General features: G+C 58.2%; 213 protein-coding genes, 4 tRNA genes and 1 pseudogene (2 of these 218 cut by a window edge). 106 read left to right on the top strand and 112 right to left on the bottom strand.

Translation table 11 applies throughout. From position 1 onward, the window contains the following. The 5 genes from ACR0IV_RS09650 to aptA all read right to left on the bottom strand — a co-directional run. Nucleotides 1–516, bottom strand: partial view of a TRAP transporter small permease gene (locus tag ACR0IV_RS09650; RefSeq protein WP_480656872.1) — the 5' portion only. Its footprint begins 72 nt before the window's first position; only the first 516 of its 588 coding nucleotides appear in the window; it begins with the start codon at nucleotides 514–516; its stop codon lies beyond the left edge, outside the window. Between the two features lie 99 nt (nucleotides 517–615). Next, complete coding sequence (gene dctP / locus ACR0IV_RS09645) at nucleotides 616–1605, bottom strand: TRAP transporter substrate-binding protein DctP (RefSeq protein ID WP_480471874.1); 990 nt, start codon at nucleotides 1603–1605, stop codon at nucleotides 616–618. A gap of 104 nt (nucleotides 1606–1709) precedes the next feature. Continuing rightward, nucleotides 1710–2819 (bottom strand): alanine dehydrogenase, encoded by a 1110-nt coding sequence (ald, locus tag ACR0IV_RS09640; protein WP_480468883.1) that lies wholly within the window; start codon nucleotides 2817–2819, stop codon nucleotides 1710–1712. Between the two features lie 25 nt (nucleotides 2820–2844). Next, on the bottom strand, nucleotides 2845–4356 hold the full coding sequence (locus ACR0IV_RS09635) for a CoA-acylating methylmalonate-semialdehyde dehydrogenase (RefSeq protein WP_480656873.1): 1512 nt from the start codon (nucleotides 4354–4356) through the stop codon (nucleotides 2845–2847). Between the two features lie 35 nt (nucleotides 4357–4391). Further along, complete coding sequence (gene aptA / locus ACR0IV_RS09630) at nucleotides 4392–5714, bottom strand: omega-aminotransferase AptA (RefSeq protein WP_480656874.1); 1323 nt, start codon at nucleotides 5712–5714, stop codon at nucleotides 4392–4394. Nucleotides 5715–5869: 155 nt separating this feature from the next. On the opposite strand from aptA, the gene ACR0IV_RS09625 reads away from it, so the two are divergent. Next, nucleotides 5870–6424, top strand: coding sequence for a cupin domain-containing protein (locus tag ACR0IV_RS09625; protein WP_480656875.1), 555 nt, complete (start codon nucleotides 5870–5872; stop codon nucleotides 6422–6424). Between the two features lie 256 nt (nucleotides 6425–6680). Here the strand turns inward: ACR0IV_RS09625 and ACR0IV_RS09620 are convergent, their stop codons facing one another. The 3 genes from ACR0IV_RS09620 to ACR0IV_RS09610 are packed head-to-tail and all read right to left on the bottom strand — an operon-like array spanning nucleotide 6681 to nucleotide 8214. Then, nucleotides 6681–7322, bottom strand: coding sequence for a LysE family translocator (locus ACR0IV_RS09620; protein WP_480656876.1), 642 nt, complete (start codon nucleotides 7320–7322; stop codon nucleotides 6681–6683). Then, on the bottom strand, nucleotides 7322–7825 hold the full coding sequence (locus tag ACR0IV_RS09615) for an anthrone oxygenase family protein (protein WP_480656877.1): 504 nt from the start codon (nucleotides 7823–7825) through the stop codon (nucleotides 7322–7324). Before ACR0IV_RS09615 ends, ACR0IV_RS09620 begins: the two co-directional genes overlap by 1 nt. After that, nucleotides 7825–8214, bottom strand: coding sequence for a hypothetical protein (locus ACR0IV_RS09610; RefSeq protein ID WP_480656878.1), 390 nt, complete (start codon nucleotides 8212–8214; stop codon nucleotides 7825–7827). Before ACR0IV_RS09610 ends, ACR0IV_RS09615 begins: the two co-directional genes overlap by 1 nt. Before the next feature lie 84 nt (nucleotides 8215–8298). Here ACR0IV_RS09610 and ACR0IV_RS09605 point away from each other — a divergent pair, with 84 nt between their 5' ends. The 3 genes from ACR0IV_RS09605 to ACR0IV_RS09595 are packed head-to-tail and all read left to right on the top strand — an operon-like array spanning nucleotide 8299 to nucleotide 9661. Then, nucleotides 8299–8904, top strand: a complete 606-nt coding sequence (locus tag ACR0IV_RS09605; RefSeq protein ID WP_480656879.1) for a TetR/AcrR family transcriptional regulator — start codon at nucleotides 8299–8301, stop codon at nucleotides 8902–8904. Between the two features lie 16 nt (nucleotides 8905–8920). Continuing rightward, nucleotides 8921–9223: a chorismate mutase gene (locus tag ACR0IV_RS09600; RefSeq protein WP_480656880.1), complete on the top strand. Its 303-nt coding sequence runs from the start codon at nucleotides 8921–8923 to the stop codon at nucleotides 9221–9223. A 54-nt stretch (nucleotides 9224–9277) separates the two neighbouring features. Further along, complete coding sequence (locus ACR0IV_RS09595; protein WP_480656881.1) at nucleotides 9278–9661, top strand: RidA family protein; 384 nt, start codon at nucleotides 9278–9280, stop codon at nucleotides 9659–9661. 475 nt (nucleotides 9662–10136) lie between these two features. Here the strand turns inward: ACR0IV_RS09595 and ACR0IV_RS09590 are convergent, their stop codons facing one another. Further along, nucleotides 10137–11024: a LysR family transcriptional regulator gene (locus ACR0IV_RS09590; protein WP_480656882.1), complete on the bottom strand. Its 888-nt coding sequence runs from the start codon at nucleotides 11022–11024 to the stop codon at nucleotides 10137–10139. Nucleotides 11025–11129: 105 nt separating this feature from the next. Between ACR0IV_RS09590 and ACR0IV_RS09585 the strand changes: the two genes are divergently transcribed. From ACR0IV_RS09585 to ACR0IV_RS09560, 6 genes are all read left to right on the top strand, one after another. Continuing rightward, the gene (locus ACR0IV_RS09585) at nucleotides 11130–11735 is read left to right on the top strand and encodes a cytochrome P460 family protein (RefSeq protein WP_480656883.1); all 606 of its coding nucleotides are present in this window, start codon (nucleotides 11130–11132) and stop codon (nucleotides 11733–11735) included. A 78-nt stretch (nucleotides 11736–11813) separates the two neighbouring features. Further along, nucleotides 11814–12311, top strand: coding sequence for a cytochrome P460 family protein (locus ACR0IV_RS09580; RefSeq protein WP_480656884.1), 498 nt, complete (start codon nucleotides 11814–11816; stop codon nucleotides 12309–12311). A 202-nt stretch (nucleotides 12312–12513) separates the two neighbouring features. After that, nucleotides 12514–13737, top strand: a complete 1224-nt coding sequence (gene hemA / locus ACR0IV_RS09575; RefSeq protein WP_480658533.1) for a 5-aminolevulinate synthase — start codon at nucleotides 12514–12516, stop codon at nucleotides 13735–13737. Nucleotides 13738–13787: 50 nt separating this feature from the next. Next, complete coding sequence (locus ACR0IV_RS09570; RefSeq protein ID WP_480656885.1) at nucleotides 13788–15296, top strand: FMN-binding glutamate synthase family protein; 1509 nt, start codon at nucleotides 13788–13790, stop codon at nucleotides 15294–15296. 86 nt (nucleotides 15297–15382) lie between these two features. Beyond that, nucleotides 15383–17056, top strand: coding sequence for an acetolactate synthase large subunit (locus ACR0IV_RS09565; protein WP_480656886.1), 1674 nt, complete (start codon nucleotides 15383–15385; stop codon nucleotides 17054–17056). Next, nucleotides 17053–18441, top strand: coding sequence for an aldehyde dehydrogenase family protein (locus ACR0IV_RS09560; protein ID WP_480656887.1), 1389 nt, complete (start codon nucleotides 17053–17055; stop codon nucleotides 18439–18441). Before ACR0IV_RS09565 ends, ACR0IV_RS09560 begins: the two co-directional genes overlap by 4 nt. Nucleotides 18442–18893: 452 nt before the next feature. On the opposite strand, the gene ACR0IV_RS09555 is transcribed toward ACR0IV_RS09560, so the two are convergent. Together ACR0IV_RS09555 and ACR0IV_RS09550 are read right to left on the bottom strand one after the other, a co-directional pair. Continuing rightward, nucleotides 18894–19379, bottom strand: a complete 486-nt coding sequence (locus ACR0IV_RS09555; RefSeq protein WP_480656888.1) for a hypothetical protein — start codon at nucleotides 19377–19379, stop codon at nucleotides 18894–18896. Between the two features lie 516 nt (nucleotides 19380–19895). Then, nucleotides 19896–19970 (bottom strand) — tRNA-Gln (locus ACR0IV_RS09550). A 352-nt stretch (nucleotides 19971–20322) separates the two neighbouring features. On the opposite strand from ACR0IV_RS09550, the gene ACR0IV_RS09545 reads away from it, so the two are divergent. Beyond that, nucleotides 20323–20832: a ferritin gene (locus ACR0IV_RS09545; protein WP_480656889.1), complete on the top strand. Its 510-nt coding sequence runs from the start codon at nucleotides 20323–20325 to the stop codon at nucleotides 20830–20832. Here the strand turns inward: ACR0IV_RS09545 and ACR0IV_RS09540 are convergent, their stop codons facing one another. Further along, nucleotides 20833–21321, bottom strand: a complete 489-nt coding sequence (locus tag ACR0IV_RS09540; protein ID WP_480656890.1) for an SH3 domain-containing protein — start codon at nucleotides 21319–21321, stop codon at nucleotides 20833–20835. A 172-nt stretch (nucleotides 21322–21493) separates the two neighbouring features. Between ACR0IV_RS09540 and ACR0IV_RS09535 the strand changes: the two genes are divergently transcribed. From ACR0IV_RS09535 to ACR0IV_RS09520, 4 genes are all read left to right on the top strand, one after another. After that, nucleotides 21494–22480 carry a 2-hydroxyacid dehydrogenase gene (locus ACR0IV_RS09535; protein ID WP_480485047.1) on the top strand — a complete coding sequence of 329 codons (987 nt, stop codon included), beginning with the start codon at nucleotides 21494–21496 and terminating at the stop codon, nucleotides 22478–22480. 24 nt (nucleotides 22481–22504) lie between these two features. Continuing rightward, nucleotides 22505–23902, top strand: a complete 1398-nt coding sequence (locus tag ACR0IV_RS09530; RefSeq protein WP_480468822.1) for an FAD-binding oxidoreductase — start codon at nucleotides 22505–22507, stop codon at nucleotides 23900–23902. Nucleotides 23903–23988: 86 nt separating this feature from the next. After that, nucleotides 23989–25317 carry a cupredoxin domain-containing protein gene (locus ACR0IV_RS09525; protein WP_480468823.1) on the top strand — a complete coding sequence of 443 codons (1329 nt, stop codon included), beginning with the start codon at nucleotides 23989–23991 and terminating at the stop codon, nucleotides 25315–25317. A gap of 139 nt (nucleotides 25318–25456) precedes the next feature. After that, the gene (locus tag ACR0IV_RS09520; protein ID WP_480656891.1) at nucleotides 25457–27964 is read left to right on the top strand and encodes a GcvT family protein; all 2508 of its coding nucleotides are present in this window, start codon (nucleotides 25457–25459) and stop codon (nucleotides 27962–27964) included. A gap of 36 nt (nucleotides 27965–28000) precedes the next feature. Here the strand turns inward: ACR0IV_RS09520 and ACR0IV_RS09515 are convergent, their stop codons facing one another. The 4 genes from ACR0IV_RS09515 to ACR0IV_RS09500 form a co-directional block, all read right to left on the bottom strand. After that, nucleotides 28001–28432, bottom strand: a complete 432-nt coding sequence (locus ACR0IV_RS09515) for an EF-hand domain-containing protein (RefSeq protein WP_480656892.1) — start codon at nucleotides 28430–28432, stop codon at nucleotides 28001–28003. A gap of 81 nt (nucleotides 28433–28513) precedes the next feature. Beyond that, on the bottom strand, nucleotides 28514–28852 hold the full coding sequence (locus ACR0IV_RS09510) for a carboxymuconolactone decarboxylase family protein (RefSeq protein WP_480656893.1): 339 nt from the start codon (nucleotides 28850–28852) through the stop codon (nucleotides 28514–28516). Between the two features lie 71 nt (nucleotides 28853–28923). Continuing rightward, nucleotides 28924–29577, bottom strand: a complete 654-nt coding sequence (locus ACR0IV_RS09505; protein WP_480656894.1) for a DUF938 domain-containing protein — start codon at nucleotides 29575–29577, stop codon at nucleotides 28924–28926. Beyond that, nucleotides 29574–30641: an NAD(P)/FAD-dependent oxidoreductase gene (locus tag ACR0IV_RS09500; protein WP_480656896.1), complete on the bottom strand. Its 1068-nt coding sequence runs from the start codon at nucleotides 30639–30641 to the stop codon at nucleotides 29574–29576. Before ACR0IV_RS09500 ends, ACR0IV_RS09505 begins: the two co-directional genes overlap by 4 nt. 169 nt (nucleotides 30642–30810) lie before the next feature. Between ACR0IV_RS09500 and ACR0IV_RS09495 the strand changes: the two genes are divergently transcribed. The 3 genes from ACR0IV_RS09495 to ACR0IV_RS09485 all read left to right on the top strand — a co-directional run bounded on the left by ACR0IV_RS09495 (nucleotide 30811) and on the right by ACR0IV_RS09485 (nucleotide 32935). Next, on the top strand, nucleotides 30811–31215 hold the full coding sequence (locus ACR0IV_RS09495) for a hypothetical protein (protein WP_480692684.1): 405 nt from the start codon (nucleotides 30811–30813) through the stop codon (nucleotides 31213–31215). 3 nt (nucleotides 31216–31218) lie between these two features. After that, entirely contained in the window at nucleotides 31219–32451 is a 1233-nt protein-coding gene (locus ACR0IV_RS09490) for an HlyD family secretion protein (RefSeq protein WP_480656897.1), read from the top strand. Between the two features lie 115 nt (nucleotides 32452–32566). Continuing rightward, nucleotides 32567–32935, top strand: a complete 369-nt coding sequence (locus tag ACR0IV_RS09485; RefSeq protein WP_480656898.1) for an NUDIX hydrolase — start codon at nucleotides 32567–32569, stop codon at nucleotides 32933–32935. A 69-nt stretch (nucleotides 32936–33004) separates the two neighbouring features. On the opposite strand, the gene ACR0IV_RS09480 is transcribed toward ACR0IV_RS09485, so the two are convergent. From ACR0IV_RS09480 to xdhA, 7 genes are read right to left on the bottom strand one after another with little or no spacing between them, the layout of a single operon-like run. Then, on the bottom strand, nucleotides 33005–34078 hold the full coding sequence (locus ACR0IV_RS09480; RefSeq protein ID WP_480468832.1) for a BMP family ABC transporter substrate-binding protein: 1074 nt from the start codon (nucleotides 34076–34078) through the stop codon (nucleotides 33005–33007). A 31-nt stretch (nucleotides 34079–34109) separates the two neighbouring features. Continuing rightward, a complete protein-coding gene (locus ACR0IV_RS09475; protein ID WP_170686863.1) occupies nucleotides 34110–35030 on the bottom strand; it encodes an ABC transporter permease in 921 nt (306 codons plus the stop codon). Between the two features lies 1 nt (nucleotide 35031). After that, nucleotides 35032–36114, bottom strand: coding sequence for an ABC transporter permease (locus tag ACR0IV_RS09470; RefSeq protein ID WP_480468834.1), 1083 nt, complete (start codon nucleotides 36112–36114; stop codon nucleotides 35032–35034). Nucleotides 36115–36152: 38 nt separating this feature from the next. Beyond that, nucleotides 36153–37670 carry an ABC transporter ATP-binding protein gene (locus ACR0IV_RS09465; protein WP_480468835.1) on the bottom strand — a complete coding sequence of 506 codons (1518 nt, stop codon included), beginning with the start codon at nucleotides 37668–37670 and terminating at the stop codon, nucleotides 36153–36155. Further along, nucleotides 37667–38602, bottom strand: a complete 936-nt coding sequence (xdhC, locus tag ACR0IV_RS09460; RefSeq protein WP_480656899.1) for a xanthine dehydrogenase accessory protein XdhC — start codon at nucleotides 38600–38602, stop codon at nucleotides 37667–37669. The genes ACR0IV_RS09465 and xdhC overlap by 4 nt, the downstream gene beginning before the upstream one ends. After that, a complete protein-coding gene (xdhB, locus tag ACR0IV_RS09455; RefSeq protein ID WP_480656900.1) occupies nucleotides 38602–41004 on the bottom strand; it encodes a xanthine dehydrogenase molybdopterin binding subunit in 2403 nt (800 codons plus the stop codon). The genes xdhC and xdhB overlap by 1 nt, the downstream gene beginning before the upstream one ends. Beyond that, entirely contained in the window at nucleotides 41001–42362 is a 1362-nt protein-coding gene (xdhA, locus tag ACR0IV_RS09450; RefSeq protein WP_480656901.1) for a xanthine dehydrogenase small subunit, read from the bottom strand. The genes xdhB and xdhA overlap by 4 nt, the downstream gene beginning before the upstream one ends. 342 nt (nucleotides 42363–42704) lie before the next feature. Between xdhA and dnaE the strand changes: the two genes are divergently transcribed. The 3 genes from dnaE (at nucleotide 42705) to ACR0IV_RS09435 (ending at nucleotide 46871) form a co-directional block, all read left to right on the top strand. Continuing rightward, on the top strand, nucleotides 42705–46205 hold the full coding sequence (gene dnaE / locus ACR0IV_RS09445; RefSeq protein WP_480656902.1) for a DNA polymerase III subunit alpha: 3501 nt from the start codon (nucleotides 42705–42707) through the stop codon (nucleotides 46203–46205). An 82-nt stretch (nucleotides 46206–46287) separates the two neighbouring features. Next, nucleotides 46288–46497: a YMGG-like glycine zipper-containing protein gene (locus tag ACR0IV_RS09440; RefSeq protein WP_480656903.1), complete on the top strand. Its 210-nt coding sequence runs from the start codon at nucleotides 46288–46290 to the stop codon at nucleotides 46495–46497. Nucleotides 46498–46502: 5 nt separating this feature from the next. Next, nucleotides 46503–46871: a hypothetical protein gene (locus ACR0IV_RS09435; RefSeq protein ID WP_480656904.1), complete on the top strand. Its 369-nt coding sequence runs from the start codon at nucleotides 46503–46505 to the stop codon at nucleotides 46869–46871. A 4-nt stretch (nucleotides 46872–46875) separates the two neighbouring features. On the opposite strand, the gene ACR0IV_RS09430 is transcribed toward ACR0IV_RS09435, so the two are convergent. Then, on the bottom strand, nucleotides 46876–47070 hold the full coding sequence (locus tag ACR0IV_RS09430; RefSeq protein WP_480468842.1) for a SlyX family protein: 195 nt from the start codon (nucleotides 47068–47070) through the stop codon (nucleotides 46876–46878). Nucleotides 47071–47194: 124 nt separating this feature from the next. Here ACR0IV_RS09430 and hisS point away from each other — a divergent pair, with 124 nt between their 5' ends. From hisS to hisG, 3 genes are read left to right on the top strand one after another with little or no spacing between them, the layout of a single operon-like run. Beyond that, nucleotides 47195–48694 carry a histidine--tRNA ligase gene (gene hisS, locus ACR0IV_RS09425; RefSeq protein WP_480656905.1) on the top strand — a complete coding sequence of 500 codons (1500 nt, stop codon included), beginning with the start codon at nucleotides 47195–47197 and terminating at the stop codon, nucleotides 48692–48694. A 3-nt stretch (nucleotides 48695–48697) separates the two neighbouring features. Beyond that, nucleotides 48698–49786: an ATP phosphoribosyltransferase regulatory subunit gene (locus tag ACR0IV_RS09420; RefSeq protein ID WP_480656906.1), complete on the top strand. Its 1089-nt coding sequence runs from the start codon at nucleotides 48698–48700 to the stop codon at nucleotides 49784–49786. Then, entirely contained in the window at nucleotides 49783–50472 is a 690-nt protein-coding gene (gene hisG / locus ACR0IV_RS09415) for an ATP phosphoribosyltransferase (protein ID WP_480468845.1), read from the top strand. Before ACR0IV_RS09420 ends, hisG begins: the two co-directional genes overlap by 4 nt. On the opposite strand, the gene ACR0IV_RS09410 is transcribed toward hisG, so the two are convergent. Continuing rightward, nucleotides 50469–50900: a DUF1489 family protein gene (locus ACR0IV_RS09410; RefSeq protein WP_480656907.1), complete on the bottom strand. Its 432-nt coding sequence runs from the start codon at nucleotides 50898–50900 to the stop codon at nucleotides 50469–50471. The two genes, hisG and ACR0IV_RS09410, sit on opposite strands and share 4 nt — an antisense overlap. 129 nt (nucleotides 50901–51029) lie before the next feature. Between ACR0IV_RS09410 and ACR0IV_RS09405 the strand changes: the two genes are divergently transcribed. After that, nucleotides 51030–53312 (top strand): adenosylcobalamin-dependent ribonucleoside-diphosphate reductase, encoded by a 2283-nt coding sequence (locus ACR0IV_RS09405; RefSeq protein WP_480656908.1) that lies wholly within the window; start codon nucleotides 51030–51032, stop codon nucleotides 53310–53312. 358 nt (nucleotides 53313–53670) lie between these two features. On the opposite strand, the gene ACR0IV_RS09400 is transcribed toward ACR0IV_RS09405, so the two are convergent. Then, on the bottom strand, nucleotides 53671–54078 hold the full coding sequence (locus ACR0IV_RS09400; RefSeq protein ID WP_480692677.1) for a UvrD-helicase domain-containing protein: 408 nt from the start codon (nucleotides 54076–54078) through the stop codon (nucleotides 53671–53673). Between the two features lie 7 nt (nucleotides 54079–54085). On the opposite strand from ACR0IV_RS09400, the gene ACR0IV_RS09395 reads away from it, so the two are divergent. Then, nucleotides 54086–54280 carry a hypothetical protein gene (locus tag ACR0IV_RS09395; protein WP_480692688.1) on the top strand — a complete coding sequence of 65 codons (195 nt, stop codon included), beginning with the start codon at nucleotides 54086–54088 and terminating at the stop codon, nucleotides 54278–54280. A 273-nt stretch (nucleotides 54281–54553) separates the two neighbouring features. On the opposite strand, the gene ACR0IV_RS09390 is transcribed toward ACR0IV_RS09395, so the two are convergent. Then, nucleotides 54554–55147, bottom strand: a complete 594-nt coding sequence (locus tag ACR0IV_RS09390) for a TetR/AcrR family transcriptional regulator (protein ID WP_480656910.1) — start codon at nucleotides 55145–55147, stop codon at nucleotides 54554–54556. Between the two features lie 118 nt (nucleotides 55148–55265). On the opposite strand from ACR0IV_RS09390, the gene ACR0IV_RS09385 reads away from it, so the two are divergent. The 7 genes and pseudogenes from ACR0IV_RS09385 (at nucleotide 55266) to ACR0IV_RS09355 (ending at nucleotide 62221) form a co-directional block, all read left to right on the top strand. Then, nucleotides 55266–55643, top strand: coding sequence for a hypothetical protein (locus ACR0IV_RS09385; RefSeq protein WP_480656911.1), 378 nt, complete (start codon nucleotides 55266–55268; stop codon nucleotides 55641–55643). Between the two features lie 13 nt (nucleotides 55644–55656). Continuing rightward, nucleotides 55657–56081 (top strand): annotated as a pseudogene (locus ACR0IV_RS09380) (GFA family protein). After that, on the top strand, nucleotides 56078–56968 hold the full coding sequence (locus ACR0IV_RS09375; RefSeq protein ID WP_480656912.1) for a haloalkane dehalogenase: 891 nt from the start codon (nucleotides 56078–56080) through the stop codon (nucleotides 56966–56968). Before ACR0IV_RS09380 ends, ACR0IV_RS09375 begins: the two are co-directional and overlap by 4 nt. Before the next feature lie 113 nt (nucleotides 56969–57081). Next, entirely contained in the window at nucleotides 57082–58041 is a 960-nt protein-coding gene (locus ACR0IV_RS09370) for an HlyD family secretion protein (protein ID WP_480503697.1), read from the top strand. Beyond that, nucleotides 58038–58964 carry an ABC transporter ATP-binding protein gene (locus ACR0IV_RS09365; RefSeq protein WP_480656913.1) on the top strand — a complete coding sequence of 309 codons (927 nt, stop codon included), beginning with the start codon at nucleotides 58038–58040 and terminating at the stop codon, nucleotides 58962–58964. The genes ACR0IV_RS09370 and ACR0IV_RS09365 overlap by 4 nt, the downstream gene beginning before the upstream one ends. Then, complete coding sequence (locus ACR0IV_RS09360; RefSeq protein WP_480656914.1) at nucleotides 58961–60106, top strand: ABC transporter permease; 1146 nt, start codon at nucleotides 58961–58963, stop codon at nucleotides 60104–60106. The genes ACR0IV_RS09365 and ACR0IV_RS09360 overlap by 4 nt, the downstream gene beginning before the upstream one ends. 243 nt (nucleotides 60107–60349) lie before the next feature. Further along, entirely contained in the window at nucleotides 60350–62221 is a 1872-nt protein-coding gene (locus tag ACR0IV_RS09355) for an adenylate/guanylate cyclase domain-containing protein (RefSeq protein WP_480656915.1), read from the top strand. Between the two features lie 114 nt (nucleotides 62222–62335). Here ACR0IV_RS09355 and ACR0IV_RS09350 read toward each other — a convergent pair whose 3' ends face one another. Further along, nucleotides 62336–62737, bottom strand: coding sequence for an SgcJ/EcaC family oxidoreductase (locus ACR0IV_RS09350; protein WP_480656916.1), 402 nt, complete (start codon nucleotides 62735–62737; stop codon nucleotides 62336–62338). Between the two features lie 187 nt (nucleotides 62738–62924). Here ACR0IV_RS09350 and ACR0IV_RS09345 point away from each other — a divergent pair, with 187 nt between their 5' ends. Continuing rightward, nucleotides 62925–66125: an ATP-binding protein gene (locus tag ACR0IV_RS09345; RefSeq protein WP_480656917.1), complete on the top strand. Its 3201-nt coding sequence runs from the start codon at nucleotides 62925–62927 to the stop codon at nucleotides 66123–66125. Nucleotides 66126–66313: 188 nt separating this feature from the next. On the opposite strand, the gene ACR0IV_RS09340 is transcribed toward ACR0IV_RS09345, so the two are convergent. Next, the gene (locus ACR0IV_RS09340) at nucleotides 66314–67690 is read right to left on the bottom strand and encodes a sensor histidine kinase (protein ID WP_480656918.1); all 1377 of its coding nucleotides are present in this window, start codon (nucleotides 67688–67690) and stop codon (nucleotides 66314–66316) included. Further along, nucleotides 67687–68355, bottom strand: a complete 669-nt coding sequence (locus ACR0IV_RS09335; protein WP_480656919.1) for a response regulator transcription factor — start codon at nucleotides 68353–68355, stop codon at nucleotides 67687–67689. The genes ACR0IV_RS09340 and ACR0IV_RS09335 overlap by 4 nt, the downstream gene beginning before the upstream one ends. Nucleotides 68356–68494: 139 nt before the next feature. On the opposite strand from ACR0IV_RS09335, the gene ACR0IV_RS09330 reads away from it, so the two are divergent. From ACR0IV_RS09330 to ACR0IV_RS09305, 6 genes are all read left to right on the top strand, one after another. After that, on the top strand, nucleotides 68495–69583 hold the full coding sequence (locus ACR0IV_RS09330) for a tricarboxylate transporter (protein ID WP_480656920.1): 1089 nt from the start codon (nucleotides 68495–68497) through the stop codon (nucleotides 69581–69583). A gap of 81 nt (nucleotides 69584–69664) precedes the next feature. After that, entirely contained in the window at nucleotides 69665–71695 is a 2031-nt protein-coding gene (locus ACR0IV_RS09325) for a tripartite tricarboxylate transporter permease (RefSeq protein ID WP_480656921.1), read from the top strand. Continuing rightward, nucleotides 71692–72759, top strand: a complete 1068-nt coding sequence (locus ACR0IV_RS09320; RefSeq protein ID WP_480656922.1) for an isocitrate/isopropylmalate dehydrogenase family protein — start codon at nucleotides 71692–71694, stop codon at nucleotides 72757–72759. The genes ACR0IV_RS09325 and ACR0IV_RS09320 overlap by 4 nt, the downstream gene beginning before the upstream one ends. Further along, nucleotides 72756–73844: a 4-oxalomesaconate tautomerase gene (locus tag ACR0IV_RS09315; RefSeq protein WP_480656923.1), complete on the top strand. Its 1089-nt coding sequence runs from the start codon at nucleotides 72756–72758 to the stop codon at nucleotides 73842–73844. Before ACR0IV_RS09320 ends, ACR0IV_RS09315 begins: the two co-directional genes overlap by 4 nt. Before the next feature lie 50 nt (nucleotides 73845–73894). Beyond that, nucleotides 73895–74131 (top strand): hypothetical protein, encoded by a 237-nt coding sequence (locus ACR0IV_RS09310; protein WP_480656924.1) that lies wholly within the window; start codon nucleotides 73895–73897, stop codon nucleotides 74129–74131. Further along, nucleotides 74128–75108 (top strand): D-2-hydroxyacid dehydrogenase family protein, encoded by a 981-nt coding sequence (locus tag ACR0IV_RS09305; protein ID WP_480656925.1) that lies wholly within the window; start codon nucleotides 74128–74130, stop codon nucleotides 75106–75108. The genes ACR0IV_RS09310 and ACR0IV_RS09305 overlap by 4 nt, the downstream gene beginning before the upstream one ends. Here ACR0IV_RS09305 and ACR0IV_RS09300 read toward each other — a convergent pair. Next, on the bottom strand, nucleotides 75077–76141 hold the full coding sequence (locus tag ACR0IV_RS09300) for an AbrB family transcriptional regulator (RefSeq protein WP_480692675.1): 1065 nt from the start codon (nucleotides 76139–76141) through the stop codon (nucleotides 75077–75079). The genes ACR0IV_RS09305 and ACR0IV_RS09300 overlap by 32 nt on opposite strands. 78 nt (nucleotides 76142–76219) lie before the next feature. Between ACR0IV_RS09300 and ACR0IV_RS09295 the strand changes: the two genes are divergently transcribed. The 3 genes from ACR0IV_RS09295 to tcuB are packed head-to-tail and all read left to right on the top strand — an operon-like array spanning nucleotide 76220 to nucleotide 79363. Then, entirely contained in the window at nucleotides 76220–76900 is a 681-nt protein-coding gene (locus ACR0IV_RS09295; RefSeq protein ID WP_480656926.1) for a GntR family transcriptional regulator, read from the top strand. An 11-nt stretch (nucleotides 76901–76911) separates the two neighbouring features. After that, the gene (gene tcuA, locus ACR0IV_RS09290) at nucleotides 76912–78306 is read left to right on the top strand and encodes an FAD-dependent tricarballylate dehydrogenase TcuA (protein WP_480656927.1); all 1395 of its coding nucleotides are present in this window, start codon (nucleotides 76912–76914) and stop codon (nucleotides 78304–78306) included. Further along, nucleotides 78296–79363, top strand: a complete 1068-nt coding sequence (gene tcuB, locus ACR0IV_RS09285) for a tricarballylate utilization 4Fe-4S protein TcuB (RefSeq protein WP_480656928.1) — start codon at nucleotides 78296–78298, stop codon at nucleotides 79361–79363. The genes tcuA and tcuB overlap by 11 nt, the downstream gene beginning before the upstream one ends. Before the next feature lie 136 nt (nucleotides 79364–79499). On the opposite strand, the gene ACR0IV_RS09280 is transcribed toward tcuB, so the two are convergent. The 7 genes from ACR0IV_RS09280 to ACR0IV_RS09250 all read right to left on the bottom strand — a co-directional run bounded on the left by ACR0IV_RS09280 (nucleotide 79500) and on the right by ACR0IV_RS09250 (nucleotide 87038). After that, complete coding sequence (locus ACR0IV_RS09280; protein ID WP_480656929.1) at nucleotides 79500–81011, bottom strand: mannitol dehydrogenase family protein; 1512 nt, start codon at nucleotides 81009–81011, stop codon at nucleotides 79500–79502. Further along, nucleotides 81011–81784: an L-iditol 2-dehydrogenase gene (locus ACR0IV_RS09275; protein WP_480656930.1), complete on the bottom strand. Its 774-nt coding sequence runs from the start codon at nucleotides 81782–81784 to the stop codon at nucleotides 81011–81013. Before ACR0IV_RS09275 ends, ACR0IV_RS09280 begins: the two co-directional genes overlap by 1 nt. Further along, a complete protein-coding gene (locus ACR0IV_RS09270) occupies nucleotides 81781–82785 on the bottom strand; it encodes an ABC transporter ATP-binding protein (protein WP_480468929.1) in 1005 nt (334 codons plus the stop codon). The genes ACR0IV_RS09275 and ACR0IV_RS09270 overlap by 4 nt, the downstream gene beginning before the upstream one ends. A 12-nt stretch (nucleotides 82786–82797) precedes the next feature. Then, nucleotides 82798–83628: a carbohydrate ABC transporter permease gene (locus ACR0IV_RS09265; protein ID WP_480656931.1), complete on the bottom strand. Its 831-nt coding sequence runs from the start codon at nucleotides 83626–83628 to the stop codon at nucleotides 82798–82800. Nucleotides 83629–83640: 12 nt separating this feature from the next. Next, nucleotides 83641–84507 carry a carbohydrate ABC transporter permease gene (locus ACR0IV_RS09260; RefSeq protein ID WP_480656932.1) on the bottom strand — a complete coding sequence of 289 codons (867 nt, stop codon included), beginning with the start codon at nucleotides 84505–84507 and terminating at the stop codon, nucleotides 83641–83643. A 108-nt stretch (nucleotides 84508–84615) separates the two neighbouring features. Beyond that, nucleotides 84616–85917: an ABC transporter substrate-binding protein gene (locus ACR0IV_RS09255; protein WP_480656933.1), complete on the bottom strand. Its 1302-nt coding sequence runs from the start codon at nucleotides 85915–85917 to the stop codon at nucleotides 84616–84618. A gap of 95 nt (nucleotides 85918–86012) precedes the next feature. Further along, nucleotides 86013–87038 (bottom strand): LacI family DNA-binding transcriptional regulator, encoded by a 1026-nt coding sequence (locus tag ACR0IV_RS09250; protein ID WP_480656934.1) that lies wholly within the window; start codon nucleotides 87036–87038, stop codon nucleotides 86013–86015. A 120-nt stretch (nucleotides 87039–87158) separates the two neighbouring features. Between ACR0IV_RS09250 and xylB the strand changes: the two genes are divergently transcribed. From xylB to ACR0IV_RS09210, 8 genes are all read left to right on the top strand, one after another. After that, the gene (gene xylB / locus ACR0IV_RS09245) at nucleotides 87159–88595 is read left to right on the top strand and encodes a xylulokinase (RefSeq protein WP_480656935.1); all 1437 of its coding nucleotides are present in this window, start codon (nucleotides 87159–87161) and stop codon (nucleotides 88593–88595) included. Between the two features lie 347 nt (nucleotides 88596–88942). After that, entirely contained in the window at nucleotides 88943–89956 is a 1014-nt protein-coding gene (locus ACR0IV_RS09240; RefSeq protein ID WP_480656936.1) for a GlxA family transcriptional regulator, read from the top strand. Nucleotides 89957–90091: 135 nt separating this feature from the next. Then, nucleotides 90092–91231 (top strand): aromatic ring-hydroxylating oxygenase subunit alpha, encoded by a 1140-nt coding sequence (locus ACR0IV_RS09235; RefSeq protein WP_480656938.1) that lies wholly within the window; start codon nucleotides 90092–90094, stop codon nucleotides 91229–91231. After that, nucleotides 91228–92763 (top strand): choline-sulfatase, encoded by a 1536-nt coding sequence (betC, locus tag ACR0IV_RS09230; protein WP_480656939.1) that lies wholly within the window; start codon nucleotides 91228–91230, stop codon nucleotides 92761–92763. The genes ACR0IV_RS09235 and betC overlap by 4 nt, the downstream gene beginning before the upstream one ends. Continuing rightward, nucleotides 92760–93554 carry an SDR family NAD(P)-dependent oxidoreductase gene (locus ACR0IV_RS09225; protein ID WP_480468938.1) on the top strand — a complete coding sequence of 265 codons (795 nt, stop codon included), beginning with the start codon at nucleotides 92760–92762 and terminating at the stop codon, nucleotides 93552–93554. The genes betC and ACR0IV_RS09225 overlap by 4 nt, the downstream gene beginning before the upstream one ends. A gap of 13 nt (nucleotides 93555–93567) precedes the next feature. Beyond that, nucleotides 93568–93939 (top strand): aldehyde dehydrogenase family protein, encoded by a 372-nt coding sequence (locus ACR0IV_RS09220; RefSeq protein ID WP_480656940.1) that lies wholly within the window; start codon nucleotides 93568–93570, stop codon nucleotides 93937–93939. Next, on the top strand, nucleotides 93939–94679 hold the full coding sequence (locus ACR0IV_RS09215; RefSeq protein WP_480656941.1) for an SDR family NAD(P)-dependent oxidoreductase: 741 nt from the start codon (nucleotides 93939–93941) through the stop codon (nucleotides 94677–94679). Before ACR0IV_RS09220 ends, ACR0IV_RS09215 begins: the two co-directional genes overlap by 1 nt. Continuing rightward, nucleotides 94679–95605: a 3-hydroxyacyl-CoA dehydrogenase NAD-binding domain-containing protein gene (locus tag ACR0IV_RS09210; RefSeq protein WP_480656942.1), complete on the top strand. Its 927-nt coding sequence runs from the start codon at nucleotides 94679–94681 to the stop codon at nucleotides 95603–95605. The genes ACR0IV_RS09215 and ACR0IV_RS09210 overlap by 1 nt, the downstream gene beginning before the upstream one ends. A gap of 7 nt (nucleotides 95606–95612) precedes the next feature. Here ACR0IV_RS09210 and ACR0IV_RS09205 read toward each other — a convergent pair whose 3' ends face one another. Together ACR0IV_RS09205 and ACR0IV_RS09200 are read right to left on the bottom strand one after the other, a co-directional pair. Beyond that, a complete protein-coding gene (locus tag ACR0IV_RS09205) occupies nucleotides 95613–96713 on the bottom strand; it encodes a Gfo/Idh/MocA family protein (RefSeq protein ID WP_480656943.1) in 1101 nt (366 codons plus the stop codon). Between the two features lie 12 nt (nucleotides 96714–96725). Continuing rightward, entirely contained in the window at nucleotides 96726–97436 is a 711-nt protein-coding gene (locus tag ACR0IV_RS09200; protein WP_480656944.1) for a GntR family transcriptional regulator, read from the bottom strand. Between the two features lie 106 nt (nucleotides 97437–97542). Here ACR0IV_RS09200 and ACR0IV_RS09195 point away from each other — a divergent pair, with 106 nt between their 5' ends. The 6 genes from ACR0IV_RS09195 to ACR0IV_RS09170 are packed head-to-tail and all read left to right on the top strand — an operon-like array spanning nucleotide 97543 to nucleotide 103120. Continuing rightward, nucleotides 97543–98697 (top strand): LLM class flavin-dependent oxidoreductase, encoded by a 1155-nt coding sequence (locus ACR0IV_RS09195; RefSeq protein WP_480468944.1) that lies wholly within the window; start codon nucleotides 97543–97545, stop codon nucleotides 98695–98697. Then, nucleotides 98697–99587 (top strand): aldo/keto reductase, encoded by an 891-nt coding sequence (locus ACR0IV_RS09190; RefSeq protein ID WP_480656945.1) that lies wholly within the window; start codon nucleotides 98697–98699, stop codon nucleotides 99585–99587. The genes ACR0IV_RS09195 and ACR0IV_RS09190 overlap by 1 nt, the downstream gene beginning before the upstream one ends. Continuing rightward, a complete protein-coding gene (locus tag ACR0IV_RS09185; RefSeq protein ID WP_170514668.1) occupies nucleotides 99587–100102 on the top strand; it encodes a flavin reductase family protein in 516 nt (171 codons plus the stop codon). The genes ACR0IV_RS09190 and ACR0IV_RS09185 overlap by 1 nt, the downstream gene beginning before the upstream one ends. 53 nt (nucleotides 100103–100155) lie before the next feature. After that, nucleotides 100156–100743: a TRAP transporter small permease gene (locus ACR0IV_RS09180; protein WP_480468946.1), complete on the top strand. Its 588-nt coding sequence runs from the start codon at nucleotides 100156–100158 to the stop codon at nucleotides 100741–100743. Then, on the top strand, nucleotides 100744–102033 hold the full coding sequence (locus tag ACR0IV_RS09175; protein WP_039540899.1) for a TRAP transporter large permease: 1290 nt from the start codon (nucleotides 100744–100746) through the stop codon (nucleotides 102031–102033). A gap of 25 nt (nucleotides 102034–102058) precedes the next feature. After that, entirely contained in the window at nucleotides 102059–103120 is a 1062-nt protein-coding gene (locus ACR0IV_RS09170) for a TRAP transporter substrate-binding protein (RefSeq protein ID WP_480468947.1), read from the top strand. Nucleotides 103121–103151: 31 nt separating this feature from the next. Here ACR0IV_RS09170 and ACR0IV_RS09165 read toward each other — a convergent pair whose 3' ends face one another. Continuing rightward, entirely contained in the window at nucleotides 103152–103622 is a 471-nt protein-coding gene (locus ACR0IV_RS09165) for a tetratricopeptide repeat protein (protein WP_480468948.1), read from the bottom strand. A 15-nt stretch (nucleotides 103623–103637) separates the two neighbouring features. Between ACR0IV_RS09165 and ACR0IV_RS09160 the strand changes: the two genes are divergently transcribed. The 3 genes from ACR0IV_RS09160 (at nucleotide 103638) to ACR0IV_RS09150 (ending at nucleotide 107543) form a co-directional block, all read left to right on the top strand. Then, the gene (locus tag ACR0IV_RS09160; RefSeq protein ID WP_480656946.1) at nucleotides 103638–104906 is read left to right on the top strand and encodes a cytochrome-c peroxidase; all 1269 of its coding nucleotides are present in this window, start codon (nucleotides 103638–103640) and stop codon (nucleotides 104904–104906) included. Between the two features lie 76 nt (nucleotides 104907–104982). Beyond that, nucleotides 104983–106368: a bifunctional enoyl-CoA hydratase/phosphate acetyltransferase gene (locus tag ACR0IV_RS09155; RefSeq protein WP_480656947.1), complete on the top strand. Its 1386-nt coding sequence runs from the start codon at nucleotides 104983–104985 to the stop codon at nucleotides 106366–106368. Next, nucleotides 106368–107543, top strand: coding sequence for an acetate/propionate family kinase (locus tag ACR0IV_RS09150; protein WP_480468951.1), 1176 nt, complete (start codon nucleotides 106368–106370; stop codon nucleotides 107541–107543). The genes ACR0IV_RS09155 and ACR0IV_RS09150 overlap by 1 nt, the downstream gene beginning before the upstream one ends. A gap of 210 nt (nucleotides 107544–107753) precedes the next feature. Here the strand turns inward: ACR0IV_RS09150 and gph are convergent, their stop codons facing one another. Then, nucleotides 107754–108428 carry a phosphoglycolate phosphatase gene (gph, locus tag ACR0IV_RS09145; protein WP_480468952.1) on the bottom strand — a complete coding sequence of 225 codons (675 nt, stop codon included), beginning with the start codon at nucleotides 108426–108428 and terminating at the stop codon, nucleotides 107754–107756. A 224-nt stretch (nucleotides 108429–108652) separates the two neighbouring features. Between gph and hemP the strand changes: the two genes are divergently transcribed. After that, the gene (gene hemP / locus ACR0IV_RS09140) at nucleotides 108653–108820 is read left to right on the top strand and encodes a hemin uptake protein HemP (RefSeq protein WP_480468953.1); all 168 of its coding nucleotides are present in this window, start codon (nucleotides 108653–108655) and stop codon (nucleotides 108818–108820) included. Beyond that, a complete protein-coding gene (locus tag ACR0IV_RS09135) occupies nucleotides 108817–109293 on the top strand; it encodes a hypothetical protein (RefSeq protein ID WP_480656948.1) in 477 nt (158 codons plus the stop codon). Before hemP ends, ACR0IV_RS09135 begins: the two co-directional genes overlap by 4 nt. Before the next feature lie 44 nt (nucleotides 109294–109337). Here the strand turns inward: ACR0IV_RS09135 and ACR0IV_RS09130 are convergent, their stop codons facing one another. The 5 genes from ACR0IV_RS09130 to ACR0IV_RS09110 form a co-directional block, all read right to left on the bottom strand. Further along, nucleotides 109338–112403: an aminotransferase class III-fold pyridoxal phosphate-dependent enzyme gene (locus ACR0IV_RS09130; RefSeq protein ID WP_480656949.1), complete on the bottom strand. Its 3066-nt coding sequence runs from the start codon at nucleotides 112401–112403 to the stop codon at nucleotides 109338–109340. Between the two features lie 110 nt (nucleotides 112404–112513). After that, nucleotides 112514–113386, bottom strand: coding sequence for an NAD(P)-dependent oxidoreductase (locus ACR0IV_RS09125; protein ID WP_480656950.1), 873 nt, complete (start codon nucleotides 113384–113386; stop codon nucleotides 112514–112516). Between the two features lie 91 nt (nucleotides 113387–113477). Then, nucleotides 113478–113867, bottom strand: coding sequence for a Cu(I)-responsive transcriptional regulator (gene cueR, locus ACR0IV_RS09120; protein ID WP_480656951.1), 390 nt, complete (start codon nucleotides 113865–113867; stop codon nucleotides 113478–113480). After that, nucleotides 113864–116338, bottom strand: coding sequence for a heavy metal translocating P-type ATPase (locus tag ACR0IV_RS09115; protein WP_480468958.1), 2475 nt, complete (start codon nucleotides 116336–116338; stop codon nucleotides 113864–113866). Before ACR0IV_RS09115 ends, cueR begins: the two co-directional genes overlap by 4 nt. Before the next feature lie 106 nt (nucleotides 116339–116444). Beyond that, the gene (locus ACR0IV_RS09110) at nucleotides 116445–117077 is read right to left on the bottom strand and encodes a pyridoxamine 5'-phosphate oxidase family protein (protein WP_480468959.1); all 633 of its coding nucleotides are present in this window, start codon (nucleotides 117075–117077) and stop codon (nucleotides 116445–116447) included. A 204-nt stretch (nucleotides 117078–117281) separates the two neighbouring features. Between ACR0IV_RS09110 and ACR0IV_RS09105 the strand changes: the two genes are divergently transcribed. Then, nucleotides 117282–118439, top strand: a complete 1158-nt coding sequence (locus ACR0IV_RS09105) for an acyl-CoA dehydrogenase family protein (RefSeq protein WP_480468960.1) — start codon at nucleotides 117282–117284, stop codon at nucleotides 118437–118439. Between the two features lie 216 nt (nucleotides 118440–118655). Continuing rightward, entirely contained in the window at nucleotides 118656–119408 is a 753-nt protein-coding gene (locus ACR0IV_RS09100) for a nuclear transport factor 2 family protein (protein ID WP_480656952.1), read from the top strand. Nucleotides 119409–119410: 2 nt separating this feature from the next. On the opposite strand, the gene ACR0IV_RS09095 is transcribed toward ACR0IV_RS09100, so the two are convergent. After that, complete coding sequence (locus ACR0IV_RS09095) at nucleotides 119411–120301, bottom strand: LysR substrate-binding domain-containing protein (protein ID WP_480468962.1); 891 nt, start codon at nucleotides 120299–120301, stop codon at nucleotides 119411–119413. 180 nt (nucleotides 120302–120481) lie between these two features. Here ACR0IV_RS09095 and ACR0IV_RS09090 point away from each other — a divergent pair, with 180 nt between their 5' ends. From ACR0IV_RS09090 to ACR0IV_RS09080, 3 genes are read left to right on the top strand one after another with little or no spacing between them, the layout of a single operon-like run. Further along, nucleotides 120482–122674, top strand: coding sequence for a dehydrogenase E1 component subunit alpha/beta (locus tag ACR0IV_RS09090; RefSeq protein WP_480656953.1), 2193 nt, complete (start codon nucleotides 120482–120484; stop codon nucleotides 122672–122674). Continuing rightward, nucleotides 122671–123705, top strand: a complete 1035-nt coding sequence (locus tag ACR0IV_RS09085) for an ACP S-malonyltransferase (protein ID WP_480656954.1) — start codon at nucleotides 122671–122673, stop codon at nucleotides 123703–123705. Before ACR0IV_RS09090 ends, ACR0IV_RS09085 begins: the two co-directional genes overlap by 4 nt. 42 nt (nucleotides 123706–123747) lie before the next feature. Further along, complete coding sequence (locus ACR0IV_RS09080; protein WP_480656955.1) at nucleotides 123748–125019, top strand: NAD(P)/FAD-dependent oxidoreductase; 1272 nt, start codon at nucleotides 123748–123750, stop codon at nucleotides 125017–125019. 2 nt (nucleotides 125020–125021) lie between these two features. Here ACR0IV_RS09080 and ACR0IV_RS09075 read toward each other — a convergent pair whose 3' ends face one another. Further along, nucleotides 125022–125723, bottom strand: a complete 702-nt coding sequence (locus ACR0IV_RS09075; protein WP_480468966.1) for an SDR family oxidoreductase — start codon at nucleotides 125721–125723, stop codon at nucleotides 125022–125024. 103 nt (nucleotides 125724–125826) lie between these two features. Here ACR0IV_RS09075 and ACR0IV_RS09070 point away from each other — a divergent pair, with 103 nt between their 5' ends. Beyond that, nucleotides 125827–126678, top strand: coding sequence for a LysR substrate-binding domain-containing protein (locus ACR0IV_RS09070; protein ID WP_480468967.1), 852 nt, complete (start codon nucleotides 125827–125829; stop codon nucleotides 126676–126678). Here the strand turns inward: ACR0IV_RS09070 and ACR0IV_RS09065 are convergent. Continuing rightward, entirely contained in the window at nucleotides 126669–127571 is a 903-nt protein-coding gene (locus ACR0IV_RS09065) for a LysR family transcriptional regulator (RefSeq protein WP_480468968.1), read from the bottom strand. The genes ACR0IV_RS09070 and ACR0IV_RS09065 overlap by 10 nt on opposite strands. A 77-nt stretch (nucleotides 127572–127648) precedes the next feature. Between ACR0IV_RS09065 and ACR0IV_RS09060 the strand changes: the two genes are divergently transcribed. From ACR0IV_RS09060 to ACR0IV_RS09040, 5 genes are all read left to right on the top strand, one after another. Continuing rightward, the gene (locus tag ACR0IV_RS09060; protein ID WP_480656956.1) at nucleotides 127649–130861 is read left to right on the top strand and encodes a reductive dehalogenase; all 3213 of its coding nucleotides are present in this window, start codon (nucleotides 127649–127651) and stop codon (nucleotides 130859–130861) included. A 129-nt stretch (nucleotides 130862–130990) separates the two neighbouring features. Then, complete coding sequence (locus ACR0IV_RS09055; RefSeq protein ID WP_480656957.1) at nucleotides 130991–131857, top strand: FAD binding domain-containing protein; 867 nt, start codon at nucleotides 130991–130993, stop codon at nucleotides 131855–131857. Then, nucleotides 131854–132333, top strand: a complete 480-nt coding sequence (locus ACR0IV_RS09050; RefSeq protein ID WP_170408211.1) for a (2Fe-2S)-binding protein — start codon at nucleotides 131854–131856, stop codon at nucleotides 132331–132333. The genes ACR0IV_RS09055 and ACR0IV_RS09050 overlap by 4 nt, the downstream gene beginning before the upstream one ends. Continuing rightward, nucleotides 132333–134588, top strand: a complete 2256-nt coding sequence (locus tag ACR0IV_RS09045; RefSeq protein WP_480468971.1) for a xanthine dehydrogenase family protein molybdopterin-binding subunit — start codon at nucleotides 132333–132335, stop codon at nucleotides 134586–134588. The genes ACR0IV_RS09050 and ACR0IV_RS09045 overlap by 1 nt, the downstream gene beginning before the upstream one ends. Beyond that, complete coding sequence (locus ACR0IV_RS09040; protein WP_480468972.1) at nucleotides 134581–134826, top strand: MoaD/ThiS family protein; 246 nt, start codon at nucleotides 134581–134583, stop codon at nucleotides 134824–134826. Before ACR0IV_RS09045 ends, ACR0IV_RS09040 begins: the two co-directional genes overlap by 8 nt. On the opposite strand, the gene ACR0IV_RS09035 is transcribed toward ACR0IV_RS09040, so the two are convergent. Together ACR0IV_RS09035 and ACR0IV_RS09030 are read right to left on the bottom strand one after the other, a co-directional pair. Further along, nucleotides 134823–135269 carry a hypothetical protein gene (locus ACR0IV_RS09035; protein WP_480656958.1) on the bottom strand — a complete coding sequence of 149 codons (447 nt, stop codon included), beginning with the start codon at nucleotides 135267–135269 and terminating at the stop codon, nucleotides 134823–134825. The two genes, ACR0IV_RS09040 and ACR0IV_RS09035, sit on opposite strands and share 4 nt — an antisense overlap. Before the next feature lie 128 nt (nucleotides 135270–135397). Further along, nucleotides 135398–136270, bottom strand: coding sequence for a LysR family transcriptional regulator (locus ACR0IV_RS09030; protein WP_480656959.1), 873 nt, complete (start codon nucleotides 136268–136270; stop codon nucleotides 135398–135400). Nucleotides 136271–136370: 100 nt separating this feature from the next. Here ACR0IV_RS09030 and ACR0IV_RS09025 point away from each other — a divergent pair, with 100 nt between their 5' ends. Genes ACR0IV_RS09025 through ACR0IV_RS09005 form a run of 5 tightly spaced genes read left to right on the top strand, consistent with a single transcriptional unit; the run spans nucleotide 136371 to nucleotide 142122 of the window. After that, nucleotides 136371–137813, top strand: a complete 1443-nt coding sequence (locus tag ACR0IV_RS09025) for an aldehyde dehydrogenase family protein (RefSeq protein ID WP_480656960.1) — start codon at nucleotides 136371–136373, stop codon at nucleotides 137811–137813. Further along, a complete protein-coding gene (locus ACR0IV_RS09020; RefSeq protein ID WP_480656961.1) occupies nucleotides 137813–138790 on the top strand; it encodes a membrane dipeptidase in 978 nt (325 codons plus the stop codon). Before ACR0IV_RS09025 ends, ACR0IV_RS09020 begins: the two co-directional genes overlap by 1 nt. Next, complete coding sequence (locus ACR0IV_RS09015; protein WP_480656962.1) at nucleotides 138787–140472, top strand: hypothetical protein; 1686 nt, start codon at nucleotides 138787–138789, stop codon at nucleotides 140470–140472. Before ACR0IV_RS09020 ends, ACR0IV_RS09015 begins: the two co-directional genes overlap by 4 nt. Continuing rightward, a complete protein-coding gene (locus tag ACR0IV_RS09010) occupies nucleotides 140469–141098 on the top strand; it encodes a DUF3726 domain-containing protein (RefSeq protein ID WP_480656963.1) in 630 nt (209 codons plus the stop codon). The genes ACR0IV_RS09015 and ACR0IV_RS09010 overlap by 4 nt, the downstream gene beginning before the upstream one ends. Before the next feature lie 13 nt (nucleotides 141099–141111). Then, nucleotides 141112–142122, top strand: coding sequence for an Ldh family oxidoreductase (locus ACR0IV_RS09005; RefSeq protein ID WP_480656964.1), 1011 nt, complete (start codon nucleotides 141112–141114; stop codon nucleotides 142120–142122). A 72-nt stretch (nucleotides 142123–142194) separates the two neighbouring features. Here the strand turns inward: ACR0IV_RS09005 and ACR0IV_RS09000 are convergent, their stop codons facing one another. From ACR0IV_RS09000 to ACR0IV_RS08960, 9 genes are all read right to left on the bottom strand, one after another. Further along, nucleotides 142195–142788, bottom strand: a complete 594-nt coding sequence (locus ACR0IV_RS09000) for a GNAT family N-acetyltransferase (RefSeq protein WP_480656965.1) — start codon at nucleotides 142786–142788, stop codon at nucleotides 142195–142197. Then, complete coding sequence (locus tag ACR0IV_RS08995) at nucleotides 142781–143179, bottom strand: ketosteroid isomerase-related protein (protein WP_480656966.1); 399 nt, start codon at nucleotides 143177–143179, stop codon at nucleotides 142781–142783. Before ACR0IV_RS08995 ends, ACR0IV_RS09000 begins: the two co-directional genes overlap by 8 nt. Before the next feature lie 2 nt (nucleotides 143180–143181). Continuing rightward, nucleotides 143182–143634: an arsenate-mycothiol transferase ArsC gene (locus tag ACR0IV_RS08990; protein WP_480468982.1), complete on the bottom strand. Its 453-nt coding sequence runs from the start codon at nucleotides 143632–143634 to the stop codon at nucleotides 143182–143184. A gap of 3 nt (nucleotides 143635–143637) precedes the next feature. After that, the gene (locus ACR0IV_RS08985) at nucleotides 143638–144117 is read right to left on the bottom strand and encodes a UPF0262 family protein (RefSeq protein WP_480468983.1); all 480 of its coding nucleotides are present in this window, start codon (nucleotides 144115–144117) and stop codon (nucleotides 143638–143640) included. 98 nt (nucleotides 144118–144215) lie between these two features. Beyond that, nucleotides 144216–145517 (bottom strand): histidinol dehydrogenase, encoded by a 1302-nt coding sequence (hisD, locus tag ACR0IV_RS08980; RefSeq protein WP_480656967.1) that lies wholly within the window; start codon nucleotides 145515–145517, stop codon nucleotides 144216–144218. Between the two features lie 60 nt (nucleotides 145518–145577). Beyond that, a complete protein-coding gene (locus tag ACR0IV_RS08975) occupies nucleotides 145578–146099 on the bottom strand; it encodes a GNAT family N-acetyltransferase (protein ID WP_480656968.1) in 522 nt (173 codons plus the stop codon). Then, nucleotides 146096–146572 (bottom strand): DUF2948 family protein, encoded by a 477-nt coding sequence (locus ACR0IV_RS08970; RefSeq protein WP_480656969.1) that lies wholly within the window; start codon nucleotides 146570–146572, stop codon nucleotides 146096–146098. The genes ACR0IV_RS08975 and ACR0IV_RS08970 overlap by 4 nt, the downstream gene beginning before the upstream one ends. Beyond that, nucleotides 146569–147837 carry a UDP-N-acetylglucosamine 1-carboxyvinyltransferase gene (gene murA / locus ACR0IV_RS08965; RefSeq protein ID WP_480656970.1) on the bottom strand — a complete coding sequence of 423 codons (1269 nt, stop codon included), beginning with the start codon at nucleotides 147835–147837 and terminating at the stop codon, nucleotides 146569–146571. The genes ACR0IV_RS08970 and murA overlap by 4 nt, the downstream gene beginning before the upstream one ends. 6 nt (nucleotides 147838–147843) lie before the next feature. Beyond that, nucleotides 147844–147999, bottom strand: coding sequence for a hypothetical protein (locus tag ACR0IV_RS08960; protein WP_480468988.1), 156 nt, complete (start codon nucleotides 147997–147999; stop codon nucleotides 147844–147846). Nucleotides 148000–148082: 83 nt separating this feature from the next. Between ACR0IV_RS08960 and ACR0IV_RS08955 the strand changes: the two genes are divergently transcribed. The 7 genes from ACR0IV_RS08955 to ACR0IV_RS08925 all read left to right on the top strand — a co-directional run bounded on the left by ACR0IV_RS08955 (nucleotide 148083) and on the right by ACR0IV_RS08925 (nucleotide 151682). Then, nucleotides 148083–148157, top strand: a tRNA-Thr gene (locus ACR0IV_RS08955). Between the two features lie 397 nt (nucleotides 148158–148554). Further along, nucleotides 148555–149430, top strand: coding sequence for a carbon-nitrogen hydrolase family protein (locus ACR0IV_RS08950; protein WP_480656971.1), 876 nt, complete (start codon nucleotides 148555–148557; stop codon nucleotides 149428–149430). Nucleotides 149431–149521: 91 nt separating this feature from the next. Continuing rightward, complete coding sequence (gene infA, locus ACR0IV_RS08945; protein ID WP_005978431.1) at nucleotides 149522–149740, top strand: translation initiation factor IF-1; 219 nt, start codon at nucleotides 149522–149524, stop codon at nucleotides 149738–149740. An 11-nt stretch (nucleotides 149741–149751) separates the two neighbouring features. Next, complete coding sequence (locus ACR0IV_RS08940) at nucleotides 149752–150330, top strand: Maf family protein (RefSeq protein ID WP_480656972.1); 579 nt, start codon at nucleotides 149752–149754, stop codon at nucleotides 150328–150330. Further along, nucleotides 150327–151349, top strand: coding sequence for a ribonuclease E/G (locus tag ACR0IV_RS08935; RefSeq protein ID WP_480656973.1), 1023 nt, complete (start codon nucleotides 150327–150329; stop codon nucleotides 151347–151349). Before ACR0IV_RS08940 ends, ACR0IV_RS08935 begins: the two co-directional genes overlap by 4 nt. Further along, complete coding sequence (locus tag ACR0IV_RS08930; RefSeq protein WP_480656974.1) at nucleotides 151346–151528, top strand: DNA gyrase inhibitor YacG; 183 nt, start codon at nucleotides 151346–151348, stop codon at nucleotides 151526–151528. Before ACR0IV_RS08935 ends, ACR0IV_RS08930 begins: the two co-directional genes overlap by 4 nt. Nucleotides 151529–151607: 79 nt before the next feature. Beyond that, a tRNA-Phe gene (locus ACR0IV_RS08925) sits at nucleotides 151608–151682 on the top strand. 423 nt (nucleotides 151683–152105) lie between these two features. On the opposite strand, the gene ACR0IV_RS08920 is transcribed toward ACR0IV_RS08925, so the two are convergent. Genes ACR0IV_RS08920 through ACR0IV_RS08910 form a run of 3 tightly spaced genes read right to left on the bottom strand, consistent with a single transcriptional unit; the run spans nucleotide 152106 to nucleotide 154698 of the window. Beyond that, nucleotides 152106–153410 carry an ATP-binding protein gene (locus ACR0IV_RS08920; RefSeq protein WP_480692672.1) on the bottom strand — a complete coding sequence of 435 codons (1305 nt, stop codon included), beginning with the start codon at nucleotides 153408–153410 and terminating at the stop codon, nucleotides 152106–152108. A gap of 23 nt (nucleotides 153411–153433) precedes the next feature. Next, nucleotides 153434–154093 (bottom strand): response regulator transcription factor, encoded by a 660-nt coding sequence (locus ACR0IV_RS08915; RefSeq protein ID WP_480468997.1) that lies wholly within the window; start codon nucleotides 154091–154093, stop codon nucleotides 153434–153436. A 38-nt stretch (nucleotides 154094–154131) separates the two neighbouring features. Beyond that, entirely contained in the window at nucleotides 154132–154698 is a 567-nt protein-coding gene (locus tag ACR0IV_RS08910; protein WP_480656977.1) for a PepSY domain-containing protein, read from the bottom strand. Nucleotides 154699–154896: 198 nt separating this feature from the next. Between ACR0IV_RS08910 and ACR0IV_RS08905 the strand changes: the two genes are divergently transcribed. After that, nucleotides 154897–155949 carry a hypothetical protein gene (locus ACR0IV_RS08905; RefSeq protein ID WP_480656978.1) on the top strand — a complete coding sequence of 351 codons (1053 nt, stop codon included), beginning with the start codon at nucleotides 154897–154899 and terminating at the stop codon, nucleotides 155947–155949. A gap of 268 nt (nucleotides 155950–156217) precedes the next feature. On the opposite strand, the gene ACR0IV_RS08900 is transcribed toward ACR0IV_RS08905, so the two are convergent. Next, nucleotides 156218–156406, bottom strand: coding sequence for a hypothetical protein (locus ACR0IV_RS08900; protein ID WP_480656979.1), 189 nt, complete (start codon nucleotides 156404–156406; stop codon nucleotides 156218–156220). Between the two features lie 968 nt (nucleotides 156407–157374). On the opposite strand from ACR0IV_RS08900, the gene ACR0IV_RS08895 reads away from it, so the two are divergent. Further along, on the top strand, nucleotides 157375–158310 hold the full coding sequence (locus ACR0IV_RS08895; RefSeq protein ID WP_480656980.1) for a hypothetical protein: 936 nt from the start codon (nucleotides 157375–157377) through the stop codon (nucleotides 158308–158310). A gap of 58 nt (nucleotides 158311–158368) precedes the next feature. Here ACR0IV_RS08895 and ACR0IV_RS08890 read toward each other — a convergent pair. From ACR0IV_RS08890 to ACR0IV_RS08855, 8 genes are all read right to left on the bottom strand, one after another. Further along, nucleotides 158369–158445, bottom strand: a tRNA-Met gene (locus ACR0IV_RS08890). Nucleotides 158446–158527: 82 nt separating this feature from the next. After that, nucleotides 158528–159499 (bottom strand): alpha/beta fold hydrolase, encoded by a 972-nt coding sequence (locus ACR0IV_RS08885; RefSeq protein ID WP_480656981.1) that lies wholly within the window; start codon nucleotides 159497–159499, stop codon nucleotides 158528–158530. Continuing rightward, nucleotides 159499–160971 carry a flavin-containing monooxygenase gene (locus tag ACR0IV_RS08880; RefSeq protein WP_480656982.1) on the bottom strand — a complete coding sequence of 491 codons (1473 nt, stop codon included), beginning with the start codon at nucleotides 160969–160971 and terminating at the stop codon, nucleotides 159499–159501. The genes ACR0IV_RS08885 and ACR0IV_RS08880 overlap by 1 nt, the downstream gene beginning before the upstream one ends. Before the next feature lie 75 nt (nucleotides 160972–161046). Beyond that, on the bottom strand, nucleotides 161047–161850 hold the full coding sequence (locus tag ACR0IV_RS08875) for a PaaX family transcriptional regulator C-terminal domain-containing protein (protein WP_480656983.1): 804 nt from the start codon (nucleotides 161848–161850) through the stop codon (nucleotides 161047–161049). Between the two features lie 53 nt (nucleotides 161851–161903). Further along, nucleotides 161904–163928 carry a phenylacetic acid degradation bifunctional protein PaaZ gene (paaZ, locus tag ACR0IV_RS08870; RefSeq protein ID WP_480656984.1) on the bottom strand — a complete coding sequence of 675 codons (2025 nt, stop codon included), beginning with the start codon at nucleotides 163926–163928 and terminating at the stop codon, nucleotides 161904–161906. Between the two features lie 28 nt (nucleotides 163929–163956). After that, nucleotides 163957–165309 (bottom strand): TRAP transporter large permease, encoded by a 1353-nt coding sequence (locus ACR0IV_RS08865; protein WP_480656985.1) that lies wholly within the window; start codon nucleotides 165307–165309, stop codon nucleotides 163957–163959. Further along, nucleotides 165309–165812, bottom strand: a complete 504-nt coding sequence (locus tag ACR0IV_RS08860; RefSeq protein ID WP_480656986.1) for a TRAP transporter small permease — start codon at nucleotides 165810–165812, stop codon at nucleotides 165309–165311. The genes ACR0IV_RS08865 and ACR0IV_RS08860 overlap by 1 nt, the downstream gene beginning before the upstream one ends. Before the next feature lie 55 nt (nucleotides 165813–165867). Next, entirely contained in the window at nucleotides 165868–166887 is a 1020-nt protein-coding gene (locus ACR0IV_RS08855) for a TRAP transporter substrate-binding protein (protein ID WP_480656987.1), read from the bottom strand. A gap of 179 nt (nucleotides 166888–167066) precedes the next feature. On the opposite strand from ACR0IV_RS08855, the gene paaG reads away from it, so the two are divergent. From paaG to ACR0IV_RS08830, 5 genes are all read left to right on the top strand, one after another. Further along, nucleotides 167067–167852, top strand: a complete 786-nt coding sequence (paaG, locus tag ACR0IV_RS08850) for a 2-(1,2-epoxy-1,2-dihydrophenyl)acetyl-CoA isomerase PaaG (protein WP_480656988.1) — start codon at nucleotides 167067–167069, stop codon at nucleotides 167850–167852. Between the two features lies 1 nt (nucleotide 167853). Then, nucleotides 167854–168282 (top strand): hydroxyphenylacetyl-CoA thioesterase PaaI, encoded by a 429-nt coding sequence (gene paaI, locus ACR0IV_RS08845; RefSeq protein WP_480656989.1) that lies wholly within the window; start codon nucleotides 167854–167856, stop codon nucleotides 168280–168282. 15 nt (nucleotides 168283–168297) lie between these two features. After that, a complete protein-coding gene (gene paaK, locus ACR0IV_RS08840) occupies nucleotides 168298–169605 on the top strand; it encodes a phenylacetate--CoA ligase PaaK (RefSeq protein WP_480656990.1) in 1308 nt (435 codons plus the stop codon). Nucleotides 169606–169627: 22 nt separating this feature from the next. Beyond that, entirely contained in the window at nucleotides 169628–170224 is a 597-nt protein-coding gene (locus ACR0IV_RS08835) for a TetR/AcrR family transcriptional regulator (RefSeq protein WP_480656991.1), read from the top strand. 69 nt (nucleotides 170225–170293) lie between these two features. Then, nucleotides 170294–170509 carry a hypothetical protein gene (locus ACR0IV_RS08830; protein WP_480656992.1) on the top strand — a complete coding sequence of 72 codons (216 nt, stop codon included), beginning with the start codon at nucleotides 170294–170296 and terminating at the stop codon, nucleotides 170507–170509. Nucleotides 170510–170512: 3 nt separating this feature from the next. Here the strand turns inward: ACR0IV_RS08830 and ACR0IV_RS08825 are convergent, their stop codons facing one another. The 9 genes from ACR0IV_RS08825 to ACR0IV_RS08785 all read right to left on the bottom strand — a co-directional run bounded on the left by ACR0IV_RS08825 (nucleotide 170513) and on the right by ACR0IV_RS08785 (nucleotide 177546). Further along, nucleotides 170513–171271 (bottom strand): Phenylacetic acid catabolic protein, encoded by a 759-nt coding sequence (locus ACR0IV_RS08825; RefSeq protein ID WP_480656993.1) that lies wholly within the window; start codon nucleotides 171269–171271, stop codon nucleotides 170513–170515. A 13-nt stretch (nucleotides 171272–171284) separates the two neighbouring features. Beyond that, a complete protein-coding gene (gene paaE, locus ACR0IV_RS08820; protein ID WP_480656994.1) occupies nucleotides 171285–172358 on the bottom strand; it encodes a 1,2-phenylacetyl-CoA epoxidase subunit PaaE in 1074 nt (357 codons plus the stop codon). A 14-nt stretch (nucleotides 172359–172372) separates the two neighbouring features. Next, on the bottom strand, nucleotides 172373–172831 hold the full coding sequence (gene paaD, locus ACR0IV_RS08815) for a 1,2-phenylacetyl-CoA epoxidase subunit PaaD (RefSeq protein ID WP_480656995.1): 459 nt from the start codon (nucleotides 172829–172831) through the stop codon (nucleotides 172373–172375). A gap of 6 nt (nucleotides 172832–172837) precedes the next feature. Next, entirely contained in the window at nucleotides 172838–173605 is a 768-nt protein-coding gene (gene paaC / locus ACR0IV_RS08810; RefSeq protein ID WP_480656996.1) for a 1,2-phenylacetyl-CoA epoxidase subunit PaaC, read from the bottom strand. Further along, nucleotides 173605–173889, bottom strand: coding sequence for a 1,2-phenylacetyl-CoA epoxidase subunit PaaB (gene paaB / locus ACR0IV_RS08805; protein WP_170404692.1), 285 nt, complete (start codon nucleotides 173887–173889; stop codon nucleotides 173605–173607). Before paaB ends, paaC begins: the two co-directional genes overlap by 1 nt. 23 nt (nucleotides 173890–173912) lie before the next feature. After that, on the bottom strand, nucleotides 173913–174905 hold the full coding sequence (paaA, locus tag ACR0IV_RS08800; protein ID WP_480656997.1) for a 1,2-phenylacetyl-CoA epoxidase subunit PaaA: 993 nt from the start codon (nucleotides 174903–174905) through the stop codon (nucleotides 173913–173915). A 15-nt stretch (nucleotides 174906–174920) separates the two neighbouring features. Continuing rightward, on the bottom strand, nucleotides 174921–176123 hold the full coding sequence (pcaF, locus tag ACR0IV_RS08795) for a 3-oxoadipyl-CoA thiolase (RefSeq protein ID WP_480656998.1): 1203 nt from the start codon (nucleotides 176121–176123) through the stop codon (nucleotides 174921–174923). 192 nt (nucleotides 176124–176315) lie between these two features. Next, complete coding sequence (locus ACR0IV_RS08790) at nucleotides 176316–176534, bottom strand: DUF1127 domain-containing protein (RefSeq protein ID WP_480656999.1); 219 nt, start codon at nucleotides 176532–176534, stop codon at nucleotides 176316–176318. 193 nt (nucleotides 176535–176727) lie between these two features. Further along, on the bottom strand, nucleotides 176728–177546 hold the full coding sequence (locus ACR0IV_RS08785) for a cyclase family protein (RefSeq protein WP_480657000.1): 819 nt from the start codon (nucleotides 177544–177546) through the stop codon (nucleotides 176728–176730). Between the two features lie 233 nt (nucleotides 177547–177779). Between ACR0IV_RS08785 and ACR0IV_RS08780 the strand changes: the two genes are divergently transcribed. Beyond that, the gene (locus ACR0IV_RS08780) at nucleotides 177780–179873 is read left to right on the top strand and encodes a 3-hydroxyacyl-CoA dehydrogenase NAD-binding domain-containing protein (protein WP_480657001.1); all 2094 of its coding nucleotides are present in this window, start codon (nucleotides 177780–177782) and stop codon (nucleotides 179871–179873) included. A gap of 154 nt (nucleotides 179874–180027) precedes the next feature. On the opposite strand, the gene rpe is transcribed toward ACR0IV_RS08780, so the two are convergent. From rpe to ACR0IV_RS08735, 9 genes are all read right to left on the bottom strand, one after another. After that, nucleotides 180028–180717 (bottom strand): ribulose-phosphate 3-epimerase, encoded by a 690-nt coding sequence (gene rpe, locus ACR0IV_RS08775; protein ID WP_480657002.1) that lies wholly within the window; start codon nucleotides 180715–180717, stop codon nucleotides 180028–180030. Nucleotides 180718–180812: 95 nt separating this feature from the next. Further along, a complete protein-coding gene (locus ACR0IV_RS08770) occupies nucleotides 180813–181514 on the bottom strand; it encodes a DUF1045 domain-containing protein (protein ID WP_480657003.1) in 702 nt (233 codons plus the stop codon). A gap of 12 nt (nucleotides 181515–181526) precedes the next feature. Further along, nucleotides 181527–182003 (bottom strand): class I SAM-dependent methyltransferase, encoded by a 477-nt coding sequence (locus ACR0IV_RS08765; protein WP_480657004.1) that lies wholly within the window; start codon nucleotides 182001–182003, stop codon nucleotides 181527–181529. A gap of 26 nt (nucleotides 182004–182029) precedes the next feature. Beyond that, nucleotides 182030–182776 carry a polysaccharide deacetylase family protein gene (locus ACR0IV_RS08760; protein WP_480657005.1) on the bottom strand — a complete coding sequence of 249 codons (747 nt, stop codon included), beginning with the start codon at nucleotides 182774–182776 and terminating at the stop codon, nucleotides 182030–182032. After that, the gene (locus ACR0IV_RS08755) at nucleotides 182773–183915 is read right to left on the bottom strand and encodes a glycosyltransferase family protein (RefSeq protein ID WP_480657006.1); all 1143 of its coding nucleotides are present in this window, start codon (nucleotides 183913–183915) and stop codon (nucleotides 182773–182775) included. Before ACR0IV_RS08755 ends, ACR0IV_RS08760 begins: the two co-directional genes overlap by 4 nt. Then, a complete protein-coding gene (locus tag ACR0IV_RS08750) occupies nucleotides 183912–184496 on the bottom strand; it encodes a histidine phosphatase family protein (protein WP_480657007.1) in 585 nt (194 codons plus the stop codon). The genes ACR0IV_RS08755 and ACR0IV_RS08750 overlap by 4 nt, the downstream gene beginning before the upstream one ends. After that, nucleotides 184493–185569: a glycosyltransferase family 4 protein gene (locus tag ACR0IV_RS08745; protein WP_480657008.1), complete on the bottom strand. Its 1077-nt coding sequence runs from the start codon at nucleotides 185567–185569 to the stop codon at nucleotides 184493–184495. Before ACR0IV_RS08745 ends, ACR0IV_RS08750 begins: the two co-directional genes overlap by 4 nt. After that, nucleotides 185569–186816 carry a glycosyltransferase family 4 protein gene (locus ACR0IV_RS08740; protein WP_480657009.1) on the bottom strand — a complete coding sequence of 416 codons (1248 nt, stop codon included), beginning with the start codon at nucleotides 186814–186816 and terminating at the stop codon, nucleotides 185569–185571. Before ACR0IV_RS08740 ends, ACR0IV_RS08745 begins: the two co-directional genes overlap by 1 nt. Further along, nucleotides 186813–188027, bottom strand: coding sequence for a glycosyltransferase family protein (locus ACR0IV_RS08735; protein WP_480657010.1), 1215 nt, complete (start codon nucleotides 188025–188027; stop codon nucleotides 186813–186815). The genes ACR0IV_RS08740 and ACR0IV_RS08735 overlap by 4 nt, the downstream gene beginning before the upstream one ends. Nucleotides 188028–188396: 369 nt before the next feature. Between ACR0IV_RS08735 and ACR0IV_RS08730 the strand changes: the two genes are divergently transcribed. After that, entirely contained in the window at nucleotides 188397–190781 is a 2385-nt protein-coding gene (locus ACR0IV_RS08730; protein WP_480657011.1) for a mechanosensitive ion channel domain-containing protein, read from the top strand. Between the two features lie 88 nt (nucleotides 190782–190869). Here ACR0IV_RS08730 and ACR0IV_RS08725 read toward each other — a convergent pair whose 3' ends face one another. Genes ACR0IV_RS08725 through ACR0IV_RS08705 form a run of 5 tightly spaced genes read right to left on the bottom strand, consistent with a single transcriptional unit; the run spans nucleotide 190870 to nucleotide 198094 of the window. Further along, nucleotides 190870–192225: a CoA transferase gene (locus tag ACR0IV_RS08725; protein ID WP_480657012.1), complete on the bottom strand. Its 1356-nt coding sequence runs from the start codon at nucleotides 192223–192225 to the stop codon at nucleotides 190870–190872. Further along, nucleotides 192222–193376, bottom strand: a complete 1155-nt coding sequence (locus ACR0IV_RS08720; protein WP_480469034.1) for an ABC transporter permease — start codon at nucleotides 193374–193376, stop codon at nucleotides 192222–192224. Before ACR0IV_RS08720 ends, ACR0IV_RS08725 begins: the two co-directional genes overlap by 4 nt. After that, nucleotides 193373–194401, bottom strand: a complete 1029-nt coding sequence (locus ACR0IV_RS08715; RefSeq protein WP_480469035.1) for an ABC transporter permease — start codon at nucleotides 194399–194401, stop codon at nucleotides 193373–193375. The genes ACR0IV_RS08720 and ACR0IV_RS08715 overlap by 4 nt, the downstream gene beginning before the upstream one ends. 14 nt (nucleotides 194402–194415) lie before the next feature. Next, nucleotides 194416–196329, bottom strand: coding sequence for an ABC transporter substrate-binding protein (locus ACR0IV_RS08710; protein ID WP_480657013.1), 1914 nt, complete (start codon nucleotides 196327–196329; stop codon nucleotides 194416–194418). Beyond that, a complete protein-coding gene (locus ACR0IV_RS08705; RefSeq protein ID WP_480657014.1) occupies nucleotides 196322–198094 on the bottom strand; it encodes an ABC transporter ATP-binding protein in 1773 nt (590 codons plus the stop codon). Before ACR0IV_RS08705 ends, ACR0IV_RS08710 begins: the two co-directional genes overlap by 8 nt. Nucleotides 198095–198322: 228 nt before the next feature. On the opposite strand from ACR0IV_RS08705, the gene ACR0IV_RS08700 reads away from it, so the two are divergent. The 6 genes from ACR0IV_RS08700 (at nucleotide 198323) to ACR0IV_RS08675 (ending at nucleotide 205562) form a co-directional block, all read left to right on the top strand. Continuing rightward, a complete protein-coding gene (locus ACR0IV_RS08700) occupies nucleotides 198323–198820 on the top strand; it encodes a class I SAM-dependent methyltransferase (protein ID WP_480469038.1) in 498 nt (165 codons plus the stop codon). Between the two features lie 79 nt (nucleotides 198821–198899). Next, nucleotides 198900–199529, top strand: a complete 630-nt coding sequence (locus ACR0IV_RS08695) for a glutathione S-transferase (RefSeq protein WP_480469039.1) — start codon at nucleotides 198900–198902, stop codon at nucleotides 199527–199529. Between the two features lie 107 nt (nucleotides 199530–199636). After that, the gene (locus ACR0IV_RS08690; protein ID WP_480657015.1) at nucleotides 199637–202039 is read left to right on the top strand and encodes a GcvT family protein; all 2403 of its coding nucleotides are present in this window, start codon (nucleotides 199637–199639) and stop codon (nucleotides 202037–202039) included. 2 nt (nucleotides 202040–202041) lie between these two features. Beyond that, complete coding sequence (locus tag ACR0IV_RS08685; protein ID WP_480657016.1) at nucleotides 202042–203586, top strand: trimethylamine methyltransferase family protein; 1545 nt, start codon at nucleotides 202042–202044, stop codon at nucleotides 203584–203586. After that, the gene (locus ACR0IV_RS08680; RefSeq protein ID WP_480469042.1) at nucleotides 203587–204261 is read left to right on the top strand and encodes a TetR/AcrR family transcriptional regulator; all 675 of its coding nucleotides are present in this window, start codon (nucleotides 203587–203589) and stop codon (nucleotides 204259–204261) included. Continuing rightward, on the top strand, nucleotides 204258–205562 hold the full coding sequence (locus tag ACR0IV_RS08675) for an NAD(P)/FAD-dependent oxidoreductase (RefSeq protein WP_480657017.1): 1305 nt from the start codon (nucleotides 204258–204260) through the stop codon (nucleotides 205560–205562). Before ACR0IV_RS08680 ends, ACR0IV_RS08675 begins: the two co-directional genes overlap by 4 nt. Nucleotides 205563–205803: 241 nt before the next feature. On the opposite strand, the gene ACR0IV_RS08670 is transcribed toward ACR0IV_RS08675, so the two are convergent. Further along, entirely contained in the window at nucleotides 205804–209232 is a 3429-nt protein-coding gene (locus tag ACR0IV_RS08670; protein ID WP_480657018.1) for an indolepyruvate ferredoxin oxidoreductase family protein, read from the bottom strand. 142 nt (nucleotides 209233–209374) lie between these two features. On the opposite strand from ACR0IV_RS08670, the gene ACR0IV_RS08665 reads away from it, so the two are divergent. Next, entirely contained in the window at nucleotides 209375–209836 is a 462-nt protein-coding gene (locus ACR0IV_RS08665; protein ID WP_480657019.1) for an Lrp/AsnC family transcriptional regulator, read from the top strand. Between the two features lie 3 nt (nucleotides 209837–209839). On the opposite strand, the gene ACR0IV_RS08660 is transcribed toward ACR0IV_RS08665, so the two are convergent. After that, nucleotides 209840–210229, bottom strand: coding sequence for a DUF3307 domain-containing protein (locus ACR0IV_RS08660; RefSeq protein ID WP_480471876.1), 390 nt, complete (start codon nucleotides 210227–210229; stop codon nucleotides 209840–209842). A 169-nt stretch (nucleotides 210230–210398) separates the two neighbouring features. On the opposite strand from ACR0IV_RS08660, the gene ACR0IV_RS08655 reads away from it, so the two are divergent. Continuing rightward, the gene (locus ACR0IV_RS08655; RefSeq protein WP_480469046.1) at nucleotides 210399–213440 is read left to right on the top strand and encodes an ABC transporter transmembrane domain-containing protein; all 3042 of its coding nucleotides are present in this window, start codon (nucleotides 210399–210401) and stop codon (nucleotides 213438–213440) included. A 5-nt stretch (nucleotides 213441–213445) separates the two neighbouring features. On the opposite strand, the gene ACR0IV_RS08650 is transcribed toward ACR0IV_RS08655, so the two are convergent. From ACR0IV_RS08650 to ACR0IV_RS08615, 8 genes are all read right to left on the bottom strand, one after another. Beyond that, nucleotides 213446–213733, bottom strand: a complete 288-nt coding sequence (locus ACR0IV_RS08650) for an ArsR/SmtB family transcription factor (RefSeq protein WP_480657020.1) — start codon at nucleotides 213731–213733, stop codon at nucleotides 213446–213448. A gap of 114 nt (nucleotides 213734–213847) precedes the next feature. Then, on the bottom strand, nucleotides 213848–215080 hold the full coding sequence (locus ACR0IV_RS08645; protein WP_480469047.1) for a mandelate racemase/muconate lactonizing enzyme family protein: 1233 nt from the start codon (nucleotides 215078–215080) through the stop codon (nucleotides 213848–213850). Between the two features lie 18 nt (nucleotides 215081–215098). Then, on the bottom strand, nucleotides 215099–216193 hold the full coding sequence (locus ACR0IV_RS08640; RefSeq protein WP_480657021.1) for a Zn-dependent alcohol dehydrogenase: 1095 nt from the start codon (nucleotides 216191–216193) through the stop codon (nucleotides 215099–215101). A gap of 128 nt (nucleotides 216194–216321) precedes the next feature. After that, on the bottom strand, nucleotides 216322–217035 hold the full coding sequence (locus ACR0IV_RS08635) for an alpha/beta fold hydrolase (protein ID WP_480657022.1): 714 nt from the start codon (nucleotides 217033–217035) through the stop codon (nucleotides 216322–216324). A gap of 12 nt (nucleotides 217036–217047) precedes the next feature. Further along, nucleotides 217048–217836, bottom strand: coding sequence for a 3-oxoadipate enol-lactonase (gene pcaD / locus ACR0IV_RS08630; protein ID WP_480657023.1), 789 nt, complete (start codon nucleotides 217834–217836; stop codon nucleotides 217048–217050). A 59-nt stretch (nucleotides 217837–217895) separates the two neighbouring features. Continuing rightward, entirely contained in the window at nucleotides 217896–218870 is a 975-nt protein-coding gene (locus tag ACR0IV_RS08625) for a threonine ammonia-lyase (RefSeq protein ID WP_480657024.1), read from the bottom strand. After that, nucleotides 218867–219694, bottom strand: a complete 828-nt coding sequence (locus tag ACR0IV_RS08620; RefSeq protein ID WP_480657025.1) for an alpha/beta fold hydrolase — start codon at nucleotides 219692–219694, stop codon at nucleotides 218867–218869. Before ACR0IV_RS08620 ends, ACR0IV_RS08625 begins: the two co-directional genes overlap by 4 nt. Further along, nucleotides 219694–220380, bottom strand: a complete 687-nt coding sequence (locus ACR0IV_RS08615; RefSeq protein ID WP_480657026.1) for a haloacid dehalogenase type II — start codon at nucleotides 220378–220380, stop codon at nucleotides 219694–219696. The genes ACR0IV_RS08620 and ACR0IV_RS08615 overlap by 1 nt, the downstream gene beginning before the upstream one ends. Before the next feature lie 124 nt (nucleotides 220381–220504). Between ACR0IV_RS08615 and ACR0IV_RS08610 the strand changes: the two genes are divergently transcribed. Further along, entirely contained in the window at nucleotides 220505–220933 is a 429-nt protein-coding gene (locus ACR0IV_RS08610; RefSeq protein WP_480657027.1) for an FKBP-type peptidyl-prolyl cis-trans isomerase, read from the top strand. 12 nt (nucleotides 220934–220945) lie between these two features. Here ACR0IV_RS08610 and ACR0IV_RS08605 read toward each other — a convergent pair whose 3' ends face one another. From ACR0IV_RS08605 to fabA, 4 genes are read right to left on the bottom strand one after another with little or no spacing between them, the layout of a single operon-like run. After that, nucleotides 220946–221134 carry a hypothetical protein gene (locus tag ACR0IV_RS08605; RefSeq protein ID WP_480469055.1) on the bottom strand — a complete coding sequence of 63 codons (189 nt, stop codon included), beginning with the start codon at nucleotides 221132–221134 and terminating at the stop codon, nucleotides 220946–220948. Between the two features lie 58 nt (nucleotides 221135–221192). Further along, nucleotides 221193–221984, bottom strand: a complete 792-nt coding sequence (locus tag ACR0IV_RS08600; protein ID WP_480657028.1) for an enoyl-ACP reductase FabI — start codon at nucleotides 221982–221984, stop codon at nucleotides 221193–221195. A gap of 5 nt (nucleotides 221985–221989) precedes the next feature. Next, nucleotides 221990–223219: a beta-ketoacyl-ACP synthase I gene (gene fabB, locus ACR0IV_RS08595; RefSeq protein ID WP_480657029.1), complete on the bottom strand. Its 1230-nt coding sequence runs from the start codon at nucleotides 223217–223219 to the stop codon at nucleotides 221990–221992. Nucleotides 223220–223268: 49 nt separating this feature from the next. Continuing rightward, nucleotides 223269–223778, bottom strand: a complete 510-nt coding sequence (gene fabA, locus ACR0IV_RS08590) for a bifunctional 3-hydroxydecanoyl-ACP dehydratase/trans-2-decenoyl-ACP isomerase (RefSeq protein WP_093964585.1) — start codon at nucleotides 223776–223778, stop codon at nucleotides 223269–223271. A 189-nt stretch (nucleotides 223779–223967) separates the two neighbouring features. Here fabA and irrA point away from each other — a divergent pair, with 189 nt between their 5' ends. After that, the gene (gene irrA / locus ACR0IV_RS08585; protein WP_480657030.1) at nucleotides 223968–224387 is read left to right on the top strand and encodes an iron response transcriptional regulator IrrA; all 420 of its coding nucleotides are present in this window, start codon (nucleotides 223968–223970) and stop codon (nucleotides 224385–224387) included. Here the strand turns inward: irrA and ACR0IV_RS08580 are convergent, their stop codons facing one another. Continuing rightward, nucleotides 224388–225284 (bottom strand): LysR family transcriptional regulator, encoded by an 897-nt coding sequence (locus tag ACR0IV_RS08580; RefSeq protein WP_480657031.1) that lies wholly within the window; start codon nucleotides 225282–225284, stop codon nucleotides 224388–224390. It abuts the gene before it with no gap. A gap of 86 nt (nucleotides 225285–225370) precedes the next feature. Here ACR0IV_RS08580 and ACR0IV_RS08575 point away from each other — a divergent pair, with 86 nt between their 5' ends. Further along, nucleotides 225371–226168 (top strand): phytanoyl-CoA dioxygenase family protein, encoded by a 798-nt coding sequence (locus ACR0IV_RS08575; RefSeq protein WP_480657032.1) that lies wholly within the window; start codon nucleotides 225371–225373, stop codon nucleotides 226166–226168. Between the two features lie 73 nt (nucleotides 226169–226241). On the opposite strand, the gene ACR0IV_RS08570 is transcribed toward ACR0IV_RS08575, so the two are convergent. Then, the gene (locus ACR0IV_RS08570; protein WP_480657033.1) at nucleotides 226242–227105 is read right to left on the bottom strand and encodes a glycosyltransferase family protein; all 864 of its coding nucleotides are present in this window, start codon (nucleotides 227103–227105) and stop codon (nucleotides 226242–226244) included. Nucleotides 227106–227226: 121 nt separating this feature from the next. Between ACR0IV_RS08570 and miaB the strand changes: the two genes are divergently transcribed. Continuing rightward, nucleotides 227227–228105, top strand: the 5' portion of a protein-coding gene (gene miaB, locus ACR0IV_RS08565; RefSeq protein ID WP_480657034.1) for a tRNA (N6-isopentenyl adenosine(37)-C2)-methylthiotransferase MiaB. 441 nt of this gene lie beyond the right edge of the window; only the first 879 of its 1320 coding nucleotides appear in the window; its start codon is at nucleotides 227227–227229; its stop codon lies off the right edge, out of view.

Genomic DNA, 228105 nt, shown 5'->3' with positions numbered 1-228105 from the left:
GTATGCCGCCGTGAACGTCGCCATGAGGCCAAAGGCAATCATGATCGCTATCCGCCAGGTCACAAACGGAATGCGCAGCACCGGGGTTGCGCGCAGCCGGGGGAATGAGAAGTCATCAAGCAGCGAGACATAGCAGGCGTACATGAGGAACAGGATCACCAACACCTCGACTGTCAGGACCACAAAGCCGCGCCACCAAATCAACCGAGGGTTTTGGATCACGATGCCAAGAATGTCCGCGTTGATGTGCAGGTTGCGGGCAGAGGCCAGAACAGCACCTGCAAAAAAGCCGATGATGCTGATACCCAAAAGCCATTCTTCGTAGGCAAACAGATCACCGCCAAATCCATACCGGATGACAACAACGGCTCCAAACGTGAATGCCATCAGGAAACCGGCAAACATGACGATCTGCCTCATGGCAAAGGCCACTGCTTTCAGCGGATACCCAATAATGACTGGCAACTCGTCAGTGATTTTTTGCGAGCTCTTCTTTTCTGCGCTTTCGACGACCAATGGACGTTCAGCTTCAGAACTATACATCTTTCTCCCTCCCTTAGTTGAGCCAAAGACCAAAAAAGGGCCAGCTGATTTGCTGGCCCTTCTTCTCCATGTTTATTGCTGTTCTTTTGCTGCCAGCAGGCGGTCGATGATGTCCTGACCGACGTTTTGTGCCATCGCGGGCCAGACCGTTTCCTGGACATGTGCGGCCATCGCAGCTTGTTCTTCGTCACTCAGGCGCAGGATGGTGTAGCCTTTGTCGAGCAATTTCTGGCCGAACACTTCGTCATTCTCACGGTTGTAGGCAAAGAAGTCTTCGGACGCCTTCGTCATCGCGGCTTGCAGCGCGGCGCGCTGGTCGTCGTTCAGCTTGTCGAGTGTCCGCTGCGACGCGTAGAAAGTTGTCAGCTCTGAGATCGAATTGTATTCGACAAAATGGGTTCCAACGTCCGACTTGGCGAAGATCGAGTAGGTCGCGGTTTTGGTGCAGCAGATTGCTCCATCGACAATGCCGGCCTGAAGTGCGGGGAAAATGTCGCCCCATGCCATGGTGGTCGCCTGGTAACCGAGTTCTTCGACCATCGACTTTACGACGCTGGAAGACCAGACGCGAATGTTCATGCCCTTGTCGTCAAAGGTATTCCAGTTCTCGGGCTCTTGTGACGAAACGATGCCAATGAACCCTTCAGGGTTCTGCGCCATGACGCGCACGCCATATTCGTCCGTGATTTCCTGCAGGATGGTGTTGAACTCGGAATCCATGTTGAGAAGCGTGCTTTCCATGTCATCCCAGCCGCCTAGCAGGAACGGCATGGACAGGAATTCCAGGCGTGGATCGGTATCGGCATAGATGAACGCTGATGCCAGATCGATGTTGCCGCGTGCAACATCTTCAAACAGAGCTTCACCAGAACCCAACTGGTTTGCCGGAAAGACTTCTACAGTCAGTCCGACATCCGCAGCTGCAACATCCGCTGCGACCTGTTCCATCATTTTTGTGCCTTGGTGATCGATCGGGAAGACACCTGCAAAACGCAGTGTCATGTCTTCCGCTGCAGCGGTTGTCGAAAGCGCGGTTGCCGCAAGCAAAGCGGCACCACCCATCGCGCCGAGAGCGCGGCGGTTAATCTTCGTAATCATTAAGGTTTCCTCCTCAGTGGTGTGCGTCCCTCCGCCTTGCGCGCGGCGGGACATTTCTTTGCTTCAGTTCAGCAAAGTTCCGGGGCGATGAACTCGTATCCAAGGTCATCGGCCACAGCCTTGTACGTCACCTTTCCGTGGGCCACGTTCAGGCCGTTCATCAGATGGCGATTGTCTGCGAGCGCCTGCTTCCAGCCGTTGTTGGCAATAGCCAGAGCGTGCGGCAGCGTGACGTTGTTCAGTGCATAGGTCGAGGTTCGGGCGACTGCGCCCGGCATATTGGCAACGCAGTAATGAACCACATCGTCGACAACGTAGGTGGGCTCTGCGTGAGTGGTAGCTTTGGACGTTTCAAAGCAGCCGCCCTGGTCAATCGCCACGTCCACGACGACCGCACCGGGTTTCATTTTCGAGATCAGCTCGCGTGTGACTAGCTTGGGTGCAGCAGCACCCGGGATCAGTACAGCACCGACAACCAGATCGGCATTGGTGACTTCTTCCTCCAATGCGGCTTTGGTCGAATAGACAACCTTGGCGGACGCCTCGAAATGGTTCTCCAGCTTCTCAAGCACTGCCGGATTGCGGTCCAGAATGGTCACGTCCGCGTGCAAACCGACGGCCATTTGAGCAGCGTTGAACCCAACAACACCGCCGCCGATAACCACGACTTTGCCGGGCTTCACGCCGGGCACGCCGCCCAGCAATACGCCCAGACCGCCCTTTGCTTTCTCCAAAGCGCTGGCACCGGCCTGGATAGACATGCGACCGGCAACCTGGCTCATCGGTTTCAGCAGGGGCAGACCGCCATTGTCGTCGGTGACGGTTTCATAAGCGATGCATACAGCGCCCGAGTCGACCAGATCTTTGGTCTGTTCCGGGTCGGGGGCCAGATGCAGATAGGTATAGAGGATTTGGCCTTCGCGCAGCATAGCGCGTTCAACGGCCTGAGGTTCCTTCACCTTCACAATCATCTCCGCATTGGCGAAGATATCCGCTGCGGTTTCGGCAATCTCCGCGCCAGCGGCACGATAGGCATCATCATCAGCCCCAATGCCTGTGCCGGCGTTGGTCTCGACGATGACGTTGTGACCATGAGAAACCAGTTCGGCTACGCTTTCAGGGGTCAGGCCAACACGGTACTCGTGGTTCTTGATTTCCTTGGGAACACCAATGAACATATTCTTCACTCCTTGGAACGGATGATCATTTTGCGGTTGGCATGACGAACTCGGCACCTTCCGAGATACTTTCGGGCCAGCGCTGCATGATGGATTTCTGCTTGGTGTAGAAACGCACACCCTCCTCGCCATAGGCGTGCATGTCGCCGAACAGGCTCTTCTTCCAGCCGCCAAAACCGTGCCAGGCCATCGGAACCGGGATCGGAACATTGACGCCGACCATGCCGACCTGAACCTGCTTGCCAAACTCACGTGCAGCATTGCCGTCGCGGGTGAACAACGACACGCCGTTGCCAAACTCGTGGTCGTTGATCAGTTGCAGGCCTTCGGCGAAGTTCGAGACGCGGACGCAGGACAGAACCGGGCCAAAGATCTCTTCCTTGTAGATCTTCATATCTCGCGTGACGTTGTCGAACAGGGTGCCGCCAAGGAAATAGCCTTCCTCGTGCCCTGCGACTGTGTAGTCCCGGCCGTCGACCAGCAGGTCAGCGCCTTCGTCGACGCCAGAGTCGATGTAGCCTTTGATCCGATCACGCGCAGCGGCCGTAACGATCGGGCCCATCTCAGCATCCAGCTCAAGGCCATTCTTGACCTTCAGGGTTTCGGCGCGCTCTTTCAGAACGGGGATAAGCTTGTCGGCAGCATCGCCAACCAGCAGAGCAACCGAGATCGCCATGCAGCGTTCGCCCGCCGACCCAAAGGCCGCGCCGATCAGGGCGTCGGCGGCCTTGTTCATGTCCGCATCGGGCATCACCAGCATGTGGTTCTTTGCGCCACCCAGGGCCTGAACCCGTTTGCCGTGCCGCGCACCAACCTCGTAGATGTAGTTCGCAATCGGGGTCGAACCGACAAAGGACACAGCCTTGACGTCGTCATTCTCCAACAGCGCGTCCACGGCGACCTTGTCACCTTGCACGACGTTGAACACGCCATCGGGGAAACCGGCTTTCTGCATCAGATCCGCGTACAGCAGCGCTGCGGACGGATCGGTCGGCGACGGCTTCAGGATAAAGGTATTGCCTGCGGCGATGGCGATCGGGAACATCCACATCGGAACCATGACCGGGAAGTTAAACGGCGTGATCCCGGCCACAACGCCCAATGCCTGACGCGTGGTCCAGTTGTCCATTCCAGTAGACACCTGCTCCGTGTAATCGCCTTTGAGGAGTTGAGGGATGCCGCAGGCAAACTCGATGATGTCGATGCCGCGCTCAACTTCACCCTGCGCGTCCGTAAACACCTTGCCGTGTTCGACGGTGATGGCGCGGGCCAGATCGTCCTTATGCTCGCGCACCAGGGCCAGGAAGTTGTTCATCAGGCGGGCGCGGCGGATCGGCGGGGTATTCGACCACTTGGGAAACGCTGCTTTGGCAGCTGCAACCGCATCGTCAACCGTCTGTACCGTCGCCAGCGACACCGCGCCGGTTTGCGCCCCGGTTGCAGGGTTGAATACCGGCTGGGTCTTCTCACCAGAAGGAGCAGTGATTTGGCCATTAATGTAGTGGCCGATCAAAGCGATCGGGGATGCATCTTTCATGATGTCAGTCCTTTTTTGGGGTTAGAAGTCAGTGGTCATGGCAAGTCAGCCAATACCTCTCCAAGTGTTTGACAGAGTGTCGTTATTTCAGGTTCCGAAATGATAAGCGGCGGCGACAAGGCGATAATGTCACCGGTGACACGGATCATTATTCCGGCGTCCCAGCCCCGTTTCATTGCATCATAACCCCGTGCCCCAGGCGCGCCCTCTCGTGGTGCAAGCTCGACCGCGCCCACCAATCCCAGATTGCGGATATCGATGACGTTGGGCAGACCCTTGAGGCTGTGAAGCTGATCCTCCCAGGGCTGCGACAGCAATGCAGCGCGCCGGAATAGATCATTCTGCTTGTAACTCTCCAGCGTTGCCAGCGCCGCGGCGCAGGACACAGGGTTGGCGGAATAGGTATAACCGTGGAACAGCTCAATCGGCGCATCGGCGTTTTCCATAGCCGAGTCATATATCTTGTCGGATACGATGACCGCTCCCATCGGAATGACACCATTGGTGAGGCCTTTGGCGGTCGTGATGATGTCCGGCTTTACATCATAATACTCTGATGCTGTCGCTGCCCCCAAGCGGCCAAAAGCGGTGATGACCTCGTCGAAAATCAGCAGAATGCCATGGCGGTCGCAGATCTCACGCAGCCGCTTTAGGTATCCTTTCGGCGGCAGGAGAACACCGGTCGAACCGGCCATTGGTTCGACGATCACAGCCGCAATGGTCGAGGCGTCATGCAAAGCAACCAAACGCTCCAGATCGTCTGCCAGCTCTGCCCCGTGTTGTGGGCAACCGCGGGAGAAAGCGTTTTTGTCCAGATCATGCGTGTGACGCAGGTGATCAACGCCGGTCAGAAGCGTGCCGAAATGCATGCGGTTCTTGACGATACCGCCAACCGAGATGCCACCAAACCCTGTGCCGTGGTAGCCACGCTCGCGCCCGATCAAACGCGTACGCGCCCCATCGCCGCGCATTCGATGGTAGTGCAGCGCAATCTTTAGCGCCGTATCAACAGACTCGGAGCCAGAGTTGGTGAAGAAAGCATGGTTCATCCCCTCAGGCATCATCGCGGTCAGCTTTGCCGACAACTCAAATGCCTGCGGGTGTGAGAACTGGAAGTTTGGTGCGTAATCCAGCTCGTGCACCTGTTTCTGTACCGCTTCAACGATAAGCGGATCACGGTGACCGGCATTGACGCACCACAGTCCGGCGGTGCCGTCCATGACCCTGCGACCATCAGAACTGGTGTAATACATCCCCTCGGCAGCTTGGATCATTCGGGGCTCGCGAAGGAAATCACGATTGGCTGAAAACGGCATCCAAAACGATGACATTGTGTTGGGTTGATCGAGCACGTTCATTCCTCGTGAAGCAGATTTTCATTTGATGACAAATCCTTGCAGAGTTTAGGTCTTCCGCACACCCGGCTTTATTTTAATCTGTAAGTTATTGAAAAAAATCGTTGCGCCCTTAGAATGCTTTCGATCCGAAGCAAGAAATCACCAGAGTAACGGATTTGTCATCAGATCTCGAAACAGCACGTCGTCTAAAGTTGATTCGGACGACCAAGGGCCTCAGTCAACGCGAAATGGCCAAACGCGCGGGAGTGGGTAGCGGGACGATTTCTCAAATCGAAAGCGGTTCGACCCAACCATCTGTGGCGTTGCTAAAGAAGATCCTTGCCTCGGTAGACGTCAATTTGGGCTTTTTCTTCAGTTTTGAATTGCAAAACGAGGAGACGTTTTTTTACCCGCACGAAAGAATGCGCGACCTAGGATCGCCCGGAGTCTCGTATTTGCTCGTCGCAGGAGAGCGCCGAGATAGAAAACTCCAGATGCTCATAGAAGAGTATGACGTCGGTGCCGACTCGGGCCGTTCAGAACTGTCGCACGAAGGAGAGGAATGTGCGGTTGTGATAGAGGGCCGTCTTGAAGTGACGGTAGATGGGCAGTCCAGGGTTCTGGGCCCCGGGGACGCATACTACTTCTCAAGCATATTGCCACACAGGTTTCGAAATGCCGGAGATACGCCCTGCAAAGTTATTAGCGCATGCACTCCTTCGTCGTTCTGAATAAATGAAAGAGCTCTTTTGTGGGCTTTCTCAATATTTCGCGGGACGGTCAAATTCGATAACCGACTCAGAATGTAGAAATGAAATCGAAATTCACGATCAGGCGCCAATTGTCGCTTTTCTCACGCTATCCCCGACGGCGGGCTTTTTTGTTCTCGCGATTGCAGCGAATGTCCGGAATGCGGGCGCGGTTGCAGAAATCCAACGTAGTACTCAAAGTCGGCTACCCGAACGAGACACGGGACGTGGTTGGGAACTACACATCGGCGCACTTCAAGAAGGTCAACGCAAGACCCAATGCGACAAGAAAACTGCCGCACACCCTGTCGATCCAGAGCGCCCCACGATTGCTGAAAAACTGAACTGCTTTTGCGCCCAGGACCGCATAGGCGGCCATGACGATCACATCGACCGCGATGAAGGCCAGTGCCAGCGTTACATACTGCTGAAACATAGGCTCTGTCGGTATGAGGAACTGCGGAAGGAAAGCTGTGAAGAACAGGTAACCCTTGGGGTTTGTGACCGCGACAAGAAAGCTCTTCCTAAAGACTGCAGTGTTGTCGCGAAGCGTACCCGAATTCTTGTTTTCGGAAGAGTTCGCGACCGGCCCCAATTGGCCGGAGGATCGCATCATCTGTACGCCCAGCCAGACGAGGTAAGCGACGCCGATCCATTTGACGACGCTGAACAGCAGAGCCGAGGCAGCAAGAATAGCACCCAATCCCAAGCCCGCAGCTGCGATGAGAACGGCGTCAGAGATCGCCGCACCGGCAATGCCATACCCAGCCACAGCGATGCCGAACCGCGATCCATTGGACAAGGCGAGAAGGACAGTTGGCCCGGGCGTCATGACCACAACCAACGCCAAAAGTGCGAATGTCAGAAGTGAAATTTCCATTACGCGGTCTCCTGCTGAATCAGATAGATGGCCAGGCCGGTCAGGAGGAGTGACACTCCGCTGACTACGGTTCTTAGGATGTTCCAGAATTGCCAAGAGGATGAATAGTCATGCCAGATGCCGCGCGCCGCCTCGGCGTCGGTTGGAACAACAACCTCTGCCAGCGTTTCGTTCATCGGAACGTTGACTGTGGCCGTGACAAGGAAAGCCCCCACAACGTAGACCCCTGCAGCCACTCCAAATAGCACGGCAGATTGCTTTTGTAGTTGGGTCGTGGCGACATATGATGTTGCCGCCAGTATGAGAGGCGTCAGGAAGAATGCCGGGAAGAAGATTGGGGTTCTGACGGATGCATTCATCGCCTGCATGGCAGTGATCGCGACACGTGGCTCTGTGGTGTCCAGCCCCCACATGGTTGAACAGACCCAAGCATAGAAAAACCCGAAGATTGCGCCGATGCTCAAGAGCGAGAGCATCGACATGGGCAAAAGCAACCGAGCCATCAGACTTGATCCGCTACGGTTTCCTGTTGTGGGCGCGCCACTTTCACAACAGACGCAAAGATGACCAGCGCAGCGAACTGGCCAAGCAGAACCGCCGGGTAGATCAGGCCGAATTGCGCGTCGAAGTATTTTTGCGGCCCGAAGGAAACCAGGGCCATGAGCGTGGCGAAAACGCTCAAAATGCGTCCCGCCCGACTGCTTAGAGGTTGCACGATGATCGCTGACAGAGCGACAGACACCGCGGCTCCTAGAAACGGAGCAATGCCGAACAAGGGCGTGGCGACAGGCGGATGAGGCCTGATTCCGGCATACAAGGCGGAAAGCATGATCCCCTGCAGAAGGATGAGCGTTGCCAGGGCGGCTATGACGTGACGGGTAGATTGTTCCATTTCTTGCTTCTCCAAAAGTGTAATCGAAATTACGGTTGTGCATATCCGTAATATCCGTTACGGTTATTGTCAACAGGTTGGAGAATGATTTTGCGAGAAGAGAAACGATCCTTGCGCCAGCAACAGATCGAGGCGGCTGCCTACGAGGTGCTGGAGGCCAAAGGGTACGGGGGCACGTCCATGCAGGGCATTGCGAGACAGGCCCGCGCCTCAAACGAGACGCTGTACAAATGGTACGGGGATAAACAGGGGCTGTTCCGCGCGCTTGTGACGCGCAACGCTGAAGAGGTGAAGTCCCACTTGGAGGCTGAATTGGAAACCGACCATGACGCGCTTTCAATTCTGGGAACGTTGGGTCCGAAGCTATTGGATTTACTGACAGGCGATCGTGCCGTTGCCCTCAATCGAGCCGCAGCGGCTGATAGCAGCGGTGAACTTGGCGCGACGCTTTCAAAGGCCGGGCGTGAAGCCGTATTTCCCTTGTTGGAGCGGGTGCTGCTTCGTGCACGGCAAGAGGATCAGCTGTGTTTTGAGGCATCAGGAGAAGCTGTGGGCCTCTACCTGGACCTGTTGATCGGTGATCAGCAAATCCGGCGTGTAATCGGGCGGCTCCCAGCTCCGACAGCAGAATTTTGCAAGACCCGCTCGCAAAGAGCTGTAACTCTACTGCGCCAATTGCTTGGCAGCTAACCTCACGGAGACAAATATGAGTGAACGACGACCGCCTGAAGCCTGCAAGACCATGGCTGAGCTTCGGGTTGAGATTGACGCGATTGACGTCCAACTGATTGCCCTTTTGGCAAAGCGCAGCGGCTACATCGACCGCGCAGTTGATCTGAAGAGGATTGAGGGGCTGCCTGCAAGGACAACGGATCGGGTGACCGAGGTTTTGAACAAGGTCAGCGCAACGGCCACGCAATATGGGCTGGACCCTGAGCTCGTACGCAAGCTCTGGGGCGAACTTATCGAATGGTCCATTCAGCGTGAGATCAGAGAACTGGGGCCGTAGGCGGTTCCAGCGTGCTGAAGACAACAGACAACAAAATTCAGGACAAACATGGTTATGAAAGCGCTTTTTCCACCCGGCTCCGAGAGCCAAGCAACTCAAGTCAAAGTTTCCCCGGGCATCGTATCTGGTGACCATGTGTTTTTGGCGGGCGTAACAGGAAGCCGTCCTGATGGCTCAATGCCTGATAGCATCGAAGATCAAGTTCGGTCAGCATTTGAAAAAATCGGATCGGTGTTGGCGGAGGCGGGACTGTCTCAAAACTCGATTGTCGAGATGACCACATACCACGTCGGGATTCACAACCATTTTGATTTGTTTAATGATATTCGATGTGAATACGTTGCGGAGCCTTTTCCAGCCTGGACGGCAGTTGAGGTCGCATCTCTTAGACGACCAGGTGCAATCGTCGAAATTCGGGTTGTTGCGAGCTGCGCTTAGCAGGCCTTCAGGCGCAAGCAGAGAAAGCCCGCTTTGTCCCGCAATTCAGTCATTGATGCACTGGGTAGCGAAGTACTGCTTCGAGCCGATATTGTTGAAAAACTCACAATTGGTGTAAACGCGAGTCAGAATTTGGCCCGACAAGGCCGACGGGAATTTTCAGCTGAGGGGTCGGCCAAAAACTGAAACTGGCCACCAGTGGGCACCGAAACGCCCGTCATCGGTATCAGCAGAGGACTTTTCGGATTGACTGCCAGTTCGCAGATTATCAGGGCCTCCCAGATTTATGAGTTTTTCAACACAATCAGCCCAAACTTCCGCATGCTGCGGTGTGGAAGAATGACCGCCTTGGTTAGTTGGAGGAGCTGCGCTACTGCAGGCTCAATGTAATTGAACGCAATGCCAACATATACATGCGTAGGGAATGGAGAGTTGTATCTTGGTGTTGTCGATTAGACTACACGAAAGCGTTCACTTACTCCGATGCAATGGTCCAATCAAACGATTTGACGTGTTTAATCAGCGCCTGAACAGAGGGCTGGTCTTCGCGACCAGCAGGGATTGTCAAATAAACCGATCTTAGTAGTTTCTGATCCTGCAAAATCACTGATTTCAGGCCAGCTGAACTGGCAGAACTTTCCGGCATGATCGAGATTCCGTGATCTTGTGCAAGCAATGATTTTATCCAATCTTCCCGCTCACTGCTGGCCACCACATTTAGGCTCACTTCGTTCTTGTCAATCATCGACAGGATCATATCGCGAAACTCGCATCTCAACCTGTCGATATAGGGAAATTCGGCTATCATCTTCAGGGGAATCGACTCGCGTTGAGCCAGACGGTTTTGGGAACCGCAGGACATAACCATGCGCTCCTGAAACAATTCATGAGTGCGCAACCGAGGAACAGCTTCGACGGGACTGCCAAGGATCGCGACATCGACCATGCCATTCAGAAGCGCTTCTTGAATCGTCCCGGCGGTAAAGTCCAGCAACTCGATCGACAGGTTCGGGTGGTATTGCTGAAACTGTGCCAAACAACGACCGACTTTGCCTGGATCTATTGTGCACATGATCGCGATACGGATACACGGGGTTTCGGTCTTCACAATTCGCGATGCAAGCTGTCCCGCGCGATTTGCGGCGTCCTCCACCTCCTGAAGAGAGTTGCGCATGCGTTCACCCAGGCGGGTCAAGTGCGTCAACCGCCCTTCTCTCCGGATTAGAGATCCGCCAATCTCCGTTTCAAGCTGTTGGATTGCTTTACTCAACGCAGGCTGCGAGATCTTCAATTCTCTCGCAGCCTGAGAAAAATTGAGTGTACGTGCGACGGTGAGAAAATATCTTATGCGACGAAGTTCCATACGGTCTTGTACCCTAGGGGCCCGAGCGGGCCGGTTATACAAATCATAACCAAAATATATAACTTGGGGCACTAGATTTGAGGTCAGCCATAAGGAGACCTCTCGATGAAGCTAACACATTACGCCACTGCCACAGGAATAGTCGCATTTGTTTTGGCGGGTGCAGTTCTAGCTCAATCCTCAGCAGAAACCATTGCCGAAGCAGTCTTCAATGACGATGGGTCAGTCAATGTTCCCACCGATTATCGACGTTGGGTTTTCATCGGCTCGCCTCTGACCCCCAACGCCCTAAATGACGGCGAGGCGCCCTTTCCAGAATTTCACAATGTCTATGTCGAACCTTCGGCCTTTGACCACTTTGCTAAAACCGGTGAATGGGCGAATGGTACGCAGATTGCCAAGGAATTGGTGATGATCCGCGAAGGCGACAATTGCACTGAAGAAGATGGCGCTTGCTTCGAAGTGTCCGGCAACGGGTACTTTCAGGGTGAATTCGTCGGTCTTGAACTGACGGTCAAAGATACGGAACGGTTCAGCAGCGAACCGGGCGGCTGGGTCTACTACAGTTTTGGGCACGAAGGCGAACCCTATGCTGAAACAGCGCAGGCCTTCCCGGCAGAATCCTGCAACGCCTGCCATGAATCCAACGCAGATACCGATTTCGTATTTACCCAGTTCTACCCGGTGCTTCGTGCCGTTCAGGGAAATTGAGTCGTGAATCGTTTATTGGGTTGCCTCGCTCTGATTGGCCCAATCGGAGCGCTTCCCGGGTCGGCACAGGAGTTTTCTGTGTCGACCCAAGGGGTCGTGGGATCAAATGGCGACATCCACATGCCAAGGGGCGAGTTTCGTGCCAGTTGGCCAATGGTGGGTAGCTGGACCATTCTGGACGAAGGCGAAGCCACCGGACAGCACGTTGTTTATACGCAGCCGGGTGTGATTGAACATTATCTGGAACACGGGGCGTTCCCCGACGGTGCGGTTCTGATCAAGGAACTGCTAGAGAGCAAAACTGACGAGTATACCACCGGTACCGCAGCCTATGCGACCGAGGTTACGGGCTGGTTTGTCATGGTGAAAGACGAGCACGACCGGTTTGACGGAAATGACCTTTGGGGCGTCGGCTGGGGTTGGGCTTACTTCGATGTGGAAGATCGTGAAACAACCACGACCGAAGACTACAAAATCGAATGCAAGACTTGCCATGTGCCTGCCCGGGAAACGGACTGGATTTATACCGAAGCTTACCCAGTGCTGAGCACGGAGACGTCGCACCAGACTGATTGAGCAACCTGTGCCCCCACTCACCCTGAGGTAACAAAGCGGGGATTGGTTTGACCCGATCCAATCCCCGCCGCCGACGGGATGAACATGCTGTGCCTGTATCAACTTCGCGGATTTCAAGTGTTTCTGAGCGACCAATCGGAGTATCCGAATGAAGTGTTTTTCAAACCCGCAACGCCGTCCGAAATTGGCGGCACAGGCATCGGTGGACTATACTGCTCAGCTCGACTCAGCGATTGCCAGGCTGCATGACGAAGGACGCTACCGGACCTTCATTGATATCGAACGCCGCAATGGGCACTTTCCACATGCGGCTCGGACCCGTCCGGATGGATCGCAGCAGAACATTACTGTGTGGTGCGGCAATGACTATCTTGGCATGGGACAGCATCCGGTTGTCCTGAACGCAATGCACGAAGCCGTCGATGCGGCCGGTGCCGGGTCGGGCGGGACGCGCAACATCTCGGGCACCACTGTTTATCACAAGCGCCTTGAGGCTGAACTGGCTGATCTGCACGGCAAAGAGGCCGCGCTGCTGTTCACCAGTGCGTATATTGCCAATGACGCGACGCTTAGCACGTTGCCAAAGCTTTTTCCCGGTCTGATTATTTATTCGGATGCGTTGAACCACGCCTCGATGATCGAAGGCGTGCGGCGCAATGGAGCCGCCAAACGCATCTTCCGCCACAACGATGTCGCCCACTTGCGTGAGTTGCTTGAGGCAGACGACCCCGAAACCCCCAAGCTAATCGCATTTGAGTCAGTCTACTCTATGGATGGCGATTTTGGCCCGATCGAAGAGATTTGTGATCTGGCCGATGAGTTTGGTGCGCTCACTTACATCGACGAAGTCCATGCGGTTGGCATGTACGGCCCGCGCGGTGGCGGTGTGACCGAGCGTGACCGCCTTGCGCACCGAATTGATATCATCAATGGCACTCTGGCCAAAGCCTTTGGCGTCATGGGCGGCTATATCGCCGCCAGTGAAAAGATGTGCGACGCCGTGCGTTCCTATGCACCGGGCTTCATCTTTACCACGTCTCTGCCGCCCGCTGTTGCGGCTGGTGCGGCGGCCTCGGTCGCGCATCTGAAGGTGACGCCGGAAATGCGCGAACGGCTCCAAACACAGGCCAAAATCCTCAAGCTGCGGCTGAAGGGGATGGGCTTGCCGCTGATCGACCATGGTAGCCATATCGTTCCGGTCATCGTCGGCAACCCGGTGCATACTAAGAAGCTCAGTGATTTGCTGCTGGACGATCATGGTATCTATGTCCAGCCGATCAATTTCCCAACCGTCCCACGCGGTACTGAGCGGTTGCGATTTACCCCGTCGCCCGTACATGGTTCATCAGATTTTGATCGCCTTGTGACTGGATTAGACACTCTTTGGGCCCAATGTGAATTGAACCGTGAACAGCGGGCCGGATGACACGTCGCTGTCCAGTCCGCTTGCCACGCCACTTGCAGGAGCAATAGACAATGTCTGACGTAACCAGTGTGGTCCTGAACGTCCTGGAATTCTTATCCTATGCCTTTATCTTTGCCATTGGCATCGCGGTATTGTGGGTCGTGGTGATCTATTTTCGCGACAAGACCCAAACCGAAAGCACGTTGCGGCGCAATTATCCTGTCGTCGCTAGATTTCGATATTTTTTTGAGCATATGGGAGAGTTCTTTCGGCAGTATTTCTTTGCTCAAGACCGTGAAGAAATGCCATTCAACCGTGCCGAACGATCTTGGGTCTATCGGGCTGCTAAAAACGTGGATTCAACCGTGGCTTTTGGGTCATCGCGTGACCTGCGGCCAACCGGCACGGTTTATTTCGTAAATTGCCCGTTTCCCACATTGGAACAGGACGCCGAAGAGCCCTCGGCTGTGACGGTCGGACCTTTTGCACGCAGCCCCTTCACGACCGCCTCCGTCTTCAACATTTCGGGCATGAGCTATGGTGCAATCTCAGTTCCGGCTGTGCGGGCCCTCTCTGCCGGCGCGAAAAAGGCCGGTATCTGGATCAACACAGGCGAAGGGGGCTTGTCGCCTTATCATCTGGAAAGCGGAGCAGATATAGTATTTCAGATAGGGACCGGCAAATTCGGCGTTCGCAAACCAGAAGGCGGGTTTGACGAGGACAAGCTACGCACAGTAGCGAGGCATGATGCCGTGAAGATGTTTGAAATCAAGTTAAGCCAGGGAGCAAAACCCGGCAAGGGTGGCATACTTCCAGGTGCGAAGGTCACCGAAGACATTGCTGCCATTCGCGGACTGGAGGTGGGTCAGGACGCAATTAGCCCCAACCGACACCCTGAGATCAACAATGTGGGCGATCTGTTGGACATGATCGACTACGTGCGCAACGTCACAGGCAAGCCGACCGGCTTCAAGGCCGTGATCGGAGCATACGGATTTTTCGAAAGCCTGTGTGAGGAAATTCTGAAGCGTGGACCAGAAAACGCTCCGGATTTCATAACCATCGACAGTGCCGATGGCGGGACTGGCGCTGCCCCCATGAGTTTGATTGACAACATGGGTATGCCGTTGCGCGAGAGCCTGCCACTGACAATTGATATATTGAAGAAATACGGCTTGCGCGACCGGGTGAAAATCTGCGCCAGCGGTAAGATGATCAACCCGTCCGAAGTGGCCTGGGCATTCTGCGCAGGGGCGGACTTCGTGAACTCGGCACGGGGTTTCATGTTTGCACTGGGCTGTATTCAGGCGTTGCAGTGCAACAAAAATACCTGTCCGACAGGGATCACAACCCATGATCCCAAGCTGCAATTCGGCCTTGATCCGGCCAGCAAGTCCGAGCGCGTCGCAAATTATGCCATAAACATGAAAAAAGAGGTTGGCATCATTGCCCATAGTTGCGGCGTCGCCGAACCCCGGTTGCTGAAACGATATCATGCACGCATCGTTCTGGATAACGGACGTTCGGTTTCTATGGACGATCTGTATCAGGAACCGACACCGGTATCGGCGGCAGAATAATTCTTTCAAAATCAATGGAACAAGGTAGCCGGTGCTGCCTGCGGGCTGCTCGTGTAAGATTGACCCGCACAAATGCAGGAGGACGCATGTCAGATTCACAAATCAGCACATCATCCCACACCAAAGCCTCAGACTTGTTGGTCGCTGCGCTGGAAGCTGAAGGCGTCGAGTATATCTTTGCCGTTCCCGGTGAAGAAAATCTGGATGTTCTCGAGTCTCTCAGAACATCCTCGATCGAACTGGTTTTGACCCGACACGAACAGGGGTCTGCTTTCATGGCAGCCACCTATGGCCGTCTGACCGGAAAAGCAGGTGTCTGTATGGCAACACTTGGACCGGGTGCTACGAATTTCGCCACACCTGCTGCCTATGCGCATCTCGGTGGAATGCCCCTGATAATGATCACGGGGCAAAAGCCAATCAAGAAATCAAAACAGGGTCAGTTCCAGATAATTGATGTGGTGGGACTGTTTGCTCCGATCTGCAAGATGTCCAAGCAGATCGTCCATGGCAATACCATCCCGTCGCTGATCCGCGAGGCATTTCGCGTGGCACAGGAAGAACGCCCCGGTGCAGTGCTTTTGGAACTGCCCGAGGATATCGCGGCCGAAGAGACGGACGAACGCGTTCTGCAACCTCATCCACGCCACTATGCCGTGGCTGGTGATACGGTCCTGAACGAAGCGGCTGAGATGATCCGGTCTGCAAAAATGCCGCTGTTGTTGCTGGGCGCAGGCGCCAACCGTAAACACGCTCGCAGTGCGCTTAGCCAATTTGTGAAGGACACGCAGATCCCCTTTTTTAACACCCAAATGGGCAAGGGCGTGGTGGATGAGCGTTCCGATCTTTTCCTTGGAACCGCGGCCCTGTCGGACGGGGATTACCTGCATTGCGCCATCGACCGGTCCGATCTGATCATCAACGTCGGGCATGACGTTGTAGAAAAACCGCCCTTTTTTATGGAGGAAGGCGGCACCAAAGTTATCCACGTGAACTACAAGGCCGCGCAGGTCGATCAGGTCTATTTTCCCCAAGTCGAAGTTGTGGGGGATCTGACGCAATCCATCGCCAGGCTCGGGCACATTCTGGGCGGGCCGTTGGAATTTGACCGCAGCTATTTCCACCGCATCAAAGAGGAAACGGACCTGCACACATCGGCAGGTTCCGACGATGCCCGCTTTCCTGTCATCCCGCAGCGCTTTGTGGCTGATACCCGCAAAGTCATGGGGGATTGCGATATCATCGCGCTGGACAATGGGATCTATAAAATATGGTACGCGAGAAATTACAAAGCCTATCAGCCAAACACGGTACTTTTAGACAACGCACTTGCAACCATGGGAGCTGGATTGCCGTCAGCCATGATGGCGGCAAAGCTTTACCCAGACCGTCGGGTTATGGCGATCTGCGGTGATGGTGGTTTCATGATGAACAGTCAGGAAATAGAGACGGCGGTGCGGCTCGGGCTCAATCTGGTGGTGACTGTGCTGAACGACAGTTCGTATGGCATGATCCGCTGGAAGCAGTCGCACGCGGGATTTGATGACTGGGGATTGGAGTTCAACAACCCCGATTTTGTTCAGTATGCCAACAGTTACGGTGCAACCGGTCATCGTATCGAACGTACTGAAGATCTGGTGCCGGTCTTTGAGCGGGCATTCGCAGCAGGTGGAGTTCATCTTGTCGATCTTCCCGTTGACTACAGCGAAAATCAGCGTGTGCTGATTGATGAACTGGCAGCGAAGGCGTGCCTGATATGAGCGAATTCACCCTGGACGTTGTTAACCCCTTCACTCTGAAACGCATTGGCGTGGTTGAACTCTGCTCAGATAGTGAGACCGACGCCATGCTTGAGGCGGCTCATGTCCTTTACCGCAATCGTGAGAGCTGGTTGCCGGCGTTCAGGCGGATAGAAATCCTCAAGACTACCGCTCAGCTTATGGCCGCCCGGCATGAAGAGCTTGCCCTGCTCATTGCAAGTGAGGGCGGTAAGCCACTGGTTGATGCGCGTGTGGAAGTTACACGGGCCATCGACGGTGTTGAATTGTGTGTCCATGAGATCGGTCAGATGACAGGCAAAGAGATTCCCATGGAACTGACCGCAGCCGGGTCAGGTCGGATAGCATTCACACAACGTGAACCGATTGGAGTTGTGGTTGCAGCAAGCGCTTTCAACCACCCGCTTAACCTGATCGTCCATCAGGTTGCCCCTGCCGTGGCCGCCGGGTGCCCCGTAATTGTAAAACCTGCCTTGGACACCCCTTTGTCCTGCCGGGTGTTCGTCGACATTCTTCGCCAGGCCGGGCTACCCAAAGACTGGTGCCGTTTCGCGGCATGTCACAACGATGTGGCCGAGAAAATGATCACTGACCCGAGGGTCGGGTTTTTCTCCTTTATCGGGTCGGCGAAGGTGGGCTGGATGCTGCGGTCCAAGCTTGCCCCTGGAACACGATGCGCCCTGGAGCATGGCGGCGCAGCACCTGTTATTGTTGATGACAGTGCTGATATCGACGCAATGATCCCCTTGCTGACCAAAGGTGGCTTTTATCACTCCGGTCAAGTTTGTGTTTCCGTTCAACGGGTCTTTGCCCCAGCAAAAATTGCCGCTGAAGTTGCACAGAAACTGGCTGATGCAGCCGGTGGGCTGAGAGTTGGCGATGCTACGGACGCCAATGTGGATTGCGGGCCTCTTATCCGGCCCGCCGAAGTCGATCGGGTCGAACAATGGGTGGATGAAGCTGTTCAGTCGGGTGCGTCAGTGCTTACCGGCGGGAAACGCTTGGGACAGACAACCTATGCTCCGACAGTTCTGCTAAACCCGCCTCAGGATGCCCGCGTGTCAACAGCGGAGATTTTTGGCCCGGTCGTTTGCGTCTACGGTTATGACGATATTGAAACCGCATATCACGCTGCGAACAGCTTGCCCTATGCGTTTCAAGCATCCGTCTTTACCAAGACGCTCGACGTTGCGATGCAAGCCATTCAGCATTTGGACGCAACGGCGGTTATGGTCAACGATCACACTGCATTCAGGGTAGACTGGATGCCCTTCGCCGGGCGCCGCCAGTCGGGCCACAATACCGGAGGTATCGGTTACACCATACATGACATGACTCAGGACAAAATGGCCGTAATCAAGATCTGAGGTAATGGGGCCGGTGTTGTGCCAGGCAAATGTCGCCTCTTCCCGTGACACTCCTCGAGGTTATTCTATGACCAGTCCTTGGAGCAATTGCAGCGAAAGGTCACTTTGCCTGCTCTTTCCCCGGTCGATGCAGATTAAGTATGAGGCAGCGTCGTCTAACCCCGGTCTTTGGCGCATTAGGCGGCGAAGGCTCTTGGAGAGCCCAGAACCGCCGTCGTTAGGCGGACCGATTGGAGCCTGTTTCATGCAACTTCACCGGTTTTGACATTTGATATTCCGGGGCGATTTATGTCCTTGTGTGGGAAGAATGCCGACCACAGATGAAAGAAGAGGCCCGGTATTATATCCCCGAAAGCTTCCTTTAGGGCCTCGTCCAGTTTTTTCTGCGGTATTCCAAGGGCCGAGAACCTGCATCGTTCAGCAAGAGGAACAGTATCCGGGTTTCGGGCCACCTAGCTGCCAAAGGGCCAGCTGAAGATGTCCCCTATATTCTCTATGATTGCGGCGAGGAGCACCACACCGGCGATCAGTGCCGCGATGAGCCAGATGAATTGGAACGTGATAGCCGCAAACCCAAGGCTTGCGCCATAGGCTGGATAGCGCCAATTCTCCCTGCGCAGACCGGAGATTAGCGACAGCACCAGAGCCACAACACCCAGTACAGGACCGACTATGGCTAGGTACATCCAGTAGTTCGTTACTTCCTCGACAGGCAGAGTGTCTTCCAATCCACGCAGGCTGAACCAAGCAGATCGCCCGATGTCGCCTGCAATCTCGCCGATCTGGCTTCCCACAGAGGGAGCGGGCTGAAGGCTCGGATAGACGATGTGCATGAACACGGCGATAACGCCGAGACCGCCGGCAAGCACGGCCCAGAGGCCGAAAGTATAGAACGGATGCGGCGCCAAGCCTTGTTTCATCGCGGTATTCACAGTCATTCAGGTCGTATTACTTGAAATTGGGGCAAGAGCGTGGCAGACGTTAATTTCTGTCCACCCGGACCCTTCCAAGTGGCCAATCTTTTTGGCGTCAATCTCGGCTGGTCGTTGCTACGAATGGAAGCACGTGAAACCCTCCCGTGTGAAATTTTATGCGATTTCTGCACAAGTGCATCAAAGCGAAGGTCACCGAACCGTCAGTTAGAGCGGGCCACCCAATGAAAGTGAACCGTTCGTCCATAGTTTCTGACTGTTGCGTGTCTTCTAACCCACCAAGTTGAACGACTGTTTCGTCCGCATTGCTTTCGTTGGTGCAGATTGAAGCGGATGTCAGCAATTCGCCTGAGGCGCTGAATCCAGAGTTAAAGACCTTATGTGCCACGGCAGTTATTGGTAGCTAGGACACCAGCGAACTAAGCTGTGAGCCACCCGCCAAAACCGCCAAATTTGGTAAAAGTTGTTGTCCTACCCGACAAAAGTTGCGATTCATACCGGACGACACAAATAGGAAAAACGTGGCTGGGGTGGTAGGATTCGAACCTACGATACACGGTACCAAAAACCGCTGCCTTACCACTTGGCTACACCCCAACGGTGAGCGGCTATCTACGACTGTTGGTTGCAGGGTTCAAGAGCTTTTTAGGACAAAAGTGACATCGATCCGGAAATAATTTTGAATGACACTTGCGGTGGATGTGATCCGATAATTCAACACCATATCAGCGTCTTCATTGCATACCAGTGGTGCCCGCGCGCGAAGAGGTTGAGGGGAAGATCAATGCCCGAGATAAGACGGCCGATGCAGTTGCAGGTGAAACTCAGCTACAGAATGAAGATTCTAAGGTATTGTTTATTATTATAAAACAAGAAGCCTCGCCATTGAGGATATCGATCCTTGATACTATCTTCCAACCACACGCCACTGAGTTGGAAGGAGCACGCGATGAATCTGAACCCAAAAGTCGCCGAGGCGCTGAACAAGCAGATCAATAATGAGTTGAACGCTTCCTACAGCTATCTTGCAATGTCGGCTTATTTCGAGGCTCAGGATTTGCCAGGATTTGCCAGTTGGTTCCGGGGCCATTCGGCCGAAGAGGAAACGCACGCGATGCGGATCTTCGATTTTGTCGCCAAGCGAGGCGCGCGAATTGAGTTGGAAGGGATTGCGAAACCGCACTCGGATTATGCGTCGCCGGTCGACGTGCTGGAGCAGGCCTTATCGCAGGAACAGACTGTGACGGGACAGATCAACGCTTTGTTCGAATTGGCTCAGGCTGAAAAGGAATATAGCACACAAAACATGTTGAACTGGTTTTTGGCCGAACAGATTGAGGAAGAGGACTTGTTTACCTCCATTCTCGATAAGGTGAAGGCGGCAGGTACGGATCGCTGGAATCTGCTGCTTCTGGATCAGGAGCTGGCTCAGCGTGGCGGGGGTGAGACTGCGGAATAGCTATTCGCGGATTTCGGCAGCATCAACGCCCCAAAGATTGCTTTTGAGCGTCCACCCACGAAACCCCCCGGCAGAAATACGGCACCAGTCGGGGGTGCAGGTTCCCAGCCGCGCCACTACGCCTGTTTCGAATTGGGCATTAACCTGTGAATTAGGGTCCGGTGTTGCGTAGACAGGCAGCAAGTCCGATTCAACCAGGACTGTCCGCACCCCTGACAACAGGGCATAATGAACCCAGCCTCCAGCACCGTCGCGGTCCTGTACCTTCCGCCAGTTTCCGTATTCTGCGGTGATCTGCAGCGGCATGCCGCGGCGTTTGAATACCCAGTCGATTCGGTGGGTCAGGGATGGGCCACGGCGGACATTACCCTCGGCAGCTTTCATCGAGACATAGCGTGGCAGCGGCAGATTCGTGACCGGGCCGCGTTTGTCCTGCGCGGACACAGCGTTGGTGACAAACGCAAAAACAAATGCGGTAATCACCGTCATCACACGGCGTTTCACTGAAAACCTCGCACTCACTGCCTGCCTGCTCTTATTGCCTGTTGACCGTGTTTCTAAAAAAGCTCGGGTCTATGCCCAAGGGGTTCTTGTGCCCCGTGTCATCCTGCGCCACGATGCCATGGCGCGCGGCGATTTGCAAAGCGGTAGGAGGGCTGAGGTGCCAAGAGAACGTCTGAGTGTTGTCGTTACGCGACGATTGCCCGAAGCAGTGGAAACCCGGTTGAGTGAACTGTTCGATGTGCGGTTGCGCGACGATGACTCGCCGATGACACGCGATCAGCTGGTTGCGGCGGTGAAAGAGGCCGATGTGCTGGTACCGACCATCACCGACACAATCGACGGAGGCATTCTGGGCCAAGCGGGCGAAAATTTGCGCCTGATTGCGAATTATGGAGCCGGTGTCGACAATATCGATGTGGCAACCGCCCGGCAGCGCGGCATTCTGGTCTCGAATACGCCCGGAGTGCTGACTGATGATACAGCGGACATGACGATGACGCTGATCCTTTCTGTAACGCGACGCATCCCGGAGGGGCTGAGCGTGATGCAAAAAGGCGATTGGGAGGGCTGGGCACCAACAGCTTTGCTTGGCGGCCGAGTCGGTGGCCGCCGCCTGGGGATTCTCGGCATGGGTCGGATCGGGCAGGCCGTTGCCCGGCGAGCTAGCGCATTCGGGATGCAGGTGCATTACCATAACCGCCGCCGCCTGCGCCCTGAGATCGAGCAGGAGCTTGAAGCAACCTATTGGGACAGTCTGGATCAGATGGTTGCCCGGATGGACGTCATCTCGATCAACTGCCCATCGACTCCTTCGACTTTCCACCTGATGAACGCGCGGCGGCTGAAGCTGATGAAACCTTCGGCGGTGATCGTGAACACCTCGCGTGGCGAGGTGATCGACGAAAACGCCCTGACCCGCATGATCCGTGCGGGTGAAATCGCTGGGGCCGGATTGGACGTGTATGAGCACGGCACCGATGTGAACCCGCGACTGCGGCAACTGCCCAACGTGGTGTTGCTGCCGCATATGGGCTCGGCAACTCTGGAAGGGCGGATCGAGATGGGTGAGAAGGTGATCATCAACATCAAGACCTTCGAGGATGGTCACCGTCCGCCAGATCAGGTCGTGCCCGCAATGCTGTAAGCCTCAGGCGCAAAGGGGAACATGATGGTGCAGGCATCCACTTTGCCACGCAACGAGGCCGGGATCGAGACGGCGTTGGGGATATTGAAGCAACGCTTCGGGGATCGATTGCAAACCGGAGCGGCGATCCGCGAACAGCACGGCCACACAACCACATGGATCGAGAACCAGAGCCCCGATGCAGTAGTATTTCCGCAATCCACCGAAGAAGTGGCCGAGATTGTCCGAACCTGTGCCGCGCATAAGGTGCCGGTGATCCCGTTTGGCACGGGCACCTCTCTTGAAGGGCATGTGAACGCGCCTGCAGGTGGAGTGTCGGTTGATCTGAGCCAGATGAACAGAATTCTGTCGGTCAATGCGGGCGATCTGGATTGCACCGTACAACCCGGCGTGACCCGTGCCGACCTGAACACATATCTGCGTGATCAGGGACTGTTCTTTCCTATCGATCCGGGCGCCAATGCTTCGCTGGGCGGGATGGCGGCCACCCGAGCCTCGGGTACAAACGCGGTGCGTTATGGGACGATGAAGGATAACGTGCTGAGTCTTGAGGCGGTAATGCCCGACGGGCAGGTCATTCGCACAGGCCACAGGGCACGTAAGTCTTCGGCGGGATATGACCTGACGCGCCTGTTGATTGGGGCTGAAGGGACACTGGGGATCATCACCGAGATCACTCTGCGCCTGCAGGGCATTCCCGAGGCGATCAGCTCGGCCCGTTGTTCTTTCCCGACCGTGGATGCGGCTTGTCAGGCGGTGATGATGACCATCCAGTACGGCATACCTGTGGCTCGTATTGAACTACTGGACCAGATGTCTGTACGTGCCGCCAATGCCTATTCCGGGCTAGACCTGCCTGAAACCCCACTGCTGTTGCTTGAGTTCCACGGATCAGACAGTGGTGCCGCGGAACAGGCCGACAGCTTCGGTCAGATCGCCGAGGATTTCGGTGGCACGGATTTCGCCTCGACCTCGACGACAGAAGAACGCAACAAGCTTTGGCAGGCGCGGCACGATATGTACTGGGCCTGTCTGCAATTGCGCCCGGGGGCGAGCGGTATTTCAACTGATGTCTGCGTTCCGATTTCGCGACTGGCCGAATGTGTGACGGCGGCTCAGGGCAAGGCGGAGGAACTTGGCTTGCAGGCTCCGATCGTTGGTCATGTCGGTGACGGCAACTTTCACACTTTGGTGCTGCTTGAAATGGACAGCCCGAAAGAAGTGTCTGCTGCCGATACTTTCGTCGGTTGGCTGAACGATCTGGCGATCTCGATGGACGGCACCTGCACCGGAGAGCACGGGATCGGGCAGGGCAAACGCCCCTATCTGGTCAAGGAACTTGGCGCAGCGACGGGCTACATGTCCGCGATCAAATCAGCACTGGATCCCGATAACATCATGAATCCCGGCAAGATTCTCTGACCCCACTTACGAGGGTTGGTCATAACAACGCCTCAATTTTATGTGAGTGGTTCGGGCAAAAGCAGTATTTGATTCCGAGGTTATTCATGGGTGTATTGCGGTTCATCGGATTCCTGTTGATCGCCGTCATAGTTGTTGCAGGTCTGGACTATTTCCAACAGGACAAGAAAACCGAAGGCAGATTGTCGTTTGGCGGGTATGTGGACACCATCAATCAACGGTTCAACTTGTATCAGGCCGAACTCGCTGCTGAAGAAATTGAGCGTGAGCGGCAGAAACGTTGGAAAGAAGGTCCCAGAGGCCATCTCCCCGCATCGGCTGACGGTTGGGTCCGTCGCGCTATCGCCGATGCTGACTATGCTCGTGATGCTCGCGAGGGGGTTCTGCAGGATAACATAAGCGAGGCCGCCCGACCGCTCGCCAAGAAACTCGCGGTTCAAGAAGTCGAACAACTGGCCATCAAGCTTGATCGGACCAGTGCAGTTTACGAAAACGGCGTTCATACCGTTTGGCTTCAGATGCGGTTCAGAGCAAACGCAAAGTCCAACACCTTGGCTGGTAACATCGCCATGTCCATGGAAGGGTTGGGCACGGGTGCGCGGGATTACACGCCGTTCGGCATCATAGGCGGCGTGGCATATTTTCAGTTTGCGCAAAACAGATACAGTGTGATCACCGTAGATGATCGGTCATTCTGGTCGATGGTCACCGCCGGGATCACGGATTTGGAAGCTGACCCCGGGTTTGATATCTATAAGGCGACCATTGGTCTGGGGGAAGAAATCCGTCTGCAAATCTATTCAGATGCGCCCGCGCCGAAGCTGCGCGGGTTTCTGGAGCAGTTGGATTATGACGAATTGAACGCTTTGCTCAGTCAACCGGTGCCCGGTGTCGGCAACGGGTCGAAATCCGATCCGGAACGCGAGGGCGATGTGGCGGCCGAGATGGCTGCATTGCGCAAGGAATTCGTCAAACTGCGCAATGAACTGGCGCGGTTGCGGCTTGAAAACATTGATGAGCTTTCGTTGATGGCCAACACACTGGCCAGCCAATATGGCTTGCCTAACGATGCTTTCGACCTCACGGCAAATAGAATCGAATCGTCAGAAGACCTGGTTCAGGTTGGATATCGCAAGGGGCTGGCGGATATCCTGGATGGCGAAATTCAGAAGGCTGAGACAGGCGGCGGGAATGTCTTTGGAAAGCTGTTTGCCAAATTCAGTGGAGATTCCGCTTCGGAGGAGGCTGAACCCGAGGCCACCGGTGGCGGGTTTCTGAGCGGTTTGATGTCGGCTTTTGGCAAATCCGATTCTGACAAGGAAACTGTGGTCCGTGTAAACAAAGGCGGATCAGGTACAAGCAGCGATTGCCTGACCAAGGGCGCATTCAAGCACTGCACTCTCGGCGGCGGATAGCGACCCTTCATAAGACACAAAAACGACCCGGCTCATCGCGTGGGTCGTTTTTCTTATATCACTGGTCGGATGAATGTCGCGCCGGGGCGCGCAAATGCGCCATATGGTGTCAACTGAATTCAAGGGGAGACACCCGGCTATGAAAACCCAAGTCAAAGCACTGGTCGTTGGCGGCGGCGCCGTCGGGACCTCGATCGCCTATCACCTGGCCAAAGCGGGCTGGGACGACGTGATGTTGATCGAACGGGACGAACTGACGTCCGGATCAACATGGCACGCCGCTGGCCTGTTGCCGCTGTTCAACATGTCCTATGCGACCACTCATATTCACAAATACTCGGTCGATTTCTACAAGACGCTTGAGGAAGAAACCGGTCTGAATGCAGGTTTTGCCGTGGTGGGCAACCTCCGCATGGCACAGACGCAGGAGCGTATGGACGAATACATGCTCTATGCGTCGACAGCTGAAACCTGTGATGTTGCCTATGAATGGCTGACCCCCGAGCAGATCAAGGAACGTTGGCCGCTGATCGAAACCGGCGACCTGAAGGGCGCGATCTACCACACCGAAGACGGTTACATTAACCCGGCCGATGTGACCCAGGCGATGGCCAAAGGGGCCCGGCAGCGCGGTGTCGAGATCGTCCGCAAACTGCAGGCCGACGCCTTCCACTGGAACGGTACCCATTGGGAAGTCACCTGCACCAAGATGGTTGAAAAGGGCGGTAACCTTGTCGAAAGCGACGAGCAGGTGGTGATCACCGCCGAGCATGTCGTGACCGCTTCGGGTAACCACGCCCAGCGCACTGCCAAGATGTTGGGCATCAAGATGCCTGCGATCCCGGTCGAGCACACTTTCATCGTCATGGACAAAGACCCCGAGCTAGTCAAATGGCGCGAGGCGGGCAACCCGGAACACCCCGTTGTCCGCGACGCTGACAACGAATCCTACGCACGTGAAGAACGTGGTGGCTGGATTCTGGGCATCTACGAGCACGGCGCACCAGCGCGCTTTGAACATGGCGTGCCTGACAGCTTCCGCGCTGACTTGTTCCCGCTGGATCTAGACCGGATCGCGGATCAATACATGGCAATGGCCGAACGTGTACCGTCCTGTGCCGAATCCGGCCTGAAAGACGATTTCAACGGCCCGATCTGCTATACCCCCGATGGCAACCCGCTGGTTGGTCCGGCTCCGGGCCTGCGCAATATGTGGCTGGCCGAAGGTTTCTCGTTCGGGATCACCGCGGCAGGCGGCACCGGCTACTATCTGGCGCAGATGATGGTCGATGGCGAAGCCGAGATCGACATGGCTTCGCTGGACCCCAAACGCTACAGCAGCAACTGGATGACCACCGAATTCGCGGCGCGCAAGAATGAAGAGTGCTATGAGCACGTTTACATCCTGCACCACCCCGACGAAGAGCGTGAAGCTTGCCGTCCGCTGCGCACCGCACCGGCGTATGACCGCCAGAAAGCACGCGGCGCGCAATTCGGCTGGGTCAACGGCTGGGAACGCCCGAACTATTTCGGCCCGCTGGACGCACCGGAAAACTTCGACAAAGAGGCCCGCTCGTTCCGCCGTGGCGGTTGGTGGCAACATGCTGTTGATGAGGCCAAAGCGATCCGCGAAGGCGTTGGCCTGATCGACGCGACCGCCTTTACCAAGCACGTCGTCAAAGGCCCCGGTGCGACTCAGTTCCTGGACTGGTTCACCTGCAACAAGCTGCCCAAGGTCGGTCGCATTAACCTGACTTATGCACTGACCTCGCACGGGACCACCCGCACCGAGTACACCATCGTCCGCAATGGCGAGAACAACTACTACATCGTCTCTGCCGGTGCCTGGACCGAGTACGACGCCGACTTCCTGCGCAAGGCGGCCGAGGACAAGATGGATGAGTTCGGCTATATCGAGATCCAGGACGTGACTACCCAGTGGGGCGTGTTCGCCATCGCCGGACCCAAGTCGCGTGACGTTCTGAAAGAGGTCATCAAGGACGCCGATCCGGAAACCGCTCTGTCCAACAAGCGCTTCCCGTGGCTGTCGGCTCGTCAGATCGAGCTGGGTATGTGCCCTGTCAATGCGATCCGTGTGGCCTATACCGGCGAGCTGGGTTGGGAACTGCACCACCCGATCGAGATGCAGAACTACCTGTTCGACCTGCTGGAAAAAGCCGGTGAGAAGCACGGTATGAAGCTGGTCGGTGCACGCGCCCAAAACTGGCTGCGCCAGGAGAAATCCTATCGCGCCTTCGGCACCGAGCTGGGCCGCGACGCGACTCCGCTGGAAGCCGATTTGCCGCGGTTTGTTGATCTGTCGAAGGACTTCCACGGCAAGGCCAAGCTGGAAGAGACCGGCGTGCGTGTGAAATGCTGCACTCTGCTGATTGATGGCCCGGACGATGCCGATCCGTGGGGTCGCGAGGTGCTCTATACGCCGGAGGGAGAGCGCGTCGGCCGTCTGACTTCGGGCGGTTACTCGGTCGCCTTCGAGAAATCCATCGGTATGGGTTATGTGAAGCCCGAACTGGCGGTCGAAGGCACCAAGCTGCAGGTCAAAATGCAGGACAAACTTTGGGATGCAGTTGTTACCTGCGACAGCCCTTACGATCCGAAGAATGAGGTCATCCGCAAGGATGGATAAATCAAAAGGCCCCGGTTCTGGCCGGGGCCTTTTTTGTCAGGATTGCTGGAAATCGGCCAAGCTGACGTGCCCATCCTTGTTGCGATCCAGCGCTTTCAACCAGATGTCAGTTCCGGTGATGAACTCGTCATGGCTGATCTGCCCGTCCTGGTTCGAGTCGTTGAATTCACGTTTCAGCGTATCGACTGCCTGCATGGCCTTACTGCGCTCAGCTCCGGTTTCAGTCGCGGCGGCGCGGGTTGTGTCGAATAGGTCATATTCTGCGGTGTCGAGAACACCATTCTCGTCAGCATCGAACATATAAAAAATGCCTTCGCGCTGCTCGGTCGCCTCTGGCAGACTGATAACCCCGTCACTGTTCAGATCCCAACTTTCGAAGAAATGTTCCAGCCCCTCATCCGCATGGCTGGCCGCAAATGCGGTACCTGCTGAAAAAGTCGCGATGAGAGCGGCAAAGATTGGTCTCATTTCATTTTCTCCATCGTTGTCTGGCGTTGTCTGTGTGAAACGTGCAGCAGATCTCGATCCGTCAGGGGCAAGGTGACGGAGTTAGCTGCCGGACAGCTCGTCGAAACAGTCCAAGGCCTTGGCGGCATACATCATCGACGGTCCGCCCCCCATTTGGATGGCCATAGCCAAAACATCCGACACTTCTTCGCGTGAGGCACCAGCCTTGATCAAAGCTTCGGTGTGCAGGGAAATGCAGGGTTCACAGCGTACGGCTATGGACATACCCAAGGCGATGAATTCCTTGGTTTTATAATCCAGCGTACCGCCTTCCTTGACCGATTTCCCCAATGCGCCAAAAGCACGTGCGGTATCTGGGATGGTGCTGTTCAAGTTACGCAAGCCCTTGCGGGTTTCATCCAGCGCGTTTTGCCAGGTCATAGCAAAGCTCCTCTTCATACATATCAAAAATAGCATATGAAGCGGAGCAACAAACTCGACTTTGATCTTGATCAGTTCGCCGGTTTTTTTGCGACGAAGGCAAGATTGTTCGCTGGCATCTCGGCGATTTCCAGCAACTCAAGCCCGTTGGCGCGCAGAAGTTCCTGCATTTGGGTGTCGTCCTTGTAGCCGATATCCGGGTCTTGCTGGATCAGAGCGTCATGGAAACGTTTGTCGCCATCACTTGTCAGCGCGCCTGCGCGCATAAAAGGCCCATAAAGAACCAGACGCCCTTTGGGTCGCAAGGTCAAAGCTGCTTCGGATACCAAAGCCGTTACCTCGGCCCAGCTGATCAGATGCAGAAGATTGATCAGAACGATAAGGTCTTTCTGGTCGAAACTCTGACTCCAACCAAGGACAGTCGCGTCCAGATGAACCGGAGGCGCAACATTGGCCAATCCCGCAGAATAGGCGCTGATACTGGCCCGGCGTTCTGCTGAGATTTCACTGGGTTGCCAGTTCAGGCCGGGCAGGCGCTGGGCAAAGGCAAGAACATGCTGACCCGTTCCGCTTGCAAGCTCCAGCGCATCACCCGATTGGGGGGCAACGCGATCTAGCAAATCGCACAGGACGTCGGAATTCCGACTGGCTGCAGGGGCGACCAATCTGCCACCATCCCCTTCGTTGGCGACGCTGGCGTTCGAGGGTAACTTACGCTTGCTCATCGGCGGAGCCTTTCGGGTTTCAACGCCGCAACTGCATCGGGATCAATCGTCGGTGTAGAACCTGACACCAGATCGCTAACCAGTTGTGAAGCCCCGGGCGCTGTCTGAAAGCCATAGCCGCCCTGAGCGGCAGACCAGATGAATGACCGATCCGCAGGGTCGGGCCCCAGAACCAGCGTGCCGTCCGGGGCAAAGCTGCGCAAACCGGCCCAGTTGCTTTCCAGACGTGTGACGGGCTCAGTCACCATTGCTTCATAGCGGGCCAGACCTTCGGCCAATACCATATCGTCTGCATAGGCATCGTGGGGCGTGGTCGGATCCGCCTCGGCAGGTGAGACCAGGAGCTTTCCTGCATCCGGTTTGGCATACCAGCTTTCCCCAGCACCCAGCATCATGGGCCAGTTGCGAACATCGTGACCACCAGGCGCAGGAATACGTGCCATTGATCTGCGGCACGGACTGATCCCGATTGGCTCAATTCCGGCCATCAGCGCGACCTCATCCACCCAGGCGCCTGCCGCGTTTACGATCTGACGTGCCTCGAACGTATCTTGCGCCTCGACGGTCCAGTGTCCGGACTTGCGAATGCGCGTCACCTTCTGACGGGTGAGGACTTTGCCTCCGCCCGCTCGGATTCTGCGCGCGAAGTCCTGCAAGACACGATCTGTGTCGACATCCCGAGCGCTATTGCTGAGCGCGGTAAATCCCACCGACGCAAGATTCAGGATCGGAATGCGCTGCAGCGCCTCCTCCAAATCTATCGGCTGAACGCCAAGGTCAGTTACGTCTTTCTCAAATTGATCCTGTTGATGCTTTGCCGCTACCAGCATCAATCCGCGCGGGGTGAGATAATCGTTGTCCTCAAAATAGGCGGCGCTGGCTTTGGACAGCGCCACAACCGAATCCGGCCCATACTCCTGTTCGAACAGGGCGGCAGATCGGCCTGACGTATGGTAGCCCAACGCGTCCTCAGCTTCGAGAACGATTACTTCACCATGTGCGGATAAGCGTGCAGCGGTGCTGAGACCGGCAATACCGCCTCCGATCACTAGAAAATCGATCATTCGCGCCTTTCTGATCCGGATATCCCGAACCGAACGGGTTGTATTTGAGTCTGAGCGGACCATTGCATGGGCATCGTCGCCCGAAAAGACGCAAGTTCAAGGTATCGGACACTTGATCGCACGCTTCCAGACTGGTTTTAGTGCACATATCAGAAGATTTGGAGACAACGTGGACATGGCAGACCTTCATCCAATGGCAACGGGCCATATCCCCGCTTATGTCACGCAGGCAGATGGCAGTGATTATCTTTTTACCTTCATGCTGATCTTCACCGTTGCTATGGTTGTTCTGATCGGCGTGGCGTATTTTACCCTGCATTCGATTCCGGAAAAAATGGCGCATGAGACAAATCATCCGCAATTCCAACTGGTTGGGATTCTAGCGCTTCTGGCTCTGTTCACGCATAACGGCATTTTCTGGGTTGCTGCGGTACTTGTCGCAGGCTTCCAGTTTCCCGACTTTGCAGCGCCATTGCGCTCGATTGCTGACGCGATCCGTTCGTTGGCGCCGGGGCAGACATCGGCTCCGGAGCCCGAGCCAGAACCAAGCAACCCAGAAGTGCAGGGGCATTGAACCATGATTGAGACAATGCTGTGCGCACTGATTACCGTGCTTCCCGACTATCTGTTCCGTCGTTTTGTGCAAGGCAAGCGGATCGGGCATGAGATCACCCTGTTCACCATGTGGTATGAGCTGCGCTGGGGCCTCACGACCTGTGCTATTCTGGCGCTGACTGTGATTACAACGCTGTTTTACTTCCACCCGTCCAGCAAAACAGCGGCGTCCTATTTCCGCACCGTGACGATCCTGCCGCAACTGGGTGGGCGCGTGTCCGAGGTTTATGTGCGCAACAATGAACAGGTCACCGCCGGTCAACCGATCTTCCGGATCGAGGATTTCGCCCAGACCGCTCAGGTTGAGGCCGCCAATGCGCAGATCGCACAGGTTCAGGCCTCATTGAAAGTGGCCCAGACCGATCTGGCCGAGGCCGAGGCCGGGATCGCGGGGGCGCGTGCGGCGCTTGATCAGGCGCTGGAAGACCTGGAACGTAACACAACCCTGCGCGACGAAGGATCCAGCGCTGTACGTCTGGCTGAAATCGACCGGCTTGAAAATCTGGTTGCCGAGCGCGAAGCACAGGTCAATGCTGCAGTCTCGCAACGCGCCGCCGTCGTGCAACAGATCGAAGAGCTGATTCCGGCCCAATTGGCCAGTGCCGACGCGCAGCTGGATGCGGCGCTTACGGAGCTCGAAAAAACCGTTGTCAGTGCCGGTGTGACCGGTCGGGTCGAACAATTCGGTCTGCAGGTCGGCGATTATGTCAGTCCGCTTTTGCGCCCTGCAGGTATTCTTGTGCCATCCAACTCGGGTCACAACCGGTTTCAGGCCGCGTTCAACCAGTTGTCCGCACAGGTCATCAAACCCGGCATGATCGGAGAGCTGGGCTGCATGACCAAACCCTTCACTGTGATCCCCGTCGTGGTGGTCGAGGTGCAGGATGTGATCCCCTCAGGCCAGATCCGCCCCACGGATGAGCTGCGGGACGTGCAGAGCAACACCAACCCGGGTTCGATCCTTGTCTATCTTGAGCCGCTATATAAGAACATGGCCGAGGATGTGCCGCCGGGCAGCAATTGTTTGGCGAACGTCTATACCGACAATCACGAACGGTTAGAGCATGAGGATCTGGGTTTCTGGAAAAAGTCATTCCTGCATGTGGTGGATACGATTGGCGTCGTTCATGCAGCGGGCCTGCGGTTGCGGTTGATCCTGATGCCAGTGAACACGCTGGTTCTGAGCGGGCATTGAGCAGGAATAAACCGGTTCCAGCTTTTTGCTGAGACAAGGCATTGAGGTAAGCTACATGACCGGTCCCAACCGCTCTTCCGAATATGCGTGCGCCATTATCGTGCAGGACTAAAAAGTGCTGCTCGGGCGGCGCGCGCATTTTCGGGCGTCCTATCCGAATTGCTGGGATTTCATTGGTGGAAAAATCGAAAACGGTGAAACGCCTGAGCAGGCTCTTACCCGTGAACTGAACGAGGAAATCGCCATTTCACCCATCGAACCCCGCTATTTCGATCAAATCGTCGATACCGGGGTCAATGCCGAAACGCCGCCGGTTTATCGGTTTTTTCTGGTCCAGAAATGGCAGGGCGGGGGACCCGTTATCAACAACCATGAGCATTCGCATCTGGAGTGGTTCAGCTTGCAGCAAGCCTGTGATTTGTCGAATCTGGCTTTGCCGGAATACCGCCCGCTGCTTCGCGCCGCTTTTGATCACGCGGGGTGATCCGGTAATCTGAAACAGAAAAAGGCCCGCCTGATGTGCGGGCCTTTTGGTAGTCAGGTTATCGTGACCTTACTGCGGAATTTCGCCTTCCAGCCCTTCGACGTAGAAGTTCATGCCCGCAAGTGTGCCGTCATCGGCCACTTCGCCCTCAGCCAGCCAGTCGCTGCCATCCTGCTTTTTCAGCGGTCCGGTGAAGGGGTGGTACTCACCCGCAGCCATGGAGGCCTTCATCGCCAGCGCTTCTTCCTTGACGTCGGCGGGAACCGCATCTGAAATCTCGCCGATCTCAACCATGCCTTCGCGGATGCCGTCCCAAGTGTTCACGGTCTCCCACGAGCCATCCATCACCGCTTGGGTGCGCGCGATGTAGTAAGGCGCCCAGTTGTCGATGATCGAGCTGACGCGCGGGAACGGAGCGTATTCGCTCATGTCCGAGGCCTGACCGAAGGTAACGACGTTGCCCGCCTCTTGCGCAGCCGCCTGTGGCGCGGTCGAGTCGGTGTGTTGCAGGATCACGTCCGCGCCCTGTTCGATCAGAACGGTGGCGGCATCGGCCTCTTTCGCCGGGTCGAACCAAGTGTAGGCCCAGACGATCTTGAATTCGACATCCGGGTTCACCTTCTTGGCGTGGATATAAGCCGAGTTGATGCCGCGGATCACTTCGGGGATCGGGTAGGAGCCGATGTAACCGATGATGTTCGATTTGGTCATCTTACCCGCGATGTGGCCCTGAACGGCGCGACCTTCGTAGAAACGGGCCGAGTAGACCGAGACGTTGTCGGCGGTCTTGTAACCGGTCGCGTGCTCGAACTTCACGTTCGGGAATTTCTTGGCCACGTTGATCGTCGGGTCCATGTAACCGAACGAGGTGGTGAAGATCAGATCAGCACCTTCCAGCGCCATCTGGGTCATGACGCGTTCGGCGTCCGGACCTTCGGGAACGGATTCGACGAAGACGGTTTCAACCTTGTCGCCAAACTCTTCCTCTACGGCCAGACGGCCTTTGTTGTGTTCATAGGTCCAGCCGCCGTCGCCCACCGGGCCGACATAGACGAAACCGACCTTGGTCTTGTCCTGAGCCATGGCCCCCGAGGCCAGACCCAGCGCCATGGCGGCGCTTGCCAGAAGTGTAGTGAATTTCATGTGTTACTCCCCAAGTTGGTTTAATTAGCCCCTAGTGTGAGGCATGGAAGGTCCGGCCCAATGCGGCAGGTGCGCTGCTCTTGTCGGCCGAAAGGATCACAAGCACAAGGATCGTGATGATATAGGGCGACATTGCCAGATACTCGACAGGAATGGCAACGCCCGCTGCCTGTAAATTAAGCTGCAACACGGTGATGCCGCCGAACAAATAGGCGCCCAGCAAGGCCCGCCATGGTTTCCAGCTGGCGAATACCACCAGCGCAAGAGCGATCCAGCCAACGCCGGCGGTCATACCTTCGGTCCATTGGGGGACGCGGATCAGGCTGATGTAAGCCCCGCCAAGGCCCGCGCAGGCGCCACCGAACAGGATCGCCATGATGCGGATTTTGATGACTTTGTACCCAAGCGCATGTGCTGCATCGTGGTTTTCGCCCACCGCGCGCAGGATCAGACCGACACGGGTGTATTTCAGCGTGGCCCAGACGGCGGCCGTCAACGCGATGCCGACATAGAGGATCGGGTCATGTTGGAACAGGATCGGGCCGATCACCGGGATATCGCTGATCACCGGGATATGGATATCGGCCATGTCCGGGGGTTTGACGCCCACATAGCTCTGGCCCATCAGGGCGCTGAAGCCGAGGCCGAAGAGGGTCAAGGCAAGGCCACTTGCCACTTGGTTGGCCAATGCCACCTGCGTCAGCAATACGAACAGTAGCGACAGAACCGCACCGCCTATGGCAGCCGCGATAAAGCCCAACCAGGGTGAGCCGGTTTCGACCGAGATCGCAAAGCCGCTGATCGCACCAACGATCATCATGCCTTCGACGCCGAGGTTCAGGACGCCTGCCTTTTCGACGACCAGCTCTCCGATCGCGGCCAGCAGCAGGGGGGTTGCGGCCACCATCAGCGAGGCGACCAGAAGGACGGGGTTAATTTCACCAAGGTCCATATTACGCTACCTCGCTACGGGCCGCACGGATGCGGTAGTTTGTCAGAAGATCGAAAGCCAGCAGGAAGAACAGAAGCATACCCTGAAACACCTGAATGGCAGCGGCAGGCAGACCCAGCTGCGATTGCGCGATTTCACCGCCGATATAGGTCAGCGCCATCAAGCCACCGGCCAGAAGGATACCCACCGGATGCAGGCGACCCAGGAAGGCCACGATAATCGCGGTAAAGCCATAGCCGACGTTAAAGTCGATGCTGACCACGCCTGAGGGGCCCGAGACTTCGAACATTCCTGCTAGACCTGCCAGCGCGCCGGACAGACCCAGACAGAACAGGATCAGACGGGCAGGGTTCACACCGGCGAACTTCGCGGCCCGAGGCGCCTCCCCGGTAAGGCGGATGTGGAAGCCCAGCATGTGCCGGTTCAGCAGCACATAGGCAAAGATCACAGCGATCAAGGCAGTGACGACACCCCAGTGCATCCCTGACCCTGCAATCAGCTCGGCATTATGAGCGCTGTCATAGGACTGCAGATTACGCGAGCCCGGAAAGCCGAACCCTTCGGGGTTTTTCAACAGACCCAGCGAAACCGAGGCCAGCATCTGTTCGGCCACATAGACCAGCATCAGCGACACAAGGATTTCATTGGTGCCAAAGCGCACCTTCAGGAAGGCCGGGATCATCGCCCACAGCCAGCCGCCAAACGCGCCCGCAATCACCATGATCGGAAAGATGTAGAACGCATCCAGAGGGTAGAAGGCCAGACCAGCACCGGCGCCAAAGATGGCACCCATGATGTACTGCCCCTCGGCCCCGATATTCCAAATACCGGCGCGGAAGCCCAGCGACAGACCGATGGCGATCAGCACCAGCGGCGCGCCTTTAACCAGCAATTGCGGGCGGTAATAGAACGCGAACTCACCAAACAGCGGTTCCCAGAAAATGGTGCCGATGGCCTCGACCGGGTTCTTGCCCAGAATGGCGAACAGGATGCCGCCAAAAACCATCGTTGCCAGCACCGCGACCAATGGGGTGGAATAAGACCACGCCTTGGACGGCTGAGGCCGTTTCTCCAACACAATCATCTGCTCATACCCCCGTGTTTCTCTTTTCTTTTAACTGTTTAGACATGGGCCACCTCCATGCCATGCGCACCGCCCATCATCAGCCCGATCTCGTCAACGGTCAGGCCCGTGGTTTCGCGCGGGGCGCTTAGTCGTCCTTCATTCAGTGCAGCAAAGCTGTCCGAGATTTCCATCAGCTCATCGAGGTCTTGCGAGATGCAGATGACCGCAGTTCCCTTGGCCGCCAGATCCAGAATGGCCTGCCGGATCGAGGCCGCAGCCGCCGCATCCACGCCCCATGTCGGCTGGTTCACCACCAGAACATCCGGGTTCTGCAACACTTCGCGACCGATCACGAACTTCTGCAGGTTCCCTCCCGACAGCGAGCGCGCCGCGTTCTCAGGGCCCGGCGTCCGGACGTCAAAAGCGCTGATGATCTTCTCAGCAAAGCTCTTTGTTTCGGTCCATTTAAGGAAGCCGTTACTCTCAAGCCCTTCGCGGACCGAACCGGTCAGCAGGGCGTTTTCGGTCAGGCTCATATCCGGCGCCGCCGCGTGACCCAGCCGTTCTTCGGGCGCGGTCAGCACGCCTAGTTTCCGCCTGGCAGTCGGGCCGAGTTTACCAATACGCTGACCGTTGAATTTGATCGCGTCGGCGGCCGTCTGAATTTCACCTGACAGCACACCCAGCAGTTCGTCCTGGCCGTTCCCAGCGACGCCACCAATGCCCAGAACCTCGCCCTTGCGGACGGTCATGTGGATATTCTTCAGCGCCGTACCGAACTCTGATGGCGACGGCACCGACAACCCACTGACATCCAGCGCAACATCCCCGAACTCACGCCCCGATCGCTCCGGTGTCTGCAGGGTCGAGCCCACCATCATCTCGGCCATGTCACGCGCCGAGGTCTCAGCCGGGACACACTCGCCCACATTCTTGCCCAGACGCAGGATCGTCGCGTGGTCACACAGGGTGCGAATTTCTTCCAATTTATGCGAGATATAGAGGATCGAGGTGCCTTCGGAGCGCAATTTGTTCAGCGTCTCAAAAAGGATATCAACCTCCTGCGGTGTCAGAACGGAGGTTGGCTCGTCCATGATCAACAGCTTCGGGTCCTGTAGCAGGCAGCGGATGATCTCTACCCGCTGGCGTTCACCTGCGGACAGGTCTCCAACGGTTCGGTAGGGGTCGAGAGGCAAGCCGTAGGTCTCGGACACTTCGCGGATACGCGAGGCCAGGTCACCCATCGGGGGCGGGTTCTCCATCCCCAGCGCGATGTTCTCGGCCACGTTCAGTGCGTCAAACAGCGAGAAGTGCTGGAACACCATCGCGATCCCATCGCCGCGCGCCGCACGCGGTTCTGGCGGCGCAAAAGGTTGGCCGCGCAGCAGCATCGTGCCGCTGTCGGGTTTCACTAATCCGTAGATCATCTTCACCAGCGTGGATTTGCCCGCGCCGTTTTCGCCTAGCAAGGCGTGAACCTCGCCTTCGCCGATGTCAAAAGACACCTGATCATTGGCCACGACGCCGGGATAGGCCTTGGTCAGCCCTTGCAAGCTCAAAAGTGGAGTGGTCACGCGCTCAGGTCCTTCTTCAACTCGGTTTGTCGGGCCGGACGCAACAGTTGCGCGGCGACACCGACGGCGATCATTTGCGGGTGTTTGCCCAAGCCGGGATCGCCGATTGGACAAGTGATCCGGCTGATCCGCTCGGGCGAATGCCCAAGGGCTGCCAGCCGCGACCGGAATCGCGCCCATTTCGTAGCTGAGCCGATCAGCCCCGCAAAGCGGAAATCGTGCAAAAGCAGCCGGTTGCACAATTCCAGATCCAGATTGTGTGAATAAGTAAGCACAAGGTGCTCGGCATCGACCGGTGCATGGCGAACCAGCTCGGTCGGTTTGGCAGCTGGAACTGTAGTGACACCAGTTGGGACCAAGGCTGGGAAGCGCTCAGGTCCGGTGTCGACCCAGGTGATCGCAATGTCGGGCAAGGGGGACAGAACATCCACCAGTGCCCGTCCGACATGGCCTGCGCCCCATATCCATAGGTTCCGGGTTGGCTTGTGGACCGGCTCAACCATCCAGCCGTCGATCAGTTGCGGTTCGGGCGCAATCCCCTGACCGCGCTCAGTTGCCAGCAACCTTTTCACGGACAGAGGCATTTCGCCTTCCGAGGCAGACCGCACTATGATCGTGTCGTCGAGCGCTGCAACCGCCTTTAGATCAAAGACTTCGCTGAACAGCGAAACCACTCCACCGCAACATTGCCCCATATCAGGACCGAGCGCGTGGTGGGTCAGGCGGGATTGGGCTGTTTGTTTCCGCGCGATCTCTGCCGCCTGAAATTCCAGTGACCCACCACCAATTGTGCCGCTTTGCCCGTGTTCCCAAACCAGCATTGCAGCGCCGACTTCGCGCGGGGATGACCCCTTGATCGCAGCAATGACCACCCGGGTGACTTTCCCGTGGGTTTTGACCGCCTCCCTCAAAGCCTCTCGATCAAATCCCATCAGATGCCTCCCTTCATCCTTTGGACGCCGTGCCAGACTTCCTCGGCCGTGGCAGGAGCATTCAGCGCCGGGTAGCTGTCGCCGCAGGCTGCAACCGCATTCGACAACGCCAGCCACGCCGATATGCCCAGCATGAACGGCGGCTCTCCGACGGCTTTGGAACGATAGATCGTGTCCTCGCGGTTCTCGCCGTCCCAAAGTGCAACGTTGAAGATGTCAGGTCGGTCCGAGCAGGCCGGGATTTTGTAGGTCGAGGGCGCGTGCGTGCGCAGATTGCCCTTGCCGTCCCAGACCAGCTCCTCGGTCGTCAGCCAGCCCGCGCCTTGAACGTATCCACCTTCGACCTGCCCGATATCCAGCGCCGGGTTCAATGAGGCACCCGCGTCATGCAGGATATCAGTGCGCAGAATGCGGTTCTCGCCAGTTAGCGTATCTACGGCGACCTCGGTGATTGAGGCTCCGTAGGCGAAGTAGAAGAACGGACGACCGCGTCCCGCGATCCGGTCCCATTCGATTTTGGGTGTTCTGTAGAACCCGGTTGCCGACAGGCTGATACGACCCTGATAGGCCAACGCAGCAGCTTCGGCGAAGGTATAGCGTTCTTCGCCGACCGAAACGTGGCCGTCCGAGAAGGTAACAGTTGACGGATCGGCTTGGTGCCGCTCGGCCAGATAGTCAGCCATCCGGTCGCGGATCGTGTCGCAGGCGGCTTTCACTGCCATACCGTTCAGGTCACTGCCCGAAGACGCTGCCGTGGCAGAGGTGTTCGGCACCTTGGCGGTATCTGTGGCAGTGATCTTCACCATTTCCAGCGGAATGCCAAAGCGGGACGCTGCGACTTGAGCGACCTTCTGGAACAGACCCTGCCCCATCTCGGTGCCGCCATGGTTCAGGTGGACCGAGCCGTCCTGATAGACATGCACTAACGCGCCCGCTTGGTTTAAATGGGTCAGCGTGAAGGAAATCCCGAATTTGACCGGAGAAAAGGCGATACCCTTCTTGATCACGCTGTTCTCGGCATTCCATTTTTCTATCGCTGCCTTGCGCGCGGCATAGTCGCTGGATTTCAGCAGAGCTTCGGTCATGCCGTGCAGTTCGAAATCGCTGACCTCCATGCCGTAGGGCGTGGTGTTGCCGCCTGCGGGCAGGGGGCGCACAGGGGTGTCGCCCATCTCAACTGCGCCCCGGCTTGTCAGGTCTTCATGCGGGTCGGGGTGACCCAGTGGTTTCTCTGCCAGCGCAGCCTCAGCAACCTTGTGCGCTGGTTCATAATAGTTGCGACGGCGCAGCTCTACCGGATCCAACCCCAATGCATGCGCAGCGTGATCCATCACGCGTTCGATCCCGACCATGCCCTGAGGGCCGCCAAACCCACGATAAGCGGTGGCGGATTGGGTGTTGGTTTTCAGCCGGTGGCTTTCGATCCGAGCATTGGGCAGCAGATAAGCATTGTCCGAATGCAGCATCGCACGGTCGGCGACAGGCAGAGAAAGGTCCTGCGCCCAGCCGCAAATCGCGTAGTGGTGGAACGAGACACCCTGGATGTGGCCGTTCTCATCGAACCCGGCCTTGTAGGAAATGCGGAACGCGTGGCGTTTGCCGGTGATGATCATGTCATCGTCACGGTCGTAGCGCATCTTGCAGGCCTTGTCGGTTGCACGCGCGGCGATGGCACAAGCCACTGCCAGAGCGTTGCCTTGGCTTTCCTTGCCGCCAAAACCTCCGCCCATCCGGCGGGTTTCAACCCGGACAGCGTGCATGGGAACACCCAAAGCGTCGGCTACTTTGTGCTGAATCTCGGTCGGGTGTTGGGTCGAACTGTGCACCAACATGTCCGCGCCTTCATTCGGCACGGCCAATGCAGCCTGACCTTCGAGGTAGAAATGCTCTTGCCCGCCAAGCTCGAAAGACCCTTCGATAACGTGAGTTGCGCCCGCGATGGCCGCATCTGCATCACCTTTGGCATAGATGCGCGGTCCATCTTCGAACCGGCTGTCAGCGGCCAGAGCCTCTTCGACTGTCAGGATCGGGGTTTCCTCGGCATAGTCGATCTTCCCAAGCCGTGCGGCTTTGCGAGCGGCCAGATGGCTGGTTGCGACAACCAGAAATACAGGCTGACCGATATAGTGAATGGTGCCGTCTGACAACAGAGGCTCATCATGGATCGACGGAGAGACATCGTTGGCGAAGGGCAAATCCTCCGCCGTCAATACCATGACGACGCCATCGGCCGCTTTCACAGCCGACAGGTCGATCGATGTGATCTTGCCCTTGGCTATCGGGCTCAGCCCAAAGGCCAGATGCAGAGAACCCTTTGGCGTCGGGATATCGTCCACATAACGCGCCGAGCCTGAGACATGCAGCGGGGCCGCATCGTGGGGGAGGGGTTTGGTCACGCTCATGCCGACACCTCCAATACGTTGGTCACCTCGCCCTGATCTTCGAAGAAATACCTCTCGAGCATCGCTTTGGCGGTTTCCAGACGATAGGTGGCCGAGGCGCGCATGTCCGTGAGTGGTGAATAATCGTCGGCAAAGGCAGGCAGCGCGGCGTCAATCGTCTCGCGCGCCCAGGGTTTGCCGATGAGTGCGGCCTCGACATGGGTTGCCCGTTTCGGGATGCCGGCCATGCCGCCGAACGCGATACGTGCCTGCGTGACGGTGCCGTCCGTAACGGTGATATTGAAACACCCGCACACGGCCGAAATGTCCTGATCGAACCGTTTGCTGAGTTTGTAGGTTTTCAGGCGGTCTGCCTGACGCGGGAAGCTGACGGCCTCGACAAATTCGCCGGGCGCGCGGTCTTGCTTGCCGTAGTCGATGAAGAACTCTTCCAAAGGCAGGGACCGACGCGTGTCGCCTTTGCGCAAATGCAGCGTTGCGTCCAAAGCGATCAGCGCGGGCGGGTTGTCCCCGATGGGCGAGCCATTGGCGATGTTGCCACCGACGGTCGCGGCATGGCGCACCTGAACGCTGGCGTAGCGGCGGATCATTTCGGCGTAAGAGGGATGCAGGTCATCAAGCACCTCCCCCATACGGTTCATATCGACCATGGCGCCGAAACGGATTTCGTTGTCGGTGATGGTGATCTCTTTCAGGTCTTCGCAGCGATTGAGGAAGACTACTGGGTCCAGATCACGCAACTGCTTGGTGACCCACAGGCCTACATCCGTTGCCCCGGCAACCAGAGTGGCATCGGGGTTCTCGGCATAGACAGCCGCCAGTTCGTCGGACGATCCCGGCAGCATCGGCGATGCGGCAGGGCTTGCGACGGGTTTGTCATTGACCCAGACCGGTACAGGTTGCTCCTCAGCGGTTTTCGCGGCTCGGATAATGGGCGCATAGCCAGTGCAGCGGCACAGGTTTCCGGCAAGCTGAGTATCGTGGTCCGTTGCGCCGTTCGCGTGACCGGCAACCATCGACATGACAAATCCGGGGGTGCAGAAGCCGCATTGCGAGCCATGCAGGTCTACCATTGCTTGCTGAACCGGGTGAGCTTCGCCATTCGGGCCGCTCGCGCCTTCGACGGTGCGCACGGCTTTGCCATGTAGCTGAGGCAGGAACAGGATGCAGGAGTTCAGCGCCTTGTGGCCATCGTCATCCGTCACCATGACGGTGCAAGCACCGCAATCGCCTTCGTTGCAGCCTTCCTTGGTGCCGGTCAGGCTGCGATCCTCGCGCAGCCAGTCCAGTAGGGTGGCCGTCGGATCAACGTCGGTCAACTCCACTGTCTCTCCGTTCAGAAGAAACGTGATATTCATTCGAGAAACCCGTCGCGTTACCCGGTTGCGCCCGTTCGGCCCTCCTTCGATGCGACGTAGAAAGAGTGGCGGGCGTTAGCTTGCCATCAGATGTTAGAAACAGCGCACCTTATCTGGCAAGAAAAACTGCCTATATGATACACCATTAGATCCGCGCGGCTTGTAAATGTCGCGTTTGTTTAAAAGTCAGTCGCTTGTAAATAAAGCGCTTTTTGAGCTCGGCTCCAGATCAATCCCGAAGCACCTTCTAGAAAAGCCAAATAATCAACGTCGATTTTTTAAGCATTCAAAAGCGTCGGTTCCCGCTTTTGCAGCGCCGTTGGCTAGGATAGCGTAGGGGTCATGAGCAGTACCCCTCGATTCATTCACCTCCGCGTTCACACCGAATATTCATTGCTGGAAGGCGCCGTGCGACTGAAGAAGTTGCCGGGCTTGTGCGAGCAGATGGACATGCCCGCCGTTGCGGTGACAGACACCAATTCGATGTTCTCGGCCCTCGAGTTCTCGGTCACCGCAAGCGGGGCTGGCATCCAGCCCATCATAGGGTGCCAGGTTGATCTCACATATGTTCGGGTGCAACCGGGCGAAAAGACCAAACCTCCTGCGCCATTGGTTCTGCTGGCACAGTCAGAGGTGGGATATGAGAACCTGATGAAGCTGAGCTCCTGTCTCTATGTAGACAAGGGTGGTCAGTTGCCGCAGGTCACTTTGGATGAGCTGGCGGAGCGATCAGACGGTCTGATCTGTCTGACCGGTGGCCCCGACGGGCCGGTGGGGATGCTGTTGCAGCAAGGGCAACGCCCGGCGGCAGAGGCATTGGTGGATCGGCTGGCAGAGATGTTCCCGGACCGCCTGTATATCGAACTACAGCGCCACCCCGGGGAGGACGGCCAGCCAGAGGCTGAGCGTCTGTCCGAGCGTGGTCATGTCGAGATGGCCTATGCCAAGAACCTTCCGCTGGTCGCCACCAATGACGTCTACTTCCCGACCTCGGATATGTATGAGGCGCACGACGCGCTGATCTGTATCGCCGAAGGCGCCTATGTCGACCAGCAGGAAGGCCGCCGCCGCCTGACCGCGCAGCATTATTTCAAGTCGCAGCAAGAGATGGTGACGCTGTTCGCCGATCTGCCCGAAGCGATTGAGAACACGGTAGAGATCGCCAAACGCTGCGCCTTCATGGCCTATCGCCGCGATCCGATCCTGCCGAAATTCGCGGATGATGAGGTGGCAGAACTGCGCCGCATCTCTAATGAGGGTTTGCAGAAACGTCTGGCTGTTATTCCGCATGCGGTAACGCCCGAGGAATATCAGGCGCGGCTGGATTTCGAACTCGGCATCATCGAAGGTATGGGCTTTCCCGGGTATTTCCTGATCGTTGCGGACTTTATCCAATGGGCAAAGGATCATGACATTCCGGTGGGGCCGGGGCGGGGCTCGGGTGCGGGTTCGCTGGTGGCGTATGCGCTGACGATCACCGACCTTGATCCGTTACGGTATTCGCTGCTGTTCGAGCGTTTCCTGAATCCGGAACGGGTCTCGATGCCCGACTTCGATATCGATTTCTGCATGGATCGCCGCGAAGAGGTGATCCGCTATGTTCAGCAGAAATACGGACGCGACAAGGTGGGGCAGATTATTACCTTCGGTGCGTTGCTGTCGAAGGCGGCAGTCCGCGATATCGGGCGGGTTCTGCAGATGCCTTACGGGCAGGTGGATCGCCTGTCCAAGATGATCCCGGTGGAAGGGGTCAAACCGGTTTCCATTGAGAAGGCGCTGAAAGACGAACCGCGCCTGCGCGAAGAGGCGCGAAACGAAGAGGTGGTGGAGCGTCTGCTTACCTATGGCCAACAAGTCGAAGGCCTATTGCGGAACGCTTCGACTCACGCGGCGGGGGTTGTGATCGGAGATCGCCCCCTGGATGCGCTGGTGCCGCTCTATCAGGACCCGCGGTCCGACATGCCCGCGACCCAGTTCAACATGAAATGGGTGGAACAGGCTGGGCTGGTGAAGTTCGACTTTCTTGGCCTGAAAACGCTGACCGTGATCCAGAACGCAATGGATCTGATCTTCAAATCCGGGCGTGACCTTCACATAGCGCCCGATGGCACGGAACTCTACGAACCCGCCGACGGAGCGGTGAACCAGATCAACGCCATCCCGCTGGATGATGAGGCGACGTACAGGCTCTATTCTGCGGCCAAGACCGTTGCGGTGTTCCAAGTGGAATCCTCGGGCATGATGGATGCGCTCAAGCGGATGAAACCCGACTGTATCGAGGATATCATCGCCCTTGTCGCGCTCTACCGTCCGGGTCCTATGGAGAACATCCCCAAGTTCTGCGAGGTCAAGAACAAGCTGAGCCAGCGGGACACGTTGCACCCCTCCATCGACCATATTCTGGACGAGACGCAGGGCATCATCGTCTACCAGGAACAGGTGATGCAGATCGCCCAGGAAATGGCTGGCTATAGCCTCGGCGGCGCGGACCTGTTGCGCCGCGCGATGGGTAAGAAAATCCAGGAGGCGATGGACGCTGAACGGCCCAAATTCCTCAAGGGTGCCGCTGAGAACAATGTAGATGAGGCCAAGGCGACCGAAGTCTGGAACCTGTTGGACAAATTCGCCAACTATGGCTTCAACAAATCTCATGCGGCCGCCTATGCGGTGGTCAGTTATCAAACCGGCTGGCTGAAGGCGAACCATCCGGTCGAGTTCATGGCGGGGGTCATGAACTGCGATATCCATCTAACCGACAAGCTGGCGGTGTACTTTGAGGAGGTCCGCAAGGGATTAGACCTGCCTTATGTGCCGCCCTGCGTGAACCGTTCGCTTGCAACGTTCGACGTGGTGGATGGAGAACTTGTCTACGCGCTGGGCGCGCTCAAGAACGTAGGTGTTGAAGCGATGAATCTCGTGGTTGCGGGGCGAGACGATAAGCCCTTTGTCAACCTGTTCGACTTTGCCCGCCGGGTTGACCTGAAGAAGGTTGGCAAACGTCCGCTTGAGATGATGGCGCGTGCCGGAGCGTTCGATCAACTGGACGGTAATCGACGCCGCGTGTTCGAAAGCCTCGATGCACTTGTGAGCTATTCGAGTGCGATCCACGAGCAGAGAAACTCCAACCAAGTCTCGCTGTTTGGCGAAGCAGGGGACGACCTGCCCGAGCCGCGCCTTTCGCCCAGCCCCGACTGGCTGCCCGCTGAACGCCTGAGCGAAGAGTTCAAAGCGATCGGGTTCTACCTGTCCGGCCACCCGCTCGATGACTACATGCCAGCGCTCAAGCGCAAGCAGGTACTGACGCTGGATGAGGTGATCGAAAAGGCCCGCTCAGGCCCATTGATTGCCAAGATGGCAGGCGTCGTCGCCGGACGGCAAGAGCGTAAATCGGCCCGCGGCAACCGCTTTGCTTTTGCGCAGCTCTCCGATCCGACAGGGGCTTACGAGGTCACGCTGTTCTCGGAGACGCTTGAGAAATCGCGCGAGTTTCTGGAGACCGGCGCGCAGGTGGTTCTGACCGCCGAAGCAACGATGGAGGCCGATCAGCTCAAGCTTCTGGGCCGATCTGTAGGCCCGGTCGATGCAGTTGTGGCCGAGGCCGGAGCAACAGGTTTGCGTATCTATCTGGATCAGCCAGAGGTCGTGCCGACCGTTGCAAAGGTGCTGGAAGATGCGAGCACTGCGGCCAAGGGTGCCAGTAAGGGGCCGATCCAGCTGTGTCTGCTGGACCCCGCCCTACCGGGGGATGTCGAGATGGATCTGGGTCAGGATTTCCCCATCAATCCGCAGATAAAGGGGGCAATCAAATCGCTGGACGGTGTCATGTCGGTCGAAGAGATTTAGAAGCCGGTTTGTTGCCACAGCGTTTTCGCGCAGCTAGGCTGCCTTTGCACACTCTTTACGCGTGAAACAGGAGGGCATTGGTTTGGCATTTTCAGGTATTGGTTCCAGAGCGATGGTTTTGGCGGGTGCAATCTCGCTTACCGTGGCGACCGCGGCATTTGCGGATGATAAGAAGAAAAAGACCATCGAAGGCGCGCTGATTGGTGCCGGTGTTGGTGCGCTGATCGGTGACGGCAAGGGCGCGGCGATCGGTGGTGTAGCCGGGGCGATTATCGGACATAACTGGAAATGACTGCCATGCGTATGACCTCATTCAGAAGTGCTTTTGCAGGGATTTGCGTGTTACTGCCGGGTTGGTCGATAGCTGACGAGGCTGCAGATCAGATGGTGCAGGATGCGTTGCCTGTGATGCACTACACATGCGCCTCGATTGCTGAAGAAGCGGATGGTGACGAAGCCTTTGTTGTGGCCGTTGTTGAAAAGATGACGGCCCTGTCGCTCTACAATCGCCAGATCAATATCGAAGATCATGCGACGACCGACGAAGAAAAAACCCAACTGCGCGAAACCTTCATCGCTGCATTGTCCGAGGGTTGCGCAGCGGACAAAGATGCCCTGTTGGGAGGAGTGGTCGATAACGCGGTGAAATCTACGCTGGGGTTATGACCGCTTAGTAATGCGGTGGGCGTTCGTCGCCGAACACGACCCCGCCTGATCCTTCCTGTGCCCGTTCGGCCTCGCGCTGTAGCAGCATCTCGATCCGGCGGGTGAGGCGGTCGATTTCGCTCTGTTGTTTGGTCACAACCGCGTTCAACTCGTCCACGGTGCGAGTCAGATGGGCGATCTGTTCTTCCAGATGCTGCATAGAGTTCTCCTTACACGCGTCTCATAGCGACCCTGTGACGCCGTGGCCAGTGAAACCCCGCCTTGCCCCGATGCAGGCCATGGGATAGACCGCGCGCGGAAGATGACCGCGAAGGACGCCCCCGATGGCCAAGCCCAAGAAACAGCCCCGCCCCAAGGCCGTAACGCCGAAAGGGTTCCGTGACTACTTCGGTCAGGAAGTCTCGCAGCGCACCGAGATGCTGCGGACGATTGCGGGCGTCTATCATCGTTACGGGTTCGACGCCTTGGAAAGCAGCGCGGTCGAGACCGTCGAGGCGCTGGGCAAGTTCCTGCCTGACGTGGACCGCCCGAACGAGGGCGTATTCGCATGGCAGGAATTTGACGAAGGCGGCTCAAACGGTTCCGGGGGCGACTGGATGGCCCTGCGCTATGACCTGACGGCGCCTTTGGCCCGTGTCTATGCACAACACCGCAACGATCTGCCCACGCCCTATCGTCGCTATGCGATGGGCCCAGTCTGGCGGAACGAAAAGCCGGGGCCGGGGCGGTATCGTCAGTTTTATCAGTGTGATGCGGATACGGTGGGCACGGCCTCGATGGCCGCAGATGCCGAGATTTGCGCGATGCTGTCGGACACGCTGGAAACCGTTGGCATCCCGCGTGGCGATTATCTGGTGCGGGTCAATAACCGCAAGGTTCTGAATGGCGTGCTTGAGGCGATGGGGCTAGGCGAAGACGCTGCTGCCCGCGACAACGTCCTGCGCACCATCGACAAGTTCGACAAGGTGGGCGAGGCCGGTGTCCACGCGCTGCTGACCAAGGGCCGACTGGATGCGTCTGGCGCGTTTATCGACGGCGTGGGCCTTAGCGACGATCAGGCCGAGCCTGTGATTGCATTCCTGACCTCCAAAGCTGCAGATACTGCCGGGACACTGGCCAATCTGCGCGCTGCTGTGGGCGACAGCAAGATCGGCGCGGATGGTATTGCAGAGCTGGAACAAATTGGTGCTCTGTTGGATGCGGGCGGATATGGCGCGGATCGGATCGAGATTGATCCTTCGGTCGTACGTGGCCTCGGCTACTATACCGGGCCGGTTTATGAGGCCGAACTGACCTTCGAGATATTCGACGACAAGGGCCGCAAGCGCCAGTTCGGGTCGGTCGCGGGCGGCGGTCGCTATGACGATCTGGTCAAGCGGTTCACCGGGCAGGAAGTGCCTGCAACCGGTGTCTCCATCGGCGTCGACCGTCTGTTGGCTGCTCTGCGTGAGAAGGGTCGTCTCAGTGCGCAGGCGACAGGTCCTGTGGTCGTCACCGTGATGGATCGCGACCGCATGGCTGACTATCAAGCGATGGTGGCTGAGCTGCGCAATGCCGGTATCCGAGCCGAAGTCTACTTGGGCAATCCGAAGAACTTCGGCAATCAGCTTAAGTACGCGGACAAGCGGAACTCTCCGATTGCGGTGATCGAAGGCGGCGATGAGAAGGCGAATGGTATTGTACAGATCAAGGACCTGATCCTTGGGGCCAAGATCGCCGAGAGCGCTACGCTGGAGGAATGGAAAGAACGCCCCAGCCAGTTCGAAGTGCCACGTGGCGATCTGGTCGCCAAGGTGCGTGAAATTCTGGACAGTCAGGACTAGCTCATGGCGAACCGTTCCCAGATACAGGCCCGCGCCGTCATGATGCGTGTCCGGTTCGAGGCGGCGGGCGCGCAGGTGGTGGACACACCCTTGCTGCAACCGGCCGGGACGCTGCTGGATCTTTATGGGGAAGATATCCGCGCGCGTGCCTACGTGACCTCGGACGCGCTGCGGGGTGAGCAGATGCTGCGCCCGGATTTCACCCTGCCGGTGGTGCAGATGCACATGTCCGAAGGGGCTGAGCCTGCGCGTTATACCTATTCCGGCGAAGTGTTTCGCCGTCAGGAGCATGACCCGGACCGGGCCAACGAGTATATTCAGGTCGGCTATGAAGTCTTTGACCGCGAAGATCCCGCCGGGGCCGATGCCGAGGTGTTCTCGTTGTTTGCCCTGCAGCTGCGTGGGTTGCCGCTGCGGGCAGCAACCGGCGATATCGGCATTCTGACCGCTGCCGTTGCCGGACTGAAAACAACCGACCGTCGCAAATCCGCGCTTATGCGGCACCTGTGGCGGCCACGCCGGTTCCGCATTTTGTTGGACAGATACGCCGGACGGAAATCAGGGCCCGAGGGCCGGGATGCGCTGCTGGACGCTGCTGACCCATTGGCGATGGATACGCCCATGATCGGCAAGCGCCGCGCTCCGGAGATACTTGAGAGGATCGAAGCGTTGCGCGAAGACCGGGCCGCGCCGCCGATCTCGGACAATGAACTGGCTGGGCTGGAAACGCTGCTGAATGTGCGCGAGACCATGCCATTCGCGCTGGAACAGTTGCGCGACGTAGCGGTCGACTTGCCGCAGATTACGCCCGCTCTGGATCGGCTCGAAGCTCGGATCGCTGCCCTGCAGGCGCGGGGTGTGAATGTTGATCGGCTGGATTTTGAAGCATCCTACGGCCGGACATCGATGGAGTATTACGACGGTTTTGTCTTTGGCTTCTACGCCGAAGGCCGCCCCGATCTGCCGCCGGTCGCAACTGGCGGGCGCTATGACGCGCTGACCCGGCAGTTGGGTGACGGCTCGGAGATCCCTGCTATCGGCGGTGTGATCCGCCCCGACCTGATGCTGGAAGTCGAGGAGGGCGCGCAATGAGCCTGAAACTGGGCGTGCCCTCAAAGGGCCGGTTGATGGATAAAACCTTCGCGTGGTTCGAAAAGCGCGGCATCACCCTGTCGCGCAGCGGATCGGATCGCGAATATGCGGGTAAGGTCGAGGGGATCGACGGTGTCTCGCTGATCCTGCTCTCCGCCGGAGAAATCCCCCGTGAACTGGCCGCCGGGCGCATTCATCTGGGTGTCACCGGCGTCGATCTGGTGCAAGAGAAGCTGCCGCGCTGGGAACAGCAGGTCGAAGAGGTCGCGCCGCTGGGCTTCGGCAAGGCGGATCTGATCATTGCGGCGCCTGCCTGCTGGGTCGACGTTGATACTCTGGATGATCTGGACGCGGCAGCGGCGGGTTTCCGTAAAGCTCACGGGCACCGGCTGCGCATCGCCACGAAGTACCATCGCTTGGTTCGGGAATTCCTGACCGACGCAGGCGTCGCAGATTACACGCTTGTCGATAGCCAGGGCGCGACAGAGGGCACCGTGGTCAACGAAACCGCCGAGGCGATTGCGGACATCACCTCGACCGGCGAGACGCTGCGGGCGAACCACCTGAAAATCCTGTCGGACGGGTTGATCCTGCAGTCACAGGCGACCTTGTGGCGCAGCCGGGTTGCGAAATGCGACGCGGACGAAAAAGCAATACTGAACGACCTGCTGGATCGTCTGCGCTAAAGTACGCCGATATCCGCCAGTGCGCGGTTCAGATCGTCGGGCAGGGCGTCGTCCTGCTCGCGAGTTTCCGGCAGGTCGGCAGGCGTATCCTCGGGTTTCAAATAGCGCCAGCCTTGGAAAGGACGTTTCAGGGCATTTTGCGTGCGGTGCACCTCAGGGTCCAGTACGATGGCGCAACGGCGGATGCCATCCTCGCCGCGCACCTCATCCAGCCGGAGGATGCGCTGGCGGCACTGCACAACGCCCTTGATCACCCAATAGATTGAACCGCCATTCAGAATCTCAGCCTCGCGCTTGGGCCACATGCGGGTGACGTGGCGCGGGAAACCGTCTTCATAGAGCGGCTTTCGGCTGTCTTGCCACGCCATCAACGTGTCGACGCTTTCCGATCCGACCGAAAGTTTGATGAGGTTTACATACTTATCCACAGCTTTCCCACAGAGTCGTCCCAAGACTAATCCTTATATTGTAGCTCACTGCGTAATGTCATCAAGGTGTTGTGGTGAAGGTGTGATCTAGGATAGTCTGAATGCCTCTTTCAGCACAGGGAATCACCAATGAGCCGCTTTGCCGCCCCCATCGCCGAGCAGATCTGGGACATGAAATACCGCTTCAAGCAGGCGGATGGTACACCCATCGATCAGACGGTTGAGGACAGTTGGCGACGCATCGCCCGCGACCTGACGCGGGTGGAAAAGGACCCGGCGCATTGGGAGCAGAAATTCTTTGAGGCGCTGGAGGACTTCAAATACCTCCCCGCTGGCCGTATCACCGCCGGGGCGGGCACCGCGCGGCAGGTGACCCTATTCAACTGCTTTGTCATGGGCACGATCCCCGATAGCATGGGCGGTATCTTCGACATGCTGAAAGAGGCCGCGCTGACAATGCAGCAGGGTGGGGGGATCGGCTATGATTTCTCGACCATCCGCCCGCGTGGCGCGGATGTGAAAGGGGTTGCGGCGGATGCCTCGGGCCCGCTGAGCTTTATGGACGTCTGGGACGCCATGTGCCGCACGATCATGTCCGCAGGCTCGCGCCGCGGAGCAATGATGGCAACCATGCGCTGCGATCACCCGGATATCGAACAGTTCATCACTGCCAAGTCCGACCCGGCCCGTTTGCGCATGTTTAACATGTCGGTGCTGGTGACCGATCCCTTCATGGAGGCCGTCAAGGCTGATGGCCCGTGGGAGTTGGTGTTCGATGGCAAGATCTATCACACTGTTCAGGCGCGTGATCTTTGGAACAAGATCATGCAGGCCACCTACGACTATGCTGAACCCGGTGTGATCTTCATCGACCGCATCAATCAGGCCAACAACCTCAGCTACGTCGAGACCATCGCCGCGACCAACCCGTGCGGCGAGCAGCCCTTGCCGCCATATGGTGCCTGCCTGCTTGGCTCGATCAACCTGGCACGACTGGTTGCGGAACCTTTCGAGGAGGCCGCCCATCTGGATGAGGACGCGCTGAAAGAGTTGGTCGCCACCGCTGTCCGCATGATGGACAATGTGGTCGACGCGTCGAAATTCCCGCTGGCCGAACAAGAGGCCGAAGCGCAGGACAAGCGCCGCATCGGGTTGGGCGTGACGGGTCTGGCCGATGCGCTGTTGATGATGGGCCTGCGTTATGGCTCGGACAAGGCGGCGCGTCAGACCGAGCGCTGGTTGCACGCGATCGCCCGCGCCGCGTATCTGGCGTCGGTCGATTTGGCGAAGGAAAAAGGCGCGTTCCCGTTGTTTGACGCCGAGAAATACCTTGCCAGTGGTACTATGCAGCAGATGGATGAGGATGTGCGTGATGCCATCCGCGAGCATGGCATCCGCAATGCCCTGCTGACTTCTATTGCGCCAACGGGGACGATTTCACTTTATGCAGGCAATGTATCCTCGGGTATCGAGCCTGTCTTTGCCTATGCCTATACGCGAAAGGTGCTGCAAAAGGATGGTTCGCGCACCGAGGAAGAGGTTGTGGACTACGCCGTGCAGATGTGGCGTGATAAGTTTGGCGACACCGAGCTGCCAGAATATTTCGTGAATGCGCAGACGCTGCCCCCGTCTGACCACGTCAAGATGCAGGCGGCAGCGCAGAAATGGATCGACAGCTCGATTTCGAAGACCATCAACTGCCCCGAAGATATCAGCTTTGATGCCTTCAAGGATGTCTACATGCAGGCCTGGGATCAGGGCTGCAAGGGGTGCACCACCTATCGTCCGAATGATGTTACGGGCTCAGTTCTGACCGTATCCGAAAGCGCTGACAAGGCCCCGGGCGAAAGCGCCGATGCGCCGCATCAGGTCGACGGTGGCGAGGTAGTCTACATGTCCGAACCGTTAGACCGCCCGCAATCGCTGGAGGGCTCAACTTACAAGTTGAAATGGCCTGACAGCGAGCACGCAATCTATCTGACGATCAACGACATCGTTCATGGCGGTCGCCGCCGACCGTTTGAAGTGTTCATTAACTCCAAAAACATGGAGCACTATGCCTGGACGTTGGCCCTGACCCGGATGATCTCGGCGGTGTTCCGGCGCGGAGGCGATGTGTCCTTCGTCGTTGAAGAGTTGAAGGCGGTGTTTGATCCACGCGGCGGGGCTTGGATCAAAGGTAAGTATATCCCCTCGATTCTGGCTGCCATTGGTGGAGTGATTGAACAGCACATGGTCAATATTGGATTCCTTGAAGGCGAAGGGATGGGCCTGAAATCCGATCCTCAGGCGCAAGTGGTCAACATGGATGCCCCACGCGGCAAAGCTTGCCCGTCCTGCGGCCAGTTTGACATGGTGATGATCGAAGGATGCATGACGTGCCGCAGCTGCGGTCATTCGAAATGTGGTTAGCACATCTAGATTGAAGCTGTGGAACGACACATCAGGTGACACTTATTGACGCCGAGTTGCCACTTCTCGGCGTCAAACTTGCAATTTTGATAACAGACTGATGGATTCAAACTCATTTCATAGTGAAATGGGAGGGAAACGGTCGTTTGCCGCGGATGCGAAACCTAGCTGAAAAACTTGGCAAACAGCCACGTGTAGCAGGATTGGCCAAGATGTTCGCCTGAATAGGCCCGTCAAGCTGTTCGTGGCTCCCAGTTGTTTCAAAGAAAACATGCCTAACGAAATCAGGGACAGGACCCACGCTTTGGCCTGGCTCCTTGTCCCAGTTTCCTCGTGACAGCCTTAGGTTTGGATAGTTTCACCACGTGATCGGCCTCAAGCCCTTCGGATGCATGGATCGTGCGAAACGAAGTATGCAGATCGGGGAACTTTCGACGCAGGCATATCTGACGTGCCAGCTGGTAACACTGTCTTGTTCAACTGAGTCGGGTTTTGTAGCACAAATCTCTTCGTAGCATGTGCAATCTGATCGACGGAGCGGAAAGTCTTTCCCAGATCCACAGTACGATGAGCTCCTGATTGCCATCAAATACGCCCCTAACTCGTCGCCGAAATTTCGTATGAGGTTGATGTCGGACCCGGTAAATCGGTAGATCGACTGCCAGTCATCGCCAACTGCGAAAATGCGTGCATCATTGTGTTGGGTTTTTAGTGCCTTGACCAAGCGCCCTCGGCTACGGGATCTGCCCTGAAGTTCGTCTACCAAGATGTATTTGAACGGGCTGACAAACTCTCCCGTCTCTTCCTCCAAGCGGTCTTATTTCACGACCGATATGGGCGAGTTCTACAACTGGTTTAATGACACTAAAGAGGACTTGGCAAGCCGCTACATGATGGTCGAGGCATTCGCCAAGATCAACCACGAGGAGACTGATCCCATTCTCAGCATAACAACCCAAACCGCCTGATCATGACCTCAGGTCATCTGGGAAATTACACCAGCTTGACTGACGTGACCCCACTGGAGTCGAGAACGAAATGCAGCAGTGGCAGCCCGCAATCCAGACATTCGCTACAGGCATGTAATGCTTACGCTGCAAGAGATCAGAACTGCGCAACTCACATTGATAAAAGAGAAGATCGAATGAAGCCGACTATCACGCGACAGTTCTCACATTCGTTTGGGTGATAGTCTTTTGAAGTTAGTTGCAGCTGCCAGTTACGCCTGCATACTTCTTAACCTACCGGTTTTTCCATCCTTCAATCAACCCAACCACCGCTTCAGCGTAGCTCTGCGGAAACTGGTCCGATGTCCGAGCTTTCATGATTGTGTGAAGCCCTAGCAAAAGTCCGATCAGCAGCTTTGCACCTTCTACTGGATCAACATCGGCGCGCACCGCGCCCTGTGATCTGGCGCGGTCGAGGATTGCCACAAATCGCCCTTCCAAAGTGGTCAGGTACCTTTCGATTCTGGTGTTCACCTCAGGATCAGAGCGGTCAAATGAACTGATCGAGTTGAAGGCGAGGCAACCGGCGTCTTCGATCTTCGGCATCCGTTCATTCGAGGCGATGCCTCTGATCCAGTTTGCCAGATCATCCAGCGAATAAGTGTCTGGGTCAGGAAAATGGCGAGCATCGGCATTGTCCAGGTAAGTATCGAGAGTCTTTAGGAAAAACTTTTCTTTGCCACCATAAGTGGTCTGCAGCGTGAACCGCGTCAGCCCTGTCTCCTGCTCCAGTTCCCGCGTGCTGGCACCGTGGTATCCGCGTCGCCAAAACAGGTCGAGAGCCCCTGCTACCGCACTGTCGTGATCCGTCTTGCGTTTGCGCGCCACAGATTTCTCCTTGCTTTTGCTATCCATGTGGATAGTAACTGTTTTCTATCCACATGGATAGCATTGCGGGGGCGCGGCAGCAAATACCGTGTGACCCCAACTGACACGGAGACCTGACATGACCGCCATCGACTCGACACCCGGATTGTCAAAGCCAGTCACGCTGCGCGTGATCTTCATCCTGAACGCACTGAAAATCCTGCTGGCGTTTGGTTTTTTCACCGCTTTCAAGTTCTCCGACCTGCAGGTTGGTGAGTTGGTCGGCCCGCAAGCCACCAACCTGATGCTTTATACGATGTTGGGATACATGGCGACGTTTGCGTGCATCGTCATAGCCATCCTCAAGCGTAACATAATCGGAATCCGCGCAGCGATTGTCGTTGATTTTCTGGTCTCGATCCCGGCGACGGCGGTCATCGGCTTTATCATCGCGATCATCAGCATGGGCCTGACCTTTACTTCCTCGGTCCGCGCGTACTTTGCCTATCGCGGCTGATGTAGGCCCTCCGATGGACCAGCCAAATGACATTAACGGCCAATGTATCTGCGGCGCGGTGCGCTATCTCGTTCAGGACAACATCGCCGCTTTCAAACTGTGCTATTGCAGTTTTGTCAGAAGGCCTCGGGGTCAGCCCATGTTGCCAATGTCTTCACAACACCCGACCAGATCGAATGGCTGCAAGGTAGAGACATGCTGACATCCTTCGATGTGCCCAATTCCCAAGTCCGCCGGGTGTTTTGCCGAGCCTGCGGTACGAAGCTGCCCTTTGAGACGCAGAACGGCAAGTTTCTGGTCGTTCCCGCCGGTAGCCTGTCCCGCCCGCCATCGAGCCCCGTTGCCGCGATTGTCGGCTGGGTATCCAGACCCGCGTGGTATGATGCCGCGCTGGGTTTGATCGAAGAAACCTGCATTGAAGAAAGGACCGCTCAATGAATACCGATCAGGTGATTTCACCCGATTTCCCGTTTGACTCGAAATACGTCGAGGTGAACGGGCAGCGCATTCACTATGTCGACGAGGGCGAAGGCGCGCCGGTTCTGTTTCTGCACGGCAATCCGACCTCATCCTATCTGTGGCGCAACATCATCCCTTACGCCGCCCGGCAGGGCCGCGCCATTGCCTTGGATCTAATCGGCATGGGCAAGTCGGACAAGCCGGATATTCCCTATCGTTTCGTCGATCACGCACCCTTCGTGGACGGCTTTATTCAGGCGCTGGAGTTGAAGAACGTCACGCTTGTCATCCATGACTGGGGTTCGGCTTTGGGGTTTCACTATGCGCACCGACATCCCGAAAACACCCGCGGCATCGCGTTCATGGAGGGGGTCGTCCGCCCGATGAGTTGGGCCGGGTTCCCGCCCGACTTCCGTACCGGGTTTCGTATGATGCGAACGCCTGGTCTGGGATGGCTGATGATCTCGGGGCTGAATATGTTCGTCGAGAAAATCCTGCCAAGCGCCATTATTCGTGATCTGGCACCGCAAGAGATGTCGCAGTACCGTGCGCCCTTTCCCACAGCACGAAGTCGCAAGCCGGTTCGTGTGTGGCCTTGCGAGATTCCGATCGATGGCACGCCTTCTGACGTTCATGAGATCGTCAGCGCCTACAGCCGTTGGTTGGGAGAAACGCAAACCCCGATGCTGATGTTCCACGCCTCGCCCGGAGGCACCATCGGGACAAAAGAGGTCGCCTGGTGCCATCAGACCATCCAGAACCTCGAAGCGGTGGATATCGGCAAAGGCATTCATTTCCTACAGGAAGATAACCCCCATCTGATCGGAGAAAAGCTGGAGGAGTGGTTGGCGCGATTGCCCGCATGACCTCGTGCTGCCACGTGTAGCGGCTGAGCCGTATACATAAATCAGATTTCCTGATTTTATGCTTTAACTATCACCCAATACGTTCAAAGGCCAAACACCGGAGGGAAACCCTGTTGAATCTGACGACCCCCATCCCTTTGATTCTGGCGGCTGTACTGCCTGCCTTTCTGGACCGGTGCTCCGGGTCTGATACCAGCGTCGCTTTGGGCGTATTGGCGCGCGACCGGGTGGCCTTGACCGCGACAGCCAGCGAAATCGTCGTCGATTTGCCTATTGCCGAAGGTGCCGTGGTCAAGGCAGGCGACACGCTGGTTCAGCTTGATCCAACATTGCAAAGCTCAAAACTGGCGCTGGCGCAGGCTGAACTGGAAAAGGCGCAGGCCACGCTTCTGAAGCTGCAGGTGGGGCCGCGAGAGGAGGAGATTGCGATAGCCGAGGCCAAAGTCGCGGGCGCTGTTGCACGCCTTGCCGATGCCGAAGCCATCTATGACCGAAACGCCAGACTGGTCGAAAACTCGGTCGTGACCGAAGCACAGGTAGCAAATGATCTGGCCCTGCGCGATTCCGCGCGAGCTGAACTGGCCAGCGCTCAGGAATCGCTTAAAGAGTTGCAGAACGGCACCAGACCCGAAGACCTGGCGGTTGCCGAAGCCAACGTACGGGCCGCCGAAGCGTTGGTTTCCGCCGAGCAAACAGTTCTGGACGACTTGACGGTTACGGCCACCCGCGACGGCGTGCTGGATTCTCTGCCGTGGAATTTGGGCGAGCGGGTAACATCCGGCAGCCCGGTTGCCGTGATGGTCACGGGCCAGACGCCTTACGCGCGCGTCTATGTGCCCGAGCCGCATCGCGTCAATCTGAAACCCGGCGACACGCTGGAAGTACGCATTGACGGGCTGGCCGATCCGCTGGACGGCGTGATCCGCTGGATCAGCGACGACGCGTCCTTCACCCCCTATTACGGATTGAACAAGGACGACCGCACGCGCCTTGTCTATTTGGCCGAGATTGACTTGCCCACTGCAACACCCGACCTGCCCGCCGGAGTGCCAGTGCAGGTCCCCATGCCATGAGTGATATCGTCGTCTCGACGCAGGGTCTGACCCGTCGGTTTGGGGAAAACACCGCAGTCAACAATCTGGACCTCGAAATCCGAACGGGCCAGATATACGGGTTTCTCGGCCCCAACGGCTGCGGCAAGACAACTACCATGCGCATGCTGACCGGCCTACTGACCCCCAGCAGCGGGGCAATTTCGGTTTTGGGCCGATCAATGCCCGAAGCGGCTGAGCCGTTAAAAAATGAGATCGGGTACATGACCCAGATCTTCTCGTATTACCGCGATCTGACAGTGCTGGAGAACCTTCGGTTCGCGGCAGAAATTTATGGCATTCCAGTGAAGTCGGCCAAGTACCGGATTGAAGAACTGCTGCACACCTATGACCTGACAACCAACATTGATCAGCTCAGCGGCAGCATGAGCGGCGGGCAAAGACAAAAACTCGCCCTTGCAGCGACCGTCATGCACCGACCAAAACTGTTGTTTCTGGATGAACCGACCTCGGCCGTTGACCCCGAAACCCGACGCACTTTCTGGGAACAGCTGTTCGATCTGGTCGATCAGGGCGCGACGATGATCGTCTCGACCCATTTCATGGACGAGGCCGAACGCTGCCACCGGTTGGCGATCTTGCAACACGGGGTGAAGAAGGCGGACGGCTCTCCGCGTGAGTTGATGGATGATCTGCAGGCCGATGTTGTCGAAGTTGAAGGCCCGGACCTGCGCAAGGTCAAACACGCGTTGGACGTCCAGCCCATGATCCTGTCGACCGCGCAAGTCGGATCGCGGCTGCGTGTGCTGGTGGATAAATCCAAACCTCAGCCGGTGGACATGTTGCGCGTCCAACTTGCTGCGTTTCCCGACCTGTCCCTGACCCCGCAGCGACCAAATCTGGAAGACGTGTTCGTCAGCGCCACACGGGGGCCAAAACAGTGATCTCGCCACGCCGCATCGCTGCTGTACTGAAGAAAGAACTGTTACAATTGCGGCGGGATCGGATGACCTTTGCCATGGTGATCATGATCCCCCTGATCCAACTGCTGCTGTTTGGCTATGCGATCAACACCAACCTGCGCCATGTGCCTGTCGCACTGGTGGACAGGTCCGGAACCGAGTTGTCCCGAACATTGGCGCAGATCGTTCAGGCCACGCAGGTCGTAACCATCACCGAACATCTAACAACCTCGCAAGAAGCCGAGCGCGCGATCACTGAATCCCGCGTGCGCGCCGCGCTTATCATCCCATCAGACGTCAGCCAACGCCTTGCCCGAAGCCCGTCTGTCGGGCTGGGCCTGCCCAACGCAACGGACAAGACCAGCAGCCGACCGGTTGCCCATTGGATCGTCGATGGCTCGGACACGATGGTGGCCAGCGCAATCAAATCCCTGCGCACGATGCCTTTGACAGAACTGCTGAAACAACCACCAAACCGGCAGGTGCCTACCTTCGAGGTGACGCTTTACTTCAACCCTGAACAGCGATCAGCAGTCAATATCGTGCCAGGTCTTGTCGGCGTGATCCTGACCATGACGATGATCCTGTTCACCTCGGCCGCTGTCGTCCGCGAACGCGAGCGCGGGAATATGGAGATGCTGATCAACACCCCAATCCGTTCGATCGAGCTAATGGTCGGTAAGATCATCCCTTACATCTTTCTGGGTCTCATACAGGTCACAATCATTCTCGGTCTCGGGCATGTTCTGTTCGATGTCCCGATCAATGGTGGGCTGGGCATTTTGTTGGTGGTGACGTTGCTGTTTATCATTGCCAGCCTGTCACTTGGGCTCGTAATCTCGACACTCGCCCAGAACCAACTTCAGTCGATGCAGATGACTATCTTTGTCCTGCTGCCATCGATCCTGATGTCCGGCTTCATGTTCCCCTTCGACGGCATGCCTAAACCGGTCCAGACGATTGCTCAAATTCTTCCCGCGACGCACTTTATGGATATGATCCGCGGCGTGGTCCTACGAGATGCCTCGCTCTACGAGTTGCGCTGGGGAATCCTCTGGATGATCGGATTCGCGGTAGTCGGGTTGTTGGCGGCAACTCTGAGGTTCAAGAAACGGTTGGGTTGAAGACGGCCCCTTCCTGCCATTGGCCAATGGATCGAAACATTGCGATTGCAGTCCGCTTTTCCGACATTCGCTGCACAGGCAAAGCTAATGGAGCGTCGGACTCACAAAAAGCGCTACAAGCTATCCTTTCCTGATCACATCTACGATGGCTTCTTTCGCTGGCGAAATATCACGCGTCACCTTGTATCTGGATTGGATTCGCCTTTTTGGCTAACCTGTTGGTTGAGCTAGGGAGGTTGGGCATTGGAACGACGCCTCACGGCGATACTTGCTGCAGACGTGGTAGGTTACAGCCGCCTCATTCGGGAGAATGAAGCGCGCACTCTGACGGCCATAAAGGCGCATCGCGAAGATCTGATAGAACCTATCGTTTCAGCCCGAAAAGGGCGCATCGTCAAATTGATGGGCGATGGTCTTCTTATCGAATTTGCCAGCGCCGTTGAAGCGGTGCAATGCTCGATCGAGTTTCAACATTACATCGGATTGAACAACAAGGACGTTCCGGAAAAGAACCAGATACACTACCGAATTGGGATCAACGTCGGCGACATCGTTGTGGAGAACGATGACATTTACGGGGACGGAGTAAACATCGCGTCGCGCCTGGAGGGTTTGGCGATGCCCGATGGCATCTACATGGCGGCCAGCGTATATGATCAGATAAAAGACAAACTCGACCTCAACATCGAAGATCTTGGATTGCACGAGGTCAAGAACATCGAAGAACCCATTCGTGTTTTCAGCCTTTTGCTTGATGACAAAGCAAAGGATCTCGTTTCCACTATTGCCCAACCCGCAGCACCCGCACGTCGAACAAGGTTGGTCGCTGTCGCAATCGCGGTGGCAGTTGTGGTCGGGGGGACGGTCTTGTGGCAGGCTTTGAGCGCTTCGAACTCATCGCCCGATGCCACCGCTGTCCCGCTAACCGGCAAACCGTCCATCGCCGTATTGGCGTTCGACAATTTGAACAGCGATCCGGAACATGATTATCTCAGCGACAGCTTCAGCGAAAACATCATCACTGCGCTCTCCCGATTTGTCGACTTCTTCGTGATCTCCCGCAATTCGACGTTTACCTACAAGGACCAACCGGTAAAGGTACAACAGGTGGCCGAGGAATTGGGGGTTCGCTACGTCGTCGAGGGCAGTGTCCAAATATCTGGAGACAAATTGCGGGTCACAGCGCAATTGATAGACGCGACAAACGGCAAACATCTTTGGGCAGAAAATTACGACCGCGATCTTCAGGACATTTTTGCGGTCCAAGACGAAGTCACACGAACGATCGCCCTGACTCTCAATGAAAACATCGACCTGGCCGAGTATGACCGGCTGGAACACCAACCCACTGACAATTTGAGTGCTTACGAGCTGTTTAAGCGCGCGCAGGAACAGTCGTTCACATTCACAAAAGAAGGCAACATTCTTGCGATGGAATTGAGCGCAAAAGCAATCGCACTCGATCCGAATTTCGCAAGCGCGTATATCGAACTCGCTTGGGCACATAACTTCGGTTATCGCTGGGGGTGGACTGAAATCACATCTCGTGAAGAATCCCTGGCTCTCGCGTTTGAAATGGCCAGAAAAGCGATAAAACTGGAGCCATTCAATTTCAAAGCTCATCAGGTTCTGGCAAGTATAACAGTGCAAAGTGGCGATCTTGAGAAGGCCGCATCACTTTACGAGAAAGCGATTGCTTTAAACCCGAACTCCGCTCAGGTACTCGCCGATTCAATTGATCCTTTGATCTATAGTGGAAGGGCAGATGAAGCCGTTGACCGGATGAAGGCTGCCATGCGTCTCAATCCACATCATCCAGATTGGTATCTGTGGAATCTGGGTTGGGCTCAGTACTTCGCGGAGGACTACGAAGGAGCGCTGGCTTCAATCGAGAAGATGAACGGGGTCCCGGATCGCCTCAGACGTACCCTTGCACCGATCTTGCTGCGGTTGGGGCGGGATGACGAAGCCCGCACCATGATGGGCGAATTCCTAGTAGACAATCCCGACTACGACATTGAAGAGGCGAAAGCTGCTCCGTTCACCGACAACGAGTTCCACAATCGCTGGTTAGATGATTTGCGAACATTGGGAGTTCCAGAAAACGCGTCATAGCGGCTTACACACTCTGCTGTCATTTGTCGCATTCGCAACTTCACGAGGATCGCAACTCGTACTTGCTCCATGCGAGTTCAATTATTCTCCGCATGGGTCAATATTCGAGGAGTATCATGGCACTTGACCAGCGACTTGTCGTTCGTAATCCATGGCATCAAACCAGCCTAGTGAATTGGTTATACGACAGTTATCGTCCAGTTCCCATTCTTCCCAACCGCTGGCCTTGACGAGGTTACCCGTATCCGAATGATGCCCTTCAAGGGTCCAACCAAAGATGGCATGATCTCCGGCAAAACGAACAAAATCCCTTGTAAGTTTCAAATTGGGAAATGAAGACATGAAGCCACCCGCCATGGCAATTATCGCGTCGCGCCCAAATTGGTTTTCCCCTCGGTTGATCGTGATACCCTTGTCAGGAGCATAGTGATCGGCGACTGCCTCGGGATTTCCGGAGTTCCATGCCGCAGTGTAAGCCTCGGTCATTTTTTCGAACGCAATTTTGTTCAGTCGCATCTCTGCCTTCCCATCTCCAGATCCCATGCCAGCTTAGTTGGCGCCCTACTCTTATGTCCACAAGCCAAATATGGCGTTATTCTGTAGCGAATTGAGCAAAATCGTCGTCTGAGGAATACTCATTGCCCAAACTGACTTGATCGGGAACACTACGGTTCTCAAACCCTCGTAGAGGACCGATTACCCTATGTCCGATCTCATTGAATGGCTGACACGAAGGAAGCTCCTTAATCTGGAAGCCGTTCTGGTCGAGAATGAGATCGATCTTGATGTCCTATATGACCTGACGGATGAGGACATGCGTGAGATCGGCCTTTCACTTGGTTCACGCAAGCGGTTGCGGGCGGCTATCGAAGCAAGTGAACCAAATCAATCTCAGTCTGACGCGACAAGTGCAACGGATATCAAGCGCGAAGCCGAGCGGCGCCATTTGACGACGCTGTTCGTAGATCTCGCCGGATCAACAGCAATGTCATCGCGGTTGGATCCCGAAGACATGAGCGAAGTGATCAAGCGCTATCAAAATACAGTTGCCGGCATCATCACCCGCTACGAAGGGAATGTAGCAAAGTATATGGGTGACGGTGTCCTGTGCTATTTTGGTTGGCCGGTGGCGCATGAAGACGACGCCAAACGCGCTGCGCGCTCTGCGCTGGAAATTATCGGGTCGGTCGCCGAATTGCGTTCGCCTGATGGACAGGCACTATCTGTTCGGGCCGGAGTAGCGACCGGCATGGTCGTCGTCGGCGACCTCATAGGGGAAGGAGCATCACGGGAAGAAACCGTTGTTGGCGACACGCCAAACCTTGCGGCGCGTCTTCAGGCATTGGCTGAGCCGGGCCAGGTTCTGGTTCCAGAATCGACGAAGCAATTGATCCAAGACTCGTTCGAGTTAGAAGAGTTAGGCCGTTTCGACATCAAGGGATTGGACTTGCCAGTTCCGGCGTGGAGCATCGAAACCGAGCGCAGCTTGGAAAGCCGGTTCGAGACCGAAGATCTTAATCCCGTTCTGCCGATGATCGGGCGCAACCATGAACTGGGACTGATCATGGAGCGCTGGCATCGCGCAATTTCCGGGGAAGGCCAAGTCGCTGTTCTGATCGGTGAGGCAGGCATCGGCAAGTCCAGACTGACGCGTGCTGTCATTGATGCGGTCTCGACGCAGGATCACTTCCGGATGAACTATCACTGCTCGCCCTACCACACGGATTCGAGTTTCTTTCCTGTTATCCGGCAGCTTTCACATGCCATGGGCCATCTGGAAACTGACTCTGCCAGCAAGAAAATTGCAAAGCTTCGCCAGCAACTCCGGGCCGCTGACCCAAATATTATTGCTGAACTCCTACAGATAAAAACTAGTCCATCTGCCGAGAATCCTGACCTGACACCACAACAACTCAGAGTTCGGATCATGGAAGAAACCTCAACAGAATTGCAGGCGCTTTCGCGGGAAAAGCCAGTTCTCCTTGTCGTAGAGGACGCACATTGGTGCGATGCCTCGACGCTCGCGATGCTCGAGGCGTGTCTGGATCGAATTGCTACCGAGCGGGTGATGATCCTGATTACCGCTAGACCGACTTTCCAGCACGCGTTCGGAGGTCATCCAATCGTATCCAAGCTTACCCTAAATCGTTTGGGGTCTGAGCAGATCGAGGCTGTTCTGGCAAAGATATCAGGTGGGAAAACCCTTCCCGACGAACTGATTAAAGAAATTATCCACCGAACCGACGGCGTTCCCTTGTTTGTCGAGGAACTGACGAAAACCATTTTGGAATCCGGCGACCTGATTGAAGCCGAAAACAGCTTCCAACTTGCCGGTCCTATTGATCGGGTGACCATCCCGGCGACTCTGCATGATTCCCTGATGGCCCGGATCGACCGATTGCAACCCGTGAAGGAAATCGCCCAGATGGCGGCTTGCATCGGGCGGAGTTTCGACCGTGCGTCTTTGACAAAAATCGCCCGGGTCGATGATTTGGCGCTTGACGATGCGCTGGCGCAGCTTGAACGCAGCGAGCTCGTGTTTCGACGGGGATTACCTCCGGATGCGACTTATGTCTTCAAGCATGCGCTGGTCCGGGATGTAGCCTATGAAAGCTTGCTGAAGCGTCGACGTTTGGAAATCCACCACAGGCTCACGGATCTGTTTGAGGCCGACCCAAACGCGCCCTCGGAGTTGATCGCACATCATGCGACTGAGGCTGGGTTGGCGGAAAAGGCTATTACGCTCTGGGGCGACGCTGCCAGAAAAGCTCAGGCTCGGCCAGCTTATGTTGAAGCAGGAAATCATCTGCGAAATGCGTTGACTCTGGTTGCAGGCTTGCTGGACAAACCGGAATGGCGCGAACGGGAACTGGCGCTTCTGGTGCAACTTGCTCAGGTACATATCGCCAAGGATGGCTACGCCTCAACCGAAGCCAGCAATGCATTCTCACAGGCGTTGGAAAGGATAGAAGCAACTGCGGACCCAGAACTCAAAGTTGCAATCTACTACGGGACGTGGATCGCGCCTTATATCGGCAACGATCTGCATAAAGCTTTCGGTCTGGTTTCGAGGCTTGTGGATGACATGGCAAACGAATCTGACCCGATCCCTAAGCTGATCTCGCGCCGGATGCGGGCAGCGACCCTCATCGCCAAGGGCCGATCTGCTGAAGCACTTCAAGATCTAGAAATCGCTTATGAACTCTATCAATCGGCCGAAATCGTAGATTTTTCAACGAAATTTGCCCAGGATCCAGGTGTGCAGATCTGGTGCTATATGCTCCTTGCGCAGTGGATGTGCGGCGACGAAAACACGGCACAACAGATCTGCGACAAAGCCCTTGCTCGAGCCCGCGAGCTCAAACACGCCAACACAATCTGTTACGCAGGTCTGCACGCTGTCACCTTGTCGATCTGGAATGGCGACTTGGAAAGTGCAACCGAGATCAACGAGGAAATGCGTCGGGTCTCTGACGAGCACGACATGGCGTTGTGGAAGGATTTTGTCGCCATTCACGACGCGGTCCTGGCTTGCATGACGGATGCGCCTGGCGCCGTCCATCAATTGGACAAGGCCTTGGAAGAATATCGCGCAAAAGGGTGCTGGCTTTGGGTAACACTTTATTTAGCTGAACACGCGAAAGCCCTACTCAGGGCCGGTGATCCCAGCGCGGCCCTACAAACAGTGGTTCGCGCATTGCGAGAACAAGATATCACAGGAGAACACTGGGCTGAGGCTGAGTTGCTGCGTATCAAAGGGGAAATCAGAGCTGCACAAGGAGATACCGATTCAGCGAATGCTGCCTTTGACCAGGCTATCTCGGTTGCGCAGACTCAAAAGGCCCAAATGTTGATTGAGCGCGCGTTTCGTTCAAAACAGATTCTCCTCGACGCAAACGGCTGAGCATTCGGGTTTCTTGCTCGCGTCTTGGAGCACTACCCTTCTATGCAAACGTTTAAGGTCGTTGACTGTCATCATTTCCACGAGATGCAACGTCGATCATACTGAACCCTCTGCCGCCCATAACATTATCACACCGGAGCCAATCAACACGTCGTCAAGGTGAGAGAGTATTGCCTATCGACCAGCCGTTAAAGGTTACTTGCTTGTTGCGGAAATGTGAGCGTAAGGCTTGCGCCTTTGTCAGATGGGTCGATCGAAACCTGCCCTCCGTGGCGTTGCGCCACGGCGGAGACGATTGATAATCCAAGACCACTTCCCTGTGAGTGTTCCAGCTGCGAAAATCGACCGAAAGCCGCTTCGCTTTGGTCGGGTGTAAGCCCGGCGCCGTCATCGGCTACCGTCAGCCTCACCGTGCTATCATCACGCTGTAATAATACTAAAATCCTGCTCAACGCCTCCCCACCATGCTTGAGGGAATTGTCGAGCAGGTTCTTGATCGCTTCGCCCAAAAACACCTGATCGCCTGAAACCAAGACCGCGTCATCAGGCATGGTGACCTCGAATTCGATCCCCTTTGCGAGGATATGAACACCCATTTCCGCACAGGAGTCTTCGACAACTGATCGGAAATCAAACTCATCTGCCTTACCCAGATGCGTCGGGTGTCTGAGCCGTTCGAGCGACAACAATTGCTCGGCCACAGTTGCCGAGTTTTTCGCCGCGGTCACAAGCTCTGCGATGCGCTCTTCTTTATCGCCATCCGTTTTCGCGTCACGCAACGCCTCGGCCATGGACTGAACTGCAGCTGCCGGATTTCGCAGCTGATGCGCGGCTTCTGAGATAAACACTTGATGGGCGTTGATGCTGTGTTCGACCTGCCCAAACAGTCGGTTCAGTGTTTGGACGATGCCATGCACTTCGACCGGAACCGGGCGTTTGATCTCACTGAGATCATCCGGCGAACGAAGGTCGATTGCGTACTGCAGGTCCAGCAAAGGTCTAAGGCCACGTGCAACGCCGAACCAGACAACAAGTGCCAGTGTGGCGAGAAGAATGCCCATGAGGATGATGGCGCGGATCGACAATTCATTGGCGAAGGCGTTGCGGTCAGCCATGAGTTGCCATGCCGTAACCGTCGCATCCCCTACAAGATTGTCCAGAGTGATCCGTTCAGTCATCCTGAGGACGCGGACAGGTTCGCCCCGGTAAACCGCTTCAAAAAAGAAGGGCTCATAGGGGTTTTGATCTTCAGGTCTTGCACTGGTTGGAGGGTAAGCATAGCCGGTCACATAAATCCCGCCGGGTCCTGTCACATGATAAAAAACCTCTCCTCCCGAGGCGTCTCGGATCATGTTCCGCGTAGAGGGCAGCAGAGCATCGCCTTCAGAAATCGTGACATCTCGCGAAATCGCCAGGCCTGCGGATAGCAGGCTGTCGTCAAACAACTCCTGCGCCGTTTGCTGGGCCACAGTAAATCGCCAATATCCAAGCAGGATTGCAAGCAGGACTAGGGGTGTCAGAATGAGGACGAAAAGCCTTTGCCTGAGCGAGCGGTGTCCAATCACTTTTCGACCTCAAGCAGATACCCAAGACCGCGCGCAGTCTTTATCTTGATTCCAAAATCCTGGAGACGTTTTCGTAGCCTCGATACATGAGGTTCAACGGCTGAATCATCCACGTCAGCCCCCACACCATAAACATGGTCCGTCAGCTGGCTTTTGGGAACGATCCTTCCGCGTCGTTCCAGCAGACATTCCAGCACGGACATTTCCCGGCGCGGAATATCCAGAACTCCGCCATTTACGCTGACCTGTCGTGCAACGCGGTCGAATTCTAATTCGCCTATGGTCTCACGCGCGCCATAGTCGAGCTGTTTGCGGCGAGACAGCGCCCGGATGCGTGCCTCCAGCTCGTCCATTTCGAACGGCTTTACCAGATAGTCGTCGGCGCCCATATCCAGACCCGAAACCCTGTCGCTGGTCTCGGCACGCGCTGTGAGCAGGATAACAGGAACTCCGTCGCCCCGATTGCGCAGAGATTTCAAGATGTCCAACCCTGACTGACCCGGTAGATTGATATCCAGAACAATGAGGTCCGCGCCTTCTTGCTGAAGGTAAAGGGCCGCTTCATCGCCATCAGTCAGCACATCTGCGGCATGACCGCGATCACGCAGGCGGTAGGCAATAGCGTTGGCGAGGGTTTCATTGTCCTCGACGATGACGATCCGCATCGGGTCTCCTGCAAGTTTCACGCAAGGTTGGCGCTCCATGATTGCCAGATGGGAGGGGGAATCAACCCCACAGTTCTATTTGCGATCACGATGGCGCAGAGCGCGCCGACGTGGTTGTCTGGTCAACAGGGAGGAACCAATGGCCATTTCCAAATTCACTCGTCGTGCCGTCGTGGGGCTGATCGCCGCCGCCGGTATCGCAGCACCTGCCGCAGCCGAAGTTGATTTCTCGGGCAAGACCATCGAGTGGGTTATCCCGTTCTCGGAAACGGGCGGGTCTGCCAAATGGGCCAACTTCTTTGCACCGCTTCTGTCCGAAGCGCTGCCGGGTCAACCGACGGTGGTCGTGAAATTCATGCCGGGTGCTGGTTCGACCAAGGGCGCGAACTGGTTTCAGGAGCAGAGCCACGATGATGGCACGCTGCTGTTTGGCACCTCGGGCTCGACTCAGTTCCCGTATCTGCTGAGCGATCCGCGCGTGCGTTATGAATACAACGACTGGATCCCGGTCATGGCATCCGGGACCGGTGGTGTAGCCTATCTGAACGCCGAGGACGGTGCCAAGTTCGATGGCTCCGCAAATGCGCTGAAAGACACCAACTTCATTTACGGTTCGCAGGGCGCGACACGTCTTGACCTTGTGCCGCTGCTGGCATGGCAGATGCTGGGAATGAATGTTGAGCCGGTTTTTGGCATCAAGGGTCGCGGCGATGGCCGTCTGATGTTCGAACGTGGAGAAGCCAACATCGATTATCAGACCTCGTCCGGATATCTGGGTGGTTCGGCTCCGTTGGTCGAGGCCGGTCAGGCTGTTCCAATGATGACCTGGGGTGCGCTGGATGCGGATGGGAACATCGTTCGTGACCCGACCTTCCCTGATATTCCGACCTTCAAAGAAGTTTGCGAAGCAACGGATGGCTGTGAAACCAGTGGTGAGGCGTGGGACGCTTGGAAAGCGTTCTTTGTCGCAGGTTTCCCGGTTCAGAAGCTGGCCTTCCGGCCTGGCGACACACCTCAGGAAGTTGTCGACGCATACACAGCAGCGTTCCAGGCTGTGACTGAGCGTGGAGACTTTGCTGACATTTCGTCCAAACGCGTTGGTAAGTACCCGGTATTTGTGGGCGACGGTTCCAAGGCGGCGCTGCAAACCGCGACCAACGTCGACGACAACGCCAAGGCCTATGTTCTGAACTGGCTCAAAGACGCCTACGGTGTCGAGCTGAACTAAGGCTACCACTCACAGCGCGTGCCTGCGACGACGGGCACGCGCTTATTGATCTCTGCAAAAATTGAATGAAAGGCGGCCGCTATGGAGGTTTTCGCCACCGCTCTTCCTGCGCTCAGTGACGCGTGGGGTCTGATCCTGCAACCTATCGTACTGGGATATCTCATTCTCGGTGTCGTCATGGGGCTTGCCGTCGGTGTTTTCCCGGGCCTCGGTGGTATTGCCGGGCTGTCCTTGTTGCTGCCTTTCATGTTCGGGATGGACCCGATCCTTGGTCTGGCCCTGATGATCGGGATGGTCGCCGTTGTTCCGACTTCTGACACCTTCGCATCGGTTCTTATGGGAATCCCCGGAAGCTCAGCCTCGCAAGCTACGGTGTTGGACGGCTTCCCAATGGCGAAAAAGGGTGAGGCCGCGCGGGCATTGTCTGCCGCTTTCGCTTCATCGCTATTTGGCGGTCTGGTCGGCGCAACGTTCCTGACCATGTTCATACTGGTCGCGCGGCCCATCGTTCTGGCGTTCGGCCTGCCAGAAATGCTGATGATTACCATCCTCGGTCTGTCGATGGTTGCAATTCTCGCCGGACGCATCCCGCTGAAGGGCGTCGCCGCCGCTGGATTGGGCCTGATGGTCGGAACGATCGGCGAAGCAGATGCTGGTGGTTCGCTGCGTATGGCGACCTACGACATTCCCTATCTGACGGACGGGCTGAAGCTAGTCATCGTTGGCTTGGGCATCTTTGCCGTTCCCGAAATCGTCTCGTTGCTGCGGCAGGATCGTTCCATCGCCAAAGGGGCCTCGCTGGGTGCCGGTTGGCTGGATGGTGTCAAAGACTGGGCCGCGAATATCTGGTTATCGGTCCGCTGTTCTATCATTGGCGTGGTTGTCGGTGTCATTCCCGGCCTTGGTGGCTCGGTTGTTGACTGGATCGCGTATGGTCATTCGGTTCAATCGACCAAAGACAAAAGCAACTTCGGCAAGGGCGAAGTGCGGGGCGTCATCGGGCCGGAAAGCTCGAACAACGCCAAAGAGGGCGGGGGGCTGGTCCCAACGCTGTTGTTCGGCATCCCCGGCTCGGGTTCCATGGCGATCTTTATCGGCGCTGTTGCACTGTTGGGATCCGGCGATATCGAGGTCGGTCCGAGCATGCTCAAGGATAATCTCGACATCACCTATTCGATTGTCTGGCTGCTGGCTCTCGCCAACGTGGTGGGCACCATACTGTGCATCGCTGCCTCGGGTGGCATCGCCAAACTGACGACGATCCGCTTCACCTATCTGGCGCCGTTTCTGTTCATGCTGATCAGCTTCGCGGCATTCCAGTCTGGTCAGAACTTCGAAGACCTGCTGGCCCTGTTTGTCATCGGCCTGATCGGCATCTTCTTGCGCCGTTTCGACTGGTCACGCCCGGCCTTCCTGATCGGCTTCGTGCTGTCGAACCCGGTTGAGAAGTTCACCAACCAGGCATTCCAGATCGCCTCGTTCCGCTTCCGCAAAAGCTTTGGCGAGGGGATGGAGTATGTCTTCAGCCCGATTGTTATCGTCCTGATCGTGATCACTGTGGCTTCGGTCATTCTGGGCATCCGTCAGGCCAAGATGATCATGGCCGAGGGTGAGGTTCAATCCGGCGGCAAGCGCGCGCCGCTGGTCTTCCTGCTGGTGCTCATGGCCTATCTGATCGTGGCATTGGTCAACGCCAACATGATCCCCGACTACAACATGACCGACAAGATCATCCCGTTGGTGATCGGCAGCGTCTCTTTGTTCTGCTGCGTGATCTTGCTGATCCAGATGATGCGGCGACCTGAGGGGGATGCGATCTTTGCCGACAAGGAGATCGCCGGCGAAGATGCCAGCGCCCCCCACGGCCTCTGGTCGACCTTGGCGTGGTTCGGCTCTCTTATCGCGGCCACATGGGTTGTGGGCTTCATCCTCGCCCTGATCGGGTTCCTGATCGCCTTCTTCCGCATTCGTGCCGGTTCAAGCTGGCAGATGACGCTAATCCTGACGGCTTGCGGAATCGGCTTCATGTGCTTCATGGCGGGGGCGCTGAATCGGGATTTCCCACCGGGTCTGTTGCAGGACATGGTGAGCCTGCCATGGCCGCTGAAATGAGCGATCATTTAGAGCTGCTGTGCCTCGAAGGGGACGGCATCGGGCCAGAGATCATGGCCGCAACGCTGGCGGTTCTTCGTGCCGCCAGCCCGTCCCTTAGGCGAGAAATCAGGTTTGAACATAAGGATATCGGATTTGTTGCGTTAAAGGCGGAAGGATCAACGATCCCGCACGCGGTAACTGAGGCCGCGAAGCGCGCTGATGGAGTCATCCTCGGGCCAGTTTCACACAACAGCTATCCGCCTGTCGATCAGGGCGGACGCAACCCATCAGGAGTTCTACGTAAGGAACTGGAGCTGTTCGCCAACTACCGCCCGGCCAGAACTTGGCCGGGATTGGATGCCCCGTCCCGCAAGGCGTTCGATCTGGTTGTGATGCGCGAAAACCTCGAAGGGTTCTACGCTGATCGCAACATGTTCGCCGGGGGCGGAGAGTTCATGCCCGAGCCCGATATCGCGCTGGCTTTTCGGAAGGTGACGCGTTCGGCCAGCATGGATATCGCACGGGCTGGATTTGAACTGGCCGTGTCACGCCCGGCCAAACACGTGACAGTCATTCACAAGGCCAACGTTATGCGTATGACGGACGGCTTGTTCCTCGACTGCACCAGAGCTGTGGCCGAGGAATTTCCGGGTGTCACTTATGACGAAATGCTCGTCGACGCAGCGGCGGCGCATCTGGTGCGCGATCCCTCGCGCTTCGACGTTTTGATCACCACAAACATGTTCGGCGACATTCTAAGTGACCTGGCCTCTGAACTGGCAGGGGGGCTGGGGCTGGCCGGGTCCCTGAATTTTGGTGTTCGTCACGCTGTCGCTCAAGCCCAGCACGGTTCTGCCCCTGATATCGCTGACAAGGACATGGCCAATCCGGTCTCACTGATTTTGTCCTCCGAAATGCTGCTGCGGCATCTCGGAGAAACGGATGCTGCTGACCTGATCAGCGCGTCCGTGTGCACGGCACTCGCGTTACCCGAAACTCGAACGCGAGACCTGCAAGGCGCGCTCGGCACCCGCGAATTCACCGAAGTTCTGACAAGCATTGTTGAGGAGGGCCTGAGATGACTCAAACGGCAATTCCGTATGTTTTCATGCGTGGAGGCACGTCACGCGGCCCGTATTTTCGTCGATCTGATCTGCCAGAGGATCTGGATACTCTGGCTGACGTCCTGATCTCCGCGGTCGGAGCTGGTCATCCATTGAACATCGATGGGATCGGGGGTGGCGCTGCAGTCACGACCAAAGTCGCTATGCTGTCGGTCAGCGAAGATGATTGGGCAGATATCGATTACTTCTTCGCTCAGGTCTCGGTCGAAGAAAAACTGGTGGATTTTAAGCCGACCTGCGGGAACATCCTGTCCGGGGTCGGACCTGCCGCAATCGAAATGGGTTTGATCGAACCCGCCGGAGACGAAACGGAAATCCGAATTCTGGCCGTCAACACGGAGGCACGGGTTGTCGCCAAGGTGCAAACACCCGAGGGCCGATTGACCTATGACGGAGATACCGAGATTGCCGGTGTGCCCGGTTGTGCCGCGCCTGTGCAACTGAAATTCATGGGGGTCGTCGGCTCGTCAACCGGGGTCTTTCTACCCACGGGCAATCTGCGTGACACGGTTCAGGGGATTGAGCTGACCTGCATGGACGTTGCGATGCCGATGGCCATCGCCCGTGCCTCAGATTTTGGTTTGACTGGGTATGAAAGTGCTGAAGAGCTGGATGCCAACCGCGCGTTTTTTGATCGCTTGGAGGCCGTGCGGATCGAAGCGGGAAAGCTGATGGGTATGTGCGATGTCTCTCAATCCGTGACGCCGAAGTTCGGGATCGTGTCACCTGCCCGCGATGGCGGGACGATTTCCGTTCGGTACTTCATGCCATGGAAGACGCACCCTTCGATGGCAGTTACTGGTGCACAATGCATGGCATCCTGCGCGCTGACACCGGGAACCGTTGCTGATGGGTTGCTTGAGCGACCGGAAACCAGCCCGGCCGATGTTGTGCTGGAACACGCGTCAGGGAAAATCGACGTGCTGGTAGATTTCTCGTCTGAGGACGGGTTTGACCTGAAGGCGGCGGGTTTGGTGCGAACGGCCCGCAAGCTGGCGGATGGCTACGTCTATGTTCCGCAAAGCGTCTGGAAGCGGAGTTGATTACGGATTGCTCAATTGGTATACTATGGTATACATAAAGGAGTGCTGCGATGGACGACTATTTTGAATGCCTGGAAATCGCACGTCAGGAACTCAAACTGGCGCAAACGGTTTTGCGCCGTGACATTGCCGAATATCCGACGCCTGTCGCCGGTTGTGATGAACAATTCAATCATTTGCTCGACCAACGCGAACGTGTTCGAAACGCACTGGCCGCGCTTGAGGCCCCGCACTTTGTTCCGACCCCGAGACGACTGGAAACCGGTCAAGGTGTTGAAAGCCGATGAAAGTTCATATTCTGGATGACTGGTTTGACACGCTGCGCGGCCTGCCGTGTTTTGCGAAGCTCGCCGAACACGACGTAACAGTGTGGACGGATCATGTCGAAGATACTGGCGAATTGGCCTCTCGCTTACAGGATGCAGAGGCGTTGGTCTTGTTTCGGGAGCGCACCAAAGTCACTCGCGCTTTGCTTGAGAAATTGCCCAATCTGAAACTCATCAGCCAACGCAGCGTATATCCGCATGTCGATGTGCAAGCCTGTTCCGATCACGGCGTGCTGCTTTGCTCGAACATGCACGGGGGTACGCCGTCTTATGCCGCTGCCGAGCTTACCTGGGCCTTGATAATGTCTGGCATGCGGGATCTGCCTGCGCAGATGGCTTCGACCAAGGCGGGACAATGGCAAGCCGGAGTGGGTAAGACATTGCGGGGTCGTCAGCTTGGCCTCTACGGTTATGGGCGCATAGCCCGCGCCGTTGCTGGATACGCAGAAGCCTTTGGAATGCACGTTACCTGGTGGTCGTCCAGCGATGGCTGCGCGCGTGCCACGGCCGATGGCGCGCATGTTGCATCCAGTCGAGAGGCTTTCTTTGGTGACAGCGATGTGGTTTCAGTGCATGTCCGCCTCAAACCGGATACCAAAGGAATTATCACACCAGCCGATTTCGCCGCGATGCAACCGGGATCGTTGTTCGTAAACACTTCGCGTGCCGGGCTTATACAACCCGGTGCCCTGCTGGAAGCTCTGAACGCCGGTCGCCCCGGAAAAGCAGCGATTGATGTGTTTGATACTGAACCGTTGACTGACCCGAATGACCCGTTGCTGGCGCATCCAAACCTGATTGCGACGCCACATATTGGTTTTGTGACCGAAGACGAGTTCGACCTACAGTTCTCAGACATTTTCGATCAGGTGGACGCTTTTGGCGGCGGCGCCCCGATCCACATGATCAATCCCGAGGTCTGGACCAGCGCAAAATAAGATTGGCCGCTATGGGCGCGCCGATAATCACCAGCACGATCCTTGTCAGATGGTGCGTTATGACAAAGCCCAGATCCGCACCCGAGACGATGGCCAGAACTGTCATTTCAGCTTGTCCGCCGGGGGCGAAAGCTAGGAAAGCCTCGACTGGGCGACCGAAGCCCAAGGTGGTGACAACGGCGGTAAAAGCGGCTGCCAGGATGGCAAGGACAATGACATAGGCGAAGCCTGCTGCCACGACCCGGCGCAATTCGACCCATGTGACGCCGACGAATTTCACACCGATCCCGCAGCCGATAAAGAACTGTGCTGCCAGAATGGCCTCGCGCGGCGGTCGGGTATGGATGAAGTCCCCCAGGGATAAGGCAGCCGTCAGGATCATCGGGCCGAGGATGGACGCTCCGAACAAGCCGATCCGCTCACCGCCTTTCCAGCCGACAAGGGCGGCCAGAACCATCAGCGCCAATTCATAAATCGGCAGATCGCGGGCTGGCTCTCCGATCGGGTTGGTGAGCTGGGCATCGTAAAACACCGTCAGAAACAGCGGGGCCAGCGTCACGACGATCAGAACGCGCGTACCATGGATCAGGGACAGGGTGCGCGGGTTGGCGCCAGCCTCAGTGCCGAAGATGATCATGTCCTGCAACCCACCCGGCATGGCCGCGTAGAAAGCAGTGGTGGAGTCAAAGCCCCAGACTTTGCGGAAGAATGGCACTCCAACCAGCGCAATCAGCAGAATGAAGAACGGGATCAGCGCAATCGATGCTGCCATCTTTGGCAGTTCTGCGAACAGGGCCGGGGTAATCGAAGCCCCTACTGCCACGCCCAGTATGGTGCGGGCCGCAACCGAAACCTGCCCGAATCCTTTCATAGGGGCATGAGCCAAGGCTGCAATCAAACATGCGCTCATCGGGCCGAACAGAAAGGGCAGCGGCAGATTGAGCGCCCAGAAAACTCCGGTGCCCAGAAGTGCAAGACCCAGCGTAACGGCCCGTTTTTTCAGAAGAGAAGGTGTTTTGTTCTGGGCGGGCAAGGCGTGGGTTCCGGCAATATTGACTCGTTGTGTATCCAAATGTATGCAAATGGACGCAAGAAGACAAGTGAGCCCGTAATGACTATCCAAGACGACCCTTTACAGCCCGGCCCGCAAGGCAATTCTACGTATCAGCGCCTGCTGGACGAGATTCGCGAGGGCACCCTTCTGCCCGGTGAACGTCTGCGCGAGATCGAGTTGTCGGAACGGCTGGGTGTCAGCCGCACCCCGGTGCGCGAAGCGATCCGGCAACTGGAGGCCGACGGATTGGTCACCCATGTTCCTCGGCAGGGCGCGACCGTTCGCAGCCTGGATTACGCCGAGGTGATGGAGCTTTATGAGATGCGTGCTGTGCTTGAAGGTACCGCAGCACGCCTAGCTGCAAGGGCAGCGTCGGATGTCGAGCTGGATGAGTTGGACGTGTTGAATGATCGGTTGGCCGAGGCGGGCACAGGCCCGGATGCGGCTCGGATCAACCGGATTTTCCACGCAACACTTTTGGATGCAGCCAAGAACCGGTTTCTCGCGAAATCCATGTTGTCCTTGCAAAAGGCGCTGCTGATCCTGGGGCCATCGCAACTGCTGGATGGTGACCGGGCTGAGACGGCAGTCTCTGAGCACCGCCGCATCATGGCTGCGCTGAAAGCCCGAGATGGTGCGGCGGCCGAAACAGAGATGCGCGCGCATATTCAGGCCGCACAACGGATGCGCATCCGGGCGTTACAGGAACGCGATCGAACAACCGACGAAAATCAGTAGGTAGACAGGACATGGCCACCCAAAAGGAAGCTTACGATATCGCTGTGATTGGTGGCGGCAACGCCGCTCTTTGCGCTGCGATGACTGCCGCTGAGGCAGGGGCCCGCGTTTTGATCCTCGAAACGGCTCCGAAACCTTACCGTGGCGGTAACTCGCGCCACACGCGCAATTTTCGCTGCATGCACAAATCTCCGCTGGGTCCGCTGATTGAGGAATACAGAGAGGACGAATACCTGTCGGACCTGCTGAAAGTCACCGGAGGTAAAACCGACGAACATTTGGCGCGTCTGGCGATCCGCACCTCGGAAGAATGTCTGCCGTGGATGGAAGAGCACGGGGTACGGTTTCAACCATCGCTTTCAGGGACGCTATCGCTGGCGCGGACCAATGCCTTCTTCATGGGAGGCGGTAAGTCTTTGGTGAATGCGTATTATCGGACAGCCGCAACTCTGGGCGTTGATGTGCTATATGAGGCTGCGGTTACGCATCTGGAACTGAATGGCGAGCAGATCGAGTGGATTGACTATACCTATGAAGGTCAATCTCATCGCATTGCGCCCAAGGCGGTCATCGTGGCCTCGGGCGGGTTTCAGGCCGACACGGATTGGCTGACCCGCGCTTGGGGTGAGCCTGCAAAGAACTTCCTGATCCGGGGCACGCCGTATAATCGGGGCGTGGTGCTGGCCGACCTTCTGGACCAAGGCGTCGAGAGCGTCGGGGACCCAACCCAATGCCACGCCGTCGCCATCGATGGGCGTGCGCCGAAATTTGACGGTGGCATTGTCACCCGTCTGGACTGTGTGCCGTTCTCTATCGTCGTGAACAAAGATGCCGAGCGGTTCTATGACGAGGGCGAAGACGTCTGGCCCAAACGCTATGCGATCTGGGGCCGTCTGGTGGCTGCGCAGCCGGATCAGGTTGGCTATGTTATCATCGATGCCAAATCGCTGAACCTGTTCATGCCGTCGGTTTTCCCGCCGCTGAAGGCGGACACGTTGGAAGAACTGGCTGAAATGATGGGTCTGCCCGCCGACAAGCTGCAGGCTACCGTCACTGAATTCAACGCAGCCTGCGGTGATACCAGTGGATTTCATCCGACTGAATTGGACGGTGTTACCACCTCGGGTTTGACCCCGCCCAAGACCAACTGGGCGCGCCCGATTACCGAGCCGCCGTTCTATGGTTACTCGCTGCGAACCGGTGTGACCTTCACCTATCTGGGCATAAAGGTCGACGATACGGCTCAATGTTCGACCGCCAACGGAAAGATCAAGAACCTTTGGGCGGCCGGCGAGACCATGGCCGGGTCGATATTAGGGCAGGGGTATCTGGCAGGATTTGGCATGACCATCGGAACCGTTTTTGGACGCATCGCAGGACGTGAGGCCGCAGCCTATGCTAACTGAACTGATACAAGAAGCCCGCCGTCAGGCCGAAATTTGCAACGCTTGCCGGTATTGCGAGGGGTATTGCTCGGTCTTCCCGTCACTACATGCCAAACGCGCGTTTTTGGACGGTGACATCACGCAACTGGCCAACCTCTGCCACAACTGCCGGGGTTGTTACTATGCCTGTCAGTACACGGCACCTCACGAGTTCGACCTGAACCTGCCAAAAGCTTTGGCCGAGGTTCGCCGAGACAGCTGGGAAAGCTTCGCCTGGCCGCAACCTCTGGCGCGTCGGTTCCACACACATGGCGGAGCCATAGCCTTGGCGCTTGTGATTGGGTTTGCCCTGCTGTTCTGGGCTATTCGCGCCATTGGATCGAGCGGAGGGGAGGGCTTTTACGCCGTTTTATCCCACAATGCGATGGTCGCGATCTTTGCGCCCGCATTTTTATTGCCGCTGTTTAGCATAGCGATCAGCCTAAGGCGCTATTGGACTGAGGTGGGCGGGAAACCCATTCAGTTTCGCGACGTGACAGCCGCCTTCAAACGCGCCGCAAAAATGCAGGACCTGGCCGCAGGGCATGGCGAGGGCTGTAATTTCGAGGACGAAGACCGCTTCAGCCAGGGTCGTCGCCACATTCATCAGGCCATCATGTATGGCTTCCTGTTGTGCTTTGCGTCGACTTCGATAGCGACTGTCATGCACTATGGTTTCGGAATGCACGCGCCATACGAATTCTGGTCTTTACCTAAACTGTTCGGCATTTCCGGCGGTGTGTTGCTGACCGTGGGTTGCGGCGCAATGGCTTTGCTCAAGCAAAAGTCTGACCGCGAACTCGGTGATCCTTCAGCATGGGGAGGCGATATCGGCTTCATCCTGTTGCTGGGCTTTGTGGGCTTCAGCGGGTTGGTGCTTTATGCCCTTGGCTCAACAGCCCTGATGCCCGTGCTTCTTGCAATTCACCTTGGATCAGTGCTGACGTTCTTCCTGCTGACACCCTTTACCAAGATGGCGCATGGGTTTTACCGGCTTGCGGCTCTTATCCGGGATGCGCAGAGGCAAGCTAGACTTTAGACGCTTTCTGAGAGCCTGTGGTTGTTGAACCCAACCTTAGAGAATTGTGCTTTGCAAATTGACTGCGGATTCGTCAAGCCAAGGTGCTCAAGTTGAAAAGTGTTTTTCGCGACCGGTCTGGCATTGCTGCGTTTGGCTAGTACAACATTGAATCACGGGCAACATAGTCGGCTATGGCTGTTCGGCTACCTCGTCGCCAGATCGTGGTCAGCCAGGTGACAAAGGCTTCTGAAAATTGCGTGTCGTGGCCAAAGTCGCCATAATACTGGCGTTGTTCGATCCAAAGCTCTGGATCGGCTTTTGACGCCAGAGCGGTTTTTTGCAAGTTCTCCCACTGAGGATCATTGGGGGCGATTTCGGAGCCATCTTCGCGAGTGCCCGCGCACATCCGGCACCAGAAAGCTTCGGCCAGCGCGAGCCCGTTCGTCGGGGACCCAGATGCGAGGCCATCGCGCAACGATGGCAGCAGGAACCCTGGATGACGTGCCGAACCGTCAAACGCGACCCGGCGCGTCGTGTCGTGAATCGCGGTGTTGGAAAATCGCCTCTCAACTAGTCCAAGATACTCTTTTGCTGTGGTTTCGGGGACGGCTTCGACATGGGGCAAAATATCTTCAGCCTGAACTTTCTCAAAAAACGCAAGGATGTCCGGATCCTGCATGCAGTCTGAAATCGTCGGGATGCTCAGAATTTCCCCGACATTTGCGAGCAGTTGATGGCCTCCGTTCAAGATGCGCAGCTTCATTGTCTCATAACTGTGAACATCGTGGGTCAGTGTCACACCGACCTGTTCGAGCGGCGGCCGTCCGGCGCAGAACTCATCCTCAATCACCCATTGACGAAAGTTCTCGTGCGAAACCGGTGCGCGGTCATCGACGCCAAGTGCGCGGCATTGCGTTACTACTTGGTCGGTCGTCGCGGGCACGATGCAATCAACCATCGAATTAGGGAACGCGCCGTTCTGGTCGATCCAGTTGGCCAGATCAGGGTCGGACATACGCGCCAGATCAACAACGCAGTTTCGGAGGATCCCCCCGTTGCCCTGAAGGTTATCGCAGCTTAGCGCGGTGAAGGGTTTTAGATCATTCTCACGCCGCCACCTGAGCGCCGAAACAATGGCACCAAAGACCGTGCAAGGCCGGTCGGGGTTTTTCGCATCATGGCGAATGTCTTCATGATCCGAGTTGAAGGCACCGGTATTGGCATCCAGATAATACCCGCCCTCGGTTACCGTCAGCGATACAATCCGGGTGGATGGATCGGCCATCTTCAGGATCAGTGCGGCGTTGCCTGCCCCAATCGGCAGGTAGTCGATCATCGGACCGGTCACTTCGGCAGATATCCCATTCGGGTCCAGTTCGATCAACGTTGTCAGGCAGTCCTGTTCTAGCAGACGCTGTCGCATGTCGGCATCGTAGCTTCGAACACCGGCGCCGATGATCGCCCAGTCATGGGCCTGACCCTGCTGCATCAATTGGTGAATATACCAGGCTTGATGCGCGCGGTGAAAATTGCCGACTCCGATATGAACAATGCCCGGCGTCAGCTCCGAAGGCTTATATGCTGGCGTCTTGACGTTTGTGGGCAAGCCGTCAAAATTGTCGCGCCGCAGAGACACCGGAGGTTTTGCATTCGCCACAGGGTCCATCAGCTCATCCAATTTCCGCCGTCTACGTTATAGGTCTGCGCGACGATGTATTCTGCTTCGTCAGAAGCCAAAAACACCGCCATTCCGGCCAGGTCTTCGGCTCGCCCCATCCGGCCATAAGGAACAGCCGCCGCAACTTCGCGTTTCTTTTGACCGGGGGCTTTGCCTTCTTGTTTGGCGAAGAACGCGTCAACACCATCCCAATGCTCGCCATCCACCACACCGGGGGCGATGGCGTTCACGTTGATCCCATGGCTGATCAGGTTCAGGCCTGCGGATTGAGTCAGGGATATGATCGCCGCCTTGCTGGCACAGTACACGGCAACCAGAGGCTCACCCCGTCGCCCGGCTTGCGACGCCATGTTGATGATCCGACCTTTGGTACCGTGTTCGATCATGTGGCGCGCGACGGCCTGCATTGTGAACAAAACTCCTGAGACGTTAATATCGAAAACACGGTCGAAGTCGGCACGCTCAATCTCAACAATTGGTGCAGCAGTGAAGATGGCTGCGTTATTGATCAGAATGTCGATGGGGCCGAAATGGGCTGCTGTTTTTGCCACAGCCTCATCTATGCTCTGCTGTTTGGTCACATCCATCTCGATGGCAAACGCATCCTCGCCGATCTCGGCCGTTGCATCCTGGGCGCGCTGGATGTCGATGTCGGCGATGGCAACGCGCACACCCTCTGCCACATAGGCCTTGGCAATGGCCAACCCGATGCCGCGCGCGGCCCCGGTGATCAGAGCGGTTTTGCCTGCCAGACGCGTCATTCGATCCGCAAGCCTTTCGTGTCAAAGCGGTGAATCACATCTGCCCGCGGTGTCAGGTGAATGCGATCCCCATGGCGGAAGCCGACCTCGCCGTCTGCACGGACAGTGATTGTCTCGGCCAGACCGGTTTCATGGACGTGGAAAAAGGTGTCCGAGCCTAGATGCTCAGAGACGCTCACAACCCCGGACCATTCGCCCTCGGTTTCCGAAACGGCGATGTGCTCGGGGCGGATGCCAATGGTATGGGCACCGTGTTTCGCGGCCTCTTCGCCCTCGATGAAGTTCATCTTGGGCGAGCCGATGAAACCCGCGACAAACAGGTTGCGTGGCGTCCGGTAGAGTTCCAGGGGGCTGCCAACCTGCTCGATGACACCGGCTTGAAGCACCACGATCTTGTCGGCCATGGTCATGGCTTCAACCTGATCGTGAGTCACGTAGATCATCGTGGTCGCCAGACGTTCGTGCAATTCACTGATCTCAAGCCGCATGCCGACACGCAGGGCAGCGTCGAGGTTGGAGAGCGGCTCGTCAAACAGAAACGCTGCCGGTTCGCGGACAATGGCGCGGCCAATGGCGACGCGCTGGCGTTGGCCGCCGGACAATTGGCCGGGACGGCGATCCAGATAGTCGGTCAGGTTCAGGACGCTGGCGGCACCTTCGACGCGCTTATCGATCTCGGCCTGATCCAGCTTGGCCATCCGCAAGGGAAAGGCGATGTTCTTGCGGACGGTCATATGCGGATAGAGCGCATAAGATTGGAACACCATCGCCAGACCCCGCTTGGCGGGCGGCACGTCGGTGGCGTCGGACCCGTCAATGTCGATTGACCCCGAGGTGATATCCTCCAGCCCTGCTATCAAGCGTAGCAGGGTGGATTTACCGCAGCCGGATGGACCGACGAAGACTGTGAACTCACCATCCTCGATAGTCAGGTCCAGCGGGGGAATGACCTGTACGTCGCCGAAGCTTTTGGTCACGGACTTGAGTTGAATGCGTCCCATGAGGAGTGCTCCTTATTTCACAGCGCCGAAGGTCAGGCCGCGGACAAGTTGTTTCTGGCTGAACCAGCCAAGGATGAGGATTGGCGCAATCGCCATGGTCGAGGCCGCACTGAGCTTGGCAAAGAACAGACCCTCGGGGCTGGAATAGCTGGCGATAAAAGCTGTCAGTGGGGCCGCGTCGACGGCGGTCAGATTGAGCGTCCAAAACGCCTCATTCCAGGCCAGGATGAAGTTCAGCAGAACGGTCGAGGCGATGCCGGGCACGGCCATGGGCGTCAGGACATAGAGGATTTCCTCTTTCAGGGTCGCTCCGTCCATCCGCGCGGCCTCCAGAATTTCCCCCGGAATTTCGCGGAAATAGGTGTACAGCATCCAGACGATGATCGGCAGGTTGATCAGCATTAGCACCACGACCAGCCCGCCACGCGTGTCCAGCAGGCCCAGACGGATGAACAGCAGGTAGATCGGGTAAAGCACACCAACCGCGGGCAGCATCTTGGTGGACAGCATCCACAGCAGAATATCCTTGGTGCGTTTCGAGGGCACAAAGGCCATCGCCCATGCAGCCGGCACTGCGATGATCACGCCCAGAATGGTAGATCCGCCCGCGATGATGACCGAGTTCCACAGGAACCGCATGTAGTCTGAGCGCTCCTGAACGACGGCATAATTCTCAAGCGTCCAGTCAAAGTTGAGGAACAGAGGCGGGCTTGCGATGGCCTGCGCTTCGGTCTTGAAGCTGGTCAGGATCGTCCAGAGGATCGGGAAAAAGATCAACAATCCAATAGTCCAGGCCAGGGCAGTGTTCAGTGATTTACGACGGGTTGTGACGGCGCGGGCCATGGTCTTACCTCCTCACGCGTCCAGGTTTTTGCCGACGATGCGCATCAGGAAGATGGCAACGATATTGGCAAGGATGATGGCGTAGACACCTCCGGCTGATCCAAGACCTACATTTTGGCTTTCCAACACACGCTGGAAGATCAGGTAGGTGAGGGTGCGTGTGCCGAATGCACCGCCAGTGGTCACGAAGATCTCGGCGAAGATCGACAGAAGAAAGATCGTCTGGATCAGGATCACGATGGTTATCGCGCGGCTGAGGTGCGGCAGGACTATGTGATAGAACCGCTTCAGCACCGGGGCACCATCCATTTCGGCTGCTTCCAGCTGCTCACTGTCCAGCGACTGAATTGCGGTCAGCAGGATCAGCGTCGCGAAGGGCAGCCACTGCCATGAGACGATCATGATGATCGACGTCATCGACGCCTCGGAGAGCCATGAGATTGGCTCGGCCCCGAAAAAGCGCCACAGATGGGCCAGCAAGCCATTGACTGGATCCATGAACATATTCTTCCAGACCAGCGCAGAAACCGTCGGCATGACGAAGAAGGGTGCGATCACGAGGATGCGGACAACACCTTGACCCCACATGGGCTGGTCCAGCAGCATCGCCAGAAGGATGCCCAGCACCACTGTGATCACCAGCACACCGCCTACGATCACCAGCGTCGCCTGCACAGCGGGCCAGAAGGAGCTGGACGAGACGAACCGGATGTAGTTGTCGAAACCGACCCAGCCCAGATCACCTCCACGCAGCGGCAGGTATTTCTTGAAGGAAAAATACAGCGTCATCGTCAGAGGCACGAGCATCCAGCCAAGCAGCAGGACCACTGCGGGTGCCATCATCAGGCGCGCAACGGATCGGGAATGTTGAGTTGCCATAACGCAAACCCTCTCTGTTCAGGCGTTAGCGTAGCCTGCGAGAAAAACGCGAGTTGTGAAAGTAGGGAGCGGGGGGCAGATCTCTGCCCGCCCGCCGGGGAGTGTGCCTCAGTAGCCTGCGGCTTCCATCTCTTCTGCGGTGAAGGCCTGCGCTTTCTCCAGCGCTTCTTCGACCGTTTGCTGCCCGGCATAGACCGCCGAGAATTCCTGACTTACCTGTGTTGCGATGCCCGCGAATTCCGGGATCGCTGCAAACTGGATGCCGACATATGGCACCGGTTTCACCGTCGGGTTGTTCGGATCAGCCGACAGGATCGAATCCAGTGTCATCTTGGCGAACGGAACCTTCTGGTATTCAGGGTTTTCGTACAAAGAAACGCGCGCGCCTGGCGGAACATTGGCCCAGCCTTCGCTTTCAGCCACCAGTTCGATGTAATCTTTTGACGTAGCCCATTCGATGAACTGCTTGGCCGCATCTTCCTGCTGTGTTCCGGCTGGAATGGCGAGCGCCCAGGCCCAGAGCCAGTTGGACCGCTTGCCCAGACCGGTGTCAGGCGCGAGCGCAAATCCAACCTTATCCGCAACTGTGGAATCGTCAGGGTTGGTCACGAAAGACGCCGCAACAGTTGCGTCGATCCACATGCCGCACTTTCCCTGTTGGAACAGGGACAGATTTTCGTTGAAACCATTGGTGGCATAACCGGCAGGGCCAGATTCCGTCATCATTTCAACATAGAAGTTCAGCGTGTCGGCCCATTCCGGCTGATCGAACTGAGGCTTCCAGTCTTCGTCGAACCAGCGCGCGCCGAACGAGTTGGACATGGCAGTGATAAAAGCACCGCCTTCACCCCAACCAGCTTTGCCGCGCAGGCAGATTCCGTTGATGTCAGCGTCGTGATCGGTCATTGCCGCCGCTGCTTCCTTAATGAACTCCCAGGACGGAGCTTCGGGCATCTCAAGGCCTGCTTTTTCCATCAGGTCCGCGCGGTACATGATCATCGAACTCTCGCCATAGAAAGGTGCCGCATACAGCGTACCCTCATGGCTCAGACCGCCAGCCATGGCTGGCAGGATGTCACCAACGTCATATTCGTCGGACAGGCCGTCCAACGGAACCAACCAGCCATTTGCGCCCCAGATGGGCGTCTCGTACATGCCGATGGTCATGATATCGAACTGACCACCCTTGGTGGTGATGTCGGTGGTTACGCGCTGACGCAGCACGTTTTCCTCCAGCGTCACCCACTCGACATCGATGCCGGTCGCTTCGGTGAATTTATCGGTGTAGCCCTGCATCCGGATCATGTCGCCGTTGTTCACGGTGGCGATCGTGATGGATTGCGCGTGGGCTGCTGCCGTGGCGACGAAAGTCAACGCAGTCGCCGCACGAAGTGCGTGTTTCAGATACATCCCTGTCCTCCCTGAGCTTGGATGTCATGCAGAGAACGTAGAGTGTAAATTGTCGCGACGTCAATAAAAACTTTACGCGCGTTAAAAATTGTGAGTTACGCAGAATCCCTCAATACAAGCCGCGCGGGGAAAAGCGTTTCGGCTCGAGTATCGAATTTCCCCCCGCTTTCAATGAGTTCGAACAAGGTTTCGACGCTTCGCCCGGCTACGTTGTCATAGTCATGCGCTGCTGTGGTCAGAGACGGGCACGTAAACTTTGCGAATGGATGATCGTCATTTGAGGCGACGCGCAGCGAGCAATCTTCCTTCCGACCGACCCGAATCCCCCGCTCGAAACAAGCTGCGAGAAAGCCGATGGCAAGCCGATCATTGCTGCACAAAACAGAATCCGTCTTCAGTCCATGCTCTTCCAGAACTTTCAGCGCCCCCCTGTGCCCGATTTCTTCGAACGCCCAGCCTGTGCCGTCGACTTTGATGATATGAGGCTCGAACCCGAGGCGTTCCATCACCTCAATATAGGCTTTTCGCCGCTTATTGGCGTTGGGGTTCGCAGGTGTACGCATTTCAAAGAAGGATGGGGGCTCACCCGTCCGGGTCATGTATTCCACAGTCTGCGACACAAAACTGAAATTGTCCGACCCAATAAACGCGGCCCCCAGACCGTCAAGGTTACTGTCGAACAGAACAGTCGGCACATTGGAACAGAATTTTTCGATCGCTGATCGGTCCGAAGTCCGCCCCAACGGTGCCAACAGAACCCCTGCGGGTTTCATGGACTGCAGGCCGTCCAGAATTTCGGTCTCCAGCTTTTGCTCGCCATGTGAACTGAACAAGGATGGGCGATACCCCGCAGCAATACAGCTTTGTTCCAGATAGCGCGCGATTTCGGCAAAGAACGGATCGGCCAGATAGGGCACGACGATGCCGATATTCTTGGTCAGCTTCCGGTTCTGGTTCACAGCATAGATATTCGGACGATAGTCAAACCGTTCGAGCGCCTCTTCAATGCGCGCCCGTGTCGTTGGTCGAACGCTATCGGGATCGTGGAAGTACTTAGAAACCGTGGGTCGCGAGATGCCGCTGAGCGCCGCGAACTCTTCCATGTTCTTAATTTTGGTCATGCCAGTCTGCCTGCGGATCTTCGCCGCCTTGATCTTATCCTAACTTTACATATTCTTTGCGCGCGATAAAAAATCAAGAGTCAGGCAAGTTCCGGGCTTTGACGCGGGCAAGGGGTTTCAATGTATCTGGGGATCGATATCGGAACGTCAGCAGTCAAGCTTGTCTGCACGGATGCTGATCGGATTGTGGCGACGTCTTCTGTAGGGATCAAGACAACATCTCCGCAGCCTGGCTGGTCAGAGCAACACCCGGATCTTTGGTGGCAAGCGACACGCGACGCATTGAATCTGCTTGCCGGGAAAATCGCGTTATCTGAGGTGAAAGCCATCGGATTGTCCGGCCAAATGCATGGCGCCGTGTTACTGGATCGCGATCTGTGCCCGATCCGCCCAGCAATCTTATGGAATGACAGCAGGGCCGCGCATGAATGCGATGAACTGCGAGCTGCCGAGCCGCAGATCGGGCAGATTGCGGGGGTTCTACCCCTACCGGGTTTTACTGCGCCCAAGATTGCGTGGCTGAAACAACATGAACCAGAATGCTATGGCCGAATTGCCCATATCCTGCTGCCCAAGGATTATATCGGCTTATGCCTGCACGGAGAGCTGGCAACCGACACGTCCGATGCCGCCGGAACCATGTGGCTCGATCAGGCTTCGCGCACGTGGCATGTCGGAATAGCCGAAGCCACCGGAGTAGCCCTCGATTGGTTGCCTCCGGTTCACGACGGGCACACGGTTGTTGGAACAGTGACAGCGCGAGCTGCGGCAGAGACCGGGTTAAAGCCCGGGACTCCTGTGGTCGCTGGGGGAGGGGACGCGGCAACTGGGGCGGTATCGTTGGGCGCTATCGAACCGGGGCGTGGCTTCATCTCTCTCGGAACGTCGGGCCAGTTATTTGTGGCGGATCGCTCATACAAGCCCAACCCCGAATTATATGTGCATGCATATGCGCATACTCTGCCCGACCGCTGGTATCAAATGGCGGCGATGTTGAACGGGGCGAGGCCAATTTCATGGATTGGTGATCAATTGGGGGTGTCCGCCGCCGAAGTTGTTGCGCTTGCTGAAACGGTCAGCGGTGAACGCGTGCCGATTTTCCTACCGTATCTGACAGGTGAGCGCAGCCCACTTGGGGATCCGCATATTCGGGCCGGTTTCTTTGGCCTTGAAGATTCGACAACACGCGCAGACATCTGTCGTTCCGTGGTGGAGGCTATAGCTTTTTGCTTTGCCGATGCCGCGCAGAGTTTCGGCGATACAGTAGATAGCCTGCCGGAGCTTGCCGCGATCGGAGGTGGCAGCCGATCAGATCTGTTATTGAGTCTCATTGCGACGGTAATCGGGAAACCCATTGTGCGCTCAGACGGAGCAACTTCCGGTCCAGCCTATGGCGCGGCCCGTCTGGCGGCTTTTGGTGATCGTGCATTGGGCAGAGCCGATCTTGCAGAACAGCCCACGGCAACGGACAGGTTTGAGCCCGATGATTTAGTGGCACTTTCACGGCGATTGGCACGATTTCGTCAGCTTTATGCGGCAGTTAAAAACGTAAATTAGTCTCGGTCTAATTGACCTCAGCAATTCTGCCTCTGTCTTTTGTAGATCGGCTTTACGGGATCCGCACCAGCCAGCTTCTGTTCAGACATGGGCGAAGCTTTTCTAAGTTGGAGTTCTCTAAGCATGAAAGGCCTCGGGCGTTGCACAATGCGATGCTTGTCATCTGACGGAAATGAGATCCGGGCCCGGCGGATATAATAAAACACGCCTTGGTTAGATCCCGCATCGCGTCAACAATTCCCCAAGGGCTTGTCGGTTGTCAGCAGCGGGATTAGAGAATTCTTATGTATGTCGAGGTGGATATCCCGCACGCTACAACGTTCCGCGCTATGTGAGGTGATCGGGTGATGACACAATCCGCAGTCTCGCAGACCCGTATCTTGTTGCTGGTGACCCCAAACTTCAACATGTCGGCCACGATGGGGTTTATCGATCCGTTCCGGGCGGCAAACTATCTGGACGGCAAGCCACACTTCACGTGGGATTTCGTGTCTGAGGCTGGCGGCTATTGCGTTTCAAGCAACGGGGCCGGGACGGAGACAGCAGGATTGAACAGCTTTGATGCGCAGCCGGCGGATATACTGATCGTCTCTTCCAGCTGGACCCCTGAACGGCACCTGACGGCAAAGATCAGTACCGCGTTACACCAATGGGCGCGCACAGGGGTGCTGCTTGGGGCGCTAGATACAGGGGCGTTCATGTTGGCGCAGGCCGGGTTGTTGAACGGGCGACGGGCGACTGTGCATTACGAACATATCGATGCCTTTCAGGAGCTTTATCCGGATGTCGAAGTGACGGAGAATTTGTATGTCCTCGACGGCAACCGGGCGACCTGCTGCGGAGGAGGGGCGTCGGTGGATTTTGCTCTGCATCTTTTGCAAGGTATCCACGGGATTGCGCTGGCGAATGCCGCCGCTCGCTATATCTTTCACGACCGGTTTCGGGGGCCATCGGCGCTGCAGCAGCCCGAGGGCAATGAGCCCTTGGGCACGATTATTCCCGCGACATTGAAAACGGCGATCCAGATCATGGAGGCGCATCTGGAAGATCCGCTACCGATCCCTGCGATATGCAAACAGGCCAATATTTCGCACCGGCAACTCGACCGGTTGTTTGCCACTCATATCCGAAAGACCCCGGCCCTCTACTATCGCGATATCCGGCTGGACCGGGCGAGGGGGCTTGTCACCCAGACCGATATGCCAATCGCCGAGGTTGCCATGGCATCCGGTTTTGCCAGTCAGGTACATTTCAGCCGTTCGTATAAGGAACGGTTTGGCCTGCCGCCCAGTCAGGATCGGGTCGAGGGCCGCGTGCCGTTCGAATACAGGGCTTGGCCCATGCATCGCAAACCGGGCTGAGGGATGCACACCAATGGCTGAAAAAATTAAGAATATGGCGAAAAAAGTTTAGACGAAACTTCGATTTCAGAAGATCATATGCGGCGAAAGCCAGTAGCCCGGTGCTCTGACAAGCCCCGAATTGTGGAGACGCATATGAGCGAGCTGCCGTCCAAAGAACAGTTCCAACGCATTTCCGACGGGTACAGTTCCGACCCGTTCAACACCAGTTCATTGAATGCCGAGGCATATGTCGACCCGGCGTGGCATCAGGTCGATCTGAATGAGATCCTTGCCAAAACCTGGCAATGGGTCTGCCACGTCGAAAAGCTGCGCGTGCCGGGATCGTATGTAACGGTCGAGATTGCAGGCCGCCCCATTGCCATTGTTCGCGACCGCGAGGGCGTCTTGCGCGCCTTCTACAATGTCTGCAAACACCGCGCCCACCATCTGCTGTCAGGTGAAGGCGAGACGACGCGGATCATGTGCCCCTATCACGCGTGGGTCTATAAACTGGACGGCCAGCTTGTTCGCGCGCCCGAGACGGAAAATCTGAGCGATTTCAGCACCAAGGATATCTGTCTGGATCAGGTTCAGGTCGAGGAATTCGCGGGATTCATCTATGTCAATCTCGACCCGGAGGCTGAGCCTCTGCATCAGGTGTCGGGCAATCTGGAGACGGAAATCCGCCACTGGGCACCAGATATCGAGAACCTGACTTTCGGTCACCGCCTGACTTATGACATCAAGTCGAACTGGAAGAATGTCGTCGACAATTTCCTCGAATGCTACCACTGCCCGACGGCGCATAAGGATTTCTGCGATTTGGTCGATATGGACACCTACAAGGTGACCACATATGGCATCTATTCCAGCCACATGGCCGAAGCTGGCAAGGGCGCGAACACCGCCTATGACGTGTCGAACGCCACGGTGCGGACCCATGCAGTCTGGTGGCTGTGGCCGACGACCTGCCTGATGCGGTATCCCGGCCGGTCCTCGATGATCGTGCTCAACATCATTCCGATTGGCCCGGACCGGACGCTGGAGACTTATGATTTCTTCCTCGAAACACCCGAACCCGATGAGATGGAACTGGAAGCGATCCGCTATCTCGACGAGGTTCTGCAACGCGAAGACATCGATATTGTCGAAAGCGTGCAGCGCGGGATGAGCACACCTGCCTTCACTCAGGGACGGATCGTCCACGATCCCAGCGGCTCGGGCAAATCGGAACATGCGGTGCATCACTTCCACGGGCTGGTTCTGGATGCTTACGCAAAGGCTGCTCCGTGAGGCGGCCTAATATCGTTGTAGTGATGGCCGACCAGTTGGCACCGCATTTCTGCGGCGCTTATGGGCACCCGACTGTTAAGACGCCGCATATCGATGCGCTGGCTGCAAGGGGCATGCGGTTTGACGCGGCCTATTGCAACTCGCCGCTCTGTGCGCCATCGCGCTTTGCCTTTATGTCTGGCCAGTTGATCAGCCGGATTGCCGCCTACGACAATGCCAGCGAATTTCGCGCCTCGGTTCCCACCTTTGCGCATTACCTGACGGCGTTGGGCTATCGCACCTGCCTGTCGGGCAAGATGCACTTCGTGGGCCCCGATCAGAAACACGGGTTTCAGGACCGGGTCACCACCGATATCTACCCGGCCGATTTCGCCTGGACCCCGGATTGGGAAGCCCCGGATGAGCGGATCGACAAGTGGTATCACAACATGCAAACGGTCAAGGAAAGCGGCGAGGCGATTGCCACGTTCCAGACCGACTATGACGATGAGGTTGAATTCGCCGCCCGCCGCTGGCTGATCGACCGGGGGCGTGATCGGGCGGCTGGGGATGAAGCTCCGTTCTGCCTCGTGGCCAGCTTTATCCACCCGCATGATCCGTATGTGGCCAAGCCGGAATGGTGGAACCTCTACTCTAACACCGATGTTCCACTGCCGGAATTCACCCTGACACCTGACGAACAAGACCCGTTCTCGCGACGGGTTATGGACGGGATCGAGGCCAGCTATGTGCCGCTCAGCGAGGCAGAGGTATTGCGCGCGCGGCGGGCCTATCTGGCGAATGTCAGCTATTTCGACAGCAAACTCGGCGCTATGGTGAAAGCGCTGGAAGAGATTGGGGAGCTGGACAACACCATCATCATCGTCACCTCCGATCACGGCGATATGCTGGGTGAACGGGGGTTGTGGTACAAGATGAACTTCTTCGAACACTCGGCCCGCGTACCTCTTGTGATGGCCGGGCCGGGCGTTGCGCAGGGCTCTGCCGCTAACGCGTGTTCACTGGTTGATATGCTGCCCACCTTCGTCGATATCGCCGGGGGTTCGAACGATATGTTCGGCGAGCCGGTGGATGGCCGCTCGCTGATGCTATTGGCACGGGGAGACGCCGATCCGGTCGACGAAGCGATTGGTGAATACTGCGCCGAGATGACACCCTATCCGGTTTTCATGATCCGTCGCGGTGCATTGAAATACATCCATTGCGATCCCGATCCCCCGCAGCTTTACGATCTGTCGTGCGACCCGTTGGAGAAGGTGAATCTGGCCGAAAATCCGACCTATGCGGCGCAATCGTCGCACTTCGCTGATGAAGTCGCCAAACGCTGGAACAGCGAGAAGTTGCGCGCTGACGTGATCGCCACCCAGAAGTCCCGTCGCGCGTTGCACGCAGCGATGGAGGCCGGGGCGGGCGAGCCTTGGGATTACAATCCGCCTTCGGATGCCAGCCAGCAATATGTGCGCAATCACATGGACTGGACCGTGGCAGCCACCCGCTATCGCTATCCGCCTTTGAAGGAGACCAAATCATGATGCTGGACGGCAAAACCGCGCTGGTCACCGGCGGGCGAGGCGGGATCGGGCGAGCTATCGTTGCCCGATTTCTGCGCGAAGGCGCGCGCGTCTACGCGGCTGATTTGACGCCTGAGGGATCGTTGGACGCCCATGACGATGATGGCAGCCATTTCGTCAAGCTGGATGTCACGCAGGAAGCGGACGCAGTTGCCGCAATGGCGCAGGTCGACCGCGAAGCAGGTCAGTTGGATATTCTGGTCAACGCCGCGGGGATCGAGATCGAAAAGACCATCGAAGACACCTCGCTTGAGGAATGGAACCTTTCCTTTGCGGTTAATGTCACGGGGACGTTTCTGACCTCGAAACATGCGTTGCCGCTGATGCGCAAGGCGGCCTCATCAGGTCCTTCCGCTTCGATCATCAATTTCGGCAGCTATGATGGCTTCATCGCCGATCCCGGGCTGGCCGCCTATTGCGCCACCAAAGGTGCGGTACACGCACTGACCAAGGCGATGGCCTGCGACCATGGCCCCGATGGCATTCGGGTCAATGCGATCTGTCCGGGTTATGTGGACACACCGATGTTGCAGAGCTTTTTTACCGGCGATGGCTCGGGCGGTGGCGGCAAAACCATCGACCAGTTGCAGCAGGCAGTGCGCGATGTGCATCCGATGCGCACCTATGGAACGCCTCAGGATATCGCCAATCTGGTCAACTGGCTGGCCTCGGACGAGGCGCGCTATGCCAGCGGTCAGCTTTGGGTGCTGGACGGTGGTCTGTCGGCGCAAGTGCAGCAGATGCGACTTTAGGCGAGGGATGGATATGCAAACAGATATGTTGATCAATGGTGAGCATGTTGTCGGGCTGGGAGAGCCTTTACCAGTTCTCGACCCGTCCACCGGTGAAACGATTATCGAAATCCCTGAGGCAACGCCCGAACAGATCAAAGCCGCGGCGCAGGCGGCGCATGAGGCGTTTGAAAGCTACCACCTGACCCCACCGGCTGAGCGCGCCGGATACATTCTCGCCATCGCTGATGTGGTCGAGACGCATATTGGTGAACTGCCCGACCTGGGTACCCTCGACGTTGGCAAGCCGTGGCCTGCGATGAAAGGCTCGGGCATTGGCTGCGATATGTCGGTCTATGCGCTGGACGCCTATATGTCCGTGCGCCACGTGATGGTGGCCCAGTGATGCGGTTGGCAGGGAAAACAGCGTTGGTGACCGGCGGCCGACGAGGTATCGGTCGCGGGATTGTCGGAGCTTTCGTACGGGAAGGCGGCAAAGTAGCGACGTGCGGGCGCGGTGACAGGCCCGAGGGGCTGCCTGATGCAATCGACTGGTACAATCTGGACGTCACCGATGCAGCAGCGGTCGATGCCCTGGCGCAAGAAATGGACGGCCTCGACATTTTGGTCAACAACGCTGGGGTTCAGGTCGAAAAGACAGTGCCGGACAGTTCGGATGCTGATTGGGAGATGGTGATTGGCACCAATTGCCGGGGCGTGTTCAACCTCTGCCGTGCTTTCATCCCGCGCATGGCCGAAGGTGGCTCCATCATCAATATCGGCTCAATCTCAGGAACGGCCGCAGACCCGTCGATGGCGCTTTATAACGCGTCCAAGGCTTTTGTGCATGGGCTGACACGCTCAATCGCTATCGATCATGGCCCCCACATCCGGTGCAACGCAATCTGCCCCGGCTGGATCGAGACCGGAATGCTCGATGCAGCGTTCGATCTGGCCGCTGACCCTCGGGCGGCCCGAAGCGATGCCTTGGCGCGACACGCGACACGGCGGTTTGGCAAGCCTGAGGATGTTGCCAGCATGGCGGTCTGGCTGGCCTCGGATGAGGCAGGTTTTGCAACCGGGCAATTATTCACGGTGGATGGCGGCATGACCGCGGCGTCTCCGCTCAATCCGGGATTGTTCTGATGGAAATTCAACATACCGCCTGCTTGGGCGGTGGCGTGATCGGGGCCAGTTGGGCGTCGCTGTTTCTGGCATCAGGTCGCTCGGTGGCGCTGTTCGATCCCGACCCAAAGGTTGCGGACAATGTGCGCCGTTACATCGATACCGCATGGCCCGCGATGACTGAGCTTGGTCTGACCGAAAACGGCACCCGCGATGCGATCCGCTTTTTTCCCGGTGCGGCTGAGGCGGTCGAAGGGGCCGGATTTGTGCAGGAAAACGTCCCGGAACGGCTGGAGATCAAACATGCCACGTTCCGCGCCATCGAACCTGCCTTGTCGCCAGAGGCTATTGTCGCAAGCTCGGCCTCGGGGCTGACCCTCAGCCAGATGCAGCCGGGCTTGAATGACCCTGCGCGGTTTGTGCTGGGGCATCCGTTCAACCCGCCGCACCTGATCCCGCTGGTCGAGGTATTAGGCAATGACCGCACTGCCGATGGTGTCGTCGAACAGGCACAGGCATTCTATCAGTCGGTCGGCAAGACCACGATCCGTCTGCACAAAGAGGTGCCCGGCCATGTCGCCAATCGCCTGCAGGCCGCGATCTGGCGCGAGGCGATCCACCTTGTCACCGCTGGCGTGGCTTCGGTTGAAGATGTCGACAAGGCTGTCTGGGCCGGTCCCGGCCTGAGATGGGCGGCAATGGGGCCGACGATGCTGTTCAACCTTGGCGCGGGTGAGGGCGGATTGCAGGCGTTCTGCGATCACTTCACCGACACGTTCAACGGGTGGTGGGATGATCTGGGCGAGGTCCGTCTGACCGAAGACGTAACCCGCACACTGGTCGAGGGCGTCACCGCTGAGGCCAAGGGCGAGGCACCCGCCGCGCTGTCGCAGCAGCGGGATGCGTTGATCGTGGCTTTGCAGAAAGCGGTCGCGGGTCTGCGCTGAGCGGCTGTTACCGTGAAAGGGTTACAGTCTCTCCGCGCTCTGCCGCTTGTTGCGCGGCAAGCCCGACGCGCACCGCCCAGATGCCATCGCGCAAGGATACCTCCGGGGCTGTGCGCTCTCCACGCACCAGTTCCAGAAAGCCCTTGTGTTGGTAGTAGGTTGACCCGTTGTGATCCCCGGCGGCCAGTAACTCGGGTTCAACCGGAATATCGCGTGCAACCGGGCCTTTGGGATCGCGCGGGCTGACGATCAGTTGCGGTACCGGAGCCTCACCCAGATGGTCAGGCCAGAAACGGCCCGGTCCGGGGATCAGGGCCTCGACCTTGGCGGCGGGACCGATGGCGCAGATCTCTTCCTGATAGCGTGACCCTTCGGCGAACATGCACAGTTCCAGCATTGCTCGTGCGCCCGAAGCGAAATCGACGATGACATAGCCATTGTCCAGAATGTCCGGCGTCTCGCCCGCATAGGTCTCGTCCAGATGATTGACCGATTGCCCACCGCTTGCCGAGACCCGCACCGGGTCCGATTGCAGTATCAGGCGCATGAGGTCGAAGAAATGGCAGCATTTTTCGACAAATGTACCGCCTGTGTTGCGGTTGAACCGGTTCCAGTTGCCGACCTTCTCAAGGAACGGAAAGCGATGCTCGCGGATCGACAGCATCCTGATCCCGCCGCTGGTGGCTTCGGCTTCATCGATCAGCGCCGCGATGGGCGGCATATAGCGATACTCCATCGCGACCCAGATCGGGTGCGGGTAGTCGCGTTCCAACTGCTCAAGCCGGTCGAGATCGGCAGGATTGGTAAATAGTGGCTTCTCGACCAGCAGGGGCAGGGGGCGGGTCTGGGCGATTTCGATCAACTGTTCGACATGCAGGTGGTTGGGGCTGGCAATGACAAGGCAATCCAGATCACTGATCGCCAGCAGGTCCTGTATCGACGTGGCCATCTGCGCATCCGGCGCGATGGCTTGCGCCTTTTGCGCCATCTCCGGATCAGGTTCGAATATTGCGGCGACGCGCGTACCGTCAAGCAGAGCTATATTGTGCAGGTGCTCCTGCCCCATCATACCGCATCCGATCAGCCCGTAATTGATGGTCCGGGTCATGCGCAGTTCCTTTTACTTCAGGCGTTGGACATAGGTGGCCCGATCCGGATCGAACCATGTTTTTGAAAACTCGACAGGTTCGGCCTTCTCTGACCAGCTGAACCGCTCGATATACCCCACGATCTGGCCGGCGGGTTTGGTGAAACCACTGGGCGTCCAGTCGGGCAGGGCACCGACCGAGACACGATCCTCGGCCCGTGTGATCCAGAAGCCAAGCTGCTGCTGGTAGTAGCGATAAAGCGAGTCAGACAGCAGGCTCTGATCGATTGTCCCGGCCGATTCGTCCAGCCAGATTTCCTCGACCGCGATGATTGTATCATTCAGATAGCGCATCCGGCGGACCCGCGATCCGAATTTCGACTGACCGAATTCCGGCAAATCTGAGGGTTTTTGCAGATGATCGACCGACAGGACATCGGCGCGCGGCAACCCGCCGCCTTCGGGCAGCTCCAGCCGGAACATGGCATAGACGCTGTTCTGCGTTCCGGTCTCGCGGATGTAATTGCCCGAGCCCTGAATACGCTCCAACATGCCTTTTTTCTCAAGCTCGGCGAGCGATTTTCGCAAGGTTCCGACCGAAACATTCAGGTTGGCGGCCATATCCCTTTCAGGCGGCAGGCGCTCGCCATCCATCAGGCGGCCTGCCGCGATATCGCGGATCAGCAGCTCTGAGATCTGGACATAGATCGGCAGGGCGTTGGGATTACGGCTGTTCGTGGTCACTTGCGCGCGCTTCACTCGGTCGCAGGAAAAATTGATACACTATTGATCTACATCAATGCGCTTGCTACGCAAGAGGAAAGTCAAAGATGTACGGAGCGTGAATCAAATGAGCATCGTCCCCATCACATCCCCTGATCTGGATGCGGCCGAGGTTTCGTGGTTCGCAGCGCTGTGTTCGGATGACTACCAGTTCCTCGGTGTGCCCGACGGTGATCTGCGATCCAGTTGGGAGCATTGTTCGGGCATCGTGAAAGAAGCCGAGGCGCAAGGCTTTCGCAACATTCTGTGCCCGTCGTCCTATCAGGTCGGTCAGGATACGCTGAGTTTCGTCGCAGGTTGCGCGCCGATCACCGAAAAGATCAATCTGCTGGCTGCTGTACGCTGTGGTGAGATGCAGCCCATCATGCTGGCCCGCACCATCGCGACGCTGGACCACATGCTTAAGGGGCGGCTGACGGTCAACATCATCTCTTCCGACTTCCCCGGCGAGAAAGCCGACAGCGCGTTCCGCTATCAGCGCTCGCGCGAAGTGGTCGAGATCCTGAAACAGGCCTGGACGCAGGACGAAATCAACCATGCGGGCGAGGTCTATAACTTTTCAGGCCTGACCACCGACCCGGCTCGGCCTTACCAGACCGGTGGCCCACTGCTGTATTTCGGCGGCTACTCGCCGTCTGCTTTGGACCTGTGCGGCGAGCATTGCGATGTCTACCTGATGTGGCCTGAGACGAAGGACCAACTGGCCGAACGGATGAAGGCCGTTCACGCTGTGGCCGAGAATTACAACCGCACACTGGATTACGGCCTGCGCGTCCACATGATTGTTCGGGATACCGAGGCTGAGGCGCAGGAATATGCGGATTACATCGTCTCGAAACTGGATGACGAATATGGCCGCGCCATCCGCGAACGGGCGCTGGACGCGACCTCTCTGGGCGTGGCGCATCAGGCGAAGAACCGCGATCTGGCGGATGAATACGGTTATGTCGAGCCGGGCTTGTGGACAGGCGTCGGACGCGCACGGTCGGGCTGTGGCGCGGCGCTGGTCGGGTCAACCGATCAGGTCATGTCCAAGATCGAAGAATATCAGAAGATGGGCATCCGCGCCTTCATCTTCTCGGGCTACCCGCACATGGACGAGGCCAAACATTTTGGTGCCCGCGTGATGCTCAACCTGAAAACCTGCTCGCTTCCCGAAGCCTACGGGCGCGTGCCAGCAACCACCCCGGCGACCCCGCTGGGCAACGGAGTTCGTCGCTAATGCAACGTGTGAAACTATCTGACACGCTGGAAATGAGCCGCCTTGTCTATGGCATGTGGCGCTTGGGTGATGACAGTGACACCTCGACCGCGCATGTCGAGGCCAAGATTCAGGCTTGTCTGGATCAGGGCATCACTACCTTCGATCAAGCAGATATCTACGGCGGATACGCGGCCGAGGCCGTTCTGGGCAATGCCTTGCGCGCCAATCCCAGCCTGCGCCAGAAGATGGAAATCGTCACTAAATGTGACATCGTCGCGCCAATGGGTCGCTATGCGGAGGCCAAGGTCAAATACTACGACACGTCGCGCGCGCATATTCTGAAATCGGTGGATACGTCTCTGTCCGAAATGGCGATCGATCACATCGATCTGCTGTTGATCCATCGCCCTGATCCAATGATGGACCACCATGAAACCGGAGCAGCGCTGGATGAGGTGGTCGCCAGTGGCAAGGTCGGCGCGGTTGGCGTGTCCAACTTCCGCCCGTGGGACTGGTCTTTGCTGCAGTCGGCGATGAAAACCCAGTTGGTCACCAATCAGATTGAAATCTCGCTTGGGGAGATCAGCCCGTTTACCAATGGCGATCTGGCGTTCCACCAACAACACGGTCACCCTCTGATGGCGTGGTCGCCGCTGGGTGGGGGCTTACTGATGGCCGGTAACCCACCGGTCGGTGTTGTTGCAGATGAGATCGCCGCAGAATTTGGTGTGGACCGAGCCGCAGTGGCCGTTGCTTTCCTACTTGCACATCCGGCGAACATTCTGCCGGTTCTCGGGACGAACAATCTGGGCCGCATCAAGCGTGCCTCGGATGCTTTGAAGGTCAAGCTGGATCGTGAAAGCTGGTACCGCCTGTATGAGGCGGCGCTGGGACATGAGGTGCCCTGATGAATGCAATCTCACGCGATATGAACCATACATTCGTCCCGCATAAGGACGACACGCGAACCCTGCGCGATGCTTTTGGTCGCTTTGCCACGGGTGTTACGGTCGTGACCTGCGACAGCGAGGATGGGCCGATCTGCATTACGGCAAACAGCTTTTCTTCCCTGTCGCTGGACCCACCGCTGGTGATGTGGGCGGGCGATCGTAATTCGCGCCGGTTCCGCTATTTTCACGCGGCACGTCATTTCAGCGTGCATGTTCTGTCTGCTGAACAGGCAGAGCTGTGCTTTGGCTGTTCAAAAGACGCCCATGCGTTGCGCGATATCGAACATGACCGATGTGTAAACGGCACCCCGTTGCTGCCAGGCAGTCTTGCCCGGTTCGAATGCGAGCAGCACGCCTATCACGATGCAGGCGATCATGTGATCGTGGTGGGCAAAGTTCTGAAAGTCAGCATGGCGGATGGAGACGCGCTGACATTCTTTGCCGGAAAACTCGGCCAATTCGCGCAGAACTAAGCGCGATATGACGACTGCGGGGCGAACCCGCGGCTGAACAAGGGAGGATCCGCATGGGCGGACTGGCATCGGCGTTAGCGCCGATTGCATTCGTGAACGAAACCGTGCTGCGACTGGGCCGCGCGGTTGGTGTCGTTGCGATTGCAGTCATGGTAGTCGCAATACTGATCCAGGTGTTCTTTCGATACGTTCTTGGAAACGCTCTGCCATGGCCGGACGAGGCTGCGCGGTTCTGTATGCTCTGGATGACGGGCCTGATGGCGCCCACAGCCTTCCGACGCGGAGGTTTTGTCGCCATCGACATGCTGCAGCGCTTTCTGCCGCGCGTGCTTGGCCTATCGCTCAATCTGTTTCTGCTTTTGATTTCACTGGCTGTCCTTCTGGTTGCCGTGAACATTGGATGGTCCGAAGTTACCGGCTTTGGTGGCCGGTTCGCCACTGCGGCTCTGTATCTGCCCACTTCTTTCGGGTTTGATGAATGGTATCGCATCCCGCGCAGTTGGATGATGGCGTCACTGCTGGTGGGGATTATCCTTCTGATCTCAGTCAATATCGAGCTGATCCTGCGGTCCATCGTGACCATGCTGGGCGGAGGGCATCTTCTGCCTGAGATTCCCGAAGCTGCGGTGGGGGCTGAATAAATGCTGATTTGGTTCCTGCCCACATTCCTGATTTTCCTGCTGATCGGCCTGCCGGTCTTTTTTGCATTGCTAGCCGCTCCGGGTATTTTGCTGTGGCTCAGCGGTCAGACCAACGACATCACGCTGCTTTATCGCAATGTTTATAACGGCATGGACAGCTTCCCGCTGATGGCCATTCCGTTTTTCATGCTGGCTGGAGAGTTGATGAACCGCGGCGGCATCACCATCCGTCTCGTCGAGTTCAGTCAGGCCCTGATGGGCCACCTGCGGGGCGGCCTTGCGCATGTGAACGTGCTGAGTTCCATCCTGTTCGCTGGCCTTTCGGGCTCTGCCGTGGCTGACACCTCGGCGCTTGGATCTATGTTGATCCCGGCGATGGAGAAGCAGGGCTATACCCGCAAATTCGCCGCCGCGATCACGGCGGCCAGTTCGGTGATCGGGCCAATCATCCCGCCTTCGGGTATTATGATCATCTATGCCTATGTCATGGGTGAAAGTGTGGCGGCGCTGTTCCTTGCTGGTATCGTACCCGGTGTGATGGTTGGCGTTGGCTTGATGCTTATGATCAAGGTCATGGCCGATCGGTATGACTTCCCTGTCGCCAGCCGCAAATACACTTGGCCCGAACGCCGTCAGGCTAGCTTGAAGGCATTCTTTCCACTGATGACACCGGTGATCATTCTGGGCGGCATTCTGGGCGGCATCTTCACCCCGACCGAGGCCGCCGCTGTCGCCGTTGGATACGCTTTCATCATCGGTTTCTTCGTCCTGCGCACCCTTACTTTGAAGGAAGTTCCCGAAATACTTAGCAATGCAGGCATGACTTCGGCGGTCGTCCTGTTGCTGGTCGGCGCGGCGATGGCGTTCAAGACGGTCGTTAGTCTCAGCCATGCGCCGGAACAATTGGCCTCGCTGATCCTCAGCCTGTCGGAAAACCCGCTGATCCTGCTGTTCCTGATCAACCTGCTGCTGTTCATCGTCGGCATGTTTCTGGACGCAGGCCCCGCGATCATCATCCTTGGCCCGATCCTTGGTCCGATCTTCACCAGCCTCGGCGTAGACCCGATCCATTTCGCCATCATCATGAGCGTCAACCTGACCGTCGGTCTGGCCACACCGCCCATGGGGTTGGTTCTATTTGTGGCTGCCGCAGTTTCACGCGAACGGGTTGAGACCATCGCCAAGGCAATCCTGCCGTTTCTGGCAGTCGAAATTATCGTGATCTTTCTGATCACTTATATCCCCGCACTATCCATGACGATCCCGAGGATAACGGGATTTGCAAACTGAACTGAGTATCACAGGGAGGAAACGCATGCTCAGAAGATTTATGAAAACCGCAGCGGTGGCCACATCGCTGGTGGCCGCGTCCGCCATGGTCGCGACCGCTGCCGACTATACGCTGCGCGCCACTGCCAACTCGAACGAAAATGACGAAGACTATGACGGGCTGGTCGTCTTCAAGAACTATGTCGAGGCTGCCTCGAACGGCGCCATCGAGGTTGAGCTGTTCATCGGCACGCAGCTGTGTTCGAACGGTGCTGAGTGCCTGCAGGGCGTGGCCGATGGCACCATCGACATCTATATCTCCACCTCGGGCGGGGCCTCGGGCATCTTTCCTTATGTGCAGGTTCTGGACCTGCCTTACCTGATGGCCGATGACCGCATTGCCGAGCATGTCCTTTCCGGCGATTTCACCCGCACCATGCGTGACATGGCGCTTGAGGATTCCGGCGGCGCGATCCGACTGATGACCATCGGCAACACCGGCGGCTGGCGCAACTTCGCCAACACCCAGCGCCGTATTGCTGAGCCCGCCGACATGGAGGGCTTGAAGATCCGCACCGTGGTCGCCGACCTGCCGCAGGAACTGGTGAAGGCGCTGGGTGCATCACCCACCCCGATCCCGTGGCCGGAACTGTTCACCAGCTTCCAGACTGGCGTTGTTGAAGGGTCCAAGAACGGTATCACTGACATCATGGGCATGAAATTCCCTGACGCGGGCCTGCAATATGTCACGCTGGACGGCCACGCCTATATGGGCGCGTTGTGGTGGATGAACAACGCCAAGTTCCAGGAGATGCCCGAGGATATGCGCCGTGTCGTCGTGGACGGCTTCTATGCTCTGCAGCAGGCGACCTTTGCCTCGCCCAAGCGCAAGTCGATTCAGGCTTATGAGGATTTTGTCGCCGGTGGCGGTGACCTTTATGTCCTGACACCCGACCAGAAGGCTGCGTTCAAAGAGGCTGCAACCCCGGTCTATGACTGGTTCCAGTCCAATGTGACACGTGGCGATGAGATCTTTGTAGCGTTGACGGACGCTGTGGCAGCAGCCGAGGCGGACGTGAACGCCTCACGCGATGCGGACCTGAACTGAGATATTGGGTCGGGCCCTCGTGGCCCGGCCTTCACCGAAACGGGTACATCCACCCTTTGTAGTCGTTGACCAGAACATGCGCCCTTTCGATCTGCTCCGGCGTCATTTTCTTGACCACTTCCTCAAGGCTGATCGCTGCATCGGGATCGCCGCCAATCGCGCTGAGTGTGTACCACATATAGGCCCGCACCAGATCAGGCGCGGGCATGCCGAGACCCAGCTCATAATACCAGCCGATGCCGGATTGCGCCCCCGGATGCCCCTTCATCGATGCGCGCAGATACCATTCAAACGCCCGCTCATAGTCCTGTTTGACCCCAAGCCCCAACCCGTACATCACACCGATCAATTCCTCGGCTTCGGCATTTCCGGACCGAGCGGCGGGCAGCAGTTCCTCGCGCGCTGCTTCAAACTCTCCGGCCTCCATCAGATTGCGTGCCTGTTCCAACTCAGCCAGCGCTGGGGTCGCGAGAAGGCAAAGGGCAAATACAAGCTGACGCATGGGATTGCTTTCCTTTTGGCAGGGGCTGCGGCTGCTCAGGATTTGCCGCGTCCGCTGACGGATGATGATTTCCTCCCCTTTGATATGAAACAGGCCGCCATTGGTCATCAACTGTTTTACGACCCGATCCTGTCGGGCAACCAGAACATCAGTTGCGCTCATTGCCACCACCCGGATTTCGGCACCTCGGACGGGTTGTCGCTGGGCATCGGCGAGGGCGGGCAGGGCCTGGGGCCAGATCGCACGCCGGGCATCGGTGCAGACAAGATCCGCAAGCGCATTCCGCGCAATTCACCAGGTTTGTGGAACCTTGGGGCCAAGGACATCCATACTGTTTTTCATGATGGCCGCCTGAGTATTTCGGATGTCTACGGCAACGGCTTCAACTCGCCCGCGCAGGAATGGCTGCCGGAAGGGCTGAATTCTTTGCTGGCGGCGCAGGCACTGTTCCCGCTGACCTCGCAATTTGAGATGGCCGGGAATGTGGCGGAAAATCAGGTCACCGGCGCGGTGCATGCCCGCATCGACAAGGGCTGGCCGATCCTTGCCAAGCGCGTTCGCACCGATCCGCGCTATGGCCTCGCCATGGTCGAGGCTTTCGGCGAAATCGACGCGACAGAGGATATCTCGATCACTCAAATCGCCAACGCGCTGGCCGCGTTCATGGCGCTGGAATGGCGCAGCACGAACAGTCCATTCGATCTATATCTGGCAGGGGATCACACGGCTTTAACGCCGCAGCAGCACGACGGCATGACCCTGTTCTTTGGCGAGGCAGGATGCGTAAACTGCCACTCGGGACCTTTGCTGTCGGATCAGAAATTCCACGCGCTGGGCCTGCCGCCTTTTGGTCCGGGCAAGACCCGCCAATGGGACCCCTATGCCCGCGATGTGGGCCGTATGGGCGAAAGCGACCGGCTTGAGGACGCCTATCGCTTTCGTACCCCGATGCTGCGCAACGTGACCGAGACAGCGCCCTACGGCCATAATGGCGCCTTTCCCGATCTGGAAGGCATCATCCGTCACCACCTGAATCCATCGCAGAGCCTTGAGGCCTGGACCCCTGAAATGGCTGGGCTGCCGGACGTGCCGTGGCTGGCTAAGGTGGATTTCATCGTTTGGCAGGACCGGTTCGAGATGGAGCGTCAGCGTCAGAAGATCGACATCGAACCGCTGAAACTGACCGACGCCCAGATCGCAGATCTGGTGGCATTCTTGAGCGCGTTGAAAGGCACAACGCTAGATACGCCGCTCTTTGGCGTGCCAGATGGTTTTGAGCCCTAGAAAACCCCGCGAACGTCATTGGATATTTACCTAAAATCTCATAATGCTCGGTACAAATCAGCCGTCGAGAGTATCCATGCAGTACCACAATAAGCCCTACGATCAGCTACAGATTGGCGATACGGCCGAGTTAAGACGGATTTGCACCGAGGATGATTTTTATGTCTTCGCGTCGAACTCCGGCAATCATAACCCCCTGCATCTGGCGGCCGAGGATGGAGATGGCGACAACATAGATGAGGCGATTGCGCCCGCGATGTTTGTCGGGGCTCTGATATCTGCCGTGCTGGGGAATATCCTGCCGGGTGCTGGGACGCTCTATAAGTCGCAAAGCTTCGATTTCAGCACTCGCGCCCATGCGGGCGAGGAACTGATGGCGCGCGTTACGGTCGTCGAAAAGCGCGAGAACCGAGAGGTGGTTCTGGAAACTCAGGTGATCCGACCCAGCGATGATGCGGTGATCGTCTCTGGCACCGCGGTGGTGATTGCGCCGGAAAAAGAGATGTCATTTCATGAGATCGAAGTGCCCGGTCTTGTGGTGCAGCGGCACCGGCATTTCGACGCGTTGCTGGATCGGTCGCGCCCGTTGCCCCCGATCCCCACAGCCGTGATCGCCCCGGAAGAGCCGAACTCGCTCGGCGGGGCGCTTCTGGCGGCGCGCGAGACCATTATCGAACCAATCCTGATCGGCGATCCCGACAAGATACTGGCAGCCTCCAAAGAGATTGATCTGCCGTTGGGCGAGACCGAGATCATCCCTGTCGCGGGCCATTTCGATGCCGCCAACAAGGCAGTCGATCTGGTGATGGATGGCCGTGCCGAGGCCTTGATGAAGGGCCATCTGCACACGGATGACCTGCTGCGCGCCGCGCTCCGGCGTGACAGGGGTTTGAAAGTCGGGCGACGCTTTACCCATGTGTTTGTAATGGATGTACCCGGGCAGCCTCATCCGCTGCTGGTGACCGATGCGGCCATCAATATCGAGCCTGATCTGGAAACGAAAATCGACATCACCCAGAATGCCATCGATCTGGCGATCTCAATCGGTATCGGCGCGCCAAAGGTTGGTGTTCTGTCGGCGGTCGAGACGGTGAACCCCGCGATCCGCTCCTCTATCGACGCAGCGCTTTTGTCCAAGATGGCCGAGCGTGGGCAGATCAAGGGCGGTCTGGTCGATGGCCCTCTGGCCATGGACAACGCGGTTAGCCTGGCGGCAGCACGTACCAAAGGGATTGTCTCGGAAGTGGCGGGCCGCGCCGACATTCTGGTCGTACCCAATCTGGACGCTGGCAATATGCTGGCCAAACAGCTGACCTATATTGCCCATGCCGAAGGTGCCGGAGTGGTGCTGGGGGCGAGGGTGCCGATTATTCTGAACAGCCGTGCGGATGACGACAAGGCGCGCCTCGCCTCTTGCGCCGTGGCGGCGTTGCATGCGGCGCGGTTGTCTGGAAAGGTTTGATGGATCATATCGTTACGCTGAATGCTGGTTCCTCGTCGCTGAAATTCGGGCTGTTCGCTCGGGGCGACGGCGATCCCAGCCCGGTCTGCACCGGAATGGTCGACAGGATCGGCAGCCCCGGGGCGTCGGTCAGCCTGCGTGGGGCGGATGGCAGCAGACTGATCGACGAGGTTTCGGATGCAATCCGCGATCACGACAGCGCGCTGGATCGGGTTCTCAGCCTGCTGCAGAACCAGTTTCCCGCAGCCCGGGTCGCTGCGGTGGGGCACCGCATCGTGCACGGAGGTCCGGATAACGACCGGCCCGCTACCATTACCCCCGATGTTCTAAGCGCACTGGAGGCGCTGAAACCCTTCGCGCCGCTGCACCAGCCCTATAACTTAGCCGGTGCGCGGGCCGCGATGGCGCGCTTTCCCGAGGCCACTCAGGTGGCCTGTTTCGACACAGCCTTTCATCGTCATCACCCGTGGGTGAACGATACCTTCGCGCTGCCGACTGAATATTATGACATGGGTGTCCGTCGCTATGGCTTCCATGGGCTCAGCTACGACTACATCTCGGGTCACCTGGCCCAGACTGCGCCAGGGGTGCATTCCGGGCGGGTGATCGTGGCGCATCTGGGCAATGGCGCATCAATGTGCGCCATTCATGGAGGTCGCTCGGTGGGCTCGACCATGGGCTTTTCAGCGCTGGATGGCTTGCCGATGGGCACGCGCTGCGGTCAGCTTGATCCGGGCGTGATGCTGTACTTGATGCAGCAGAAGGGTATGGAGGCAGAAGAGATATCGGACCTGCTATATCGCAAGTCGGGTCTTCTGGGGTTGTCGGGTCTGTCCAACGATATGCGCACACTTGAACAGTCGGATACGCCTGAGGCCAAGCGGGCAATCGAGTACTTCACCTTCCGTGCCCGCCGGGAACTGGGATCGCTTACAGCGGTGCTTGGTGGTCTGGACGCTGTAGTGTTCACCGGTGGGATCGGAGAGAATTCGGTTTTGATACGATCCGAGATTTGCTCGGATCTAGGGTGGCTCGGGGCTGAGCTGGACGAGAAAGCCAATGCCGGCAGTGCACGTGTGATCTCGACCGAGTCGTCCGCCGTGAAGCTGATGGTCATACCTACCAACGAAGAACTTGTGATCGCCCGCGCAGCCGCCGGAATGTCTGCCGGATAGGTCGCAAAACGCACCCGGATGGACGTTATTTTGCTGGAGTTTTGACAAAAAAGCGCTGCTCTACGGGAATCCCCCAATTTCGGCGCTTGGGTAGATACGTTAATTATTCATTAACACCGGGCAGAACGCTCGTACCACTTTCACAAATTTCCCCCGATGAGGGGCTGGCTTCTTACCCCCTTGGCCGGCCCCTCTCTCTTTTTTTAGGGGTCATGAGTGCTGTGGTGTGTCCCCGAGGATCTGGTTCACCAGATCGGGCAATTCCGCGCTGTCGGCATAGCTGAGCGTATGGTGCATCTCGGTGATCGGTGATTTGCGATAGCCTTCGGTGAACAACAGGAATGGCACCTTCGCCCTGTGCGCGGTTTCAGCGTCGACTTCGCTGTCTCCGACAAATATGCGGGGGCCGGTATCAGGCAGGGCCTCGAAGCTGGCGTGTAGATGCGCAGGATCGGGTTTGCGGGTGTTCAGGCTGTCGCCGCCAAAGACCACGTCGAAATACTGTGACAGATTCAGTGCGTCCAAGACATGACGCGCCGGTTCTTCGGGCTTGTTGGTGCATACGCCCAGAGTGCAGCCCATGGCACGCAGTTGTTCAAGCGCCTCGGGTACGCCGGGATAGACGGCGGTCTGATCACAGGCGACGGCATTGTAATGGCGCAGAGTGAGCTGTGTTAGCTCCGGGTGTCGATCCCGGTCGATCCCGCAATGATCGATGACCCGCTCGACCAGCTTGGGCAAGCCGTTGCCGACGAAGCTTCGGATCGTATCCTGGGGCAGGGGGGTGAGTCCCTGATCTGTCAGCATCCGGTTCGCGGCATTTGCGATGTCGGCGATGCTGTCCACCAGAGTCCCGTCCAGGTCAAATACTACAACTGCCACCATGTTCGATTCCGTCTCTGTTCAGGTACGCCCAAGGCCTAAGGCGCAGCGGCGATCTGTGCAACAGGAAGCGGTTGAAATGCCTAAAAAACCAAGGGTTGACAAATCTTACTATTTTTATCAGATTAAGGGTTGAGAACAGTCAGCCAACCCGAGATCGGGTCAGCCAGATCAAGCGAACCACGAACAGATAAGGCCAAGTGCCAAAACGCTCTGGAGATGCTCCGATGAACGCGCAGACCCCCAATCCGACCCAAAGCTATGCTATCTCGATGCTGCCCGCGCATAAGGCAGAAGACCTGACCGCAGGCGGGAACCTGGCTCATATCGAGCTTGGTGATCAGCTTTACACCCTGCGCATCACCCGCGCGGGCAAACTGATCCTGACGAAATGAGCGTGCCTGCATCGCGCGGCGGTGCCGCCGTTGGACGACTGTCCGATCTGACCCCGGTTGAGGCAGGTGCTGTGATGTACTTGCGTCTATGGGGCGATGGTGAAACCGGTCGTGCCAATGCGGCCAGCGATTTCGACATCGCGCTGGGCGTGGATCATGGTCGGGCCGCTATGCTGACGCTGGATCGATTGTGCGCGCTCTGTGCTCATCACGGGCGGAGACCACTGGTTCGGCACGGGCTCGGATGCTCCTGTCTGGGCGCGGATGAGAACTGCTTTGCCCAGATGATTGCCGCCGCCTCCGAAGGCGCGCGCGAAGATGCGATGATGATGGCTTCTTTGATCGTGCGCCCGGATTTCGCCCCCGCTCTGGCGTCGTTGTCAGAAGAACTTGGTCTGGCCTTGCGTCGCATGACCGCCTCAATCCCCCTGCCGACGACAGGGCACCAACCCCCAAGCTCGGTGCTCCACTGATCGGTAAACTCAAAACCCCGGCCATTTTGCCGGGGTTTTGTTTTTTAGCAGCAGCCGCAACCGGCGTGATGATGATCATGATCGCAAGAAGGCTCTGGCGTGTAATCGCCCACCTCGGACAACACATCGCGCAGGGCCCAGAGGATCATATCCACATCCTCGGCTTCGATCGTCAGCGGAGGGCGGATCTTCAGGATGTTGTCCTTCGGCCCCTCACTGCCGATCAGAATGCGATGATCCCGCATCCGGTTTTTGACATAGCTGCAGATCTCGCTGGCCTCTGAACCATCGGGATTGATCAGCTCGACACCCAGAAACAGACCCATGCCGCGCACATCGCCGACCTGTGGGAAATCGGTTTCGATCTGCCGCAGCCCTTCCATCAGGCGGGCTCCCATAACGCGGGCATTGTCCTGCAGACCTTCGTCATCAACGATATCCAGCACCTCTTTACCGATGCGGCAGGACAGGGTTGACCCGCCGAAGGTCGAGAAGAACTCGATCCCGTTATCAAAGCTCTGTGCGATCTCTTTGGTGGTAACCAGCACACCCAGAGGATGTCCGTTGCCGATGGGTTTGCCCATCACCACGATATCCGGCAGCGCGCCCTGATGTTCGAAGCCGAAATAATGCTCTCCAAGACGACCAAGCCCAGTCTGCACTTCGTCGGCGATGCAAACACCACCCGCAGCGCGGATTTTTTCATAGACGGCAGGCAGATAGCCTTTGGGCGGAATGATCTGCCCTCCGACCGACGGGAAGGTTTCTGCAATGAATCCAGCGACACCGTGGCCGCGTTCCTGCAAAGCGGCAATCGCGGGATCGACAAAATTCGCGAATTTTGTAGCGCGGTCGGGATCGTCCCGCTTGAACGCGCCGCGATAATCATCCGCAACCTCAACCAGCTCTACCCAATCCGCCTTGCCGACGCCGCCCGGCTTGTTGAATTTGTAGGCCGAGATCGCCACCGCCGCGTTGGTATTGCCATGATACCCGTGATCCGGCGTCACGATTCCCTTCGCCCCGGTATGCGCCCGCGCCAGACGCAAGGCCAGCTCATTGGCCTCGGTGCCGGAGTTGACGAAGAAGCAGACTTCGAACCGGTCGGGGAGTTTTGACAAGACCTTCTCAGCAAAGGCGGTCTGTGCAGGGTGCAGATAGCGAGTGTTCGAGTTCATCCGCTTCAACTGATCCGCCGCAACCGCCTGAATCCGCGGATGCGCGTGCCCCACGTGGGGCACGTTGTTATAGGCGTCCAGATAGGGGCGACCCCATTCATCGAAAAGATGGTGCTTCCAACCGCGTACCAGCATGACCGGATCATCGTATGTCAGGCTGAGGTTACCCCCGAAGTGATCGCGCCGCCCCTGCAGGATCTTCTGCTTGTCCGTCGGGCGATACGCGACCTTATCGTCCGGCAGGTTCAACAGCGCAGCCGGGTTGGGGCAGACAGCATTCCACAGCTCCAACTCATCCGGATCGGCCACGCCGGGCCAGTCGGCTTGCATGCCTCGTGTGGTCAACGCCAGTTGGAAATGCACATGCGGCGCCCAACCGCCGTTTTGCGTGGCGTCCCCCAGTTGCGCAAAAGCCGCGCCCTGCGCCACCGGATCTCCCGGTTTCAAACGGTCGCAGACCTCGGGGTCAAGATGGCCGTAAAGCGTATAGAACGCATCGCCATCCGGCGTCTCATGATGCAGGATCACCACCCCGCCATAGTCCAGATGCGCATCGCGGTTTTCTACCGCATCGACCCGACCGCTGAGTGGCGCATGCAGAACGGTCCCCGCAGGCGCAAACACATCCACGGCCAGATGCACCGTCCGCCGGTCCGAGGCCTTCCACGGCCCCTTGCGGAAACCCGGCTCGGCATAGATCAGGCGGGGTTCGTTGTAATATCCCAGCCAAAGGCCTTCACCGAACTCCTCCCCCACGCGCGCTGCCTCTTCAAGCGGCATGTTGAACGGGTTCTGAGGCCATGTCGAATTTTCAACCGAAAGCGAGCCTATGGGGGTTGTGCTCAAATCCTGCCCGAACATTTGCGCAAACTGCCCGCGATGGTTGGCCAGATAGGCATGTATGCGCTCCGCTCCGTCCACCACCGGCAAACCACAGGCCGTGCGCAGCCGCGCCGACATCAAATCGCCATTGACCGAAGTGTTCTCAAGAAACCGCCATGCCGGGGCCTGACTGACCGTCACATAAGGGTCATCCGGGTTTTCCGCTGCCATAAGGGTCGAGTTCACAACGGACACCGCAAGCCGCATCTGCACCAGAGGCCAGATCAAATCGACCTCATCTGCGCGCAACCGGTTGGCGGCATGATAGCCGCGCACCAGCGCTGCCAGCGCGCATTCGGGCTTGGGATGATCCAACACCACATAGGCCCCGGCAATCGCAAGATCGCATATCCGCGGTGCGGCGCACATATCTCCAAGATCAATCAGGCCCGAGACGCTGCGGCGTTCGCTCAATTCACCCTCGACCAGAATGTTGTAGTCATTTGCATCATTGTGAATGGCCTGTTTGGGCAGATCATCCAGCTGGCTGCGAATGGCATCAAAGCCAGCCACAACATCCTGCAACAGGGCACGCCGTACAGGGTCCTCAATTGCGTTCAACTGATCGGCAATCCAACCCGCCTGCGTCAGATCCCACTTGAATTCTTCACGATGCAGACCCGCATGATCGAACCCTTCCAGCGCCCGATCCGTCGCGCCCAGCACGCGACCCAACTTCAGGATCAGATCCTCTGTCTTGGGCGCGCTGCACGCATAACACTCACCCGGCAACCGCTCCAGCAACCAAACCAACCGTTCCCTTCCGCTTTCATCTTCAATTGCGGGCAACATCGCATCCGAGAGATCGGGGAATACTTTTGGAAAAGGCAGCCCGGGCGCTGCCGAAGCGATATGTTCCAAGACTTTGATCTGCAAATCGACCAACTCGGGCTCACACCCCGCCCGCATTACCTTCAGCACATAATCCTGACCATTGGTCGCCTGCACCAGAAAGTTGAGGTCATATTCCCCATCCAACCGCGTCAATCGCGCATCCAGCCCCCAGCGCTGGCGTAGCTTCCCGGCCCAATATGCGTTCAAATCGCTCATGCGACACCCCTTAGCTCTCCCCGAAGGGGATCCTCTTCATCTGGCCAAAAATATCTTCGGGGGGAATCGCGCCAGCAGGCGCGATGGGGGGCAGACAGCCCCCCTTGCGATCACCCCAACGCGCGCAATCGCTTGAACAGAGAGGACGTATCCCAACGCCCCCCGCCCAGCTTCTGCACATCCTTGTAAAACTGATCGACCAGAGCAGTCACCGGCAAGGACGCCCCGGTTTCATCTGCAGTTTCCAGACAAATCCCCAGATCCTTGCGCATCCAATCCACGGCAAAGCCATGCTCAAAATGATTATCCAGCATGGTCTCATAGCGGTTCGCCATCTGCCAACTGCCTGCGGCGCCCTGACTGATCACCTCCACCACAGCGCGGCCATCCAGCCCGGCTTTCTCGGCAAAGTGCAACGCCTCGCTCAGGCCCTGCACCAGCCCGGCAATGGCGATCTGGTTGCACATCTTGGTCATCTGACCCGCGCCGCTGTCACCAATCCTGCGGCAGATCTTCGAATAGACCTGCATCATAGGCTCGGCCTTGTCGTAAGCCGCCTGATCCCCACCGCACATGATCGACAACACGCCATTCTCAGCGCCTGCCTGTCCGCCCGAGATCGGCGCGTCGACAAAGGCAATACCCTTCGCCTGACCGGCCGCATAAAGCTCGCGCGTCACTTTCGCTGAAACGGTGGTGTGATCCACAAAGATCGCATCTTCCGCCATCCCGTGAAAGGCGCCTTCCTCACCAGAGCAAACCATGCGCAGATCGTCATCATTCCCGACGCAGGCCATCACGAATTCCGCACCCTCCGCCGCCGCGCGCGGCGTGGTCGCCATCGTGCCACCATGCTGTGCAACCCAGGTCTCGGCCTTGCTTGCGGTGCGATTGTAAACCGTGACCTCATGCCCTGCAGCCTGCAGGTGCCCCGCCATCGGATAGCCCATGACACCCAGGCCAAGGAACGCGACTTTTGCCATTTTTGAGATCCCCTCCGCTGTCCGGCGCGCGTATCGCGCCGGAATGTTCAGCGAAGACAAAGCAAAGCTGAGCCCAAAGGGCAACCCCGCGTCACGCTTTGTGGCCCAGGTCTTTCAGAATCGGACAATCCGGGCGGTCATCTCCGGCGCAGGCTTCGACAAGATGGCTGAGCGTATCGCGCATGCCCTTCAGATCGACTATCTTCGCATCGATCCGGGCCAGATGATCGCGCGCCACGCGTTTCACATCCGCGCTGGCACGGGATTCGTCTTCGTAGAGCGCCAACAGAGTGCGGCAATCCTCGATCGTGAACCCCAGGGCGCGGGCGCGTCCCAGAAAGTTCAGCTTGTGAATGTCCTGATCCCGAAAGCGCCGATATCCGTTGTCGTCGCGCAGCGGTTTGATCAGGTTGATGTCCTCGTAATACCGGATTGTCTTGGCAGGCAGGCCGGTGCGGGTCGAGACGTCTCCGATATTCATGCCGCCACCTCTCTTTGGCTCGTGTTGGTTTGCGCTTCCGGCAGGCTGGCTCTTACACGCCGCAGGCGCAGCGCGTTTGAAACGACGAAGACGCTCGAGAGCGCCATCGCTCCTGCGGCCAGAGCCGGCGATAACAGATGACCGCCAAACGGATACAACACCCCGGCAGCAACCGGGATCAGAAGCGTGTTATAGCCAAAGGCCCAGCCAAGGTTCTGCCGGATGTTGCGCATGGTCCGGCGGCTGATCTCGACCGCATTGGCCACGCCGCGCAGATCGCCTGACATCAGTACGACGTCAGCAGTTTCAATCGCCACATCGGTGCCGGTACCAATCGCAACACCGATATCCGCCGTTGCCAGCGCCGGAGCATCATTAATTCCGTCGCCCACAAAAGCGAGCGCACCGAACTGCTGCTGCAGGGCTGAGATCGCGGCGACCTTGCCATCGGGCAATACCTCGGCTGTGACATGGTCGATGCCCAAACGGTCGGCCAAAGCCTGAGCCGTCTGTGCATTGTCGCCGGTGATCATCGCCAGCGTTACGCCCATATCATGCAAGCGGGTCAGCGCCTCGGTCGTACCCGGTTTGATCGGATCGGATACGGCCAAAGCTGCTGCGGCCTGACCGTCGATGGCGACATAGATCGGTGTCGCACCTTGTGCAGCGCGCTTTTGCGCCTCGGTCTGCAGTTCGCCCAGATCAATGTCATTCTGGGCCATCAGCCGATCTGCGCCAACCAGCACGTCGCGCCCTTCGATCTGAGCGCGCAGGCCGAGGCCAGTCAAGGACTCGAACGCTTCGATATCGGGCAAGGCTTCTGGCCCCGCGCGGGTGATCGCTGTGGCGATCGGGTGCTCGGACCGGGCCTCGGCAGCGGCGGCGAGGCGCAGAACCTCGGCGCGGTCAAATCCGTTGGTGATGATGACCTCTTCCAGTTCCGGTCGGCCCAGTGTCAGCGTCCCTGTTTTGTCCAGCGCGATGACCTTGGCCTGTTGCAATTGTTGCAACGCGTCGCCCTTGCGGAACAGTACGCCCAACTCGGCCGCGCGGCCCGTGCCCACCATGATCGAGGTCGGCGTCGCCAGACCCATCGCGCAGGGGCAGGCAATGATCAGGACCGATACCCCGGCGACCAAAGCCAATGGCAAGGCCGGGGCAGGGCCAAAGATCAACCACACCGCTACCGTCAGCACAGCAATCGCCATAACGGCAGGGACGAAATAATAGGTAATCCGGTCGACAAGCCCCTGAATGGGCAGCTTTGCCCCCTGCGCCTGCTCGACCATCCCGATGACCTGCGCCAGGACCGTATCCGCGCCCACATGCGTCGCCTGAATGCGCAGAGACCCGGTGCCGTTCACTGTCCCGCCAACAACAGGGTCACCGATGGCTTTGCCAACGGGCACGGGCTCGCCCGTAATCATGCTCTCATCGATATAAGAATTGCCGTCCAGCACGGTACCATCCACAGGCACGCGCTCTCCGGGTCGGATTTGAACGATGTCACGGACCACTATCTCGGCGATGGGGCGGTCGATCAGCTGACCATCTTTCTCGACACGTGCAGTTTTGGGCTGCAGCCTAACCAGTTTGCGTATGGCGGCCCCGGTCCGCCCTTTGGCACGGGCCTCCAGCAAACGGCCTAGCAGGATCAGGACGACAATGACGGCTGCGGCCTCGAAATACACATTGGCGGTGCCTTGCGGCAGCACCTGCGGTACAAAGGTTGCAATCACCGAATAAAGATACGCAGCCCCGGTACCCAGCGCGACGAGCGCATTCATGTCCGGCGCGCCGCGCAGAAGCGAGGGGATACCTTTGGCATAAAACACGCGCCCGGGACCGATCAGCAATATCGTGGTCAGGGCGAATTGGATCACATGACTGGTCTGTGCCCCAATTGTGGCCATCATCCATTGATGAAAGGCCGGGATCATATGCCCGCCCATCTCAAGGACGAACACCGGCACGGCCAGCGCCGCCGCGATCAGTGTCGTACGGTGCAAACCGGCAAGTTCTTCGGCTTTCTCATTCTGATCCTCTGCGCCCGTATCGGCGGGTCTGGCTGGGTATCCGGCCTCGGACACGCGTTTTGCCAGCGAAGCCGGATCGGTCAAGCCGTCGGCATAGTCGATCACGGCGCTTGCATTGGCGAGGTTGACCGATGCCTCCGTCACACCGGGGATGGCATGCAGAGTACGCTCGATCCTGGAGACACAGGACGCGCAGCTCATCCCATCGATCTTCAAACGTGCCTGACGTGTCGCCGCAGGGTAGCCCGCGGTATCCAACGCAGTCAGAATATCCGAAAGCGCGGTGTCATGAGTCACATCCGCCGTGCCGGTCGCAAAGTTCACCGCGGCCTCTCTGACGCCGGGCAACGCACCCAACGCGGCCTCAACCCGGCCGACGCAGGAGGCGCAGTTCATGCCCGTAATCTTGATCTGATCGTGTTGTGATGCCGACATCCGAGTCGTCCCAAAAGTGACTTTCGCCCCTGACATAAGGGTTCCAGTCACGGGAAGGTCAAGGGTTGAGCCATCATTTCCCTGGCCCGCGTCGGTTTGGCGCGGGTTAGGTGGTTGCAGACTTCAATGCGGCCAGTTCCTGACGCAGTCTTTGATTTTCGGCCTGCAGCTCAGCCAATTGCTGACCCAGCGCGTTCATGTGCGGCCTCAATTGGGCCTCAGTAAAGCGGGGCGTGATGTGGCGCGGGCAGTTCCAGTCCAGCGCTTCGACATGGAGGATCGCGGCGCGCTCAGCCTTGGCTTCGGCACCCTCTGGAAAGAGGTGGGCAGCAGCATTTGCCCCTTCGGTGAAAGCCATCCGCCCAAGTATCTTAAGGCGGCGGCTGTTTGCGTAATCCATCAGGATCAGCGCAACCCGGTCGTTGCCGTCCAGATTGCCGCGCGAAATATACTGCTGATTGCCTGAGAAATCCGCATAGCCGATGGTTCGGTCGTCCAGAACCCTGAGAAATCCAATCGGTCCGCCACGGTACTGCACATAAGGCCAGCCTGTCTCGGACACGGTGGCCTGATAGAACCCGTCCCGGGCCTGAATAAACTCTTGCTCAGCCGGACCAATCCGGTGGCCTTGCTGCGGCCCACCTTCGATGAATTTTGCATAACCGTCCGCCGAACCCATGCGCTCTTGGTGGGCGCGCACGGCGGGTGTGAAGGTCAGTTCGGAAAAGGCACGCGGCATGGGTTTTCTCTCGTCGATATGGTTGGCAAGGATAAAAGCCGCTTGGGATGGGCTTGTCACCCGGTGGAACTCAGATGTGATCCCAAGAGGTTGGCGCACAAAGGGACGTTGCGTAGCGAACTGCGCGGACGCAACGTCACATGGATTGGAAGGAATCGCGTGCAAGGATAGCGTTGAACAAACACTTGATCTGGAGAGCTTTTGATGTCGCTTTTTACCAGCACCGCCGCCTGGGTTACTGACGAACACCGGATGTTTGCCGATATGGCGGGCCGGTTCATGGATGATGCACTGGTGCCCAACGCCGAAACCTGGATCGAAAACGGTGTCGTGGATCGCGCGTTCTGGCTGCAGGCCGGGCAGGCGGGCCTGATGGCGGGCTCGATTGCCGAGGAGTATGGCGGCGTGGGCGGCGGCATGGGATTTGATTCCGTGACGCTCTATGAGCAGACCGCGCGCGGGGATGCCGGTTGGGGGTACGGGATACAATCCATCGTAACCCACTACATCACCGCCTATGGCAGTGAGGATCAGAAACAGCGATGGCTGCCGAAACTTGCGTCGGGTGAGATGATCGGTGCGCTGGCTATGACCGAACCGGGCACCGGGTCGGACGTGCAGGCGGTCAAGACCAGCGCCGAAAAGGATGGCAATTCCTATCGGCTGAACGGGTCCAAGATTTTCATCACCAACGGTCAGTCCGCCGATCTCGTGATCGTCGCGGCCAAAACCGATAAATCGCTGGGCGCCAAGGGGGTGTCGCTGATCGCGGTCGAAACGGAAGGGGCCGAGGGGTTCCGACGCGGGCGTAACCTGAAGAAGCTGGGGATGAAGGGCAACGATACGGCTGAGCTGTTCTTTGAAGACGTCAAAGTGCCCATGACCAACCTGCTGGGCCCGGAAGAGGGGCAGGGGTTCTATCAACTGATGAAACAGCTGCCATGGGAGCGGTTGACCATCGGGATCATGGCGCTGGGCGCGATTGACTTCGCCATCGCCGAAACGGTGAAATACGTGCAGGAGCGCAAGGCCTTTGGTCAGAGGGTAATGGATTTCCAGAACACCCGCTTCAAACTGGCCGAATGCAAAACCAAGGCCGAAGTGCTGCGCAGTTTCGTCAACGATTGCATCGGCAAGCTTGAGGCAGGTGAGTTGGATGCGGCCACCGCCTCGATGGTGAAATACTGGGGCTCTGAAGTGCAGAACGAGATCATGCACGAATGTCTGCAACTTTTCGGCGGCTATGGGTTCATGATGGAATACCCGATCGCGCGGCTCTATGCGGATGCGCGGGTTCAGATGATCTATGGCGGCACCAATGAGGTCATGAAAGAACTCATCGCCCGTTCGCTGGATGTCTGAGGCAAAGCACTCCCGCCCGTCGTCGACATTCCTGACGGAACGTCTCCTCCCGTTGGGCCAAGCAGGCGCGGGCGCAGCCCGCGCCTGCTTGGCCCCCTGCCGTCCGCAGGACGCAAGGCCGAAGGTCGCGCAGCCTTTGACGCGCACCGACATTGCCGATGCGCAATCCGCCTGCCATGATTGCCACAAGTTGGTTCGGCAAAAAGGAACTTGCTCATGGCGGCGTCGAACAAATCCCGCATCTGCGCCTTGCTCAAAAGCATCGAAACCGGTGATCCCGGCCCGATCTCGGTGGTGAACGAGGCGCGCTACATCCAGCATAACCCGCAGACCCATGAAGGCAGCGAGGGGTTGGCTGCGTTGTTCAAGCGCCTGTCTGAGACCTCTCCGCGCGTCAACATCGTCCGGGCGTTCGAGGATGGGGCGTTTGTTTTTGCCCATACCGAGTATGATTTCTCGCGTCGCAATATCGGGTTCGAGGTGTTCCGTTTTGCAGATGGGCAGGCGGTGGAGCATTGGGACAACATACAGGCCCGCCAAGGCCCCAATGCGTCGGGTCACAGTATGGTTGATGGGTCGACTGAGGTTGGTGATCCTGCATTGACCGAACAGAACCGGGCTTTCGTTCGATCCTTTGTTGAGGCGGCTCTTATTGGCGGTGATTTGGAGCAACTCGCCTCTTGCATCGATGAGGCTGCCTACGTGGAACACAATCCGCGCCTGTCCGATGACATTGCGGCGTTGCGGGCTGAACTGTCAGACCCAGACAAGGTGAATTATCGGCACCTGCATCGGGTTTTGGCCGAGGGCGATTTTGTTTTGACCGTCTGCGAGGGTGAGTTTCAGGGGAAGCATAGCGCGTTCTATGATCTCTTCCGCATCGCGGATGGCAAGATTGTCGAACACTGGGACACCGTCGAAGCCATTGCGCCGCGTGAGCAATGGAAAAATGACAACGGCAAGTTCTGACCTCACTTCGAAGCCAGTTGATCCCTTAGCCAATCCTGAAAGGATTTCAGCGGTTCGGGCGTGGCACGGTCATTGGGCCAGACGAGATAATAGTCGCCCAAACTGACAGGAGGTCCTTCCCAAGCGGGCACCAGACGCCCGGCCTCCAGATCGTCCTGCACCAGATATGCAGGTAATAGGCCGACGCCCAATCCATGTATCGTGGCCTGTATCATGGTCGAGAACTGATCAAACAGCATCCCCCGCAAGCCGGTGACGGAATGGCCCTGCATTTCAAACCATCTCTCCCAGGCGTCCGGACGTGATTCCAGATGCAGCAATGGGGCGGTGCGAAGGGCCTCCAACGGGTCGGTGGTGGTTCCGATCAACCCCGGTGCGCAGACCGGCAGCACCTCTTCTCGCATGATTGGCAGATAGTGGACCCCTGCCCAGTCTCTCTGGCCGAAATGAATGGCTGCATCGAAGGGTTCAGAGGCAAAATCGAACGGCTTCAGCCGGGTGCCCAGATTGACCGTGACCTCAGGGTGGCGGCGGGCAAAACCCTGCAGCCGGGGGGCAAGCCAATGCATGCCAAAGGCGGGCAGGATCGACAGGTCCAGTGAACCGCCCGCCGGGTTTGCCTTCAGCTTAAGCGCCGCCTGCGCCAGTTCCTGCAGCGCGGACCTTGCGGTTTGCACATAGTCTTTGGCCGCAGGTGTCAGATGCAGACGCATCTGGCTGCGCTCGATCAGTTGCACGCCCAACTGATCTTCCATCGTCTTCAGCTGACGGCTGATTGCACTTTGTGTCAAAGACAACTCTTCTGCTGCGGCTGATGCACTGCCCAGTCTATCCACGGCCTCTAGCGCCAGCAGGGACGAGATAGACGGAAGAAACCGGCGTGGCGCAATCATATGATGAAACCTCATACCTTTTGGATGCAATAGCACTGGTTTTTTCCCGCTGCCAGAGCGATGAGTTCAAAATGGCCCCTATGCTCGCCAGAGTGTTGAGCTTGAAATCCCCGGCAGAGCGCGGGACAAATTAGCCAGTGGCCGACGGGCCGATGACACCGACCAGACAAGGCAAGACCCATGGACCGTGCCCAGATCGTACATGAGAACTTCCTGACTCGCGTTGCACAGCGCGACCTGCCAGAAGGTGCGCCTCCGCGACCGGGGCTCAGTCCGACTGATGCCGTGTCGCTGTTTCGGTCACAGGTGCTCAGCCGCGCCCTGGATCGGACCAGTCGCGCCATGCAGAAGGCGGGGCAAGGGTTCTATACGATCGGGTCTTCAGGACATGAGGGGATGGCAGCGGTAGCCCACGCGTTGCGGCCGACGGATATCGCATTCCTGCATTACCGCGATGCCGCATTCCAGATCGCCCGCGCCCAACAGGTGCCGGGCCAGCAGATCGCCTGGGACATGCTGTTGAGTTTTGCCTGTTCCAAAGAAGACCCCACCTCGGGCGGGCGGCATAAGGTTCTGGGCTCCAAGGCTCTGACCATCCCGCCGCAGACCTCTACGATTGCCAGCCACCTGCCCAAAGCTGTCGGCGCAGCCTATAGCTTGGGTGCGGCGCGGCGGCATGATCCGGAACATCGGAATCTTCCTGAAGATGGGATCGCGATGTGTTCCTTCGGCGATGCCTCAGCCAACCATTCGACCGCGCAGGGGGCGATCAACACTGCGGGCTGGACCAGCGTGCAATCGACCCCGCTGCCGCTGCTGTTTGTCTGCGAAGACAACGGGATCGGAATTTCGGTCAAGACTCCCAAGGGTTGGATTCAGGCCTCGATGGAGCATCGGCCCGGGATCAGGTACTTCCAGGCCAATGGCCTTGATATCTACGAGACATTCGCCGTGGCGCAGGAGGCTGCTGACTATGTCCGCACCCGGCGCAAACCGGCCTTCCTGCATCTCAAAACCGTGCGCCTTTATGGCCATGCCGGGGCGGACGTGCCCACGACCTATCTGCCGAAATCCGAGGTTGAGGCAGATGAGGCCAATGATCCTCTGTTGCATTCCGTGCGCCTGCTGGATCAGGCCGGGGCATTGTCCCCGGATCAGGCGCTGAAAATCTACGAAGAGACTTGCGCCCGCACCGACCGCGTGGCGGCGGAGGCTGCCTCACGCCCGCATCTGGCCAATGCGGCCGAGGTCATGGCCAGCCTGATCCCGCCCAAGCGCGCTTGCCGCCCGACCAACGGCCCCAGCGCCGAGGCGCGGGCCAAGGCCTTTGGCGGCGATATGCGCGCGATGGACGAACCTCAGCCTATGAGTCGCCTGATCAACTGGGCGCTGACCGATCTGATGCTGGAACATGGCGAAATCGTCTGCATGGGCGAGGATGTAGGCCGTAAAGGCGGCGTCTATGGCGTCACGCAGAAGCTGCAGCAGCGCTTTGGCCCGGACCGGGTAATCGATACTTTGCTGGATGAGCAATCCATTCTGGGCCTCGCCATCGGCATGGGCCATAACGGATTCGTTCCGATCCCCGAGATCCAGTTTCTGGCCTATCTGCACAATGCCGAAGACCAGATCCGGGGTGAAGCCGCAACGCTGCCCTTCTTCTCGAACGGTCAGTTCACGAACCCGATGGTGTTACGGATCGCGGGGCTTGGGTATCAGAAGGGCTTTGGCGGGCATTTTCACAACGACAATTCTCTGGCCGTTCTGCGGGATATTCCGGGCGTGATCATCGCTTGCCCGTCCACTGGCGCGGATGCGGCGCAGATGCTGCGCGAATGCGTGCGACTGGCGCGCGAAGAACAGCGGGTGGTGGTGTTTTTGGAACCGATTGCGCTCTATCCCATGCGGGATCTGCACGCGGCGCAGGATGCGGGGTGGATGACAATCTATCCCTCGCCGGACCAACGCATCGCACTGGGCGAGGTCGGGGTGCATGGGGACGGTACCGATCTGGCTATCGTGACCTATGGCAATGGGCATTACCTGTCGAAACAGGCGCTGCCCGAATTGCAGGCGGCGGGGCTGAAGGCGCGGATTATTGACATGCGCTGGCTCGCCCCCTTGCCGGTCGAGGCCCTGCGTGAGGCCACCAAAACATGCGCGCATGTTTTAGTCGTCGACGAATGCCGCCGTACCGGCAGTCAATCCGAGGCGCTGATGACTTTCTTCGCCGAAGAAAGTCCCTCCACCCCAACCGCCCGCGTGGTGGCCGAGGATTGTTTCATCGCTACTGGCCCCGCCTATGCTGCGCCTCTGCCCTCAAAAGACGGTATCGTTGCGACAGCGTTGAAACTGACCGGAGGCGCAGCATGACCCGCACCGCCGTTGTGATCTGCCCCGGTCGAGGGACCTATAACAAGCCTGAACTGGGCTATCTGCACCGCCACCACGCTGACCGAATGCAGATGTTCCGCGACTTTGACGCCATCCGCGCCGAGGCCGGGCAGGAGGCCGTCACCGCTCTGGATGGTGCGGACCGCTACACCGTCAGTAAATACTCGCGCGGAGATGTGGCGTCCCCGCTGATCTATGCTGCGTCGCTGGCTGATGCACAAACGCTGGCCGAGGACATCGAAGTGGTGGCCGTCACGGGCAATTCAATGGGATGGTACATCGCACTGGCCGCCGGCGGTGCCCTGTCGCCCGAGAACGGCTTTCGTGTGGTGAACACCATGGGCACACTGATGCAGGAGCATCTGATCGGCGGGCAACTCGTGTATCCTTTCACAGACGATAGCTGGGCCAATGACGCCACCCGCAAGGCTGACCTTTTGGCCGACGTGGCGCGTATCAACCAGATCGAAGGCCACACATTGGCTTTGTCGATTGATCTCGGCGGCATGCTGGTTCTTGCAGGCAACGAGGACGGCCTGAAAGCGTTCGAGGCTTCTCAGCCAACGGTACAGGAACGCTTTCCCATGCGATTGGCCAACCACGCCGCGTTCCACACGGCGTTGCAAGCGCCGGTTGCGGCCGAAGGTCGGGCGCGGCTGGGGGCGGACCTTTTCGGCCAGCCGGATCGCCCCCTGATCGACGGGCGCGGTAAAATCTGGTGGCCGGGGGCGACGGATACGCAGGCGCTGTGGGATTACACTCTGGGCCATCAGGTGACCGAACCTTACGATTTCACGCGCGCGCTCCAGACTGCGGCTCGTGAATTTGCACCCGATCTGTTCATTGTCACCGGACCCGGAGCCACCTTGGGCGGCGCAGTTGCGCAGTCGCTGGTTCTGTCTGATTGGCGTCGCATGGGTGACAAAGCCGCGTTCCAGGCGCGGCAAGAGGCGCAGCCCTTCCTGATCGCCAAGGGTCGTGACGATCAAAGGGCGCTTGCAACCGGCTGATCCTGCGCCCTAATGGACCCGTAATACTGCAAGGAGCGCGATGTGAGCGATCATGATCAGTCCCTTTGGTCAGAGACCTGCCGCGAGCATGTGGAAAGCCAACCTCTGACACGCGACATCACCGTCGATCTTGCGGTCATTGGCGGTGGGTATACCGGCTGTTCGGCCGCTCTGACAGCCGCGCAGGCGGGGGCCTCGGTCTGTGTGTTTGAGGCGCAGGGGATCGGGCATGGAGGCTCCGGTCGCAATGTCGGGTTTGCCAATGCGGGCCTGTGGTTGCCGCCTGAAGAGATACGCAAGTATCTGGGCACGGAAGCCGGGAACCGCCTGATCGATCTTCTGGGTGCGGCTCCATCCGAGGTGTTCGACCTAATCGAAGCACATGGGATCGATTGCGACCCGGTCCGCGATGGCACCCTGCATTGCGCGCATTCGGCGGCCGGTTTGCGCGACCTGCAATCCCGTCACGCGCAACTGAGCGCGACAGGTGCTCCGGTCGAGTTGCTTTCTTCGGATCAGGCCGCGAACCGCACCGGAAGCGAGGCGTTTCACGGGGCGTTATTTGACCCGCGTGCAGGCACGATCCAGCCACTGGGATATGTGCGCGGTCTGGCGCGCGCGGCGCAGGAGGCCGGCGCGCAGATCTTTGTACAAAGCCCGGTGCGGTCGACGCGGCATGATGGCGATGTCTGGATATTGACGACGCCACAAGGCACCGTTCGGGCAAAGTCGGTGATCCAGGCGACCAACGCGTATCACCAGAATCTGGCCGACTCTGCACCGGCTTATGTGCCGGTCTATTATTTCCAATACGCCACGGCATCTCTGTCTGTCAATCTGCGGGCCAGCATTCTGCCGGGCGGTGAGGGGGCGTGGGATACCGGCCTGATCATGACCTCGTTCCGGATGGATCACGAGGGGCGCTTCATCCTCGGTGCGATGGGCGATCTTGCCCATGCGGGAAGCGCGACACATACCGCGTGGGCCAAACGTAAACTGGCCGAGTTGTACCCGCAACTGGCCGATCAACCCTTGGAACAAGGCTGGCACGGGCGCATTGCCATGACCTCGGACCATATCCCCAAGATCACCCGGATCGGACCGAACGCGCTTGCCATCCACGGATATTCGGGTCGCGGTATCGGTCCCGGCACCGTGTTTGGCCGCCTGACCGCGCAGAGCTTGTTACAGGACGACCCCGTGCTTTTGCCGGTGCCTGCGGTGTCCGATTACAGCGAGCGCTGGACTGGCCTGCGCCGCGCCTATTTCGAAACCGGCGCGGCGCTGACGCATCTCATCAAGGCCCGGTTCTGACGTCAGACAGACCGGGTGATTCCACCGTCGACGCGAATGTTTTGTCCGGTGATGTAGCCTCCGCCTTCAGAGGCGAGCATGGCCACGACCGAGGCGATCTCATCATAGCTGCGCCCATAACGGCCCAGTGGGATGCGTGCGCGGAACTCTTCCTTCTCGGGCAGGCTGTCGATGAAACCGGGCAATACGTTGTTCATGCGGATATTGTCGGCAGCGTATTGGTCCGAGAACAGCTTGGTAAATGCCGCCAACCCTGCGCGGAACACGCCAGAGGTCGGAAACACCGGATCAGGCTCGAAGGCGGCAAAGGTCGATATGTTGATGATCGACCCACCGCCTTGCGCCTGCATGATCGGGGTTACCAATCGTGTGGGCCGTACGGCGTTCATGAAATAGACATCCATGCCGGCGTGCCAATCCTCATCCGTCAGTTCAAGCACCGGCGCGCGAGGGCCGTGACCTGCCGAGTTGACCAGCACATCAATCCGCCCCCAATGGGCCATCGCTGCATCGATCAGCTTTTGCAGATCATCATTTGATTGGTTCGAGCCGGTGATGCCCACGCCGCCCAACTCATGCGCCAGCGCCTCACCCTTGCCCGAGGAAGACAGGATGCCGACCTTGAACCCGTCCGCCGCCAATCTGCGCGCACTGTCTGCGCCCATGCCGCTGCCGCCTGCGGTGATCAAAGCTACTTTTTCCATCTACACACTCCTATGCCTTGTTTCGCAAGACGATGGCGCAGCAAGATCAATTTTACCAATCAGTTCTGTTGCGCGGTGGCAGTAGAAAATCTACAGTCAGGGAATGCCCGCTCTTCCACCTCTCAACGCGATGCGCGCCTTTGAAGCATCGGCGCGTCACCTGAATTTTCGCCTTGCCGCGGAAGAAATCGGCGTAACCCAGGGGGCGGTTGCGCAACAGGTGCGCGGGCTTGAGGCGCGGCTGGGAACGGCGCTGTTCGAACGCCTTCCACGCGGTTTGTGCCTGACCGAAGCGGGGCGTCGGTTCCACGCACCGCTGCGCCGGGCGTTTCGGCTGATCGAAGAGGCTGTAGATGATTTGGCCGATCAGCGGCAGATCACGATCTCGGTCACGCCCAGCTTTGCCTCAAAATGGCTGGTGCCGCGTCTGAGTGATTTTGTGACCCGACATCCCGACATCTCGGTGCAGGTCGACGCGCGCGAGCGGTTGGCGGATTTCAGGTCGGACGGAGTCGACATCGCAGTGCGTCAAAGCCGAATGCCGATTGCACAGGGCTTGCAGGCGACGCCCCTGTTTTCGACCGAGTTCGTGGTGGTTGGCAGCTCGGAGCTTGCCGCGCAAATCTCTGGTCCAGACGATCTGATGCAGCACGTTCTGCTCAGCGATTCCCATGGGCTGTGGCCCCTGTTTCTGGAACGCGCCGGGGTCGATGGGCGACCCCGGATGATGAGTTTCAGCCAGACAAGCCTGGCGATAGATGCCGCAATCTCTGGGCAGGGGTTTGCGCTGGCCAACGCACCGCTTGTGTCGGCAGAACTGGCCTCGGGTCGGTTGGTGCAGCCGCTCTCCGAGGTGCTGGTTGATGACCTGAGCTTTTTCATCGTCACCCCGCAGAAACCGCGTCAACCAGAGTTGGTGAGACAGATGCGCGACTGGTTGCTGTCTCAGGTCTGAAGAGTTGTGGCAATGGCCTCAATCCGTTCGCGTAACCAACGATGTGCCGGGTCGTTGGCCGAGCGTTGGTGCCAGACCATATAGATCGACACCGGCTCGCATTTGAACGGCAGCGGCGCGCAGTCCAGCGCTGCAAGCGGACCGCGTTTCATCAACGCCGTATCGGTCGAGATCAGGTCGCTGCCTTTCACGAAGGGCGGGATCGCGTTGAAATGCGGCAAGGTCACGACGGGCGGTCTGATCTGGCTCTGATCCACGCCACGCATAACAGCGCGGGCGTTTCGCCCATCGGCAAAGCGCACCTCGACATGGTCGCTGTTGCAATAGGCCTGCCAATCCTTGGGCGGATCGCGACGGGAGGCGTCGTAGAATACTATCAGCGGGCTGGTAATCAGCCGTTTCTGAAAGATATCCGGCCCATCCGGCGGCAGAGGGGTCAGCATCAACTGACACCGATCGCTACGCAGCAGGTCCGGGTCGGGAACGCCCGAGGGGATGAACTCCAGCCGCAACCGAACGCCTTCTTCACGCGTTTCCCGCAACAGATCGGGAAATATAAGCTCGCGCGGCATATCATTTGTGGCGATCTGAACGTCCATCTGCTCGGACAGCGGATCAAACGGGCGGCCTTCGGTCAGCGCGCGCATGCTGTCCAATACCTGCTGTACCGGCTCTTTCAGCGATAGCGCACGCTCGGTCGGGGTCAGTCCCTGACCGGACCTGACAAACAGCGGATCACCCAGCACCTGCCGCAACTTACCAAGCGTATGGCTGATAGCCGATTGCGTCACGCCCAGCCGGTCCGCGGCTTTCGAGACCGAGCTTTCTTCGAGTATCGTCAGGAACACTCGCAGGACCTTGCCGTCGAGATCTGTGAAATCAATTCTGCTCATACCATCTATGATTATTCATGAATGGTTTTGGTGTCCATGCCGGGGTAGGGGAGTGGGCAGCAAGCAGGAGGCGCGCAATGGGGATCCGCTTTTTCTCGGACAAGAACAGACCTGTTCACATGGGTCCGTTCCCGCTGGAACGGCTGGCGCGGCAGGATCGGATGCCTGATCTGGCGCTGGTCGAACCGATGCGCGCACTCAGCTTTCACAGGCCCGAGCAGCCCGAAAGCATCGTGAATGCGATGGGCGAATTTCAGGCGATGATGGACGCGATCCGGGATGGGTTCGTGAATCCGGTTGCCTCGGAGATTCCTGCCAACCCTGTGGATCGTGCCAACCATCTGAAAGCATTCGGCTATTTCAATGATGCGTCGATGATGGGCTGCGGGCCGCTGCCTGCGGAGGCGATGCTGGCTGAGCCGCGGCGCAACCCGGATATCGACCGGCTGGCCCATGCGCTCAAAACGCGGCAGACCAAGACACTTGCCTCGGGCATCGACGTGATCATGGCGGACCTGAAAGAAAGCATGGAGGCCGCGCCGAAACCCATCGACTCTCATCGTCATGCGATTGTGTTCCTCTATGAGTTCAACCGCGACCCTGAGCCGTCAGAGCCGGGCACAGACTGGATCGGCGATGCGCAGGATCACCGCGCGTGCCTGCTGGCGACCGAGAATGCGGTGGTCATTGCCAATTACATCCGCCTGCTGGGCTTCGATGCGCGTGCGCATGCGGCAATGTCGTCCGAGGTCGATCTGGGCAAGCTGGCGGTTGCGGCGGGACTGGCCTCGGTCGAGGACGGCGCGGTTGTGGTGCCGTGGCTAGGCAAGCGGTTCGGTTTGGCCGCCGTGACCACCGAGATGGAGATCGCGCATGACCGCCCACTGCGCCCGATGGCCGACCAGCCTTGGTTCCGCACGCAAGGACCCGCTTGGTGGCTGGGTGCGGGCTTTGCAAAGAACGCGCTGAACCGGGATGCCTATGCCAAGCGGCGTTATGTGGACGGGGCGCATCCGTTTGAGAACCTCAAACGGGTCGACACTCCGACCACCTATATCGACGAGGAAAACGTAGCCCGCGTGCCCAAGCGCGCGGATATGTTCGCACGGGCCCAGTTCGGTGACATGGGTAAATCGCTGCAGGATGCGACCAAGGGCGGGCACTACGTGCGCAAATCCGCCCCCAGCTTTGCCCAACGTCGCGCGCTGGGCGCGTTTGTTCTGCTGCAGGACGGTGACAGAGCCGAAGCGGCGCGGCCAACAGATGCCGAAAGAAATGCCCAGAATATCAAGGCCGCGACCTATTTCCTTGGGGTCGATGCGGTCGGCCTCAGCCGGTGCCCCGAGTGGAGCTGGTATTCCCACGACGCCACCGGGGAAGAGATCGTTCCGCCCCACGATCAGGCCATCAGCATGATCATCGATCAAGGCTATGAGACGATGGAAGGTGCCAGTGGTGACGATTGGATCAGCGTCGCCCAATCGATGCGCGCCTATCTGCGGTTCTCGCTGCTCGGGAGCGTGATCGCGCAGCAAATTCGCAATCTCGGCTACAAGGCCAAAGCGCATACGGTGATGGATGGTGAGGTGCTGCAACCGCCGCTGCTGCTGCTGTCGGGATTGGGAGAGGTCAGCCGGATCGGCGAAGTCATCCTGAACCCCTATCTCGGCCCACGCCTGAAATCTGGTGTGGTGACCACTGACATGCCGATGGCGCATGACAAACCTATCGATTTCGGCCTGCAGACCTTTTGCGAGTCTTGCAACAAATGTGCCCGCGAATGCCCCTCGGGTGCCATCACCGCCGGTCCGAAGCTGATGTTCAACGGCTATGAAATCTGGAAATCTGATAGCCAGAAATGCGCCACTTATCGCATTACCACGCCGGGCGGCGCGATGTGCGGGCGCTGTATGAAAACCTGCCCGTGGAATCTGGAGGGGATCTTCAAGGAACGTCCCTTCCGATGGGCCGCGATGAACATCCCGCAGGCCGCGCCTGCCTTGGCCAAACTGGATGATGCCGTCGGCAACGGGGGTCTAAATGACATCAAGAAATGGTGGTGGGACATCGAACTGGAACCCGACGGGGCCTATCGCCCATCCCAGCATTCTTTGAACCGGCGGGATCTGCAAAAAGACCTCGATCTGAAATACGAGGATCAGACGCTCGCCGTTTACCCCGCGCCCTTGGCACCGCATCCTTGGCCATACCCGTTCAACATGGACCGCGAAGCCGGGATTGCCGCCTATGAGGCGATGGTCACCGCCGAAGACTACAAGACGCGCAAAGCGGCGGGCGACATGTCGGTCATCCATCGCTATCAGGTCGCCGGGGACGCCCCGGTGATGCGGGTCGAACTGACCAAGGTCGATAAGATGACTGCGGACGTCACCAAGTACGAATTCTCGACCCTCGACGGCGCGCCTTTGCCCCAATGGACCGCTGGGGCGCATCTGGATGTGCTGGTCACGCCTGAATTCCTGCGGCAATATTCGATGTCGGGCGACCCTTCGGACCGCACAATCTACCAGATCGGTGTGCTGCGCGAGGATGAAGGGCGCGGAGGCTCGGCCTTGCTGCATCGTATCTTCAATGAAGGGCGCAAGGTCTTCATCTCGAAGCCGATCAACCACTTTGAGCTGGATGAGACCGCGACCAGAACCTTCCTGATGGGCGGCGGTATCGGTATCACGCCGATGATTGCCTTTGCCCATCGCCTGTACGGGTTGGGCAAGCCCTTCGAGCTGCATTATTCCGCCAGCACCCGCGCCGGTGCCGGATATCTGGACGATCTGGCAGCTATGCCATGGGCCGATCATGTACACTATCATTTCTCGGATGAAGGCACGCGCGCCGATCTGGAGGCTGTTCTGGGCGGATATCAGGACGGCTGGCACGTTTATACCTGCGGCCCGGACCGCTATATGGACGGTGTTATACAGGCTGCCGAGGCGCAGGGTTTCCCCGAAGAAGCGCGGCATCTGGAGTATTTCTCGGTCCCCGAACAGCCCGATTATGAAAATAACCCGTTCACTCTGAGGCTGGCGAAATCGGGCCGGGACCTGACCGTTCCGGCAGACAAGGATGCTGCTCAGGTGTTGAACGAAGCGGGTTTCCACGTCGATGTGAAGTGCTCCGACGGCATTTGCGGTGTCTGCAAATGCGGCGTGATATCCGGCGAGATCGAACATCGCGACTTTGTCCTGTCCAACAAACAAAGAGAAGGCGCGATCATCCTATGCCAAAGCCGAGCAGCCGCACCAGACGGGGTGATCGAGATCGATCTGTGATCATTGGTGAAGAAACGACATTTTGAATTAGAAAAATTGGTCGATCCAGCCATGGACGCCGCCGATTTGCTGGACTAACGTCCCCGGCGAACCCCAGTCTATCCTGATCAACAGGTGCGAGGTATTTTCATGGATTATCACAGCCCCGCCAGCTTTGCCGAAGCGTCGGCTCTGGCCGCAAACGCGACGGGCATCACACGGTTTCTGGCAGGCGGCACCGATGTGCTGGTGCAACTGCGCTCGGAACTGGTGACGCCCGATACTCTGATCGACATCAAGAAGATCGACGGCGTCAGCGACATCACCCGCAATGCCGATGGCAGCTGGACGCTGGGCGTCGCGGCGACGGGTGCCGAGATGAGCGAACACGCCGAGTTGGGGCGCGACTGGCCGGGTGTGGTCGAGGCGATGGACCTGATCGGATCGACTCAGGTACAGGGGCGAGCCACTCTGACGGGCAACCTGTGCAATGGTTCTCCGGCAGCGGATTCGGTGCCAGCGATGGTTGCGGCGGGCGTTACGGTCACCGTGACTGGCCCGGACGGCACGCGAGAGGTGGCGGTCGAAGACATCCCGACCGGACCCGGCAAGACTTCACTGGCCAAAGGTGAACTGATCTCGGCGGTCAACATTCCCGCGCGCGGGGAAAACGGCGGTGATGCTTACCTGCGCTTTATCCCGCGCACCGAGATGGATATCGCGGTTGTTGGTGTGGGCGTTAACGTGCGGCTGGATGGGGATACCATCACCGAAGCCCGCGTGTCGCTGGGTGCCGTGGCCCCGACCGTCTTGCTGGTCGAAGATTGCGCCAAGGCAATCATTGGCAGCGCGCTGGATGAAGCCGCGTTGGAAGCACTGGCAACTGCGGCCTCTGTCGCTTGTAACCCGATCGATGACAAACGCGGGACCATCGCGTTCCGCACCGAAGTGGCCGGTGTACTGGCCAAACGCGCCGCGAAAATCGCCTATGCCCGCGCGAAGGGAGAAGACGTATGAGCAAGTTCCACGTATCCACCACCGTGAACGGGGACGCGGTTGAATACCTCTGCGACCCGCGCGAAACCCTGCTGGATTGTCTGCGCGACAAGCTGAACCTGACCGGCGCGAAAGAGGGCTGCGGCACCGGCGATTGCGGCGCATGTTCGGTCAGCGTTGACGGCCGCCTTGTGTGCTCTTGCCTGATGCTGGGCGTCGAGGCTGAGGGCAAGCAGATCGAAACGGTCGAGGGCATTGCGGACGGCGACGTCCTGCATCCGCTGCAGAAGAAGATGATCGAATATGCCGCCCTGCAATGCGGCATCTGCACCCCGGGCATTCTGGTGGCGGCCAAGTCGCTGCTGGAAAAGAACCCCAATCCCACCGAAGAGGAAACCCGGTACTGGCTGGCAGGCAACCTCTGCCGCTGCACCGGCTATGACAAGATCATTCGCGCCGTGATGGATACGGCGGCTGAAATGCGGGAGGCGTCATAATGGCACTGGACGATCGCAAATCTGATTTCACCTTTGTCGGCACCCGCCCTGACCGCCCCGACGGTCTGGACAAGGTGACGGGCCGCGCCAAGTTCGGTGCAGATATCTCAGCCCCCGGTATGCTGCACGGCGCAATCCTGCGCTCGCCTCATGCGCATGCGCGGATCGTGAAAATCGACGCCTCAAAGGCTGAGGCCCACAAGGATGTCAAAGCCGTCGTCACACGCGCCGATTTCGCCGATGTCCCGTTCAAACCGGGGCTTGAAGGCGAATTCTGGAACGTGCTGGAAAACGTCATGGCGGGTGAAAAGGCGCTCTATGACGGTCACGCGGTGGCGGCAGTTGCAGCGACATCGGCCCTGGCGGCGCGCGATGCGCTCAAGCTGATCGAGGTCGAATACGAGGTCCTGCCCCATGTCACCGACGTGGACAAGGCGATGGCCCCCGACGCACCCGTCATCCGCGAAGGTGCGGCGGATTATTCTGTGCCTGAGGGCATGCACCCCAACGTAGTGCGCTATCACGAAAGCGGCCATGGTGATGTCGAAGCCGGATTTGCCGAGGCCGATCTGGTCGTCGAAGACAGCTTTGTCACCGAGGCCACCCATCAGGGTTATATCGAACCGCATGCCTGCATGGGCTCCTTGGGCATGGATGGCAAGGGTGAGCTGTGGTGCACCACCCAAGGTCACTGGATCGCGCAGAAAACCTGCGCCGCGCTGCTGGGGATCGAAACTTCGCAACTGCGCGTGACCGCGTCCGAGATCGGCGGCGGCTTTGGCGGCAAGACCACCGTGTTCATCGAACCGGTCGCGCTGGCGCTCAGCCGCAAGGCAAACCGTCCGGTCAAGCTGGTGATGACCCGGTCCGAGGTGTTCCGCGCCACGGGCCCGACCTCATCCGCGTCGATGGATATCAAGATCGGCATGAAGAAAGACGGCACCATCACGGCGGCTCAGGGCATTTTCCGCCTTCAGGGTGGAGCCTTCCCGGGTGCACCCGGCGACATGACCGCCATGTGCGCCTTTGCGCCCTACAACCTGACCAATGTGCGTCAGGTCGGCTATGACGTGATGGCCAACCGCCCGAAACAGGCCGCCTATCGTGCACCGGGCGCTCCGATGGGCGCGTTTGCCGTTGAATCCGTTCTGGATGAGCTGTGCAACAAACTGGGCCTCGACCCGTTGGATGTGCGTCTGAAAAACGCGGCTCATGAGGGCACCAAGGCCAGCTATGGCCCGACCTATGAGCGCATCGGCCTAGTCGAAACGCTGGAAGCTGCGAAAGCGCATCCACATTACGCAGCCCCGCTGAAGCCGGGGCAGGGGCGCGGGATCTCCTGCGGATTCTGGTTCAACCATGGCGGCGAAACGTCGGTTTCTCTGGCCCTGTCCGAGGACGGCTCGGCCCAAGTCATGGTCGGTACGCCGGATATCGGCGGCTCGCGCGCGTCAATGGCGCTGATGGCGGCCGAGGTTCTGGGTATTCCCTACGAGAATATCCGCGTGACCGTCGCCGATACGGCAACGCTGGGTTACAATGATGTAAGCCACGGCAGCCGCGTGACCTATGCCTCGGGCTTGGCGACCATCAAGGCGGCCCGCCATGCGGTCGAGCAGCTATGCGCCCGTGCCGCAGCCAGCTGGGGTATTCCGGTTGATGCGGTGAAGTGGGAGAACGGCTGTGCTGTGCCCTCAGGCCCCAACGCCGGTGACTTCGACCCTCGCCCGCTGGCCGATATCACCGCCCATATGGGCGCGACCGGCGGCCCGATCTCGGGCCATTTCGAGGCCACGCCTGAAGGCGCGGGTGTATCCTTCGGCACCCATATCGTCGACGCTGAGGTTGATCCGGAAACCGGCAAGACCAGCATCACCCGCTACACGGTCATTCAGGATGCGGGCAAGGCGATCCACCCGACCTATGTCGAAGGCCAGTATCAGGGCGGAGCCGCGCAGGGCATCGGCTGGGCGCTGAACGAGGAATATATCTATGGCGACGACGGTCGTCTGCAGAACTCGATCTTCCTCGACTACCGCATCCCCGTTGCCAGCGACCTGCCGATGATCGACACGGTGATCGTCGAAGTGCCCAACCCCGGCCACCCGTTCGGTGTGCGTGGTGTGGGCGAGACCGGCATCGTTCCACCTCTGGCCGCAATCGCCAATGCTGTGTCCAACGCAGCGGGCGTGCGGCTGAAGCAACTGCCGATGTCCCCGCCGCGCATTCTGGCCGCGCTCAAGGACAATGGTTGAGGTCCACCTCTGGTCCAGCCTCCGGTCTCTGACCGGGGGTTGCGAGGTGGTCGAGGTCGAGGCCAAAACCACCGGAGAGCTGCTGCGCGAACTGGTGCGCGCGCATCCGCAGCTTCAGGCCCCGATTGATGCGGGCGTGTCGATTGCCATAGACGGGCGCGTCATCGCCAGTGGCTTGACCGAACCGATCCCCGAAGGCAGCGAAGTCTATCTGATGCAACGCCTGCGCGGCGGCTAGTGCCGCCGATACCGCTTGGGGGCATAGCGGTAATGCGGTGCGCGATAGGATCTGGACCGCAGATGCAGCCTCTGCGCCCGGTACCTGGGATAGTTATACGCCGGGTGCCGATATTTGGGGCGCTTGTATGCCGGGTGATGATACAGCTGCTTTTGCTTCGGCTGCTTGTATATTTTCACCTTGGGTTTCTTGTATATCTTCAGCTTGATCTTGGGTTTGTGCACGTTGGCTTTCACAACCGGAAGATCAACCTGCGCCGGGTTCACGGCAAGCGTGTGATACCGCGTAATACGCGGCTCCGCCGTGCCATGAAAAGCGGCATCCGATGCCGAGACGCGCTTGTATCCCGATGGGCCATGCACCGCGATCTCTTGCGCAGCCACAGCTTGCCCGGCCAGCAAAACAACGAGTGCGGGCAGATATGTCGTGATGGACTTTTTCATCATCTCTCCTATCTCTGACACCACTTGTGGGCCTGATAGAAAGATGTGGTCGCCCTTGGTTTCTGCCCAATAAACCTTGCTCACAGCATGGCGAGAGAATGTGCAGAGCGGTGTCTGACGTTTCCCGGTCAGGAAAATCCGTGCGACAGGATAAACTGACTGCAGGCCGCTGTCAGAGAGGGGAAGCGGGTCCTCTCACGAAGATAAAGATAGACCTGCCGCTTGTCGTGCAGATTCGCGATGGCGCAGAAGGCGACCTCCGAGGGCAGGAACTCGGTCACCGTCTTGGGTAGGACGGTGATCCATCTTCCGGACCGGACCATCGTGATCAGGGAATGCGTGTTGTGGATTGTGACCTCGGCGGCCTCGGCCACGGCCGCAAAATCCGGCGTTTGGATCAGGTCACACAACGCGTTGCGTATGAAGGGGGCATTCTGCAAATCCGCGATGGTCGGCGGCGTCTTTTGCGTGATCAGCGGATGATCCGAAGCCGCTACAAGGCCAAATGCATCCTCGAACAGAGGAACAGCTTTGACCCCGTTCAACGCATGCAGTCCCGAGGCGATGCCGATATCCGCCTGATCACCGGTCAGCGCGTCCAGCACTTGCTGGGTGTCGGTATCGCGCAGCTCAATCTGTACACCGGGGTACTGTCTGCTCATATGCTCCAGAAGGTTCGGAAAGATCAGCGCGCCGACAGACGGGACCGACACGATGCGGATCAGGCCTTGCTCGGCATGGGCTGCAGCTTCGATATTCTGGACTGTCTGATCGAACTGCCGAACCTGTTGCAGCGCCAGATCGAACACTTGCTCTCCCAGTGCGGAGAGTTGATTTTTACGTTCACCTTCAAACAGCTTCTTGCCCAGATGATCCTCAAGCTGTTTCAGGGTCATCGACAGGGCCGATTGGGTGCGGCCCAACCGGTCTGCAGCCTCGACCAGATTGCCGGTTTGGGCAACGGTACAGAAACAGCGCAGCATTTCGATCTTCAGTGTCAAATTTCAATTTTCCTGAACTTAACTTCAATTGTTTGAGTTTGACTGATGTCGCCCGAAGAATCCATCCTATGGAGAACAAATTCTGACTCTGGGGCGCAACGTGACCAAATTGAACCTGATCGCTGGCGAATGGCTGGCGGGCGAAAGCGAAATTGAAAACCGCAATCCATCGGACCTGATTGATCTGGTCGGCATGTTTGCTCAGGCCAGCGCCGATCAGCTTGAGGCGACGCTGGATCAGGCGCGTATCGCACAGGCCGAGTGGGCGGCTTACGGGCTGGAGCGCAAGCAGGCTGTGCTGAACGCCATCGGCACTGAACTGATGGCCCGCGCCGAAGAGCTGGGCACGCTGCTGGCCCGCGAAGAAGGCAAGCCGCTGGCCGAGGGCAAAGGCGAAGTGTTCCGCGCTGGTCAGTTCTTTACTTACTACGCCGCCGAATGTCTGCGCCAGATTGGCGAGAACGCCGATTCCGTCCGTCCCGATATCGAGATTGACGTGCGGCGCGAGGCGGTTGGCGTGGTCGCCATCATCAGCCCGTGGAACTTCCCCACTGCGACGGCGTCGTGGAAGATTGCACCCGCCCTCTGCTATGGCAACGCGGTTGTGTGGAAGCCTGCCAACATTACGCCGGCTTCGGCAGTGGCTCTGACCGAAATCATCGAGCGGCAGGATATCCCCAAGGGTCTGTTCAGCCTTGTTATGGGGTCTGGGCGTAGCATCGGCCAACGGTTGGTCGAAAGCTCGAAGGTCAACGCAATTTCCTTCACCGGTTCCGTGCCAGTGGGCAAGGGCATCGCCGCCGCCGCCATTCAGAACCTGACCAAAGTACAGATGGAGATGGGTTCCAAGAACGCACTGGCCGTGATGGACGACGCCGATCTGGATCTGGCGGTGACGCTGGCCTTGGGCGGCGCATTCGGTGGCACAGGGCAGAAATGCACCGCCTCGTCACGGCTGGTTGTCCACGCGGGCATCCACGATGCTTTTGTTGAGAAACTGGTTGCAGGCGCGCAGGCGATGAAAGTGGGTCACGCGCTCGAAGAGGGCACTCAGATGGGTCCCGTTGTCAGCCAGCAGCAGTTGCAGGAAAACCTCGCCTATGTCGATCTGGGCAAAACCGAAGGGGCCGAGCTGGCCTGTGGCGGTCAGCGTCTGGAAATGCCGCATGACGGGTTCTACATGTCGCCGGGCGTGTTCCTGAACACCAATAACGACATGCGCATCAACCGCGAGGAAATGTTCGCGCCGCTGACCAGCGTCATCAAGGTCGGCAGCTATGACGAAGCGCTGAGCGTGGTCAACGACACCAATTTCGGCCTGACCTCAGGCATCGTGACCAAATCGCTGGCCCGGGCCACTCATTTCCGCCGCAACGCGCGCACCGGTGTGGTGACGGTGAACCTGCCCACCGCAGGCACCGACTACCACGTGCCCTTTGGCGGACGCGGCGACAGCTCCTATGGTCCGCGCGAACAGGGCAAGGCGGCGGCGGAATTCTACACTACCGTCAAAACCGCCTATATCAGCGCAGGCCCGGTCTGATGCTGATTGACGGGCTGCAATATGCCAACTGGTCGGAGAAGATTTTCCGCCAACTGCGCGAAGGCGGCGTGGACGCGATCCACGTCACCATCGCCTATCACGAAAGCTTCCGCGAAACGGTTCTGAATTTTGAAAAGTGGAACCGTTGGTTCGAACAATACCCCGACCTGATCATGAAAGGCCGCTGGGCCAGCGACATCGACACCGCGCGCGCATCCGGACGGACGGCTGTGTTCTTCGGGTTCCAGAACCCCAGCCCCATCGAGGACGATATCGGGTTGGTCGAGATACTGCATGACCTGGGTGCCCGCTTCATGCAGCTGACCTATAACAACCAGTCGCTGCTGGCGACCGGCTGTTACGAGGCCGAAGACACCGGTATCACCCGCATGGGCAAGCAGGTAATCAAAGAAATGAACCGTGTAGGTCTTGTTGTCGACATGAGCCATTCGGCGGACCGGTCGACCATCGAGGCCGCCGAACTGTCCGAGCGTCCCATCGCTATCACTCACGCCAATCCGCACGAATGGTCACCCGCGCTGCGCAACAAGCGCGACGACGTGATCCGTGCGGTCACACAAAACGGTGGGATGCTCGGCTTTTCGGTCTATCCTCATCACCTGAAAGACAAGTCCGACTGCACGTTGGAGAGTTTCTGTGAGATGATCGCCCGCACGGCTGAGAGATACGGCGTCCAGCATCTGGGGATTGGCACCGACCTGTGTCAGGATCAACCCGACAGCGTGGTTGAATGGATGCGCGTTGGACGCTGGACGAAACAGATCGATTACGGCGAAGGCTCGGCCTCGGCCCCCGGTTTCCCGCCGATGCCGGGCTGGTTTCAGGACAACCGAGACTTTGGAAATATCGCATCCGGCCTGCGCGCCGCAGGCATGAACACCGAAGAGGTCGCCGGGATCATGGGTGGCAACTGGTATCGCTTCTTCGCCGACAATTTCGGCCCCCAAAGCGCATGACCGATCAAAGCCCTCATATTGCGCGCCGCGACCCGGCCTTGGTAATGCGCCTGTCGCGATTGGGATCGCTGCATCAATGCCGCCTCAGCTTCATGCGGCAACTGACCCGCCGGATGGCGGCTGAGAACTGGGCGTTCACGCGCGCGGTCTTCCAGATTGACGACAAAGGTGTTGGCCACGCGGTCTATACCGCGCAAGGCCCGGAACGGGCCTATTCACTGGTGGCGTTCGCCCATGATTTGCCGCCTGAGCAACGCTCGGATCGCGTGATTGCCGAAGCCTGGGACGCGACCTTTGCGCTTTTCGACGGTATCCCGACTGAAGATGACATCGACCGCCTGTCGCGGAACGTGCCCCTGCAAGAGGCCGGGCGAGTGAGCGAAAGCGAACTGTCTCTGTCGCGTGCCAACCGTTCGGTGCGTCTGTGGGCGCATGTGGTGGATCGTCTGGCTTCTGGTCAGCAACCCGATCTCGAACAGATTTACAAGGTCGGCTACCTGATGCGGACCACCGCCGTTTATGGCTCGGGCAAATTCGGCGCAGCGGATCGCGAGAAGATTGCAGACCGTGATGAGGTCAGCGCGCCATTTCAGGCCGAGATGCTGTCGGTCTATCTGACACGAACTTTCGTGCGCGATCTGGTGCAGCACATGGCCCGCGCCAAAGGCGGCGACCAGACGGCAGAGCTGGACCCCGACATCGCGCGCTGGCTGGGCATCGGCAACTCGACCGGGCTGGGCATGGCGCCCTTCATCGTCAACCACCCCGTTCTGTTCAACAACTGGATCATGGTGCGGGAAGAGGCCATTGCGCGGGTCCGGTCCGTCGAAACAGCTTCAGAGGCTGAAGTGGCCTGCTTTCGCGATGTGTTTGAGCGCAGCAAGCTTTCGACCTCGTGGTGGCGGTCCGAACACCCCATTCAGATCGGGAAACTGGCCGCGCTGAATACCGATCTGGGCGCAATATCCGAGTATCTGGACCAAACCGACCTGACCCGGAATTATCCGTGGAACCGGCTGATCCTCTGGTCGCAGGATGCGCTGAGCGAGGAAGGGCAGGAACTGCTGGCCTCGCTGATCCTGGAACCCTACGGCGATCTGGTCGATGGGCTGACCAGCTGTATGGCAGACAGCAGCCGGACGGCGCATGTGATAGACGGCGCGATGCCCGTTGCTGGGGTGCGTGACCTGATCCGCGCCAGCTTTGGCTGGGCGCTGGATCTGGACTGGAGCGCGCCCGAACACTGCGCGCGCGCCTGGTATGTGTCGGAAGAAAAGCTCGAACCGCGACTGGGCGAGCGATTTGATGAGCCGATTGCAGACTACGAACAGCCGCTTGCACCAGCGCGCGATGCCGCTCTGGCTGACAGGTTGCTTTCTCAATGGCCAGAAACAGTACGCGTTGCCGACTTTCTGCTGGAGCATCCCGAACACCGCCACACAATTCGCCGCGCACAAATGAGCCGCGTCGCGCCCTACGGCGAGATCCGCGACAACACGATCAGCGCCGATGTTCTGCCGATCGACATGCTGCGTGCCAAACTCTCGTTTTTTGGTGCAACCCATTTCGACCCCCGTTCGGATCGTTGGGTGCGCATCTGCATGTATGCTGGCGCGCCGTATCCCGAGGATCTGAACAACCGAACCGCTGATATGTGGGTCTATCCGGAGCTTGCACCGTGAATGTGTCGCTGAACGAGATCGAAGCCACCGCCAAGCGCGCCACGCGCGGGGCCGGTTACCCTTGGGGGCTGGCGGAAGAGGCAGGCAAGGCCACGCGCTGGCTCTGTGCGCAAGGGATGGATGGCGCGAAATCCTTGGCGCAGCTGCTCGAACAAGGTTTGGCTGCCTCGCTCAGGGACCATCGACCGGTCGCGACGCACGCGGATTGGGCCGGGCAGGGCGCGCTTTGTCCGATCATCACGGGCGCTTTACTATCCGATCGATCTGACCTGCTGCGCGCGGGTCCGATACGTATCCGAAACCTTGCGGCACCGATCCTTCTGATGCCCTTCGCGGCGTCTGCGGCCCGCGCTCAGAATTCGGTGATCACCCTTACGACCGGCCAGTTCATGGCCACAACGGACGGTGGATGCCTCACTGCCGGGCAGGACTGGCCCGCGCTTTCTGATGGCGTTGAAGTCGCGCTGGGCGGTCAGATCACCACCCCTCGACCACAAGCAACCCGCGCGACGCCGGATTCGGCAAGCTGGGATACGCTCAACCGATTTGCCCATCGCACCTATGCGCCCGCGACCGAAGAATCCCGCCTGTTGGGGGCCGGGGCTGGCCTATCCGATAACGACTGAATGAGAGACCGACATGATCGAAACCCGTACCCTCACCCTTGCTGAAATCGAGGATTTGTCTTTCCGCGCATTGGTGGCTGCGGGCACCAGCCCCGAGAACGCCCGGCCCCTGGCTGTTGCAACCGCAGCGACCGAGGCGGACGGGGTGGCAAGCCATGGCTTGGCCTATATCCCGATCTACGCCGAGCATGTTCAGTGTGGCAAGGTGGATGGGCAAGCCACGCCTCAACTGTCCCAGCCGCGCCCCGGCGTGGTGACGGTTGATGCAGCGACCGGGTTCGCCCATGCAGCGATTGACAAAGGTTTCGAGGCGCTGATCCCTGCGGCGCGTGCGCAAGGCGTCGCGGTTCTGGCGATCCGCAACAGTTATAATTGCGGCGTTCTGGGCTATCACACCTTCCGGTTGGCACAGTCGGGCCTTGTGGGGCTTGGCTTCACCAATGCACCTGCTTCTATCGCTCCGTCCGGCGGCGCCAAGCCCGTGGTCGGGACCAACCCATTCTCAATCGCGGTCCCCGGAAACGATGGCCAACCCGCCCTGCTGATCGACCAAAGCGCCAGCACCATCGCCAAAAGCGAAGTCATGAAGCATGCGCGCGAAGGCAAACCGATCCCGATTGGCTGGGCGCTGGATGCCGATGGCAATCCGACAACCGATCCGAATGTGGGGCTCAAAGGCTCCATGGCACCATCGGGTGGCTATAAAGGCGTGGGCGTGGCCCTTCTGACCGAGATTCTGGCTGCCGCGCTGACAGGGGCGACGCTGGGTATCCACGCCTCACCCTTTTCGGGAACGGCGGGCGGCCCACCCAAGACAGGGCAGTTCTTCATTGCTATCGACCCAGACGCAACCGCATCCGGCGGTTTCCCGGAAGGTATCGCGCAACTCGTGTCTGCCATTCACACCCAAGAAGGCGCGCATTTGCCCGGAGACGGCCGCCGAAGCTGCCGCGAAACAGCCGCGCAACACGGCGTCGCCGTCAACACCTCTACGCTGTCCAAGATCGAAGCGCTGCTGGGCTAGGTCTGTTCAGGGCACTAGCATAGCATGGGGTGGTGAGATTACGGCAAGTGGGCGGCTTACGCCCACCAACCGTCACAAATCCCGCATCCAGAACTGTAGCGGCTTTTGGCTTTCGCTGTCCTCGCCCACATCCTTCCAGGCGAACTGCGCGACCACCCCGGGCAGAGGCGCGTAGCCTCGGGCGCGCCAGAATGTATCCAGCGGGCGGTAGCCATCAGGCCGCATCGGGTGATCAGCGGGACGTTGCACGCTGCAGAAGGCGCATTTGGTGAAACCCAAAGCACGGGCATGCGCCTCGCGCTGATCAAAGAACTTATGCCCGACACCCTGCCCCCTGTAGGCGGGCAACAACACGGATTCAGCACAATAGAAGATCTCGGAAAGGATCAGATCCGTGCTTGCGAAGGCGGCGGCGAAATCGTCGGCGTGATCGGTCAGCGGGGCACCGGTTGAGGCCCCCACCAGCCGGTCGCCATCAAATGCGCCGACAACGATGGCCTTGTCGCTGTCGCGGTAGGATTGCAGATATTCGCGCTCATAGGCCAGATCACCGTCGTAGAGATAGGGCCAGACCCGGAATACCTCGATCCGCAGACGGGCAACGTCGTCCAGCGCAGCCCCGAGCGCCGCTCCGGTCAGGGGGCGTACATCGGTGATTTCAGCCATTCGAGACCTGTTTGGTCCAATCGGCAAGATTGTAGAAGGTGGTCACGCGGGTAATCTTATCATTTTGAAGATCAAAGAACGAACCCGCCGGAAGGCGATAGGTCTGACCATGCGCGTCGGGCAGGCCCTCATCGGTTTCCAGATAGGTGCCGTTAACGATGAATTCGGCGGCAGCGCGTGTGCCGCCTTCGGCCTCGAAAATCACGATATCAGTCAGATTCTCGCGATAGCAGCGGTTCATATGGGCGCAGAAGGCGGCAAATTTCTCTTTGCCCACGCGAATCTGGCCCTCGTTCACGTGATGGGCCACATCATCGGACAGGCAGGCCAGCATGCCGTCCACATCACCGGCGTTGAAGGCGTCGAAATAGGTTTTCACGGTCAGGTTCATGGTCACTCCGTCGGTTCGCCCCAGCGGTCTTTCAGATGCGAAACGATCTGATCGCGGGTTTGTCGGTAGTGGTGTAGCTTGGCTTCCCGTGTCTCTCCCATCCCCGTAGGGTCCATAATTGGCCAATAATCGACATCGAGGTGAAAAATCCGCGTCAGTTCCAACGCCCGGCGCTGGCTGGCCGGGGACAGCGCGACGATCAGGTCGAACGAACTCAGATCGTCCCCCCATTCCTCCATCTCGTCGAAGGATCGTGTGCGATGGCGGGACAGCTCGACGCCGATCTCCTGGCAGACCGCGATGCAGAACCCATCGATATCCAGATCGCTGTGCACTCCGGCAGACTGTACGTATGTACCTGTGCCGTAGAATTTCTTCATGATGCCTTCAGCCATGGGCGACCGGACCGAATTGTGGTCGCAACAGAACAGGATGGACTGCGGCAGCGGCGTCACCCGTTAGCCTCCGAAATGCAGCACGCAGATCAGCGTGAAGAGGCGGCGGGCAGTATCGGTATCGACCTCGGCTTTGCCCTCCAGTCGCTCCTGCAACACGCGGCTGCCTTCGTTGTGAATGCCGCGCCGGGCCATGTCGATGGTTTCGATCTGGCTGGGCGGCAGGTTCTTCACCGCGTTAAAATAGCTTTCGCAGATCTGGAAGTAATCCTTGACTACCTGCCGGAACGGGCCGAGCGACAGGTGAAATTCGGCCGCCTTCTCACTGGCTTCGGTTTCGATGTCGAAGACCAGCCGTTTGTCGCGGATCGACAGCTGCACATGGTAAGGTCCGTCCGGGATCGCCCGGTCGTCACGCGCTGGAAGGGTGAATGAGTTCTCCTCAAGCAGATCATAGATGGCGACCTTGCGCTCCTGCTCGATCTCGGGGGTCGGCGGGGGCAGGTTTCGGTCATCCAGTTCGATATGCGAGATACGGGTCATCTTAACGGTCACAATCCTTACGTCTGCACAGACCTATAACAACGAATTTCAATGGGCAACGCACAGAAACGCCATGCGCGCCGGGTCTTTGCGTCACTTCAGTCATTCAGCCGGTTCAGGCGCGCAGAAACGGACAGGCCATGCGCTTCGAGGCTTTCGGATCGCGCAAGCGTTTCCGCCGCCGGGCCGATGGCGCGCAGGGCCTCGGGCGTCATCTGGCTGAGCGTGGTGCGTTTGAGGAAATCCATAACGCTGAGGCCGGACGAAAAGCGCGCCGAACGCGCAGTGGGCAGTACGTGGTTGGGGCCGCCGACATAATCGCCAATGGCCTCGGGCGTGTACTGACCGAGGAAGATAGCGCCTGCGTGGATGGTTTGCTGGCTCAGCGCTACCAGATCGGCCACGCAGAGTTCCAGATGTTCGGGCGCGATACGGTTGGACAGCGCGGCTGCCTCGTCCAGATCGCGCACGGTGATCACGGCGCCATAGTCGCGCCAGCTGGCCCCGGCGATGGCGCGGCGTTCCAGGGTTTCGAGGCGTTTGTCGACCGCCTGCGCGACGGCCTGACCGAAGCCCGCGTCGTCCGTGATCAGAATGGACTGGGCGCTTTCGTCATGTTCGGCCTGGCTGAGCAGGTCCAGCGCGATCCAGTCGGGCTCGTTGTCCTTATCGGCGATCACTAGAATCTCCGACGGCCCCGCGATCATGTCGATGCCAACCTTACCGAATACTCGGCGTTTGGCGGCGGCGACAAAGGCATTGCCCGGCCCGGTGATCTTGTCGACCGGCGCAATCGTATCGGTGCCATAAGCCAGCGCGGCCACCGCTTGCGCGCCGCCGATGCGATAGATCTCATCCACGCCCGACAGCTGCGCCGCCAGCAGGACCAGCGGGTTCGCCTGACCGTCAGGTGTCGGCACAACGATGGCCAGCCGCTCCACCCCTGCCACCTTCGCCGGGATCGCGTTCATCAGAACCGACGACGGATAGGATGCCAATCCGCCCGGCACATAAAGCCCCGCAGCCGACACCGCCGACCAGCGCCAGCCTAGCGTAGCGCCAGACTCATCGGTCCACCGATGATCCTCAGGCATCTGCTTTTCGTGATAGGCCCGGATGCGCGCGGCAGCCAGTTCAAGTGCAGCGCGGTCCTCGGGCGTAACCTGTGCAACAGCCTCGGCGATCTCTTCGGCAGAGAAGGCCATGGTCTCGGGCGTCAGCTCCAACCGATCGAATTTGGCGGTCAGTTCGATCACCGCCGCATCGCCACGGGTCCGCACATCATCGATGATCTGCGCCACGACCGCATCCACATCGGGGCTGTCCTCACGCTTGGCGGACAACAGCGCCTGAAACGCGGGCTCGAAATCGGCGGAGGTCGTGTCGAGGAAAACGGGCATGTAAGGGACTCCGAAAGCGTTCCCACGGGTCTTATCGCCGAGACCGGGCGGCCTCAACCCTTAGCCCAAGGGGTGCAGCGATTTGCGCATCGGGAATTGCGGGATGCCGTGCCACTCGGTTGGATCACCATCATCCTGCCAACCCTGCCTTTGATAGAATGCGTGGGCGGTTTTGGTTGCCTGCAAGTGTGCCTCGGTACAGCCTTGCGCATGCAGTTCATTCTCCAAACGGCACAACAGCGCAGTGCCGAGTCCGCAACCGGAACAATCGGGATCGACATAGAGCAGCGATATTTCACCCTCTGCTCGCAACCCGCCAACAGCTGCGATCCCATCCCCCTTGGTCGCGACCCATAGAGAGGCGCCAGCCTTGATCCAGCCCCGGACCGAGGCCGGGTCCTTGTTAGCGGTCCAGCGGGCAAGGTTTTCGGGATCACCCAGATGATCCGCCTGACACAGATCGCGGATCGAACGGATCAGAACACGACTAATATCAAACACGTCAAACACGGTTGCCCGCCGCACTGCGGTGCCCTGCGGCGGGTTCGGGAAGGCCTGCGCTATGCCGCGTTTGTTGTTCACTCGGGGTGATGGGGGGCGTGGCCGGACGGTGCCTTGTAGGGGCGCGTGACATCTTTCAGCGTGGCATCGACGGCCTCGACCGACAAGCGGATCGCACCATCGCCCGCCAGCGTCAGCAGGATTTGCCCTGCGCCATCTTCCGACGGTTCGAATTCGACCGACAACAGCGACAGGATCATGTCCTTATCACTGCGGTCGATGCCCTGACTGGCCACCGACAGAACCGAGCCGAACATCAAAACGGCCTGCACCCGCTCAAACGCACGACCGCGCCGGGCGGCGGCATCCTTGTCTTCCCAGCGAAAGCGATTGAGCAGCAGCGCAAAGCGGCGCTGGCTGGGCTGCCATGTCATCTCGGTGACCGGGAAAATCGCGTCCTGTGTCAGGGTCGCGATGACCTTCAGGTCATCCGTATCCTCGGCCCCAAGGTTCAGTGGTGCCTCGCGGCCGTCTTTGAAACTCGCGTCTGTCATTGACCCTTAATCCGTTCGATCTTTGCGCCCACGCCTTCCAGCTTGCGCACCACATGCTCATATCCGCGATCCAGATGATAGACCCGGCTGACCACCGTCTCACCTTCCGCCGCCAGACCGGCAAGGATCAACGAGACCGAAGCCCGCAGATCCGTTGCCATGACCGGCGCGCCTTTCAGACGCTCAACCCCGGTGACGGTCGCCGTGCCGCCATGCACCTCGATATTCGCACCCATGCGCACCAGTTCGGGCGCATGCATAAAGCGATTCTCGAAAATACGCTCTTCAAGAACGGACACACCTTCGGCAGTGCACATCAATGCCATCATCTGCGCTTGCAGATCGGTCGGGAAACCGGGGAACGGTTCGGTGACCACATCGACCGAGGTCACACGCCCGTTCTTGCGGGACACTTTCAACCCGTTGTTGGTCTCAGAGACGCTGATCCCCGCCGCATCCAGCTTGGCGGCAAAGCTTTCGACCAGCGACATGCGCCCGCCCAGCAATTCGACCTCGCCCCCGCAGATGGCCGGGGCCAGCATATACGTGCCAAGTTCGATCCGGTCGGTCACCACCTGATGGGTCGCGCCATGCAGCCGGTCGACGCCTTGAATCTCAATGGTCGAGCTGCCTTCGCCCGAAATCTGAGCCCCCATCTTGCGCAGGCATTCGACCAGATCGACAATCTCGGGCTCGCGCGCGGCGTTCTTCAGCACTGTGGTGCCTTTGGCCAGTGTGGCCGCCATGACGATGTTCTCGGTGGCACCCACGGAGGCAAAGCGCATCTCATGCACCGCGCCTTTCAGACCGCCCGGGGCCTTGGCGTGCAGATACCCGTCTTTCAGCTCGATCTCGGCCCCCAACGCCTCAAGACCTTCGACATGCAAATCCATCGGTCGCGCGCCGATAGCGCAGCCGCCGGGTAGCGAGACAACAGCCTGCCCCAGCCGCGCCAGCATTGGTCCCAACACCAAATTCGAGGCACGCATCTTGCGCACAATTTCATAATCCGCTGTGTGGCTGATCAAGTCATGGCTGGACATCGCCAGCACCTGACCATCCTGCAGCGACGAGACCTCGGCCCCCAGCGATTGCAGCAGCGCGGTCATCGTCTTGATGTCGCTTAGACGCGGCGCATTGGTCAGCGTCAGCGGTTCTTCGCTGAGAAGCGTCGCGGGCATCAGCGTCAGGCACGCATTCTTGGCCCCCGCAATCGGGATCTGCCCGTTCAGCGGGCCGTTGCCCGTTACCAGAATCGAATCCATCTGCTCTTATCCCTCGTCCTTGCCGGCCTTGTCCTCGGATGCCGCCCGCGCCTTGGCCTGCGCCTTGCGCCGCGCCATATTCGCCTTGAGCGCCGCCTTCAGCCGCTCCTCGCGTGCATCACCGGGTTTGCCGTGTTTTTTGGGTGAATTTTTGTCTGCCATTGCCTTTCTCTACAGGAGTGGAAAAAAACCGTCCAGACACCCTTGCGCCGCGTTTCGTTTGAGTCTAATCACCCGCCCACGGCGCTGCTGTAGCTCAGAGGTAGAGCACTCCCTTGGTAAGGGAGAGGTCGAGAGTTCAATTCTCTCCAGCAGCACCATCTCTCCATCGTGACCGATCAAATTCTTCAACACATTGAAGAAAAAGCATTTTTCATAGTTTCTTGCGCACGATTCCCATTGTGTTGCATCGGCTCTTCAAGGGGCAAATTGAGCGTGGTTTGCACGGCGATATGACCGCTATTTTCATATATACCCCAATGCCTTGAGGGGCATCCTGAGGCAAATACAATACATTCCTCAAACTTGACGGTGTTCGGACGCCACCCTTCCGCCTTTGCGATGTGTTCCAAGGTTTTGTTGTCGATCTTGGTTTCTGTCGCGTTGAGCGCTGTCTGTTCTTGCGGACTCGACTATCTAAGGCATTGCAACTGGCCTATACAGCCACCGAATGCGCACTTTAATGTAGCGCGAAATAAACCGTTAAGGATTTCGGGCATGAAAGTTGCAACCGCTGCATATGATCTCGACTGGCTCGACAGCTGGGCGCAGTACGAAGACAAGCTGAATCGTTGGGTGTCCGAGGCCGCGGGGCAGGGGGCCGGGCTGCTGGTCTTTCCTGAATACGGCGCGATGGAGCTTTCGACGCTTGATGGTGCAGCTGTGGCTGGCGATCTGGAACGCTCGATCCGGGCGGTTTCCGACCGTATGGAAGATGTACAACACATACATCAGCGCCTCGCGAAAGAGTACAACACATACATTCTGGGCGCCTCGGCCCCTGTTGTGGATGGACCGGGCCGACCGATGAATCGGGCCACGCTTTGTGCGCCCGACGGTGGTGTTGACCATCAGGACAAGCAGATCATGACCCGGTTCGAACGTGATGCCTGGGACATCGCGCCGGGCGGTCCGCTGAAACTCTTCGATACGGCTTTGGGTAAGATCGGCGTGCTGATCTGTTATGATAGTGAGTTCCCATTGCTGGGCCGCGCCCTGCAGGATGCCGACCTGATCCTGGTGCCATCCTGCACTGAGGCCCTATCGGGATATTGGCGTGTACGCATTGGTGCGATGTCAAGAGCACTTGAAAATCAATGCGTTACAGTTATGTCGTCGCTTGTCGGTAACAATGAATGGTCCGAAGCCGTGGATATGAACACCGGCATGGGCGGTGTTTTTGGCCCGCCCGACAAAGGCTTCCCGCAAACCGGTGTTCTGGCCGAGGGGGTCCTGAACCAGCCGGGATGGACCTATGCCGATGTCGATCTGGGCGCAATCGCTGCTGTCCGCGCTGATGGTCATGTGCTCAACCGTGCTCATTGGGTCGAACAGGGTCCCAGAGTCGATTCAGTCACAATATCACCCCTTTAGGTGATTCCGCCCTTGAAATAAGGCCGAAATAAGCTCATTTAAGCGCACACCCTCGCAGATTCTGCGAGTGCAACTTAGATGTGGAGACAACATGGCCAAGGAAGATACGCTCGAATTTCCCGGTGTCGTGAAGGAACTCCTGCCTAATGCGACGTTTCGGGTCGAGCTGGAAAACGGCCATGAGATCATCGCACATACGGCAGGCAAGATGCGCAAGAACCGCATCCGTGTTCTGGCTGGCGACAAAGTTCAGGTCGAGATGACCCCGTATGATCTGACCAAGGGTCGGATCAACTACCGCTTTAAATAACGCTTCGCCCAATGGCGTTTATCCTCGGATCGGGCAGCCCAAGGCGGCTGGACCTGCTGGCGCAGCTTGGCGTTCGTCCTGATGCGATACACCCTCCTGAGATCGACGAAACGCCTTTGAAAGGCGAGTTGCCGGTTCCCTATTGCAGTCGCATCACGCGCGAAAAAGTGCAGGCGGTTCAGGCGGATAGCGGTGATGTCACCCTTTGCGCGGATACCACTGTTGCATTGGGCCGCCGTATTCTGGGCAAGCCTGAAGATGCAGGGCAGGCCGCCGAATTCCTGCATGCATTGTCCGGCAGACGCCATCGTGTGATCACTTCGGTTGCCGTACGCCGCGGTGAGAAAATTCTGCAACGCGACGTGGTTTCACAGGTCAAGGTAAAGCGCCTCTCGGACACAGAGATCAACGCTTACCTGTCGACGGGGGACTGGCAAGGCAAGGCCGGCGCTTATGCCATCCAGGGCCCCGCCGGAGCGTTCATCCCATGGATTTCTGGTTCGTTCACCGGCATCGTGGGCCTGCCTCTGGCCGAGACCGCCTCGCTTTTGCAAGGCATCGGTTACCCCTTGTATCGTGAGGTGTCATGAAAGGTCGCACAATCGTTCTGGACCATATCGAAGGCCGCGAAGCCGCCGCACTCATGGTGGATGGCGCACTTGACGACTTTCTGATTGCCGGAGAGGCACCTCTTCCGGGCACCATCTATCGTGCGCGCGCCGAGCGCCCGGTCAAAGGGCAGGGCGGCATGTTTCTGACCACCCCCGATGGCCCCGCTTTTCTGCGGCAGGTCAAGGGGTTGGCTCCTGGGGCTTTGCTGCTGGTCCAGATCAGTGGTTACGCCGAGCCGGGTAAGGCGATACCGGTTACCAACCGCGTTCTGTTCAAAAGCCGCTTCGCCATCGTCACGCCCTATGCACCCGGCCTCAATATCTCGCGCAGCATCCGCGACGAAGACGAGCGAGACCGCTTGCTGGAAATCGCGCATGAGCAGATGGAGGACAGCCCGCATGGCCTGATCCTGAGGTCTTGCTGCGCGGGGGCTGAAAGCGACGAGATCGCGGAAGACATTGCTGCGATGCGTCTTCAGACCGAACAGGTTCTGAACGACCCGGGCGACCAGCCTGAAACCCTCAGCGAGGGTGATGGCCCGCATATTCTCGCCTGGCGCGACTGGACTGACCCAGCCGAGGTCGTCACCGCCCCGGGTGGCTTCGAGGATCACGGCGTACTGGATGCGCTGGACGTCGCGCGCGGCATTTCCGAACCTCTTGCGGGTGGCGGGCACCTCTATATCCAGCCCACGCGGGCACTGGTCGCGGTTGATGTTAATACCGGGTCGGACAGTTCGCTGGCGGCAGGAACCAAAGCCAACTTTGCCTGCGCCAAATCACTGCCTCGGGCGCTGAGAGTGCGCGGGCTTGGCGGACAAATCACGCTGGATCTCGCCCCAATGCCCAAGAAAGACCGCCGTGGGTTCGAGGCCGCCTTGCGCGCTGCCTTCAAAACCGATCCCGACGAGACCATTTTGGCCGGCTGGACCCCGCTTGGTCATTATGAATTGCAACGCAAGCGTGCTCGCGTTCCGCTGACTGAGGTGCTGAAATGAGTTGCCCGATCTGCGGCGGAGATTCCGTCCACAGCTTCCGCCCGTTCTGTTCAAAACGCTGCGCGGATCTTGATCTGGCCAAATGGCTGAACGGGTCATACGCTGTTGCTTCACAGCGCGAAGAGGATGCGGATCCTGACGTTTCAGACGATGATCAAAGACAACCGCTTCAACATTGAAAAAATGTCAAAAAGCCTCTGGACACTCCCGGTGGCAAATCATAGAACGCCTCCACCCAACGGTAAGTTCCGTTCCCGTGCCCGGGTAGCTCAGGGGTAGAGCAGTGGATTGAAAATCCTCGTGTCGGTGGTTCGATTCCGCCCCCGGGCACCACTCCCAACAGGTAAGCTACTGTTTCCCTTCAGCTTTAGCCGGAGCTGACCAAGAGCGTAGTACATACTAGAGAATAAAACCGTTCCTCTATCATTCGTGAAAGCGGGTTTTTTACTTCTCATGTCGGGTCCCGAATGACCTCAATCACCACTATGTCGCTGGAAAACATCGTTCTCGCTGTGGATAAGAGCAGCTGCAGTTGCAAAGTCCCGAGCGCAAAGAGCTGCTCAACAATTGGATGAACACTGCTATCACCTACGCATTCAAGACGTAGATTTTCTGGGCAAGCAGCTTCTGAGCATGGGAACTGCGGTCGACCTTGAGTCTTCGTTATCATATGCCGATCAAACCAGCGTGGACGCTGTGAAACCCTCAGAAGCCGTGCCAGCCTATCTGCAGCTGAAGAGGCAAGGACGTCTATACTTATGCTGATAAAAGCACACAGCAGGCCAAGCCATTAAGGTTTGTGGATGTTCCCAATTTCAGCTCACTGCCGTAGGCGTTCAAAAGATCTACGGAGATGGCCAATCCCAAGCCGGTTCCGCTTACAGAGGTGTCCAGCCGACCTCCGGAACGCAGCACCCCTGCACGTGCGTCTTCCGGAATTCCGGGCCCGTCATCTTCGATGGACATCTCAATTCCATCTGCAACACGTTTCGCGGTGATGTGAACGCTTGTTCTGCACCACTTGAGGGCGTTGTCGAGTAGGTTTCCAATCACTTCTTCAATGTCCTGAGTGTCCATTCGAACCTGCAGTCCATCCTCGCAATCGGTTGTAAGTGATTTCCCTTCGCGCTCTGCCATGACCGAGAACAGCCTGGATAGTCTGGCGACCGAATTCGAAAGATCAGTTCGGGAGTGCGTAAGTTCAGCGGTGTTTGACGCACGCATGCGCGCGAGAGAACGCTTGAGCTGGGCATCAATCCTGTTCAGCGCGTCTTCGGCAGGTTCAGTATTTGCTCCGTTGTCCGACAAACTTGTCAATTCGTTTCGAAGTATCGCCGTCGGTGTTTTAAGTGCGTGCGCCAAATCCGCCGCCTGCCGTCGGGAGCCAGATACAATTTCGCGGTTTCTGTGCAGCAACTGATTGAGGTCTTCGACAAGCGGTGAAACCTCCTCTGGATAGTCTTCCGGGTTCAGGTCGTCTCCCTTGTCCCAGCGATGCGTCACATCAGTGCGTAGCTTCGTGAGCGGGCCGACAATTGCAGACATTAGTAGCAGAGAGCCGGCAACTCCGATTAAGCCGACCAACCCGAAAACCGGAAGCAAGTTGTTTTGAGCAGCCCGACGTTCGCGGATCAACTCAAGCCTGCTTTCGGCGACGGTCACGCCCCATTCGGTTCCGTCTTCGAACGTGATTTTCTGATAAACGCTGCGAACGGCCTCGTTATCCGGGCCTGACGTGTTCCACACGACTGCCTCTTCCTTCGCACGTGCGGGTTCGGAAATTGTTTCGTCAAACAATGAGGCAGAAGTAAATGCAGCTCCGTTTCCGTCCGTCACCTGCCAGTATCGGCCTGAGTACGGCGTACCATAGGCCGGGTCGAACATGAGATCGCGCAAAGCCTCAGGGTCATCCGTGGTTGCGCTCAATCCAACAACGAGTTGGGTGTGCCTGTCGCGCAGCGTCTCGTCGAACTGACCAAGAACGCGGGTGTTAATGTAGGAAAATACAATCAGAGTTCCGACGCCGACAGAAAGCGCTCCGGTGGCGAGACCGCCAAGCAAAGCGCGTTGGCGCAGTGATAACATCAGACGGTATCGATCATGTAGCCGCGCCCTCTGACCGTTGTGATGAGGTCCGAGCCCAGTTTCTTGCGCAGGCGGGTTATGAAAACAGCGATGGTGTTGGAATCCCGGTCGCCATCGTATTCGTAGATGTGTTCTGACAACTCTGTGCGCGACACCATGCGTCCGATATTGTGCGCAAGGTATGTCAGGACCGCGATCTCCTGCGCAGTCAGATCAACGGGAATTCCGCCCACGCTCACTCGCCCGTTTCGCGTATCGAGTGAAACGTCCCCCATCTCGATCACAGGGTTCAACTGACCGCTCTGTCGACGCAGGATTGCGCGAACACGTGCGGCCAATTCTGGCATATGAAACGGCTTGGTCATGTAGTCGTCCGCACCAGCATCAAGACCATCCACGCGTTCGCTCCATCCATCGCGGGCCGTAAGGATCAACACCGGTGTCTTAACCCCAGCGCCGCGCCATTCACGCAGGACAGAGATGCCGTCGCGTTCCGGTAAACCAATGTCGAGGATGATCATGTCGTATGGTTCGGTCGACCCCAGGTGAAGCGCGTCCGTTCCATTGTCGGCCACATCTACCACGCGGCCTTCTGCATTTAGAAGTTTCTTAATCTGCTCGCACAGCTGCGGCTCATCTTCGGCTAGAAGTACTCTCATACTCGAAAACTACAGTCACTACCGGTTTGGTTTAAGCTTTATTTTTTGCCGTTTCCTTTGCCGTTCCCGCCAGAATTCCCGCCGCCGTTGCCACCGCCGTTTCCGCCACCGTTGCCATTGCCACCACCGTTGCCATTCCCGCCGCCGTTTCCACCACCGTTGCCATTGCCGCCGCTGTTGCCGTTCCCTTTGTTTCCGTTGTTTCCACGGCTCGCTGAGGCTCCGCGGTTGCTATTGGTATTACGATTGTTCGCTTTAGTGGGGTTTGAACGGGCAGCGTTCGATATTTGACGGCCAATACTGGATCGATTGGAAACGACGGTACCGGTTTGGGCATTCACAATCACGCTGATGATTTTTCCATCAGGCTTTTTGACGAGAATGCGATAGTAAATCTGATCAGCCTGAAACGCACGCGCATCGACCGGGATACCGCCATAGGCATTCTCTACACCATTGATAACCCGTTTGAGCCGGATTGTGCCACCTGTCAGGGTCGCCTTGCGCAGTTCACCTTGCTTGAGCTCGCGTGTTTGGGCAGTCGCTTCCCCATTGGGTGAAGCAACAAGCACGCTTGCAGCCAACAAGAATACATACGCACGCATGAATGTCCTCGTATTTCCTGGCGCAAGATTACGCCGTTCGACATGAACCGGTGATGAACAAGCAGTTAGCTCTGCGTTCAAGCGCACTCAAGTTTAATGGCCAACAAGACGAACGATTCGTGCATGAATCGAGACCTTCGAACACTGTCATCTGGTTCTGAGAACTGGTGTTTGCTGCCGTCCGGCGAGGAGATCGATATGAAGACCACTACTTTGGGACTGATAAAAGCCTCAACCTTGGCAATCGCTTTGCTGGGGTCGACAGCTATTGTCGCCACCATTGCCGCTCCGGACGTTGCTTTTGCTAAGGAAGGCAAAGGCAAGGGGGGTGGAAACGGCAACGGTGGAAACGGTAACTCCGGCAAAGGAGACCGCGGTGACAACAGCTCTGCCGGAAACAAGGGCGGGAAAAAGGGTGCCGAAAAAAACCGAGTTGGCCGAACTGCAGGAAAATCCAAAGTCGGCAACTCAAAGTCAAAATCTTCGCGTTCTACTACGGGTAAAGCTGGCCGTTTTTCATTGAAGGACATCTTCGGCAGCAAAGACAAATCGCGAACATTAGCTACTTCAAAGAAAAAATCGATCATCGGTGGTGGAAAGCAAAAGCCAAGGACGCAAAAGAAGCCTTCAAAAACAGTGATTGTTGAAGAATCCATTCGCCCAGAAGTCCGGACTAAAGGTAACAGGATAGCTGCGCTTCTTGGTGCCCACCCGTCGGAGTTGGGTGCTTTGAACGCGGCCAACGCCAGCCCAACTGCATTGGCGAATGCATCGCCCAATTCTCGGGTTGGTCGAATTGCCAACTACCGCGATACCGTCTTGGCTGGAGATGCATTGCGTGAGGAGCTTGCAGAACAACTTGAACAGCTCACCGATCTGGAGCCACCGGAGCGGACAGTTCCTGAAATCGAAGAAGATCTGCAAACTGCGCTGGATGATGTTGAGGAAAACCAGGTGCGCGTCGGGGAGCTTGAACAAGCGTTGGAGGACGCGGGTGGAACCGACCCAGAAATAGAAGAACAACTCGAACAAGCGCGCGCAGATTTGGAGAGTTCGGTCGAAGAAGCACAAGACCTGAACGATGAAAGACAAGCCGCAGTTGAGTACGAAGAAGCGACTGAAGAGGTTCAGGAGTTGGTCGATCTGGTTGAAGAACAGGAATTGACCGAACGGGAAGCTTTGGAAGCCGCAGCCAACAAACCTGTCACCGATGCCGTTGAGGCGGAGGTCAAGTCTCTTCTGGGTCTGTAAGCACAGACCAAAGCTCCCTCAGCTCATATAACCCACAGTGCTGACTACTCACGGAAGTACTGCATGCTGGGCCAGCCGCATGCTTCGTAGGGATGGGAAGTGGCTGGCCCACATTATTTCGGGCCTAGCCAAGCCGGCGTAGGCCGCAAGCGTTTTTCGTAACGTGCCAAAAAAAGAAATCCCGCCCCAAAACGGAGCGGGATTTAGTTTTCAATTCCAATAATCAGGACAGATATCGGGAATTGTGTGGGGGTCTGCTGAACTGCCTTCAGACGTTGTTATGTGCCTCGGAAAGCCGCTTGTTTTTGACGATCTGTGTTAATGCATTTTCGATAGGAGGGAAGCGACCACTGCTCGATTTGGTCGTGGTTGACAAACGTTCTTCGGCGCTTTTGCCGGGAGTTTGCATCACAGCTGTTGTGCTGGACTCTTCAGTCACAAAGGCAGGCTTTATCATGCGTTTCCCCTTGTCAGCGATCAAATGGTTTACCACTCGTTTGATCCAACAAGAACACTATGCCTCAGCTTGGTTGAACACTTTGAGAATACATTGTTCACATTCGGTTAATGTTGTTCTCGAAACAAAGACAAACGAACTACCGGGCGGCATGGTGGGTGAAAAGGATTTACTCTGGCCTCTTTGGGGGTAGAGAGAAACTCCCAGCGTTAGCCCCTTTGGTTGCCGACATGGCCACCGCGCCGAGGACATCGCTTCGCCGATATACTCGTCAATGCCCGTTCACGAGCAATCTGGACCGTTAAGCTGATGAAGGGCGCTGGGAATGATAATAGCTGTTGGAATTTTGACGATAACTTTGACCATGCAGGGTACGTCAATTGGATGTTCAAATCACAGATAGTGGGGCTTTGGCACCGGGTAATGTTGTGGAGTCGACACAACTGCGCCTAGGCTTGCGAAATCCAAGCCCAGACATTGCCCCTTAGGCCCGCGAAAAAAAGGCGACGCAGTGTGTCCCGCTCGGGAAGGCTAAGAACTATCACCGGGTGACTACATCTATGAGGGGTATGTCCGGGACGACGACCCCAGCTGATGGGAATTGCGGTGCAAAAGATACTATGTGCGAGTCGGAGACTAAGTTTGCGATGTAAACCGTGACACGTTCCAAGTGTTGAACCTAATCGGGGCAATCGCCGGTATTCTGAATTGAATGCTTTGGCAGTTCCTCGCACTAAATTCAGTTCGCGACCACAGGTTGTCCTATGGCATTTGAAAGTATGGGATCATAACCGCCGTTTTTTACATGCAGAATAAACGTCATCATCCTGAGAGCCGCACCGAGAGCTTGGAAATCGCCGGGCTCGTTAAGAATACGCGTTTACTTTGTATTCCCCGAGTGATGAAATCATCAAAATTCTTAGCATTCGTGCGGTGGCCGAAGCTCAAGTAAGAAACCGAAGGCAAATATGGTTCAGGAAATCTGGCTGCATATTGGCACTGCCAAAAGCGGTACCACAGCGCTTCAGCACTATTGTAATGAGAACTCTGCCAAGCTCGAAGATACAGGGCTATTATATGCTACCGCTAAAGGGCATTCCTCGGTCAATAAGCTTGCTGTTGCGATCAACAAGCATCGTCTGGAGCACCTTGAAGAGATATCCTCACATCTGACACAGCAAATTCGAACCAGCACAGCCCGAAAGGCTCTGATCTCGTCAGAGATGCTGTTTGGAATGTCGCCCGCCGATATCATGGAAGCGCTTCCTGTGCTTGGACAGTATCCTTTGAATTTGTTGGTCTATTTCCGTCGGCAGGATCGCTATATCGAAAGTAAATACCTGCAGAAAATGAAGAACGGTCGATTCCGGGGGACGATCTGGGAATACATCGATAAGTTCGATGGTTCCGGATCGGATTACTACGCGGAATTGCGGCCGTGGTTCAATCTGGAATGCGATATCCATCCACGTATCTGCGAACGCGACAGTCTGATCGGGGGATCGACAGTGACGGACGCTCTGTCAGTGATGGGTTTCGATGACCTGGCGCGTTTGGTGCCCAAGACGCGGGTTGAGAACACATCTCCCTCCCTTGGGCGCATTCAGTTGCTGCAGGCCTTGGCAGAAGCAGGGCATCCGAAAATCCGTCAAATACAAAGGGCATTGCCACCGGATCAGAACGGAAAGGCGCGGATGCTGACGCAAGCTCAACGCCGGGACTACGTGAGCAAATATGAACAGGGCAACGAGGCGCTGCGCCAGTCCTTCTTCCCCTCTCTACCGCAGCTGTTTTCGATTGATGATCTGGAAAATGGTTCAGATCAGGTATCTTCGGGCTATACACCAGAGCAGATCGCAGAGATCCAACAAGTGTTTGAAGCGGTATTGCGATCGAAGGCCTGAGTTGAATAAACGCCATACGCGGGTGCGCGTTAGCACGTTTCGGACAATGTTGGGATTTTGGTAGCGGAGGAGGGACTTGAACCCCCGACACGCGGATTATGATTCCGCTGCTCTAACCAACTGAGCTACTCCGCCATGAGTGAGAGGCGATTTAAGCGAGGGGCCGGGGAGGGTCAAGAGGGAAAAGCGTGCCCGTCGAGATTCTTTGCTTGGTCTCTCAGCGAGTGCTACGTTTTGTTGTGAGGCCGTGGGTTTTCTCGGCGATTTGGCGAATGAAACGCGCACAGGCTTCGGGTTCGGTGATCAGGATCATATGGCCGTGCTGCTCTAATTCCTCAAAGGTCAGGCCAAATTTCGTCATTGCCGCGCCGTGGACCCTGGCTGACAGGATTGGGTCTTCGCTGCCGTAAAGGATACCACCGGGCGTTTGCAGTTCACCATAACGCTGGTTCAATGCGCCCATGCTGGATTCGACACCGATGACGTCTTGCGATGCGGTAATGAAGGCCGAGGGGCGCAGGCCGAGGGCACCTCCGGCACGATCCAGAAAATCATTGGGCGCGGGTTCGGGGGCGAAGACGTCTTTCAAGACGAGGGGCGCAGTTTTTCGGGCCATCGGGACGGCGATCGTGTTGCCGATGAGGTTGCGCAGCCACTCGGTGCGGATTTCCAGTGGTTTGAAGACGGCAGGCGGTGTGGGCATTTCCTGAGTCAGGGGAGCCAGCAGCGCCAGCGCCGCCGTTCTGTCCGGGTAGTCCAGAGCCATTGCCAGTGACACGGCGCCGCCGAGCGAGTGACCAACCAATATGGCTTGATCGACATTCTTGGTTTCGAGAAACGCGTGGATCATGCGGGCCTGTTCAGGCAAGGCCGCCAGTTGAGCAGTATCGCGGGTGGAATAGCCACAGCCCGGACGGTCGACCGCGAGAACGTGATAATCCTGCGCAAGGTCATCCATCAGCGCATAGGTGAAATGCTGCAACTGGCCCGAGAGGCCGTGGATCATGACGATGGTCGGGTTGGCGGGGTCGCCTTTTTCGACATAGTGGATGCTGCCACCCGGAACAGGAACGATCTGTCCCAGTTGCGGCACCATCTCGGTACCCTGCCGCGTCAGGCGGCGGGTCCAGAGGTGCATGCCAAGCAGGCAAGCCGCTAACAGCAAGACAATCGTCAGCAGGATCGACATCAGGGATCTCCGGTTGTTTCTGTGAGGGCATGGTATTGCTCGAGCCCGGATCGCGCCATGCGTTTTCTGAACTCGGAGACTGTGCCCGGCCAGAGCGTCGTGTTGCGCCCGTTGGTGTCCTGATACCACGAGGTGCAACCGCCGGATTGCCAAACGCTCTCAAGGTGGCGCTCCTGCATTTCTTGCGTGAACGCAGCCTGCTTGTCGGCATCCGGGGTAATGATGCGGAGGCCATTCGCATGCATCCCCGACAGAACGCGACCGATATGGGCGACTTGCGCTTCGATCATGAGCACAACCGAATTGTGCCCCAACCCGGTATGGGGCCCTAGTAGGATGAAGAAGTTGGGAAACCCGGCGATTGCGGTGCCAAGGTTCGCCTTCATGCCATCGGACCACGCTTGTTTCAGGGTCAGACCACCAGCACCCGTGATCTCGAGATTGTCGACCATGTCAGTCACATGGAACCCGGTTCCCCAGATCAGAACATCGGCCTCGATCTCATTGTCGTTGCTTGCCGTAAGACGGTTTCCGTCAATCGAAGTGACCGCACGCGGCACCACATCCACGTTGTCTCGGGCCAGTGCCGGGTACCAGTCGTTTGAGCTTAGGATGCGTTTGCACCCGATTGTGTAATCGGGCGTCAGTGCGGTTTTTAGCGTTGGGTCGGATACTGCGCTGTCCAAGGCCTGTCGCCACATCTTCATTGCAAAGTCGACGGCGCGGGGTTCGCCTCGGAATACGCGGTGGCGAAACTCGAACAACATATAGATCAGTTGGCGCCGGATGCGGGGCAGCAGGGGGAGCCGTTCATACAAGCGGCGCACCCATGGTGCAATTGGGCCGTCCGGGCGAGGCAGAACGTAGGGTGCGCTGCGTTGGAAAATGGTGACGCGGGCGGCGGTTTTGGCGATCTCGGGAACGAACTGAACCGCCGAAGCTCCGGTCCCAATAACGGCGATCCGTTTGTCACTCAGCGAAACGTCGTGATTCCATTCCGCGGAGTGAAAGCTGGGGCCGGGAAAGCTGCTGGCGCCTGGTATCTGCGGAATGCGCGGCACATGCAGTGCGCCGATGGCCGAGACCAGAAAGCGTGCTGACCAGCGGTGGCCATCCTCTGTTTCAACTTGCCATCGGGAGCCGTCCCAACGGGCGGATTTGAGTTTCTGATGAAAATGGCAGAGCTCATATAGCCCTTCCTCCCGCGCGATACGCTGCAGATAGGACTGGATCTCAGGGCCACCGGCATAGGCGCGGGTCCAATGTGGGTTGAGGTGGGTTGCCATTGAATAAAGATGCGAGGGTACATCGCAAGCAACGCCGGGATAGGTGTTTTCGCGCCATGTCCCGCCGATATCGTCGGCTTTTTCCAGAATGGTAATGTCCGATAGCCCGCGCTTGCGTGCCTCAAGTGCCATAGTCAGGCCTGAGAACCCGGCTCCGACGATCAGCATGTCGGTTTGCGCCGCCATCTCTGCCTCCTCTTCGTTTGCGCACTGCATTGATGATATGGGGCAGGCGCGCAGTTTGAACAGACTGCCGTATGGTCAGCCATTCCCACTCAGCACGGCCGCCGATGGGCGCGGTAGCATGTCAAGCAGGCCAAACACACGGTCACGGCATGCGGGGCCAGCCCAGTCCGAAGGGTAGAACCCCGGGGGCAGATCCGGCTGGCGCAGCACAACACGCCGCCATCGATGCACCAGCAGGGTGCGCAAAGTCGCGCTCTGCAAGGGTGTTGGCCTCCACGCCTCGGGGCGGGACTTCGCAGCCTTGTCGACCGCTGCCAAAAGGGTCTGACACGAGGCGCGTAACTCAGGTGGGCACAACCGATCCTGAACCCATTTCGGGGCTGTGTGCGGGAAAATGTCCAGAGCGAGCAAGCCATCCGTCTGGCTTGGAGCCACGCCTGCGCCCATGGCAACATTGCGCCCTATGGGGATGTAGTCATCGCTGAGCATCACGTCCTCAAGCACCTGCGTCCCGGATCCGTCTTCGGCGATTAATAGATGCCAATGCTCGATGGGTGCCGGGCCGCGCGCATAGATGCGCGGCGTGACCATGGCCGATTGGGTTCTGCCGAACTCCGAAAGAACATGGCGCGAGACGCGGCCAATCCGGTCACTCTCGATCCAGCCATCCTTGCGCAAGCGATGTACAGCGACGCGGATGGCTTCTGGCTTGATGCCCACCGGCTCGATAATCCGTGTCAGAGCACCGCCCGAGATCTGGGCTCCGGGCTCCTGCGCCATGTCTCCAAACAGCGAGACAATGATCGACCACACCCGCTGGTCTTGCGGGTCCGTCAGCTCGGCCACAGCCGTTTCGAACCACGAGCTTTGGTTGGTCATACGACCAGTTTAACCCATTAGGTCCAATAAGAAAAACAGGTATGTGCGGCCCTTCAGCGCGCGTTCATGGTCAGAAGCTCGTATTCTGCGACCGGTTCGTCATCCTGATTGATCAGGGACACGTGCCAGCGGACCTCACCATAGTCATCATTGCGCGGGGTTTTCTGCTTTACCGTCAGACGCACCTTGATGCTATCTCCGGCAACAACGGGTTTCATGAAACGCAGGCCGTCCAGCCCGGTATTGGCCAGCACCGGCCCCTCGTTCGGCTCAACAAACAGGCCTGCAGCAAAGCTCAGCAACAGATAGCCATGCGCCACCCGGCCCGGGAAGAACGGATTTCGCGCTGCTGCGTCCTCGTCCATATGAGCATAGAAGGTATCGCCGGTGAAATTGGCGAAGTGTTCGATATCGTCCAGCGTGATTTTGCGCGGGCCGGTGTGCAGCGTCTCTCCGATCTGCAGCTCTCCGAACTTGCGGGTAAAGGGGTGTGCAGGGCCTTTGACTTCTGTCGCTCCGGGCACCCATTTGGTTCCGATGCTGCTGAGCATCTGTGGTGATCCCTGAATGGCCGTGCGTTGCATGTAATGTTTCACACCGCGCACACCGCCCATTTCCTCACCGCCGCCCGCGCGTCCCGGCCCGCCATGCACCATATGCGGCAGCGGAGAGCCGTGACCGGTCGATTCCGCCATCGAGTCGCGGTTGTTGATGTAGATACGTCCGTTGTAAGCCGCAGAGCCCATCACGACGCCGCGCGCGACGTCGGTGTCATGAGTGATCAGCGACGTGACCAGAGACCCCTGACCGCGATTGGCCAGCGCCACCGCGTGATCCAGATTGCGATATCCCATGAGGGTTGATACTGGGCCAAACGCCTCGGTGTCATGGACTCGCTGCGCTTTGTCTGGGTCGGCGCAGTGAAACAGCATCGGGGGGACGAAGGCTCCGGTCTCGGGGCCGTGCAGGTCGAACGCGTCCGGATCGCCGAAGACCCGTTCAGCCTCTTGTCCAATCAGAGCGGCCTTTTCCAGCACGTCGGCCTTCTGCCCGTTCGACACAAGCGCACCCATGCGCGTGGTCTCGGCCCGAGGATCGCCGATGGTGATCTTCGCCAGCCGTTCCGACAGCGCTCCGATCACTGCATCAACCTGCGCCTGAGGTGCGATGATGCGGCGGATGGCGGTGCATTTCTGACCCGCCTTGGTGGTCATCTCGCGGGAGACTTCCTTGATGAACAGGTCGAATTCGGGCGTGCCGAGTTCCGCATCCGGGCCGAGGATCGAGGCGTTCAGGCTGTCCTGCTCCGCCACGAACCGCACCGAGTTCTGCAGGATCGCAGGCGTCTGCCGCAACTTGAGCGCGGTGCTGGCCGAGCCGGTGAAGCTGACCACATCCTGACAGCCCATGTGATCCAGCATGTCTCCTAACCCGCCCGAGACCAGTTGCAGTGCACCCGCAGGCAGGATGCCACTGTCCAGCATGATCCGAACCGCCAGTTCGGTCACATAACAGCTATTGGTTGCCGGTTTCACGATGGCCGGAACGCCTGCCAACAGTGTTGGGGCCAGTTTCTCCAGCATCCCCCAGACCGGGAAATTGAAGGCGTTGATGTGGACCGCAACGCCCTGCAAAGGCGTGCAGATATGCTGTCCCAGAAACGAGCCGTTGCGCGAAAGCTGCTCAATCTCACCGTCCAGATAGACCTGAGTGTCCGGCATCTCGCGCCTGCCTTTAGAGGCGAAGACAAACATCGTGCCGATGCCGCCGTCGATATCGATCAGGTGGTCCTTCTGGGTGGCCCCGGTCTCGAAGCTCAGGTCGTAAAGGGCCTGCTTGTGCGCAGACAACGCTTGTGCCAGCGCTTTGAGCATCCGGGCGCGATCGTGGAACGTGAGCTTGCGCAGGGCGGGGCCGCCGGTGTTGCGCGCGTAATCCAGCATGGCCTGCACGTCGAGCGCCGCGTTTCCTGCGCTGGCAAATGGTGCGCCGGTGATGGCGGATGCGATGGTGCGTGCGCCCTCGTCGGGCGCGACCCAAGTGCCAGCGGCAAAGCTGGAAATCTGATGCAGGGACATGGTGTTCTCCTGTTTAATGAGGCGGGGCTTAGTGCCCCAATGCGCCCATTTGCTGCGGCAGGTACAGGACCACGATGGGCACCAGCACGATCAGCGCGAGGCGGAAGATATCGGCGATCCAGAATGGTGTAACGCCGCGAAAGATGGTGCCGGTCGAGACATCGCCCACCACGCCTTTCAGGATGAAGACGTTCAGTCCCACAGGCGGGGTGATTAGCGAGATCTCGGTGACCACGACGACCACGATGCCGAACCAGATCGGGTCATAGCCCAGTGATGTAACCAGCGGGAAGAAGATCGGGACGGTCAGCAGCAGCATTGAGAGCGACTCGAACACACAGCCCAGAATGATGTAGATGCCAAGGATCATCAGGATCACGACAAACGGAGCCACATCATAAGCCGTGACCATCGCGATCAGGGCTTCGGGCAAACCGGCCAGATTGATGAAGTTCGAAAAGATCTGCGCGCCGATCAGCACGGCGAACAAGGCAGATGCCGTAAAGCAGGTCTCTTTCAGCACCTCAAAGGTTGAACCGACGGTCAGACCGCCGCGAAAGAGCGCAATCAGAAAGGCTCCGGCGGCACCCATGCCTGCGGCCTCGGTGGGTGAGAATGTCAGGTTCAGGGGTTCAAAGTCGAAGGCTCCGTAAAGCCCACCGATAACCAGAAAGAACAGCAGCAGCACGGCCCAGACCGAACCAAGCGCACGGATGCGTTCGGACCAAGTGGCGCGTTCCCCGGCCGGTCCGGCCTCGGGGTTGCGCCAGACGGTCCAGCGTACGGCGAAGAGGTAGAACAGGATGCCCAGAATGCCGGGGATGATGCCGGCCATGAACAGCTTTCCGATCGAGGTTTCGGTCAGCAGCCCGTAGATGACCAGAATGACCGAAGGCGGGATCAGGATGCCCAGCGTACCACCCGCGGCAATTGAAGCGGTCGAGAGTTCATCGGAATAACCATAGCGGCGCATCTGCGGCATCGCGACCTTGGACATCGTGGCTGCCGTGGCCAGCGACGATCCGCAAATTGCCGAGAAGCCGCCGCAAGCCGCAACCGTTGCCATGGCGATGCCACCACGCATGTGGCCCAGAAAGGCGTTGGATACGGCATAAAGCTCGCGCGCCATGCCGCCCTTGTTTACGAACAATCCCATCAGGATGAACAGGGGCACCACCGACAGGCCGTAATCCTGTGCAGTATCGGTTATCTGGCGACCTACCATGGACATGGCGGCCTTCAGCCCACGCTCGTCAAAGATCGAGCCACCGCGCTCGTAGGCAAAGCCCAATGTGCCGACCAGGCCCATGGCAAAGACAATAGGCAGGCGCACGAGCACCAGGATCAAGACAATCGCAAATCCGATCAGCGCAGCGGTCATTACATAGGCTCCGACAGAGTATTGGGGGCGAAGGCTTTCAGCAGGCCGGTTGCAATCATCACCAGTGCGGTGATGGCAACGGACAGTGCTATGAACCAGCCGATCAGGAAGGTCGGGATCGAGAGATATTCGGTCACGTCTCCATAATCCCGCGCGCGTTCAGCCAGAACCCAGACGCGCTGAACCGGCCAGAACAGCATGATGCCGCTGACTACGTAAATCACCACGTCTCGGGCGCGGGACAGGTGCAGACGGTTGAAGAAACCGTCCGTCAGGTCAACCGCGATATGCCCGTTGGTGGTCGATACAATCGGCAGTACCGAAAACACCAGAATGGCCATCAGAATGCGCGTCAGCTCGGTAGCAGCCTCAATGGGTGCATTGAAGACCGAGCGTAAGATGACGTCGCAGAATGTCATTACCATCAGGATGAACAGGGCAATGCAGGCCACGATCACGGGAAGAGCGCTGGCACGGCGCACAAACTGAATTATCGGGGTCATGGGAAACTCGCGCGTGGTGGGGCAGGGCGGCGCAAATGACCGCCCTGCAGTCGGATCAGTTCGAGGACATTTCCGATTTGATCATGTCATAAGCCGCCTGTGCATCGACGCCTGTCGCATCAACTTCGGCGATGACTTTGCCGCGGATGTCTTCGGCAATGACCGAGAATTTCTCCAAATCCGCGTCGGTGGCGGCGTTGATGGCATTGCCTTCCGCCGCTTCGGTCGCCTCACGACCGGTGGCGTCGATCTCGTCCCAGATCTTGCCGATCTCACGGCTCAGCGGTTCGCCAAACACGTTTTCTTCCAGCGCCGCCTGCAGCTCTGCAGGCAGATCGGCAAAGGTGTCTTCGTTCATGATAAACGCAAACGAACCACGATAGAGGCCACCGGGCATCTCATAGACGTTCTGCGCAACCTCGGTCAGCTTGAAACCCTTACGCGATTCCAGTGGCATGACCACGCCGTCAGCAGCTTTCGATGCCAGCGTCTCGTAGACCTTCGGGGCAGGCACCTGAATGCCGGTTGCACCAAGCGCTGCGCCCACGTCACCGCCAACGCCACCGGGGATGCGCACCTTCAGACCCGATACTTCCTCCAGAGAGGTCACGGGGGTGCTGGAATGCAGCTGTGCGGGGCCATGGGTGTGCAGGGCAATGACCTTCACACCGCGATGTTCGTCAGCAGCTTTGAGGTGCTGGTCATATGCGCGCCAGTAAGCCACCGACGCGTCTTCGGCCGAACCTTCATAACCCGGCAACTCGATCAGTTTGGTGGTGACGAAGCGACCCGGCTGATAGCCGTGGAAGATGATCGAGGCATCGGCAGCGCCGTCCATGATCAGGTCCATCTGTGCGGGCGGTGGGGCGATGCCCAGTTTCAGCTCCGCAGTGACCTGCCCGTCGGTGGCCTCTTCCACCATCTCGACGAATTTGGGCCACATCTTTGCGTTGATGCCATGGGTGGGTGGTGCCCAGCTGGAAATCGTCAGGGTGTAGTCGGCAGCAAAAGCGATGGTGCCGGACACCGCCAGCGTTGCCGAGGCCAGCAGGGTGGTGAGCTTGGTGAATTTCATGACCGGGTCTCCTCCTCAAAAGCGCAAGTCGTGAATTTGGTATTGGTTCGTTTTGTAACTATCAACGGGGCTAAACAGATGTCGTTGACCCGCCGATTCACAAAAGCTTGGAGAATTTATTGACCAACCGTTCGGTTTATGCAAGAAGTTTGTTGTAACTTATGAAAAGCGAACCGGGTATGTCCGACACGATTATTTCGCAGAATATGGGGCAATGGGTTGAAATTACACTCAATCGCCCAGATCGCCTGAACAGTTTCACTGATGAGATGCACTATGCCCTGCGCGCTGCGCTTGAGGCCGCGCGCGACGAAGGCGCCCGTTCTGTGTTGCTGACTGGCGCAGGGCGTGGGTTTTGTGCAGGGCAGGATTTGGGGGATCGAAATCCTGCAACGATGGAGGGACCGCCGGACCTGGGCCACACAGTGCGCACGTTTTATGCGCCTTTGGTCCGCCTGATCCGGTCGCTGGAATTTCCCGTTGTTTGTGCCGTCAATGGTGTCGCTGCCGGGGCAGGGGCGAATCTCGCCCTGGCCTGCGACGTGGTTCTTGCCGCCGAATCTGCGAAGTTCATCCAATCGTTTTCCAAAGTTGGCCTGATCCCCGATACCGGTGGCAGCTGGCATCTGCCACGCCTGCTGGGTGAGGCGCGGGCCAAAGGGCTGGCCCTGACCGGGCAGCCGTTGCCGGCGCAACAGGCAGCGGATTGGGGCCTGATCTGGAAAGCTATCCCTGACGCTGATCTGATGGCTGAGGCGCGCAAGTTGACGGAACAGTTCGCCAATGGTCCGACGCTGGGGCTTGGCCTGACGAAGCAGACGATACAAGCGGCTGCTACGCATACTCTGACCGATCATCTGGAGATTGAGGCGGACGCAATGAAAACCTGCGGTGAAAGCGCGGATTATGCCGAAGGCGTCACCGCCTTTCTGGAAAAACGTGCGCCGGTGTTTCGGGGGGAATGAGATGACACCGAAGGAACGCGCCCAACAAGCCGCCGCTGCCATGTGGGGGCGGGATGATGCCTCACGATGGGCGGGAATGGAACTGGTCGAGATGGATGAGGGTGCGGCGACGCTTGCGTTGCAGGTGGCCGACCATCACTGCAATGGGCATGGGATCTGCCATGGCGGCGTGACATTCATGTTGGCCGACAGCGCCTTTGCCTTTGCCTGCAACAGTCGCAACCAGTCCACAGTGGCCCAGCACAATGTGATCAGCTACGTTGCGCCTGCGCGCTCCGGTGACCTGCTGACGGCCCGCGCAACGGAACTGAGCCTCACGGGGCGCAGCGGCATCTATGACGTAACCGTAACCAACCAGACCGGCCAGAAGATCGCAGAGTTTCGGGGCTTTTCCCGAGCGGTCAAAGGCCCGGTGTTTGACGAGACCTGAGATGAGGGGGATGGCATGAAGGATCTTACTCCGAACAAGGCGGATCTTGATCCGATCGAGATCGCCTCGATTGATAAAATCCGCAACCTACAGTTGGATCGGCTGAAATGGTCGCTGCGCCATGCTTATGACAACGTGCCGATGTACCGGCAGCGGTTTGATGAGGCCGGTATGCATCCTGACGACCTTCAGTCCCTCAGTGATCTGGCACGGTTTCCGTTTACCTACAAAAACGATCTGAGGGAAAACTATCCCTTTGGTCTGTTTGCAGTCCCGCGTGAGCAGATCATTCGTGTTCATGCCTCGTCGGGAACCACGGGTAAACCAACCGTCGTGGGGTATACGCAAGGCGACATAGACAACTGGGCGGATCTGGTGGCGCGGTCATTGCGTGCCAGCGGTTTGCGCCGGGGCGACATGGTGCACAACGCCTATGGCTATGGCCTGTTCACCGGCGGTCTGGGCGCGCATTATGGAATCGAACGCCTGGGGGCCACGGTCGTCCCGATGAGCGGTGGGCAGACCGGCAAGCAGGTTGATCTGATCACCGACTTCAAACCAGACGGGATTATGGTAACACCATCTTATATGCTGAACATTCTTGAGCAGTATCACAAGATTGGACTCGATCCGAGCGAAAGTTCCTTGGCTGTCGGCGTCTTTGGCGCTGAACCTTGGACAGATTCGATGCGCGCCGAGGTTGAGCAAGCTTTCGACATGCATGCCGTCGATATCTATGGCCTATCCGAGATCATGGGACCGGGCGTCGCAAATGAGTGCGTCGAAACTAAAGACGGTCCGGTGATCTGGGAAGATCACTTCTATCCCGAGATTATCGACCCCGTGACTGGCGAGGTCCTCCCTGATGGTGAGATCGGTGAGCTTGTCTTTACCACGCTGACCAAAGAGGGCCTTCCGATGATCCGCTATCGTACCCGCGACCTGACCCGGCTGCTACCCGGCACCGCGCGATCGATGCGACGGATGGAGAAGATCACAGGGCGTTCGGATGACATGATCATTCTGCGAGGTGTCAATGTCTTTCCCAGCCAGATCGAGGAGCAGGTTCTGGCAACCGGAGGTCTCGCGCCCTATTACCAGATTGAGCTTTACAAAGCGGGCCGGATGGACGCGATGCGCATCCATGTCGAGGCAACGCCGGACGCAGCGGATGAGTTGAGCAAGACCGCTGCTGCCCGGATGCTATCACGCCGGATTAAAGAGGTGGTTGGCATCTCGACCGAGATCGATATAGGCGAGCCGGGCGAAGTCGAACGCTCGCAGGGCAAAGCCCGGCGCGTGATCGACAATCGGGACAGTTAACGCAGAGACGGAGTGTAGTGTATTGGCGCGCACGATAGCAAAAGACCATGACCACAAACGGGCTCGCATCCTGAAATCCGCCGCGCGCGTTTTCGCGCAGGAAGGGTTTGATCGGGCGTCCATGTCTCAGCTGGCGCGGGAATGCGGGATATCGAAGGCCAACATCTATCATTACTATGACAGCAAGGATGCTATTCTGTTCGATATACTCGACAGCTACCTGCTGCAGCTGCGTGACCAGATTTGCGGCCTCGACCTTGTTGGGCTGGAGCCTGCGGAACGCCTGAGGCGCGTCGTGCGGGAAATTCTGCTGGCCTATCAGGGCGTGGATGATGAGCACCGGGTGCAAACCAGCGGCATGTCGGCCTTGCCCGAGGATCAGCAGAAATTGCTGCGTGGATATCAAAGAGATCTGGTGGTGTTCGTAAGCGACATCATCGCCAGCACCTCGCCTGCAACCTTCAAGGATGACGCGGCCAAGCTGCGAGCGACCACCATGTCCGTGTTCGGGATGCTGAACTGGTTCTACATGTGGAACGCAGGCGCAGATACCGATGCACGCAGCGACTATGCCGCGCTGGTGAGTGACCTGACCTTGTCTGGGGTTGACGGTCTCTGACGGGCATCTGGCGCAGAGTTGATTTGGTTTCGCAGCCCGGATCGGTTTGAATGAGGGCGGAGGCCCCTCATGCAACGCCCTGATCGTTTCGATAAATTCTATTTCGCCAAAGTAGGTCTGGGCGAAGCCTGTGGCTGCGCCGAGCGGGTGATTGACGTCTTCGAGTTCAACCGGAAAAGTGGTGCTCAATCGCTGAAGGCATTGAAGACAGATCGGCGCAACCGTCGTTCACTTCGCGGATTGGCCGTGAAGTATGGGTTGCTGAGTCGCAAGCGCCAACCTTGAAAGCTAGGGCGCTTTGAGGCCCAGTTTCTCGACCTGTTCGGTCGCTCTGGCCACCCACTGATCTTTCATTTCAACCCCGGTCAGCTGCCGCAGCCCAAGCTTGCGGAGCGTTTCGGTTTTCTCGGCGGTGCCGACCCCGAAACTGGCCGCGACGCGGGGCCACCAATAGTCGACTGACGCTTGCATCTCTGCAGCCTTTCCCTGTTCGATCAGCTTGCCCGCACCCTCAAAGGCCAGCTCACCGTGGCGTGCCTCGATCGGGGATATCTCGCGGAAGGCTTCGGCCAGAGGTTGATAGGATATCTGCGAAAACTGAGAGAGTTGAACGGCAACGGCCTGACTCATCAGCAGATTCATCACCACAGCGTCTTCCCATCCTTCGATCGGATAGTTGAACACCGCAAGGCGCATGTCATGCTCAGAGCGGGTCGCACCTATATCTGCATCACGATCCAGACGTGTGGTCCAGGGATGGTGATTTGCATACTGATCTGTGTTGGCTCCGAACTCGCCCATGATCTTCAGAACACGATCCGCATTGTCGGTCTTTTCCAGCACAATCTTGGCCGCCGCGATGCGTTCCTTGATGCCGGGGCCCTGATTGATGATATCGGCAAAACCCGCGGCCCCGGCCAGTTCGCTGTCCACGAAGGTCGCCATCAGCTTCATCAGCTCCGCGCGATAGCGCGGCGGAACATTGGTCGGGTTGCTTAGAACGCCACCTGCTGCCAGATAGCTCTCGATTGTCATGTCTTCAGCCATCATTCTCTCCGGTCTATTGGTCGTAGTCCACGACCACAGTGTCGGTCAGCGGATAGGCCTGACAGCTCAGGACATAGCCTTTCTCGACCTCGTAATCTTCCAACGCGTGATTGGCGACCATCTCGACGTCGCCCTCAAGCACCCGGCATCGGCAGGTTGAACAGACCCCGGCCTTGCAGGCGTAAGGCGCGTCCATCGCGTTTTCCAAAGCCGCATCAAGTATCGACTGATCCTTGGGCATGGTGACTGTCTGCGTAGCCCCGTCCATCGTGATCGACGCTTTGGTCTGGTTGGCCTGAGATGACGTGTCTGCTCCACTCACCTTTCGCTTGGCGCGACCAGGTTGGGCGCTGGCGAAGAGCTCGAACTTGATCTGCCCGTCATTCAACCCATGTGCGCGCAGCGCCGAGGCAATACCCAGCATCATCGGTTCGGGGCCACAGATAAAGGCTGTGTCGACGTTCTGGATGTCGATCCAGTGCTCAAACAGTTCGGCGCATTTTTCCTGCGTCACCAGACCAGTGAACAGTTCGATCTCTTGCGCGTCTGTTTCCAGAATATGGATGACGTTCAGGCGCCCCATATAGAGGTTCTTAAGGTCTTCCAGCTCCTCTCGGAACATGATCGTGTTCACGCCTTTGTTGGCATAGACCAACGTGAACCGGGAGTGTGGCTCTCGGGCGAGTGTGGTTTTCAGGATCGACAGAACCGGGGTGATGCCCGACCCACCGGCAAAACCCAGATACTGCTTTTCGGCGGATGGATCGATTGCGGTGTGAAAGCTGCCCATCGGGGGCATCGCCTGCACCGTATCGCCGACCTTCAGATCGCTGTTCGCCCAGGTTGAGAACGCGCCACCATCCACACGCTTGATCCCCACCTGCAGAATTCCGTCATCCTTGCCTGCGCAGATCGAATAAGAGCGGCGGAGCTCTTCCCCGTCGAAATCGCGGCGGAAAGTCAGGTATTGGCCTTGAGTAAAGTCGAACTCCTCAGCCGAGCCGTTCATCGGCTTCAACGTCACCACCACCGCATCGCGGATGGTTTTGTGAATGTCGGTGACTTTCAGATCGTGAAAGCGTGCCATCCGGTGATCCTCCCTCAGATGCACTTGAAATAATCAAAAGGTTCCAGGCAGTCGGTACAGCGCCAATGGGCCTTGCACGGGGTCGAGCCGAACTGGCTGACCTTCTCGACCGCCTTGCTGCCGCAGCGCGGACAGCGTTCAGGGCCGCCTGCGGGCTGGGGCGGAGCGATGCCGTAATCCTCAAGCTTGGAACGGCCCTTTTTGCTGAGCCAATCAGTGGTCCAGGCGGGCGAGATGCTGGTCTCGATCCGCAAATCACTGATCCCGTGGTCACGTAGCGCGGTTTCGATGTCCATGCTGATCACCGAGGTCGCCGGACAGCCCGAATAGGTCGGCGTGACCGTGACCTTCAGCGTGTCATCATCCCATTGAACATCGCGCACGATACCCAGATCGACGACTGAGATCACTGGAATCTCGGGGTCTGGTACGGCATCGAGCCATTGCCAAACCTGATCCGTTGAGGCCCGCATCGATCCTTACCACTTTGCGCCGGGATAGGCGCGCTGCAGCCACTGCATTTGCGTCAGCAAGTGGCCCAGATGCTCGGTATGCATGCGGCCATCACGACCCCCTTTATGGGCAAAGCGGCTTTCGGGAATGGCCAGGGTCGCTTCGGTCAGGATGCGCCCAACCAGAGCGTCATATTCTGCGCGCAGGTCAGCCGGGCTCGGAGCAATCCCCGCGGCAACCATCTCGGCATCCACGTCGTCGCTGGCAAACATCTCACCCACATAGGGCCAAAGGTAATCCAGCGCCTCTTGCATCCGGGCATGGCTTTCTTCGGTCCCGTCACCGAGTCCTACAACCGTATCGCCCGAACGTTCGAGGTGGTAGGTGACCTCTTTGCTGGCCTTGGCGGCAATCGCCGCGACCCGGTCATCAGAGGATGTCATCAGGTGCCCCAGCATGATCGAATGCCACGCATCAAACAGGAACTGACGCATCAGAGTGCGGCCGAAATCTCCGTTGGGGACTTCTACCAACAGCACGTTGCGGAAATCCCATGCGTCGCGCAGAAAGGCCAGATCATCGGCGGATTTGCCGCCGTCGATCTCACCCGCAAGACCCAGCCACATCTGGGTCTGGCCGATCAGGTCCAGCGCGGTATTGGCCAGAGCGATGTCTTCCTCAAGCACCGGTGCATGGCCGCACCATTCGCTGACGCGATGGCCAAGGATCAGGGTGTTGTCCCCCATCCGCAGTAGGAACTGCAGCAAAGCGTCGTTTGAAACCGGAGCACTCATTACATCGCCCCCACTTCTTCTGGAATGTCGAAGAAGGTTGGATGGCGGTACACTTTGCTTTCGCTGGGCTCGTACAGCGGACCTTTGTCGCTGGGCGATGAGGCCGAGATGTTATTAGCTTCAACCACCCAGATCGACACGCCTTCATTGCGACGGGTATAGACGTCGCGGGCATTCTTGATCGCCATCTCGGCGTCTGGGGCGTGTAACGATCCGACATGGCGGTGGCTCATGCCATGTTGTCCGCGGATGAAGATTTCCCACAGGGGCCATTCGTTGTTCATTTGGTATCCTCCTCAGGGCAGTCTTATTCTGCAGCCAGATTTGCGGCGCGTTTCTTGCGGGCATGGGCCAGCAATCCGTCACGAACCCATTTACCGTCGTCCCAGGCCTTGTTGCGCGCGGCCAAACGGTCGACGTTACATGGGCCGTTGCCCTTGATCACATCGAAGAACTCGGACCAGTCCGGGTCGGTGTAGTCGTAGTGGCCCCGCTCTTCGTTCCATTTCAGGTCCGGGTCGGGAATGGTCAGACCTAGATACTCGGCCTGTGGCACGGTCTGGTCCACGAACTTCTGGCGCAGCTCATCATTGGTGTTGATCTTGATCTTCCAAGCCATGGATTGCGCGGAATGCACGCTTTCCTTGTCCGATGGCCCGAACATCATCAGCGACGGGTACCACAGACGGTTCATCGCGTCCTGCGCCATCCTGCGCTGTTCGGGCGTGCCTTCGGCCATCTTGCGGATCGCGTCATAACCCTGACGCTGGTGGAACGATTCTTCCTTGCAAATGCGGATCATCGCGCGCGAGTAGGGTCCGAAGGACGTCCGCTGCAACGGAACCTGGTTCATGATCGCGGCCCCATCGACCAGCCATCCGACCGCACCGATATCGGCCCAGTTCAGCGTTGGATAGTTGAAGATCGACGAGTATTTCATGCGTCCATCCAGCAGCATCTCGGTGATCTCATCGCGGCTGACGCCCAGAGTTTCGGCGGCGCAATAGAGATACAGGCCGTGCCCGGCTTCATCCTGCACCTTTGCCAGCAGGATTGCCTTGCGCTCCAGCGTGGGTGCGCGGGTGATCCAGTTGCCTTCGGGCAGCTGACCGACGATCTCGGAATGCGCGTGCTGTCCAATTTGACGGATCAGTGTCGCGCGATAGTCGTCGGGCATCCAGTCCTTGGGCTCGATCTTGATATCGGCGTCAATCTTGTCCTGAAAGGCGCGCTCCTGCTCGGTCATCTCCTCGCGGGATTTCACGCCTGTTCCGGCTGTCTTGATCATCTGAGCATACATGTGAGGTCTCCTCCCTTACACGCGTTCGAGAATAAGTGCGGCCCCCTGGCCAACGCCCACGCACATGGTGCAAAGCGCATAGCGCCCGCCCGTGCGGCGCAGTTGATAGGCGGCGGTCATCACCAGCCGCGCACCGCTCATCCCAAGCGGGTGACCGATCGCAATTGCGCCGCCGTTCGGGTTCACATGCGGCGCGTCGTCTGCCACGCCCAACTCGCGCAACGTCGCCAGCCCTTGTGAGGCAAAGGCCTCATTCAATTCTATCACATCCATCTGTTCGATGCTCAGCCCGGCGCGGGCCAGCACCTTTTGGCTGGCCGGAACCGGGCCAATGCCCATCACGCGCGGTTCGACCCCGGCAACGGACATGCCGACCACACGGGCAATCGGGGTGAGATTGTTCTTTGCTGCGGTTGCCTCATTTGCCATCAGAATGGCGGCGGCCCCGTCGTTTACGCCCGAGGCATTCCCAGCGGTCACGGTTTTGTCCGGTCCGTTGATGCCCTTCAGGCCTGACAGTTTCTCGGCTGTAGTTCCCGGGCGCGGGTGCTCGTCCGTGTCAAGCACGACAGGGTCGCCTTTGCGCTGGGGGATTGTGACCGGGGTGATCTCCTCCTGAAACACCCCGGTCTGGTGCGCCGCGGCCCAGCGGGCCTGGCTGCGTTCGGCAAAGGCGTCCTGATCGGAACGGCTGATACCATAAGCTTCCGCTACGTTATCTGCTGTTTCGGGCATCGAGTCGATACCAAAATTTTGCTGCATTTTGGGATTCACGAAGCGCCAGCCGATTGTGGTGTCATAAACCGCATTGGCTCGCGAGAAGGCCGAGGTGGCTTTGGGCATCACAAATGGCGCGCGGGACATGCTCTCGACGCCGCCAGCGATCGCCATGTCATAATCCCCGGCCCGGATTGCACGGGCCGCCATGCCGACCGCATCCATGCCGGAGGCACAAAGCCGGTTGATCGTCGTGCCAGGTACATCCACAGGCAGTCCCGCCAGCAGAGCAGCCATCCGCGCAACGTTGCGGTTGCTTTCCCCGGCCTGATTGGCGTCGCCGTAGATCACATCGTCCACGCTTGTCCAATCGACCTGTGGGTTGCGCGCCATCAGGGCCGAAATCGGGATTGCTGCCAGATCATCCGTGCGCACTTGGCTGAGGCTTCCGCCATACCGTCCGATTGGGGTGCGCTGAGCGTCGCAGATAAAGGCGTCCATAGGGCGAGGGCTCCGAATTTGATGTCACGTCATTAAGTGACCGATGGGTCGGTTAATAGTCAGGAAGATGATTCGCAGCAAGTAAAATGTAACGTGATTACTCTTGCGGTGAAAAATTGGTAACATATTAGCGCAGCGCAAAGAAAAACCCGCAGGGATGCGGGTTTCTCTGAAAAAGGTGATCAGGGCTGGTTAGATCACATCCGCTATGACCAGACGCACAATGTCTTCGCGACGCAGGCTGCGGGCAGCCAGCTCTGCGTCGGACAGAGACCAAAGCGCTTGAATCCTATGCACTTTTACTCGTGCCTCTCCGATTTCTGTAAAGGCCTGCAAAATGCCTCTGGCGACATCGATGGTGGCTTCGAGGACTGACTGCAGGGAGAGGTATTGCGTTGCTAAAGATCGCATATGTCTGAGTCCCGTTGATCGTTGAGTTTCGGGAACGTGTGTATCGCGGGTCAGACAATACAACCACAGCGCCCATGACATAGCAGCTGTGCGGCGTGCGCAATTCAAAGCGCGAAAGTGGAAGAATTCCCCTTAAAATATGGGCAAAGCCGAAGCCTCGCCCACATGATGCGTCAATTTGCCTGCAGATGTCTCAGACCATTGCAAAGATGCGCGCCGGTCCGCCCGTTCCGCCACGATGCGCCGGAGCACCCACAATGAGCGTCGCGCCGCTGGCGGGAACCTTATCGAGATTGGCCAGGTTCTCGATGCCATAACGATTGGTCGGCAGCCACGCATAGTGGGTTGCGAAATCTGCAGATGGCCCATGATCCAGAGACAGAGAGTCGACGGCCATCGCAACCGCGCCAGTCTCATCTATCAACATCTGAGCGGCTTCGACATGGAATCCAGGGAAGTGCATTTTGCCCTCATCATCGGTATTCCGGAAACCCGCGGTGGCGGTCTTGGTTCCCCAGCCGGAATGCATCGCCACGCAGGCACCGTCGGGTATTGGGCCGTTTGCGTCAATCCAGGCCTTCAGGTCATCCGGGGTGACCTGCGCATCCGCATTCTCGGCCGCCTTAGCGGCAATATCGACCACGCAGAGCGGGCAGATAAGGTTGGATACCGGGATCTCGTCAACCGACTGACCGTCTGCCGAGAAATGCAGCGGCGCATCAATATGCGTACCGGTATGTTCGTTGACCGCAAGATTGAACAGGTTAAATCCGTGATCCTTGAAATTGAAGGATTGCGTGGCTTCGATGCCGGGCTCGCCGAAGTACGTTGGGAAGTCGGCGTCATAGATGTGGGTCATGTCCACAACTTCTCCATGGCCAACCGCCAATGCCGGGGGCGCACTGGCCGTCCCAAGCGCTGTACCGGCTGCCACAGCCGCGCCAGCCTTGAAGAAGGATCGCCGTGACATCATCCGGTCCTTGACGGCGTTCATTACGCATACATCACACATCTCATGTCTCCCTGTTTTGGTGCCGGTCCAACGAAATTGTCCGGTACGTCCGCGTAGGCTCAATTGAGCTTGTTTTGCTCAAGTTAGCGCGTTGGCATGCAGAGGGGCGTCACATAAGCGTTAGAGGGCGTATAATTCAAAAACCGAACGGTTGGTCGAAAATATACTTGAATACGCGGCCCGACCAGTTCAGTCTCTGTCAAATAAGTGACGCGGGTAGAGAGGTCGTGCGCATGTCCCAGGTGATCAGCTATGAGAAAATCGACGATATCGCGGTACTGGCCGCACAGAATCCGCCCGTAAATGCGCTGGGCGTCGACATGCGCCGCGGCATTCTTGAGGGGGTCGAGCGCGCCGAGTCTGAGGGGGCCCGCGCTGTGCTGATCTATGGAGAGGGGCGGACATACTTTGCAGGCGCCGATATCCGGGAATTCGGCAAATCGCCACAAGAGCCTTATTTGCCTGCGCTTTGCGATCGTATCGAGGCATCGCCTCTGTTGGTGGTGTCGGCTTTGCACGGGACTGCTCTGGGCGGCGGGCTCGAGGTGGCTTTGTCGTGTCACTACCGTATCGCGGTGCCAGCAGCCAAGGTCGGGCTGCCCGAGGTTAATCTGGGTATCCTGCCCGGCGCGGGTGGGACACAACGCCTGCCGCGGGTAACTGGGGTCGACAAGGCTTTGGACATGATCACCACCGGGCGGCACGTGCGCGCCCCCGAAGCATTGGAGATGGGAGTGCTGGATCGCGTGCAAGAGGGTGACCCCCGCGAAATCGGGTTGGCCTATACGCGTGAACTGCTCGACAGCAACGCGCCGCGCCGCGCAGTCTGCGACATGCCCAAGCCCACTCCGATTGATTTTAACGCTACTTATGATGCCGTGCTCAAGAAAGGGCGGGGCCAGTTATCGCCCGCAGTCGCCGTTCGCGCTGTTCAAGCCGCCTGCGAAGCCGAGCATTTCGCTGCAGGCCTGATGCGCGAGCGGGAGTTGTTCATGGAGCTCATGGCCTCTGACCAACGTAAAGGACTGATCCACGCCTTTTTCGCCGAACGAGCAGTTTCAAAATTGCCGGAGTTGGAGGGATTCGCATCGAAGGAACTGCATCAAGTCGGGGTTATCGGCGGTGGTACCATGGGCGCGGGTATCGCAACGGCGGCTTTGCTGTCAGGCCTGCCGGTCGTTCTGCTCGAAATGTCGCCGGAGGCGGCGCAGGCGGCCAGGGAGCGGATCGCAGGGAATTTGGCTGGCGCAGTGAAACGCGGCAAGCTGAGCCCCGAGGATCATGACGACATACTGCAGAACAAGTTGGTTCTGGCGACCGATTACGAGGTACTGAGCGCTACGGATCTTGTGATCGAAGCCGTCTTTGAAGACATGGACGTCAAGAAACAGGTCTTCGCGCAGCTGGATGCTGTTTGTAAGACGGGGGCGGTTCTGGCGACCAACACCTCTTATCTCGACATCAATGAGATTGCGGCGTCGATCAATCGGCCAGGTGCAGTCATCGGGTTACACTTTTTCTCGCCTGCCCATGTCATGAAGCTGCTGGAAATCGTTGTGGCTGATCGGACATCGCCCGAGGTGGTCGCGACCGGCTTTGCGTTGGGTAATCGATTGGGCAAGGTCTCGGTCCGTGCTGGTGTGTGTGACGGGTTTATCGGCAATCGGATCCTCAGCGCCTATCGGGCGTGTGCCGATCACATGGTTCTGGATGGCGCATCACCGTTTCAGATCGACAAGGCTCTGACAGAGTTCGGGTTTGCGATGGGTCCGTTTGCAGTTTCGGATCTGGCCGGTCTGGATATCGGCTGGGCCACCCGTAAGCGCAAACGCGCGGCAGGTCTGGACCCGCGGGCGCGAGATAGTTTCTATGCCGACAAGCTGTGTGAGGCTGGTCATTTTGGTCAGAAAACCGGCAAGGGGTACTACATTTATCGGAAAGGGCAACGCGGCGGCACTCCCAACCCGGAGGTTGTGACGCTGATCGAAGCCGACCGGGCGGCGCAGGGACTGACTGTGCGAAGTTTCTCGGATGAGGAGATCGTGCGACGTTACATGATTGCGATGGTGAACGAAGCGGCGCGCGTCGTGGGTGAGGGGATTGCACGTCGACCGTTGGATGTGGATGTTACGTTGCTCTACGGTTACGGCTTTCCGCGCTTCTGGGGCGGGCCGCTGAAATGGGCCGACCTGCAGGGGCTGCCGGACCTGTTAAGCGATATTCGCAAATGGTCAGAAGAGGATCCGTATTTCTGGCGACCTGCGCCTTTGCTGGAACAGTTGGTTGCCAAGGGTCGCAGCTTTGATGACCTGAATAAATCAGAGTGACAACGCCCGCTGGTGTACTCCCGCGCCCGCGCAATATTGGCTGCGCCAATACCGCTTGCGGCTTTGGGTCCGGCATCGCGCGACGCGCGATGCCGGACCCACCAGGAGGAGGCATTCCGTTAGGAATGTCGACGACTGGCGGGAGCGTCTGTGCTCAGCCGACCGCGCTTTCAGCGGCAGTGCGTACGGCACGAATGTTGTCGCCGTAGACCGAGGGATTGGCCACCGATCCGCCTTTGAACACCGCAGACCCGGCAACCAGAACGTCAGCACCTGCAGCAGCGACCAGAGGGGCCGTGGCGGGATCAACGCCACCGTCAATCTCGATATGCACGGGGCGATCGCCGATCATTTCGCGCAGTCGACGTACTTTGGCCGTCATGTCGATGAACTTCTGACCGCCAAAGCCGGGGTTCACCGTCATCACGCAGACCAGATCGGTCAGGTCCAGCAAATGCTCAACCGCTTCCGCCGGAGTGCCTGGGTTCAGCGCGACACCTGCCTTCATACCGGCACCGCGGATGGCCTGCAGCGTCCTGTGTGTATGCGGTCCGGCCTCAACATGGGCGGTCAGGATGTCGGCGCCCGCATCTGCATAGGCCTGAATGTAGGGATCGACCGGAGAGATCATCAGGTGCACATCCATCACTGTTTTCACATGCGGACGGAACGCCTTGACTGCAGGTGGGCCGAAAGTGAGGTTTGGCACGAAATGCCCATCCATCACATCGACGTGGACCCAATCCGCCCCTTGTGCTTCGATGGCCTGAATTTCCTGTCCGAAATTGGCGAAATCGGCAGACAGGATGGAAGGTGCGATCTTGATGGAGCGATCAAAGCTCATGGCGGGCCTCATGTGAGATCTGGTTTGCGAGGCCATATAGCTGCCTGAGGCTTCGATGGGTAGCCCCTACGCTCGTGATTTGGGGCAATCCTCTCTCAAGTGCCCAAGGGAATGCGCTCCAGCAGGTGAAATCGGCCATCAGAAGCTTCTCCGACCAGTGCCAGATCACGTATCTCCAGTGGTTCGGGCAGTATCGGATGTAGCCTCGCCTCTAGCAGCGTTTGAATCTCCTGCAGGGTCGGTTTGTTGAGCTTGCCACTCAGGGTGATGTGAAAGCGGAAAGTATCCATTACATGCGGATACCCCCAACGGATCAGATTGCTTTCCTGCTCTGTCGTTAGTCTGGCCGTGCGACGGCGCGCTAGTTCAGAGTCAGTCAATGGCATTCGGAACCTGTCCAGATCGCGTACGCAAGCAGCGGCAAGTGTGTTGACAGTTGTGGTGTCACCACCCGGCACAAGAGCCAGAAATCGACCCAGCGGGGCGATGTGCAATCCTGTTACAACCGCCAGTCGCTGCGTTTGCGCAAGTTCTCTGCAGGCAGCTTTCAAAGCAGCCAGAGTTTGCCCCTCTCGCAGACGAAATGGTGGCTTCAGGGTCGCGTGCAGGCCGTATCTGCGCGGCGTTTCTGTTGTGGCAGCAACATCAATATCGGAAAGATCTGGATGGGGAACTGGCTGGCCTTCGTCCACGTCCCAGCCCAGCCATGCCTTGCAAAACCGGACCCATTCAGCCTCAGGCGGTGGCAGGAAATAGACTGCGTAGCGCGCGAACTCCATCTCGGTTTCTCGATACATCCTGGTGTCAAATCAGGCGCGGTAGAAAAGATACCGGTCCGGAGCAATGGTTTCGGGCCCCGTGATTTGCTCGAACCCTACCAAGGGCTGGCCCGAGATCAGCAACGCTCCGGGGCGCATCACCTGCGCTATCAAGGGGCTGAGGCGCGCGGCCTCTGCCACATCCTCGGATTTGATGCCGCGCCCGAAATCATAATGCGCCAACGCTATGGTTCGCCCTTGTGTGGCCAGCTTTTCCAACATGGGTTCCGCCTCACCCTGCAGGAAATCCTCTTCCGGAGGCGTACTATCGGGGTGACATTGCAGGACCCGATCCATCACCAAGATTCGATGCGCAGGTAAGATTTCCCGAAGATGATCGTAAGTGCGGCCATTGCCCAGCCCCATGTCCAAAACATCGCCATCCATGCCTTCGATCTGCGCAGCGGCCCAGTTCAGCCCGTCGCGCTGAGCCGTCAGGCGGCGCAGCATTGAATCAAGTCTACTCATTCGGGCTTTCCTTCCAGTTGAGGGTCTTATGCAGCGGTCCAGGGTTTACCCGGCCCATCGAGCAATCGTTGCAACAAGTCTCTCGTAAAATCCCAGATGTCTTGATCATGGACTAGATGGTGCGTCAACACACCAAACGGTTCCGTGTTGTCAGTCCGTCCTTCACGGCGATCCTGCAAGAGCTGCACGGTTTGCAAGACAAGGTGCTCGGGGTCGGCCAGACCGCGCGTGCCACGCCAGTCGATGGGATCCAGATGAGTGTTCACTTGTTTCAAACCCGGCGCAGCCAGTTGGGATTTGCGTGGCGTAGACGTCGAGAGAATGCGATAGCCCAAAGCGGGCAAGCACTCTGCGACTTCAGGCGCGATCCGGTTCCAGGGGGGAACGAACATCGGGCGCAGGTGTTCGCCGAACAACATCTTGAGCCGCATCAGACCCGCCTCAGCATCAGCCGTGATCGCCTCGATTGGTCGATGGAGGCGAAACTCCGCCTTTTTCTCGCCTTGCGGTGCATGGTTCTGATGCGCCCAACCGTGCACGACCGGGATCAAAGCAGGACTGGCTTGCACATAAGCCACGAGTTCAGCTTCAACGCCTTGCGGGATCACCGCCAGATGGATGGGCAAGCCAAGCTCATCAGACAGTGCCGTCAATTGATCGAGTTGCCGGGTGACTGAAACGGCATCGTCGTCTCGCCACCAGAGTGGCAGAGTGAGGCCCGCCTTGCGCCAAAAATCCAGTTCTGCTTGCAAGGGTCGCCAATCGGGGGTCATCCTTTGGCCCTCCGCAAGCTGGTCGCGATCTCCACCGCGCGTTGGGCACCATTGAACCCGTGGGCCATGGGCGCACGATCCGGTCCTGACATGACGTGTGCCAATGCGTCAGCAAGGGACGCGCCATCCAGATCGTCACTTTTTAGAATAGTGACGCCATCCAACTTGGCAAGACTGCATGCGCGCAGACTTTGTTCGACTTCTTTGCCGTCGTCGAAGGGAATAAGAACCGAAGGCGTGCCGCTTTGCAGCAAATCCATCGCCGTGTTGTAGCCGCACATACTGACCGACGCGGCGGCAAGCGGCAGCATTTGCCGAAAGTCTGATCGGACAGGTTCAATGGTGATCGGGATATCTCCGGCAAGAGTCGACAATTCATCAATGCGCGACCGGGCGTCTTGTCCACCTACCAACAGGCGCCAACGCCTGTTGGGCATCTTTCGCGCGGCCTCGATGGCCGTGCGAAAGATCGGTTGGCCAACTGACCCTCCGCCTGCGCTGACCACAATTTCATCCTGCGCCACGCCGTCGGGATGCGGCAGAGGTGCTGGTGCCGCAACAAAGCCTGTATAGTGCAGTCGCCCGGCCAGTTGATCCGATACAGGCCAGCTTATCTGCAGCGGGGCGATGTCGGGATCGGAATGAACAAGGACACCGTCGTAGAACTGTGCAATGATTTCATCCGCGCGTTCGGCTTTAGCGGGTTTCGAGGGCGGTGCGAGGATATCGCGGATCGAACTGAGAATGACTGGCGGGGTCGGCAAGGATTGTGCGACCTCAAGCGCCGCCAGAAATTCGGGCGCAAGCGAGCGGCGGCCGAACGGATAAAGCTCAGTGATGAATATCTCAGGTTGAAACCTACGCAGCGCCTCTGTCAGTGCGGTAACACGCGCGGCCAGATAGTCCGGGCCTGCCAGCTCTCCGCCCTGGTCCAGAAGGCGCGTAAAGTTGGTGCCATCCGACCGCAGCGGCGGCAACCCCAGCAATGTCATCCCGCGCGTGTCAAGCTGTGGCGCAGGCATCCCGCCTGAGATCACAAAAACCTCGTGGCCTTGCTGAACAAAGGCGCGACCCAAAGTCAGTGCGCGGCTCAGGTGCCCGGTTCCCAGCAAATGAGTGACAGTGATCATGACCCTCATGGATGGGCCTCGCTTCGGATCAGTCTGATTGGTTCGACCTCGGCCCGCATGGTGCTGAGGTCCACGATATATAGTCTGTTTCGCTTGATCTTGAACGGGGCGGGGCCTGAGAAATCCCAGTTCCATGCCTTGGCAAGGATCACCCGCATGATGCCGATGTGGCAGACGGCAAGCGTGTCACCCTGAAGGGTCGCCAGCCATGGTGCAATCCGAGTCCAAAGGTCTGCCGGGCTTTCGCCTCCGGGGGGCCGGAAGCCCCAGCCCCACTCCTCTATGTGCCGGTAACCGCTGTCTGGTATCTGGATAAGGTCGACGCCACGCTGCCCTTCCCATTCGCCCCAGTTCATCTCGGTCAAGGCTTCGGATGTTTTTGGGGTCTGACCCGAGACCAGCAGCGCGGTTTCCTCCGCTCGTGACAAGGGGCTGGACCAGACCGATGCCGTGTCCCATGGGGCAGGCAGGCAATATCCTGACAGTTCGGCGCGTGCATCGGCATCAAGCGGTATGTCACTGCGTCCTTGAATGCGGCCCGCGCGGTTCCAGTCCGTATGTCCGTGGCGTAGCAGCGCTAAACGGCTCATGGTTGATCTTCCAGCAACGGGCGAACGGCGGACCAGAAGGTATTTGTCGCAGCGGGCATCAGATGGCGTTTGGCGATGCGCGCGCGCGCGCGTTCGCCTTCTCTGCGGCGCAAATCAGGATCAGCGCAAAAGGTCTGTATACGTGTGGCCAGCCCGGCCGTTCCGGCCTCAACAGATGGATAATCGGAAGGCAGAAGAACATCGCGCACGCCGGGGCGATCTTGCGCCGCCACGGGTATGCCGCTGGCCTGCGCCTCAAGGTAGACCATTCCGTAAGCTTCATTGAAACCAGGCCAGATCAACAGTGATGCGCGCTCGTAGACCTGTTGCAATGTCGCCCGGTTCAACTGCCCGAGAAACCGGACACGATCTTCAAAGGGTGCCATCAACGCTTCAACCTGTGGGCGGGCGGGACCGTCACCCGCGATGTCCAGAACCCAGTCACCGGTCAGATGCGCCAGAGTTTCAGCCAGAATGGTGTATGAGCTCAGCTTGTCGCCGTCTCGCATCATTCCTACGGTCAGCATGGGGCCATCTTGAGATGAAGCTTTCGGCAGGTCTGTGATCGGCAGGAACGGGGGTAGCTCGGTAAGCTGCTGATTGCCGTAACGCTCTCGCTGCAATGTGATCAGGTCGTTTGCCGTATGGTAGAAGATAACCTGCGCTGCATCACAGGCCGCATGGGCGTAGTGGGCGAAGCGATCCCAAGGGCCGTTCAGCCGACTTGTGGCGCGGGTGCTTTCAAGCTGTACGTACGGGATGCCACGCGCACGGCAGATTTCCGGCCCCAACAGGTCAGGGGCCTTGTAGTAATTGTGATAAGTCACCCAAAGGTTTGTATCAGCAGGCAGGCCCTGAACCAGTCGCTCGGTTTCCGCCTGTGCTTGGGCCAGAAACGTCTCTTGCACCTGTGAATCACCCGTTTTGTCGTAGATGCGGAGTTGCGAGGCGAGCTCGACGCTGTCCCCCTGCGCCGCGATCGCTGTCATGAGGTTCCGCGCCATTTCGCGATCGCCCGAGGGTTTAGGGCTGTCGGGGGATTTCATCGGCGCATAGAAAGCAACCCGTGCCATCAGATGTTATCCGTACACAAGGTTTTCAGCCGCTGGGAAAGGCGGCGAATGCCCGGATCCATCTGGAAGTCCGTGATCAACCGATCATAGGCGGCATCTGCCATCAGGATTGCTGTCTCGGGGTGTCCGGCTAGCTTGATGATCGCGCTGGCCAGCGCCGTCGGTTCGTCACTGGACAAGACACCGTGGACGCCATCTTCGATGAACTCGGGTATGGCCGAAATCGGAGTGGAGAGGATCGGCAGACGTTGAGACGCCGCCTCCATCAGCACGTTCGGTAACCCGTCCCGGTCGCCGTCTTCCGCGATACGGCTGGGCAGGACAAACAGATCTGAGTGCTGCATTTCGGCAATCACCTCGGGCTGATCGCAGGCTCCCTTCCACGTGATCCGCGAGGTCAACCCCGCCGCATCGGCTTGGGCTTTCAGCGCATCGCCGAGTGTACCGCCGCCGATATGGACCCAGTGCCAATCCAGCGTCTTCGGCAAAAGCGCAAGCGCCTCAAGAAGCCGATCAAAACCTTTCTTTTCGACCAGACGCCCGACCGAGAGCATGCGGAACGGCGAACCCGCCTGACGTGGTGCGCATTGAGGAGGGGCTGGAAACCGTGACAGATCCAGCCCGTGATAGATCAGGTCCACCCGTTCCGGATCGTCGGCAAGTGAGCGCAAATGCGCGGCACCGATGGCTGTGCAGGTTGCGCCAAAGGCCGCCCCATATGTTGCCGCTTGCAGCTTCTCACGCTTTTCCCAATCGGGTGAGGTCCAGATGTCTTTGGCGTGGGCCGAAAAGCTCCAGGGCAGGCCGCGTATGATTGCGGCATAGCGCGCGACCGATGAGGGCGTGTGCATGAAATGCGCATAGAGCGCCTGTGTCTGCTCGGGAAGCTCGGCAGCCAATACGCAGGCCTGGCCAAAGCGGCGGATACGGTTATGGGAGGGGTCGCGGCGCAGATCCTGCCGCCAGATGTCATAGGCTTGTTGATAGCCGGGCAAGCGCATTGCGATCTGGCGCGCAGCCTGCAGACGTTGCGGTTCATCATACAGATATTCCGGCAGGTAATGAACCTGCCCCTGAAATCTGTCGTGCAGCGGGTGGCGTTTGGTGTCGGTGGGGTGGCGCAGGGACCAGATATCGAACTGGTGCCCGGCGTCCTGCAGGGCCACCAGTTCCTGTGCAATGAACGTCTCGGACAGGCGCGGCCAGCCTTTGACCAGCACCGCTAGCTTGGGGGATTTGGCCGTCATCCGGTGGCGCGCTCTTGTTCCGCACCCAGCAGGGCATCGATACGATGGGTGACGTATTTCAGGCCATCCAGCAACCCCGCACGAATGGCTTGTGAGGGGAGGGGCTGGTCTGACAGATCACGGATCGCTTGGATCATTGCATCCGCCGTCAGCCCGTCGCGCGTTTCGTCCAGCATTTGCACAAGGCCCAGATCTTCCGCGCGTGAGGCGCGGATCCATTGTTCAAGCCGTGGGGTCGTACGCGGCACGATTACGGCGGGCTTGTCGAATGACAGAACCTCGCAGAAGGTGTTGTATCCGCCCATGCAGACAACACCGGCGGCACCGGCAAAAAGCGTCTCGATCTGGGATTCGAAGCCAACCGCCGTAACCCGGCCGTTCAGTGCGGCGACACGGGTTTCAAAATCCTCGCGCAGCTCGCCCGACAGGAACGGACCATAAACCAGAACCGCACGAGGTGACAGATCGGGGTCCTTTTCGTAGGCCGAAAGAACGAGGTTGACCATCGCCTTGCCGTCGCCACCACCGCCGGGGGTGATCAGGATATAAGGCTGCTCGGGCGGCTCACCGACTGGACCCAGATCACGCCGTAAGTAGCCTGTCCAATGTATCCGCTGCTGCGTCGCGGGGTTGAGCGGCAGCCCTTGCGTGGGATCGTAGACCGAGCGTAGGCCATAAACCCAGATTTCGTCGTAGAACCGTTCGGTCGCTGCGATTGCGTCCTTGCGTTGCCATTCAGCGGCCAGAACTTCGGGTTCATCCAGCACGTCACGCAGGCCGAGTACCAATTTTGTCGAGCGGGAATGTTCCAGATATTCGAGCGTCGGTAGCAGCTCTCCGCGGAATCCGGTGGGCTCCTTGTCGACGATCAACACGTCAGGATCGAATTGTTCAACCGCAGTCTGGATCAGGCTGGACCGCAATTCGGTGACTTCCTCGATACCCATGCCGATAGTCTGCGACGCGTAAGAGCCATCGGCACGCTTGGTAACACCTGGCAAGCGCACATGGTCTACGCGACGTGGGAAAGTGAAACGCCCGGCCACCGGAGAGCCCGTCAGAATCAGAGCTGAGGCGCGCGGATCCGCCTGCGTGATCGCAGCGGCCAATGCCCGGGACCGTCTCAGATGACCCAGACCGAACGTATCGTGACTGTAAAGCAGGATGCGCGGGGCGCGGCCGTGTTTTTCGTGTGCTGTTCCTAGGCTCATGCTTTGCCTGTTTCGGGTTCCAGTGCAATTCCGCGCGTTTGCATCTGTTATCTTATATGTTCCGTGCCTGCTTGCCAAAGCGGCAGAGCGCGCCGTGCAAATGTGGCAAACATTGCGAATTGGCAACAGCTTTTGCTGGCCAAGCCATCTGTGGGCCACTTTGAACAGGGGTTTTCGAGGCAGGTCTCCAACATCGTATTTCTCTGAGTTGTCATATTCAATTTTCGTTGGCTTGAAAACACCTTATAGCCAGCGGTGTCACGAGAACACGGATGCAGGACGATGTTGTGATGGCGTGTGGTGAGGATTTGAACCAGCTCGACAGGTTCTATAGGCTGCCTTGCAACCGCGAATTGGATGAAGCGTATCATGAAAAAGAAAGTTCTTGCCGGATTGGTGCTGGTGTTTTGGGCGCTGTCGCTGGCATTTGTTTCAGCGGCGGCGGCGCAGTCGCTTATTCCAGGCTATCCCATCGGAGGGACGGAAGAGTCCGGTACCGCGACCTCAGAGAATGGGGATGTGGCGGCGGCTATCCGGGCTGCATCCGAGGCGGGGGCCAGCGTTATCGTGATCGATAGTGCCGGTCAGGTGGTTTCAACACCCGCCTCAGGCAGCGCGGCGAATGAGTCGTCAGCTGCTGACTCCATGGGTGAGGGATCACAGCTTATGAAAGCGCAGGAGCGCTTTTCTGACTTCCGCGAATCCGTTCGTTCGCGACTTGAGGCGCTGCCCTACTCAGTTTTTGAAGTAAAATATGTCCTAAGACAGACCAGCCCGGATGGTCGCATCCAAACCTATGTCGAGGTGCTGTTCTGGAACATTTTATTCCTGTTGCTGGGGCGCTGGTTGTCGACGGAAATCTACGGCAAACGTATCGCCAAGCGCTTTGTCGTGGCGCGGATCAAGGAACAGCCTCACGGCTATCGCGAGAAGATGCCGTTCCTGGTGTTCCGCTTCTTGATGGGGATTGGCGGTACGGTCTTTGCCATGCTCATGGCGCTGATCGTCGGATATCTTTTCTTTGGCGAGGCTGAGGATATCTCGATCCAGTTCACCGTAACTGCGATCTTCACGGCGTTCTTCCTGTCGCGCACGGTGTCGGACCTGTGGCGCATGGTTCTGTCGCCCTACCTCAGCCAATATCGATTGCCGCCCTTTTCGGATCGGGATGCGAAACGGTTGTATGTCTGGGCATCGGCGCTGGCGACCTATGATATTTCGGTGGTTTTGTTCTCGACCTGGGTCGCTGATTTCGGTCTGAACTACAATGTCTATGCCATGGTGTACGGCTCGCTGACCCTGGCCGGGGCGTTGGGCAACGTGTTGATGATCCTGTTCAACGCGCGTGCCATTTCAAATGCGATCCGGGGCGGGCGAGCCCCCGATCAGGTGTCGTGGATTTTGCGTTTCATCTCGTTCGCCTGGGCACCGGTGTTGATCCTTTATTTGGTCTTTAGCTGGCTCAAACTGGCGGTCGATCTTGTGCTTGAGGTCGAGGACTCGATCCCGATTGTGGCCAGCAGCTATGCGATCTTCATGTCGGTTGTCGTGGCTTACGGGGCGATGAACTATCTGCTTGAGCGCTATTTTGATCGCAATCGCAAGATTGAAGAGTTGAATGCGGAAGCGGAAGACGCGGAGGCCAAGGCCGAAGCAGAAACCGCCACACTTGAGGCCGAAAAGCGTAAATACGCTATCCTGACTTACGAGGATCTTGCCCGCCGTGTGGCCGGTATTCTGGCCTTTGTCGTAGGCCTCTATGCCTTGGTAGTGATCTGGAACCCGCAAGCGAACTGGAGCGAGGATCTGCCGGTTGGTCGGGCGCTGGATGTGATGGTGATCCTGTTCATCGGTTATATCCTGTTCCACTTTTTCCGGGTTTGGATTGACAGCAAGATCGCCGAAGAGGTCGACGACGGAGGCGCAGAGGCGGAGCTGGGTGACGAAGGCGGCGAAGGCGGGCAGAGCCGTCTGGCGACGTTGCTGCCCCTGTTTCGCGGGGCGATATTGGCGGTGGTCGTGGTGACGATCGCGCTGATCGTGCTGATGGAACTCGGCATCAATGTCAGCCCTCTGTTTGCGGGTGCCGGTGTCGTCGGCTTGGCCGTTGGCTTTGGATCGCAGACTTTGGTTCGAGACATCTTTTCGGGGGCGTTCTTCCTGATGGATGATGCGTTCCGGAAGGGCGAATATATAGATATCGGCGACGTGAAGGGAACGGTCGAGAAGATCTCGGTCCGGTCGTTCCAGTTGCGGCATCACCTTGGGGCGCTGAACACTATTCCGTTTGGTGAGATCAAGGTTCTGACCAACTATTCGCGTGATTGGGTGATCATGAAACTGCCCTTGCGGGTGACCTATGACACCGACGTTGAGAAGGTGCGCAAACTGATCAAGAAGCTGGGGCAGGAATTGCTGAGCGATCCTGTGATCGGCGATAACTTCATCCAACCGCTGAAGTCTCAAGGCGTGATCGAGATGCAGGATTCGGCGATGATCATCCGGGTGAAGTTCATGACCAAGCCGGGCGATCAGTGGCTGGTGCGCAAGAAGGTTTATCAAGATATACGCGAGCTGTTTGCCCGTGAAGGCATCCGTTTCGCGCATCGTGAGGTTACGGTGCGTCTGGCGGATGACAAGGAGGCTGAGGACCTGACACCAAAGCAGCGCGAGGCGGTGACCGGTGCGGTGCAAGCGGCAATTGATGAGGATTATCTGGACGATATCGGACCGGCTGGTGGCGACGATCGGTAAGGGCCTCTCCCGCCCCTTTGATCTGCGTCGCTGACGCGACGCTGCCCAAAGCGTTGGGCCAAGCCGCGCGTTCCGCGCGGCGATTGCGCTAGGCTGAGGGGGTCGGCCAGGCCGCGTCTGATGTACCGAGCTTGGCGGCGGGCAGGCGCCAGGTCATTGCTGCGGGTCCGACTGTGAGGGCTGGCTTCAGGCGGTGGCCAGGCCCCCAGCCGGAAGCTTCGGTCTGTGCGGCGTAATCTGAAGAAGCTGCGGTGGTAATGTCTTCACCGCCGCTGTTTTTAGCGAGGGTCGCCAGTAGTTCTGCGGTGCGAGCGAGCGATAGGCGGGCATCCATTACGGTGTGACCCGCAGCGGCCTCGGCCATGGCTGAGAGGACTGCCGCGGCCATCAGATAGCCCGTGGCGTGATCGAGAGCTTGCACGGGCAACGGTGTGGGCTTGTCTGCAGAGGCCCAGGCCATACCGGCATGGGCGATCCCTGAGCTCATTTGCACAAGGCTGTCGAACCCACGCCGGGTGGCCCATGGGCCTTGCCAACCATAGGCATCCAGAGTGACCTCGATCCGGTTTGGGGCAAGTTGGTCACGGGTGGCTTTACCCAGCCCGAGCGCGTCCAGTGCGCCGGGGCGATAGCCATGAACCAGCACATCGGCTTGCGCCAATAGGTCTTTCAGCCGATTCAGCCCGTCCGGCGATTTCAGATCTAGATCGGCGCAGCGTTTCCCTAGTGAGATATCGGGGATCACTCCGGGTTCATCCCAGCCTGGAGGGTCGATGCGCAGCACGTCCGCCCCGAATGCTGCTAGTGTGCGTGTCGAGACCGGACCGGCCAGAATGCGGGTCAGGTCGAGTACACGTAGCCCAGCCAACGGACGATCGCCCGACGCTTCGGGACGATCACGCAGAGTGACATTGTGCGGTCCGTGCCAGCCGATCAGCGGCTCGCGGGCGACGGCGCGCCCTTGTGGGTGGTCCTGCCATTCGGAGCGCCTCCGCATGGCGGCGGCGACACCTCCCTCAGCGATGATGGCAGCTTCCAGATCGACGATGGACCAGCCTTTGATCGCGCGTGTCACGGTGTCCCGGTCTGCTTCCACCTGCAGTACCTTGAGCGCGGCGGCGCGGTGGTGGGGAAGGTTGGTGTGCAACCTGATCCAGCCATCTGCGGCCTTGTAATCCCCGGCAATGGTATCCCACAAGCTGGGCATTTCCCACCCGTCGGGCTTGAACGAAAAGCCATACCACAAAGAGGCGAGCCGGTGATCCACGGCTATCTCTGGCGGCGTGGCTGACAGGTTGAGGGCTGTCATCAGACGGGCCAGTTCCTGACCCACTGCGGCAAAGCTTGCCGTCGCCAGTTCGGATACCGCAAAGGCGCTGGGGCGGGCTCCGACCCCGATGACCTTGTAACTGTCGGTTGCAGGCAGGGCAGAGAGCAGGGTCATTGCTGATAGGGATCCAGACTGTCGCGCAATCCGTCACCGAGGAAGTTGAAGGCCAGGACAACGACGATGATTGGAAGCATCGGTATTGCGGTCCACGGATAGATCTCGATCGAAGCGAGGTTTTGCGCGTCGTTCAGCATCACGCCCCAACTAACCGCTGGGGCCCTCAGGCCCAGGCCAAGGAAACTGAGTGCGGTTTCGCCAAGGATCATTGCGGGGATCGACAATGTGGCTGACGCGATCAAGTGTGACATGAAGTTCGGAAGCAGGTGCTTGCGGATCACCCGACCCGAGCTCGCGCCCATCATCTCGGCGGCGCGCACATATTCCTCTTCCCGCAGCGACAGGAACTTGGCGCGGACAGATCGGGCAAGGCCGGGCCAATCGAGTATGCCGAGGATGATCGAGATGATGAAGAACACCGCAACCGGGCTCCAATTCGATGGAACAGCGGCGGACAAGGCCAGCCAAAGGGGCAGTTCCGGCAGCGAGCGCAGGATTTCAATTACACGATTGATGACCCAGTCGATGCGCCCTCCGAAATATCCGGCCATCGAACCGAACAGGATACCCAGGAAGAACGACACCGAGATGCCGATCAGACCCACGGTCAGCGACAATTGCGCGCCATAGAGGATGCGGCTGAAAACGTCTCGACCCAATCGGTCCGAACCCCAAAGGAACAGCGTGGCGCCCTCGGGCGCGCAGAACAGGTGCGTGTCGGATTTGATCAGGCCCGCCAGCTTGTACTCGGACCCTTCACAGAAGAACCGGATCGGGCGCGGGTCCTCGGTATCGGGGACGAATTTCCACTGGAAGGTCTCAAGGTCAGCCTCTGCCACGATGGGATAGACGTAAGGGCCAACGAATTCACCCTCATGGAACCAGTTGATGGATTGAGGCGGGGCGTACAGGTGCTCGCCGTTCCGATCATTGGGACCGTATGGTGCGATGAAACCTGCAAAGGGCAGCATCAGGTAACAGAGCAGCAGGAAGATGCCAGATATCAGGCCCAGCTTATGGGTCTTGAATTTGCGCCAGACCAGCACCCAGTTGGGTGCGTCCAGATCGGCACGTTCCAGCTGTTGGATCGAGGCCTGTGGGTCGAAAGGGGCTTCGTCGACATAGCGACCGTCGGGACGTTGGGTCATGCTTCACGCCCCTCATATCTGATGCGCGGGTCGAGCATGACCAGCAGGATGTCCGAGATCATGGTGCCGATCAGGGTCAGCAAGGCCACAAACATCAGGATGAAAGCCGACAGAAACTGATCCTGTGTTTTCAGCGCCGTCAGCAGGGTCGGGCCGATGGTTTGCAGGCCCAGAACAACCGAGACCAGAACCGAGCCTGATACCATGGACGGCAGCAGGTTGCCGATGTCGGCCACAAAAGGGTTGAAGGCCACGCGCAGGGGGTATTTCGTCAGCATCCGCGATGGCGCCATGCCCTTGGCGATAGCAGTTTCCACATAGGGTTTGCCAAGCTCGTCCAGCATATTGGCCCGCAGGCGCTGCATCATCGCTGACGCGCCCGAGGTTCCGATCACAAAGGTCGGTACGATCAGGTGAAGAAGGATGGATTTGAGCTTGTCCCAGCTCATCGGTTCGCCTTCGAACTTTGGGTCCATCAGGCCACCGATGGGTAGGTTGAAATACTGATGGCCATAGTAGAACAGGATCAATGCCAGCAGAAAGTTTGGCGTGGCGAGGCCCAGATAACCCACAAAGGCCGAGGTATAGTCGATCCATGTCCGCGACCGCGCGGCGGCGATCACGCCGAGGGGCAGGGCGACTGCGTAAACGAAAAGGATAGCGGCCAGGTTGACCACAACGGTCAACCACAGCGTATCGCCGACAATCTCGGACACCGGACGGTCGAATTCGAAGGACCAGCCATAGTTGCCTTGCAACAGCCCCTCAAACCCATGGGGGCCAGGCCAGAAGCCCATCCAGATCAGATATTGTTCTGGCAGAGACCGGTCCAGCGAATATTCCTTTCGAAGGAATTCCGCCTTGGCGACGCCAGCCGATTGCCCCGAGGCCTGTAGCTCGGCGATCTGGTTGCTGAGGTAATCGCCGGGGGGCAGGTTGATGATCACGAAGATCAGGACCGATACCACCAACAACGTCAGCAGCATCGTGAAAAAGCGATACACCGCATAGCGCAGCATGACCATTTAGCTGCTCCTGATCAGTCGGCGAAGAAGAACTCGTCGGGGCGGTGAATGCCGAAATGTGCGCCGGGCTCCCACGCCCACATGGCTTGTTCGGGTACATTGCGCAGACGGTTCGACACCACGACGGGCTGCGGGGCGCCATTCAGAATGCCGATCGCATAAAGTTGCTGAGCATGGATATCCAGCATTTCGCGCCAGGCAGCTTCGCGCTCTGCATCGGTGGTGGCGATTTCCCAGTCATGCGCCAACTCCATCAGACGCTCGGCCTCGGGCATGTCAGGCGCTTCGCCCGCATCGCCGCCGGTCTGATAGTATTGACCCCATTTCGGCCAGGCCAGAAACACCTGATCCGTGGGCGCCAGATAGGCCGGAGAGGTATGGCCCTGCGGGATCCCATCATCCCAGCCGAACCAGACCGATGCCATTGTGTTGCCGGAAAAAACCCGGTTTCGCAGGATGTCCCGGTCCAGTGGCCGCATCACCAGCTTCACACCAATCTCACGCCAGGTATCGGTGACGATCTGCAATGCGTTCTCGACCTCTTGCCGTTCTCCGGCGGTTTCGATCACCAGTTCCATCGGGCGACCATCTGGCAGCAGGCGGATGTCATTCTTGTCGCGCTGGCTGAGACCGGCATCATCCAGCAGGGCGTTTGCCATATCAATGTCGTATTGCGCCCAAGCCTGCGCGTTTTCTTCGCTATAGTAGGGCGAGGCTGGCAGAACCGACATCGCACCGGGCTGCGCCAGCTTGAAATAAAGCGCCTGATTGATCGTCTTGCGATCAATCGCCAGCGATAGGGCGCGACGCACACGCACATCGCGCAGCACGTCACGCCAGGCCTCGTCTTCGAAATTCAGATTGGGGTAGATGGCGATCTGTGACGCAACTCCGGTTTTCCACAGCAGCGTCTTGTACCCGCCCTGCGCCTCGCCTTTTTTCAGGATCGAAGCGTCTCGGAACGCCAGCCCACGCCCCTGCAGGTCGCTTTCGCCTGCATTGGTCTTCGCGGCAACCAGACCAGGGGCCACGATCTCCATCTCGACTACGTCCATGTAGGGCAGCTGCACTCCGTTCGTGTCGATGCGGTGGTAATAGGGATTGCGTATGAAGCTGTGGCGGATTTTCGTACCCGAGCTTGCGTTCAGCCAAGGCTGCAGCGTCGGTAATTCGTGGTTGTCGAACTTGTAGAGATTGTCGAGCTTGTTGTGCAGCGCGGCCCAGCTTTTGACACGGGCGTCTTCAACCTGAAAGGCCAACTCTTCGGGGTCGGCGAATTTCTCGTGATATTGCTTGAGAAACTCGGATGGCCGGTAAATGAAGGGTGGGCGGGCCTGCGCCAGCGATTGCAGGAAGTTCGGGTTCGGGTCCTCCCATTCGAAGATCACCGTTGTCTCATCCGGGAAGCTCACCGCTGGTGGCTTGCCTTCGACAAGCAGGAAATCCGGCGGGCCGGAGGGGCTGAGCAGTTCGTTATTGGCAACATCCTCCCACCAATAGCGGAAATCTTCCGAAGTGAAGGGTGTGCCGTCTGACCATTTGTGACCGGGGCGCAGCTTCAGCGTGAATTTACGATTGTCTTCATTTTCGAACGCGGCCAACAGGTCGGGCACGATGTTGTATTCATGATCGAAACCAACAAGCCGCGCATATCCGTAGACCACCATCTGCCGGATGTCTTTGGACCGGGTGACCATTGTGCGCAATGTGCCGCCCTGGGTCCCGAACTCGCGCCCTTTGGCGGAAAGGTCAACAATAAGCGGGTCTTGTGGAACACGTTCGGCGGCAGGGGGCAGGTTTCCGCTGTCAACTTCGGACTGCCAGAAGGCGCTCTCTTGCAGGTTTGAGGGAACTTCTGCCATCGCGGATAGAGTGCCCGCAAGGACCAGCGTGGTGGCCAGAAACAATCGGTGAGTGGTCTTAAACATGGCAACGTACCTTATGGCCGGGCTCCATTTCTACCAGTGAAGGTACCACGGAGTCGGAAAATCGGAAGGCATCATCCCAACTGTCCGGCGAACCCGCACCTAAAGCGACCAGTTTAAGGTCGATCGGGCGATTGATGTCGGGCTCAGGCTGGGCAGCGATGAGTGCCTTGGTGTAGGGGTGGTGGGGATTATAGAACAGGGTTTCGGGCGGGGCCTGTTCAACAACAAGGCCCTGACGCATCACGGCGACCTCATCAGCGATCCGGGCCACAACAGCCAGATCGTGTGAGATGAACAGGTAGGACAGATTCAGACTGTCCTGTAGATCTTCCAGCAGGGTCAGGATCTGTTCTTGCACGGACACATCCAAGGCCGAGGTCGGCTCGTCACAGACAATCAGCGCGGGGTCCAGCATCATCGCGCGCGCAATTGACAGGCGCTGGCGCTGACCGCCCGAGAAAGCATGGGGATAGCGTTTGAGCATGTCGGCACTCAGCCCGACCCGTTGCAGCATTTCGGCTGCCTTGTCTCGCTGCTCGGCTACAGAGCCCAATTTGTGGATCTCAAGCGGCTCGGTCATGGCGTCCTGAATGCGCATTCGGGGGCTGAGTGAGCTGTAAGGATCCTGAAACACCATCTGTGCCTTGCGCTGAAAGGCGGTGCGCTCGGCGCGCGACATCTTGTGGACGGTGATCGGTTCGGCATCCGCAGAGGTGCGGAACAACACCTCGCCTCCGGGATCGGGCAATTCCGCGCCCAACGCGATCCGGGCGGCGGTGGTCTTGCCTGAGCCGCTTTCGCCTACAATCGCCAGCGTCTTGCCGCGGGCCAGCTTCATGTCGACCCCGCGGCAGGCATGGATCAGCTTGTCGGCCTTCCAACCCTTGCTGGACCGCATCGTATAGGTTTTTGATACGCCCTTCATCTGCAGGATCAGATCCTCATCGGGCATCGGTAGCCCCACGGCATCTTGATCCGGAATCTCGGGTGCTGCATCAAACAGCTGTTTTGTATAGGGATGCGCCGGTTCGTTCAGAATCGGTGCAGCAGGTCCGGCCTCCATCACGCGGCCCTTGTGCATCACCACGACCTGCTCGGCCATATTGGCGACAACGCCAAGATCGTGGGTCACGAGGATCAGTGCCATACCGGTCTCGCGCTGAAGTTCCTTGATCAGTCCAAGAACCTGCGCCTGCGTCGTCACATCCAACGCGGTTGTCGGCTCATCCGCGATCAACAGTTCGGGTTTTGAGACCATGGCCATGGCGATCATCGCACGTTGACGCATACCACCAGACAGCTCGAACGGGTAACTGTCATAGGCGCGCGCAGGGTCTGGGAAGCCCACGCGTTCGAACTGGGTCAGAACTTCTTTACGGGCCTGAGCCTCGGATGCGCCGCGATGCAGCCAAAGAACCTCACTGACCTGATTGCCGATTTTATGGAGCGGCGACAGCGAGCGCATCGGTTCCTGAAAGATCATCGAAACCCGATTGCCGCGAATGCCGCGCATCTGTTTCTCGCTGATTTTGGTGAGTTCTGCCGTGCCCTTGGAATCGTTCAGCCTGATTGATCCGCTGCGAATCTGTGCCGTACGTGGCAGAATTCTCAGCGCGGCCCTACACGAAATTGTTTTGCCCGATCCTGATTCTCCGACCAGGGCCAGCGTTTGACCCGGTTCAACGTCAAAGTTGACATCCCGAACAACGGCTTCGCCCGCGCCAAAACCTATGCTCAGATCCCGGACGGACAACAATGCATTCATGCGGGAATTCCACCCGGCTGGCCGCTTGATAACATCGGCTTAGTAATCTCCCTGACTTTTTTGACGCAGTTTCGCGCGGTTGGGGCGGCCTAGTCAAACACCTTCTTGCGCAGAAACGTCGCGGAAATATGAAATGCATGCCGGGGCACCTACACAAAGTCTTGAGATTTTGTCATCTAAGGCGCAACCGATGCCTATTAGGCTTGTCCAAAACAATGAGGTTTGCCCGTGTCCCAGCAACAAAGCCGACTGGATCTGTTCATCGATCGCATGGTGTCACAGCGTGCCTGCCTGGATTTTGCGATTGCGCAGACAGCAGGCCAGCCCGGTCCCGTGTTTGAGTTGGGTTTGGGCAATGGGCGCACCTATCACCATATGGTGCAGTATATTCCGGATCGTTCGATCTATGTATTCGAACGTGCGATCGCCTCACATCCGGATTCAACCCCGCCCGACGATCTGGTGATTCTGGGCGATGTACGCGAGACGCTGCCTGCCTCGGTCGAACGGTTCGGTGCATCTGCCAGCCTAATTCATGCCGATCTTGGTGGACATAATCGGGAAAAGAATGACGCTTTTGCCCGCTTCGTCTCGCCTCTGATCGAGCCGTTGCTGGCTCCGGGCGGGCTGATGGTGTCGAGCGACCGGATGTATTTCGAGGCTTTGAAGGAACTGCCCTTGCCAGAAGGCGCGGTTGAAGGGCGCTGCTTCATCTATCAACGCTGAAATGCCGTAGGGTAACTTGCGTATTTAACCGGAAGGGCCGCTAACCTTCGAGATGTCATGCCTCGAAGGAAGTTGCGTCATGTTATTCTACGATTGCTCGACCGCCCCCAATCCACGCCGCGCCCGGATGTTTATCGCCGAGAAGCGCATTCAGATTGAAACGCGTGACATTTCAATCGCTGAGGGAGAGCAGCTGAGCGATGCGTTTCGCGCTGTGAATCCGCGTGCCACCTTGCCCGTTCTGGTGACGGATGAGGGGTCGGTCCTGACTGAGAATTTGGGTATCGCGGCCTATCTCGAAGCACGCTTTCCTGAACCTGCCCTCATGGGTCAAACGCCGGACGAAAAAGGCATGGTGCTGATGTGGAACGCGCTTGTTGAGCAGCAAGGCGGCTTACCGATTGCCGAAACGCTGCGAAATGCGCACCCGGCCTTTAGGGACAGGGCGATTCCCGGCCCGGTGAATTATGCGCAGATCCCCGAGCTGGCGCAGCGCGGGAGCGACCGGGTGCACAAGTTTTTCGATCTGCTCGAAAGTCGTCTGCGCGAGAGTGCGTTCCTCGCCGGTGACGCGTTTTCGCTGGCCGATATCTCGGCCTTTGTCTTCGTCGATTTCGCTCGCGTCATCAAAATGCGTGTCCCCGCCGGGAACACCGCAACGCAAGCTTGGTTTGACGTAATCAAAAGCCGCCCCAGCGCTCAGCTTTAGGTTATTTTTGCATCAAGTCTCATCAGGCACAGGACTGTACAGAAATGTCTAGACAGAAGTGAACAGTGCTATTAGCGTCCTCTGCGAGTCATGCAGGGGAGTGCAGGATGAAATCTCAGTATCGTGTCGTAGTCATCGGTGGCGGCGTGGTTGGCGCCTCGGTTCTGTATCATCTGGCCAAGTTCGGTTGGTCCGATGTGGTTATGCTGGAGCGGCGGCGCTTGGCGTCCGGTTCGTCCTGGCATGCGGCGGGTGGCATCCATGCCCTGAACGCCGATCCCAACATGGCATCGCTGCAGGCCTATACCATCGACTTGCTCAGCGAGATCGAAAAGGAGTCGGGTCAGAATATCGGTCTGCACATGACCGGCGGCCTGACGCTGGCAGGCACGCCTGAGCGGTGGGAGTGGCTGCAGGCCAATTACCGCATCTTCCAATCCATCGGCATTGATGATTGCGAGCTACTGACCCCGGAAGAAGCACAGCGCCGTTGCCCGATCATGTCTACTGATGGCGTATTGGGCGCGATGTGGGCGGATCGCGAAGGTTACATCGACACCACCGGCACAGTGCAGGCTTATGCCACTGCAGCCAAGAAGCGCGGTGCTGCGTATTACGAAGAGACCAAAGTCGAAGAGCTGATCCAGACCGACGATGGCTGGCAGGTGGTAACCGACAAAGGCACGATCACCTGTGAGCATGTGGTCAACGCTGCTGGTCTCTGGGCCAAACAGGTGGGGCGTATGGCTGGCGTGGAACTGCCTGTTTCGCCGCTCAAACACCACTACCTGATCACTGACTCTGTCCCAGAAGTGGCCGAAGCCGATTTCGAGATGCCAATGACGGTCGATCTCGAAGGCTTTACTTATATGCGGCAGGACCAGAAGGGCGTTCTGGTTGGCATCTACGAGGTTGACCATGAACATTGGGCTATGGACGGTGCGCCTTGGAACTATGGCGAAGAGCTGTTTCAGGAACAACTCGACCGGATCGAAAATGAACTGACGCTGGGCTTTGAGCGTTATCCTTCGATCCAGAATGTGGGCATCAAGACATGGGTGAACGGCGCGTTTACCTTCTCGCCTGATGGAAACCCTCTGGTCGGTCCGGTGCCCGGCAAGCGCGGCTATTGGTCAGCCTGTGCAGTAATGGCCGGGTTCCTGCAAGGCGGTGGCGTCGGCAAGACGTTGGCCGAATGGATGATCCATGGAGAGCCCGAGGCTGATGCGTGGCCGATGGATGTGGCACGTTATGGCGATTTCGCGCAGAACAAACGCTACATCCGCGAGACGACCGGTCAGTTCTATTCCCGCCGTTTCGTGATGACCTATCCGAACGAGCAATTGCCCGCAGGCCGTCCGCTGAAAATGGCCCCGGCCCATGATGCGATGACCGAGGCGGGGTGCAAATGGGGTGTGAGCTGGGACCTCGAAGTGCCGCTCTATTTCGCGCCGAAAGGGTTCGAGGAGACGCCAACGCTCAAGCGGTCGAACGCACATGAGATCGTGGCTGAAGAATGTAAGGTGATCCGCGAAGGGGTTGGCTTGTTGGATATCTCGGGCTTTTCCCGGTTCGAAGTTACCGGGCCAAATGCCGAGGCATGGCTGGACAACGTCATGGCTTCAAAACTCCCCGCGCCGGGTCGGGCCAAGCTGGCGCCGATGCTGGGTGAGAATGGGCGTCTCAAGGGTGACCTCACCGTGCTCAACTGGGGCGATGGCACATGGTGGATCATGGGCAGCTATTACCTGCGCGCTTGGCATATGCGCTGGTTCGACGATCATATGATGGATGGCGTTACCGTGCGCGATCTGGGCGAGGAATACTGCGGCTTCGCCGTGGTGGGGCCGAAATCGCAGGCAGTGGTTGAGAAGCTGGCTGAGCAGGATATCTCGGGCCTGAAATTTATGGGCTGCGGTGATTTCGATATCGGTCTGGTTCGCGGCCGCGTTGCGCGCATGTCGGTGACCGGCGAAAAAGGGTATGAGATCAACTGCCGCTATGGCGATCATATCAAACTACGCCGCATGCTGCTGGAGGCCGGAGCTGACGAAGGCATCCGCGAATGTGGTTTCAACGCAATGTTATCGACAAGGTTGGAGAAAAGCTTTGGCATCTGGTCGGCGGAGTTCACACAACTCTACACGCCCGGCATGACCGGTATGGATCGCTGGATCGACTGGGATAAGGACTTTGTCGGTAAAGAGGCGGCGCTGGCCGAACGTGATGGCAATGGTCCGGCGCAGGTTCAGGTGACACTTGAGGTCGACGCAGATGACGCCGATGCCAGCGGGTATGAACCGATTTGGGCCGGAGGAGAGCGTGTGGGCTTTGTCACCTCGGGCGGCTACGGCCATTACACCGGCAAGTCACTGGCCATGGCTCTGGTCGATCGCGACAAGGCTGAGCCAGGGACCGAGCTGTCGGTCCATGTGGTCGGTGTTGAACGCTCGGCCCGCGTGGTTGCGCCGTCGCCTTACGACCCGCAGGGCAAAGCGATGCGAGGTTGATCATGGAGGCAGAGGTCGGAAGACGCCGTCGCCGTGGACGTGGGGCTGAGGCGGCCCCACAGCCAAGTCGTGATGTGAACTATCGCCAGCTTCGCAACCCGTTTCCGCAGATGGAAGTATTCCCGGCGGATCAGGTCGCGGACATGCACGAAACTGCCCTGCGCACACTGGAAGAGCTGGGTGTAAAAGTCCTGCTGCCCGAGGCACGCCGGATTTATGCGCAGAGCGGCGCGCGCGTGGATGAAGACAGCGAGATGGTCTTTATCGGTCGCGACATGGTCGAGGCTGCAGTGGCTTCTGTCCCCAAATCCATAGCCTGTCGCGCCGGCGCGCGGCGGCGGGATTTCACGTTGGAGCTGGGCTCTTTGGTGTTTCAGCCCGGGGCGGGGGCGCCGAACGCAACTGATCTGGAACGTGGGCGCAGACCGGCGAGCGGACAGGATTATCTGGAGTTTCTCAAGCTCACGCATCACTTCGATGTCTTCCAGATGATCTCGCCCCAAGTGGAGCCGCAGGACGTGCCGACTAACGTGAGGCACTACTTTACGACACAGGCGCAAATGGAGCTGACGGACAAGTTCCCGTTCTTCTTTTCGCGTGGAACGCCGCAGGTGATGGACTGTTTTGAGATGCTGTCCATGGCGCGCGGGCTCAGCGATGATGATTTCCGGGCCAATCCGCATTGCTATACGATCATCAATACCAATAGCCCCCGAACGTTGGATATCCCAATGGCGCAGGGGCTGATCGACTTTGCCCGCCATGGGCAGATGTCGATCATCACGCCGTTTACGCTGATGGGGGCGATGGCACCAATCACCGTTGCCGGGGCCATCACCCTGTCGCATGCCGAGGCGCTTGCGGCTTTGACCCTGACGCAACTGACGAACCCCGGTGCCCCCGTGTGCTATGGGACCTTCACCAGCAACGTTGATATGAAATCCGGTGCACCCGCTTTTGGAACGCCGTCGCATTTCCAGGCCTCGCTGGCTGCCGGTCAGTTGGCCCGGCATCTCGGACTTCCCTGGCGCTCAGCAGCCGGGTCTGCGGCCAACATCAACGACGTACAGGCCGCCAATGAAAACCAGTTCGGGCTATGGGGCTGCCTAATGGCCGGGGCGACGGTGATCATTCACTCGGCTGGATGGCTCGAAGGTGGCCTGACCGTGTCCTTCGAGAAGATGATCTGCGACGCTGAGGTGCTGAACATGGTGGCCGAGCTATGTGCTGGCGCGCAGGCCGGTGGGGCTGAGATCGGGTTCGACACTGCCCTCAGCGAGGTAGAGCCCAGTGGTCATTTCTTTGCCACCAGCCAAACGATGGAGCGCTATAACACCGCGTTTTATGAGCCCCACCTGCATGATTATGCCAATTTCGGTACTTGGACCGAGCGCGGCTCGATCGATGCCAACCACCGCGCAACGGGTGTGTGGAAGGATATCCTGGCCAATTTCAAAGCGCCGTCGTCGGATATGGATCGCATCGGCGCATTGAAGGATTTCATCGCACGACGCACGGAAGAGGGCGGCGCGCCGCCGGAGAGTTGAATGAACACCAAACCCATCCTTCACCGTGATGACCCAAAGGCCGAACCGCTGGTCGGCAACATCAAGGTCACGCGTGACGATTGGCTGAACGTGGCGATGGACGTGCTGATCTCGGACGGTGTGGATCAGATCAAAGTCCTGAACCTGGCAGAGCGGATGGCCGTGTCGCGGTCATCTTTCTATTGGTATTTCAAATCCCGGCAGGAATTGCTGGACGCCCTGCTGGCGCGCTGGCAGGCGATGAACACGGCGGCTCTGGTGGCGCAAGCTGAGGCTCCGGCCGAGACCATAACCGGTGCGGTCTGCAATGTGCATCGCTGCGTGGTGAATACCGATCTGTTCGACACTGCGCTGGACTTTGCCATTCGCGACTGGGCGCGCAAATCCGGCAAGGTGCGCCGCGCACTGGACCAGTCCGATGCACGGCGGCTTGAAGCGTTGCATGCGATGTTCACGCGCTATGGCTATACCGAGGTTGAGGCCGAGACCCGCGCGCGTGTCCTCTATTATATGCAGATCGGTTATGACCTCGCGCAGTTGAATGAACCCATCTCGGTGCGGATCTCGATGGTCCCCCATTACCTTTATGTTTTTACCGGGGTCGAGCCGCGCGCCGAAGAAGTCGAAGAATTCAGCAGATATAGTCGGAGCCACTGGAAAGGAGACCCCGCATGAGTCAGCCAGATGCAGTCATCATCGGCTCTGGCGTGATCGGCGCAGCCATCGCGTTCGAGATGTCGAAGGCCGGGTGGAAGACCCTGTCGCTGGATCGCAATACGCAGGTCGGACATGGCTCCACCGCCGGGTCCTGCGCCATCATCAGAATGCATTACTCGACATTTGATGGAACTGCGTTCGCGTGGGAGGGCTATCATTATTGGCGGGATTGGGCAGAGTATCTGGGGCTGCCGGAGGATGCCGTTCTGGCGCAATTCCGGCAGACTGGTTGTCTGGTCATGAAAACCGACGCCAACGGGTATCTGGACAAACACAAAACCAACAGCACCGAATTGGAGTGCCCGTTCGAGGAATGGTCACCGGAGGACATTAAGAAACACTTGCCGATCTATTCGCTTGATAGTTTTGCCCCGGCAAAGCGCATGGACGATCCCGAATTCGGACAACCCAACGGAGAGCAGATGCAGGGTGCTGTGTTCTGGCCCAAAGCGGGTTATGTCACGGACCCGGCCTTGTCGGCGCAAAACCTGATGGACGCCGCCAAACAACACGGCGCAGATGTGCGCACAGGTGTTAAGGTGGTGGAGATCCTCACCGACACCGGGCGTGTCTCGGGCGTCAAACTGGCCTCGGGCGAGGAAATCCACGCGAAAGTCGTCGTGAATGTCGCGGGTCCCGGCTCGGCGATCATCAACGGCATGGCTGGGGTTCTGGACGACATGACCATCGAAACCCGTCCGCTCCGGCAGGAAGTGGTGCACGTTCCAGCGCCCGAAGGTTTTGATTTCGAAAGCCAGGGTACCATCGTTTCGGACAGCGATATCGCGCTTTATTGCCGGCCTGAACATGGCAATCACATCCTGATCGGATCTGAAGACCCGGAATGCGACCCGCATCAGTGGTGCGAGGACGATCAGAACTACAACCACGACTTCACCGATCAGTGGACCACGCAGGCGATGCGATATGCGCAGCGGGTTCCGAGCCTTGGCATTCCTTCGAAAACTCGCGGTGTGGTTGATCTCTATGATGCGTCAACCGACTGGATTCCGATCTATGACAAATCCAGCCTTCCGGGGTTCTACATGGCCTGCGGCACCAGCGGGAACCAGTACAAGAACGCCCCGATCGCGGGCAAGATGATGGCGGCCCTGATCGATTATTGCGAGGGTGGGGCGGATCACGATGCAAATCCGCTGCAGTTCGAGCTGCCTTATATCGGGCGCAGGATCGATGTCGGGTTCTACTCGCGCAAACGACCGATCAATAACGAAAGCAGCTTCTCGGTTCTGGGCTAGACGGCAGCGTGGGTCGGCCTGGCTTTCCGAGGAACTGGAAAAAGGGCCGTTCCTATGACAGATCAAGCCCCGTATGTTCTGACCCATGGCAGCTTAAACCCTTCACGCATATTATCACCATCAGCAACGCATGGTGTCTCCGCAGTGAATGGAGTTTCCTCATCCACTCCGAGGGCTTTCCTGCCGACATCGATGCGTTCGACAAGCGGTGGCTCAAGATCTGTCGATCCTCATGTCCGGATCAGGTCGCTTGACCGGATCGGCCTTTCAGCAACTCGTCCGCCTTCAACTCCGCGGCGCGGGCGGCCTCGATGCGAACCGGACCATATCCCCGGACCTCATCGGCGCAAGCCAACGCATCATACCAAATGGCGTCATCCTCGGAGGAATAGGTTGCCTGCAACTGATCCAGCAGGGACCGATACCATCTCAACACATCCCGATGCAGACGCGCCTCAGCGTGATACCCAAAGGGATTAAACGCTGACCCGCGCAAACCGCGCAGACGTGATAACCCCTGAAGAATCGGGCGCATCCACGGACCTAACGCAAATTTGAGCGGCCTTCCGCGCTCATCCTTTCGCCAGCTCAGTATCGGCGGAGCAAAATGGTATTTGGTTTTAAAGTCGCCTTCGAACTGCTGCGCAAGTTCATCCGTGAAGGCAGAGGATGTGTGCAACCGGGCCACTTCGAACTCGTCCTTATAAGCCATGAATCGGAACAGGTTGCGGGCGACGGACTCCAGGACACGACCAGAAATTTCCGGCTTGGATGCACGGATTGCTTCGATCTGCTGCGCATAGCGTTCAGCATAAGCCGCGTCCTGATATTCTGTCAGATACGCAACCCGACGCGCGATCATCTGATCGAGCGTTTCTTCTGCCTCGGTCGGTTGCGTCAGCCCCTGAACCCGGCCGGGATCAACTGCTAGGCAACGCCCAAGTGCGAAAGCCAGTCGGTTCTTCTCGATCGCGACACCGTTGAGCAGGATGGCCTGAGCCAGCGCGCTGTGCGAGACGGGTACCAGTGCCTTTTGCCACGCGTAGCCTAACATGATGACATTGGCGAAGACTGTATCCCCAAGCAGCGCCTCGGCAATTGCGTTTGCATCAAGGCTGGACAAATTATCAGCCCCCACCACATCGGCAATGGCCTGTTCCCGTGCATCGACCCGAAGCTGAGCATCACGCCGCAGCACAAGATCTCCGGTCGGCATCTCGGCCAAGTTCAGCACGACCTGTGTGCCATGCGTATAATGGGCGGAGGCTTTAGGCGCCGAACTGACGACCACATCGCAGCCAATCACCGCATCCGCCGCGCCCTGATCAATACGAACCTGATTAAGCGCATCGGGTGCGGTGCCAAGGCGAATATAGCTCAGCACTGTTCCGAATTTCTGGGCAAAGCCGGTGAAATCCAGAACTGAGGCCCCTTTGCCCTCCAGATGCGCCGCCATGGTGATCAAGGCTCCAACTGTAACTACGCCGGTTCCGCCGACGCCCGTTACCAGAAGATCGAATGGCTTATCCAGTGAGTGAACTTCAGGAGTGGGTAAATCCGCCTCAATCACATTGAGGTCCAGTTCTATGGTCCGCTTTCTACGGGTTGCGCCCTCGATGGTCACGAAACTCGGGCAGAACCCGTTCAGGCACGAGAAATCCTTGTTGCAGGAACTCAGATTGATTTTGCGCTTGCGACCCAGCGGGGTTTCGCGCGGTTCAACGCTCAGGCAATTCGACGCGACTGAACAGTCGCCGCAGCCTTCGCAGACCAGATCGTTGATCCAGACGAAGGTCGAGGGGTCCTCCATCGTGCCACGCTTGCGGCGGCGGCGCTTTTCGGTGGCGCAGGTTTGTTCATAGATCAGAACCGTGACACCGGGAATGTCGCGCAACTCTCGTTGCAAGCTGTCCATCTTTGCCCGATCGTGAAACGTGGTTCCCACCGGGAAATTGGCGCGGTCGAATTTGGAGATATCATCCGAGACCAGCGCGATCCGTTCTACCCCTTCTGCACGACAGGTCTGGGCAATACCCGCTACGCTGACAGGTCCATCTACCGGCTGCCCTCCGGTCATCGCGACCGCATCATTGTAGAGGATTTTATACGTGATGTTCGTCTCGGCAGCTACAGCCTGACGGATAGCGAGAGAGCCCGAATGATACCACGTTCCCTCACCAAGGTTCTGGAAGATGTGCTTGCCGCCGTTGAATTGCGAAGCCACTACATGGGGCACGCCCTCGCCCCCCATCTGCGCATAGCCGACCGTCTCGCGATCCATCCACGAGGCCATGACGTGGCAACCGATTCCGCTGGCGGCGGTGGAGCCTTCGGGAACTTTGGTCGAAGTATTGTGCGGGCAACCCGAGCAGAAATAGGGTGTCCGCTTTGCGCCGGAAACACTTATGACTGGCGGAGGTGTTTCAGTCAGAGCGCGCGCCTTGGCGGGCAGGTTTTCTTCCGGAAAGAACGTATCAAGGCGGGCGGCCACGATGGGGGCTAGCATCAAGGGGCTGAGCTCCCCGGTCCACGGGATCAGCGGCTCACCGTGGCTGTCATACTTCCCCACCATTTTGTGGGGTTTGTCGCCGGGCCAGTCATAGAAATATTCCTTGAACTGGCTTTCGATAATGCCGCGCTTTTCCTCTACGACCAGAACCTCGGCTTTGCCCTTCACAAAGCGCAATGCGTTGCGGCGCGCCAGCGGCCAGACCATGCCAACCTTGTAGATGTCGATCCCCAGACGGCGGCAGGCGGCCTCATCCAGACCCAGCAGACGCAAGGCCTCCATCAGATCCAGATGCCCCTTGCCGGTGGTCACGAAGCCGAACTTCGCATTGTCGATGTCATAAATGCGCCGGTCGATGGGGTTCTCTTCAGCAAAGGCCCGTACGGCACGCAGCTTGTGTTGGATACGAGTTTCAATCTCGGGTGAGGGTAGGTCTGCGGTCCGCACATGCAATCCGCGTTCGGGCAGGTCAAGTTGCGGCAGGGTGAAGCTTCGGTCTGGGCGCAGGTTGACGGAGCGTGCACTCTCGACTGTTTCCGAGATGGCCTTGAATCCGACCCATGTGCCTGAAAAGCGGGACAGGGCGAACCCGTATTCCCCGAATTCGAGATATTCCGCGACCGAGGCGGGGTTCAACGTGGGCATGAACCACGCCATGAAGGCCACATCCGACTGGTGCGGCATCGAAGAGCTGACACAACCATGGTCATCGCCAGCCACAACCAACACGCCGCCTTTTGGTGCAGAGCCGTAGGCGTTGCCGTGTTTCAAGGCATCCCCGGATCGGTCGACACCGGGGCCTTTGCCGTACCACATGGAAAAGATACCCTCGACCTCGCAATGCGGATCCAGTGTAGCCTGCTGCGCCCCAAGCACAGCCGTCGCCCCGAGGTCTTCGTTCACAGCGGGCATGAAGGTGATGCGGTCGGCTTTTAACCGCTCCTTGGCGCGCCAGAGTTCGAGGTCCAATCCACCCAGAGGAGAGCCGCGATATCCCGAGACAAAACCGGCTGTGTTCAGACCTGCGTCCCGGTCCCTGCGTGCCTGATCCATCATGATCCTAGCCAAAGCTTGGGTGCCCGTCAGAAAGACCCGGCCTTGGGTCAGGGCATAGCGGTCCTCAAGCTGATAGATGCGGGGGTTGGGGTCGTGGTGGCTCATTCCGGCGATCCATGGGTGTTAACTGTAAGAGTTGGAAGTTTATCCCGGCGAGGCTGAATAATTTTGCCTAAAATCGCGAGATATGTGAGTAAACAGGATGAGTATCTCGATTCCTTGAAGAAAATCGGATAAATAAACCACTATGACCGAGCTCGATGACAGAGATCGCCGCCTCCTCGCTCTCCTGCAAAGTGATTGCCGCATGTCCAATGCCGAATTGGCCGATACCGTCGGAATGTCGGCTTCGGCCCTTTGGCGCAGGGTCAGAGCGCTGGAAGAGGCGGGGGTGATCGAGCGTTATGGTGCATTGGTAAATCCCCCCGCTATAGGGCTTACCTTCGAGGCTATCGTGCATGTACATCTGACGCGCCACGACCCCGAGAAGATCGTGGATTTCATCCGGGCCGTTGAGACCAGCAAGGAAGTTCAGGAGTGTTATGCCACGACCGGGCAGGCGGACTATCACTTGCGCGTTCTGTGCCGCGACCTTGCGGCCTATAACGTTTTCCTCGAGGATTTTTTGTTCCGCTTGCCAGCCGTTGCCAGCGCGCAAACCAATGTCGTGCTGCGCCCGATCAAGCGGAATCGTCCGGTAGTTCCCTGAGTATCAGGTGGCGAAGGACACCCAGGCCCAAGCCATGCCGATATAAGTCAGGTTGTGCATAAGTTGATCCAGACCGGCAGCGCGCCAGAATGCGGCCTGATTGGGTTGCAGCTGCTTTCGCTCTGAATAATGCGCTTTAGCGAAGTCGATGTGGAAATGCACGATCCACTCTAGCGCGGCAATGATCAGGATGAATTCTACCGGCGCGCGAAACAGCGCGAAGATAAGGACTGAGCCCACGACATGCACAGCTGCGTGCTGCGCGCGCCCCACATGGAAATACGAGCCTCGCCCGGAAAGCATTTTGGGCGTCTGTAAATAATAATCGGCAAACATATGTTTGATCTGAAGCAGACAGAGCAACAGAAACACAGCGCCAAAACTGGCAGGCAAATTAATCCTCCCGATATCGTCCTGAATCAGAAGACTAGGGGGTAATTGGCTGCCGCGCAAATGAACTTGTTCACACAAGGGTAATTCGGCGCAATTTGGAAATTTAATTGCGTCCACGGATACGATTGCGGTAACTTCGGGCTGTTGTATTCACGCCAAAAACATCGATTTGAGCGGCGGATCAAAAGCAGGGGCGGGTTCCATAGAACGAACGATTTTTCGGTTCATCTGGAAATACTCCAAGCGCGACCAGTTGATCCTGCTGGCCGTGACGGCGACGCTGTTTCCGTTGTTGTATCTGACGCTGGAACTGCCCAAGCGTATTATCAACGATGCGATCGGCGCGACCAGCGATATTGTCAACGTCTGGGGTTATGCGCTGCCGCAGACGACGTTCCTGATGATCTTGTGCTTTGCCTTCCTGGCGGCCGTTTTGGCCCATGGCTTGATGAAGATGCGCATCAATACCATGAAAGGTGTCCTGAGCGAACGGATGCTGCGCCGTTTCCGGTATCAGTTGATCAGCCGCGCGCTCCGCTTTCCGCAACCCTATTTCGAGCGTGTGAGCCAGGGCGAGATGGTCTCGATGATCACCGCCGAAAGCGAGCCGATGGGCGGGTTAATGGGCGATGCGATCAGCCAGCCAGTGCTGCAGGCCGGGCAAATGATCACCATCCTGTCGTTCCTGTTTTTACAAAGCGTATGGTTCGGGTTGGCAGCGGTTGCATTGATACCTTTGCAGGCTTGGTTGATTCCGCGCTTGCAGCGCCAAATCAATCTTCTGAACAAGAAACGCATACAAGAAGTCCGCGTACTGGCTGCTCAGATCGGCGAGAACGCGGCGGGTGCTTCGACCCTGCGGGCCAATGGCGGTTGGCGCTATCGTCGGGCGATGATCTCGGATCAGTTGGGCCGGTTATTCGGCATCCGGTTCGAGATTTATCAGAAAAAATTCTTTATGAAGTTCATCAACAACTTCATCTCGCAACTGACGCCGTTCATGTTCTATCTGGTGGGTGGCCTGCTGGTGTTGCAGGGTTCGGTTTCGCTGGGGGCTCTGGTGGCCGCGCTGGCGGCGTATAAGGACCTGAGTTCTCCATGGAAGGAATTGCTGACCTATTATAACCAGACGCAGGATATGTCGCTGCGCTGGGAAGTTGTGATTGAACGTTTCGCGCCGGACGGGATGATCAACGAATCCCTTTTCGATGGCGAGCCCGACCAGCGTCCGCATTTGAATGGCGATATCGTCCTTAACCGGATTTCGGTACGCGATATCGACGGTAATCAGGTGCTGGACGATCTGGATCTGACCTTTCCTGCGGGCCAGACCATCGGTATCGCGGCCCCCAGCGAAGAAGATCGCCACGCCCTGACCGAATTGCTAACGCGCGAGGTTTTGCCCACCTCAGGAAGGCTTGAGGTTGGTGGGGTCGATATGTCAGGGCTGCACCAAAGCGTTGTTGCAGCGCGGATCGGTCTGGCGACCTCGCGCCCGGTCATGTTTCAGGGAACGCTGGGCGAGAACGTCATGATGCCGATCCGGTCGCGTCCGATGTCTACTGCGACCGAGGATCCCGATTTCGCCGAGACATTGCGGGCGGGCAACAGCACAGATCCCTTTCAGGCGGAATGGTTAGACCCCGGACTTGCCGGTTTCGACGATATCACTCATCTGCGTGAATGGTGGCTTAGACTGATCGACGGCATGGGTTCGGGTGCAACGCTGTTCCAGCGGGGCGCCGAACAGGTTTTCAATGCAAAAGAGCGACCGGAACTTGCAGCCAAGTTGGTTGAATTGCGCCCATTGGTGCAAAAAGCTGTGCGCGAGGCTGGGCTGGAACAGCAGGCGTTGGTCTTTGACCGTTGCGCTTACAACCCCGCGCTGCCTGTGGTAGAGAACCTGCTGTTCGCGACCCCTCGTGTGCCGGTCACACAGCAACTGTTGGCAAAACAAACGGTGTTCCTGGGGCAACTGCGGGAGCTAGGGCTGGATGAAACACTGGCCAACCTGACCCGAGATGTAATCGAAATGCTGCGCCAGATCTTTGGATTGGACGGCACAGATCATCCATTATTCCGCAAGCTGGGCCTTGAGGTCACAACCTACGAGGCGGCAGTTGAGCTGGTCGAACAGACCCGCAAGGAAGGCGTCAGCGGGCTAGATGACGAGCAATTGGCCAACCTGCTGGCTGTGCCCTTCGTGATTTCGGCGGAACAGATCGGCCCGGCTTTCTCGGACGAATTGAAGAACCGCATTCTAGAGCTGCGACACAGCCATTCCGAGAAACTGCTGGAACGGTTGCACAACGTCTTTGTGCCACTGGATGAGGCCACCTTTGCACCGGGTTTGACGGTGATGGAGAACGCGCTCTTTGGCAAGGTCAGTCAGATTGGCGGCGCGCGCACGGATGAGGCACGCAAGCTGATTGTGGATGTGTTGGCCGAAAACGGCGCACGCCCGATGGTGGTCGAACTGATCTATGACGTGCCGGTGGCGTTGGGTGGTCAGAACCTGCCTGCAGTTTTTGCCGAACCTCTGGCCTTTACCCGTGCTGCGATCAAGAAGCCGGATATCCTGATCCTCGAAAACGCGCTGGCCAGTTACGATATGCAGACGCAGGTGGCGGTGTATAAGAACCTGCGCGAATTGCTGCCAGAAGCGACCGTTATCTATCTGAATGACCAATTTGAAAGCCCGGACGTATTCGACATGTACGTTGAAATCCGGCAAGGTCGCGTCGTGACGGATGAAGGACCCACCGATGTCGAAGGCGACGGCGCGGCCTCGGCTGACCTTGGGCGCAAGCTGCGGGCGCTGGAGCAGACGCCGCTGTTCTCTGGTCTGGACCGTCGTCAGTTACGCCTGCTGGCCTTTGGTGCGCGCTGGTTCGATGCAAAGCCGGGGCAGGTGATCTTCCTCAAGGATGATCAGCCGACGGATGGTGCTTATGTCATTCTGGAAGGCGAAGCGGGATTGTATCTGCCCCATCCGGGAGAGGCAGATCAGTTAATCACCAAGGTCGGGGCAGGGGCTTTGGTCGGAGAGCTTGGCCTGATCCGCAAGGAGCCGCGCGCGCTGAGTATGATCGCCGAAACCGATCTATCGTGCCTGCGCATCGGGGAAGAGGAATTCCTGGCGGTTGTCGAAAACGATGCCGCGACGGCATTCAAGCTGTTGCAGGTGATCGCGGGATACGTCTCGAACTGACCGGATCAGCTTTCTGGTTGGCAGAACAGGTCATAAAGCAGCGCTATGACGCGTTCGGTTTTGCCGTCGTTCAGTGCGTAGTAAATTGTTTTGCCTTCGCGACGTGCTTTGACCAGCTGTTCTTCACGCAAGCGGGCCAGCATCTGGCTGACTGCTGCTTGCCGCATCCCCAGCAGTGCTTCTAATTCGCCCACGGATCGCTCACCTTCGCCAAGGTGACACAGCGTCATAAGGCGGCCTTCGTGCGCCAGTGCTTTCAGGAACGCGGTCGCCCGAGTGGCGCTCTCTTTCATGTCAGCGGAGGTGTCTGCAGATGGTGTCTTGGTTTCAGGGGGCTGCGTCGTCACTTAATAAACCGATATGCCATAAGGGGGTTCGCACAATATGCCCCATCTGGTCGCAGATTGTCACCCCTCGGTTGCCGGAGCACCACCCTGAAAGGCGTTTCCATGCTCATAATCGCAAGGATCTTCCTGCATCTGCAGGTGCAACCCGTCGCCTGAGTAAGGGTTGGCGCGGGCAAGGTCCTCGTCCACATCGATCCCCAGGCCGGGTGCGCTCGGTGGGGTGACGAAGCCGTTTTCGACCCGGATCGAGCTTTTGATCAACTGGTCATGGAACGGGGTTTCGATGGTTTCCAGCAGCAGGAGATTTGGAATGGATGCAGCCAGATGGATGTTGGCCGCCCACTCTACCGGTCCGGCGTAGAGGTGAGGTGCCATCTGGGCGTTGAACACTTCGGCCATAGCGGCGACTTTTTTCATCTCCCAGATACCGCCAGCGCGACCAAGCGCGGGTTGCAGGATTTCGGCGGCACCAGCACGCAGAACCGCGCCGAATTCAGCTTTGGTGGTCATCCGCTCACCCGTTGCAACAGGGATGCGTACAGCGCGGGCCACGCGGGCCATGTCCTCGATCATGTCGGGCGGGGTCGGCTCCTCGAACCAGAGCGGCGAATAAGGCTCAAGCGCCTGACCCAGACGAATCGCGCCGGCGGTATTGAACTGCCCATGGGTTCCGAACAGCAGATCGGCTTTGTCGCCCACGGCCTCACGAATGGCTTTGCAGAAGGCCACCGACATTGAGATATCGGTCATCGCAGGCATATGCCCGCCCCGGATGGTATAAGGGCCTGCAGGGTCGAATTTGACGGCCGTATAACCGCGACGCACCATTTCAGCAGCGCATTCCCCGGCCTGTTCAGGTGAGGTCCAGAAGTCTGTCAGATTATGCTGAGGCAGGGGGTAGAGATAGGTATAAGACCGAATGCGATCATTCATCCGCCCGCCCAGCAACGCATAAACCGGACGATCCCGGTCTTTGCCAAGGATATCCCAGCAAGCGATCTCAAGCCCTGAAAATGCGCCCATCACGGTCAGATCAGGGCGTTGGGTGAAGCCACTGGAATAAGCGCGGCGGAACATCAGCTCGATATTTTCGGGGTTCTCCCCCATCATGTGTCGTTCGAACACATCGCGGATGACATGGGTCATGGCTTCGGGACCGACGGAAGAGGCGTAGCATTCGCCCCAACCGATCACGCCCGTATCGGTCGTGACCTTGACCAGTATCCAATACCGCCCGCCCCAACCGGGTGCCGGAGGCGCGGTGACGATGACATCGAGATCCTGCAGTTTCACTTGGTATTCCCCCGGTTATCAGTCCCTGTCGAACAGGATCACATTGCGCTTGGCAGCACCGGTTTTGGTGTCCTCGATCGCCTCATTGATCTGCAACAGTGACCAACGACCCGAGATCAGCTCATCCAGTTTCAAACGCCCCTGTTCATAAAGATCGATCATCCACGGAATGTCCCGCTGGATCACAACGTCCCCCATTTTCGAACCGACCATACCCTGTCCCAGTGCGGCGAGAACGACGGGTTCATAGCTGGACATATCGCCCGAATGAGGCATCCCGACCATGATCGCCTTGCCGCCCCGACCCAGATAACGCGGGGCCTGATCATAAGCAGGGATCGCGCCGACGGTGATCAGAACCGCATCCGCGCCACGCCCGCCGAGGGCTTTATATGCGGCCTTCCACGGCGCATTGAGGCTACCCAAAACGCCATGTGTTGCGCCGAATTCCTTGGCGATCTCGAGCTTTTCTTCGGTCATGTCGACCGCAACGATCCGCCGCGCCCCGGCGATGCGTGCGCCCTGTATGGCGTTGAGGCCAACCCCGCCCGCACCAATCACGACAACATCCTGTCCGGGGCGCAACTCTGCGGCGTTCACCGCAGCGCCAACCCCGGTGATCACGCCACATGAAAGCAGGCTGGCGAGGTCCTTTGGCAGTGTTTCAGGGATTTTTACGATCTGACGATGGCTGACCACGACCTTCTCGGCAAAGGCTCCGCAGGCCATGGCTTGTTCCAGAGCGCCGCCATCCGCGGTGCGCAGTGGGCCCTTAACGGTGTCATATGGCGTTTCGCAAATGGTGGGCTTGCCGCCTGCGCAGGATGGGCATGATCCGCAGGCGCGGATCAGTGTCACGACCACGGGATCGCCCACCTTGAATGCCCCGGCGCCCTCTCCGATTGCCGAGATGACACCCGCAGCTTCATGTCCGTAAACGGCGGGCAGATGTCCGCCCCACGCCCCGCTGGCGAAAGAGATGTCCGAGTGGCAGATCGCCACCGCATCGAGCGTGACCTCGACCTCGCCCATACCGGGTGGTGCGATCAGAATATCCTCGATCACCAGTGGCGCGCCGAATTCCCGGCACACGGCTGCTTTGATGGTTTGCATGTCTTTCCCCGTTCCTTTTTCAGTCACGGTGACCCGTTGTGGATCAACAGGCAAGGCGGAATCCGCCACCCGGGTGTCGCTGTTGTGCTGAAAGGCAAACGAGGAGGGAGGAAACGCCTAATACACGCCTAAATTCGCTGCGATATCTGGTGCAGCAGTCCGGCCAGATGTTCCGGATGCGAAAAAAACGGTGAATGAGAGCTGTCGATGGTCAGGCTCAGGTTCGGATTTGCGCAATGTGCCATCTCGGCCTGATATTCGGTCGGAACGGTGCGATCATCTGTTGTACGGATATAAGCCTTAGGCACGCGTGCGAAATTCTCACTCAGATCCAGCGGAGTGTCTTGTGGCGCGATTGCTTGCGGGCAAAGACGCCCGAGAGCATAGGCAACAACTTCGCGCGGACAGTCATGATAGAACAACCCGTGCACCCGATCCGGCAAAACGCTGTAGGACAGACCATCTGCAGATTTCTCGACCGCATCCCCGATCAGCTGGCGCGGTGCACGTTTGCGCATTTCGATCATCGAAAGACTGGATTGCGGGACATATGCGCAGAGATAGACCAAAGCCCGCATCGCGTCGGGCGCGGCTTCGGCTGCTGCGCTGATCGGGTAACCGCCCCAGGAATGCCCAACGATGATTGTCTCTGGCTTTGAGGCATCCAGTACCGCATCCCGGCAAGATTCCAGCGTGACATCGGGAATGGGCGTTGGATCAGAGCCGTGGCTGGGCATGTCGATGGCGCGCGCAGTATGTCCGAACGTGGTAAGCTCGGGGATCAGATCGCGCCAGCACCAGGCACCATGGCAGGATCCGTGAACCAGCAAGAAATCAGCCAAGTCTACACCCCCTCACACATGACCAGTCTCGGCCAGAAAATTGTTAAGAAGTTCGGCATACTCTGCCGGCCGCTCTACACAGGGCAGGTGGCCTGCCTTGCGGATCAGTGCAAATCGCGAGCCGGGGATCAGATCAACCGTTTCGCGCACGAGATCGGGTGGGGTCGAACCATCTTCGCTGCCAGCTATTCCAAGCGTCGGAAGGCGCAGGCCACTGGTGGGAGTATAGAAATCGGTTCCCGAAATTGCTGCGCAGCAGCCGAGATACCCTTCCAAGGGTTGCCGCACCATCATGTTGCGCCACAACTCCAGGTCGGCATCGGCGCGGAAAGATTTTGAGAACCACCGCTCCATGGTGGCATCCGCGAGCGCCTCGATCCCACCTGCGCGGGCTGCGTCCATGCGCTCCTGCCAGATCTTTGGCGTACCGATCTTGGCGGCTGTATTGGAAAGGACCAGCGCCCGGATCTGGTCCATGCGCTTTACCGCCAAGCCCTGCGCGATCATCCCGCCAATCGACAGGCCGACAAACATGCAGTCTTTGACTTCCAGATGATCCAGAAGTCGTTCGGTGTCGCGGACCAACGCCCCCATGGAATAAGGGCCATCGGGTTGCGAAGACAGGCCATGGCCGCGCTTGTCAAAGCGGATGATGCGCAGACCTTTGGGAAGCAATGGCAAGTTCGGATCCCAAAGGCGCATGTCGGTGCCAAGGGAATTGCCGAAGACCAAGGGCGCACCATCCGGGTCCCCGTCAATACGGTAATGTATCTTGACGTCTCCAAGATCGGCGATGTGCATATGAGAGGTCCCGAGCAAATGGCTTCGAGCTACAATAGTGCACGTGTTGCACGCGCTTGTCAGGTCAGGAATTCCAACGCTTGTTCAAAAATCTGCGGGTCCACATTGCCACCTGAGGCAACGACGATCACCGCATCGCCTTCGATTTCGTCGGCTCGGAACAATGCCGAGGCCAGCGACACCGCACCGCCGGGCTCCAATACAATCTTGAGGCGCAGGAATGCCATGGCCATTGCGCGCAGTGCCTCCTGCTCAGTGACCGAAAACCCCGGTCCGCAGAGCCGGTTTAGGATCGGAAAGGTGATCTTTCCCGGTTCTGGTGTCAGTATCGCATCGCAGATGTTGCCGGAAGACGCGGTATTATTCTGAATTGAGCCCAACGCGAGCGAGCGTTTGACGTCATCAAACCCCTCCGGCTCACACGGGCGGGCGCGCAGACCGGGGGCGTGGCGCTCCAACGCCAGCGCGATGCCCGAGGTCAAGCCGCCGCCGCCGCAACAGATCAATACATCTGCCTGCGTGACGCCCTGCGCCTCAGCTTGCCGCGCCAGTTCCAGCCCGACCGTGCCCTGACCCGCGATCACCTGTGGTTCGTCATAGGGCCGGATCAGGATCAGTCCGCGCTGGGCGGCCAGCGCCTCGCCGATCTCCTCCCGGCTTTCATTGGCGCGGTCATACAGAACGACCTCGCCCCCAAGCGCCCGCGTGTTCTCGATCTTCAGCTGCGGCGCGTCCGAGGGCATGATGATGACCGACGATATCCCGTGCTGGCTGGCGGCATAAGCAACCCCCTGTGCGTGGTTGCCCGAGGAATAGGCGATGACGCCTCGCTGTCGCGCAGCGTCATCCAGAGCCGAAATCGCGGACCACGCGCCGCGAAATTTGAAACTGCCGGTGTGTTGCAGACATTCGGGTTTCACCAGCACCCTGCGTCCGGCAATCTCGTCCAGAAACGGCGAAGACAGAAGCGGCGTTTCGCGTGCATGTCCCTTCAGCCGCTCGGCGGCGGCTTCGATCATCTCAACACTGCTCATGTCGCGTCCAATGTCTTGCGGATTACATCGAGGGAGGCGGGCTCATCCAGAAAGGGTACATGCCCCCGATCAGCGATTTCGGCCCAGATCAGGCCGGGATGACGGCTTTGCATCTCGTCGAGCGTAGCGGCTCCGAACACGTCAGAATTTGCGCCCCGGATCACGCCGGTCGGGATATCGCGCAACGCGTCGAACAAGGGCCAAAGGTCGGGCGGTGGCCCCGCGGCGGCCTGCTGGATCAGAGCTTCGCGCAGGGCGCTGTCATAGCGCAGATCGAGGCCTGTTTCAGATTGCAGATATTGATGTTCAACCTGCTGACGCCAGATGGTGAGCGGCACGCCGGGAAACCGCGAATCCATGATCTTTTGTAGCGCCTCTGCCGCCTCGTCATAGGTTTTTGCGACGGGCTGCTTGCCCATATAATCCATGATCTTGGCGATACCTTCAGCTTCGATCACAGGCCCGACATCGTTCAGGATGACACCAGACAGACGCTCGGCGTGACTGGCGGCCAGGGCCATGGCGATCAGTCCGCCGCGCGAGGTGCCGAGGATTGAGACCTTTTTCAGGCCCAGATGATCCAGTAACTCGATCACATCCAGCCCTTCGCGCAGGATATTGTAGTTCATAAAATCCGGGTCGTGATCGGACTGTCCGCGCCCGCGATAATCCATCGTGATCATCCGCAGATCGCTGATATGCGGCGCGAGGAATGAGAAATCTCGACTGTTGCGGGTCAAGCCCGCAAGGCAGAACAGGGGCTGGCCCGATCCGGTGTCTTCAAAGTAGAGGCGTTTGCCATCAGAGGTCGTGAAAAACGCCATCAAAGCCCTGCCAGCTGAGGTATCGCTGTCAGATCAGACATTACATGCGCCGGTTTCCACGGCAGACGGTCCATTGGCTCACCCGCACGGTTGACCCAGGCCGTGACAAAGCCGTAGCCACTGGCGCCGGCGGCATCCCAGCCGTTGGAGCTGACGAACAGAACCTCGTCTCGGGCGCAGCCAAACCGATCTTGGACCAGGTCATAGACGCGGGCATGCGGCTTGAAGACGCCTACGCTTTCGACGGACAGTACATCGTCCAGAACCTCTCCGATCCCGGCAGATTGCACCGCGCCATCCAGCATCGGGGGCGATCCGTTGGACAGGATGGCCGTCTGCATACCACCCGCTTTCAAGGCCTTCAGCATCTCGGGAACCTCGGGGTAGGCCTGCAACTCCCAGTAAAGATCCAGAAGACGTTGGCGCAGGGTGTCGTCGCCCTGCAAGCCAACCGCTTCTAGCGCCCAATCGAGCCCGTCTTGCGTCACATCCCAGAAATCGCCATGCGCATCAGCAACCGCGCGCAACCAAGTGTATTGCAGCTGTTTCAACCGCCAGTGATTTGCCAACTCAGGCCACTTGTTGGCCAATCTCTCGAACCCCGGCTCGGCGGCGGCCTGTCTTGCTGCGGCGGCAACGTCAAAAAGCGTGCCATAGGCGTCGAATACACAAGTGGTGATTGCCATCTGATCCTCCCCTGATCGGGCGCAGGTAAGCACAACCGCTCCACAGGTTAAAGAGGGCAGGGTTTACAATAGCGTGTCAGCCTATACGCTGCGCCGCTCATTCCCCTTGAGGCCGGAGGCCACCATGACCGCAATCAAACAAGGCGACACCGTTCGCATCCATTACACCGGAACCCTGCTGGACGGTAAAGTCTTTGACAGTTCCGAGGGACGCGATCCGCTTGAGTTTGCGGTTGGCTCAGGTCAGATCATTCCCGGTCTGGACGTGGCGTTGCCGGGTATGGAGATCGGTGAGAAGAAGCGGGTCGAGATCGCCTGCGTCGACGCCTATGGCCCGATCAATCCGGGCATGCGTCAACAGATCCCGCGTGAGGGCATCCCTGATGATATTCCGCTGGAACCCGGCACACAGTTACAAATGCAGACCCCCGACGGGCAAGCCTTGCCTGTCACGGTGGTAGAGGTTGATGAAGCGACCGTGACGCTTGACGCCAATCACCCGCTGGCCGGGCAGGATTTGATCTTCGATATCGAGATCGTTTCGGTCAACTGATCGCGCGGGAGGTTAAAGCCCCGGAATCTGTGCCAATAACGGCTCAACCGCATCCCGGACATGCGGTTGGGTCAAGAACACCAATGCGAACAACAATATGCTGAGAGTAAGCAACAGCACGCCCGCATGCATGCCTCCGACCTTCCGCCGGAAGTTGAGCGACCGCCCATTGCTGGCAAGGATCTGTTCTAGTTTGCTCATATGCAATCCCTGCAGGCCAAAGATGGTCAAATCTTGACACCCGCAGGGAAAGAAATGGTCACATCGCTTCGGGCTGCGGCATGCCCAGGATGTGGTAACCGCCATCGACGCGAATGATTTCGCCCGAGGTATATGTTCCTGCATCCGAGGCGAGATACACGGCGGTGCCGCCTACCGCCTCAAGCGTCGCGTTCGAGCGCATGGGCGCATTCTGGTCGCAGAACTTGTATGTCTTGCGCGCACCACCGATGGCCGCACCGGCCAGCGTTTTCATCGGGCCGGGAGAGATGGCGTTCACGCGGATGCCCTCGGGGCCCAGATCATTGGCCAGATAGCGGGTCGCCGATTCCAGTGCCGCCTTGGCCACGCCCATGACATTGTAGTTGGGAACCACCTTGTTCGAGCCCTGATAAGTCAGCGTCAGCAGCGTGCCGCCATTGTCTTTCATCAGCGGATAAGCGCGACGCGCGACTTCGATGAAGGAATAGGCCGATACGTCCAATGAATGTTTGAAGTTTGCTCGCGTGGTGTTCAGGAACCGACCCGTCAGTTCAGACTTGTCAGAATAGGCGATGGCGTGGACCACGAAATCGATGGTCGGCCAGCGCGTGGCCAGTTCATCGAATGCACGATCCAGCGATTCGTCATTGGTGACATCTGCGTCGACCATGAAATCGCTACCCAGGCTTTGGGCCAACGGTTCCAATCGTTTACCGAATGCTTCGCCCTGATAGGTGAAAGCCAGTTCTGCGCCCGCCTCATGCATGGCTTTGGCGATGCCCCAGGCGATCGAGCGATCATTTGCGACACCCATGATCAGGCCGCGTTTTCCTTTAAGTTGATCTGACATCTTGTTCACCCGTTATACTTCGACAAGATCATGGACCCGTTGGTGCCACCAAAGCCGAAGCTGTTGGTCATCACACTGTCCAAGCCTGCGTTTTCAACTAGTTGAGTTGCAATTTCACCGGGCACGATGCCTTCGGCAAGTGTGTCGACATTGATCGACGGTGTTACGAAATCATTGTCCAGCATCAGCAGGCAGAAGATCGTTTCAAGTGCGCCCGCCGCACCCTGTGCGTGGCCGGTCATCGACTTGGTCGATGAAATCGGTGGCACGTTGCCCTCGCCAAAGATGCGGCGCACAGCTTCGACCTCACCGACATCACCAACCGGGGTCGAGGTGCCATGGGCGTTGATATAGCCGACCTTGCGGCCTTCGGGCAGGGTGGACAGCGCCAGACGCATCGCGCGCTCACCGCCTTCGCCGGACGGGGCCACCATGTCGTGACCATCTGAGGTTGCGGCATAACCGGTGACTTCGGCATAGATCTTTGCGCCGCGCGCCAGTGCGTGGTCCAGATCCTCAAGCACGACAATGCCGCCGCCGCCCGAGATCACGAATCCGTCGCGATTCTCGTCAAACGCACGCGAGGCTTTTTCTGGCGTGTCGTTGTATTTGGACGACATCGCGCCCATCGCGTCGAACAGGCAGGACAGGGTCCAATCCAGTTCTTCGCCACCACCAGCGAACATCACATCCTGCTTGCCCAGCATGATCTGTTCCGCCGCGTTGCCGATGCAATGCAGCGAGGTCGAGCAGGCCGAGGTGATCGAGTAGTTGATGCCTTTGATCTTGAACGCAGTCGCAAGATTCGCCGAAATGGTCGAGCACATGCATTTCGGAACCGCAAATGGGCCGATCCGCTTGGTCGCGCCGTTTTTCAGCACAGTTTGGTGCGCGGTCAGCATGGCGCTGGTTGACGGCCCTCCCGATCCGGCCACGAGGCCGGTGCGAGGATTGACCACCTGTTCTTCCGTAAGACCGGCATCTGCAATCGCCTGGCTCATCGCGATATGGGCATAGGCTGCGCCGGGACCCATGAAGCGCAGCGTGCGTTTGTCCACATGCTCGGCTACGTCGATTTTGAGCGTACCGGCGATCTGGCTGCGAAAGCCATGTTCAACCATCTGCTCGCAGGCCTCGATCCCGGATTTGCCTGCTTTGAGTGAGGCCAAGACCTCTTCGGCATTGTTCCCGATGGAGGAGACGACCCCCAGACCGGTGACGACGACGCGACGCATAAGCGTACTCCTGTGTTCCTTGGTTCAGTTCCCTGTCCAACAGCTGGGGTCAGCTTTCGGACAATGCAACTTTCATGTCCTTGACCTGATAGATCACCTCGCCGTCGGCCTCGACCCGGCCATCGGCGACGCCCATGGTCAGGCGACGGGTTTGAACGGCTTTTGTAAAATCCACGTAATAAGTCAGCATCTTGCGATCGGGCCGGACCATGCCAGTCAACTTGACCTCGCCCACACCCAGCGCATAGCCGCGTCCTTGCCAGCCACGCCAACCCAGGTTGAAACCCGTCAACTGCCACAGGCCGTCCAGACCCAGACAGCCGGGCATGATTGGGTTTCCCGGGAAATGGCAGTCGAAGAACCAAAGGTCCGGAGTGATATCGAACTCGGCCACCACATGACCCTTGCCATGCGCACCGCCATCACCCGAGATATCTGTAATCCGATCCATCATCAGCATCGGCGGAGCAGGCAGTTGAGCGTTGCCGGGGCCGAATAACTCGCCTCGGGCGCATTTCAGCAGATCGTCCTTGTCAAAACTGCTCGGGAATTGGGCCATTCTGCCGCCTCTCCTGCCAGGGGTCTGTTTTGTTACATCTGGCCTCGTCTAGCACCCGCACGCAAGGTCCTGCAAGAGCGGGACGCCATATCATGTTGTGCTTACGACATTCTTTGCGAATGAATTTCATTTGAAATTACGGTGCCGGCGCACTTATATATGGGATAGCAAAACACAGGTATCGGATTGATGACACCTCAGAGCCGGAAAATCGCTACGAATTGGTTGGTTGGCGCAGGATTGCGACCGACACGTCAGAGGGTTGCTCTGGCGGAACTGCTCGTTGGCGATGGGCTGCATCGTCATGTGACCGCCGAAAGCCTGTTTGAGTCGGCCAAAAACAAGGGCGACGCAGTTTCGCTGGCCACGGTCTACAATACCCTGCGCGCGTTCTGCGAGGCAGGCGTTTTGCAAGAAATCACCGTGGATGGATCGAAGAGCTATTTCGACACCAACACGCATGATCACCCGCATTTCTTCTGGGAAGATGAAAGCCGCCTGAGCGATGCGCCTTCGGACCAGTTGGTGATACAGCAACTGCCCGAAGCCCCGGAAGGGGTTGAAATCGCTTCAGTCGATGTAGTGATCCGTCTGCGCAAAACACAGTAACTATCCAGTTTGCAGTTTTGCGGTGAGTGTCTGTTCAGCCGCTGCTATAATCGAGTCGGTTGGCCCGCTGCCATGACGGGCAAGGACGACGGCCTCACGCGCGCCGGGATCGCTGATCGGCAGGCTGATCAATGGCAACCGGTCATAGCTGTATGTGTTCGCCGGGTTCGCATAGCTGATCCCGACGCCTTCGCCATGGGCCGACAAGCTGCGCAGAATCTCAAGCGATTCTGCTCGATGCGAAACCGTTGGGTTCAGGCTGAGTTGTTTGAACAATCCAAGGACATGTTGGGCAGAGAGCCCTTCTTTGGACAGAATCAGCGGATAGGTCTCAAGTTCTTCCAGTGTTGTTTGGCGCGACTTCGCCAGAGGGTGGTCCGGACAAACCAATGCACATGGGCTGCTGTCGAACAGCTTTGAACGGGTAAATCCGGCGTCCATGCCCAAGTCATACGTCAATGCAAGATCGAACCGACCTTCGATCAAGCTGGTGATCAGATCCTCAAAGCTCTCGACGCCATGGGACACTTCGACTTCGGGCAGATTGTCCCGAAGTGTGTGAAGAGCCTGGGCCAGCAGGAATGGTGCCAGATCGATGAAACAACCCAGTCGCAGCCTGTTTGCGCCTGCAACGGGCTCTTTCGAAGCTTCCAGCAGGGCGGCACGATTCAGCAAAGCCTCGGCTTCTTCAATGAATTTTCTGCCCTGAGGTGTCAGTACCATCGCCGCCCCGCGCCTGCGTGAGAACAAAGGATAGCCAAGATGCGATTCGACGCGGGTCAGGGCGTTGGACAAGGCGGGCTGCGATACATTGACCTGCTCCGCCGCCAAAGAGAGGCTGCCACACCGACCAATGGCGCAAATGTATTCGTATTGGCGTAGAGAAATATATAACATGAAGTTAATAGTTAGTTTGAAAGATATGATTTGAACAGTGGACGCATTCGTGTGCAGATCAGGCTGAGTTGTTTATGGAGGCCGACATGCCGCACCGACTTGTTTCCCAAGAGATGATCGACACCTATCAGGCCGATGGCGTCGTCCTGATCAAAGGCCTTTTTGCTGATCACGTTGAAGTCTTGCGCGACGGGGTAGCGGCCAATATGGCCGAGCCGGGACCCTATGCGTCGGAAAACAAGAAAGAGGGCGAGTCGGGCCGATTCTTTGACGATTATTGCAATTGGTCGCGCATTCCCCAGTTTCGCGACGTGATCCGAGCCTCACCTGCAGCCGAGGTCGCTGCAGACCTGATGCAGTCGAACAGGGTGCAGATGTTCCATGATCATGTGCTGGTGAAAGAGCCGGGCACCTCGATGGCCACGCCGTGGCATCAGGACGGGCCGTACTACTTTGTCGAAGGCCAGCAGACGATCAGCTTCTGGTCACCGCTGGATCGGGTCACACATGCGACCTTGCGCTGCGTTGCGGGTTCGCATCGGTGGGAGAAAGAGGTGCTGCCGACCCGTTGGGTCAGCGAAGAGGGGTTCTTCCCCGACGAAGGCCAATACATCCCCGTTCCGGATCCGGACGCCGAGGGTATGCGGGTGGTTGAGTTCGAAATGGAACCCGGTGATGCGGTCGCATTCAACTATCGCACTCTGCATGGTGCGCGGGGGAACCAATCTGATAGACGTCGGCGTGCGTTCTCTCTGCGGCTGGTGGGGGATGATGCGCGCTATGTCGAGCGCCCGGGTCGCACGTCGCCCCCGTTTCCCGGGCATGACATGGTGCCGGGGCAGCGCTTGCGCGAGGATTGGTTCCCGGTTTTGTTGCAACGGTGAAGCTAGGGGGCTCTGCCCCGGCCGCGGCGGGCCGCGACTCCCCCGAGGTATTTTTAGCCAGATGAGGAACGGATCAGAACCATTGCCCCGGTTCAATCAGGCCCAGCTGTAACAATTGGGCCGATGTCCATTCGAAGGGCACCGAATGGGTCCAGCGAAAGTCGGAGATGCCGAAGGCAGAGCCCGCATTTGTCCTGAGTGCTTTGGCCGCGCGGAACGAACAGATCGCCGCTGTAAGGTTGTTGTGCCAGGGGCAGGCATAGGTGTTGTATTCGGCCTCGTTGAACGTGTGATCCGGCTGCAGTTTCAGATTGGGTTTAGTTCTGAACAGCCCGATCCGGTCGATGCGGCGGCGCGCATAGGGGATGTGGTCTTCGAACCTCCAGCGCAGGCCGCCGGACATATCGAGTTGCCGTTCAAGAGGTCTGCCTGCAGCGTCGTGGCGGGTGTGTGCGTAATATCCTGTGCTGTCGAGCATCGCCCGATCCGGGGCCACTCCGTTGGGAAACGCCGTCAGGTCATCGGCATAAAGATCAATCACGTGGGTCAGCATTGCCGAGCGCCGCTCTTCGGTATGGAAGGCCAGCAACTCTCCGATCGTTCGCGTCTCGCAGAACGGAAAGATCAGGTATTCGGCGTTGTAGCAATAGAACATCCAGAGATCCGGTGCGGTCTGGATGATGCGGTTGATCGTGTCGAACACCACTGGGCGTGGCGCACAGGTCAGAGAAACGCGATGGATCTGATCCGTGAGTTCGTCGCTAAGCGGGAACGCATCGGGCATGAAAGCGATAACGGGATTGAAACCCAGTCTCAGATGATGCCGCAAGGTGCCATCCAGTTCGACGTCATCCTCTGCAAAGATCAGCGCGATGGGGCCTTTGCCAAGTGCAGTTTGGCCGGTTTGCAGGAAGTGATCGAGGGATTCGTAGTGCATCGCCTGTCCGGGTTTCGCCTTGCTGGAAATTCCCGTCAAATTCGGGTAATTGCGCCGGCATTGCAAGCGGCGTTCGTTGCGTATAGACGACGCCGATCCAGCGAACCCAGAGGCCCGATCCATGTCCGAACCGAAGAAGCTGTTTATCAAGACCTACGGCTGTCAGATGAACGTCTATGACAGTGAACGCATGGCCGAAGCGCTGGGCGGGCAGGGCTATGTCGAAACGAAATCCGCCGAAGATGCGGACATGATCCTGCTGAATACCTGCCATATCCGCGAGAAAGCGGCAGAAAAGGTGTATTCGGAACTGGGGCGCTTTAAAGGGCTGAAGGCCGACAAACCTGATCTGAAGATTGGTGTTGCCGGTTGCGTCGCGCAGGCCGAGGGCGAAGAGATCATGCGCCGCCAGCCGCTGGTCGATCTCGTGGTTGGCCCGCAAAGCTATCACCGTTTGCCCGAGATGGAGGCGAAGACCCGCGCGGGCGAAAAGGCGCTGGATACCGACTTTCCTGAAGAGGACAAGTTCGAGAAGCTCAAGAACCGGCCCAAGGCCAAACGCGGTCCCACCGCCTTTCTGACGGTTCAGGAAGGGTGCGATAAATTCTGCGCCTTCTGCGTGGTGCCCTACACCCGTGGGGCCGAGGTCAGCCGACCCACCGATCGTATCATCCGCGAGGCGCAGGATCTGGTCGAACGGGGCGTGCGTGAGATCACTCTGCTGGGCCAGAACGTCAACGCCTATCACGGGGCAGGTCCGAACGGAGACATGACGCTGGCTGCTCTGATCTGGGAGTTGAACAAGGTCGACGGGCTGGAACGCATTCGCTTCACCACCTCGCATCCCAATGACATGAGCGATGATCTGATCGAGGCGCATGGAACCTGCGAGAAGTTGATGCCTTATCTGCACCTGCCCGTGCAGTCGGGATCGGACAAGATTCTCAAACGGATGAACCGCAGCCATACAGCCGAAAGTTACCTGCGTCTGATCGAACGT

It is taken from the genome of Ruegeria sp. C2, from assembly GCF_056537765.1.
Note: the sequence above shows the minus strand (reverse complement) of the source record. Positions and strands in the feature narration are given on the sequence as shown.

What these genes read in the sequence shown, in the direction of transcription:
- dctP (WP_480471874.1), bottom strand. Translation starts at nt 1,605, where the DNA reads ATGGGTGGTGCCGCTTTGCTTGCGGCAACCGCGCTTTCGACAACCGCT.
- ald (WP_480468883.1), bottom strand. Translation starts at nt 2,819, where the DNA reads ATGTTCATTGGTGTTCCCAAGGAAATCAAGAACCACGAGTACCGTGTT.
- ACR0IV_RS09635 (WP_480656873.1), bottom strand. Translation starts at nt 4,356, where the DNA reads ATGAAAGATGCATCCCCGATCGCTTTGATCGGCCACTACATTAATGGC.
- aptA (WP_480656874.1), bottom strand. Translation starts at nt 5,714, where the DNA reads ATGAACGTGCTCGATCAACCCAACACAATGTCATCGTTTTGGATGCCG.
- ACR0IV_RS09620 (WP_480656876.1), bottom strand. Translation starts at nt 7,322, where the DNA reads ATGGAAATTTCACTTCTGACATTCGCACTTTTGGCGTTGGTTGTGGTC.
- ACR0IV_RS09615 (WP_480656877.1), bottom strand. Translation starts at nt 7,825, where the DNA reads ATGGCTCGGTTGCTTTTGCCCATGTCGATGCTCTCGCTCTTGAGCATC.
- ACR0IV_RS09610 (WP_480656878.1), bottom strand. Translation starts at nt 8,214, where the DNA reads ATGGAACAATCTACCCGTCACGTCATAGCCGCCCTGGCAACGCTCATC.
- ACR0IV_RS09605 (WP_480656879.1), top strand. Translation starts at nt 8,299, where the DNA reads ATGATTTTGCGAGAAGAGAAACGATCCTTGCGCCAGCAACAGATCGAG.
- ACR0IV_RS09600 (WP_480656880.1), top strand. Translation starts at nt 8,921, where the DNA reads ATGAGTGAACGACGACCGCCTGAAGCCTGCAAGACCATGGCTGAGCTT.
- ACR0IV_RS09595 (WP_480656881.1), top strand. Translation starts at nt 9,278, where the DNA reads ATGAAAGCGCTTTTTCCACCCGGCTCCGAGAGCCAAGCAACTCAAGTC.
- ACR0IV_RS09590 (WP_480656882.1), bottom strand. Translation starts at nt 11,024, where the DNA reads ATGGAACTTCGTCGCATAAGATATTTTCTCACCGTCGCACGTACACTC.
- ACR0IV_RS09585 (WP_480656883.1), top strand. Translation starts at nt 11,130, where the DNA reads ATGAAGCTAACACATTACGCCACTGCCACAGGAATAGTCGCATTTGTT.
- ACR0IV_RS09570 (WP_480656885.1), top strand. Translation starts at nt 13,788, where the DNA reads ATGTCTGACGTAACCAGTGTGGTCCTGAACGTCCTGGAATTCTTATCC.
- ACR0IV_RS09565 (WP_480656886.1), top strand. Translation starts at nt 15,383, where the DNA reads ATGTCAGATTCACAAATCAGCACATCATCCCACACCAAAGCCTCAGAC.
- ACR0IV_RS09560 (WP_480656887.1), top strand. Translation starts at nt 17,053, where the DNA reads ATGAGCGAATTCACCCTGGACGTTGTTAACCCCTTCACTCTGAAACGC.
- ACR0IV_RS09555 (WP_480656888.1), bottom strand. Translation starts at nt 19,379, where the DNA reads ATGACTGTGAATACCGCGATGAAACAAGGCTTGGCGCCGCATCCGTTC.
- ACR0IV_RS09545 (WP_480656889.1), top strand. Translation starts at nt 20,323, where the DNA reads ATGAATCTGAACCCAAAAGTCGCCGAGGCGCTGAACAAGCAGATCAAT.
- ACR0IV_RS09540 (WP_480656890.1), bottom strand. Translation starts at nt 21,321, where the DNA reads ATGACGGTGATTACCGCATTTGTTTTTGCGTTTGTCACCAACGCTGTG.
- ACR0IV_RS09530 (WP_480468822.1), top strand. Translation starts at nt 22,505, where the DNA reads ATGGTGCAGGCATCCACTTTGCCACGCAACGAGGCCGGGATCGAGACG.
- ACR0IV_RS09525 (WP_480468823.1), top strand. Translation starts at nt 23,989, where the DNA reads ATGGGTGTATTGCGGTTCATCGGATTCCTGTTGATCGCCGTCATAGTT.
- ACR0IV_RS09520 (WP_480656891.1), top strand. Translation starts at nt 25,457, where the DNA reads ATGAAAACCCAAGTCAAAGCACTGGTCGTTGGCGGCGGCGCCGTCGGG.
- ACR0IV_RS09515 (WP_480656892.1), bottom strand. Translation starts at nt 28,432, where the DNA reads ATGAGACCAATCTTTGCCGCTCTCATCGCGACTTTTTCAGCAGGTACC.
- ACR0IV_RS09510 (WP_480656893.1), bottom strand. Translation starts at nt 28,852, where the DNA reads ATGACCTGGCAAAACGCGCTGGATGAAACCCGCAAGGGCTTGCGTAAC.
- ACR0IV_RS09505 (WP_480656894.1), bottom strand. Translation starts at nt 29,577, where the DNA reads ATGAGCAAGCGTAAGTTACCCTCGAACGCCAGCGTCGCCAACGAAGGG.
- ACR0IV_RS09500 (WP_480656896.1), bottom strand. Translation starts at nt 30,641, where the DNA reads ATGATCGATTTTCTAGTGATCGGAGGCGGTATTGCCGGTCTCAGCACC.
- ACR0IV_RS09490 (WP_480656897.1), top strand. Translation starts at nt 31,219, where the DNA reads ATGATTGAGACAATGCTGTGCGCACTGATTACCGTGCTTCCCGACTAT.
- ACR0IV_RS09480 (WP_480468832.1), bottom strand. Translation starts at nt 34,078, where the DNA reads ATGAAATTCACTACACTTCTGGCAAGCGCCGCCATGGCGCTGGGTCTG.
- ACR0IV_RS09475 (WP_170686863.1), bottom strand. Translation starts at nt 35,030, where the DNA reads ATGGACCTTGGTGAAATTAACCCCGTCCTTCTGGTCGCCTCGCTGATG.
- ACR0IV_RS09470 (WP_480468834.1), bottom strand. Translation starts at nt 36,114, where the DNA reads ATGATTGTGTTGGAGAAACGGCCTCAGCCGTCCAAGGCGTGGTCTTAT.
- xdhC (WP_480656899.1), bottom strand. Translation starts at nt 38,602, where the DNA reads ATGGGATTTGATCGAGAGGCTTTGAGGGAGGCGGTCAAAACCCACGGG.
- xdhB (WP_480656900.1), bottom strand. Translation starts at nt 41,004, where the DNA reads ATGAGCGTGACCAAACCCCTCCCCCACGATGCGGCCCCGCTGCATGTC.
- xdhA (WP_480656901.1), bottom strand. Translation starts at nt 42,362, where the DNA reads ATGAATATCACGTTTCTTCTGAACGGAGAGACAGTGGAGTTGACCGAC.
- dnaE (WP_480656902.1), top strand. Translation starts at nt 42,705, where the DNA reads ATGAGCAGTACCCCTCGATTCATTCACCTCCGCGTTCACACCGAATAT.
- ACR0IV_RS09435 (WP_480656904.1), top strand. Translation starts at nt 46,503, where the DNA reads ATGCGTATGACCTCATTCAGAAGTGCTTTTGCAGGGATTTGCGTGTTA.
- ACR0IV_RS09430 (WP_480468842.1), bottom strand. Translation starts at nt 47,070, where the DNA reads ATGCAGCATCTGGAAGAACAGATCGCCCATCTGACTCGCACCGTGGAC.
- hisS (WP_480656905.1), top strand. Translation starts at nt 47,195, where the DNA reads ATGGCCAAGCCCAAGAAACAGCCCCGCCCCAAGGCCGTAACGCCGAAA.
- ACR0IV_RS09420 (WP_480656906.1), top strand. Translation starts at nt 48,698, where the DNA reads ATGGCGAACCGTTCCCAGATACAGGCCCGCGCCGTCATGATGCGTGTC.
- hisG (WP_480468845.1), top strand. Translation starts at nt 49,783, where the DNA reads ATGAGCCTGAAACTGGGCGTGCCCTCAAAGGGCCGGTTGATGGATAAA.
- ACR0IV_RS09405 (WP_480656908.1), top strand. Translation starts at nt 51,030, where the DNA reads ATGAGCCGCTTTGCCGCCCCCATCGCCGAGCAGATCTGGGACATGAAA.
- ACR0IV_RS09385 (WP_480656911.1), top strand. Translation starts at nt 55,266, where the DNA reads ATGACCGCCATCGACTCGACACCCGGATTGTCAAAGCCAGTCACGCTG.
- ACR0IV_RS09375 (WP_480656912.1), top strand. Translation starts at nt 56,078, where the DNA reads ATGAATACCGATCAGGTGATTTCACCCGATTTCCCGTTTGACTCGAAA.
- ACR0IV_RS09365 (WP_480656913.1), top strand. Translation starts at nt 58,038, where the DNA reads ATGAGTGATATCGTCGTCTCGACGCAGGGTCTGACCCGTCGGTTTGGG.
- ACR0IV_RS09350 (WP_480656916.1), bottom strand. Translation starts at nt 62,737, where the DNA reads ATGCGACTGAACAAAATTGCGTTCGAAAAAATGACCGAGGCTTACACT.
- ACR0IV_RS09345 (WP_480656917.1), top strand. Translation starts at nt 62,925, where the DNA reads ATGTCCGATCTCATTGAATGGCTGACACGAAGGAAGCTCCTTAATCTG.
- ACR0IV_RS09335 (WP_480656919.1), bottom strand. Translation starts at nt 68,355, where the DNA reads ATGCGGATCGTCATCGTCGAGGACAATGAAACCCTCGCCAACGCTATT.
- ACR0IV_RS09330 (WP_480656920.1), top strand. Translation starts at nt 68,495, where the DNA reads ATGGCCATTTCCAAATTCACTCGTCGTGCCGTCGTGGGGCTGATCGCC.
- ACR0IV_RS09325 (WP_480656921.1), top strand. Translation starts at nt 69,665, where the DNA reads ATGGAGGTTTTCGCCACCGCTCTTCCTGCGCTCAGTGACGCGTGGGGT.
- ACR0IV_RS09320 (WP_480656922.1), top strand. Translation starts at nt 71,692, where the DNA reads ATGAGCGATCATTTAGAGCTGCTGTGCCTCGAAGGGGACGGCATCGGG.
- ACR0IV_RS09315 (WP_480656923.1), top strand. Translation starts at nt 72,756, where the DNA reads ATGACTCAAACGGCAATTCCGTATGTTTTCATGCGTGGAGGCACGTCA.
- ACR0IV_RS09310 (WP_480656924.1), top strand. Translation starts at nt 73,895, where the DNA reads ATGGACGACTATTTTGAATGCCTGGAAATCGCACGTCAGGAACTCAAA.
- ACR0IV_RS09305 (WP_480656925.1), top strand. Translation starts at nt 74,128, where the DNA reads ATGAAAGTTCATATTCTGGATGACTGGTTTGACACGCTGCGCGGCCTG.
- ACR0IV_RS09295 (WP_480656926.1), top strand. Translation starts at nt 76,220, where the DNA reads ATGACTATCCAAGACGACCCTTTACAGCCCGGCCCGCAAGGCAATTCT.
- tcuA (WP_480656927.1), top strand. Translation starts at nt 76,912, where the DNA reads ATGGCCACCCAAAAGGAAGCTTACGATATCGCTGTGATTGGTGGCGGC.
- tcuB (WP_480656928.1), top strand. Translation starts at nt 78,296, where the DNA reads ATGCTAACTGAACTGATACAAGAAGCCCGCCGTCAGGCCGAAATTTGC.
- ACR0IV_RS09280 (WP_480656929.1), bottom strand. Translation starts at nt 81,011, where the DNA reads ATGGACCCTGTGGCGAATGCAAAACCTCCGGTGTCTCTGCGGCGCGAC.
- ACR0IV_RS09275 (WP_480656930.1), bottom strand. Translation starts at nt 81,784, where the DNA reads ATGACGCGTCTGGCAGGCAAAACCGCTCTGATCACCGGGGCCGCGCGC.
- ACR0IV_RS09270 (WP_480468929.1), bottom strand. Translation starts at nt 82,785, where the DNA reads ATGGGACGCATTCAACTCAAGTCCGTGACCAAAAGCTTCGGCGACGTA.
- ACR0IV_RS09265 (WP_480656931.1), bottom strand. Translation starts at nt 83,628, where the DNA reads ATGGCCCGCGCCGTCACAACCCGTCGTAAATCACTGAACACTGCCCTG.
- ACR0IV_RS09260 (WP_480656932.1), bottom strand. Translation starts at nt 84,507, where the DNA reads ATGGCAACTCAACATTCCCGATCCGTTGCGCGCCTGATGATGGCACCC.
- ACR0IV_RS09255 (WP_480656933.1), bottom strand. Translation starts at nt 85,917, where the DNA reads ATGTATCTGAAACACGCACTTCGTGCGGCGACTGCGTTGACTTTCGTC.
- ACR0IV_RS09250 (WP_480656934.1), bottom strand. Translation starts at nt 87,038, where the DNA reads ATGACCAAAATTAAGAACATGGAAGAGTTCGCGGCGCTCAGCGGCATC.
- xylB (WP_480656935.1), top strand. Translation starts at nt 87,159, where the DNA reads ATGTATCTGGGGATCGATATCGGAACGTCAGCAGTCAAGCTTGTCTGC.
- ACR0IV_RS09240 (WP_480656936.1), top strand. Translation starts at nt 88,943, where the DNA reads ATGACACAATCCGCAGTCTCGCAGACCCGTATCTTGTTGCTGGTGACC.
- ACR0IV_RS09235 (WP_480656938.1), top strand. Translation starts at nt 90,092, where the DNA reads ATGAGCGAGCTGCCGTCCAAAGAACAGTTCCAACGCATTTCCGACGGG.
- ACR0IV_RS09225 (WP_480468938.1), top strand. Translation starts at nt 92,760, where the DNA reads ATGATGCTGGACGGCAAAACCGCGCTGGTCACCGGCGGGCGAGGCGGG.
- ACR0IV_RS09220 (WP_480656940.1), top strand. Translation starts at nt 93,568, where the DNA reads ATGCAAACAGATATGTTGATCAATGGTGAGCATGTTGTCGGGCTGGGA.
- ACR0IV_RS09215 (WP_480656941.1), top strand. Translation starts at nt 93,939, where the DNA reads ATGCGGTTGGCAGGGAAAACAGCGTTGGTGACCGGCGGCCGACGAGGT.
- ACR0IV_RS09210 (WP_480656942.1), top strand. Translation starts at nt 94,679, where the DNA reads ATGGAAATTCAACATACCGCCTGCTTGGGCGGTGGCGTGATCGGGGCC.
- ACR0IV_RS09205 (WP_480656943.1), bottom strand. Translation starts at nt 96,713, where the DNA reads ATGACCCGGACCATCAATTACGGGCTGATCGGATGCGGTATGATGGGG.
- ACR0IV_RS09195 (WP_480468944.1), top strand. Translation starts at nt 97,543, where the DNA reads ATGAGCATCGTCCCCATCACATCCCCTGATCTGGATGCGGCCGAGGTT.
- ACR0IV_RS09190 (WP_480656945.1), top strand. Translation starts at nt 98,697, where the DNA reads ATGCAACGTGTGAAACTATCTGACACGCTGGAAATGAGCCGCCTTGTC.
- ACR0IV_RS09185 (WP_170514668.1), top strand. Translation starts at nt 99,587, where the DNA reads ATGAATGCAATCTCACGCGATATGAACCATACATTCGTCCCGCATAAG.
- ACR0IV_RS09180 (WP_480468946.1), top strand. Translation starts at nt 100,156, where the DNA reads ATGGGCGGACTGGCATCGGCGTTAGCGCCGATTGCATTCGTGAACGAA.
- ACR0IV_RS09175 (WP_039540899.1), top strand. Translation starts at nt 100,744, where the DNA reads ATGCTGATTTGGTTCCTGCCCACATTCCTGATTTTCCTGCTGATCGGC.
- ACR0IV_RS09170 (WP_480468947.1), top strand. Translation starts at nt 102,059, where the DNA reads ATGCTCAGAAGATTTATGAAAACCGCAGCGGTGGCCACATCGCTGGTG.
- ACR0IV_RS09165 (WP_480468948.1), bottom strand. Translation starts at nt 103,622, where the DNA reads ATGCGTCAGCTTGTATTTGCCCTTTGCCTTCTCGCGACCCCAGCGCTG.
- ACR0IV_RS09155 (WP_480656947.1), top strand. Translation starts at nt 104,983, where the DNA reads ATGCAGTACCACAATAAGCCCTACGATCAGCTACAGATTGGCGATACG.
- ACR0IV_RS09150 (WP_480468951.1), top strand. Translation starts at nt 106,368, where the DNA reads ATGGATCATATCGTTACGCTGAATGCTGGTTCCTCGTCGCTGAAATTC.
- gph (WP_480468952.1), bottom strand. Translation starts at nt 108,428, where the DNA reads ATGGTGGCAGTTGTAGTATTTGACCTGGACGGGACTCTGGTGGACAGC.
- hemP (WP_480468953.1), top strand. Translation starts at nt 108,653, where the DNA reads ATGAACGCGCAGACCCCCAATCCGACCCAAAGCTATGCTATCTCGATG.
- ACR0IV_RS09135 (WP_480656948.1), top strand. Translation starts at nt 108,817, where the DNA reads ATGAGCGTGCCTGCATCGCGCGGCGGTGCCGCCGTTGGACGACTGTCC.
- ACR0IV_RS09130 (WP_480656949.1), bottom strand. Translation starts at nt 112,403, where the DNA reads ATGAGCGATTTGAACGCATATTGGGCCGGGAAGCTACGCCAGCGCTGG.
- ACR0IV_RS09125 (WP_480656950.1), bottom strand. Translation starts at nt 113,386, where the DNA reads ATGGCAAAAGTCGCGTTCCTTGGCCTGGGTGTCATGGGCTATCCGATG.
- cueR (WP_480656951.1), bottom strand. Translation starts at nt 113,867, where the DNA reads ATGAATATCGGAGACGTCTCGACCCGCACCGGCCTGCCTGCCAAGACA.
- ACR0IV_RS09115 (WP_480468958.1), bottom strand. Translation starts at nt 116,338, where the DNA reads ATGTCGGCATCACAACACGATCAGATCAAGATTACGGGCATGAACTGC.
- ACR0IV_RS09110 (WP_480468959.1), bottom strand. Translation starts at nt 117,077, where the DNA reads ATGCCGCGTGCCTTTTCCGAACTGACCTTCACACCCGCCGTGCGCGCC.
- ACR0IV_RS09105 (WP_480468960.1), top strand. Translation starts at nt 117,282, where the DNA reads ATGTCGCTTTTTACCAGCACCGCCGCCTGGGTTACTGACGAACACCGG.
- ACR0IV_RS09100 (WP_480656952.1), top strand. Translation starts at nt 118,656, where the DNA reads ATGGCGGCGTCGAACAAATCCCGCATCTGCGCCTTGCTCAAAAGCATC.
- ACR0IV_RS09095 (WP_480468962.1), bottom strand. Translation starts at nt 120,301, where the DNA reads ATGATTGCGCCACGCCGGTTTCTTCCGTCTATCTCGTCCCTGCTGGCG.
- ACR0IV_RS09090 (WP_480656953.1), top strand. Translation starts at nt 120,482, where the DNA reads ATGGACCGTGCCCAGATCGTACATGAGAACTTCCTGACTCGCGTTGCA.
- ACR0IV_RS09085 (WP_480656954.1), top strand. Translation starts at nt 122,671, where the DNA reads ATGACCCGCACCGCCGTTGTGATCTGCCCCGGTCGAGGGACCTATAAC.
- ACR0IV_RS09075 (WP_480468966.1), bottom strand. Translation starts at nt 125,723, where the DNA reads ATGGAAAAAGTAGCTTTGATCACCGCAGGCGGCAGCGGCATGGGCGCA.
- ACR0IV_RS09070 (WP_480468967.1), top strand. Translation starts at nt 125,827, where the DNA reads ATGCCCGCTCTTCCACCTCTCAACGCGATGCGCGCCTTTGAAGCATCG.
- ACR0IV_RS09065 (WP_480468968.1), bottom strand. Translation starts at nt 127,571, where the DNA reads ATGAGCAGAATTGATTTCACAGATCTCGACGGCAAGGTCCTGCGAGTG.
- ACR0IV_RS09060 (WP_480656956.1), top strand. Translation starts at nt 127,649, where the DNA reads ATGGGGATCCGCTTTTTCTCGGACAAGAACAGACCTGTTCACATGGGT.
- ACR0IV_RS09055 (WP_480656957.1), top strand. Translation starts at nt 130,991, where the DNA reads ATGGATTATCACAGCCCCGCCAGCTTTGCCGAAGCGTCGGCTCTGGCC.
- ACR0IV_RS09050 (WP_170408211.1), top strand. Translation starts at nt 131,854, where the DNA reads ATGAGCAAGTTCCACGTATCCACCACCGTGAACGGGGACGCGGTTGAA.
- ACR0IV_RS09045 (WP_480468971.1), top strand. Translation starts at nt 132,333, where the DNA reads ATGGCACTGGACGATCGCAAATCTGATTTCACCTTTGTCGGCACCCGC.
- ACR0IV_RS09040 (WP_480468972.1), top strand. Translation starts at nt 134,581, where the DNA reads ATGGTTGAGGTCCACCTCTGGTCCAGCCTCCGGTCTCTGACCGGGGGT.
- ACR0IV_RS09035 (WP_480656958.1), bottom strand. Translation starts at nt 135,269, where the DNA reads ATGAAAAAGTCCATCACGACATATCTGCCCGCACTCGTTGTTTTGCTG.
- ACR0IV_RS09020 (WP_480656961.1), top strand. Translation starts at nt 137,813, where the DNA reads ATGCTGATTGACGGGCTGCAATATGCCAACTGGTCGGAGAAGATTTTC.
- ACR0IV_RS09015 (WP_480656962.1), top strand. Translation starts at nt 138,787, where the DNA reads ATGACCGATCAAAGCCCTCATATTGCGCGCCGCGACCCGGCCTTGGTA.
- ACR0IV_RS09005 (WP_480656964.1), top strand. Translation starts at nt 141,112, where the DNA reads ATGATCGAAACCCGTACCCTCACCCTTGCTGAAATCGAGGATTTGTCT.
- ACR0IV_RS09000 (WP_480656965.1), bottom strand. Translation starts at nt 142,788, where the DNA reads ATGGCTGAAATCACCGATGTACGCCCCCTGACCGGAGCGGCGCTCGGG.
- ACR0IV_RS08995 (WP_480656966.1), bottom strand. Translation starts at nt 143,179, where the DNA reads ATGAACCTGACCGTGAAAACCTATTTCGACGCCTTCAACGCCGGTGAT.
- ACR0IV_RS08985 (WP_480468983.1), bottom strand. Translation starts at nt 144,117, where the DNA reads ATGACCCGTATCTCGCATATCGAACTGGATGACCGAAACCTGCCCCCG.
- hisD (WP_480656967.1), bottom strand. Translation starts at nt 145,517, where the DNA reads ATGCCCGTTTTCCTCGACACGACCTCCGCCGATTTCGAGCCCGCGTTT.
- ACR0IV_RS08970 (WP_480656969.1), bottom strand. Translation starts at nt 146,572, where the DNA reads ATGACAGACGCGAGTTTCAAAGACGGCCGCGAGGCACCACTGAACCTT.
- murA (WP_480656970.1), bottom strand. Translation starts at nt 147,837, where the DNA reads ATGGATTCGATTCTGGTAACGGGCAACGGCCCGCTGAACGGGCAGATC.
- ACR0IV_RS08960 (WP_480468988.1), bottom strand. Translation starts at nt 147,999, where the DNA reads ATGGCAGACAAAAATTCACCCAAAAAACACGGCAAACCCGGTGATGCA.
- ACR0IV_RS08950 (WP_480656971.1), top strand. Translation starts at nt 148,555, where the DNA reads ATGAAAGTTGCAACCGCTGCATATGATCTCGACTGGCTCGACAGCTGG.
- infA (WP_005978431.1), top strand. Translation starts at nt 149,522, where the DNA reads ATGGCCAAGGAAGATACGCTCGAATTTCCCGGTGTCGTGAAGGAACTC.
- ACR0IV_RS08940 (WP_480656972.1), top strand. Translation starts at nt 149,752, where the DNA reads ATGGCGTTTATCCTCGGATCGGGCAGCCCAAGGCGGCTGGACCTGCTG.
- ACR0IV_RS08935 (WP_480656973.1), top strand. Translation starts at nt 150,327, where the DNA reads ATGAAAGGTCGCACAATCGTTCTGGACCATATCGAAGGCCGCGAAGCC.
- ACR0IV_RS08930 (WP_480656974.1), top strand. Translation starts at nt 151,346, where the DNA reads ATGAGTTGCCCGATCTGCGGCGGAGATTCCGTCCACAGCTTCCGCCCG.
- ACR0IV_RS08915 (WP_480468997.1), bottom strand. Translation starts at nt 154,093, where the DNA reads ATGAGAGTACTTCTAGCCGAAGATGAGCCGCAGCTGTGCGAGCAGATT.
- ACR0IV_RS08910 (WP_480656977.1), bottom strand. Translation starts at nt 154,698, where the DNA reads ATGCGTGCGTATGTATTCTTGTTGGCTGCAAGCGTGCTTGTTGCTTCA.
- ACR0IV_RS08905 (WP_480656978.1), top strand. Translation starts at nt 154,897, where the DNA reads ATGAAGACCACTACTTTGGGACTGATAAAAGCCTCAACCTTGGCAATC.
- ACR0IV_RS08900 (WP_480656979.1), bottom strand. Translation starts at nt 156,406, where the DNA reads ATGATAAAGCCTGCCTTTGTGACTGAAGAGTCCAGCACAACAGCTGTG.
- ACR0IV_RS08895 (WP_480656980.1), top strand. Translation starts at nt 157,375, where the DNA reads ATGGTTCAGGAAATCTGGCTGCATATTGGCACTGCCAAAAGCGGTACC.
- ACR0IV_RS08885 (WP_480656981.1), bottom strand. Translation starts at nt 159,499, where the DNA reads ATGTCGATCCTGCTGACGATTGTCTTGCTGTTAGCGGCTTGCCTGCTT.
- ACR0IV_RS08880 (WP_480656982.1), bottom strand. Translation starts at nt 160,971, where the DNA reads ATGGCGGCGCAAACCGACATGCTGATCGTCGGAGCCGGGTTCTCAGGC.
- ACR0IV_RS08875 (WP_480656983.1), bottom strand. Translation starts at nt 161,850, where the DNA reads ATGACCAACCAAAGCTCGTGGTTCGAAACGGCTGTGGCCGAGCTGACG.
- paaZ (WP_480656984.1), bottom strand. Translation starts at nt 163,928, where the DNA reads ATGTCCCTGCATCAGATTTCCAGCTTTGCCGCTGGCACTTGGGTCGCG.
- ACR0IV_RS08865 (WP_480656985.1), bottom strand. Translation starts at nt 165,309, where the DNA reads ATGACCGCTGCGCTGATCGGATTTGCGATTGTCTTGATCCTGGTGCTC.
- ACR0IV_RS08860 (WP_480656986.1), bottom strand. Translation starts at nt 165,812, where the DNA reads ATGACCCCGATAATTCAGTTTGTGCGCCGTGCCAGCGCTCTTCCCGTG.
- ACR0IV_RS08855 (WP_480656987.1), bottom strand. Translation starts at nt 166,887, where the DNA reads ATGAAATTCACCAAGCTCACCACCCTGCTGGCCTCGGCAACGCTGGCG.
- paaG (WP_480656988.1), top strand. Translation starts at nt 167,067, where the DNA reads ATGTCCGACACGATTATTTCGCAGAATATGGGGCAATGGGTTGAAATT.
- paaI (WP_480656989.1), top strand. Translation starts at nt 167,854, where the DNA reads ATGACACCGAAGGAACGCGCCCAACAAGCCGCCGCTGCCATGTGGGGG.
- paaK (WP_480656990.1), top strand. Translation starts at nt 168,298, where the DNA reads ATGAAGGATCTTACTCCGAACAAGGCGGATCTTGATCCGATCGAGATC.
- ACR0IV_RS08830 (WP_480656992.1), top strand. Translation starts at nt 170,294, where the DNA reads ATGCAACGCCCTGATCGTTTCGATAAATTCTATTTCGCCAAAGTAGGT.
- ACR0IV_RS08825 (WP_480656993.1), bottom strand. Translation starts at nt 171,271, where the DNA reads ATGGCTGAAGACATGACAATCGAGAGCTATCTGGCAGCAGGTGGCGTT.
- paaE (WP_480656994.1), bottom strand. Translation starts at nt 172,358, where the DNA reads ATGGCACGCTTTCACGATCTGAAAGTCACCGACATTCACAAAACCATC.
- paaD (WP_480656995.1), bottom strand. Translation starts at nt 172,831, where the DNA reads ATGCGGGCCTCAACGGATCAGGTTTGGCAATGGCTCGATGCCGTACCA.
- paaC (WP_480656996.1), bottom strand. Translation starts at nt 173,605, where the DNA reads ATGAGTGCTCCGGTTTCAAACGACGCTTTGCTGCAGTTCCTACTGCGG.
- paaB (WP_170404692.1), bottom strand. Translation starts at nt 173,889, where the DNA reads ATGAACAACGAATGGCCCCTGTGGGAAATCTTCATCCGCGGACAACAT.
- paaA (WP_480656997.1), bottom strand. Translation starts at nt 174,905, where the DNA reads ATGTATGCTCAGATGATCAAGACAGCCGGAACAGGCGTGAAATCCCGC.
- pcaF (WP_480656998.1), bottom strand. Translation starts at nt 176,123, where the DNA reads ATGGACGCCTTTATCTGCGACGCTCAGCGCACCCCAATCGGACGGTAT.
- ACR0IV_RS08790 (WP_480656999.1), bottom strand. Translation starts at nt 176,534, where the DNA reads ATGCGATCTTTAGCAACGCAATACCTCTCCCTGCAGTCAGTCCTCGAA.
- ACR0IV_RS08785 (WP_480657000.1), bottom strand. Translation starts at nt 177,546, where the DNA reads ATGTGTGATGTATGCGTAATGAACGCCGTCAAGGACCGGATGATGTCA.
- ACR0IV_RS08780 (WP_480657001.1), top strand. Translation starts at nt 177,780, where the DNA reads ATGTCCCAGGTGATCAGCTATGAGAAAATCGACGATATCGCGGTACTG.
- rpe (WP_480657002.1), bottom strand. Translation starts at nt 180,717, where the DNA reads ATGAGCTTTGATCGCTCCATCAAGATCGCACCTTCCATCCTGTCTGCC.
- ACR0IV_RS08770 (WP_480657003.1), bottom strand. Translation starts at nt 181,514, where the DNA reads ATGTATCGAGAAACCGAGATGGAGTTCGCGCGCTACGCAGTCTATTTC.
- ACR0IV_RS08765 (WP_480657004.1), bottom strand. Translation starts at nt 182,003, where the DNA reads ATGAGTAGACTTGATTCAATGCTGCGCCGCCTGACGGCTCAGCGCGAC.
- ACR0IV_RS08760 (WP_480657005.1), bottom strand. Translation starts at nt 182,776, where the DNA reads ATGACCCCCGATTGGCGACCCTTGCAAGCAGAACTGGATTTTTGGCGC.
- ACR0IV_RS08755 (WP_480657006.1), bottom strand. Translation starts at nt 183,915, where the DNA reads ATGAGGGTCATGATCACTGTCACTCATTTGCTGGGAACCGGGCACCTG.
- ACR0IV_RS08750 (WP_480657007.1), bottom strand. Translation starts at nt 184,496, where the DNA reads ATGAGCCGTTTAGCGCTGCTACGCCACGGACATACGGACTGGAACCGC.
- ACR0IV_RS08745 (WP_480657008.1), bottom strand. Translation starts at nt 185,569, where the DNA reads ATGGCACGGGTTGCTTTCTATGCGCCGATGAAATCCCCCGACAGCCCT.
- ACR0IV_RS08740 (WP_480657009.1), bottom strand. Translation starts at nt 186,816, where the DNA reads ATGACGGCCAAATCCCCCAAGCTAGCGGTGCTGGTCAAAGGCTGGCCG.
- ACR0IV_RS08735 (WP_480657010.1), bottom strand. Translation starts at nt 188,027, where the DNA reads ATGAGCCTAGGAACAGCACACGAAAAACACGGCCGCGCCCCGCGCATC.
- ACR0IV_RS08730 (WP_480657011.1), top strand. Translation starts at nt 188,397, where the DNA reads ATGAAAAAGAAAGTTCTTGCCGGATTGGTGCTGGTGTTTTGGGCGCTG.
- ACR0IV_RS08725 (WP_480657012.1), bottom strand. Translation starts at nt 192,225, where the DNA reads ATGACCCTGCTCTCTGCCCTGCCTGCAACCGACAGTTACAAGGTCATC.
- ACR0IV_RS08720 (WP_480469034.1), bottom strand. Translation starts at nt 193,376, where the DNA reads ATGACCCAACGTCCCGACGGTCGCTATGTCGACGAAGCCCCTTTCGAC.
- ACR0IV_RS08715 (WP_480469035.1), bottom strand. Translation starts at nt 194,401, where the DNA reads ATGGTCATGCTGCGCTATGCGGTGTATCGCTTTTTCACGATGCTGCTG.
- ACR0IV_RS08710 (WP_480657013.1), bottom strand. Translation starts at nt 196,329, where the DNA reads ATGTTTAAGACCACTCACCGATTGTTTCTGGCCACCACGCTGGTCCTT.
- ACR0IV_RS08705 (WP_480657014.1), bottom strand. Translation starts at nt 198,094, where the DNA reads ATGAATGCATTGTTGTCCGTCCGGGATCTGAGCATAGGTTTTGGCGCG.
- ACR0IV_RS08695 (WP_480469039.1), top strand. Translation starts at nt 198,900, where the DNA reads ATGTTATTCTACGATTGCTCGACCGCCCCCAATCCACGCCGCGCCCGG.
- ACR0IV_RS08690 (WP_480657015.1), top strand. Translation starts at nt 199,637, where the DNA reads ATGAAATCTCAGTATCGTGTCGTAGTCATCGGTGGCGGCGTGGTTGGC.
- ACR0IV_RS08685 (WP_480657016.1), top strand. Translation starts at nt 202,042, where the DNA reads ATGGAGGCAGAGGTCGGAAGACGCCGTCGCCGTGGACGTGGGGCTGAG.
- ACR0IV_RS08680 (WP_480469042.1), top strand. Translation starts at nt 203,587, where the DNA reads ATGAACACCAAACCCATCCTTCACCGTGATGACCCAAAGGCCGAACCG.
- ACR0IV_RS08675 (WP_480657017.1), top strand. Translation starts at nt 204,258, where the DNA reads ATGAGTCAGCCAGATGCAGTCATCATCGGCTCTGGCGTGATCGGCGCA.
- ACR0IV_RS08670 (WP_480657018.1), bottom strand. Translation starts at nt 209,232, where the DNA reads ATGAGCCACCACGACCCCAACCCCCGCATCTATCAGCTTGAGGACCGC.
- ACR0IV_RS08665 (WP_480657019.1), top strand. Translation starts at nt 209,375, where the DNA reads ATGACCGAGCTCGATGACAGAGATCGCCGCCTCCTCGCTCTCCTGCAA.
- ACR0IV_RS08650 (WP_480657020.1), bottom strand. Translation starts at nt 213,733, where the DNA reads ATGAAAGAGAGCGCCACTCGGGCGACCGCGTTCCTGAAAGCACTGGCG.
- ACR0IV_RS08640 (WP_480657021.1), bottom strand. Translation starts at nt 216,193, where the DNA reads ATGCAAACCATCAAAGCAGCCGTGTGCCGGGAATTCGGCGCGCCACTG.
- pcaD (WP_480657023.1), bottom strand. Translation starts at nt 217,836, where the DNA reads ATGCACATCGCCGATCTTGGAGACGTCAAGATACATTACCGTATTGAC.
- ACR0IV_RS08625 (WP_480657024.1), bottom strand. Translation starts at nt 218,870, where the DNA reads ATGAGCAGTGTTGAGATGATCGAAGCCGCCGCCGAGCGGCTGAAGGGA.
- ACR0IV_RS08620 (WP_480657025.1), bottom strand. Translation starts at nt 219,694, where the DNA reads ATGGCGTTTTTCACGACCTCTGATGGCAAACGCCTCTACTTTGAAGAC.
- ACR0IV_RS08615 (WP_480657026.1), bottom strand. Translation starts at nt 220,380, where the DNA reads ATGGCAATCACCACTTGTGTATTCGACGCCTATGGCACGCTTTTTGAC.
- ACR0IV_RS08610 (WP_480657027.1), top strand. Translation starts at nt 220,505, where the DNA reads ATGACCGCAATCAAACAAGGCGACACCGTTCGCATCCATTACACCGGA.
- ACR0IV_RS08605 (WP_480469055.1), bottom strand. Translation starts at nt 221,134, where the DNA reads ATGAGCAAACTAGAACAGATCCTTGCCAGCAATGGGCGGTCGCTCAAC.
- ACR0IV_RS08600 (WP_480657028.1), bottom strand. Translation starts at nt 221,984, where the DNA reads ATGTCAGATCAACTTAAAGGAAAACGCGGCCTGATCATGGGTGTCGCA.
- fabB (WP_480657029.1), bottom strand. Translation starts at nt 223,219, where the DNA reads ATGCGTCGCGTCGTCGTCACCGGTCTGGGGGTCGTCTCCTCCATCGGG.
- fabA (WP_093964585.1), bottom strand. Translation starts at nt 223,778, where the DNA reads ATGGCCCAATTCCCGAGCAGTTTTGACAAGGACGATCTGCTGAAATGC.
- irrA (WP_480657030.1), top strand. Translation starts at nt 223,968, where the DNA reads ATGACACCTCAGAGCCGGAAAATCGCTACGAATTGGTTGGTTGGCGCA.
- ACR0IV_RS08580 (WP_480657031.1), bottom strand. Translation starts at nt 225,284, where the DNA reads ATGTTATATATTTCTCTACGCCAATACGAATACATTTGCGCCATTGGT.
- ACR0IV_RS08575 (WP_480657032.1), top strand. Translation starts at nt 225,371, where the DNA reads ATGCCGCACCGACTTGTTTCCCAAGAGATGATCGACACCTATCAGGCC.
- ACR0IV_RS08570 (WP_480657033.1), bottom strand. Translation starts at nt 227,105, where the DNA reads ATGCACTACGAATCCCTCGATCACTTCCTGCAAACCGGCCAAACTGCA.